The sequence below is a fragment of the Planomonospora sp. ID82291 genome, assembly GCF_015711645.1.
GTDB lineage: Bacteria > Actinomycetota > Actinomycetes > Streptosporangiales > Streptosporangiaceae > Planomonospora.
Window position 1 is genome coordinate 56433 of the sequence record NZ_JABTEX010000002.1, and the last position, 227926, is coordinate 284358.

195 protein-coding genes, 3 tRNA genes and 1 pseudogene (2 of these 199 only partly in view) are annotated in these 227926 nt (G+C 72.7%); 113 read left to right on the forward strand and 86 right to left on the reverse strand.

Annotated features, from left to right (window positions below):
• The 3 genes in view from HS045_RS11265 to HS045_RS11275 are tightly spaced (at most 4 nt apart) and all read right to left on the reverse strand, a layout consistent with a single transcriptional unit that may run on beyond the window.
• Window positions 1-460: the 5' portion of a DUF2812 domain-containing protein gene (locus tag HS045_RS11265; RefSeq protein WP_196451212.1), read on the reverse strand. The gene continues 284 nt to the left of window position 1, outside the view; 460 of the gene's 744 nt are visible here — the first part of the coding sequence; it begins with the start codon at window positions 458-460; the stop codon falls past the left edge of the window.
• Window positions 457-792 carry a PadR family transcriptional regulator gene (locus HS045_RS11270; RefSeq protein WP_196451213.1) on the reverse strand — a complete coding sequence of 112 codons (336 nt, stop codon included), beginning with the start codon at window positions 790-792 and terminating at the stop codon, window positions 457-459. Before HS045_RS11270 ends, HS045_RS11265 begins: the two co-directional genes overlap by 4 nt.
• Window positions 793-796: 4 nt before the next feature.
• Window positions 797-1024 (reverse strand): hypothetical protein, encoded by a 228-nt coding sequence (locus HS045_RS11275; RefSeq protein WP_196451214.1) that lies wholly within the window; start codon window positions 1022-1024, stop codon window positions 797-799.
• 441 nt (window positions 1025-1465) lie between these two features.
• Between HS045_RS11275 and lhgO the strand changes: the two genes are divergently transcribed.
• From lhgO to HS045_RS11290, 3 genes are read left to right on the forward strand one after another with little or no spacing between them, the layout of a single operon-like run.
• On the forward strand, window positions 1466-2656 hold the full coding sequence (gene lhgO, locus HS045_RS11280) for an L-2-hydroxyglutarate oxidase (protein ID WP_196451215.1): 1191 nt from the start codon (window positions 1466-1468) through the stop codon (window positions 2654-2656).
• 26 nt (window positions 2657-2682) lie between these two features.
• Window positions 2683-3408 (forward strand): response regulator transcription factor, encoded by a 726-nt coding sequence (locus tag HS045_RS11285; RefSeq protein WP_196452727.1) that lies wholly within the window; start codon window positions 2683-2685, stop codon window positions 3406-3408.
• Window positions 3408-4796 carry a cell wall metabolism sensor histidine kinase WalK gene (locus HS045_RS11290; RefSeq protein WP_196451216.1) on the forward strand — a complete coding sequence of 463 codons (1389 nt, stop codon included), beginning with the start codon at window positions 3408-3410 and terminating at the stop codon, window positions 4794-4796. The genes HS045_RS11285 and HS045_RS11290 overlap by 1 nt, the downstream gene beginning before the upstream one ends.
• 78 nt (window positions 4797-4874) lie before the next feature.
• On the opposite strand, the gene HS045_RS11295 is transcribed toward HS045_RS11290, so the two are convergent.
• Window positions 4875-6758, reverse strand: a complete 1884-nt coding sequence (locus tag HS045_RS11295) for an efflux RND transporter periplasmic adaptor subunit (protein ID WP_196451217.1) — start codon at window positions 6756-6758, stop codon at window positions 4875-4877.
• Between the two features lie 146 nt (window positions 6759-6904).
• Here HS045_RS11295 and HS045_RS11300 point away from each other — a divergent pair, with 146 nt between their 5' ends.
• The 6 genes from HS045_RS11300 (at window position 6905) to HS045_RS11325 (ending at window position 15044) form a co-directional block, all read left to right on the forward strand.
• Window positions 6905-8065, forward strand: a complete 1161-nt coding sequence (locus HS045_RS11300) for an efflux RND transporter periplasmic adaptor subunit (RefSeq protein ID WP_196451218.1) — start codon at window positions 6905-6907, stop codon at window positions 8063-8065.
• The gene (locus HS045_RS11305) at window positions 8062-8850 is read left to right on the forward strand and encodes an ABC transporter ATP-binding protein (protein ID WP_196451219.1); all 789 of its coding nucleotides are present in this window, start codon (window positions 8062-8064) and stop codon (window positions 8848-8850) included. The genes HS045_RS11300 and HS045_RS11305 overlap by 4 nt, the downstream gene beginning before the upstream one ends.
• Window positions 8847-10088 carry an ABC transporter permease gene (locus HS045_RS11310; protein ID WP_196451220.1) on the forward strand — a complete coding sequence of 414 codons (1242 nt, stop codon included), beginning with the start codon at window positions 8847-8849 and terminating at the stop codon, window positions 10086-10088. Before HS045_RS11305 ends, HS045_RS11310 begins: the two co-directional genes overlap by 4 nt.
• 162 nt (window positions 10089-10250) lie before the next feature.
• The gene (locus HS045_RS11315; protein WP_196451221.1) at window positions 10251-10955 is read left to right on the forward strand and encodes a response regulator transcription factor; all 705 of its coding nucleotides are present in this window, start codon (window positions 10251-10253) and stop codon (window positions 10953-10955) included.
• 259 nt (window positions 10956-11214) lie between these two features.
• On the forward strand, window positions 11215-13098 hold the full coding sequence (locus tag HS045_RS11320; RefSeq protein ID WP_230883997.1) for an ABC transporter: 1884 nt from the start codon (window positions 11215-11217) through the stop codon (window positions 13096-13098).
• Window positions 13095-15044 (forward strand): GTPase, encoded by a 1950-nt coding sequence (locus HS045_RS11325; protein ID WP_196451222.1) that lies wholly within the window; start codon window positions 13095-13097, stop codon window positions 15042-15044. Before HS045_RS11320 ends, HS045_RS11325 begins: the two co-directional genes overlap by 4 nt.
• Here the strand turns inward: HS045_RS11325 and HS045_RS11330 are convergent.
• From HS045_RS11330 to HS045_RS11345, 4 genes are all read right to left on the reverse strand, one after another.
• Entirely contained in the window at window positions 15041-16294 is a 1254-nt protein-coding gene (locus HS045_RS11330; RefSeq protein WP_196451223.1) for a hypothetical protein, read from the reverse strand. The two genes, HS045_RS11325 and HS045_RS11330, sit on opposite strands and share 4 nt — an antisense overlap.
• A complete protein-coding gene (locus HS045_RS11335) occupies window positions 16291-16791 on the reverse strand; it encodes a SigE family RNA polymerase sigma factor (RefSeq protein ID WP_196451224.1) in 501 nt (166 codons plus the stop codon). Before HS045_RS11335 ends, HS045_RS11330 begins: the two co-directional genes overlap by 4 nt.
• A 262-nt stretch (window positions 16792-17053) precedes the next feature.
• Window positions 17054-18061, reverse strand: a complete 1008-nt coding sequence (locus HS045_RS11340) for a LysR family transcriptional regulator (protein WP_196451225.1) — start codon at window positions 18059-18061, stop codon at window positions 17054-17056.
• Window positions 18062-18267: 206 nt separating this feature from the next.
• Window positions 18268-19674, reverse strand: a complete 1407-nt coding sequence (locus HS045_RS11345; protein WP_196451226.1) for a serine hydrolase — start codon at window positions 19672-19674, stop codon at window positions 18268-18270.
• A gap of 201 nt (window positions 19675-19875) precedes the next feature.
• On the opposite strand from HS045_RS11345, the gene HS045_RS36110 reads away from it, so the two are divergent.
• Entirely contained in the window at window positions 19876-21639 is a 1764-nt protein-coding gene (locus HS045_RS36110; RefSeq protein WP_196451227.1) for a histidine kinase, read from the forward strand.
• A gap of 127 nt (window positions 21640-21766) precedes the next feature.
• The gene (locus HS045_RS11355) at window positions 21767-22426 is read left to right on the forward strand and encodes a response regulator transcription factor (protein ID WP_196451228.1); all 660 of its coding nucleotides are present in this window, start codon (window positions 21767-21769) and stop codon (window positions 22424-22426) included.
• 90 nt (window positions 22427-22516) lie between these two features.
• Here the strand turns inward: HS045_RS11355 and HS045_RS11360 are convergent, their stop codons facing one another.
• The gene (locus tag HS045_RS11360) at window positions 22517-23164 is read right to left on the reverse strand and encodes a TetR/AcrR family transcriptional regulator (RefSeq protein ID WP_196451229.1); all 648 of its coding nucleotides are present in this window, start codon (window positions 23162-23164) and stop codon (window positions 22517-22519) included.
• A gap of 104 nt (window positions 23165-23268) precedes the next feature.
• Between HS045_RS11360 and HS045_RS34435 the strand changes: the two genes are divergently transcribed.
• From HS045_RS34435 to HS045_RS11370, 3 genes are all read left to right on the forward strand, one after another.
• Window positions 23269-23415 (forward strand): hypothetical protein, encoded by a 147-nt coding sequence (locus HS045_RS34435; RefSeq protein WP_230883998.1) that lies wholly within the window; start codon window positions 23269-23271, stop codon window positions 23413-23415.
• Between the two features lie 116 nt (window positions 23416-23531).
• On the forward strand, window positions 23532-24494 hold the full coding sequence (locus HS045_RS11365) for a sigma-70 family RNA polymerase sigma factor (RefSeq protein WP_230883999.1): 963 nt from the start codon (window positions 23532-23534) through the stop codon (window positions 24492-24494).
• 148 nt (window positions 24495-24642) lie between these two features.
• Window positions 24643-25296, forward strand: a complete 654-nt coding sequence (locus HS045_RS11370) for a CatB-related O-acetyltransferase (protein WP_196451231.1) — start codon at window positions 24643-24645, stop codon at window positions 25294-25296.
• 175 nt (window positions 25297-25471) lie between these two features.
• Here the strand turns inward: HS045_RS11370 and HS045_RS11375 are convergent, their stop codons facing one another.
• The 9 genes from HS045_RS11375 to HS045_RS11415 form a co-directional block, all read right to left on the reverse strand.
• Window positions 25472-26731 carry a glycine C-acetyltransferase gene (locus tag HS045_RS11375; RefSeq protein ID WP_196452728.1) on the reverse strand — a complete coding sequence of 420 codons (1260 nt, stop codon included), beginning with the start codon at window positions 26729-26731 and terminating at the stop codon, window positions 25472-25474.
• Window positions 26731-27759 (reverse strand): L-threonine 3-dehydrogenase, encoded by a 1029-nt coding sequence (tdh, locus tag HS045_RS11380; protein WP_196451232.1) that lies wholly within the window; start codon window positions 27757-27759, stop codon window positions 26731-26733. The genes HS045_RS11375 and tdh overlap by 1 nt, the downstream gene beginning before the upstream one ends.
• 342 nt (window positions 27760-28101) lie before the next feature.
• Complete coding sequence (locus HS045_RS35380) at window positions 28102-29721, reverse strand: cellulase family glycosylhydrolase (protein WP_307827471.1); 1620 nt, start codon at window positions 29719-29721, stop codon at window positions 28102-28104.
• Between the two features lie 540 nt (window positions 29722-30261).
• Window positions 30262-31401 carry an SPFH domain-containing protein gene (locus HS045_RS11390; protein ID WP_196451233.1) on the reverse strand — a complete coding sequence of 380 codons (1140 nt, stop codon included), beginning with the start codon at window positions 31399-31401 and terminating at the stop codon, window positions 30262-30264.
• Window positions 31402-31409: 8 nt separating this feature from the next.
• Window positions 31410-31844, reverse strand: a complete 435-nt coding sequence (locus tag HS045_RS11395) for an NfeD family protein (protein ID WP_196451234.1) — start codon at window positions 31842-31844, stop codon at window positions 31410-31412.
• Window positions 31845-31946: 102 nt separating this feature from the next.
• Complete coding sequence (locus tag HS045_RS11400; RefSeq protein WP_196451235.1) at window positions 31947-33173, reverse strand: Ig-like domain-containing protein; 1227 nt, start codon at window positions 33171-33173, stop codon at window positions 31947-31949.
• Between the two features lie 87 nt (window positions 33174-33260).
• Window positions 33261-34415 (reverse strand): fumarylacetoacetase, encoded by a 1155-nt coding sequence (gene fahA / locus HS045_RS11405; RefSeq protein ID WP_196451236.1) that lies wholly within the window; start codon window positions 34413-34415, stop codon window positions 33261-33263.
• On the reverse strand, window positions 34412-35317 hold the full coding sequence (locus HS045_RS11410; RefSeq protein WP_196451237.1) for a hypothetical protein: 906 nt from the start codon (window positions 35315-35317) through the stop codon (window positions 34412-34414). Before HS045_RS11410 ends, fahA begins: the two co-directional genes overlap by 4 nt.
• Complete coding sequence (locus HS045_RS11415; protein ID WP_196451238.1) at window positions 35314-36483, reverse strand: homogentisate 1,2-dioxygenase; 1170 nt, start codon at window positions 36481-36483, stop codon at window positions 35314-35316. Before HS045_RS11415 ends, HS045_RS11410 begins: the two co-directional genes overlap by 4 nt.
• 74 nt (window positions 36484-36557) lie before the next feature.
• Here HS045_RS11415 and HS045_RS11420 point away from each other — a divergent pair, with 74 nt between their 5' ends.
• Entirely contained in the window at window positions 36558-36923 is a 366-nt protein-coding gene (locus tag HS045_RS11420; RefSeq protein ID WP_196451239.1) for a hypothetical protein, read from the forward strand.
• A 22-nt stretch (window positions 36924-36945) separates the two neighbouring features.
• Here the strand turns inward: HS045_RS11420 and HS045_RS11425 are convergent, their stop codons facing one another.
• The gene (locus HS045_RS11425) at window positions 36946-37641 is read right to left on the reverse strand and encodes a hypothetical protein (protein ID WP_196451240.1); all 696 of its coding nucleotides are present in this window, start codon (window positions 37639-37641) and stop codon (window positions 36946-36948) included.
• 644 nt (window positions 37642-38285) lie between these two features.
• Between HS045_RS11425 and erm the strand changes: the two genes are divergently transcribed.
• The gene (erm, locus tag HS045_RS11430; RefSeq protein ID WP_230884127.1) at window positions 38286-39011 is read left to right on the forward strand and encodes an ErmE/ErmH/ErmO/ErmR family 23S rRNA (adenine(2058)-N(6))-methyltransferase; all 726 of its coding nucleotides are present in this window, start codon (window positions 38286-38288) and stop codon (window positions 39009-39011) included.
• Between the two features lie 48 nt (window positions 39012-39059).
• On the opposite strand, the gene HS045_RS11435 is transcribed toward erm, so the two are convergent.
• A complete protein-coding gene (locus HS045_RS11435) occupies window positions 39060-39692 on the reverse strand; it encodes an IclR family transcriptional regulator (protein WP_196451242.1) in 633 nt (210 codons plus the stop codon).
• Window positions 39693-39859: 167 nt separating this feature from the next.
• Here HS045_RS11435 and HS045_RS34450 point away from each other — a divergent pair, with 167 nt between their 5' ends.
• From HS045_RS34450 to HS045_RS11455, 4 genes are all read left to right on the forward strand, one after another.
• A complete protein-coding gene (locus HS045_RS34450; protein ID WP_230884000.1) occupies window positions 39860-41851 on the forward strand; it encodes a fatty acyl-AMP ligase in 1992 nt (663 codons plus the stop codon).
• On the forward strand, window positions 41851-45354 hold the full coding sequence (locus HS045_RS35835) for an MMPL family transporter (protein ID WP_304609600.1): 3504 nt from the start codon (window positions 41851-41853) through the stop codon (window positions 45352-45354). The genes HS045_RS34450 and HS045_RS35835 overlap by 1 nt, the downstream gene beginning before the upstream one ends.
• A 113-nt stretch (window positions 45355-45467) precedes the next feature.
• Window positions 45468-46817 (forward strand): DHA2 family efflux MFS transporter permease subunit, encoded by a 1350-nt coding sequence (locus HS045_RS11450; protein ID WP_307827472.1) that lies wholly within the window; start codon window positions 45468-45470, stop codon window positions 46815-46817.
• Between the two features lie 58 nt (window positions 46818-46875).
• Window positions 46876-48093 carry a glycosyltransferase gene (locus HS045_RS11455; protein ID WP_196451244.1) on the forward strand — a complete coding sequence of 406 codons (1218 nt, stop codon included), beginning with the start codon at window positions 46876-46878 and terminating at the stop codon, window positions 48091-48093.
• A gap of 147 nt (window positions 48094-48240) precedes the next feature.
• Here HS045_RS11455 and HS045_RS11460 read toward each other — a convergent pair whose 3' ends face one another.
• Window positions 48241-48462, reverse strand: a complete 222-nt coding sequence (locus HS045_RS11460; RefSeq protein ID WP_196451245.1) for a helix-turn-helix transcriptional regulator — start codon at window positions 48460-48462, stop codon at window positions 48241-48243.
• Window positions 48462-49076, reverse strand: a complete 615-nt coding sequence (locus HS045_RS11465; RefSeq protein ID WP_196451246.1) for a DUF2975 domain-containing protein — start codon at window positions 49074-49076, stop codon at window positions 48462-48464. The genes HS045_RS11460 and HS045_RS11465 overlap by 1 nt, the downstream gene beginning before the upstream one ends.
• A 245-nt stretch (window positions 49077-49321) precedes the next feature.
• On the opposite strand from HS045_RS11465, the gene HS045_RS11470 reads away from it, so the two are divergent.
• Window positions 49322-50722 (forward strand): hypothetical protein, encoded by a 1401-nt coding sequence (locus tag HS045_RS11470; protein WP_196451247.1) that lies wholly within the window; start codon window positions 49322-49324, stop codon window positions 50720-50722.
• 175 nt (window positions 50723-50897) lie between these two features.
• A complete protein-coding gene (gene glpK / locus HS045_RS11475) occupies window positions 50898-52415 on the forward strand; it encodes a glycerol kinase GlpK (RefSeq protein WP_196451248.1) in 1518 nt (505 codons plus the stop codon).
• A 150-nt stretch (window positions 52416-52565) separates the two neighbouring features.
• Here the strand turns inward: glpK and HS045_RS11480 are convergent, their stop codons facing one another.
• On the reverse strand, window positions 52566-52883 hold the full coding sequence (locus HS045_RS11480; protein WP_196451249.1) for a putative quinol monooxygenase: 318 nt from the start codon (window positions 52881-52883) through the stop codon (window positions 52566-52568).
• A gap of 84 nt (window positions 52884-52967) precedes the next feature.
• Between HS045_RS11480 and HS045_RS11485 the strand changes: the two genes are divergently transcribed.
• Entirely contained in the window at window positions 52968-54395 is a 1428-nt protein-coding gene (locus HS045_RS11485; RefSeq protein ID WP_196451250.1) for a PLP-dependent aminotransferase family protein, read from the forward strand.
• A 106-nt stretch (window positions 54396-54501) separates the two neighbouring features.
• On the opposite strand, the gene HS045_RS11490 is transcribed toward HS045_RS11485, so the two are convergent.
• Window positions 54502-55512, reverse strand: coding sequence for a hypothetical protein (locus HS045_RS11490; RefSeq protein WP_196451251.1), 1011 nt, complete (start codon window positions 55510-55512; stop codon window positions 54502-54504).
• A 321-nt stretch (window positions 55513-55833) separates the two neighbouring features.
• On the opposite strand from HS045_RS11490, the gene HS045_RS11495 reads away from it, so the two are divergent.
• Window positions 55834-56802, forward strand: a complete 969-nt coding sequence (locus HS045_RS11495; RefSeq protein WP_196451252.1) for a GntR family transcriptional regulator — start codon at window positions 55834-55836, stop codon at window positions 56800-56802.
• 377 nt (window positions 56803-57179) lie between these two features.
• On the opposite strand, the gene HS045_RS11500 is transcribed toward HS045_RS11495, so the two are convergent.
• A complete protein-coding gene (locus HS045_RS11500; protein ID WP_196451253.1) occupies window positions 57180-58415 on the reverse strand; it encodes an alpha/beta hydrolase family protein in 1236 nt (411 codons plus the stop codon).
• Between the two features lie 371 nt (window positions 58416-58786).
• Here HS045_RS11500 and HS045_RS11505 point away from each other — a divergent pair, with 371 nt between their 5' ends.
• Together HS045_RS11505 and ccrA are read left to right on the forward strand one after the other, a co-directional pair.
• Complete coding sequence (locus HS045_RS11505) at window positions 58787-65509, forward strand: type I polyketide synthase (RefSeq protein WP_196451254.1); 6723 nt, start codon at window positions 58787-58789, stop codon at window positions 65507-65509.
• Window positions 65506-66816, forward strand: a complete 1311-nt coding sequence (gene ccrA / locus HS045_RS11510; protein ID WP_196451255.1) for a crotonyl-CoA carboxylase/reductase — start codon at window positions 65506-65508, stop codon at window positions 66814-66816. The genes HS045_RS11505 and ccrA overlap by 4 nt, the downstream gene beginning before the upstream one ends.
• An 89-nt stretch (window positions 66817-66905) precedes the next feature.
• On the opposite strand, the gene HS045_RS11515 is transcribed toward ccrA, so the two are convergent.
• From HS045_RS11515 to HS045_RS11530, 4 genes are all read right to left on the reverse strand, one after another.
• Window positions 66906-68162, reverse strand: coding sequence for a helix-turn-helix domain-containing protein (locus HS045_RS11515; RefSeq protein ID WP_307827473.1), 1257 nt, complete (start codon window positions 68160-68162; stop codon window positions 66906-66908).
• Window positions 68163-68296: 134 nt separating this feature from the next.
• Entirely contained in the window at window positions 68297-68497 is a 201-nt protein-coding gene (locus HS045_RS11520) for an EF-hand domain-containing protein (protein ID WP_196451257.1), read from the reverse strand.
• Between the two features lie 181 nt (window positions 68498-68678).
• A complete protein-coding gene (gene secD, locus HS045_RS11525) occupies window positions 68679-71048 on the reverse strand; it encodes a protein translocase subunit SecD (protein ID WP_196451258.1) in 2370 nt (789 codons plus the stop codon).
• A gap of 247 nt (window positions 71049-71295) precedes the next feature.
• Window positions 71296-71673 carry a hypothetical protein gene (locus tag HS045_RS11530; RefSeq protein ID WP_196451259.1) on the reverse strand — a complete coding sequence of 126 codons (378 nt, stop codon included), beginning with the start codon at window positions 71671-71673 and terminating at the stop codon, window positions 71296-71298.
• A gap of 127 nt (window positions 71674-71800) precedes the next feature.
• On the opposite strand from HS045_RS11530, the gene HS045_RS11535 reads away from it, so the two are divergent.
• A complete protein-coding gene (locus tag HS045_RS11535; protein ID WP_196451260.1) occupies window positions 71801-73462 on the forward strand; it encodes an alpha-amylase family protein in 1662 nt (553 codons plus the stop codon).
• Between the two features lie 650 nt (window positions 73463-74112).
• Here the strand turns inward: HS045_RS11535 and HS045_RS11540 are convergent.
• The 3 genes from HS045_RS11540 to HS045_RS11550 form a co-directional block, all read right to left on the reverse strand.
• Entirely contained in the window at window positions 74113-75048 is a 936-nt protein-coding gene (locus HS045_RS11540) for a cytochrome d ubiquinol oxidase subunit II (protein ID WP_230884001.1), read from the reverse strand.
• Window positions 75049-75226: 178 nt separating this feature from the next.
• Complete coding sequence (locus HS045_RS11545) at window positions 75227-76552, reverse strand: cytochrome ubiquinol oxidase subunit I (protein WP_196451261.1); 1326 nt, start codon at window positions 76550-76552, stop codon at window positions 75227-75229.
• Window positions 76553-76772: 220 nt separating this feature from the next.
• Window positions 76773-77771 carry a zinc-dependent alcohol dehydrogenase family protein gene (locus tag HS045_RS11550; protein ID WP_196451262.1) on the reverse strand — a complete coding sequence of 333 codons (999 nt, stop codon included), beginning with the start codon at window positions 77769-77771 and terminating at the stop codon, window positions 76773-76775.
• Window positions 77772-77869: 98 nt separating this feature from the next.
• Between HS045_RS11550 and HS045_RS11555 the strand changes: the two genes are divergently transcribed.
• Window positions 77870-78211, forward strand: coding sequence for a helix-turn-helix transcriptional regulator (locus HS045_RS11555; RefSeq protein WP_196451263.1), 342 nt, complete (start codon window positions 77870-77872; stop codon window positions 78209-78211).
• A 158-nt stretch (window positions 78212-78369) separates the two neighbouring features.
• On the opposite strand, the gene HS045_RS11560 is transcribed toward HS045_RS11555, so the two are convergent.
• The 5 genes from HS045_RS11560 to HS045_RS11580 form a co-directional block, all read right to left on the reverse strand.
• Window positions 78370-79995, reverse strand: a complete 1626-nt coding sequence (locus HS045_RS11560; RefSeq protein ID WP_196451264.1) for a methyl-accepting chemotaxis protein — start codon at window positions 79993-79995, stop codon at window positions 78370-78372.
• A gap of 243 nt (window positions 79996-80238) precedes the next feature.
• The gene (locus HS045_RS11565; RefSeq protein ID WP_230884002.1) at window positions 80239-81675 is read right to left on the reverse strand and encodes a hypothetical protein; all 1437 of its coding nucleotides are present in this window, start codon (window positions 81673-81675) and stop codon (window positions 80239-80241) included.
• Between the two features lie 258 nt (window positions 81676-81933).
• On the reverse strand, window positions 81934-82932 hold the full coding sequence (locus HS045_RS11570; protein WP_196451265.1) for a hypothetical protein: 999 nt from the start codon (window positions 82930-82932) through the stop codon (window positions 81934-81936).
• On the reverse strand, window positions 82932-83510 hold the full coding sequence (locus tag HS045_RS11575; protein WP_196451266.1) for an RNA polymerase sigma factor: 579 nt from the start codon (window positions 83508-83510) through the stop codon (window positions 82932-82934). The genes HS045_RS11570 and HS045_RS11575 overlap by 1 nt, the downstream gene beginning before the upstream one ends.
• Window positions 83511-83723: 213 nt before the next feature.
• Entirely contained in the window at window positions 83724-85397 is a 1674-nt protein-coding gene (locus HS045_RS11580) for an FAD-binding dehydrogenase (RefSeq protein WP_196451267.1), read from the reverse strand.
• Between the two features lie 371 nt (window positions 85398-85768).
• Here HS045_RS11580 and HS045_RS11585 point away from each other — a divergent pair, with 371 nt between their 5' ends.
• The 3 genes from HS045_RS11585 (at window position 85769) to HS045_RS11595 (ending at window position 88966) form a co-directional block, all read left to right on the forward strand.
• Entirely contained in the window at window positions 85769-86359 is a 591-nt protein-coding gene (locus HS045_RS11585) for a hypothetical protein (protein ID WP_196451268.1), read from the forward strand.
• Window positions 86360-86915: 556 nt separating this feature from the next.
• A complete protein-coding gene (locus tag HS045_RS11590) occupies window positions 86916-88163 on the forward strand; it encodes a right-handed parallel beta-helix repeat-containing protein (RefSeq protein ID WP_307827474.1) in 1248 nt (415 codons plus the stop codon).
• 209 nt (window positions 88164-88372) lie between these two features.
• Entirely contained in the window at window positions 88373-88966 is a 594-nt protein-coding gene (locus tag HS045_RS11595; protein WP_196451270.1) for a 2'-5' RNA ligase family protein, read from the forward strand.
• On the opposite strand, the gene HS045_RS35385 is transcribed toward HS045_RS11595, so the two are convergent.
• Window positions 88902-89324: an SDR family oxidoreductase gene (locus tag HS045_RS35385; protein ID WP_255531802.1), complete on the reverse strand. Its 423-nt coding sequence runs from the start codon at window positions 89322-89324 to the stop codon at window positions 88902-88904. The genes HS045_RS11595 and HS045_RS35385 overlap by 65 nt on opposite strands.
• Before the next feature lie 125 nt (window positions 89325-89449).
• Here HS045_RS35385 and HS045_RS11605 point away from each other — a divergent pair, with 125 nt between their 5' ends.
• Window positions 89450-89755, forward strand: a complete 306-nt coding sequence (locus tag HS045_RS11605) for a helix-turn-helix transcriptional regulator (protein WP_196451271.1) — start codon at window positions 89450-89452, stop codon at window positions 89753-89755.
• A 177-nt stretch (window positions 89756-89932) separates the two neighbouring features.
• Here the strand turns inward: HS045_RS11605 and HS045_RS35390 are convergent, their stop codons facing one another.
• Both HS045_RS35390 and HS045_RS11615 read right to left on the reverse strand, forming a co-directional pair.
• Window positions 89933-90406 (reverse strand): ATP-binding protein, encoded by a 474-nt coding sequence (locus tag HS045_RS35390; RefSeq protein ID WP_196451272.1) that lies wholly within the window; start codon window positions 90404-90406, stop codon window positions 89933-89935.
• Window positions 90403-90690 carry a hypothetical protein gene (locus tag HS045_RS11615; protein WP_196451273.1) on the reverse strand — a complete coding sequence of 96 codons (288 nt, stop codon included), beginning with the start codon at window positions 90688-90690 and terminating at the stop codon, window positions 90403-90405. Before HS045_RS11615 ends, HS045_RS35390 begins: the two co-directional genes overlap by 4 nt.
• A 198-nt stretch (window positions 90691-90888) precedes the next feature.
• Between HS045_RS11615 and HS045_RS11620 the strand changes: the two genes are divergently transcribed.
• Together HS045_RS11620 and HS045_RS11625 are read left to right on the forward strand one after the other, a co-directional pair.
• Window positions 90889-91737: a helix-turn-helix transcriptional regulator gene (locus tag HS045_RS11620; RefSeq protein WP_196451274.1), complete on the forward strand. Its 849-nt coding sequence runs from the start codon at window positions 90889-90891 to the stop codon at window positions 91735-91737.
• Window positions 91738-91769: 32 nt separating this feature from the next.
• Complete coding sequence (locus HS045_RS11625; RefSeq protein ID WP_196451275.1) at window positions 91770-92000, forward strand: DUF397 domain-containing protein; 231 nt, start codon at window positions 91770-91772, stop codon at window positions 91998-92000.
• A 66-nt stretch (window positions 92001-92066) separates the two neighbouring features.
• Here HS045_RS11625 and HS045_RS11630 read toward each other — a convergent pair whose 3' ends face one another.
• Complete coding sequence (locus HS045_RS11630) at window positions 92067-92495, reverse strand: very short patch repair endonuclease (protein WP_196451276.1); 429 nt, start codon at window positions 92493-92495, stop codon at window positions 92067-92069.
• Between the two features lie 104 nt (window positions 92496-92599).
• Between HS045_RS11630 and HS045_RS11635 the strand changes: the two genes are divergently transcribed.
• Both HS045_RS11635 and HS045_RS11640 read left to right on the forward strand, forming a co-directional pair.
• Window positions 92600-93583, forward strand: a complete 984-nt coding sequence (locus tag HS045_RS11635) for a DNA cytosine methyltransferase (protein ID WP_230884004.1) — start codon at window positions 92600-92602, stop codon at window positions 93581-93583.
• Between the two features lie 123 nt (window positions 93584-93706).
• Window positions 93707-94921, forward strand: coding sequence for a DNA cytosine methyltransferase (locus HS045_RS11640; protein WP_196451277.1), 1215 nt, complete (start codon window positions 93707-93709; stop codon window positions 94919-94921).
• Between the two features lie 36 nt (window positions 94922-94957).
• Here HS045_RS11640 and HS045_RS11645 read toward each other — a convergent pair whose 3' ends face one another.
• The 3 genes from HS045_RS11645 to HS045_RS11655 are packed head-to-tail and all read right to left on the reverse strand — an operon-like array spanning window position 94958 to window position 98849.
• Entirely contained in the window at window positions 94958-95821 is an 864-nt protein-coding gene (locus HS045_RS11645) for a DUF6339 family protein (RefSeq protein ID WP_196451278.1), read from the reverse strand.
• Entirely contained in the window at window positions 95818-96780 is a 963-nt protein-coding gene (locus HS045_RS11650) for a hypothetical protein (RefSeq protein ID WP_196451279.1), read from the reverse strand. Before HS045_RS11650 ends, HS045_RS11645 begins: the two co-directional genes overlap by 4 nt.
• Entirely contained in the window at window positions 96777-98849 is a 2073-nt protein-coding gene (locus HS045_RS11655; protein WP_307827475.1) for a helix-turn-helix transcriptional regulator, read from the reverse strand. The genes HS045_RS11650 and HS045_RS11655 overlap by 4 nt, the downstream gene beginning before the upstream one ends.
• An 883-nt stretch (window positions 98850-99732) precedes the next feature.
• Here HS045_RS11655 and HS045_RS11660 point away from each other — a divergent pair.
• The 6 genes from HS045_RS11660 (at window position 99733) to HS045_RS11685 (ending at window position 112536) form a co-directional block, all read left to right on the forward strand.
• Window positions 99733-100119 carry an SsgA family sporulation/cell division regulator gene (locus tag HS045_RS11660; RefSeq protein WP_196451280.1) on the forward strand — a complete coding sequence of 129 codons (387 nt, stop codon included), beginning with the start codon at window positions 99733-99735 and terminating at the stop codon, window positions 100117-100119.
• 189 nt (window positions 100120-100308) lie between these two features.
• Entirely contained in the window at window positions 100309-104973 is a 4665-nt protein-coding gene (locus tag HS045_RS11665; RefSeq protein WP_307827476.1) for a DEAD/DEAH box helicase, read from the forward strand.
• On the forward strand, window positions 104970-106898 hold the full coding sequence (locus HS045_RS11670; RefSeq protein ID WP_196451281.1) for an ATP-dependent helicase: 1929 nt from the start codon (window positions 104970-104972) through the stop codon (window positions 106896-106898). The genes HS045_RS11665 and HS045_RS11670 overlap by 4 nt, the downstream gene beginning before the upstream one ends.
• A complete protein-coding gene (locus tag HS045_RS36115) occupies window positions 106882-110094 on the forward strand; it encodes a helicase-related protein (RefSeq protein ID WP_196451282.1) in 3213 nt (1070 codons plus the stop codon). The genes HS045_RS11670 and HS045_RS36115 overlap by 17 nt, the downstream gene beginning before the upstream one ends.
• A 3-nt stretch (window positions 110095-110097) precedes the next feature.
• Window positions 110098-111990, forward strand: coding sequence for a DUF1998 domain-containing protein (gene drmB, locus HS045_RS11680; RefSeq protein ID WP_230884005.1), 1893 nt, complete (start codon window positions 110098-110100; stop codon window positions 111988-111990).
• Window positions 111991-112236: 246 nt separating this feature from the next.
• Window positions 112237-112536 (forward strand): NIPSNAP family protein, encoded by a 300-nt coding sequence (locus HS045_RS11685; protein WP_196451283.1) that lies wholly within the window; start codon window positions 112237-112239, stop codon window positions 112534-112536.
• Here the strand turns inward: HS045_RS11685 and HS045_RS11690 are convergent.
• Window positions 112530-116090 carry an AAA family ATPase gene (locus HS045_RS11690; RefSeq protein WP_196451284.1) on the reverse strand — a complete coding sequence of 1187 codons (3561 nt, stop codon included), beginning with the start codon at window positions 116088-116090 and terminating at the stop codon, window positions 112530-112532. The two genes, HS045_RS11685 and HS045_RS11690, sit on opposite strands and share 7 nt — an antisense overlap.
• 180 nt (window positions 116091-116270) lie before the next feature.
• Window positions 116271-116861: a TetR/AcrR family transcriptional regulator gene (locus HS045_RS11695; protein ID WP_196451285.1), complete on the reverse strand. Its 591-nt coding sequence runs from the start codon at window positions 116859-116861 to the stop codon at window positions 116271-116273.
• Between the two features lie 46 nt (window positions 116862-116907).
• On the opposite strand from HS045_RS11695, the gene HS045_RS11700 reads away from it, so the two are divergent.
• The 4 genes from HS045_RS11700 to HS045_RS11715 all read left to right on the forward strand — a co-directional run bounded on the left by HS045_RS11700 (window position 116908) and on the right by HS045_RS11715 (window position 120055).
• Entirely contained in the window at window positions 116908-117447 is a 540-nt protein-coding gene (locus HS045_RS11700) for an HXXEE domain-containing protein (protein ID WP_196451286.1), read from the forward strand.
• Window positions 117448-117890: 443 nt separating this feature from the next.
• Window positions 117891-118256 (forward strand): hypothetical protein, encoded by a 366-nt coding sequence (locus tag HS045_RS11705; protein WP_196451287.1) that lies wholly within the window; start codon window positions 117891-117893, stop codon window positions 118254-118256.
• Between the two features lie 110 nt (window positions 118257-118366).
• The gene (locus HS045_RS11710) at window positions 118367-118915 is read left to right on the forward strand and encodes a YciI family protein (protein ID WP_196451288.1); all 549 of its coding nucleotides are present in this window, start codon (window positions 118367-118369) and stop codon (window positions 118913-118915) included.
• A 417-nt stretch (window positions 118916-119332) separates the two neighbouring features.
• Window positions 119333-120055 (forward strand): class I SAM-dependent methyltransferase, encoded by a 723-nt coding sequence (locus tag HS045_RS11715; protein WP_196451289.1) that lies wholly within the window; start codon window positions 119333-119335, stop codon window positions 120053-120055.
• A 34-nt stretch (window positions 120056-120089) separates the two neighbouring features.
• Here HS045_RS11715 and HS045_RS11720 read toward each other — a convergent pair whose 3' ends face one another.
• The 4 genes from HS045_RS11720 to HS045_RS11735 all read right to left on the reverse strand — a co-directional run bounded on the left by HS045_RS11720 (window position 120090) and on the right by HS045_RS11735 (window position 123449).
• Window positions 120090-120413, reverse strand: coding sequence for a hypothetical protein (locus tag HS045_RS11720; protein WP_374191376.1), 324 nt, complete (start codon window positions 120411-120413; stop codon window positions 120090-120092).
• Window positions 120410-120976: a GNAT family N-acetyltransferase gene (locus HS045_RS11725; protein WP_196451290.1), complete on the reverse strand. Its 567-nt coding sequence runs from the start codon at window positions 120974-120976 to the stop codon at window positions 120410-120412. Before HS045_RS11725 ends, HS045_RS11720 begins: the two co-directional genes overlap by 4 nt.
• A 13-nt stretch (window positions 120977-120989) precedes the next feature.
• Window positions 120990-122261, reverse strand: a complete 1272-nt coding sequence (locus HS045_RS11730) for a GAF domain-containing sensor histidine kinase (RefSeq protein WP_196451291.1) — start codon at window positions 122259-122261, stop codon at window positions 120990-120992.
• Window positions 122262-122531: 270 nt separating this feature from the next.
• Window positions 122532-123449, reverse strand: a complete 918-nt coding sequence (locus tag HS045_RS11735) for a LysR substrate-binding domain-containing protein (RefSeq protein ID WP_196451292.1) — start codon at window positions 123447-123449, stop codon at window positions 122532-122534.
• Window positions 123450-123527: 78 nt separating this feature from the next.
• Between HS045_RS11735 and HS045_RS11740 the strand changes: the two genes are divergently transcribed.
• Window positions 123528-124280: an aspartate/glutamate racemase family protein gene (locus HS045_RS11740; protein ID WP_196451293.1), complete on the forward strand. Its 753-nt coding sequence runs from the start codon at window positions 123528-123530 to the stop codon at window positions 124278-124280.
• A gap of 55 nt (window positions 124281-124335) precedes the next feature.
• On the opposite strand, the gene HS045_RS11745 is transcribed toward HS045_RS11740, so the two are convergent.
• The gene (locus tag HS045_RS11745; protein WP_196451294.1) at window positions 124336-125310 is read right to left on the reverse strand and encodes an NAD-dependent epimerase/dehydratase family protein; all 975 of its coding nucleotides are present in this window, start codon (window positions 125308-125310) and stop codon (window positions 124336-124338) included.
• A gap of 206 nt (window positions 125311-125516) precedes the next feature.
• On the opposite strand from HS045_RS11745, the gene HS045_RS11750 reads away from it, so the two are divergent.
• Both HS045_RS11750 and HS045_RS11755 read left to right on the forward strand, forming a co-directional pair.
• Window positions 125517-125921: an STAS domain-containing protein gene (locus HS045_RS11750; RefSeq protein WP_196451295.1), complete on the forward strand. Its 405-nt coding sequence runs from the start codon at window positions 125517-125519 to the stop codon at window positions 125919-125921.
• Window positions 125918-126976, forward strand: a complete 1059-nt coding sequence (locus HS045_RS11755) for a sensor histidine kinase (RefSeq protein ID WP_196451296.1) — start codon at window positions 125918-125920, stop codon at window positions 126974-126976. The genes HS045_RS11750 and HS045_RS11755 overlap by 4 nt, the downstream gene beginning before the upstream one ends.
• Window positions 126977-127026: 50 nt before the next feature.
• Here the strand turns inward: HS045_RS11755 and HS045_RS11760 are convergent, their stop codons facing one another.
• A complete protein-coding gene (locus HS045_RS11760; protein WP_196451297.1) occupies window positions 127027-127449 on the reverse strand; it encodes a hypothetical protein in 423 nt (140 codons plus the stop codon).
• A gap of 41 nt (window positions 127450-127490) precedes the next feature.
• Complete coding sequence (locus HS045_RS11765; protein WP_196451298.1) at window positions 127491-128621, reverse strand: sugar ABC transporter substrate-binding protein; 1131 nt, start codon at window positions 128619-128621, stop codon at window positions 127491-127493.
• 276 nt (window positions 128622-128897) lie between these two features.
• Here HS045_RS11765 and HS045_RS11770 point away from each other — a divergent pair, with 276 nt between their 5' ends.
• The 20 genes from HS045_RS11770 to HS045_RS11865 all read left to right on the forward strand — a co-directional run bounded on the left by HS045_RS11770 (window position 128898) and on the right by HS045_RS11865 (window position 146919).
• A complete protein-coding gene (locus tag HS045_RS11770) occupies window positions 128898-129719 on the forward strand; it encodes a hypothetical protein (RefSeq protein WP_196451299.1) in 822 nt (273 codons plus the stop codon).
• Window positions 129716-130114 carry a phage holin family protein gene (locus HS045_RS11775; RefSeq protein WP_196451300.1) on the forward strand — a complete coding sequence of 133 codons (399 nt, stop codon included), beginning with the start codon at window positions 129716-129718 and terminating at the stop codon, window positions 130112-130114. Before HS045_RS11770 ends, HS045_RS11775 begins: the two co-directional genes overlap by 4 nt.
• Complete coding sequence (locus HS045_RS11780) at window positions 130090-130830, forward strand: DUF3618 domain-containing protein (RefSeq protein ID WP_196451301.1); 741 nt, start codon at window positions 130090-130092, stop codon at window positions 130828-130830. Before HS045_RS11775 ends, HS045_RS11780 begins: the two co-directional genes overlap by 25 nt.
• Window positions 130831-131134: 304 nt before the next feature.
• Window positions 131135-131935, forward strand: coding sequence for an oxygenase MpaB family protein (locus HS045_RS11785; RefSeq protein ID WP_196451302.1), 801 nt, complete (start codon window positions 131135-131137; stop codon window positions 131933-131935).
• A gap of 132 nt (window positions 131936-132067) precedes the next feature.
• The gene (locus HS045_RS11790; protein WP_196451303.1) at window positions 132068-132628 is read left to right on the forward strand and encodes a hypothetical protein; all 561 of its coding nucleotides are present in this window, start codon (window positions 132068-132070) and stop codon (window positions 132626-132628) included.
• Window positions 132622-133716, forward strand: a complete 1095-nt coding sequence (locus tag HS045_RS11795) for a hypothetical protein (RefSeq protein ID WP_196451304.1) — start codon at window positions 132622-132624, stop codon at window positions 133714-133716. Before HS045_RS11790 ends, HS045_RS11795 begins: the two co-directional genes overlap by 7 nt.
• A gap of 125 nt (window positions 133717-133841) precedes the next feature.
• On the forward strand, window positions 133842-134423 hold the full coding sequence (locus HS045_RS11800; RefSeq protein ID WP_196451305.1) for an SAF domain-containing protein: 582 nt from the start codon (window positions 133842-133844) through the stop codon (window positions 134421-134423).
• A complete protein-coding gene (locus tag HS045_RS11805) occupies window positions 134420-135112 on the forward strand; it encodes a hypothetical protein (protein ID WP_196451306.1) in 693 nt (230 codons plus the stop codon). The genes HS045_RS11800 and HS045_RS11805 overlap by 4 nt, the downstream gene beginning before the upstream one ends.
• A complete protein-coding gene (locus tag HS045_RS11810; RefSeq protein WP_196451307.1) occupies window positions 135109-136062 on the forward strand; it encodes a type II secretion system F family protein in 954 nt (317 codons plus the stop codon). Before HS045_RS11805 ends, HS045_RS11810 begins: the two co-directional genes overlap by 4 nt.
• Window positions 136062-136949, forward strand: a complete 888-nt coding sequence (locus HS045_RS11815; protein ID WP_196451308.1) for a type II secretion system F family protein — start codon at window positions 136062-136064, stop codon at window positions 136947-136949. Before HS045_RS11810 ends, HS045_RS11815 begins: the two co-directional genes overlap by 1 nt.
• A 15-nt stretch (window positions 136950-136964) precedes the next feature.
• Window positions 136965-137471 (forward strand): TadE/TadG family type IV pilus assembly protein, encoded by a 507-nt coding sequence (locus tag HS045_RS11820; protein WP_374191389.1) that lies wholly within the window; start codon window positions 136965-136967, stop codon window positions 137469-137471.
• A gap of 191 nt (window positions 137472-137662) precedes the next feature.
• Window positions 137663-138049: a TadE/TadG family type IV pilus assembly protein gene (locus HS045_RS11825; protein ID WP_196451310.1), complete on the forward strand. Its 387-nt coding sequence runs from the start codon at window positions 137663-137665 to the stop codon at window positions 138047-138049.
• Entirely contained in the window at window positions 138046-138435 is a 390-nt protein-coding gene (locus tag HS045_RS11830; RefSeq protein WP_196451311.1) for a hypothetical protein, read from the forward strand. The genes HS045_RS11825 and HS045_RS11830 overlap by 4 nt, the downstream gene beginning before the upstream one ends.
• Window positions 138432-141386, forward strand: a complete 2955-nt coding sequence (locus HS045_RS11835) for a bacterial transcriptional activator domain-containing protein (protein WP_196451312.1) — start codon at window positions 138432-138434, stop codon at window positions 141384-141386. The genes HS045_RS11830 and HS045_RS11835 overlap by 4 nt, the downstream gene beginning before the upstream one ends.
• A 179-nt stretch (window positions 141387-141565) precedes the next feature.
• Window positions 141566-142411 (forward strand): glycerophosphodiester phosphodiesterase family protein, encoded by an 846-nt coding sequence (locus tag HS045_RS11840; RefSeq protein ID WP_196451313.1) that lies wholly within the window; start codon window positions 141566-141568, stop codon window positions 142409-142411.
• 67 nt (window positions 142412-142478) lie between these two features.
• A complete protein-coding gene (locus HS045_RS11845; protein WP_196451314.1) occupies window positions 142479-143165 on the forward strand; it encodes a response regulator transcription factor in 687 nt (228 codons plus the stop codon).
• Window positions 143166-143257: 92 nt separating this feature from the next.
• Window positions 143258-144814, forward strand: a complete 1557-nt coding sequence (locus HS045_RS11850) for a sensor histidine kinase KdpD (RefSeq protein ID WP_196451315.1) — start codon at window positions 143258-143260, stop codon at window positions 144812-144814.
• 238 nt (window positions 144815-145052) lie between these two features.
• Window positions 145053-146174 (forward strand): serine hydrolase, encoded by a 1122-nt coding sequence (locus HS045_RS11855; RefSeq protein WP_307827477.1) that lies wholly within the window; start codon window positions 145053-145055, stop codon window positions 146172-146174.
• Window positions 146175-146428: 254 nt separating this feature from the next.
• On the forward strand, window positions 146429-146689 hold the full coding sequence (locus HS045_RS11860; RefSeq protein ID WP_196451317.1) for an EamA family transporter: 261 nt from the start codon (window positions 146429-146431) through the stop codon (window positions 146687-146689).
• A complete protein-coding gene (locus tag HS045_RS11865) occupies window positions 146665-146919 on the forward strand; it encodes a hypothetical protein (RefSeq protein ID WP_196451318.1) in 255 nt (84 codons plus the stop codon). Before HS045_RS11860 ends, HS045_RS11865 begins: the two co-directional genes overlap by 25 nt.
• A 69-nt stretch (window positions 146920-146988) precedes the next feature.
• On the opposite strand, the gene HS045_RS11870 is transcribed toward HS045_RS11865, so the two are convergent.
• Window positions 146989-147375, reverse strand: coding sequence for a nuclear transport factor 2 family protein (locus tag HS045_RS11870; protein ID WP_196451319.1), 387 nt, complete (start codon window positions 147373-147375; stop codon window positions 146989-146991).
• Between the two features lie 258 nt (window positions 147376-147633).
• On the opposite strand from HS045_RS11870, the gene HS045_RS11875 reads away from it, so the two are divergent.
• Complete coding sequence (locus tag HS045_RS11875) at window positions 147634-149799, forward strand: DEAD/DEAH box helicase (RefSeq protein WP_307827478.1); 2166 nt, start codon at window positions 147634-147636, stop codon at window positions 149797-149799.
• A gap of 27 nt (window positions 149800-149826) precedes the next feature.
• Here HS045_RS11875 and HS045_RS11880 read toward each other — a convergent pair whose 3' ends face one another.
• Window positions 149827-150228 (reverse strand): helix-turn-helix domain-containing protein, encoded by a 402-nt coding sequence (locus tag HS045_RS11880; RefSeq protein ID WP_196451320.1) that lies wholly within the window; start codon window positions 150226-150228, stop codon window positions 149827-149829.
• 151 nt (window positions 150229-150379) lie between these two features.
• On the opposite strand from HS045_RS11880, the gene HS045_RS11885 reads away from it, so the two are divergent.
• Window positions 150380-151030 carry an NADPH-dependent F420 reductase gene (locus HS045_RS11885; protein ID WP_196451321.1) on the forward strand — a complete coding sequence of 217 codons (651 nt, stop codon included), beginning with the start codon at window positions 150380-150382 and terminating at the stop codon, window positions 151028-151030.
• Between the two features lie 87 nt (window positions 151031-151117).
• Here HS045_RS11885 and HS045_RS36120 read toward each other — a convergent pair whose 3' ends face one another.
• On the reverse strand, window positions 151118-152179 hold the full coding sequence (locus HS045_RS36120; protein ID WP_196451322.1) for a lytic transglycosylase domain-containing protein: 1062 nt from the start codon (window positions 152177-152179) through the stop codon (window positions 151118-151120).
• A 91-nt stretch (window positions 152180-152270) separates the two neighbouring features.
• Entirely contained in the window at window positions 152271-152666 is a 396-nt protein-coding gene (locus tag HS045_RS11895; protein ID WP_196451323.1) for a nuclear transport factor 2 family protein, read from the reverse strand.
• A gap of 451 nt (window positions 152667-153117) precedes the next feature.
• On the opposite strand from HS045_RS11895, the gene HS045_RS11900 reads away from it, so the two are divergent.
• The gene (locus HS045_RS11900; RefSeq protein WP_196451324.1) at window positions 153118-153651 is read left to right on the forward strand and encodes a DUF4240 domain-containing protein; all 534 of its coding nucleotides are present in this window, start codon (window positions 153118-153120) and stop codon (window positions 153649-153651) included.
• Window positions 153652-153802: 151 nt separating this feature from the next.
• On the opposite strand, the gene HS045_RS11905 is transcribed toward HS045_RS11900, so the two are convergent.
• Entirely contained in the window at window positions 153803-154177 is a 375-nt protein-coding gene (locus tag HS045_RS11905; RefSeq protein ID WP_307827479.1) for a redoxin domain-containing protein, read from the reverse strand.
• 68 nt (window positions 154178-154245) lie between these two features.
• Window positions 154246-154398, reverse strand: a pseudogene (locus tag HS045_RS11910) (RNA polymerase subunit sigma-24); the annotation flags it as partial.
• On the opposite strand from HS045_RS11910, the gene HS045_RS11915 reads away from it, so the two are divergent.
• Window positions 154331-154639, forward strand: a complete 309-nt coding sequence (locus tag HS045_RS11915) for a RidA family protein (protein ID WP_374191390.1) — start codon at window positions 154331-154333, stop codon at window positions 154637-154639. The pseudogene HS045_RS11910 and the gene HS045_RS11915 sit on opposite strands and share 68 nt — an antisense overlap.
• A 169-nt stretch (window positions 154640-154808) precedes the next feature.
• Here the strand turns inward: HS045_RS11915 and HS045_RS11920 are convergent, their stop codons facing one another.
• Entirely contained in the window at window positions 154809-157823 is a 3015-nt protein-coding gene (locus HS045_RS11920) for a BTAD domain-containing putative transcriptional regulator (RefSeq protein WP_196451326.1), read from the reverse strand.
• A 171-nt stretch (window positions 157824-157994) separates the two neighbouring features.
• On the opposite strand from HS045_RS11920, the gene HS045_RS11925 reads away from it, so the two are divergent.
• The 4 genes from HS045_RS11925 to HS045_RS11940 all read left to right on the forward strand — a co-directional run bounded on the left by HS045_RS11925 (window position 157995) and on the right by HS045_RS11940 (window position 164502).
• On the forward strand, window positions 157995-158285 hold the full coding sequence (locus HS045_RS11925; RefSeq protein ID WP_196451327.1) for a hypothetical protein: 291 nt from the start codon (window positions 157995-157997) through the stop codon (window positions 158283-158285).
• A gap of 343 nt (window positions 158286-158628) precedes the next feature.
• Window positions 158629-161394 carry a TIR domain-containing protein gene (locus HS045_RS11930; RefSeq protein WP_196451328.1) on the forward strand — a complete coding sequence of 922 codons (2766 nt, stop codon included), beginning with the start codon at window positions 158629-158631 and terminating at the stop codon, window positions 161392-161394.
• Window positions 161391-163550: a serine/threonine-protein kinase gene (locus HS045_RS11935; RefSeq protein WP_196451329.1), complete on the forward strand. Its 2160-nt coding sequence runs from the start codon at window positions 161391-161393 to the stop codon at window positions 163548-163550. Before HS045_RS11930 ends, HS045_RS11935 begins: the two co-directional genes overlap by 4 nt.
• Window positions 163551-163857: 307 nt before the next feature.
• Window positions 163858-164502: a phospholipase gene (locus tag HS045_RS11940; protein WP_196451330.1), complete on the forward strand. Its 645-nt coding sequence runs from the start codon at window positions 163858-163860 to the stop codon at window positions 164500-164502.
• Window positions 164503-165061: 559 nt separating this feature from the next.
• Here HS045_RS11940 and HS045_RS11945 read toward each other — a convergent pair.
• Window positions 165062-165403, reverse strand: a complete 342-nt coding sequence (locus tag HS045_RS11945) for an Lsr2 family protein (protein WP_196451331.1) — start codon at window positions 165401-165403, stop codon at window positions 165062-165064.
• A 657-nt stretch (window positions 165404-166060) separates the two neighbouring features.
• Between HS045_RS11945 and HS045_RS11950 the strand changes: the two genes are divergently transcribed.
• The gene (locus HS045_RS11950) at window positions 166061-166213 is read left to right on the forward strand and encodes a hypothetical protein (RefSeq protein WP_196451332.1); all 153 of its coding nucleotides are present in this window, start codon (window positions 166061-166063) and stop codon (window positions 166211-166213) included.
• A gap of 167 nt (window positions 166214-166380) precedes the next feature.
• Window positions 166381-166794 carry a hypothetical protein gene (locus tag HS045_RS11955; RefSeq protein ID WP_196451333.1) on the forward strand — a complete coding sequence of 138 codons (414 nt, stop codon included), beginning with the start codon at window positions 166381-166383 and terminating at the stop codon, window positions 166792-166794.
• 156 nt (window positions 166795-166950) lie between these two features.
• On the opposite strand, the gene HS045_RS11960 is transcribed toward HS045_RS11955, so the two are convergent.
• A tRNA-Arg gene (locus tag HS045_RS11960) sits at window positions 166951-167026 on the reverse strand.
• Between the two features lie 217 nt (window positions 167027-167243).
• Here HS045_RS11960 and HS045_RS11965 point away from each other — a divergent pair.
• Entirely contained in the window at window positions 167244-167972 is a 729-nt protein-coding gene (locus HS045_RS11965) for a hypothetical protein (RefSeq protein WP_230884006.1), read from the forward strand.
• A 243-nt stretch (window positions 167973-168215) separates the two neighbouring features.
• Window positions 168216-169421, forward strand: a complete 1206-nt coding sequence (locus HS045_RS11970; protein WP_196451335.1) for a M15 family metallopeptidase — start codon at window positions 168216-168218, stop codon at window positions 169419-169421.
• Between the two features lie 222 nt (window positions 169422-169643).
• Here the strand turns inward: HS045_RS11970 and mscL are convergent, their stop codons facing one another.
• The 3 genes from mscL to HS045_RS11985 all read right to left on the reverse strand — a co-directional run bounded on the left by mscL (window position 169644) and on the right by HS045_RS11985 (window position 171752).
• The gene (gene mscL / locus HS045_RS11975) at window positions 169644-170048 is read right to left on the reverse strand and encodes a large conductance mechanosensitive channel protein MscL (protein WP_196451336.1); all 405 of its coding nucleotides are present in this window, start codon (window positions 170046-170048) and stop codon (window positions 169644-169646) included.
• A gap of 85 nt (window positions 170049-170133) precedes the next feature.
• Window positions 170134-170784 (reverse strand): flagellar biosynthesis protein FlgA, encoded by a 651-nt coding sequence (locus HS045_RS11980; protein WP_196451337.1) that lies wholly within the window; start codon window positions 170782-170784, stop codon window positions 170134-170136.
• A gap of 158 nt (window positions 170785-170942) precedes the next feature.
• On the reverse strand, window positions 170943-171752 hold the full coding sequence (locus tag HS045_RS11985) for an S-methyl-5'-thioadenosine phosphorylase (protein WP_196451338.1): 810 nt from the start codon (window positions 171750-171752) through the stop codon (window positions 170943-170945).
• 109 nt (window positions 171753-171861) lie between these two features.
• On the opposite strand from HS045_RS11985, the gene HS045_RS11990 reads away from it, so the two are divergent.
• Window positions 171862-173913, forward strand: coding sequence for an MDR family MFS transporter (locus HS045_RS11990; protein ID WP_307827480.1), 2052 nt, complete (start codon window positions 171862-171864; stop codon window positions 173911-173913).
• 210 nt (window positions 173914-174123) lie between these two features.
• On the opposite strand, the gene HS045_RS11995 is transcribed toward HS045_RS11990, so the two are convergent.
• The 3 genes from HS045_RS11995 to HS045_RS12005 all read right to left on the reverse strand — a co-directional run bounded on the left by HS045_RS11995 (window position 174124) and on the right by HS045_RS12005 (window position 177028).
• A complete protein-coding gene (locus HS045_RS11995) occupies window positions 174124-174438 on the reverse strand; it encodes an FmdB family zinc ribbon protein (protein WP_196451340.1) in 315 nt (104 codons plus the stop codon).
• Window positions 174439-174732: 294 nt separating this feature from the next.
• Window positions 174733-176238, reverse strand: coding sequence for a potassium/proton antiporter (locus tag HS045_RS12000; RefSeq protein WP_196451341.1), 1506 nt, complete (start codon window positions 176236-176238; stop codon window positions 174733-174735).
• A 202-nt stretch (window positions 176239-176440) separates the two neighbouring features.
• On the reverse strand, window positions 176441-177028 hold the full coding sequence (locus tag HS045_RS12005; protein WP_196451342.1) for a 5-formyltetrahydrofolate cyclo-ligase: 588 nt from the start codon (window positions 177026-177028) through the stop codon (window positions 176441-176443).
• Between the two features lie 24 nt (window positions 177029-177052).
• On the opposite strand from HS045_RS12005, the gene galU reads away from it, so the two are divergent.
• From galU to HS045_RS35405, 8 genes are all read left to right on the forward strand, one after another.
• On the forward strand, window positions 177053-177952 hold the full coding sequence (gene galU, locus HS045_RS12010; RefSeq protein ID WP_196451343.1) for a UTP--glucose-1-phosphate uridylyltransferase GalU: 900 nt from the start codon (window positions 177053-177055) through the stop codon (window positions 177950-177952).
• A gap of 38 nt (window positions 177953-177990) precedes the next feature.
• Complete coding sequence (gene glp, locus HS045_RS12015; protein WP_196452736.1) at window positions 177991-179178, forward strand: gephyrin-like molybdotransferase Glp; 1188 nt, start codon at window positions 177991-177993, stop codon at window positions 179176-179178.
• A 43-nt stretch (window positions 179179-179221) separates the two neighbouring features.
• Complete coding sequence (gene moaC / locus HS045_RS12020) at window positions 179222-179692, forward strand: cyclic pyranopterin monophosphate synthase MoaC (RefSeq protein ID WP_196451345.1); 471 nt, start codon at window positions 179222-179224, stop codon at window positions 179690-179692.
• A gap of 149 nt (window positions 179693-179841) precedes the next feature.
• A complete protein-coding gene (locus tag HS045_RS12025) occupies window positions 179842-180315 on the forward strand; it encodes a molybdenum cofactor biosynthesis protein B (RefSeq protein WP_196451347.1) in 474 nt (157 codons plus the stop codon).
• 78 nt (window positions 180316-180393) lie between these two features.
• A complete protein-coding gene (locus HS045_RS12030) occupies window positions 180394-181038 on the forward strand; it encodes a GNAT family N-acetyltransferase (RefSeq protein WP_196451348.1) in 645 nt (214 codons plus the stop codon).
• Window positions 181039-181162: 124 nt separating this feature from the next.
• Window positions 181163-181960: a hypothetical protein gene (locus HS045_RS12035; RefSeq protein WP_196452886.1), complete on the forward strand. Its 798-nt coding sequence runs from the start codon at window positions 181163-181165 to the stop codon at window positions 181958-181960.
• 56 nt (window positions 181961-182016) lie between these two features.
• Window positions 182017-182090 (forward strand) — tRNA-Ala (locus HS045_RS12040).
• Window positions 182091-182318: 228 nt separating this feature from the next.
• Window positions 182319-183578: a WD40 repeat domain-containing protein gene (locus tag HS045_RS35405; RefSeq protein WP_196451349.1), complete on the forward strand. Its 1260-nt coding sequence runs from the start codon at window positions 182319-182321 to the stop codon at window positions 183576-183578.
• Between the two features lie 283 nt (window positions 183579-183861).
• Here HS045_RS35405 and HS045_RS12050 read toward each other — a convergent pair whose 3' ends face one another.
• The 3 genes from HS045_RS12050 to HS045_RS12055 form a co-directional block, all read right to left on the reverse strand.
• Window positions 183862-185196, reverse strand: coding sequence for an ISL3 family transposase (locus HS045_RS12050; protein ID WP_196450612.1), 1335 nt, complete (start codon window positions 185194-185196; stop codon window positions 183862-183864).
• A gap of 135 nt (window positions 185197-185331) precedes the next feature.
• On the reverse strand, window positions 185332-185457 hold the full coding sequence (locus HS045_RS35410; protein ID WP_255531803.1) for a hypothetical protein: 126 nt from the start codon (window positions 185455-185457) through the stop codon (window positions 185332-185334).
• A 53-nt stretch (window positions 185458-185510) separates the two neighbouring features.
• Entirely contained in the window at window positions 185511-185723 is a 213-nt protein-coding gene (locus tag HS045_RS12055; RefSeq protein ID WP_196451350.1) for a hypothetical protein, read from the reverse strand.
• Window positions 185724-185779: 56 nt separating this feature from the next.
• On the opposite strand from HS045_RS12055, the gene HS045_RS12060 reads away from it, so the two are divergent.
• A complete protein-coding gene (locus HS045_RS12060; protein ID WP_196451351.1) occupies window positions 185780-186349 on the forward strand; it encodes a DUF6461 domain-containing protein in 570 nt (189 codons plus the stop codon).
• Window positions 186350-186403: 54 nt separating this feature from the next.
• A complete protein-coding gene (locus tag HS045_RS12065; protein WP_196451352.1) occupies window positions 186404-186622 on the forward strand; it encodes a hypothetical protein in 219 nt (72 codons plus the stop codon).
• Window positions 186623-186651: 29 nt separating this feature from the next.
• Here HS045_RS12065 and HS045_RS12070 read toward each other — a convergent pair whose 3' ends face one another.
• Both HS045_RS12070 and HS045_RS12075 read right to left on the reverse strand, forming a co-directional pair.
• Window positions 186652-187653, reverse strand: coding sequence for an ankyrin repeat domain-containing protein (locus HS045_RS12070; protein ID WP_307827481.1), 1002 nt, complete (start codon window positions 187651-187653; stop codon window positions 186652-186654).
• A gap of 316 nt (window positions 187654-187969) precedes the next feature.
• The gene (locus HS045_RS12075) at window positions 187970-188356 is read right to left on the reverse strand and encodes a helix-turn-helix domain-containing protein (RefSeq protein ID WP_196451354.1); all 387 of its coding nucleotides are present in this window, start codon (window positions 188354-188356) and stop codon (window positions 187970-187972) included.
• A gap of 102 nt (window positions 188357-188458) precedes the next feature.
• Here HS045_RS12075 and HS045_RS12080 point away from each other — a divergent pair, with 102 nt between their 5' ends.
• Together HS045_RS12080 and HS045_RS12085 are read left to right on the forward strand one after the other, a co-directional pair.
• Window positions 188459-189082, forward strand: coding sequence for an NAD(P)-dependent oxidoreductase (locus HS045_RS12080; protein ID WP_196451356.1), 624 nt, complete (start codon window positions 188459-188461; stop codon window positions 189080-189082).
• A 126-nt stretch (window positions 189083-189208) separates the two neighbouring features.
• A complete protein-coding gene (locus HS045_RS12085; RefSeq protein WP_196451358.1) occupies window positions 189209-189619 on the forward strand; it encodes a VOC family protein in 411 nt (136 codons plus the stop codon).
• Window positions 189620-189728: 109 nt separating this feature from the next.
• On the opposite strand, the gene HS045_RS12090 is transcribed toward HS045_RS12085, so the two are convergent.
• The gene (locus HS045_RS12090; RefSeq protein WP_196451360.1) at window positions 189729-190901 is read right to left on the reverse strand and encodes a DUF418 domain-containing protein; all 1173 of its coding nucleotides are present in this window, start codon (window positions 190899-190901) and stop codon (window positions 189729-189731) included.
• An 82-nt stretch (window positions 190902-190983) separates the two neighbouring features.
• Here HS045_RS12090 and HS045_RS12095 point away from each other — a divergent pair, with 82 nt between their 5' ends.
• The 3 genes from HS045_RS12095 to HS045_RS12105 all read left to right on the forward strand — a co-directional run bounded on the left by HS045_RS12095 (window position 190984) and on the right by HS045_RS12105 (window position 193235).
• Window positions 190984-191592 carry a TetR-like C-terminal domain-containing protein gene (locus HS045_RS12095; protein ID WP_196451362.1) on the forward strand — a complete coding sequence of 203 codons (609 nt, stop codon included), beginning with the start codon at window positions 190984-190986 and terminating at the stop codon, window positions 191590-191592.
• A gap of 211 nt (window positions 191593-191803) precedes the next feature.
• Complete coding sequence (locus tag HS045_RS12100) at window positions 191804-192091, forward strand: DUF4287 domain-containing protein (RefSeq protein ID WP_196451364.1); 288 nt, start codon at window positions 191804-191806, stop codon at window positions 192089-192091.
• Window positions 192092-192368: 277 nt separating this feature from the next.
• Window positions 192369-193235 (forward strand): AraC family transcriptional regulator, encoded by an 867-nt coding sequence (locus tag HS045_RS12105; RefSeq protein ID WP_196451366.1) that lies wholly within the window; start codon window positions 192369-192371, stop codon window positions 193233-193235.
• A gap of 131 nt (window positions 193236-193366) precedes the next feature.
• Here HS045_RS12105 and HS045_RS12110 read toward each other — a convergent pair whose 3' ends face one another.
• The 3 genes from HS045_RS12110 to HS045_RS12120 form a co-directional block, all read right to left on the reverse strand.
• Entirely contained in the window at window positions 193367-194479 is a 1113-nt protein-coding gene (locus tag HS045_RS12110; RefSeq protein ID WP_196451368.1) for an AI-2E family transporter, read from the reverse strand.
• 400 nt (window positions 194480-194879) lie between these two features.
• Entirely contained in the window at window positions 194880-196160 is a 1281-nt protein-coding gene (locus HS045_RS12115; protein WP_196451369.1) for a hypothetical protein, read from the reverse strand.
• Between the two features lie 110 nt (window positions 196161-196270).
• Window positions 196271-197824: a phospholipid carrier-dependent glycosyltransferase gene (locus tag HS045_RS12120; protein WP_196452737.1), complete on the reverse strand. Its 1554-nt coding sequence runs from the start codon at window positions 197822-197824 to the stop codon at window positions 196271-196273.
• A 230-nt stretch (window positions 197825-198054) separates the two neighbouring features.
• Here HS045_RS12120 and rsmI point away from each other — a divergent pair, with 230 nt between their 5' ends.
• Both rsmI and HS045_RS12130 read left to right on the forward strand, forming a co-directional pair.
• A complete protein-coding gene (gene rsmI, locus HS045_RS12125) occupies window positions 198055-198909 on the forward strand; it encodes a 16S rRNA (cytidine(1402)-2'-O)-methyltransferase (RefSeq protein WP_196451371.1) in 855 nt (284 codons plus the stop codon).
• Between the two features lie 33 nt (window positions 198910-198942).
• Window positions 198943-200514: a dolichyl-phosphate-mannose--protein mannosyltransferase gene (locus tag HS045_RS12130; RefSeq protein ID WP_196451378.1), complete on the forward strand. Its 1572-nt coding sequence runs from the start codon at window positions 198943-198945 to the stop codon at window positions 200512-200514.
• On the opposite strand, the gene HS045_RS12135 is transcribed toward HS045_RS12130, so the two are convergent.
• On the reverse strand, window positions 200486-201997 hold the full coding sequence (locus HS045_RS12135; protein WP_196451380.1) for a hypothetical protein: 1512 nt from the start codon (window positions 201995-201997) through the stop codon (window positions 200486-200488). The genes HS045_RS12130 and HS045_RS12135 overlap by 29 nt on opposite strands.
• A 100-nt stretch (window positions 201998-202097) precedes the next feature.
• Between HS045_RS12135 and HS045_RS12140 the strand changes: the two genes are divergently transcribed.
• On the forward strand, window positions 202098-203375 hold the full coding sequence (locus HS045_RS12140; protein WP_307827483.1) for a glycosyltransferase family 2 protein: 1278 nt from the start codon (window positions 202098-202100) through the stop codon (window positions 203373-203375).
• Between the two features lie 117 nt (window positions 203376-203492).
• Window positions 203493-205271 (forward strand): methionine--tRNA ligase, encoded by a 1779-nt coding sequence (gene metG / locus HS045_RS12145; protein ID WP_196451382.1) that lies wholly within the window; start codon window positions 203493-203495, stop codon window positions 205269-205271.
• Between the two features lie 104 nt (window positions 205272-205375).
• Here the strand turns inward: metG and HS045_RS12150 are convergent, their stop codons facing one another.
• A complete protein-coding gene (locus tag HS045_RS12150; RefSeq protein ID WP_196451384.1) occupies window positions 205376-205984 on the reverse strand; it encodes a TetR/AcrR family transcriptional regulator in 609 nt (202 codons plus the stop codon).
• 133 nt (window positions 205985-206117) lie between these two features.
• On the opposite strand from HS045_RS12150, the gene HS045_RS12155 reads away from it, so the two are divergent.
• Both HS045_RS12155 and HS045_RS12160 read left to right on the forward strand, forming a co-directional pair.
• Window positions 206118-207020, forward strand: coding sequence for an SDR family oxidoreductase (locus tag HS045_RS12155; RefSeq protein WP_196451386.1), 903 nt, complete (start codon window positions 206118-206120; stop codon window positions 207018-207020).
• 40 nt (window positions 207021-207060) lie between these two features.
• A complete protein-coding gene (locus HS045_RS12160; protein ID WP_196452739.1) occupies window positions 207061-207906 on the forward strand; it encodes a TatD family hydrolase in 846 nt (281 codons plus the stop codon).
• 163 nt (window positions 207907-208069) lie between these two features.
• On the opposite strand, the gene HS045_RS12165 is transcribed toward HS045_RS12160, so the two are convergent.
• Window positions 208070-209545: a hypothetical protein gene (locus HS045_RS12165; protein WP_196451388.1), complete on the reverse strand. Its 1476-nt coding sequence runs from the start codon at window positions 209543-209545 to the stop codon at window positions 208070-208072.
• On the reverse strand, window positions 209542-211401 hold the full coding sequence (locus tag HS045_RS34475; protein ID WP_307827484.1) for a serine/threonine-protein kinase: 1860 nt from the start codon (window positions 211399-211401) through the stop codon (window positions 209542-209544). The genes HS045_RS12165 and HS045_RS34475 overlap by 4 nt, the downstream gene beginning before the upstream one ends.
• A gap of 240 nt (window positions 211402-211641) precedes the next feature.
• On the opposite strand from HS045_RS34475, the gene rsmA reads away from it, so the two are divergent.
• From rsmA to HS045_RS12185, 3 genes are all read left to right on the forward strand, one after another.
• Complete coding sequence (gene rsmA, locus HS045_RS12175; RefSeq protein WP_196451389.1) at window positions 211642-212487, forward strand: 16S rRNA (adenine(1518)-N(6)/adenine(1519)-N(6))-dimethyltransferase RsmA; 846 nt, start codon at window positions 211642-211644, stop codon at window positions 212485-212487.
• Window positions 212488-212567: 80 nt separating this feature from the next.
• The gene (locus tag HS045_RS12180) at window positions 212568-213503 is read left to right on the forward strand and encodes a 4-(cytidine 5'-diphospho)-2-C-methyl-D-erythritol kinase (RefSeq protein WP_374191377.1); all 936 of its coding nucleotides are present in this window, start codon (window positions 212568-212570) and stop codon (window positions 213501-213503) included.
• Window positions 213504-213660: 157 nt separating this feature from the next.
• The gene (locus tag HS045_RS12185; protein WP_196451390.1) at window positions 213661-215475 is read left to right on the forward strand and encodes an ABC-F family ATP-binding cassette domain-containing protein; all 1815 of its coding nucleotides are present in this window, start codon (window positions 213661-213663) and stop codon (window positions 215473-215475) included.
• A gap of 54 nt (window positions 215476-215529) precedes the next feature.
• Here HS045_RS12185 and HS045_RS12190 read toward each other — a convergent pair whose 3' ends face one another.
• Window positions 215530-216060 (reverse strand): MarR family winged helix-turn-helix transcriptional regulator, encoded by a 531-nt coding sequence (locus HS045_RS12190; RefSeq protein WP_196451391.1) that lies wholly within the window; start codon window positions 216058-216060, stop codon window positions 215530-215532.
• A 57-nt stretch (window positions 216061-216117) separates the two neighbouring features.
• On the opposite strand from HS045_RS12190, the gene HS045_RS12195 reads away from it, so the two are divergent.
• Window positions 216118-216897 carry a trans-aconitate 2-methyltransferase gene (locus tag HS045_RS12195; RefSeq protein ID WP_230884007.1) on the forward strand — a complete coding sequence of 260 codons (780 nt, stop codon included), beginning with the start codon at window positions 216118-216120 and terminating at the stop codon, window positions 216895-216897.
• A gap of 65 nt (window positions 216898-216962) precedes the next feature.
• Window positions 216963-218435 (forward strand): CYTH and CHAD domain-containing protein, encoded by a 1473-nt coding sequence (locus tag HS045_RS12200; protein ID WP_230884154.1) that lies wholly within the window; start codon window positions 216963-216965, stop codon window positions 218433-218435.
• Between the two features lie 133 nt (window positions 218436-218568).
• Here HS045_RS12200 and HS045_RS12205 read toward each other — a convergent pair whose 3' ends face one another.
• From HS045_RS12205 to HS045_RS12220, 4 genes are all read right to left on the reverse strand, one after another.
• The gene (locus tag HS045_RS12205; protein WP_230884008.1) at window positions 218569-219456 is read right to left on the reverse strand and encodes an NUDIX hydrolase; all 888 of its coding nucleotides are present in this window, start codon (window positions 219454-219456) and stop codon (window positions 218569-218571) included.
• A complete protein-coding gene (locus HS045_RS12210) occupies window positions 219449-221512 on the reverse strand; it encodes an RNA degradosome polyphosphate kinase (RefSeq protein WP_196451393.1) in 2064 nt (687 codons plus the stop codon). The genes HS045_RS12205 and HS045_RS12210 overlap by 8 nt, the downstream gene beginning before the upstream one ends.
• Window positions 221513-221597: 85 nt before the next feature.
• Complete coding sequence (locus HS045_RS12215; RefSeq protein ID WP_374191378.1) at window positions 221598-222617, reverse strand: TetR family transcriptional regulator; 1020 nt, start codon at window positions 222615-222617, stop codon at window positions 221598-221600.
• 214 nt (window positions 222618-222831) lie between these two features.
• Window positions 222832-223773 carry a fatty acid desaturase gene (locus HS045_RS12220; RefSeq protein WP_196451394.1) on the reverse strand — a complete coding sequence of 314 codons (942 nt, stop codon included), beginning with the start codon at window positions 223771-223773 and terminating at the stop codon, window positions 222832-222834.
• Between the two features lie 387 nt (window positions 223774-224160).
• Between HS045_RS12220 and HS045_RS12225 the strand changes: the two genes are divergently transcribed.
• The 5 genes from HS045_RS12225 to pth all read left to right on the forward strand — a co-directional run.
• Window positions 224161-224232: transfer RNA gene (locus tag HS045_RS12225), tRNA-Gln, on the forward strand.
• A 164-nt stretch (window positions 224233-224396) separates the two neighbouring features.
• Window positions 224397-225851 (forward strand): bifunctional UDP-N-acetylglucosamine diphosphorylase/glucosamine-1-phosphate N-acetyltransferase GlmU, encoded by a 1455-nt coding sequence (gene glmU / locus HS045_RS12230; protein ID WP_196451396.1) that lies wholly within the window; start codon window positions 224397-224399, stop codon window positions 225849-225851.
• The gene (locus tag HS045_RS12235; RefSeq protein ID WP_196451398.1) at window positions 225848-226825 is read left to right on the forward strand and encodes a ribose-phosphate diphosphokinase; all 978 of its coding nucleotides are present in this window, start codon (window positions 225848-225850) and stop codon (window positions 226823-226825) included. The genes glmU and HS045_RS12235 overlap by 4 nt, the downstream gene beginning before the upstream one ends.
• A 190-nt stretch (window positions 226826-227015) precedes the next feature.
• Window positions 227016-227645, forward strand: coding sequence for a 50S ribosomal protein L25/general stress protein Ctc (locus HS045_RS12240; protein ID WP_196451400.1), 630 nt, complete (start codon window positions 227016-227018; stop codon window positions 227643-227645).
• A 53-nt stretch (window positions 227646-227698) separates the two neighbouring features.
• Window positions 227699-227926 carry the 5' end (the start) of an aminoacyl-tRNA hydrolase gene (gene pth / locus HS045_RS12245; protein ID WP_196451402.1) on the forward strand. Its footprint extends 387 nt past the window's final position, so only the first 228 of its 615 coding nucleotides appear in the window; its start codon is at window positions 227699-227701; its stop codon lies off the right edge, out of view.

Consider the following 227926-nt stretch of genomic DNA (forward strand, 5'->3'; position numbering starts at 1 on the left):
ACAGGAAGTACATCCAGTCGCCGCAGGGCTCCCAGCCGTCCGGGGCCAGGCGCGCGACGAGGGCGTCGTGACGCGCCGGCAGCGCGGTCTCGCGGCGGTACTCCCAGCGGAGCGGGTGCTCGGGGGCGCGGCGGCTGACGAAGCGGCCCAGGTGGTCGATGCGCTCGACCTCCCAGCCCTGCTCGCCGTACCTGTTGAGGTAGGCGCGGTCCCGGAAGGCGTCGGCGGTCCAGACCCAGGTCTCGGCGACCGGGTCGGGGTGGCTCTCCGGGGCGGCCTCCTCCGCGGCGGGGGCCAGGGTGGCGGCGAAGCCGGCCGCGGGGCCGAACTCCTCCTCCGGGTCGGCGCCGCTCTCGGCGGCGTAGGCGGCGAGGTCGTCGACCGTCGCGGCGACCTCCTCGGCGGGGACGCCGCGCTCGCGCAGGAGCGCGGCGAGGTCGTCGAAGTAGGCGGTGGTCATCGGACGCCTCCCCGGGAGAGCGCGGAACGGACGGATTCGTCGAAGGTCAGCCAGAGCGCGCCCTGCTCGGCGAGCGTGTCGCGGCCCTGTCGGGTGAGGGTGTAGTAACGGCGGCCGGGGCCGCGCTCGGTGGCGCGGAACTCCGCGGTGACCAGGCCGGCCTCCTCGAGCCGGTTGAGCACCGGGTAGAGCGTGCCGCCCTTGATGTCGAACCCGATCTCGGCGAGGCCCTTGGCGATCTCGTAGCCGTAGTTCTCGCCCTCGGTGAGGCCGGCGAGCACCAGCAGGTCGAGGACGCCCTTCAGCCAGCTGGCGCGGCGGTCGGTCGCCATGGGGCTAGCGGCGGCCACGGGCGAACTGCCAGACCAGGGCGATGGCGGAGACGGTGAAAAGACCGGTCAGGAACCCGGAGAGGAAGTCCTGGTCGACGTACCGGCCGACGATGATGCGGGCCGTGCTGAGGATCCAGAAGGCGGCGAAGGTGTACTGGAAGCGCCTGTCGGAGAAGAGCGCGCTGCGGGCGGGGGCGGCCGGGGTCGAGGAGGCGGGCTGTGCGGCGGTCATGTGATCTTCCCCTTGGGGTGTCGGGCGGGCGGATTCTTCGACGGCCGGCTCCGGAGGAGCCGTCGCCTTCGCTACGTAGAAATTACAGCCATCTAGTTAGGAATGCAACATAGATTGCTGCGGAGCCATCCACTGGAGCCCCGGCTCGCCGGGCCGCCGCCGCCTCCGCCGTCCTGGCCGAGCGGACCGCCACCCACGCGGCGCTCGTCCGCCTCCTGCTCGTCTGGGCCGCGGCCGCCCTCCTCACCAGGACGCGGGCCGTACGCCTCCTCGGCACCGGGCTCGCGGCGGTGTTCGCGGGTGGCGAGATCCTGGCGGTCGAGGCGTCACTGGGCTGGCCGGCCCGGCAGGCGGCGTTCGGATGCGGTGACCGGAGATCGCCGTTAGCTTTCGAAGAATGTGTGCTCCCGGGAGGGGACATCCTGTTTCGGAGGTCGTGTCATGGACGTCGGGATCGTGGGGGCCGGCATCGTCGGCCTGGCGGTGGCCAGGGAGCTGGCGCTGACCCGCGGTGCGCGGGTGACCGTCCTGGACAAGGAGGACCGGGTCGGGGCCCACCAGACCGGGCACAACAGCGGGGTCGTGCACGCCGGCCTCTACTACCGGCCGGGATCGCTCAAGGCGGAGCTCTGCCGGGAGGGCATGGCCCTGCTGCGGGAGTACTGCGCCGAGCACGCCATCGCCTACGACGAGGTCGGCAAGCTCGTCATCGCCGCCACCGCCGCCGAGCGGCCCGCCCTGCGGGCGATCGCCGAGCGGGCCAGGGCGAACGGCGTGTCCGGCGTCGCCGAGCTGGACGCGCTGGCCCTGCGCGAGGTCGAGCCGCACGCCGTCGGGGTGGCCGCCGTGCACTCCCCGCGCACCGCGATCACCGACTTCCCCGCCGTCGCCCGCCGGCTGGCCCGCGACGTGGAGGAGGCCGGCGGCGCCGTACGGCTCGCGCACCCGGTCCGCGCGCTGCGCCAGACCGCGGACGGGGTGGAGGTGGTCGCCGCAGGGAGCAGGATGCGCTTCGACCGGCTGGTCGTCTGCGCCGGGCTCGGCACCGACGCGGTGGCCCGGATGGCCGGGTCGCCCGGTGAGGTGCGGATCGTCCCCTTCCGCGGGGAGTACCGCGCGCTCGCCGGACGGGCCAGGGACCTGGTCCGCGGCCTGGTCTACCCGGTGCCCGACCCCCGCTACCCGTTCCTCGGCGTGCACCTGACCCGCAGGATCGACGGGGAGGTGCTCGTCGGCCCCAACGCGGTCATGGCGCCGGCGCTGGAGGGCTACTCCTGGCGGGACGTCGACCTGGCCGACCTGCGCCGGGTCGCGGCCTGGCCGGGGACCCGGCGGCTCGCCGCGCGGCACTGGCGGACGGGGGTCGCGGAGGCGCTCGGCTCGCTGTCCGGGTCCGCCTTCCTGGCGGCGGCGCGCCGCTACGTCCCCGCGATCACCGCCGCCGACCTCGTCCCGGCCGGAGGCGGGGTCCGGGCGCAGGCCGTGGCCCGCGACGGGAGCATGCCGGACGACTTCGTGATCGACGTGCACGGCCTGGTCACCCTGGTGCGCAACGCCCCTTCGCCTGCGGCGACGTCCAGTCTGGCGATAGCCAGGCATCTTGTCGGGATAACCTCTGTTCTGACTTTTTAACGGCTTTCTCATACGGGCGGGTGAGGATGGTTCTCGTGAACGAATCCCCCGAGGCCCGTCTGCTGATCGTCGAGGACGAGCCCAACATCCTCGAACTGCTGGCGGCGAGCCTGCGGTTCGCCGGCTTCGGAGTGAACACCGCGGGCAACGGCGCCGACGCCGTCGCCGCCGTGCAGCGCCACCGCCCGGACCTGATCGTGCTCGACGTGATGCTCCCCGACATGGACGGCTTCGACGTGGTGCGGCGGCTGCGCGGCGGGGGGACCGACACGCCGGTGCTCTTCCTCACCGCCCGGGACGCCACCGAGGACAAGATCCGCGGGCTGACCGTGGGCGGGGACGACTACGTGACCAAGCCGTTCAGCCTGGAGGAGGTCGTGGCCCGCATCCGGGCCGTGCTGCGCCGTACCGGCGGGGGCGACGCGTTCGCCCGGCCGCCCCGGCTCACCTTCGCCGACGTCGAGCTCGACGAGGAGAGCCACGAGGTGTGGCGCGGGGGCCGGGCGGTGGCGCTCTCGCCGACGGAGTTCAAGCTGCTGCGCTACTTCATGGTGAACGCGGGCCGGGTGCTGTCCAAGGCCCAGATCCTCGACCACGTCTGGGACTACGACTTCCGCGGCGACGTCGGGATCGTCGAGTCCTACGTCTCCGTGCTCCGCCGCAAGATCGACAATGCGGATCCCCGGCTGATCCACACGCTGCGCGGGGTCGGCTACGTGCTCCGCTGCCCGCCGGGTGCGCCGGGTTCCTGATGTTCGCCCGCAGCCCTCTGCGCGTCCGGCTGATCGGCGTCATCCTGGTCCTGCTGGCGATCGCGCTGGTCCTGATCAGCGTCGGCAGCGTCTCGATCATGCGGGGCTACCTGATCGACCGGGTGGACAACCAGATCGCCCTGACCACCGCGACCGTCCTGCGCCGCCTGCACACCCCGGGGCCCTTCACCCTGACCGGCAGGGCGCTGCCGCCCGACATGAAGGTGGAGCTCCGCGGCGCGGAGGGCCGGGTCCTCGTCACGGTCAGCGGAGGGGACGCGGAGGGCCGTCCGATGCCGGCGGTGCCCCGCGATCCGGGTCCGGAACCGTTCAACGACGGTGAGTGGCGGATCCGGGTGACCCCGCTGGACACCGGAGAGAGCATCGTCGTGGCCGTCGGCCTGGACGAGGTCCGGCAGATCGTCGGCCAGCTCGCGCTGGTGGAGCTCCTCGGCGGCGGCGGGCTGATGCTGGCGCTGGCGCTGGTGGGCGTGGTGGTCATCCGGCGGAGCCTGCGCCCGCTGGAGGAGATCGAGCACACCGCCGAGGCCATCGCCGCCGGGGACCTGAGCCGCCGCGTCCCCGACGCGGACCCCCGCACCGAGGTCGGACGCCTCGGCCGGTCGCTGAACGGCATGCTCGCGCAGATCGAGGCGGCCTTCCGGGCCAGGTCCGAGTCCGAGGCCGCGGCCCGCGGCTCCGAGGAGCGCATGCGCCGGTTCGTCGCCGACGCCTCGCACGAGCTCCGCACGCCGCTGACGTCGATCCGGGGGTTCGCCGAGTTCTACCGGCAGGCGCCCGGGATCGACGCCGCGCCGCTGATGCGCCGGGTGGAGTCGGAGGCGGTCCGGATGGGCCTGCTCGTGGACGACCTGCTGCTGCTCGCCCGGATGGACCGGCAGCGGCCGATGTCCATGCGTCCGGTGGATCTGCTGGCCATCGCCGCCGACGCCGTCCACGACGCCCGGATCCTCGCCCCGGGGCGGGAGGTCTCGCTCTCCGTCGACGGCGCCGCGCTGATCGTCTCGGGCGACGAGGTACGGCTCCGCCAGGTCGTCGGCAACCTGATGAACAACGCGCTCGTCCACACCCCCGAGGGCACGCCGGTGCGGGTGCTGCTCCGCGCCGAGGACGGCGCGGCCGTCGTGGAGGTGGCGGACGAGGGGCCGGGCCTGACCGCGGAGCAGCGCGAGCGCGTCTTCGAGCGGTTCTACCGCGTCGACTCCGCCCGTGGCCGCCGCGCCCCGGAGGACGGCGGCAGCGGGCTGGGGCTGGCCATCGTCGCGGCGATGGTCGAGGCGCACGGCGGCACGGTGTCCGTCGACTCCGCGCCCGGCGAGGGGGCCGCCTTCAGCGTCCGGCTCCCTCTGGCGCCCGACCTCGGCTGAGACCGGTCGGGTCGGGCCTCCGGCCTTCTCCCGGCGCCGTGCCGACGGAGTCGGCACGGCGCCGGCCGGGCACGGGGGTCAGGGCGCGGCGGGGGCCGCGGTGGATGCGCCTCCCGGCCAGCCGCCGTCGGGGAAGCCACCGGAGGACGCGCCGCCGGGGAGCACGACCTGGTCGTTCTCGGCGAGGCCCTCGACGATCTCGATGTACCGGTCGCCGCGGACGCCCGTCCGCACGACCCGCTGCCTGCCGTCCTGGACCGTCACCACCGGCGACCCGTCGGAACCGGTCCGCACGGCCTGCGCCGGGACGTAGAGCGCCTCCTGCGCCTCGTCGACCGTCACCGTGATCGAGGCGCTCTGGCCGATCATGAGGTCCTCCGGGGGGTCGTCGAAGGCGACCGTGACGGCGTATCTCACGAGCCGGTCCGTGGTCGTCGCGGTCGGCGCGATGTGCGTGACCGTGCCGGCGTGCTTCTCGCCCGGCCGGGTCGCCAGGGTGATCACCGCACGCCCGCCGAGTTCGAGGCGGCCGATGTCCGACTCGGTGAACATCGCCGCCACCTGCAGTTCGTTCAGGTCTCCCAGGGTGACGAACGCGCCGGTGCCCGCGCTGTCACCGACGGCGCCGGAGACGGACAGGACGGTCCCGTCCTTCGGCGCGACGATCCGCACGCCCGCCAGCTCCTCCTCGGCGTCGGTCACCTCGGCCTCGGCGCGCTTCATCTCGGCCTCGGCGTGCTCCACGCCGAGCACGTCCCGCCCGCCGGCCGCGTCCGTTCCGATGCCGGCGGCGTCGCGTGTGCCGGTGCCGGTGCCGGTGCCGGTGCCGGTGCCGGTGCCGGTGTTTCCGGTGCCCCGGCCGCCGGGCCGCTCCGTGCAGGCGGGGGTGGCCCGCGGGGTCGCGGTCCTCCCTGTGCCGGGTTTCGCGCTCGGCGTCGCCGTGCCCGCGGACCTTCCGGTGGCGGTGGGCCGCGCGGCGGCGGAATCGCCCTGTCCTCCGCGTCCGCCCTGTTGTTCCCCGCGGCCGGAGGGGCCCGCGTCCGCCGCACCCGGCGGGGCCACCGTCACGGTCACAGTGGCGGTGGCGGTGGCTGTGGCGGTGGCGGTCACGGTGGCGGTGGCCGTCACGGTCACCGCCGGGGCCGCCGTGGCGGTCACGGTGGGGGGAACCGGAGGATCCGAGGGGACGGGGGTGGGAGTCGGGGTGATGGCGGGGGGCCGGGAGGGGGTCACAGAGAGGGACGGGGCAGGGTGGGGGACGTACGCGGCGGGTGCGACACCACCGGCGGGGAGGACCTCCGCAGGTGCCCGCCGTCCCGCGGACGGCGCCGGGGAACCGCCCTGAGCGGAGGCGGTGGGGCGGGCGGAGCCTCCGGCCGCGGTGGGGCGGGCGGAGACGGGGGCGGTGGGGCGGCCCGAGGCTCCGGGAGTGGTGGTGGGGCGGCCCGAAGGGGTCGGCCCGCTCGCGGGAGCGCAGGCCGTACCGGCGGAGTCCGAGCCGGACGGGGTTCCGGCGCCCGTCGCGCCTCCGGTCCCGCCGGTCCCGCCGGAGCCTCCCGTCCCGCCGGAACCGGTGGAGGCGCTCGCGCTCTCGGCCTCCTCCAGGGACTCCTGTGCGGCGGCGAGGCGCGCCCGGGCGGCGGTGAGGCGCTCGCGGGCGCGGGTGGAGTCGATCCTGGCGAGCACGTCGCCCTCATCGACCTTGCTCCCCGGCCTGACGTAGACCCTCGTGACCTTCCCCGAGGAGCCGAAGCCCAGTTCGCGGGTGTCACCGTCGACGGTGCTGCCCGCCGCGGACACCGCGGCGGTCACCGTTCCCCGCCGGGCGGCGGCGAGCTCGATGCCCGGAGCCTCGGCCGCGTCGTCACCGAGCACGTAGAACGCGCCGGTCCCCACCAGGACGAGGGCGGCCAGGGCCAGTCCTCCCGTCCGCAGGGTCTTCGGGAGATCGGTCGGTCTCATGGCGGACCATCCTGGTCCCTGTGATTCCCATCCCCCTCAGGGGGACCTGAGGATCACCTGAGCGTCCCGCCTCCCCGCGGCGCATGCAGCGAACACTCAGCTCGAGCCGGGTCATCCCCCAGCCTCATGCGTCAGGGTCTGGTGTCGTGAAGCTGTCGACCAAGCGCAGAGCGCTGATCGTGAACGGGACCCTGGGGGTCCTGTTGCTGGGCGGCGCGGGGATCGCCTACGGCTCTCTCGGCGCCCCGGCCTCGCCCGTCGACGCCGGGTCCGCGACCGGATCCGGGACCGCGGTGCGCACCGTGAAGGTGGGCCGGGCCACGGTGACCGCCTCCGTATCGGCGTCCGGGAGGCTGGAGAGCGGCCGGGCGAGATCGCTGGACTTCGGGTCGAGCGGCACGGTGGAGAAGATCTACGTCAAGGCGGGGGACGAGGTCGAGAAGGGCCGGGTCCTCGCGCGACTGGACGACACCGCCGCGCGGGAGGGCCTGGACGCCGCCGCCGCCGCGCTGGACGCCGCGGACGACGACACCTCGACGGCCGCCGGGTACGCCCGGTACGTCGAGGCGAGGAACACCTACCGGGAGGCGCGTCGCGTCGTGGCCGGGACGGTGATCAAAGCTCCGTTCGCCGGTACGGTCACCGCCGTCAACGGCACGGTCGGCGGCTCGCCGGGATCCGCTGCCTCGTCGGGTTCATCTGGTTCCGGCGGTTCTGGCGGTTCGGATGATTCGGGTGGTTCGGGCGGTTCGTCCGGAGGCTTCGTCGAGCTCGCCGACGTGGGGAGGCTCCAGATCGTCGGGACCTTCACGGAGTCGGACGTGGCCAGGCTGAAGGTCGGCCAGGCCGCGAGGATCACGTTCGACGCGCTGACCGGTGTCACGGCCGCGGGGAAGGTCACCCAGATCCAGCCCACCGCCTCCACCGGCGACAACGTGGTCACGTACCCGGTGACGGTCTCTCTCACGGAGGTGCCGGACGAGGTCAGGCTCGGTCAGACCGCGACGGTGAAGGTCGTCGTGGACGAGGTCGAGAACGCGCTCGCGGTCTCCTCGGCGGTGATCTCCGGCACGGGCGGGCGGAGCACCGTGACCGTCCTGCGCGACGGCGTGCAGTCCACCGTCCAGGTCAGGGTGGGGGTGAAGGGCGACCGGCTCACAGAGATCGTTTCCGGTCTTTCCGAGGGGGACCAGGTCGTCCGTCCGGCCGCCACGACCTCCACCTCCCAGGAGGACGGTGGGTTCCCCGGCTTCGGCGGCGGCGGCGGCCGGCGGGGCGGCGGGCCGATGGGCGGTGGCGGCCGATGACCGCCCCGGTGCTGGAGGTCCGGGACCTCGTCAAGGAGTACGGGGAGGGGGAGGCGCGGGTGCACGCCCTGCGGGGGGTGTCCCTCACCGTCGAGCGGGGCGACTACGTGGCCGTCATGGGCGCGTCCGGTTCCGGCAAGTCCACGCTCATGAACATCCTCGGCTGCCTCGACGTGCCCTCCTCCGGCCGGTACCTCATCGACGGCACGGACGTCGGGGCGCTGAGCGAGGGGCGGCTCGCGGTCCTGCGGAACCGCAAGATCGGGTTCGTGTTCCAGTCGTTCAACCTCATCCCGCGGATGAGCGCGCTGGCCAACGTGGAACTGCCCATGGCCTACGGCGGGGTCGGCGCGCCCGAGCGCCGGGCGCGGGCGCTGGCCGCGCTGGAGCAGGTCGGACTCGCCGACCGGGTCCGCCACGAGCCGAACGAGCTCTCCGGGGGCCAGCAGCAGCGGGTGGCCGTGGCCAGGGCGCTGGTCACCTCGCCCGCGCTGCTCCTCGCCGACGAGCCGACCGGCAACCTCGACACCGCCTCCACCGGGGACGTGCTGGACATCTTCGACCGGCTGAGCGCCTCGGGCAGGACCATAGTGATCATCACCCACGAGGACGACGTGGCCGCCCGCGCCAAGCGGGTCATCCGCCTGGTGGACGGCCGGATCGTCGAGGACCGCCGCCGGATCCCGGCCGGCGGACCGCCACCCCGGGCGGCCTCCGGAACGGGCGAGGACACGGCGGCAGGAACGGTGGCGGGTGCGGCGGCGGACGTGGAGGCGGCAGGGTGAGCCCGTTCGAGATCCTCCGCTTCGCGTTGCGCGGTCTGGCGGCCAACAAGCTCCGCAGCTTCCTGACGACGCTCGGCATCCTCATCGGGGTCGCGGCGGTGATCCTCCTGGTGGCCTTCGGGGAGGGCGCCTCACAGGGCGTCCAGCAGAGCATCCAGCGGCTCGGCGCCAACACGCTCACCATCTCGGCCTCGTTCGGCGGAGGCGGAGGTGGTGGCGGTGGCGCCAGGCAGCAGGGGGGACCCCGTACCCAGGCCAGGCAGCTGACGCTGGAGGACGCCAGGGCGCTGGCGGACCCGGCGGAGGCCCCGTCGGTCAAGAGCGTCTCCCCGGTCGTGGCCGCGGAAGCGGCCGTCGCCGTGCACGACGGCGCGAGCCATGCGCTCTCTCAGCTCATCGGGACCCATCCGAGCTACTTCGAGGCCGTCAACAAGCCCGTCGAGGCCGGAGCCTACTTCGTCAACGACGACGTGCTCGCCGCACGGAAGGTCATGGTGATCGGGCGGACCGTGGCCGAGGCGCTGTTCGGCGCGGTCGACCCGGTCGGCCGGCAGATCAGCGTCTCGGGGGTGCCGTTCACGGTGGTCGGGGTGCTGAAGGAGTCGGGCTCGTCCGGCATGCAGGACGCCGACGACATCGCGATCGCACCGCTGCCCGCCGTGCAGCAGAGCCTGACCGGATTCGGGCCGCTCGGTTCGATCATCGTGCAGGCGACCGGCGCGGACACCACGGAGACGGCCCAGGCCGAGGTCACGGCCCTGCTGAACCAGCGGCACGGGATCACCCCGACCGGGACGGCCGACTACCGCATCCTCAACCAGGCCGCCCTGCAGGAGACCGTCAGTTCGACGATCGGCACCTTCACCGCGCTGCTCGGCGCGGTCGCGGCGATCTCGCTCCTGGTCGGCGGCATCGGGATCACCAACATCATGCTGGTCACGGTCACCGAGCGGACCCGGGAGATCGGCATCAGGAAGGCCATCGGGGCGCCGCGGAGCGCGATCCTCGGCCAGTTCCTGGTGGAGTCGACGGTGCTGAGCCTGGTGGGCGGCCTGGCCGGCCTCCTGGTCGCGTTCGTCGGCACCCGGTTCACCGTCGCCGGGATCGATCCGGTGCTGGTGCCGTCGTCGATCGTGCTGGCGCTCGGCGTCTCGGTGGGCATCGGCCTGTTCTTCGGGAGCTACCCGGCCAACCGGGCGGCCAAGCTCCGCCCCATCCAGGCCCTGCGCCACGAGTAGCGCCCCGCTCCGGGCGGCGTCCGCGGATCGGCGTCCGCGGATCGGCGGGCGGGGTCTCCGCGGGCGGGGGGTTCGCGGGCGGGGTCTCCGCGGGCGCCGAACGGGATCTCAGCAAACGTTCAGCGGGCCCGGAGCGGCTCCCCAGGGAGGTGGGAAAGCCTCGTGGTCGTGCCGGACAGAGTTGAGGCCCGCCTGCTGGTGGTGGACGACGAGCCGAACATCAGGGAGCTGCTCTCCGCGAGCCTGCGCATGTCCGGCTTCGAGGTCGTGACCGCGGCGGACGGCGGGGAGGCGGTGCGGTTCGCCCAGCGGATCCGCCCCGACCTCGTGGTGCTCGACGTGATGCTGCCCGACATGGACGGCTTCGCGGTGGCCGGTCGGCTGCGGGAGCTGGGCGGCCGGACGCCCGTGCTCTTCCTCACCGCCCGGGACGGCGTCGCCGACAAGGTCGCGGGGCTGCGGCTGGCCGACGACTACGTGACCAAGCCGTTCAGCCTGGAGGAGGTCCTGGCACGGATCCGGGCCGTGCTCCGCCGTACCCGGGGGGACCTCGACCTGCCGAGCCGCCTCCGGGTCGCCGACCTGGAGCTGGACGAGGAGGCCCACCAGGTCTGGAAGGCGGGGGAACCCGTACGGCTCTCGCCGACGGAGTTCAAGCTGCTGCACCACCTCATGGTCAACACCGGCCGGGTGCTGTCGAAGGCGCAGATCCTGGACCACGTGTGGAACTACGACTTCGGCGGCGACGCCGGAGTCGTCGAGTCCTACGTCTCCTACCTGCGGCGGAAGGTCGACACGGCCGAGCCGCGGCTCATCCGCACCCTGCGCGGGGTGGGCTACGTGCTGCGCCCGCCGCCGGGTGATTGAACTTTCAGCCAGTTTTCAGCTCCGCCTGACCTGGTCCTGAGTTTGATGGGTTCCAATGGGCGGTGCGTGACCCCAGACCTCCCGGAACGGCGGCGGGTCCGGGATCGTCTCCAGCTGCGGGGGAGATGAGCCCGGTCGAGACCCGCCGGTCGGAGCCGGGGGACCGGCCTCATCGCTCGACCGGGTTCGCCCCCGTGACCCGGTCGAGCGGTGGGGCCATTCGCGTCTAGGGGGTCTTTCCTCGGGAATGACCCGTTCTATGAAGGAAAGCGACGGTCTGCTGGGAGCGCTGCGGGAACTCCGGCGCCACCTCGACCATGAGCTGTTCCCCCTGGCGGCCGGGGACGCGGCGGCCGACCGGCGGGCGCTGCGGGAGCTGACCGGCCAGCTCGACGACTACCTGATCCCGCGCCTGAGCGCGATCGACGCCCCGCTGCTGGCCGTCGTCGGCGGATCCACCGGGGCGGGCAAGTCCACCCTGGTGAACTCCCTGGTCGGCGCGGACGTCTCCGAACCCGGCGTGCTCCGCCCCACCACCCTGGCCCCCACGCTGGTGACCGCTCCCGCCGACCGGGACTGGTTCACCGGCCGCCACCTCCTGCCCGGTCTGCCCCGGGCGACCGGGAGGGGCCCCGGCGAGCCGGGCACGCTCCGGGTGGTCGTCGCCGAGGCGCTCCCGCCCGGCCTGGCCCTGCTCGACGCGCCCGACATCGACTCGGTCGTCACCGCCAACCGCGAGCTGGCCGCCCAGCTCCTGGCGGCGGCCGACCTGTGGCTGTTCACCACCACCGCCGCCCGCTACGCCGACGAGGTGCCCTGGGGGTTCCTGCGCGCGGCCCGGGAGCGGAGCACGGCGCTGGCGCTGATCCTCTCCCGCGTCCCGCCGGAGGCGGCGGGCGTGGTCGCGCACGACCTGGCGCGGCTGCTGGAGGCCAACGGGCTGGGCGGGACCCGGCTGTTCGAGGTGCCGGAGCTGCCGCTGCCCGAGGAGAACGCCCGGCTGCCGCGCGAGGCGGTGCGGCCGGTCGCCGAGTGGCTGGACGGCATCGCGGCCGACGCGGCGGCCCGCGCGGAGGTGGTGCGCCAGACCCTCTCCGGCGCGCTGGGGAGCCTCGCCGTCCGCGTCCCCGCGCTCGCCGAGGCGGTGGACCGCCAGCACGCGGCGGACGCCGAGCTGCGGGCGGCGACCGCCGCCGCCTACGCCGAGGGCATGGCCCGCTTCGAGGAGGGCATGCTGGACGGCACGCTGCTCCGGGGCGAGGTGCTGGCCCGCTGGCAGGACTTCATCGGCACCGGCGACCTGATGCGGTCCCTGGAGAGCCGGGTGGGGTGGCTGCGCGACCGCGTGGTCGCGCTGTTCACCGGCCGGCCCGCCCCGGAGAGCGAGCTGCGGGTCGCGCTGGAGAGCGGGGTGGAGGCCCTGATCCGGGCGTCGTCCGACAGCGCCGCCGAGCGCGCGCTGGAGTCGTGGGCCGCCAGGGAGGCGGGCCGCGCGCTGCTGGAGCAGGCGGGCGCCGTCGAGGCCGGGCGCCTGGGCCGCTCCTCGCCGGACCTGCGCCGCTCCGCGGAGGAGGCGGTCCGGGGCTGGCAGGGGTACGTGCTCGACCTGGTCCGGCAGGAGGGCGCGGAGCGGCGGACCACCGCCAGGATCGCCTCCTACGGGGTCAACGGGGCCGGGCTGCTGCTCATGATCGCGGTCTTCGCCTCCACCGGGGGCCTGACCGGGATCGAGGTCGGCATCGCCGGAGGCACCAGCGTGCTCAGCCAGAAGCTCCTGGAGGCCGTCTTCGGGGACCAGGCCGTCCGCACCCTGACGCTGCGGGCGCGCGAGGACCTGCGCGCCCGGGTCGAGGACATCCTCGCCCGGGAGGCCGTCCGCTTCACCGGCCTCCTCGACGCGGTCCGGCCGCCCGAGGGGAGCGCCCCGGCGTTGCGTGCGGCGGCGCAGGCCGTACGGGAGCACCGGCGGGAGATCCCCGTGGTCGGCATCGACGGGCGCGGCGCGGCGCAGGACTCCGCCGGGACCGGCTCCCGGGAGGGGCCTCGGTCCGGAGAGCGGGAGGGGCCTCGGTCCGGAGCCGCGGCGAGGCCGCAGGAGGATCCCCGGCGGGCCGTCGCGGGCAAGCGGGCGGGTGACCGGTGAAGCTGCTCAGACGCACGGGCCGCGGGAGCGGGCCCTCCCTGGACGACCGGCTGACGGCCCTGGCGGAGGCCGCCGGACTGGCCGACGGGCGGCTGGACGCCGGTGCGGTCGCGCGGGCGCGCGCGGTGGCCGACCGGGCGGGCGCGCGGCGGAGCCTGTCGGTGGACCACACCGCGGTCGCGCTGGCCGGGGCGACGGGCAGCGGCAAGTCGTCCCTGTTCAACCTGCTGTCCGGCACCACGCTGGCCAGGGTCGGGGTGACCCGGCCCACCACGTCCACCGCGCAGGCGGCGCTGTGGGACGGCGCCGGGGCCGGGCCGCTGCTCGACTGGCTGCAGATCCCCGGCCGCCACGAGGTGGACGGTACGGCGGAGCACCGTACGGCGGGCGCCGCACGTGACGGAACCGGGTACAGCGGGGAGAGCGGCTCGGTGGGCGGTGCGGGGAGCGACGCGTGGAACGGCGCTGCAGGCGGTGCTGCAGGCGGTGCTGCAGGCGGTGCAAGAGACGGTGCGAGAGACGGTGCGGGCGACGCCGGTCTGAGCGGGCTGGTCCTGCTCGACCTGCCCGATCACGACTCGATCGAGCGGGCGCACCGCCTGGAGGTGGACCGGCTCGCCGGGCTGGTCGACCTGCTGGTGTGGGTGCTCGACCCGCAGAAGTACGCCGACGCGGCCGTGCACGACCTCTACCTGGCTCCACTGGCCCGGCACCGGGACGTCACGGTGGTCGTCCTCAACCAGATCGACCGGCTCTCCCCCGTCGCGGCGGAGCGGTGCCTGGCGGACCTGCGGCGGCTGCTGGAGGCCGACGGGCTGGCCGGGGTGCCGGTGCTCGGCGTCTCGGCGCGGACCGGCGCGGGCGTCGGCGAGCTGCGCGCGCTGCTGGCCTCCCGGGTCACCGGCCGCCGCTCCTGGGCCGACCGCCTGGCCGCCGACGCGGAGAGCGCCGCCGACGCGCTGGCCCGCGCGTCGGACGGAGCCGCACCCGGGGCCGCACCGAATGGAGCCGCGCCCGGAGCCGGGTCGAAGGGCCCGTCCGGCACGGCGGTCGTGGCGTCCCCGGCAGCTACGGCGTCCACGGCGTCCACGACGTCCACGGTGTCCACGACGTCCACGGTGTCCCCGGCGGTCATGGCGTCCCCGGCGTCCCCGGCGGCGCTCACCGGGCCGCTGGCCGCCGCGCTCGCGCAGGCGGCCGGGGTGCCGGTCGTGGTCCAGGCGGTGGCGAAGGCGCACCGGCACCGTTCGGTCGCCGCCACCGGCTGGCCGGTGACCCGGTGGGCCCGCCGGCTCCGGCCCGACCCGCTGCGCCGCCTCCGCCTGGGCGGCGGCTCCCCGGGCCCGGACGCGGTCGGCGAGGCCGTCGGGCGCACCTCGATCCCCGCCGCCGGGGCGGTCCAGCGCTCCCGGCTGGACACCGCCCTGCGCGACACGGCCGCCGCCGCCTCGGCGGGGCTGCCCGAACCGTGGGCGGCGGCCGTACGGCGTGCGGCGCGGTCGCACGCGGACGAGCTGGAGGACGCGCTCGACCGGGCGGTGGCGACCACCTCGATCGGCGCGTCCCGCAGGCCGCTGTGGTGGCGGGTGGCCGGGGCGGCGCAGTGGCTGGTGCTCGCGGCGGCGGTGGCGGGCGCGCTCTGGCTGCTCGGCCTGTTCGCCATGGACTACCTGCACCTGCCCGAACCGCCCGTGCCGACCGCCGGTGAGCTGCCGTGGCCCACCCTGCTGCTGCTCGGCGGGCTGCTGCTCGGCGTCGTGCTCGCGCTGCTCTCCCGGGCCGTCGCCTGGCTCGGCGGGCGGCGCCGGGCCCGGAAGGCGGCCGGGGCGTTGCGCGCGAGCGTGGAGCGGGTCGGCCGCGAACTCGTCCTGGACCCCGTGCAGGACGAGCTGACCCGCCACCGCCGCTTCACCGAGGCGGTCGCCACGGCCCGGCGTGGAGCCTAGGAGCCCTCGGCGAGCCGCTCGAGATCGATGATCACGTACTTCCCCTTGAGCGGGTACGCCACCAGGCGGCCGTCGTTCACACCGGGACTCAGGGTGATCGCGATCGACTCGCCCCGGGCATTGGGGCGCAGTCCCAGGTCACCTGATCTGCCGGTGAGCCGGTCGTACAGGTACTGGCCGCCCAGCGGCCTGGGCAGGTGCACGGCGTAGAAGCGGTCGAGGGCCGGCTCCGCGGACACGCCCGAAGGGAGATCGAGCTCCTGCGAGCCGTCGCGCGACCGGTGGAACGACGTGCCGTCGCCCCGGTCGCCGGCGCACACCGTCACCCCGCATCGCACGTTCCGCTCACCCGGACGGACCGCCGCCCTGCTCGTCTCGCCGGTCTCGGCGTTGAGCAGTTCCTCGAAGCTCGGTTCCCCGTCCGGCGTGTACTCACTGGGCGTGCCGACCCAGGGCCAGCGCAGGATGTGGTGCCGGTCGGCCCCCGGCACCGGCTCGACGGTCCCGCCCCCGAGGGGGACCGTGAAGACGCCGCCCTCGAAGCGGGAGAAGGCCAGCCTGCCGCCGGTCACGGCGAGCCGGTCGCCGCGTCCCACGACCGGGCGGTCCGTGGTGACGGCCGTGGGTTCCCCGCCCCCGACCGGGACCGACCAGAACTTCGTGACCCGGGTCCCCTTGCTCTCGTCGCCGGCGCCCTCCTCGATCGTCTGCCAGACGATCCGTCCCTCGCCGACCGAGTATCCGGAGGCGAACACCCCCTTCGGGGTGCGGATGTCGGTGACCTTCCGGACGTCTCCGGTTTCCAGGTCGTAGGCGTAGAGCGCGTTCGCCTTCTCGAAGCTCTGCCACGTCTCCAGCAGGACCGTGCGGTCGTCGATGAACGCCCGAGGCTGGAACTTCCCCCCGCCGGGCAGCCTGGCCGGGATCTTCCAGACCGCCTGCGGCCAGACCTCCTCCACCGGTTCGGGGACGGCGGGCGGGGACGGCGTCCTGGAGGCGGTCCCGGCGGTCGATGCCGGGGACGGGCTCAGGACCGGCGGGGCGGTGTCGCCTCCGGCGCCCCGTACGGCCAGCCCGGTCCCGCCCGCGACCACGACGACGGCGGCGGCGGCGAACAGCGCGTGGGCGCGCGCCCTGCGCCGCCGGGAGCGGGCCGCGACCTGGGACGACAGCGCGCCCGGTGCCCGGGGCGCGCGCTCGGCGGCGCGGTGGAGGGCCGCGTGCAGGTTCTCTTCCAGTCCGTCGCTCATCGCGCGCTCCTGTCGGCGGTGGTCGGGTGCGGTACGGCGGAGCGGAGCCTGCCCAGGCCGAGCGAGGCGTGGCTGCGGACGGTCCCCCTGGACACGCCGAGCACCCGGGCGATCTCCGCGTCGGTCAGCTGTTCGTAGTAGCGCAGGACGAGCACGGCCCGCTGCTTGCGCGGCAGGTCCTCCAACGCCCGCCAGAGCCCCTGCTCGGTGTCGGAGGGCGGAGCGTCCAGGTGCGCGCCCTCCGGCAGGTCCCACACGAGCCGCTCACGCCGCCGCAGCCGCCAGACGCCGACGTGCAACCGGGCCATGGTCGTCCTGACGTAGCTCTCCGGGTCGCTCTTGCGGCGCACCCGGGACCAGGCCCGGTGCAGCCGGGTCAGCGCCTCCTGGGTGAGGTCGGCCGCGTCGTGCGGATCACCGCTGAGCACGTAGCCGTAACGCAGCAGCGCGTCGGCCCGCTCGGCGACGAAGTCCGCGAAGCGGGAGTCGTCGTCCAATGTCTCTGCCTTTCCGAGTCCGTCACATCCCAGACGAACTCGGCCGCCGAAGTGTTGAATCCCGACCTGTCCACGGCGGCCGAAGACGCTTCCGCGCCCGTCCCCGATCACTGGACCGGGAGCCGTCTCGTCGACGCAGGCGCGCAAGCTGAAGATCTTCGGATGGGGCGGATGTGTCTTCGGTCCCGCCGAACGCCGGTCCTCCGGCCGGGAGGAGCGTCAGGGTTCCGCCCGTGGGGCCGAGGGGATCAGCTCAGCGCGGTCAGCTCAGGGCGGTGGCGGTGTGCCGGAGGGCGTCGAGCAGGGGGACGAGCAGGGGGTGGCGCTCGGCGCCGCGCCGTACGGCGGCGAAGACCCGGCGCTGCGGGCCCTCGACGGGGCGGATCACCACGCCGGACAGGTCGGCGCCGCGCAGCGCCAGGCGCGGCACCATCGCCACGCCCGCTCCGGCCGAGGCCAGGGCGACCACCGCGCGGAAGTCGTCGGAGGAGTGCGCGAAGGCGGGGGTGAACCCGGCGTGCTCGCAGGCCAGGGCGATCACGTCGTGGCAGGGGTTGCCCGGGTAGGGGCCGATCCAGGGCTCGCCCGCCAGGTCCGCGACGGTGATCATGTCCCCGCGGCGGAGCGCGTCCGCCGCGGGGACACCCGCCGTGTCCGCTGTGCCGGCGTTCTCCGTTCCGGTGTCCGCCGTGTGCGTGTCCGTCGTGTGCGTGTCCGTCGTGTGCGCGAGGCGGTGGTCGCGGGGCAGGACGACGTCGAACGGCTCGGCGTAGAGCGGGATGCGGGAGAGCCGCCGGTCGTCCTCGGCCGGGGCCCCGCGGTACTCGACGGCGACGGCGGCGTCCACCGCGCCGTCCAGCACCATGGTGAGGCTCTGGTCCCCCTCGGCGTCCAGGACGCGCACCCGCAGGCCCGGTTCCTTCTCCCGGAGCAGGCCCACCGCCGGGGCCACCACGAGGCCGATCGCGGTGGCGAAGGAGGCGACCTGCACCTCGCCCGCCGTTCCGGTCGTGTAGGCGGCGATGTCGGCCTCGGCCCGCTCCAGCCGGGCGAGGACCTCGTGGGCGTGGCCGAGCAGGATGCGGCCGACGGCGGTCAGCCGCACGCCCCGCGCGTCGCGCTCCAGCAGCCGGTGGCCGACCTCGTGCTCCAGGGCGGTGAGCTGCTGGGAGACCGCGGAGGGCGTCAGGTGCAGCGCCGCCGCGGCGGCGGTGACCGTCCGGTGGTCGGCCACCGCGCGCAGGGTCCGCAGCCGCCGGGTGTCAATCACCCCTTCATTGTCGACCGGTGTCCGCGGTGCGCGGGCCCGGCGTGCGTCGCGGGCACGCGTCCGCCCCGCGGACGGGCCGGCCCCGGGAAGCCGTTCGCGGGTGGCTGTTCGCGGGGCGGCCGTTTGCGGGCTGGCCGTTCGCGGGGCGGCCGTTTGCGGGCTGGCCGTTCGCGGGCTGGCCGTTCGCGGGGCGGACGGAGCGCCGCTCACCGGACCAGGCCGAACGCCCCCCTGGCGAGGGAGATCATCTCGCCGGCGGCGGTGGCCTCGTCGACGGGCGCACGGGTGTCGCTCGCCAGGGTGGTGACGACGTACGTCTTCCCTCCGGCGGCGCGCGCCAGGTGGGCCATCGCCAGGACCCCGACCTCCGAGCCGCCCTTGTACCAGACGGCCGGCCACGTGCCGGGGTCGAGGCCGAGCCCGGCGTCGTTGGCGGAGAGCACCTCGTGGAGGCGGTCGCCGCTCCGCTTGAGCAGCCCGGCGTAGGCGCGGCAGACGTCGCGGGGGGAACCGAACCACTCGATGTCGTCGATCTTCCGGGGGCGCCGCCAGTCCTCGTACGCGGCGTCCGCGACCGCGAGCCCGGCGACGACGTCCTTCAGGTAGGCGCGACGGCCCTCGGCGCCGCGTGCCAGGTAGGCGCGGGCGTGCCGGGGGTAGTCGACGGTCTTCAGCAGGAACCACTCGCGCGTGGTGAGGAAGGGGAGGTTCCGGGCGGCGTGGTCCGACCACTGGCGGACCTTCTTCTCCACCGCCTTGCGTCCGACCGTCTTGATGAGCAGGTCGGTGGCGGTGTTGTCGCTGATGGAGATCATCAGCTTGGCCGCCTCGCGGACCGTGACGGTGCTGTTGTCGGGCCGGGTGCCCAGGCCGTCCTGGGCGGGGAGCTTCACGTCGGGCGTGACGGTGAGCTCGGTCTCCCAGCTCAGCCTGCCCGAGTGGATCCGGTCCGCCACCGCGCCCAGCACGTAGAGCTTGAAGATCGACCCCAGCGGCCGGGCGGTGTCCGCGCCGACGCCGTGGACGGTCCGGCACCGGCCCCGCCCGTCGATCTCGGCGGCGAGGAAACCGGCCCGGGGGGCGATCTTCCGGAGCCGGGCGTCGAGCTCGGACCAGCCGGTGGGAGCGGGCGGGATCGACGGCCTGACCAGCAGGCCGTCGATCCTCCCCGCCGCGTCCACGCTGAGCCGGAACTCGAACTTCTGCCCGCCGGCGGACATCGTGCCGGTGAGCAGGTTCGGGGCGGTGCTGCTCAGCCCGTCGAGCCGGATCCCGGCCAGGCCCTTGAGGAACCCGTTGAAGCCGTCGACGGTCACCTCCTTCAGGAAGGCGGCGCTCACATGCTGCTCGATCTCGCTCGCGGCGAGCGGCGCCCGGCCCGCGGCCTCCAGGACCCAGCGGAGCCGCCGCCCGGCCGGGCTGTCGGGGATCTCGGGGGCGGCGCCGGCGTCGGCCCGCCACCCGGGCGCCGCGGCGGCCTGCCGTACGGTGTCCGGGGCGGCCTGCCGTACGGTGTCCGCGGCGGCGGGGGACGTTCCGCCGAGGGCCAGGGGGACGGTCACGGTGAGGACGGTCAGGGCCAGGGCACGGGTCGTCCGGGGCCGGAGGCGCATGGCTGTCTCCTTCACGGGCTGCGGTTTCACGGGCTGCGGTCCGCCACCACCGTGGCGGTGGCGGCCGTGACCCACACGCTAGGAAGGGCGCGGCGGACGGGGTATCCGGCGGGCCGCCGCCTTCCGGGGTGCGGCTGTCCCCCGCGGATGTGAGGCCAGCCTCATAGACGCCGGTCCGCCCGGGGGGCCACACTGCGTCCCGTGCTCTCCCCGACCTCGACCCGTCTCCTCGCCGCGGCCATGGCGGCGGCGGCGATCCTCGGCACCGTCGTCGGCACGGTGCTGGAGACGGGGTTCCCCATGGCGGCCGGCCAGTGGGCGTTCGTCCTGCTGACGCCGCTCCTGCCCGCGCTGGGCTGGCTCATCGCCCACCGGCGGCCCGGCAACCCGTACGGCTGGCTGCTCCTGGCCACCGCGGACTGCCTGGGCCTGGGCACCCTCGGCGTCGGCCTGCTGGCCTCGGTCGGGACGCAGACGCCCGCGCCGCTGCTCGTCCTCGCCGCCCTGCTGGCCTCCCTCTTCGCTCCCTTCTACGGGCTTTCCTGGGTGTTCGTCCCGTTGTTCTTCCCGGACGGGCGGCTCCCCTCGCGGCGCTGGCGCGTGGGGGCGTGGATCGGCGGGACGGCCATCGCGGTGCACTGGCTGGGATTGCTGCTGGCCCCGGACGATGTCTACGTCATCTCCCCGATCGGCAACCCGCTCAGCATCACGGGACCGGGCGAGCTGGTCGTGGCCGGCCTGGGCGGTCTGGGGCAGACCGTCGTCTTCGGCACGGCGCTGGCGGTGCTGGTCTCCCTCCTGGCCCGCACGCGCCGCGGCTCCGGCGCCGAGCGGCGGCGGCTCCGCTGGATGGCCGCCGGGCTCGCCGTCACCCTCGGCGGGTTCGTCCTCGCCACGTTCTTCCTCGTCACGGAGTCGGCGGCGCTCTGGATCGGCATCGCCCCCGTGCTGGGCGCGCTGCCCGCCGCGATCGGGGTGACCGTGTTCCGGCACAACCTGCTCGACATCCGGGTGGGCCTGCGGGGGTCGCGTTTCTTCCTCGTCTTCGACCTGCGGCCCACGGTGGACGAGCTGCTGTCGGAGCTGGCGCCCGACCTGGAGGAGGCGGAGCCGGGCGAGCAGCTCGGACGGCTGGCGGAGGCCGTGCGGACGGCGCTGGAGGCCCGGTGGGCCGCCGTCACGCTCGCCGACGGCACCCGGGTCGTGGCCGGGGAGGAGCAGGGCGCGGCGGAGCTGACCGTTCCCGCGGGGCGGGGGACCATCGCGTGCGGGCCCAGGGAGGGCGGCTTCACCGGCGAGGACCGGCGGCTGCTGCGCGCGCTGGCCGTACCGGTCGGACTGGCCATCCAGAGCGCGGGCCTGGCCGCCCGGCTGGTCAACGCGCAGGAGGCCGAGCGGCGGCGGATCGAGCGCAACATCCACGACGGGGTGCAGCAGGAGATCGTCGCGCTCATCGCGGGGCTGGAGCTGGCCAGGGCCGTCGGGGCCGACGCCGGGACGCTGGCGCTCCTGCGCGACCAGGCCCGGCAGACCCTGGACGACCTGCGGGAACTGGCGGCGGGCATCCACCCGTCGGTGCTCAGCCAGGGCGGCCTGGCCGAGGCGCTGGAGGAGCGCTGCTCACGCCTCCCGGTGGCCTCGGCGCTGAGCGTCGACGAGGAGATGCGGGTGAGACGCTTTCCCGACGAGATCGAAGGGGCGGTGTACTTCACCGCGAGCGAGGTGCTCGCCAACACGCTCAAGCACGCCCGCGCCTCCGCCGTGGACGTACGGCTGACGCTCTCCGGCGGGCGGCTGCAGGTCACGGTCGCCGACGACGGGACGGGGTTCGACCCGAAGGCGGCCGTCCGGCGGGGGCTGGCGGCCCTCGCCGACCGGCTGGCCGCGCTCGGCGGCGGGCTGGACGTGGTGAGCGCGGTGGGAGAGGGGACGAGAGTGAGAGCGTGGGTGCCGGTCCATGAGTGAGCCGCCGATCCCACCGGTCCAGGCGTCGCCGGTCCCGAGCACACCGGCCTCGCGCTCACCGGTCCCGCGGCCGTCGGCTCCGGCCGGGGATCCGGAGACGGTTCCGTCGCCGTCGCCGTCGGAGGCGGTGCGCGTCGTCGTCGCCGACGACCACTACCTGGTCCGGGAGGGCGTACGGCGGCTGCTGGAGACGTCCGGTGAGGCCGTCGTCGCCGGGACCGTGGGCAGCGCCGGCGAACTGCTGGACGCCATGCGCAGGCTCCGGCCGGACGTGGTGATCACCGACATCCGCATGCCGGGCGGCCCCTTTCGGGCGGGCTTCGAGGGCATCGACGCGGCACACCGGGTCCGCGCCGAGCACGCGGGGGTCGGCGTCGTGGTGCTCTCCCAGTTCTCCGACGCGCTCTACGCCTTCGAGCTGTTCAAGCACGGTACCGAGGGCTTCGCCTACCTGCTGAAGGACCGGGTCGGCGACCTGGAGGAGCTGCTCGGCGCGGTGCGGGCGGTGGCCGGCGGCGGTTCGGTCATCGACCCCAAGGTCGTGGAAGGGCTGCTGGCCCGCCGCGCCGTACGGAGCGACCGGGGGGAGGATCTGACCCCGCGCGAGCGCGACGTGCTGCGCGAGATGGCGCACGGCAGGTCTAACGGCGGCATCGCCCGGGCGCTCCACCTGTCGGTCTCGGCCGTGGAGAAGAACGTCAACTCGATCTTCATGAAGCTGGGGCTGGAGAGCAGCCCCGACACCCACCGGCGGGTGGCGGCGGTCCTGGCCTACCTCGGCGCGTAGCCGCCGCTCCTGTCTGCCTGTTCTGCCCGCTCCTGCCGCTCCCGCCTGCCCGTCCTGCCCGTCCTGCCCGCTCCGGCCCCGTCCGGCGGGTCATCCTCCGGCCGCGCGGACGGCGTAGCCGCCGAGCGCGGGTTCCAGCGTGTCGAAGGCGGTGCGGATGTGGTCGGTGAGCGCCGCCGCGATCTCCGCGTCGTCCTGCCCGTCGAGGGTGCGGCGGAGCGTCTCGTCGAACAGCAGCCGGTGGACGCCGCCCAGCAGGGCCGCGGCCACGCTGGGCAGGATGTCGCCGGGTCCGGCGCCGGCCTCCTCGGCGAGGGCGGCGGCCAGCGCCTTCTCCCGCTCGTCGTGGAACTCCCGCAGCCGGGCCGTCAGCGCCGGGCTGTCGGTGATCATCCTGGCGAACGCGGGACCGGAGAAACCGATGACGGGGCTGTGCTCGGCGACCGCCGCCAGGTAGGCGCGGCGCAGCGCGGCCGGTGCCGACTCGCCCGGCTCCCGCTCCCGGACGGTCCGGGCCAGGGACTGCACGAACGCCTCGCTCAGGTCGAGGGCGAGGTCCTCCTTGCGTGGAAAGTAGTTGGTGACCGTCATTTTGGACACCTGCGCGGCCGCCGCCACGTCGGCGATCGTCACCTTGTCGAAGCCGCGTTCGAGGAACAGCCGGGTGGCGTGGTCGGAGATGTTCTCCCTGGTCTGCTGTTTCTTCAGCTCTCGGAGGCCGGTCGTCTGGGTGCTCATGCCCTCACCCTACATCGGCTTGACCTAAATTTAGTGTTGACATATTTCTATGTCCGACATAAATTTATGTCGAGTAAGTGATCGCGATCGCAAGGGAGATCCGCATGGCCGAGAAGACCTCCGACGCCGCCCGCCTCGCCGAGGCGATCCGGACGGCGGACCGGCGCGACCGCCGCGCCGAGGGCATGCGGCGGGGGCGGGGGCACCGCGTTCCGGCACACCGTCCCCGCCGGGTGCCCGGCCGCGGCTGAGCGTCCCCGCCGGGTGCCCGGCCGCCGTTGCGCACCGCGGCAGCGCACCCGGCGTCCGGGGAATCGATCGCCCCGTTCCCGTGTTCCCGTCGATCCCGACCGATGAGAGGACCCCCTTGAGCGCTACCGCCACCGCTTCCCGTCCTGCCCGCCCTGCGAACGGAGCCGTCGACGTCGACCCGATCAAGGACTACCTCCGGCAGATCGGACGCACCCCGCTGCTGACCGCCGAGCAGGAAGTGGAACTGGGTGAGCGCATCGAGGCCGGGACGCTCGCGCGGGAGCACCTGGCCGCCGCGGGTGACGCGCTCTCCCCCGCCGGACGGCGTGAGCTGGAGCGGCGGGTCGCCGACGGCCGCCGCGCCAGGGACCACATGGTCGAGGCCAACCTGCGGCTGGTCGTCTCGATCGCCAGGCGCTACGCCGCCGCCGGCGGGATGCCGCTGCTGGACCTCGTCCAGGAGGGGACCATCGGCATGATGCGCGCGGTGGAGAAGTTCGACCACCGGCGCGGCCTCAAGTTCTCCACCTACGCCACCTGGTGGATCAAGCAGGCGGTCGGCCGCGCGCTGGCCGACCAGAGTCGGACGGTCCGTCTCCCGGCGCACGTGGTCGAGGTCCTCAACCGGGTGACCCGCCTCCGGCGGGAGATGTCGCAGACCCTGGGCAGGGAGGCCACGCCGGAGGAACTGGCGGCCGGGCTCGGCCTGACCTCCGAGAAGGTGGAGGAGCTGCTGCGGCACGCCCGCGAGCCGGTCTCGCTGCACCTGCGGCTCGGCGACGACGGCGACGCCGAGCTGGGCGACCTCATCGAGGACGACGCCCCCGACCCGGCCGACACGGTCGCCGCCGCCTCGCTGCGCGGCCGGTTGGCGGCGGTGCTGGCCACTCTGACCGAGCGGGAGGCGGACGTGATCGCCCTCCGGTACGGCCTGGCCGACGGTGAGACCAGGACCCTGGAGCAGATCGGCAGGAGGTTCGGGGTGACCCGCGAGCGCGTCCGCCAGATCGAGTCGGCGGGCATGCGCAAGCTCCGGCACCCCGCCCGGACCCGGGCTCTCGCCGACCTCCTGTCCTGAGCGCACTCCTTACGGCCTGCGGCGACCGGAAGCGGGCCCGGCCGGGAGTGATCCGAAAGATCGTTTAAAGTGGCCTGCCGGGCGTCGAGAGCGGTTCCCGCCCTCCCCGGCTCCGGTCACCCGCGCAGAGAGAAGAAGAGGTCCCCGCATGCCGTCCGCGATCCCCGACCCCGGCCTCGTGCACCCGCTGGCCGAGCACCCGCGCGTGGTGCTGCTCAAGCCGCTGGTCACGGACCCGCGCATCGAGGTGGGCGAGTTCACCTACTACGACGACCCGGACGACGCGACGTCGTTCGAGACGCGCAACGTCCTGTACGCCTACGGCCCGGAGAAGCTGGTGATCGGCAGGTACTGCGCGATCGCCTCCGGCACCCGCTTCCTCATGGCGGGGGCCGAGCACCCCACCATGGGCGTGTCCACGTTCCCGTTCACCATGTTCGGCGGGAGCTGGACCGAGGCCACGCTCGACCTGGTCACCGGCATGCCCAGCCGCGGCGACACGGTGGTGGGCAACGACGTGTGGCTCGGCTACGGGGTCACGGTCATGCCCGGGGTGCGGATCGGCGACGGCGCGATCGTCGCGGCGGGCGCGGTGGTCACCGCCGACGTCCCGCCGTACACCGTCGTGGGCGGCAACCCGGCCCGGCCCATCCGCGCCCGCTTCGCGCCGGAGGACGTGGCCAGGCTGCAGCGCGCCGCCTGGTGGGACTGGCCGGTCGAGCTCGTCACCCGGCACGTCCGCACCATCATGGCCGGGACCCCGGCCGAGATCGAGGCCGTCGCGGAGCGGGAACTCCCGTAGGCCGGGGCCCTTCGACCGTGCCCGACCGGCGAGCCCGCCTCGGCCCGGACCGGCTCCGCTTCCGGTGCCTCCGGCCTCCGGTCCGGCTCCGGCCTCCGGTCCGGCTCCGGTCCGGGCTCCGGCTCCGGTCCGGGCTCCGGTCCCGGTCCCGGTCCGGGCTCCGGTCCCGGCGGGCTCATCCCCGGGCGGCGACGAACGCCTCCACCGCGCGGTCGACGTCCTCGGTGGAGTGGGCGGCCGAGAGCTGCACGCGGATGCGGGCCTGGCCGTGCGGGACCACCGGATAGGAGAAGCCGATCACGTAGACGCCCCGGTCGAGCAGGCGCTCGGCCATCGCGGACGCCTCCGCCGCGTCCCCGATCATCACCGGGACGATCGGGTGGTCGCCCGGCAGGATGGCGAAGCCCTCCTCGGCCATCCGGGAGCGGAAGCGCGCGGTGTTGGCGCGCAGCCGCTCCCGGGCCTCGCCGGAGCCGCTGACCAGGTCCAGGACGCGCAGCGAGGCGGCGGCGATCACCGGGGCGAGGGAGTTGGAGAACAGGTAGGGGCGCGAGCGCTGGCGGAGCAGGTCGCAGATCTCCCTGCGCGCCGCCGTGTAGCCGCCGCTCGCCCCGCCGAGGGCCTTGCCGAGCGTGCCGGTGATGATGTCGACCCGGTCGCGCACGCCGTACAGCTCCGGGGTGCCCGCGCCGTCCGCGCCGACGAAGCCGACCGCGTGGGAGTCGTCGACCATGACCATGGCGCCGTACCGGTCGGCCAGGTCGCAGATCTCGTCCAGCGGGGCGAGGTGGCCGTCCATGGAGAACACGCCGTCGGTGACGATCAGGCGGCGGCGGGCGTCGGCGGACTCCTTGAGGCGGGCCTCCAGCTCGGCCATGTCCCGGTTGGCGTAGCGCAGGCGGCGGGCCTTGCACAGCCGGATGCCGTCGATGATGCTCGCGTGGTTGAGCGCGTCGGAGATCACCGCGTCGCGGTCGTCGAGCAGCGTCTCGAAGACACCGCCGTTGGCGTCGAAGCAGGAGCTGTACAGGACGGTGTCCTCCTGGCCGAGGAACGCGGAAAGGCGCGCCTCCAGCTCCTTGTGCACCTCCTGGGTGCCGCAGATGAAGCGCACCGAGGCCATGCCGAAGCCCCAGCGGTCCAGCGCCTCCTTCGCGGCAGCGATCACCTCGGGGTGGTCGGCCAGGCCCAGGTAGTTGTTGGCGCAGAAGTTCAGCACCTCGCGGGGCCCGCCGGAGGCCCCCGCCCCCGGCACGGCCACGCCGTCCGGCACCGCCACGCCGCCCGGTGCGGTGCCGCCGCCCGGTGCGGTGCCGCCCGCGACGGCGATGCCGGCGCGCTGCGGGGTGGTGATGACGCGCTCGGGCTTGAGCAGGCCGGCCGAGGCGATCTCGTCGAGGGTCGCGCGCAGGTCGTCGCGGACGTTGTCGAACATCAGGCGGTCCAATCCATGATGATCTTGCCGGTTCTGCCGCTCGCGGCGGCGTCGAAGGCCGCGTCGAAGTCGCGGTGGGAGAAGCGGTCGGTGATGACGGGGGAGAGGTCGAGGCCCTTCTCCAGGAGCACGGACATGGCGTACCACGTCTCGTACATCTCGCGGCCGTAGACGCCCTTGAGGGTGATCATCGAGGTCACGATCGTCGCGAAGTCGACCGCGAACTCCTCCGCGGGCAGGCCCAGCATGGCGATCTTCCCGCCGTGCGTCATGGTGGCGATCATGTCGCGGAGCGCCTGGGGGTTCCCGGACATCTCCAGGCCCACGTCGAAGCCCTCGCGCATGCCGAGCTTCGCCACGCCCTCGGCGATCGGCGTCTCGGCGGCGTTCAGCGCCAGGGTGACGCCGAGCTTGTCGGCGATGGCCAGCCGTTCGGGACTGAGGTCGGTGATGACGACGTTGCGCGCGCCGACGTGCGTGGCGACCGCCGCGGCCATCAGCCCGATCGGTCCCGCGCCGGTGATCAGCACGTCCTCGCCGACCAGCGGGAACGACAGGGCGGTGTGCACGGCGTTGCCGAACGGATCGAAGATCGCCGCCACGTCGGGGTCCACCGGCGTGCGGTGCACCCACACGTTGGAGGCGGGCAGCACGACGTACTCGGCGAAGGCGCCGTCGCGGTTCACCCCGAGCCCGATCGTGTTGCGGCACAGGTGCCGCCGCCCGGCCATGCAGTTGCGGCACTTGCCGCAGACGATGTGCCCCTCGCCGCTGACCAGGTCGCCGACCGCGATGTCCTCGACCCCCGGCGCCACCTCCACGACCTCGCCGCAGAACTCGTGCCCGACGACGAGCGGCGTGCGCAGCGTCTGCCGCGCCCAGGCGTCGAAACCGCGGATGTGCAGGTCCGTGCCGCAGATCCCGGTGCGCAGCACCCGGATCAGCACCTCGCCCGGCCCCGCCTCCGGCTCGGGCACGTCCATCAACCACAGGCCCGGCTCGGCCCGCTCCTTGACCAGTGCTTTCATCCCAGGTCCCCCCTCACCTTCCGACCCTACGCACTGTGCCGGGCCGCCTCCGGCGGTGTCCATCGCGCTTTTCTTAACCCGGTCCACAGCGTGGCTTCACACCGGTGGCGGAACCGCCGTACGGCGGGTGCGGGCCGTACGGTGCCGGGCCGTGCGGCGGGGGTCGGTGCGCGTGGCGGGATCGCCGGGCCGTACGGTGCCGGGCCGGATCGGCGTGCGTGGCGGGATCGGCCGGAACGGCGAGAAGGCCCCTCCCGGGGGGACGGGAGGGGCCTTCTCCTGGGGAATCGGCCCGGTGGGCCGGACCGGCCGCGGGGAAGGGGTGCGGCCGGTGGGGGAGGGTCAGCTCGTGGGGAAGTCGTCCGCGGTGCGGATGCGGTCGCGGATGTAGACGCCCGACGGGTTGAGCGCCCCGGTGCCCGCGAAGGCGCCGGCCGAGCAGGTGCCCGGCTTGAAGGCGGCGCTGCTCTCCGGGGCGTCGGAGTAGGTCCAGTTGGCGTAGCCGATCTTCAGCTGGTCCAGCATGTCGATCCACGCGGCGGTGCTGGCGAGGTCGACCTCGCCGTTGCCGCTGGCCGTCACCGTGCCGAACTCGGAGACGAACAGCGGGAGCTTGGCCGCCGCCCGGCTCACCACGGCCCGGTAGTTGTCCTTGTGCGAGGCGGCGTAGAAGTGGAAGGCGTACATGATGTTCTTGGCGTCGACCGGGTTGTTGACGATCTCGGACTCGTTGGAGCCCTCCGAGACGCCCAGCGACGACCACGCCCGGGTGCCGACGATGACCACCGCGTCCGGGTCCGCCGCGCGGATCACCGGGATGACCTGCTCGGCGTAGCTCTTGATCGAGGCCCAGCTCACCCCGTTGGGCTCGTTGGCGATCTCGTAGATGACGTTGTCCTTGCCCGCGTTGCGGGCGGCGACCGAGGCGAAGAAGGTCTTCGCGCGGGCCAGGTTGTGGTTGGGGTCACCCGGCGTCAGCGTGTGGAAGTCGACGATCGCGTACATGCCGCGCGCGGTGGCCATGTCGACGTACTTGTTCACCTGCTCGGTGAAGGCGGCCGGGTTGGTCTCGTACCCGCCCTCCTGCACGTACATGGAGACCCGGAAGAGGTCGGACTTCCAGTCGTTCGCGAGCGCGTCCAGCGAGGCGTCGGTGTAGCACTTGGGGAACCACTGGATGCCGTGGGTGCTCATGCCGCGCAGCTGGACCGGGCGGTTGTACCGGTTGCAGAGGTGGACGCCGCACACGTGCAGCTTGCCGTTGATCCCGACGGGCGTGCCGGTGGCCGGGGCCTTCGTGGGGGTCGGCGTGGGGGTGGCCGTACGGGTCGCGGTCGGCGTGGGCGTCGCCGTACGGGTCGGCACGGGGGTGGCCGTGGGCGCCGGGGTGGCGGTGCGGGTCGCGGTCGCCGTGGGGGACGCGGTGGGAGCCGCCGTGGGGGCGGCGGTGGCCGTGCGGGTGGGCGTCGGCGCGGCGGTGGCCGTGCGGGTGGGCGTCGGCGCAGCGGTCGGCGGCGCGGGCGGCCTGGTGGCGGTGTCGTTGCAGGTGACGCCGTTGAGGGTGAACGTCGCCGGGATCGGGTTGTTGTCGGTCGTGGTCCCGATGAACCCGATGTGCGCCGAGGCGCCGGAGGCCAGCGACTTGTTGTAGCCGACGTTGCCCGCCGTGACGGCGGTGCCCTTCTGGTCGTAGACCGCCGACCAGCCGTGCCCGACCTTCTGGCCGGCGCTCGGGAAGGAGAAGCCCAGCTTCCAGCCGTCGACGGCGGCGCCGAGGTTCTTGACGGTGATGTTGGCGCTGAATCCGCCCGGCCAGCTGCTGGTGGTGTAGGTGACCGCGCAGCCGGGGGCGGCGACCGCGGTGGCGGCGGCCGGTGCGGCCGTCAGCGCCCCCAGCGCGAGCGCGGCGGCGCCGGCCATGAGGAGGGCGCGACCGCGGCGCGGGCGTGCGGGATATTTCACGACGGTGACCTTTCGCGTTCTGGTCCGGCTCCGGCGAGCGCGAGCGGGCGCCTGTCCGGGCGCTCCGCTCCGCTCCGCCTCATCACAGGCCGGAGGAAGGTCGCGGCTCCCGGCAGGAGTGCCGGGAGCCGCCAAGTCCGGAGTGATTTTCGCCGATTTGCGCGACATGTGGCATATCGGCGCTGAGGTAAAGGACAGCCGGAACCGTGGGGGGAATCCGCCGAAATCCGCATCGTCCCTGGTCAGGCGTTGCCGGACGGGGTGGGCCGTCGTCGTGCACGCCGATGAAAGTTTCATCGGCCGGGGGCCGCCGCGGCTTCACGCCGTGCCGTCCTGCGGCGGCTTCCCGCTCCGTGGTGCCCGCGGCGGCTCTGCGCCGTGCCGTCCTACGGCGGCTTCCCGCTCCGTGGTGCCCGCGGCGGCTCTGCGCCGTGCCGTCCTACGGCGGCTTCCCGCGGTGGTTCCTGTGGTGCTTTCCCGCGGTGGTCTCCCGCGGTGGTGCCCGCCGTGGTGCCCGCGATGGTCTCCCGCGGTCGTCTCCTACCGGGACCGCTCCTCCCGCGCGGGCTGGTCGTCGACGAGGTGGGTGAGGGCGTCCGGGGTGACGGGGCCGGGACCGAGCCGGCCGGGACCGAGCTGGCGGGGACCCGCGGAGGGGTCGGCGTCGGCGGCCTCGGCCACCGCCTCGGCGGCGGCCTGCTGGGCCTCGGCCGCCTCCTGCCGGGCCACCTGCTGCGCCTCGCCGTCGTCGCGCCGCACGGCCCGGCCGTCGCGGGACGGCGGCGCCTCGCGGGTGGCGGGGGAGGCCGGCAGCGCCTCGGTGAAGGCCCGGGAGACGCTCTGCAGGGCGGAGGTGACCTCGCCGGGGATGACCCAGAACGTGTTGCCCTCGCCCTTGGCCAGCTCCGGCAGGACCTGGAGGTACTGGTAGGCCAGCAGCTTGGGGTCGGGGTCGTTGCGGTGCACGGCCTGGAAGACCTCGTCGATGGCCTGGGACTGGCCCTGCGCCCTGAGGATGGCGGCGCTGCGCTCGCCCTCGGCGCGCAGGACGGCGCTCTGCTTGTCGCCCTCGGCGGTGAGGATCTGGGACTGGCGCTGGCCCTCGGCGGTGAGGATGGCGGCGCGCTTGTCCCGCTCGGCGCGCATCTGCTTCTCCATCGCGTCCTTGATGCTCTTCGGCGGGTCGATGGCCTTGATCTCGACCCGGTTGACCCGGATGCCCCACTTGCCGGTCGCCTCGTCCAGCACGCCCCGCAGCTGACTGTTGATCGTGTCGCGGGAGGTGAGCGTCATCTCCAGGTCCATCGAGCCGATGACGTTGCGCAGCGTGGTCACCGTGAGCTGCTCGATCGCCTGGATGTAGTTGGCGATCTCGTACGCCGCCGCGCGCGGGTCGGTGACCTGGAAGTACAGCACCGTGTCGATCTCGACGACGAGGTTGTCCTCGGTGATCACCGGTTGGGGCTGGAAGGAGACGACCTGCTCGCGCAGGTCGATCATCGGGTAGACCCGGTCGATGTACGGGATCACGAAGTTGAGACCGGGTTTGAGGGTGGTGTGGTAGCGGCCGAGCCGCTCGACGTTCCTGGCCCGCGCCTGGGGCACGATCCGCACCGACTTGGTGACGGTGAACACCGCGAACAGGACGATGAGCACACCGACGATCAGCAGCGGGTCCATCCGGATCACTACTCCCTGGGGTAGACGAGCGCGGTCGCGCCCTCGATCTCGATGACGTCGACGGAGACGCCGGCCGGGATCACCAGCGTCTCGTCGTAGGCCCGGGCCGACCACTCCTCGCCGCCGATGCGGACCCGGCCGTCCCGGCCGGTCACCTCGCGGGTCACGTAGGCGGTCCTGCCGACGAGGGCCTGGACGCCGAACCGCTGGTCCGGTGGGGGCGGCTTCAGGTGCCGCCGGGCGATGGGCCGGATCAGGACCACCCCGGCCACGAGGGACCCGGCGAAGGCGATCAGCTGCAGTGGGACCGGGAGCCCGAGGAGGGCCGCGGCGGAGGCGAACAGCGCCGCCCCGCCGAGCAGGCCGAGCGCGGTGGTCAGGGTGAAGATCTCGGCGACGCCCAGCACCACGGCGAGGATCAACCAGATGAGCCAATCATCCATGTCGCGGCCCTCCTGTCCTGCCAACGGCTCCGGCGTCCGGCGGGTTCCCGGTTTCCACCGTATGCCCCCGCCGACCGCGCTGTCAGGGCCCGTGCGGGACGGTCAGAGGCTGCGGCGGAGGGTGTCGCCGGCGTTCTCGCCGGAGTCGCGCACGAGGTCGTCGTGGAGGGCGCTGCCCGCCAGCCACTCGGCCCAGGAGAGCTGCCAGTAGCCCCAGCCGTTGTCCCACTCCAGCTCGCGGTCGGTGCCGCGGATGACGACAGGGTCGCCGCGCAGGGAGGTGGAGTAGAACCAGGCGGCCTGGTCGGGGCGGGCGTTGACGCACCCGTGGCTGACGTTGACCCGGCCCTGGGCCCAGACGTTGTCCTTGGCGTGGACGTACTCGCCGCTGTTCGAGATGCGCACGGCGTGGCCGATCATGACGTCGTAGTAGCCCGGGTCGCCCTTGCTCCGGTTCGGCGAGATCATGCGGACCGGGTTGGCCTTGTCCATCGTCAGGTGCACGCCGCTCGTCGTGGTGTACTCGCGGGTCGTGGCCATGCCCGCGCTGATGGCCATGCGCTGGACGACCTTCCCGTCGCGCTCGACCGTCATCCGGTGGGTCCGGGTGTCGATGGCGCTGGTCTGCCGGCGGCCGACGCCGAACCGCACGCCGTGGTCGGAGGTGCCGTAGACGTCCTTGGCGGCGCGGACCCCGGACAGGTGGGCGACGAAGTCGACCTTCGTCCCGGCCGGCCAGTAGCGGCGGGGGCGGTAGATCACCCGGGTGTCGCCCGCCCAGTGCCAGGCGCCCTCGACCGGTGCGTCGGTGCGCACCTCCAGGGCCCGTTCGACGGATACCCGGTCCTTCACCGGGGTGTCGAAGTCGACGATGATCGGCATGCCGACGCCGACCGTCTCGCCGGGCGACGGGGTGACGGCCGCCACCGTGAAGGTCTGGGCGGGGGTGAACGTGCGGAAGGCGCCGGTGGCGCTCGCCCGGGTGCCGCCGGGCCCCGCCGCGGTGGCGCTCACGGCGTAGTCCCGGCCGGGGGTCAGGGCGTGGTCGGAGCGCCAGACGGTCCTGCCGGGGTCGAAGCGGCCCGCGACCGGGGCGCCGCCCGCGGAGACGGCCACCCCGGTCAGCGCGCCCGCGCTGGTGCGGACGGTCAGGCCCCGGGTGGTCGGCGCCTGCCGGGAACCGGGCGCCGGGTCGATCGTGATGGAGGGCGTCGCGGCCTTCTCCCCGGGTGCGTCACCGTCGGTGAACCAGGAGCAGCCCGCCGCGAGGAGGGCGGACAGCGCCAGGAGCGCGAGGAGGAGGGGGAGGGGGGCCGCGGGGCGCCGCATCGGTTCCTGCCTTTGGAGTGCGTGGACGGTCGGCTGTCAAGAGTAGCGGCAGGTTACCGTTCGAGCACTCCGAGTGACAATATGCGCTTACCGGGCGGGCAGGATGGTTCCGGACACCTCGCCGAGGGTGATCAGACCCCCCTCCGGACCCGGCGCGGTGGCGGTGACGGTGACCGTGTCGCCGTCCTCCAGGAAGGCCCGGACCGATCCGTCGGAGAGCGTGACCGGCTCGGCCCCGTTCCAGGTGAGCTCGATCAGCGACCCCCGCTGGCCGGCCTCGGGACCGGAGACCGTACCGCTGGCGAACAGGTCGCCGACCCTTAAGGAAGCGCCGTTGACGGTCATGTGGGCGAGCATCTGGTCGGGGGTCCAGTACATCCCCCGGTACGGCGGGCGGGAGACGACCTCCCCGTTCAGCCGCACCTCCAGGGTCAGGTCGAGCCCCCAGTCCTCGGTGCGCCGCAGGTAGTCGAGCGGCTCGGGATCCTGCGCGCGGCCCGGCACGCGGGCGCCGGCCAGGGCCTCCAGCGGGGTGATCCACGGGGAGACCGAGGTGGCGAAGGATTTACCGAGAAAGGGCCCGAGCGGGACGTACTCCCAGGCCTGGATGTCGCGCGCGCTCCAGTCGTTGACGAGCGTCACCCCGAAGACGTGGTCGGCGAACCGGCCCGGCCGCTCGCCCAGCGCGGTCGGCGCGCCGACGACGAAGCCGAGCTCCGCCTCGATGTCCAGCTTGGCCGAGGGGCCGAAGACCCCGGCGCCGCGCTGCCCGGACGGCCGGACGACCGGGGTGCCGGAGGCGACGACGGTCCCGGCCCGGCCGTGGTAGCCGACCGGCAGGTGCCGCCAGTTGGGCTTCAGCGGCTCCTCGTCGGGCCGGAACATCCGGCCGAGGTTGGCGGCGTGCTCCAGCGAGCAGTAGAAGTCGACGTAGTCGGCCACCTCGATCGGCAGGTGCAGCTCCACCCGGTCGAGCGGGACCAGGTGGAGTCCGGCGGCGACCGGGTCGGTGGCCAGCTTGCTGCGGATCAGCGCCCGGGTGTCGTGCCAGGCCGCGGAGCCCCTGGCCAGGAAGGCGTTGAGCGAGCCGGTGGCGAACACCTCGTCGTGCAGCGCCTCGGCCAGGTCGAGCACGTGGTCGCCGTACCGGACGCCGACCCGGGGGGTCGCGCCGGGCCGGTCGGCCCGGGTGAAGACCCCGTAGGGCAGGTGGTCGAGGCCCCAGGGGGATGCGGCCGTCACGCGTTCTCCTCTCCGGGCCGGATCCCGGTCCCGGGTCCGTTCCCGTTCCCGGCTCCGGTCCCGGCTCCGTTCCCGGTCCCGGCTCCGTTCCCGGTCCCGGGTTCGGTCGCGAGTCCGGGCTCGATCAGGTCGAGGGCCAGCAGGTCCTCGATCGGGGTGGCCGTGTTGCACGAGCCGTACGACACCAGCAGCTCCCGGGCCCGCCGGGCGGCGTCACCGGGCACCGCGCGCGCCTGCCGTACCAGCTCGCCCACGTCGGTCAGCTTGAGCACCGGCACCGGGTCGCGGCCCTCGACCGCCGCGCAGACCGCCAGGACCAGGTTGACGAAGCCGTGCCGGTCGGTGCCGAGCGCCGGGTCGAAGTGCCGGACCGCGTGGTGCAGCCCGGCCGTGGCCTTGAAGGGGGTGCCGCGGCGGACGCAGTGGGCGATGAAGGCCCCCAGGTCGTGGGCGCTGGGGAAGTCCTCCGGCTCCGAGCCGCCGCACCGGACCTTCAGCCCGACCCCGTCGGGCAGGCGGACGGGCAGCTGGGCGGGGGCGACCTCGACGAACTGGCGGGCCTTGGAGTCCGTCTCCAGCGGGGGCCGCCCGGCCGGCGGCTCGATCCGCCCGGAAGGCGTCGCGAAGCGCGCGCCCGGGATCTCGATCAGCTCGACCTCCAGGCCGTCGAGCGGCGGCGGCTCCTCGGTGTCGAGGATCAGCCCGAGCCGGAGCGGCAGGGGCGCCTCCTCCAGGTGGACGCGGAGCACCGGCAGACGGCTGGCCGGGCAGAGGAAGCGGTGGGTGAGCACCGGGTCGCGCCGCTCCAGGTCGGCCCGGTGCCGGGCCAGCGCCTCGTCCATGGGCAGCGCGGTGGGCGGGAACAGCCCGGCGTCGTCGACGAGGTCGTGGAAGAGGTTCACCGCGACCACGTCCAGGCGTAGGCGGGGTCCTCGACCGAGAGCCCGGCGGGGCCCAGGTCGAGCGGGCGGAAGGTGTCGACCATGACGGCCAGCTCGTTGGTGCGGGTGTGGCCCTGCCGCACCGCCTCCAGCACGGCCTCGACGGCGCCGGGCTGCGGCCCGTGGGTGAACCCGGCGGGGTGCAGCGAGACCGAGCCGACGTCGATGCCGGAGCCCTTGCGCGCGGTGTAGTCGCCGCCCGCGTAGAACATCAGCTCGTCGGAGTCGACGTTGTGGTGGTTGTACGGGATCGGCACGGCGTCCGGGTGGAAGTCCAGCGGGCGCGGGCAGAAGGAGCAGATCACGAAGTTCGGGCCCTCGAAGGTCTGGTGGACCGGCGGCGGGGCGTGGATGCCCTTCACGATCGGCTCGAAGTCGTTGATGTTGAACGCGTAGGGGTACAGGCAGCCGTCCCAGCCGACCACGTCGAAGGGGTGGTTGCGGTAGACCAGCCGGGTCAGCCCGCCGCGCGTGCGGACCAGCACCGGGACGTCCTCGCCCTCGGCGGTCAGCGGCTCGGCCGGGGTGCGCAGGTCGCGCTCGCAGTAGGGGGCGTGCTCCAGGAACTGGCCGTACTTCGACAGGTAGCGCTTGGGCGGGCGGATGTGCCCGGACGCCTCGACGACGAAGGCCGTCACCCGGCCCCGCGGCACCCAGCGGTGGATCGTGCCGGTCGGCACCACCACGTAGTCGCCCTCGCCGGCCTCGATGGCGCCGTAGGTCGACTCGAAGGCGACCCGGCCGCTCGCGACGTAGACGCACTCGTCGCCCATGGAGTTGCGGTAGAGGCCGCTGGGCGCCTCGGTCGCGGCGTACGACAGGCGGACGTCGGCGTTGCCCGCGATCAGCCCGCGGCCGGTGACGAGGTCGCCCCCGGCGGGCAGGTCCTGGGTGCGGAAGTGGCGGGGGGAGAGCGGCAGGTTGGGCGTCAGGACGGCGGCCTCGTCGGGCTCCACCGCCTCGGCCTTGACGATCGCCGTGGGCAGGTGGCGGTGGTAGAGGAGCGAGGAGTCGCTGGAGAACCCCTCCTCGCCCATCAGTTCCTCGGCGTACAGCCCGCCGTCGGGCCGCCGGAACTGGACGTGCCGTTTGCGGGGTACCTCCCCCACGACGCGGTAGTACGGCATGCGCTTCTCCCGTATTTGTCCGTTTATCGGACGTAAGTGTCCTCTATACGAACAACCATCCGCCACCGCGCCGGGTGCTGTCAAACATCGCCGCCGGAGCCTTCCCCGGGTTCGGCTCCGGCACGGCTCGGTCTCCTCCACGCCGACGGGAGGCCGCGACGTACGGCGGGAGACGGTCCTCGCCTGCGAAGGCCGCGCGGGGACGGGCGGTCGAGTACCGCCGCCGGAGCCTCGACGAGACCGACCAGAAGATCATCGATCACGTCCGGGAGTACGGCTTCGTCACCAACCGGACGATTCAGCGGTTGTTCGACATCCACCTGTTCGCGGCGAGGGACATCCTGAACTCCCTCCGGGAGCGGGAACTCCTCGACAAGATCGGAGAAGCCAGGGGCGGGAAGGGCGTCCGTTACGGACCCGGACCGAAGTTTCCCAGGTGAGCTGTGACCCGTCCTCGGCCGGTCACCCGAGGACGAGGCCCGCCAGGCGGCCGAGGGCCACCGCGGCGGCCACGGCGGCGAGGGCCAGGCCGATCGAGAGCAGGCAGCCCGTCCCGCCGTCCCATCTCTTCCGCGGCGCCGGTTCCCGCTCCGGGCCGAACCAGATCGGCCGGGGTTCGAGCAGGAGGAACAGGAGCGCGCCGAGCTGCCCGACGGTGAACAGCCAGAACCACGCCCACCGGTTGCCCAGCCGGGGCGTCGAGCCCAGCATGATGAGGAAGGCCGCCACCCAGGCCACGCCGACCCACCGGCCGAGGCCGTCGCCGGGGACGGCGAACGGCCAGTCGGGGAAGAATCCGTCGGCGTCCGGGTCGTGTTCCGGTTCGGCGAGTCTGGGCCGGTCCGCGCCGAGATCGCGGTGGAGCCGCGCGACCGGGTAGACCGCGGGGCCGTCGCCCACCGGCAGGCCCTGGACCTCGCGCCAGGCCAGCGGCCCCTCCGCCCACGCCAGCCGGTAGACGTCACCGTCCTGCTCCCGGTAGTCGACGTGGGTGACCCGGCCGGCTCCGGCCGCGGCGCGGAAGTCCTCCAGGGTGCGCTCCGCCGGGGACGCGCGCAGCGCGGAGACCAGCACGCCCCAGAGCAGGAGCGCGAGCAGCGCGATCCGTACGGCGAGCCCCACGGCCCACCACGGCGTGCGCGTCCGCTCCGGTGCCATGTTTTCTTTCTACTCGATCACCGCTCGCCGGGAGCGCTCCGATCACCCGGTGGTCCGCGGACAGCATCCGGAACCGGTACTCCCACATCCGCCGGTCGGCGATCGCCGCGTGCACGAACACCACGGCGGGTCCCCGACCGGCCCCGTGGTCGTCCTGCCGGACGGTGTGTGGTCGTTCTGCCGATGGGGTGGTGGTCGTTCTGCCGCTGATTCGGTTAGCGATCTGCCGGGGCATGCGTGGGCGGTCCGCCGAAGGGCGCACGACCGCTCCGCCGTCGGGGCGTGCCGAAGGAGGACGTCTCCGGACGCGGGCGGCGAGGGGCGGAAAACCGTTTGCGCGCGGGTGAGGCCGGTGCCTAGCCTGGGCCGCATGTCGCTTCCGTGCCATGGGCCGATCTTCTTCGTCCGCATCCGCCGCAGCCCGGCTCCGGGCCGGTAGGGGGAGGGGACCCGCTTCCTCCTGCGCGTGCCCTGGGGCCTCCGAGACCTGTTCATCTCGGACCCGAAAGGGCAACACTGTGGCGCAGTCCTTCGCTCACGGAAACCATTCGCACACCCAGCGCGCCGTCCGCAACGGCGGCGGCGGCCGTACCGGTGGCCGGACGGCCCGCGACCGGGACCGGCGTGTCCTGTCGCAGAATCTCATGGTCGACCCGGACGCGGTCACCCGCGTGGTCGAGGCCGCCGGCCCGCACGACCTGGTCCTCGAACCGGGCGCGGGGGAGGGCGTGCTGACCCGGGCGTTCGCCGAGACCTGCGGTCAGGTCGTCGGCTACGAGATCGACCCGCTGCTCGCCGGGAAGCTGGCCGCCCGCACTTCGGGCGATGAGCGCATCCGCGTCGTCCGGGGGGACTTCCTGGCCGCCCGCGCGCCGCGCGAGCCGTTCGCGGTCGCCGGGAACATCCCCTACGCGGTCACCTCGAAGATCGTGGACTGGTGCCTGCGGGCGCCTGGACTCACCTCGGCCACCCTGGTGACCCAGTCGGAGTACGCGCGCAAGCGCACCGGCGACTTCGGCCGCTGGAGCATGCTGACCGTGCGGACGTGGCCCTGGTACCGCTGGGAGCTGCTGGACGGCATCGGCCGCGAGGCGTTCCGGCCCGTCCCCGCGGTCGACTCCGCGATCCTGCGGATCGAGCGCCGTACGGCCGCACCCGGGCAGGCCGTGCCCGACCTGCCCGGTTACCGGGACTTCGTCGAGTACGGCTTCACCGGGCTGGGCGGCTCCCTGCACGCGACCCTGCGGCTCCGCCACCCGGCGGACCGGGTCGACGCGGCCTTCGCCGCCGCGGGCGTCGACCCGGACGCGGTCGTCGCGCACGTCCACCCCGACCGGTGGCGGGTCCTCTACGAGCACCTGCACCGGTGACCGCACGGCCGGGGCCGTGCCGTACGGTCACCGGCCGTCCGGCCGGGGTCAGCCGAGGGCGCGGGAGAGGTCGGCGGCGGCGGCGGCGACGCGGGGGCCGACCGTGTCCGGGTCGAGCGGGGTGAAGGCGATCACACCCACGGACGCCTCCAGCCAGGGCAGACCGGGAACGGGGGCGGCGATGCCGCGGGCGCCCTCCTGGAGCTGGCCCTCGGTGGAGACGTAGCCGCCGCGGCCCGCGCGGAGGGCGAGGACCGCCCGACCCGCCGCGCCCCGGTCGAGGGGGTGGCGGGAGCCCTCGCGGTAGGCGACGTGCATGTCGGTCCAGGACGGCTCGACCACCGCGACGGCCAGGCCCTCGTCGCCCTCGGCCACCGTGAGGTGGGCGGTGGCGCCGACCTCCTCGGCGAGCCCGCGCAGGGTGGGCAGGGCGCCCTCGCGCAGCAGCGGCTGCACGGCGCGGGCCAGGACCAGCACGCCGAACCCCAGGTGGACGCGGCCGTCGCCGTCGCGGCGGACGAAGCCCTCGCGCTGCAGAGTGGTCAGCAGGCGGTAGACCGCGGGGCGGCTCAGCTCCAGCTCGGCCGCGATCTCGGTCGGGGTCCGCCCCCGGAGCTCGCCGGAGAGCAGGCGGAGCAGGCGCAGGCCGCGCTCCAGGGTCTGCGAGGATTCGGCCGCCATGTCCTCGATTATCGGGGTGGCCGGGCGGGTGCCCCGATGGCGGGGTGACCGGTTGTCATGGGGGTGACAACCGGCGGCCGGGAATGTGCGGGCGGTTGGCAAGAACCGCGCGCGCGGCCTGCCGTAGCTTGCTAGGTCCCTGCACTCCGGCGAGGGGACCTTCGAGCATGAGCGAGCCGCTGATCGCCCGTGTCGCGCGGTGGGCGGGAGAGATCCCGGACGCCCCGGCGTACACCTTCCTCGACTACTCGGCCGCTCGTGACGGGACCCGGCACACGCTCTCCTGGTCCCAGGTGGACCTGCGGGCCAGGGCGCTGGCCGTACGGCTGCGCGAGATCGCGCAGCCCGGGGAGCGGGCGGCGATCCTGGCGCCGCAGGGGCTGGAGTACGTCGTCGCGATGCTCGGCGCGATGTACGCCCGGGTGGTCGCGGTGCCGCTGTTCGCCCCCGGCCTGCCCGGCCACGCCGACCGGCTGGTCCGGGCCTACGCCGACGCCGATCCGGTCTGCGTGCTCACCGCGACGTCCGCGCTGGACGCGGTCCGGGCCTTCCTGGACGAGGGCGGCGGGAGCGGCGGGAACGGTGGGAACGGTGGGAACGGTGGGAACGCAGTGCCCCGTCCGAAGCACGTCGTCGCCGTGGACGAGGTCTCCGGCCTGCTCGCCGACGAGTGGGAGCCCGAGCCGATCGGCCTCGGCGACCTGGCCTACCTGCAGTACACCTCCGGATCCACCCGCGCCCCCGCCGGGGTGGAGATCAGCCACGGCAACGTCACCGCCAACGCCGAGCAGCTCTGGACCGCCTTCCGCGCCGTGCCGCGGGTCTCCACGGCGGCGCTGTGGCTGCCGCTCTTCCACGACATGGGGCTGATCGCGACCATCGCCGCGCCGATCGTCGGCGGCAACCGGTCGGTCTTCATGGACCCGGTCGCGTTCGTCATGCATCCGGTCCGCTGGCTGCGGATGCTCGCCGACTACGAGGACGTGTTCACCGGCGGACCGAACTTCGCCTACGAGTACACCGCGAGCCGCGTCACCGAGGAGGAGAAGGCCACGCTCGACCTGTCGGGGGTGGCGGTCATGCTCAACGGTGCCGAGCCGCTGCGGGCCGGCACGATCGGGCACTTCTCCGAGGCGTTCGCCGGGTGCGGGCTCCGCCCCGAGGCGCACACCCCGGCCTACGGGCTGGCGGAGGCGACGGTGTTCGTCACCGCGATGGCCCGCGACCTGCCGCCGCGGACGACGGCGTTCGACCGGGACGCGCTGGCCGCCGGCCGGGCGGTGCCGGTCGCGGAGCAGGCCGCCTCACCCACCGCGGAACCGTGCGCCGCGCCGTACGGCGGGCGGGGGAGGGAGACCGCGGGCGGGACGGCGGGTGATCGGGCCGGGGGCGCGGGCGGGACGGCGGGTGATCGGGCCGGGGGCGCGGGCGGGACGGCGGGCGATCGGGCCGGGGGCGTCGAGCTGGTCTCCTGCGGGGTGCCGACGGGGCAGCGCGTCGTGATCGCCGCGCCGGACGGCACGGCCAGGCCCGACGGCGAGGTCGGCGAGATCTGGGTCCAGGGGTCGAACGTGGCGCGGGCCTACTGGCGGGACGCCGGGCACAGCGCCGAGGTCTTCGGGAACGTGCTCCGGGGCGAGGAGGGGACCTGGCTGCGCACCGGTGACCTGGGCGTGGTCCACGCGGGCGAGCTCTACGTCACCGGGCGGATCAAGGATCTGATCATCGTCGACGGGCGCAACCACTATCCACAGGATGTGGAGGCCACGGTCCAGGAGGCCGACCCGGCCGTCCGCCGGGACCGCGTGGCGGCGTTCGCCGTGCCGGGGGAGGAGACGGAGCGGCTGGTCGTGGTGGCCGAGCGGTCGCGCGGGGCCGGGGGCAGGGACCCGGCCGAGGTGGAGGCGAACGTCAGGGCCGCCGTCGCGAGGGGGCACGACTTGCGGCTGGACGAGTTCGTGCTGGTGGAGGCGGGCGCCGTACCCCGCACGTCGAGCGGGAAGATCGCCCGCCGCGCGTGCGCCCGGGCCTACCTGGACGGCGCCTTCGCGGGCGCCGCGCCCGCCTCCGGCTCCGCTCAGGGGTCCGGCTCCGGGGACGGGACCGGTCCGGGCGTCGCGGCGGGGACCGGGAGCGACTCCGGGGACGCCGGTTCCTGATGTTCGAGTCGCTGGGGCGGTTCGTCCACCGCCGGCGCTGGGCGATCCTCGCGGCGGGGACGGTCTTCGCGGTCCTGGCGGGGGTGTTCGGGGCGGGGCTGTTCGGCCGGATGACGGACGGCGGGTTCGAGGACCCGGACGCCGAGTCGACCTCGGCCGCGCGCTGGAGCCGGGAGTGGTTCGGCGGCAGTTCGCCCGACGTGGTCGTGCTCTACACGAACCCCGCCGTCGAGGCTCGCGACGAGCGCTTCCGCAAGGACGTGGAGAAGGCGCTGGAGGCGCTGCCCGCCGAGCACGTCGCCGAGGTCTCCACCTACTGGAAGACCGAGGCGAAGGAGCTCGTCTCGGCCGACGGGCACTCCACCTACGCGCTGGTCACCCTGAAGGGCGAGGAGCAGGCCAGGCAACGCGGGTACGAGGCGGTCGAGGAGCGGCTCCGGCAGGGCCCGGCCGGGTACGACGTCCGGATCGGCGGCCGGATCCCGCTGCTGGCGGACCTCAACGCGCAGACCGCCGCGGACCTGCGGCAGGCCGAGATGATCTCGATGCCGGTCCTGCTCGTCCTGCTCGTCGTGGTCTTCGGCAGCCTGGTCGCGGCCGGTCTCCCGCTCGTCGTCGGCGTGCTCTCGGTGATCGGCGCGCTCGCGCTGCTCCGGCTGCTCACCGAGGTCACCGACGTCTCGGTCTTCTCGCTGAACGTCGTCACGATGCTGGGCCTCGGCCTGGCCATCGACTACTCGCTCTTCGTGCTCAGCGCCTTCCGCGAGGAGACCCGCCGGGGAGCGCCCGTGGAGGCGGCCGTCGTGCGGACCATCGCGACGGCCGGGCGGACCGTCGCCTTCTCCGGGCTGACCGTGGCGACCGCGCTGTGCGGGCTGCTGCTGTTCCCGCAGATGTTCCTGCGCTCGATCGGACTGGGCGCGGCGGCGGTGGTGCTGGTCGCGATGGCGGCGGCGCTGGTCGTGCTGCCCGCGCTGCTGGCCGTCCTGGGACCGAGGGTCGACGCGCTGAACGTGATGCCCGACTTCGGACGGCGGCGCCGGGGAAGCTGGCACGGGATCGCGTCCAGCGTGATGCGGCGTCCCGTCGCCTACCTCGTCGGGGTCGGCGCGGTGCTGCTCGCGCTGGCCGCGCCGTTCCTGCACGTGCGGTTCGGCGGGGTGGACCACCGGGTGCTGCCCGAGCACGTCGAGAGCCGCCAGGTCGCCGAGCGGATCGACCGGGAGTTCGCCAGGAACGCCATGTCCCCCATCGAGGTCGTCGTGCTCGTCGAGCGCGACCTCGTCGGCCCGATGACGGCCGCCGCGCCCGGCGCGCTGCCCTCGGAGGTGGGCGGGCGGCTCGGCCCGGTCGGCGTGGAGAACTCCGGGCCCGTCCCGGTCACCGAGGTCGGCCCGCTGGACGTGAAGGTCTTCGCGGACCGGCTGAAGGAGCTCGACCACGTCACCGGGGTCGACGTCACCGGGGTCTCGCAGGCCGGCGGCGCGGTGCGGCTCGCGGTCCGCCACGACGGCGACCCGGCGTCGGACGAGGCCCGCGCGCTGGTCGAGCGGATCCGGGCGCTGCCCCCCGAGCCGAACGTCCAGGACGTGGTCGTCGGCGGGCCCACCGCCGCCCAGCTCGACCTGGAGGACAGCCTGACGGCCACGCTGCCGTGGACCGCGCTCGTCGTCTGCCTGATGACCGGCCTGCTGCTGTTCGCCGCGTTCGGCTCGGTCCTGCTGCCGCTCAAGGCGATCCTGATGAACGTCCTGTCCCTGGGCGCGTCCTTCGGCGTGATCGTCTGGGCCTTCCAGGACGGGAACCTGGCCGGGCTCCTCGGCTTCACCCCGACCGGGAGCGTCGAGGCGACGATCACCGTGCTGATCCTGGCGGTGGTGTTCGGGCTGTCGATGGACTACGAGCTCTTCCTGCTCAGCCGGGTGCGGGCGGAGTGGCTGCGGACCGGGGACAACACCGCGGCCGTGGCGATCGGCCTGGAGCGGACGGGCGGGCTGATCAGCAGTGCCGCGCTGCTGCTGCTGGTGGTCATCGCGGCCTTCTCCACCGCGGGGATCACGATCGTGAAGATGCTGGGCGTCGGCATGTTCGTGGCCATCGTGGTGGACGCGACGCTGGTGCGGGGACTGCTGGTGCCCGCGACGATGCGGCTGATGGGGGAGGCCAACTGGTGGCTCCCGGCCCCTCTGCGGGACCTCCACCGGCGGATCGGCCTGCGGGAGCACCACGACCCGCGCGACCCGCGCGGTCCGTACGGCCGCCCGGCCGCCTATGTGACGGTGGAGCGCGAGGACGACCCGGCGGCCGGGCCGGGTACGGAGGTCCGCGGGCCGCGCGACGCCCCCCGGGCCCTCCCCGCCGGGGACTCGGCGGACCCGCCGCGGATCATCCCGCCCCAGGCTCCGCGGATCGCCCAGGTGCGGCGGATCCGGCAGGCTCCGGTGTCCGCGTCCGAGGCGGTCGTGTCCGCGTCCGAGGCGGTCGTGTCCGCGGAGGCCGTCGTGTCCGCGTCCGAGGCTCCGGTTCCTCCGTCCGAGGCTCCGGTTCCTCCGTCCGAGGTCCGGCAGGTTCCTCCGTCCGAGGTCCGGCCTCCGCCCGACGTTTCGCGGGTCACCGCGCCCGCGCCCGTCCGGGACGCCCGGGTGCCCGTGTCCGCGCCACCGCCCCGGCGGCACGGGTCGAATCCTTATCCGCTGCCTCCCCTCCCGGTCAACGGGGCGGCGGCGGGGCCGCCCGTCCCCGCGCGCACGGAGCAGGCCGTGCTGGCGCGCACGGAGCAGGCCGTCCCCGCGCGCACGGAGCAGGCCGTGCCGGCGGATCCGGTGCAGCGGCGCAGGAAGGTGGTCAAACCCAATCTGGACGGTCCCGGCTGGCACTGGGAGGAGGAGGGCACGGTCCCCTCACCGCCGCAGCCCCTGCTGACCGTCGAGGACGCGGTGGGACACCCTCCGCACGCTCCCCTGCACTCCCCGGTCCCGGACGGCCCCCGTCCCGCCCCCTCTCTCCCCTCTCCGGCTCCGCCGTCCCCCTCTCCGGCTTCTCCTCCGCCCGCCCCGGAGGCCGGACGGGGACCGGAGCCCGTTCCTCCCGCGCGGAGCCTCCCGGCGATCAGTCCGCACCTCATCGACCGGCTGGAACCACCGGTGCGGCGGCAGGACAGCAGGCCGATCGTGCCCATCGCCGGGCGTCCGGAACCCGCTCGGGAACCGGTGGAGGAGATGGAGGCCACGGAGCCCCTGCCCCGCCCGCCCCTGCCCGAGCCTCTTGTGCCCGAGCGCCCCCTGGCCGGGCCTCTTGTGCCCGAGCGCCCCCTGCCCGGGCCTCTTGTGCCCGAGCGCCCCCTGCCCGCGTCCACCGCGCCCGAGCGCCCCGCGTCCCGGGAGGGCTGGGACGGCGCGCGGGAGAGGGGCGAGGGCTGGGTGCCCGTCGGGCGGAGGACGACGAGAGTGGTGCGGCCCACGCCGGACGGGTCGGGCTGGGCCTGGGTGGAGGTGGACGAATGAGCGGCCTCACCGCGGGATCCGCCGGGAGCAGCGGGAAAGCCGTGCCTGCGGGACCCGCCGGGAGCAGCGGGAAAGCCGTGCCTGCGGGACCCGCCGGGAGCAGCGGGAAAGCCGTGCCCGCACGTCCCGCCATAGCCGACCGGCGCGGGCCGCTGCTCCTGGTCGTCGGCCTGGCCGGGTTCGTGACCACCCTGGACAACACGGTCGTCACGGTGGCCCTGCCCACCCTCCGGACCGAGCTGGGCGCGTCCCTGGCGGTGCTGGAGTGGGTCGTCACCGGGTACGTCCTCACCTTCTCCGGGCTGATGCTCGCCGGGGGGCGCCTGGCCGACGTCTACGGGCGCCGCCGGGTCCTCATCGCCGGGCTCGCGGTCTTCACCGCCGCCTCCCTCGCCGCCGGGCTGGCTGCCTCGGCGGGCGCGCTCGTCGCGGCCCGGCTCGTCCAGGGCTGCGGGGCGGCGCTGATCCTGCCCGCGATGCTGGCCGTGGTCGCGGTCGCGGGCGGCGGGCGGGAGCGCTCGACCGGCGTCGCCGTCTGGATGGCCTCGGGGGCGGCGGCGCTCGCGCTCGGCCCGGTCGTCGGCGGTTACCTCGCCCAGCACGCCCACTGGAGCTGGATCTTCCTGCTCAACGTGCCCCTCGGCGTGCTGTGCGTGGCCCTGGCGGCGTTCGCCGTACCCGAGTCGCGTGACGAGACCGCCGCCCGCGTCGACGTGCCGGGGGTCGCGGCCTCGATCGCCGTGCTGTCGGCGGGCACGTTCGGCCTGACCTTCGCCGCCGAGCTGGGCTGGACCTCGCCGATGATCGTGGCCGCCCTCGCGGTCAGCGCGGTCTCGGCCGTGGCCTTCGCCGTCGTGGAGCGGCTGGGCCGGGACCCCATGGTGGACCTGGCGCTGTTCCGGGCGCGGGCGTTCACCGGCGGGGTGATCGCCCAGGTGCTCTGGGGGCTGGGGGTCAACGGGGTGTTCTTCTTCACCGCGTTGTTCCTGCAGGGGGTGCTCGGCTTCAGTCCCACCGCCTCGGGACTCGCCTTCGTGCCGCTGGCGCTGCTCGTCGCCGTGGTCACGCCGCTGGTCCCGTTCGCCGAACGCCGTCTCGGCGCGGCCCGCACGGTCGCGCTGGGGCTCGTGCTGGTGGCGGGCGGCATGGTCGCGGTGGCGTTCCTGCGGGCGGGCGACGGCTGGGCCGAGCTGCTGCCCGCCGTGTGCGTGATCGGGATCGGCTCGGCGCTGACCATGCCGCTGGGCTCGGCCGTGCTGGGCGCCGTGCCCGAGGGGCGCGCAGGCGTCGCGGGAGGGGTGTTCAGCGTGGCGCGAGAGATGTCGGGGCTGTTCGGCATCGCGGTCGTCGGCGTGATCGTGAACGGCTCCGCGAGCTTCACCGCCGGTTACTCGACCGGCCTGCTCACCGCCGCCGCGCTGGTCGCCGCCGGAGCGGCCGTCAGCCTGGTGGCGCTCCGATGAGCGGCCGCGCGGCCCCGGCGGTGCGCGGCGGGGCAGCGGTGGTCCCGGTGACGCTCCCGTGAGGATCGCGGTCCTGGCGTTCGGGTCGCGGGGGGACACCCAGCCGTGCGTGGCGCTGGGGGCCGGGCTCGCCGCGCGCGGGCACGAGGTGACCGTGGTCGCGGCGGGCAGGTACGGCGGGCTGGTCGAGGAGGCGGGGCTCGCGCTGAGCCCGCTCGGCGTGGACCCGCAGGGCATCGTGGAGTCCGAGGAGGGGCAGGCGTGGCTGCGGAGCGGCCCGGCCGGGTTCGTCCGGGGCTTCCGCCGGGTGGTGGAACCGCTCGCCGAGCGGCTCGTCGCCGAGGCGGACGCGGCCTGCTCGGGCGCGGACCTGGTGCTGGCCCCGGCGCTGGGCGGGATCGGGCATCACCTGTCCGAGCGGTACGGCATGCCGTACGCGCTGCTGCACTTCCAGCCGAGTGAGCCGACCCGGGCCTTCCCCAACCCGCTGGTCCCGCTGCGCACGCTGGGGCCCTGGGGCAACCGGGGCAGCTACGCGCTGGTGGAGGGGCTGAGCGGGCTGCTGCTCGGCCGGATGGCCGACCGGCTGCGGGCACGGGTGCTCGGTCTCGGTCCCCTGCGGGGCGGGGTGTTCCGGAGGGCGCGGGCGGACCGGGTGCCGGTGCTGTGCGGGGTGAGCCCCGTAGTCGTCGCCCGCCCGGCGGACTGGCCGGAGCACGTGCACCTGACCGGCTACTGGTTCGCGGAGCGTTCCTGGAGCCCGCCGCCGGAGCTGGAGGCGTTCCTGGCGGCGGGCCCGCCCCCGGTCTACGCGGGCTTCGGCAGCATGGCCCCCGCCGACCCGGCCGCGACGGCGCGGGCGGTGGTGGCGGGACTGCGGGCGGCCGGGGTGCGCGGGATCCTCCAGGGCCTGCCGTACGGCGGGGCGGACGACATGCTCGTGATCGGCGAGGCGGACCACGGGTGGCTGTTCCCCCGGACGGCGGCCGTGGTGCACCACGGGGGCGCGGGGACGACGGCGGCCGGGCTGCGGGCGGGGGTGCCGTCGGTGGTGTGCCCGTTCTTCTCCGACCAGCCGTTCTGGGGCGCCCGGGTGGCCCTGCTGGGCGCGGGTCCCGCGCCGCTGCCGGTGCGCCGGCTCACCGCCGGCGCGCTGGCCGGACGGGTGGCGGCGGCCGTACGGGATCCCGGGATCCGGGCGGCGGCGGCCCGGCTGGGGGAGCGGCTGCGCGCCGAGGACGGGGTCGCGCGGGCGTGCGAGGCGCTCGGCGCCTGAACGCCGTCCGCGCGGCGGCGCACGGCTCCGCCTGCGCGCCCGGACGCCGTCCCCCGGCGGTTCGGCCCCGCACGCGCCGGCCGTCCGCCTCGCCGCTCCCGTCAGGGGTCGCGCCCTTCGGACCGTCTCCGTCCGGGGCCGCTCCCGTCAGGGATCGTGGACGAGCAGGTCACCCGGCTGGCAGTCGAGCTCGCGGCAGATCGCGCTGAGGGTGGAGAACCGGATGGCCCGGGCGTGGCCGTTCTTCAGGATCGACAGGTTGACGATCGTCACGCCCACCCGATCGGCCAGCTCGGTCAGGGTCATCCCGCGGTCGGCCAGCAGCTTGTCCAGCCGGACGGCGATGCGGTGCTCCTCCTCGGGGGGCATCAGACCAGTCCCTGGGTGTCGGCGCGGAGCCTGCCGCCCTGGCGGAAGACCTCGGCCAGGGCGAGGACGGCGAACCCGGTGAAGAGGGCCCAGGAGAAGTCCTCACCGGCGAAGACGCTCAGGTCCTCCAGCGGGGTGCCGGAGAGCAGCAGGTTCAGGCTCAGCGCCTCCACCTGCGGGATGCCGGCGATTCCCAGGAGCAGGAAGCCGATCGCCGCGAGCCGCCGCGCGTTCCCGGGGATGAAGGGGTCGCCTTCCCGGAAGGTCCGGACCGTCTGCAGCAGGATCACGGCGACGGCGCTCAGCGCGACGGTGAGCAGCAGGTCCGGGAGCACGAGCAGGAAGCGCTGGGACAGGTCGGGGTCGATGACGGCGAGGGTGCGGTCGAAGGAGGGCATGGCGATCCTGACCGTGCCCGGCGGGCCGGTCGGGGCGGGCGCCGGGTCGTCGGCCGCGGTCGTCGTCTGGTAGGGGTTGACGCCGATGTGGCGAGTGTCGACACCGGAGTCGCTGAAGATGCCGTGGAGGCACATCACGAGGCCGAGCAGGGCGAACCCCACCCCCGTCCAGGTGATCCCCTCCAGGACCCGGATGCTCGCGGGCGGCTTCGCCATGGCCGGACCTCCTCCACCGGATATCGAATCTCGATAAAACGATAAACGATAAATCGCCGCCGGGGAAGCCTCGCTCCGGTCGCCGGTCGCCGGTCGCCGGTCGCCGGTCGCCGGTCGCCGGGGACGGCTCGGGCCGGAGCCCGGCGTCCCGGTGTGTTTTCCTGACAGGGCCTGTTCGGACAGCAATGATCTCGGTAAGGTGCGAAACGATCGTTAACACCGGCTATACCGGGGAGTTTCACGACATGCGACTCACTCTGCGGCGGGCCGTCGCCGCCGGTTCGATGCTCGCGCTGATCGGTGCCGTGGCTCCCGCGGCGGCAGCCCACGCCCAGGACGATCCCCGCAGTTGCCGGGACCTGCTCGGCGCGGACACCCCGGCGTACGTCCAGTGCCACTGGCTGGCCACGCCCGAGGAGGCGCGTGAGATCGCCCTGTTCTGGGGGGCGGACGACAACGCCAACCTCAAGGAGGCGGCGCCGTACCCGGGGCGGTTCATCGACTGCGCGGCGCCCGGCAGCTCGTGCCCGGCCCCGCCGGACGGCGGCGCCGAGGGCGACGAGAACTCCCCGCTCCCCGAGGACGCGGAGGAGGGCGGCACGCCCGAGTGCGAGACCGGCGGCCAGGAGTGCGCCGTCGGCGGGTCCGAACCGGGCGGCGACGGCACGGTCGCCGGCCCCGAGACGGGCACCGGCACCGGCACCGCGAAGACCGCGACCGCGCAGACGGGCCCGAACGGGCAGACGGGGCAGACGGGGCAGGCCGGGCAGACGGGGCAGGTCGCGGCGCAGCCGCCGACCGCGGCGGAGGTCGCCGCGGCCGCGCAGACCCCCGGCGGCCAGGCCGTCACCGCGGCGAGGACGGCGGGCCTGCGGGTCTGGTTGGACACCGAGCTGGCCGACGACTGGAAGGCGGGCCCCGCGGCCTTCGCCGCCGCGGTGAAGCGGATCGGCGCGCTGGCCGCGCGCCCCGAGGTGGCCGGGATCCGGTTCTCCACCCAGCTCGGCTACGACGCGACGTTCACCACCCACGAGGAGGTCGCGGCCTTCGCCGCCGCCGCCTCCGCCGCGCTGCGCCAGGCGGCCCCGGGCAAGCAGCTGGGCGTGCACACGGTCGTGCCGGAGTTCGCCTGCGGCGCCGTCGAGGCGTGCAAGACGGAGACGGCGAAGAGGTACCCGCTGCTGGCCCCGGAGCGGATCGAGTCCTATCTGAGCGCCGGAGGCGTCGACCAGCTCACCTTGGACGGCGGCCTGCTGCGCGGCGGCTACACGACCTGGAAGATCGACGCGAAGACGGCCCGGCGCAACCAGTCGATCCAGCTCCGCGCCCGCGCCTGGGACGTGCTCACCCGGGTGGCCGCCGAGGAGACCGGCCTCGTCGGCGACGTGAGCGCCCAGGAGGTCGCCGACCGGATCTCCGCCCCGCTCCGGGACGGCGCCGCCCAGCAGGTCAACGTCTGGACCCGGCTCCAGGACGCCCAGGGCGGGGTCAAGCGCCTGACCGCCTGGGAGGCGCTGGAGAGGCTCGGCCCGCTCCAGCGCCGGATGGCCGCGGTCTACGACCCGGCCACCCCCGAGACGGACACGGCCGCCGACCTGAAGAAGATCGCCGAGGTCTTCGGCCAGGTCTACCTGACCACGGCCTGAGCGACCGCGGACATCCGGCTGATCAGGCGAGGCGCGGTGTCCGTGCCGCGCGGCGGCCGGAGGGGTCCTTGTGGCCCGGTGCGCGCGGGCCGAAGATGATCCGGGGACCGTGCGTGCCGGTGCGGGCGCGCACGGAGTCGTCCGAGCAGCCGATCCCGTCCGAGGAGTGCGATCCATGCCCGATTTCGTCGGAGCCGTCGACCAGGGGACGACGAGCACCCGCTTCATGATCTTCGACCACGGCGGCAACGAGGTGGCGCGGCACCAGCTGGAGCACGAGCAGATCCTGCCGCGGTCCGGCTGGGTGGAGCACAACCCCACCGAGATCTGGGAGCGGACCCGGTCGGTCATCGAGACGACGCTGAACCGGGCGGACCTGGCCGCCTCCGACCTGGCCGCGCTGGGCGTCACCAACCAGCGGGAGACCACGCTGGTCTGGAACCGCAGGACCGGCAGGCCGTACTGCAACGCGATCGTCTGGCAGGACACCCGGACCGACCGGATCGCCGCCGCGCTGGACCGCGACGGCCGGGGCGAGGTCATCCGGCACCGCGCCGGGCTGCCCCCGGCGACCTACTTCTCCGGCGGCAAGATCCAGTGGATCCTGGAGAACGTCGACGGCGTGCGGGCGGCGGCCGAGGCCGGCGACGCGATCTTCGGCACCACCGACACCTGGCTGCTGTGGAACCTCACCGGCGGCCCCGACGGCGGCGTGCACGTCACCGACCCGACCAACGCCGGCCGCACCATGCTCATGGACCTGGAGACGCTGGACTGGGACGACGAGCTGCTCTCGTTCTTCGGCGTCCCCCGCGCGATGCTGCCGGAGATCAAGCCGTCGTCCCACCCGGGCCTGTACGGCGTGACCCGGGCGACCGGGCCGCTCGGCGGCGAGGTCCCCCTCTCCGGCGACCTCGGCGACCAGCAGGCCGCGACCGTCGGGCAGGTCTGCTTCGCCCCCGGCGAGGCCAAGAACACCTACGGCACCGGCAACTTCCTGCTGCTCAACACCGGCCAGGAACTCGTCCGCTCCGAGCACGGCCTGCTCACCACCGTCTGCTACCGGTTCGGCGACGACAAGCCGGTCTACGCGCTGGAGGGCTCGATCGCGGTCACCGGCTCGGCGGTGCAGTGGCTCCGCGACCAGCTCGGCATCATCTCGGGCGCGGCGCAGAGCGAGGCGCTCGCCCGGCAGGTGGACGACAACGGCGGCGTCTACTTCGTGCCCGCCTTCTCCGGCCTGTTCGCGCCCTACTGGCGCTCCGACGCCCGCGGCGCCATCGTCGGACTGTCCCGCTACAACACCAACGCGCACCTGGCCCGCGCCACCCTGGAGTCGATCTGCTACCAGACCCGGGACGTGGTCGAGGCGATGCAGCAGGACTCCGGCGTCGTGCTCGACGTGCTCCGGGTGGACGGCGGGGTCACCGCCAACGACCTGTGCATGCAGCTGCAGGCCGACATCCTCGGGGTGCCGGTCTCCAAGCCCGTCGTGGCCGAGACCACGGCGCTCGGCGCCGCCTACGCCGCCGGGCTGGCCGTCGGCTTCTGGTCGTCGACCGAGGAGCTGCGGAGCAACTGGCGGGAGGACCGGCGCTGGGAGCCGGGCTGGTCCGACGGGCAGCGCTCCCGCGGCTACGCCGGCTGGCGCAAGGCCGTCACCCGGACCCTGGACTGGGTCGACGTCGACTGAGCCCCGCGGGACCCGTCCCCGCCCGTCCGGACTCTCCCAGAAGCGGAATGCCGGCCCGCGCCCGAGGGCTCTACCGCCCGCAGGACGGCGCCGGCGCGACCGCAAGCCCGGCCGGCCACTCGACCGCTGATCGCCTGCGATCACCGACGATCATCCGGAACGACTCGTCTGATTGAGGAAGTGCACGTCCAGCTCACCGTCGAGCAGGCTCGCCGACCGGCCGAGGAAGTCGGTGATGTGCGGGGACTCCAGGTTCGCGGCGTGGTCCTCGGAGCCGTGCCACACCTCGTAGAACCAGAAGCGCGCGGGCTCGCCCACCTCGGTGTGCAGGTCGTACGCCAGGCAGCCCGGCGCCCGCCGGGTCGGTGCGACGAGCGCGGTCAGGGCGTCGTGCAGGGCGGCCTCGCAACCGGCCTTCGCGCGCATCCGCGCGATGACGGTCACGGGGGTGGTGTTCGTCGGTGCCATGGTGTTCTCCTCCGCGATCCAGGCCCCGGAACGGGGCCGATCCAGAGGTTACGGCGGAGTGGTCCGGTGCTACATTCCATTCAAATGTCATTAAACCGGACCAATCGCATCACCGGTCTTCTCCTCGACGTGCCCGACGACGGGCGGGCGCTGCACGAACGCCTGACGGCCGCGATCAGAGCCGCCGTTCTGGCGGGCCGCCTCGGCCCCGGTGACGCGCTGCCCCCGAGCCGGGCGCTCGCCGAGGAGCTGGGCTGCTCGCGCTGGGTCGTCAACGAGGCGTACGTGCAGCTCGTCGCCGAAGGGCACCTCACGGCACGGCAGGGGTCGGGCACGCGGGTGGCGCCGGACGCGCCGGACGTGCCCACGCGACCGGTGGTCCCGCCGTCCAGGGCCTCCGCGCGGGCGCCCTCGCCGGTCGTGGCCGATCTCCGGCCCGGCGCGCCCGACGTGGCGCGCTTCCCCGCCGCCGCCTGGAACCGGGCGATGCACCACGTCCTCACGGCCGGCGGGGGCGCGGACGTGTTCCCGCCGCCCGGAGGCGTGCAGCGGCTGCGCGAGGTCGTCTCCGGTTACCTGGGACGGACCCGGGGAGTGGCGGTCTCGCCCGAGGAGGTGGTCGTCACCTGCGGCACCACGCACGCGGTGGGGCTGCTGGCCGGCGTCCTGGCCCGGCGCTCCGCGTCGCGGCTGGCGGTGGAGGACCCCGGATGGAGCCGGCTCGGCGATGCGGCCGCCCACGCGGGGCTGGCGGTCGAACCGGTGGCCGTCGACGGCGAGGGCGTCGACGTCGGGAGACTGAGACGGACGGGCGCGGACGCGGTGCTCTGCTCACCCGCCCACCAGTTCCCCACCGGCGCCGCGCTGTCGGCGGAGCGGCGGCGGGCGCTGCTGGCGTGGGCGGCGGAGCGCTCGGCCGTCGTGCTGGAGGACGACTACGACGCCGAGTTCCGGTACGACCGCAAGCCGATCGGCGCGCTGGCGGCCCTCGACCGGGACAACGTCGCCTACCTGGGTTCCGTGAGCAAGACCCTGCACCCGGGCCTGCGGATGGGCTGGATGGTCCCCCCCGCCCACCTGAGGGACCCGGTGGTCGAAGCCCTTGAGAGGTCGGGCGCGGGTCCCGGCGTGTTCGACCAGCTGGCGCTCGCCCGGCTCATCGGCACCGGTGACTACGACAGGCACCTGCGCCGCGCCCGCACGCTGTACCGCGAGCGGCGGGAGGCGGTGCTCGCGGCGCTGTACGGCCACGCCGTCATCCGCGACGCCGGTCCCGTCGAGGGGATCGCCGCGGGGTTGCACCTGGTGCTCTCGCTGCCGCCCGCGCACGACGACCGCGACGTCGCCGACCGCCTGGAGCGCCGGGGCGTGGCCGTGATGCCGCTGTCGAGCTACACCCGCCGCCGTCTCCGGCCCGCCCTGGTCATCGGGTACGGCCGGCTCTCGCCGTCCCGGGCGCCCTTCGCCGCGGCGGAGATCGCGGCGGCGCTCGAAAGCGGTGCCCGCCGGTAGCGCGAGGCCGTGCTCCTCGCGCGGTACCGTCGTCGGTCACGTGAACGCGACGACGGCGTATCTCTCGCCTCTCTCGCCGGTGACGGTCCGCCCCCGCAGGACGGGATCAGTCACCGCCTCCATCAAACCCGGGGCGGTTCACATCGCAGTGCGCCGCCTTCCTGCGGCGGACCGGCTCGCTCCGGCTCACCGCCTCGGCACGGCGGGCCGACTCGTTGCGGCGGGCCGACTCGTTGCGGTGGGCCGCCGTGACGGCCAGGGCCGCCAGCACCGCGGTCATGACGGCCGTCGCCGCGAGCGCGGTCCAGGTGGCCGCGTCGGGGTGGATCAGCGACTGGCCGCGCAGCGCCTGCCAGGCGGTGATGGTGAACAGCGCGCCGTAGCCCAGGATGACGACCCCGGTGAGCCGGGCGCGTACGCGTTCGTGGCGTAGCCGGCCGATCCGGGTCGCGAGGGCGGTGAGAACCAGCACCGTGAGCACGAACACCTGGATGGAGTGCAGACCGATGAAGTGGGGGACGCGCAGGTCGCCGCCTATGGTGCTCCAGTTCGTGATCGGCATGCCGCCGCCGTCCGGTGCCCCGACCCCGTGCCCGCCCACCAGCGGAACCGGGCTGCCGTAGGCGTCCTCGACCGTGCGGGGCCCGGCCGACGAGGTCCACCCGGTGATGAAGGACGCCAGCGCCATGCCGAGGACGGCCAGTCCGATCCCGGCACGCAGGGCCCAGGTGAGCGCCGCATCGCCGATGCGCTGGAACAGCAGCATGACGGCGACGATCAAGCTCGTCCCGAACAGCCCGAACACACCGGTGGAGAAGATCCGCTGCCCGATCTGGTTGAACGTGTCGGTGCCGGCGTTGAAGTGGCTGAAGGTGCCGCGGGCGGCCTGCACCGCGATGAAACCGACGTCGATCAGCCCGGCGACGGCGAAGACCGTTCCGGCGGTCCACATCGTGCGCCGCGCCCGGCGCAGTTTCGGTATCAGCCAGGCGAGCGTCGCGCCGTACATGACGAACGACGCCCCGAACTTCAGCGGCTTGGCCCAGATCGACTGTTGCAGGAGCTCGCGACCGTCGGCGAAGAGACCGACGCTCGCGACGACGACGAGCGCGGACATGGCCGCCACCATGATCGTAAGCGGCCGATGCCACGACCGTACGTCGGCATACGAGATGGACAGCCGGCTCCCCGACCGGTTCATGCGGCCTCCGTCGGCCATGCCGAGGCCCCCGCCCAACGCCCTCGCCAGGCTGTCGCCCTCGCCCGCCGCATGCATGCGTACGACGTATCAGATGTCATGCGTACATCGTATGAGAACACCGCGCTCAAATGATGAAATTCCCGCTCATAGGCGATATATGTGTACTAGTGTGCTGAATAGTGAACTAGTACACTGAAGGCAAGCACGCGACAACCGTCAAGGGATGGGAAGACGCTCATGACCTCGGCCGCACAACGTCCGGACCCGCCCTACCGGCGCATCATCGCGGAGCTCCGTACCCGGATTCTGGCCGGCGACCTGCGGCCGGGCGATCGCGTGCCGTCCATCCGGCAGATCGCCCAGCGATGGGGTGTCGCGGTCGCGACCGCGACCAAGGTCGTGGCGGCCTTGCGTGACGAGGGGCTGGTCGAGGCGAAGGTCGGCGCCGGTACGGTGGTCAGCGCACGCGCGAGCCGACAGGAACGGCCGGCCGATCCGGCTCCGTCGCCGACGGCGCGGCAGGCCGGCGTCCCCAAGGGCTCGCTGAACCGCAAGCACGTCCTGCGCACCGCCATCGCGATCGCCGACGCCGAAGGGCTCGGCGCGGTGTCCATGCGGCGGCTCGCGGCCGAGCTCGGCGCGGGCCCGATGTCGCTGTATCGGCACGTGACGGGCAAGGACGAACTGGTGACGCAGATGGCCGACGAGGTCTTCGGCGAAGCGGAGCTGCCCGTCCCGGGGCCGGAGGGGTGGCGCGCCAAGCTCGAGCTGATCGCTCGCCTGCAATGGGAGCTGTCCCGGCGACACCTCTGGCTCCCCAGGGCCGTCTCGTTCACCCGCCCCTTGCTGGTGCCCAACATGATGGCCCACACCGAGTGGACCCTGCGCGCACTCGACGAGCTCGAGTTGCCCATGGAGACCCGGATCCGCGAGGCGCTCACGCTGCCCGCGCTGGTCCACACCGTGGCGCTGTCCATGTCGGAGGAGACCGAAGCCGCGCAGGAGACCGGCGTGACGCTCGACGGGTGGTGGCTACTCCAGCGCAGGCGGGCCGACGAACTCCTCAGCACTGGACGATTCCCGCTCCTGGCCATGCTCTCCGCGGAGACGGTGTCGGACCTGGACGGGATGTTCGACCACATCCTGGCACGCCATCTCGACGGGTTCGCCGTCATGCTGAGCAGGGGTGCGGCTCGTCCTCGGTGATCGGGCGGCCTGGGTTCGCGCCTCCTCCGACGCGGCGACGGACCCGCCGTCCTTCCACGACGCCCCTGACACGCTGCGCGGAGCACCGGCCGGGTCCTCGATGAGGCGTTCCCGGCGGCCGAAGTCCTGCCGGTGCTGTTCGCCGGACACCGGCGCACCGCCCATCAGCACACGTGCTGCCATCAGTCGGGCTGCACCCTGTCCCGTTCGGCGTTCACGCACCTGACGGAGTACGGCTCCGACACCGTCGAACGGGCCATACGCGTCGAAGGCCTCGTCGCCGGACAGGGCAGGGGCGGAGCCGCTCGGTCGCCGGACAGGGCGGGGACGGAGCCGCTCGGTCGCCGGACAGGGCGGGGGCGGAGCCGCTCACCAGGTCAGCGGCTCCGTTCGACCGGCTCCTTCGAGCCGGCGGGCAGCCCCCGGGCGTCCGCCCGGGCGAACGGGTCCTCGCCGGAGGACTCGCCGGAGGACTCGTCGGAGGACGGCTGCTCGTCGCGGGACAGGCCGAGAGCGGTGAGGATCATCGGGTAGGAGCGGGTGAACTCGCGCCTCCAGTACGGCCAGCTGTGGGTGCCGTCCCGGTAGAGGTGGACCACCGGCCTGATCCCGTGCCGGCGGAGTCGGGCGACCAGGTCCTTGGTGGTGTAGGCGGAGACCGGCTCGCTCAGGTGGGCGGGCGACCAGGGGGTGCCGGGCGCGTCCAGCTCGCCGGGGAGGCTGGTCGTACCGCTGGAGATGTAGATGCCCGTCCCGCGCAGGTTCCGGGCCAGGTGCGCCGGGTCGTTGGCCTTCCAGACGCTCCGGTTCCTGACCGGGTCGCCCCACAGCGCCTTGGGGTCCTTGCCCTCGGCGGCCTGGGCGTTCATGATCAGGTCCGGGACGCCGGGCAGCCGGGTGGACATGACCCCGCTGTAGGCGCCGACGAAGCGGAACATGCCGGGGTGCCTGGCGGCGTACTTCATCGCGCCGTAGGCGCCCATGGACAGGCCCGCGACGGCCCGGCGGGTCCCGGCCCGGTAGCCGCTCTCCAGCAGGCGGCGCAGCTCCTTGGTGTGGAAGGTCTCCCAGCCGGGCGGGCCGCCCCTGCCGCCGTTGTGCCAGTCGCTGTAGTTCCCGGCCCGGCCGGCCTCGGGCATCACGACGATCGCGTCGAGGTCCTCGGTGATCTCCTCGATGTCGGTCATCCGGGTCCAGGAGGTGTAGTCGTCCGCGCCGCCGTGCAGCAGGTAGAGCACCGGCCAGGTGCGGCGCGCCTGCTTCGACCAGCCGCTGGGGACCATCACCCGCACCGGGAGCCGGGCGTTCACCGCCGGGGACGAGATCGTGAGGTCGACCATGCGCAGGCCGAACCAGCGCTCCTTGACCACGCGCGCCCCGCCGCGCAGCGCCGCCGGCCAGGGGCCCGCCGGGCTCCGGCCCGCCTTCACGGCGGAGGCCGGCCCGGTGGAGGAGCGCGGGGACGCGCTCGGGTCCGGGCTCGGCTTGGAGGAGGGACGCGGTTTCACCGCCGGAGCCGCCGCTGGAGCGACCGCCGGAGCGACCGCCGGAGCCGTCTCGGCGTGCGCGGTCCCCGGCGGCCCGAGGAGCAGCGAGGCCGACAGCGCGATCATCAGTGAGGTCGACGGCGGGATCGGCCGGGAGGTCGACGGCGGGATCGGCAGTGAGGCCGGCAGTGGGGCCGAGGGAACCGGGAGTCCGCGTCGGACAGGGCGCATCGTCATTCCTCCACCGGCCCGGGGCGGTGAGGGCCGTGGGAGGCGACCTTAGGCCGGGCGGCGGGACGCGGATATGGGCGTCCGCAACGAATCGCCGGACCCGCTTGAGCGCCGGCGACAAACCCGTCCGCGCCTGCGGCACCCTACCGGCCCGTTGTCACGTCCATGACAAAACGCCCTGGTGGATTGTGGTCCGCCAGGGATCCCTCCCGCCGACCCCCTGGGTAAGTTGGCCGATCACCTCGGCCGTTCTCAGGAGTCGCCCCGTGGACCTGCTCGGTGAAGACGACATCCGCCGCTTCCTCGCGGAGCGGATCGCGGCCCGCTGCCGCCTGCCCCTCGCCGACGTCGACGTCGACCGTCCCCTGGAGGAGTTCGGGCTGTCCTCGCGTGACGCGGTCGCAGTGGCGGGGGAGCTGGAGACGCTGCTCGGCCGGGAGCTGGGGCCCACCCTGGTCTGGGAGCACCCCACGATCGACCGCCTGGCCCGCGGTCTGGCCCCGCGCGCGGCGGACACCGCCCCGGACACCGCCCCGCAGGCCGTACGGCCTGTCGCATGGCGGGCCGCGGCGGGCGAGCCGGTCGCGGTGATCGGCCTCGGCTGCCGGCTGCCCGGCTCCGTCCGCGGGCCCGAGGACTTCTGGCGGCTGCTCCTGGCGGGCGGCGACGCGGTCGGCGAGGTCCCCGAGGGCCGGTGGGAGGAGTTCGGCGACGGCTCCCCCCGCACCGCCGAGGCGCTGGCCGCCACCACCCGGCACGGCGGCTTCCTCGACGACGTGGCCGGGTTCGACGCCGGCTTCTTCGGGATCGTCCCCGGCGAGGCCGCGACCATGGACCCGCAGCAGCGGCTGCTGCTGGAGACGGCCTGGGAGGCGCTGGAGCACGCCGGGATCGCGCCGCGCTCGCTGCGCGGCAGCCGTACCGGGGCGTTCGTCGGGATCTCCGGCAACGAGTACGCCTACCTGACCACCGCCGACGTCTCCCGGGTGGACGCCTGGACGGCGACCGGAGCGGCGTCCAGCATCGCCGCGAACCGGCTCTCCTACGTGCTCGACCTGCGCGGGCCCAGCCTCGCGGTGGACACGGCCTGCTCCTCGTCGCTGGTGGCCGTCGACCTGGCGGTGCGCAGCCTGCGGGAGGGGGAGAGCGACCTGGCGCTGGCGGCCGGGGTGAACCTGCTGCTCTCACCGGTGGTCACGATGGCGTTCGACCGGGGCGGCGGGACCGCGCCGGACGGCCGGTGCAAGGCGTTCGACGCGGCGGCCGACGGCATGGTCCGGGCCGAGGGCTGCGGCGTGGCGGTGCTCAAGCGCCTGTCCGACGCGTTGCGCGACGGCGACCGGGTGCTGGCCGTGGTGCGCGCCACGGCGGTGAACCAGGACGGCCGCTCCAACGGTCTGGTCGCGCCCAACCCCGAGGCCCAGGAGGCGCTGCTGCGCACGGCCTACGCGGGGCTGGAACCGCCGGACTACGTCGAGGCGCACGGCACCGGCACCTTCCTCGGCGATCCGATCGAGGCGCGGGCGATCGACGCGGCCCTGCCGCCGGGGCACCGGGTCCTGCTCGGGTCGGCCAAGAGCAACCTCGGCCACCTGGAGGCCGCCGCCGGGATCACCGGCCTGATCAAGACCGTCCTGGCCCTGCACCACGGGATCGTCCCGCCCAGCGCGCACTTCCACCGGCCCAACCCGCACATCCCCTGGGACCGGCTGGAGGTCGTCACCGCTCCCACCCCCTGGCCGGTCAGACCGGGCGCGCGTCCCCGGGCGGGCGTCTCCTCCTTCGGCTTCGGCGGCACCAACGCCCACGTCGTCCTCGACGCCGCCCCCCGGGAGCCCGCCGCTCCAGCGGACGCCCGGTCCGGAGTCGAGGACGCGGCCGGGGTACGGGGCGCGCGGGTGTTCCTGCTGACGGACGCCTCGGCGGACCGGGTACGGGAGCACGCCGGGCGGCTCGCCGAGTGGATCGACGGCACCCGGACCGGCCCGAGCGGCTCGAACGACCCGGGCGCTCCGAAAACGGTGGAGGCGGCGCGAGCCGGGAGCCGGACGGCCGACCTGGACGATGTGGCCCGCACACTCGCCCGGCGCGCCGGGCGGGGCCGGGCCGGGGCCGCCGTGGTGGCCCGGGACGCGCGGGAGCTGGCCGCCGGGCTGCGGGCCGTGCACGAGGGGCGGCCCGCTCCGGGCACGGCGGCCGGTACGGCGGTCACGGCGACCGGAACGGCGACCGGAACGGCGGCCGGTACGGCGGTCACGGCGGTGGGCACGGTGACCGGAACGGCGACCGGAACGGCGGCCGGAACGGCGGCCGGCGGGCGGGGGCCCGTCTGGGTGTTCGGCGGGTACGGCGCGCAGTGGGCCGGGATGGGATCGCGGCTGTACGCGCTGGAGCCCGTCTTCGCCCGCGCGATCGACGAGCTGGACCCCCTCTTCCGCCGGGAGGCGGACATCCCCCTGAAGGAGATCGTCGCGGAGGGGCGGGACCCCGGAGGGGTGGCCACCGCCCAGCCGCTGATCTTCGCCGTGCAGCTCGCGCTGGCCCGGCTCTGGAACTCCCACGGCGTACGGCCCGCGGCCGTGGTCGGACACTCGATGGGCGAGATCGCCGCCGCCGTGGTCGCGGGCGGGATCGGCCCGCAGGACGGGGTCCGGGTGGTCTGCCGCCGGGCCCGGCTGCTCGGCACCCTCGGCGGCGGCGGCGCGATGGCCGTGCTGGAGATGGCGGCCGAGGAGGTCCCGGCCGACCTGCACGTCGCCGTGCACTCCTCACCGAGGCAGTGCGTCGTCACCGGCGACCCCGACCGGGTCGCGGCCCTCGCCGCCGAGGTGGCGGCCCGCGGCCTGCTCGCCCGGCCGCTGACCGCGGAGGGCGCCGGGCACTCGCCCCAGGTCAAGCCGCTCCTGCCGAGGCTGCGCGAGGAGCTCGCCGGGATCGAGGGGGGCACGCCCGGCCTCCCCTTCTACTCGACCGTGTTCGACGACCCCCGCGAGGTCCCCGTCTTCGAGCCCGCCTACTGGGCCGCCGGGGTCCGCCGCCCGGTCCGGTTGATGGCCGCGCTCCGGGCCGCCGCCGAGGACGGGCACACCGTCTTCACCGAGATCGGCCCGCATCCGGTCCTGGCCGCGGCCCTGCGCGACACCCTGCCGGCGGGCGCGGTGGTCACGCACTCGCTCCGCCGGGGGCACGACGAGGAGTTCGCCGCCCAGCTGGCGGCCGTCGCCGTGGCGCTGCCCTCGGCGGAGCTGGCCCCGTACGGCGCGGTCACCGACCTGCCCCGGCCCGCGTGGCGGCACGAGCGCCACTGGGTCTCCGCCGCCCGGCGCACCGCGCTCCCGCCGGGGTCCCACCCGCTGCTCGGCACGCACGTCGAGAGTCCCGCCGGGCACGTGTGGACCGCGACCGTCGACGACCTCGCCGACGCCCCCTGGCGGCTGGACCCCGAGCATTGGCGGATCCACGGCCTGCCGGTGCTGCCGCTGGCCGCGGTGGCGGCCCTGGCCCAGGCGGCGGCCGCGGAGGCCTGCGGCCGGACCGAGCTGACCGACGTCGTCCTGGACGGACTGCTCCCGCTGCCCGCCGAGGTCGTCACCACCGTCACCCGGTGCGGCGAGGTGGAGATCGACGCGAGGAACGCCGCGGGGACCTGGACCCGGTACGGCACCGCGACCGTCGTCACCGACGGGCCCCCGACCGGGACGGCGGTCCCGCGCCCGGCGGAGCTCGCCGCCCGGCTGCACGGACGGACGGCGGCGGCGCCGGGCGGGCCGACCGGGACACCGGGCGGATCCGTGACGGCGGCGCCGGGCGGATCCTCGATGCGGGGCGGATCCCCGATGCCGGGCGGGCTCCCGACGGCGGTGTCCGGCGTGCCGGTGCCCGTCGAGATCGGGTACCTCGGTCCGGACGGCACGCCGGAGGACGTCCGGGTCCGGCGGATCCCGGCCACCGCCGTGCCGGTCCCGCTCGCGGCCAAGCTGGTCGGCCGCGTGTGGGCGGAGACCCCGGCCGGTGGAGCTCCGGCCGGTGGAGCTCCGGCCGGTGGAGCTCCGGCCGGTGGAGCTCCGGACCCGTCCGGTCCCGGGGCGAGCCCCGCCAGGTCCTGGCTGCTCGTGGCGGCGGAAGGGGATCCGCGGGCCGGACGGCTCGCCACCGGCCTCGCGGGCGCGGGCCACACCGTCCACCACGCGTCCCTGCTCCAGAGCCCGCCCCCCGGCCCCCGCTCCGGTCCCGGTCCCCGCTCCGGTCCCGGCCCTGGTTCCGGTCCCGGCCCTGGTTCCGGTCCCGGCCTCATCCCGGCCCAGCGCCCCGCACCCGGCCCGGACGCGGATGACCCGGGCGGTCCGGCACCGGCCGCCGAGGAGGTCGTGGTGCTGGTCCCCGCGGGGCTGGCCCCGGCCGGTGCCGAGGACGTGCTGCTCGCCGTCACCCGCCTCGTCCGCGGCCTCACCGGCACCGGTGCGCGACTGCGGCTGGTCACCGAGCGGGCGCAGGCCGTACTGCCGGGAGAGGGCGCCGATCCCGGAGCGGCGGCCCTGCGCGGCCTGGTGCGGGTGCTGGCCTTCGAACACCCGGGTCTGCGCGCCTGCCTGATCGACGCCGACGACCCGGCCGCGCTCCTGACGGAGCTGATCGGCGCCGCCCCGGGCGCCTCCGGCACGCGCCGCGCGCCCGGCCCCGGCGGCTCTGCGGACACCGGGGGCTCCGGGGGCTCTGCGGGCACCGGGGGCTCCGGGGGCTCTGCGGACATTGGGGGCTCCGGGGGTTCCGACGACGAGGTCGCCTGGCGCGGAGGCGTCCGCCGGGCCGCCCGTCTGGCCGCGCTGCCCCTGCCCGCCCCGCCGCCGCCCGGTACGGCGGCGCCGGTGGTGCGGCGGGGCGAGAGCTACCTGATCACCGGCGGGTACGGCGGGCTGGGGCTGGTGGTGGCCCGGTGGCTGGCGGAGCAGGGAGCCGGGCGGATCGTGCTCGGCGGCCGTTCGGGACCGGCGCCCTCGGGGATCGCGGCCATCGAGGAACTGCGGGACCTGGGGACGGACGTCCGGGTGGTGACCGGGGACCTGGCCGTGCCGGGGACGGCCGGGCGGATGGTGGCCGCGGCCGTCGCGGGCGGCCTGCGGCTGCGCGGGGTGGTGCACGCCGCGGGCGTGCTGGACGACCGGCTGGTCGCCGACGTCGGGGCCGCGGACCTGCGCCGGGTCTGGTCGGCGAAGGTCCGCGGCGGGCTGGCGCTGCACGAGGCGACCCGGGGACCCGGCCTGGACTGGTGGGTGGCGTTCTCGTCGGCCGCCGCGCTGCTCGGCTCGCCGGGGCAGGCGGCCTACGCCGCGGCGAACGCCTGGCTGGACGCGCTCTGCGAGCTGCGCCGGGCGGAGGGGCTGCCCGGGACGAGCGTCAACTGGGGCACGTGGGCCGAGGTCGGCGGGGCGGGGCGGGCGGTGCTGCCCGCCGTCTCGCCGATCACCCCCGATGAGGGCGTCGAGGCGCTGGAGGCACTGCTGGCCAGGGGCGTGCCCGCGGCCGGGGTGGTCCGTCTGGACGCGGCGGCGGCCGTGGCGGCCTTCCCCGGGATCGCGCGCATGCCGTACTTCGCCGGGGTGGCGGGGACGGCGGGCGGCACCGGGGACGACGCCGGGAGCGGCTCCGGATGGCCGGGTGCGGAGACGCTGGACGGCCTGGACCCGGACGCCGCCGTGGCGGCGATCACGGCCAGGCTCGCCGAGCGGACGGCCGCCGTGCTGGGCTTCGAGCGGGACGGGCTCCGGGAGGACACGGTGCTGACCGAGGCGGGGCTCGATTCGCTGGCGGCGACCCGGGTGCGCGGCGCGGTCGAGCTCGACTTCGGGGTGACCGTCCCGGCGGCCCTGCTGCTGAACGGGGCGACGCTCGGCGGCGTCGCCGCGGCCGTGGCCGCGGAGCTCGGCGTGCGCGCCGGGGCGGTGTCCGGGGAGACCCCGTCCGGGGCGGCGTCCGGGGAGACCTCGTCCGGAGAGACCTCATCCGGGGTGACGGCCGGAGGGGAACCGGCCGGAGGGGAGCCGGTCGGGAGGGCGCCGACCGGGATGCGGCGGGCCGATCCCCGGCGGGCCGATCCCCGGCGGGCCGATCCCGTACGGCGGGCCGGAGCCGGGGGCGGGGAGGAGGCCGCACGGGACGTCGTCCGGCCCCTCACCCCGGCGGCCCGCGCCTGCCTGGCGGGGGAGAGCGGGACGGGGACGCCGCTGTTCCTGGCGCACGCGGCGGGCGGGACCACGGAGGTCTACGCGCGGCTGGTGGAACTGCTGGGCGCCGGCCGGGTGGTGTTCGGGCTGGAGCGGCTGGACGGCCTGGGGGTGGCGGAGCGGGCGGAGCGCTACGCGGCGGAGATCAGGAGGGTGCGGCCGGAGGGGCCGTACCGGCTGGGCGGCTGGTCGTTCGGCGGGGTCCTGGCCTTCGAGACCGCGCGGCGGCTCGGCGCGCGGGACGTCGAGCTGGTGGCGATGATCGACTCCGGCCTGCCGGACGAGACGTCCCCGCAGGAGCGGATCCGGATCACCGCCCGCCGCTACGCCGACTTCGCCGCCTACCTGCACGAGACGTACGGCGTGCCCGTCGAGCTCGGCTACGAGGAACTGGCGGCCCTGGACGAGGCCGGGCAGCTCGCGCTCACCGAGGAGCGCGTCGCCGCCTCGGGGGTGACCGGCCTGCTGAGCGAGGCGGTCCTGCGCCACCAGGTCACCTCGCACGCCGACACCCGGGCGCTGGAGGCCTACCGGCCGGGGGTCTACCCCGGCCGCGTGGTCCTCTACCGCTCCACCGAGCCGACCCCGTGGGCGGTCCACGACGTCCGGTACGTCCACGACGGCGACCCCTCCCGGGGCTTCGGCCCCTACAGCCCGGCCCTGGAGGTCGTCACCGTCCCGGGCTCGCACCACCTCGACCTGCTCGACCCGCCCCACGTCGACGTCATCGCCGCTCACCTCGCCAACCACGCTGGAGGCCAGCCATGACCCTCGCCCAGGCCGTCGTCGACGGCGCCGACCCCGAAGAGCTCGCCCGCCTGGAGGTCCCCTCGTCCTTCCGGGCGGCCCACACCCGCAAGGACCAGGTCGGCGTGTTCGGCAGGGTCCCGCACGGCACCGACGGCGTGGACAAGGACATCACGACGTCCGTCCACGTCGGCGAGGTGCCGATGCCCGAGCTCGCCCCCGACGAGGTGCTGATCGCCGTCATGGCGAGTGCGATCAACTTCAACACCGTGTGGACGGCCATGTTCGAGCCGATCCCCACCTTCGCCTTCCTGGAGCGGTTCGGCCGAACCGACCCCCGGCACGACCGGGACTTCCACGTGCTCGGCTCGGACGCCTCCGGGGTGGTCGTCCGGATGGGCGCGGCCGTGCGGCGCTGGCGGATCGGCGACCGGGTCGTCGTCTCGCCCGCCTACGTCGACGTGCAGGAGCCGATCACCCACGCCGACTCGATGCTCGGCGAGGACCTGCGGGCCTGGGGGTTCGAGACCAACTACGGCGGGCTGGCCGAGTTCGCCGTGGTCAAGGCCACCCAGCTGCTGCCCAAGCCCCGGCACCTGAGCTGGGAGGAGGCCGCCTGCAACATGCTGTGCGCCTCCACCGCCTACCGGATGCTGGTCAGCCCGCGCGGCGCCCGCATGAAGCAGGGCGACGTGGTGCTCGTCTGGGGCGCCGCCGGCGGGCTCGGCGCGTACGGCGTGCAGCTGGTGCGCAACGGCGGCGGCATCCCGGTCGGCGTGGTCGGCTCGGAGGAGAAGGCGGACCTGCTGCGCCGGCTGGGCTGCGAGCACATCGTGAACCGCGCGCAGTTCGAGCACCTCGACGACGAGAAGGCCTGGCGCGCCTTCGGCGCCGAGATCCGCCGCCAGGTCGGGGAGGACCCGCACATCGTCTTCGAGCACACCGGCCGGGACACCTTCGGCGCGTCCGTCTACGTGGCCCGGCGCGGCGGCTCCGTCGTCACCTGCGGCTCCTCCAGCGGGTACGCGCACTCCTACGACAACCGGCACCTGTGGATGAAGCTGAAGAGCATCGTCGGCTCGCACGGCGCGAACTACCAGGAGTGCCACGAGGTCAACCGGCTGCTCGCGCTGGGCATGCTGCAGCCCACCCTGTCGGCGGTCTACCCGCTGGCGCGGACCGGCGAGGCGGCCCGCGCCGTGCAGCTCAACCGGCACGTGGGCAAGGTCGGCGTGCTGGCGCTGGCCCCCGCCGAGGACCTCGGGATCGAGGACCACGGGCTGCGCGAGCGCATCGGCGAGGACCGGATCAGGACCTTCCGGAGGTGACGGGCCGGCCGGGCGGGTCAGGCCGGGCGAGGACCGATCGCCTGCCGGGCGGGTCAGGCCGGGCGGGGGCCGATCGCCTGCCGGGCGGGTCAGGCCGGGCGGGGGCCGATCGCCTGCCGGGCCCGCAGGACGATCTCCAGCTCGAAGCGGACGTCGGGGTCGGCGAGCTGGTCGCCGTAGAGCTCCTCCAACTGCCGCAGCCGGTAGCGCACGGTCTGCGGGTGCACGTGGAGCCGGGCGGCGACCTCGCCGGCGCCCCGGCCGTGCCGCAGCCACGCCAGCAGAGTCTCGGCCAGCCGGTCCTGCTGGCTGGGACGCAGGTGGGCCAGGGGCGCGAGCCGTACCTCGGCGAGGGCGTCGACGAGCTCCTCGTCCCTGAACACGACGAGGGTGGCCATGTGGTCGGAGCAGCGGACCAGGCCGCGCGTGCCGGAGAGCACGCCGCGCCGACCCAGCTCCAGCGTCTCGCGGGCCCAGCGGAGCGAGGTGGCGGCGGCGGACAGCGGCACGGCGGGGCCGATCGCCGCCTTCCAGCCGCGCAGCCCGGCCTCCAGGGTCTGCGCCCGGCCGGGTCCGCCGGGATCGGGCACGATCAGGCAGGGGTTGGGCCGGTCGAGCCCGGCCAGCACGTCCGGCGGGAGCGACGGCGGGCGGTAGCCGCCGCACTGCTCGTCCAGCGCGACCCCGGCGACCGTCCTGGGCAGCCGCCAGCCGGCGGCCTTGGCCAGGTCCCCGATGGCGTCGGGGGAGGCCGGAGGCTTGCTGAGCAGCAGGTTCAGCAGGCGGTGGCGGCGGCGCTCCATCTCCCCGGCGGTGCGCGCGCGGGCCTCGTCGAAGCCCTCGGCGGCGGCGTCGGCGAGCTGGTCGAGGTAGACGAAGATGGCCTCGCCCAGGTCGTACAGCTGCTGCGGGGTGAGCCCGAGGTCCTCGGCCTGCTCGGTCAGGCGCCGCCAGGCCACCCGGGCGCCCAGGCGCATCGCGGTCTGCAGCGGGTCGAGGTTGCGGCCCTCGTTGGCCTCGCCGCGCCCGATCGTGCGGAACACGTCGGCCTCCAGCGGTCGGCTGGGGTTCTCGATCCGGTCCACGAACTGGCGCAGCGCCTCGTCCACGGCCAGTCGCACGATCTTGACGTACGTCTCGTCGGCCGGCCGGGAGTACTCGGGGATGCGCAGGACGATCTCGTCGATCACCTGCTCGGCGATCCGGGACAGGCCCGGCCGGAGCAGCCGGGCCACCGCGGACGGGGTGGAGCCCCAGAGCCGCTGGTCGGACACCGTGTCGTTCGATCTGCCGGTGCGGCCGCCCAGTCCCCGGACCGCGATCCTCATGTGTTCCTTCGTCGCCACAGACCCTCCCGTCGGAGTGCGCCTCATGTTCTGACGTGATAACACTCGGCAGTAAGCAAACGCTTGTTAGCGTCGCAAATGCAACACCTGACGCATCCGGCGGGAGGGATTGAGACCTATCCGAGATAGGCGGCCTATCCGAGATAGGCGGCGAACTCGTCCAGGGAGATGAGCCCGTCGCCGTCCTCGTCCATCCTGGCGATCGCCGCGGCGGCGGCCTCGGGGGTGAGGGGCTGGCCGAGCACCTCCATGAGACGCGCCAGTTCGACGGCCGAGATCAGGCCGTCGCCGTCGACGTCGACCATGTTGAACGTCAGCGCGTAGTCGTTGGCCATGGGTGGATCCGCCTTCCGGATGCGGAGGAATCAGACGGGATGCACCTTAGCGGCCCGGCTCCGGGACCCCGGAGGAATCCCCGGGGTCCTGGACCGCGCGGCTTCGGAGGAATCCCCGGGGTCCTGGACCGCGCGGCTCCGGGACTCCGGACGAGTCCCTGGGGACCGGGCCGCGCGGACCTCAGACGACCGCCCCGGAGCCCTGCCGGGGACGGGCGGTCCGCTTGAGCTTGGGCTGCGGCGGCGGGGCCGGGTTGCGCTTCTCGAACCGGATCGCCAGCGGCGCCGCGACGAACGCCGACGACAGGGTGCCGACGATGACGCCGATCAGCAGCGCCACCGCGAAGTCGGTGAGGGAGGAGCCGCCGAGCACGGCCAGCGCGGCCAGGATGAAGATCGCGCCCAGGCCGGTGTTCACCGTGCGCGGCACGGTCTGCAGGATCGCGGTGTTGGCCACCGCGGCGAACGCCTCCTTGGGCCGTTCCCCCCACAGCTCGCGGACCCGGTCGAAGACCACGACCTTGTCGTTGACCGAGTAGCCGATCACGGTCAGCATGGCCGCCAGGAACACCCCGTCGATCGGCTTGTTCAGCCACGCGAACGCGCCGACCACGACCGCCGCGTCGACGGCGAGGGTCAGCACGGCCGCCAGACCGAAGGTCCAGCGGAACCGGAAGGCCAGGTAGGCCAGCTGTGCGGCGAGCGCCACGGCCAGCGCGATCAGCGCGTTGCGGCGCAGCTCCGCGCCCATGCTCGGGCCGATGAGCTCGTCGCGGACCTTGTCCACCCGCCCGGCCCCGCGCTCCAGCGACGCCTCGATCCGGTTCACCTCGGCGTTGCCGATCTGACCGGTCCGCACGGAGATGTCCTTTCCGGAGGTCTGCACCACGGCGCTGGGGAACCCGGCGTCGGCGACCAGCTCGCGCGCGGTGTCGGCGGTGATCGCCTGCGTGGTGGAGTACTCGACGATCCGGCCGCCGGTGAACTCCACGCCGTAGTTCAGCCCGCGCACCGCGAGCCCGGCCAGCGCCGCGACCGTCACCGCGGCGGCGACCACGAGGTAGGCCAGGTGGTGGCGCATCAGGTCGGGGCCGTGCTCGTTCAGCCACGTGCGCAGCCGTCCGATGCCGGCGATGCCGGTGATCGCCGGCCGGGCGGCGACGGCCCGGCGGTTGACCGCCCACTGGGCGATGACCCGGGTGACGACCATCGCGGTGACCATGGAGGCGAGCACACCGATGGAGAGCGTCACCCCGAAGCCGCGCACCGGGCCGGAGGCCAGGAAGAACAGCAGCCCGGCGGCGAGCAGCGTGGTGACGTTGGAGTCGGCCACCGCGCTCCAGGCGTTGCGGAAGCCCTTCTCCAACGCCTGCCGGAGCCGCGTCCCGCCCCCGGCCGCCGCGGCCTCCCGCCGCTCCCCGGCCTGCTTCGCGCCCCCGGCTCCGTCCCCGGACCCGGACCCGGACCCGGCCCCGGACCGCGGCCGGGCGGCGTACTCCTCCCTGGCCCGCTCGAAGACCAGCACGTTGGCGTCCACCGCCATGCCGATGGCGAGCACGAAGCCCGCCAGGCCGGGCAGCGTGAGGGTCGCGCCGAGCGCCACCAGCGCCGCGTAGGAGATCAGCCCGTAGCAGGCCAGCGCGAAGGCCGCGACGAGCCCCACCAGCCGGTAGGTGATGACGATGAACAGCGCGGTGAGCGCGACGCCGATGACGGCGGCCTGGGCGCTGGCGGCGATCGCGGCGGCGCCGAGCGTCGGCCCGACGGTCCGCTGCTCGACGATCGCGACCGGGACCGGGAGCGAACCGCCCTCGATCAGCACGGCCAGCTCCTTGGACTCCTCGGCGGTGAAGGAGCCGGTGATCTGGGTGGAGTTGCCCGGCAGGCCCACGTTGCAGGCCACGTCCTCGTTCACCTGCGGGGAGACGAGGACCTTGCCGTCGAGCACGATGGCGACCCGCCGCTTGGGGTCGCCGGAGGGGTTGCAGGCCGCCTCGCCGGTCAGCTTCGGCCACTCCTGGGCGCCCTTGCCGCGGAAGTCGATGGTGACGAACCAGCCGCCGCCCGACTGCGGGTCGATGCCGGCCTCGGCGGCGCCGACGTCGTCGCCGGTGAGCCGGGCCGGGCCGACGAGGATGCGGGAGCCGTCCTCGTCGGCGATGACCTGCTCGCCCGCACCGGGCTTGGTGGTCGCGTCGGCCACCGCGATGACGGGATGGACGGTCAGCTGGGCGGTCTTGCCGATGACCTCGGCGGCCTTGCTCGGGTCCAGCACACCGGGCAGCTCGACGATGATCCGCCGCTCGCCGGAGCGGGACAGCGGCGCCTCCGCCACGCCCAGCGCGTCGGTGCGGCGGCGGAGCACCTCCAGGGTGCGGTCGGTGGTCTCGGCGTCGGCCTTGACCGTCGGGGAGTCCTTGGTCTCCAGCACGATCTGGGTCCCGCCGCGCAGGTCGAGACCGAGGGTCGGGCGCATGGTCAGGGCGACGTAGAGCGACGCGGCGATCACGGCGAACGCCGCTATCGCGCGTATCAGCGGAGCACGCGACATGGAAGCCTCCACAGGCTCGAGAAAGGAAGGAAGCGGTCCCGCGCACGGCCGGCCGCCCCGGCGCGGACCCGCGGAACCCCGCCGGGTACGGCGGAGCGCCCCGGAGCCGGGTCCGCGGAACGCCGGCCGCCGGGTACGGCGGGACGCCCGGAGACCGGGTGCGGGGAGAGGTCCGGAGGACGGGTCCGGGGGGACGTCGGCCGACGGGTACGGCGGAGCACCCCGGAACGCGGGAACGCGGGGTGCCTCAGCCGCCTGTGGAGGGAGGCGCGCGGCCGGACCTGACCAGCAGGGCCGCGAGCGGGCGGGGATCGTCGCCGCGGGCCGGGCGCACGGCCCGGCCGGGAGAGGACGGCGGACCCGGCAGGGAGCGCGGCGGGGCCGCGGCCGGATGGCCGCCGCCCGCACCGGTCCCGGTGAAGGCCGGAGCGGACGCGAGGTGGCGCTCGCCCAGCGGGACCTGACGGGAGAAGGGATGGTGGTCGCCGGGCGCCTTGGCGACGGCCGGCCGGTGCTGCGCGCCGTACGACAGGGCGGCGGGCGCGTTCAGCCCGCCGGAGACGAACAGCGGGAGCAGCAGGGCGAGCAGCCAGCCGAAGGGCGCACCGCACCTTCGCTGCCGCATGGCGCCCTCCGGCGGATCAGGACCACCTCGTGTGATCCCACCCACCATAGCCGGTCGCCACCGCCCGGTCCGGGGAGCGATGCCGCCGAAGCCTCATGAAAGCCTCACCGGAGGGTAGTGCGCCCGCATGCGACTGACCTACACCGGAGACCTGTGGTGGAAGAACGCCGTGGTCTACTGCCTGGACGTCGAGACCTACAAGGACGGCGACGGCGACGGCATCGGCGACTTCCGGGGCCTGACCCAGCAGATCGACCACCTCGACCGGCTCGGGGTGACCTGCATCTGGCTGATGCCGTTCTTCCCCACCCCCGGCCGCGACGACGGCTACGACATCACCGACTTCTACTCCGTGGACCCCCGGCTGGGCACCCTGGGCGACTTCGTGGAGTTCATGCGGACCGCCAGGGACCGGGGCATCCGGGTCATCGCCGACCTCGTGGTCAACCACACCTCCGACGAGCACCCCTGGTTCAAGGAGTCGCGCGCCGGCCGGGACTCGGCCAAGCGCGACTGGTACGTCTGGCGGGACGAGCCGGAGCCCTTCGACCCCAAGGCCATCGTCTTCCCGGACGAGGAGGACAGCCTCTGGGAGCTCGACGAGGGGACCGGGCAGTACTACTACCACAGCTTCTACCGGTTCCAGCCGGACCTGAACACCGCCAACCCCGAGGTCCGCGACGAGATCGCGCGCATCCTCGGCTTCTGGATGGAGCTCGGGCTGTCCGGCTTCCGGGTCGACGCGGTGCCGTTCCTGATCGAGGGCATCGACGGCGGCCCGCACGAGTTCCTGGCCGACCTGCGGGCCTTCATGAACCGGCGGGACGGCACCTCGATCCTGCTGGGCGAGGTCAACCTGCCCTACCCGGAGCTGACGGAGTACTTCGGCGACGGCAACGGCGACGAGGTCACCATGTGCTTCGACTTCGTCGCCATGCAGCGCTTCCACCTGTCCATGGCCCGCAAGAACCCGAAGGCGCTGGCCGAGGCGCTGCGCGAGCGGCCCACGGCGCCCGACGACGCCCAGTGGGCGATGTTCGTGCGCAACCACGACGAGCTGACCCTGGACAAGCTCACCGAGGCCGAGAAGCACGAGGTCTTCGACGCCTTCGGCCCGGACGAGGACATGCGGCTCTTCGACCGGGGACTGCGCCGCCGCGTGCCGCCGATGCTCGGCGGCGACCTGAGCCGCCTCAAGCTGGCCTACAGCGTGCTGTTCTCCCTGCCGGGCACCCCCGTGCTCTTCTACGGCGAGGAGATCGGGCTGGGCGAGAACCTCCAGGCCAAGGGGCGCATGGCCGTACGGGTGCCCATGCAGTGGGCGCCGAGCGGCGGGTTCTCCCGGGGGGAGGTGCGCACCCCCGTGCCGCCGGTGACCGGCGCGTTCGGCCCGCGCCACGTCAACGTCGAGGCCCAGCGCCGCGACCCCGACTCGCTGCTGCACTGGGTGACGACGCTGATCGAGCGCTACCGCGAGTGCCCGGAGCTGGCCTGGGGCGACTACGACGTCCTCGACGCCGGGGACGAGGCCGTGCTGGCCCACCGGGCCGACGCCGAGGGCGGCACCGTGGTCGCCGTGCACAACTTCGCCGACCGCGAGGCGGAGGTGGAGCTGGTCCTGGAGGGCCTCGGCGACCCGTGCGTCCTGGTCGACCTGCTGGTGGACGGGACGCAGGACGTCGGGCCCGGCGGGCGCGTGCGCTTCACCATGGGTCCGTACGGCTGCCGCTGGTTCCGGGTGGCCGAGCCCGACGAGCTCCCGGAGGACGCCTCGGCCAAGGGCCACTGACCAAGTGGCTCCTAGAACTCAAGGACGGCCTTAAGTCGATGGCCAGGCCGCTCCTGTGCGAATCGCACCACATGGTGATCTTATGATCACTTTGAGTGACGTGTCATGGGGTGTCCATCGCGAAAGGCGACGGCTGGTGCATCGGTCAACGCCGAGGGTGGCACCACGGTCGCCGTGCACGACCTCACCGATTGCGAGGTAGGCGTTGATGTTGTCGATATGGCTCGAAAGCGCGAGCCTTTCCAGCCATGTCGACCATCTCGATGGGCCGGCTCGCCGGTGGCGACATCCCTTGGGAGTGCGGAATCCCCTCAACCCCGTATGCTACGGGCCGATATTGTCATCGACCCGGTTCCCAGAGAAGGAAGTTCACCGTGTACAAGGAGTTCGCGATCGAGGCCGTGGTGTGGCTGATCCCCGTGGCCGTGCTCCTCGGCCTGGCCTGGATGATCACGGCGACGGCCTGACCCGGACGGCGCCGCGATCAGCGCGCTGCGCAGAAGGGGACGACGGGTCCTTCTCGAGACCTCATGATCTCCGCGACGCGGCCGCGTCCCGCCCTCCGGCGGGGCGCGGCCGTTCCGTGTCCGGAGAGGGCGCCGATCGCGGGCCCGGCCGGCCCCTCCCGCCGCGGGCGCACCGGCGGAGGATCATGACGTCGCCGTTCCAGCGGCCCCGGCCGTTCCAGCGACTCCAGCGGCTTCAGTCGTTCCAGCGGCTCCGGCGGCTCCGGCGGCTCCGGCCGTTCTCGCCGTCCCCGCCCCGGGGCGGGCGAGGACCCGCCAGAGCCACACCTGGGTTCCCACCAGCAGGGGTGTGAGGATCGCGGCGGCGGGGGTGAGCAGGGCGAGCGTCGCCGGGTCGGCGAGGTGCTCCGCCAGCGGCAGGCGGGATCCGGCCGCCAGCCCGGCCGACACGATGGCGGCCGAGGTCAGGGCGTAGGCGGCGCGCTCGCCCAGCGCGCCGAAGGGCCGCCGCGCCCGCCGCCACGGCACCCCCGCCTCTCCGCCGGATGTCTTCCCTGTCTCTGTGCGCAGTGCATCTCCGCCGGATGCCTTCCCTGTCTCTGCGCGCGAGGTCTCCCCGCGCAGCCGGAGCGCGGCCAGCGCCAGCCCCTGGGCGCAGAACAGCGCGGCGGCGGCGGCGACCGCCGCGGCCAGGACCGGCGGCGCCGCTCCCGCACTCCCCGTGCTCCCCGCGAGGACGAACCCCCAGCTCAGCGCCACCGCCCAGCTCCCGATGACCACCGCCGCCTCGCACCCGGTCCGCCACGCCGCCCGGTCCACCCGTCCCCGCAGCAGGATCCCCGCGTCCCGCGCCACCCAGCCGAGCAGCAGCACGGTGAACGCCGCGTAGTTCTCCGCGAGGAACCCGCCCTCCAGGACGGGGAAGGCCCCGGCGAAGAAGCCGACCGCGACGACCAGCCAGACCTCGTCGGCCAGGAAGAACGGCGTGATCACGTCCAGCACCCGGCCGCGCTCGCCGGGGGAGCGTCCGAGGTACGGCAGGAGCATGCCGATCCCGAAGTCGGCCCCCGAGAGCACGAGGTACCCGGCGGTGAAGAAGGCGAGGAGGGCGATTTCCATCGTGGTTCCTTGTCGGCGGGGGCAGGGGCGGGGACACCGCAGAGCGGTTCGGGGCCGGCGGCCGGAACGCCGCCGGGGTGCGGCTTTCGGGGTGCGGATCAGAACACGGCCGCCGGGGTGCGGCTTCCGGGGTGCGGATCAGAACACGGCCGCCGGGGTGCGGCTTCCGGGGTGCGGATCAGAACACGGCCGCCGGGACCGGTTCGTCCCGGGCGGGCGGGGAACCGGTCGGGAGGTCCGGAGCACCGGGAGCCGGGTCGTCGGCGGGGCCGGGGCCCCGGCGGGCGGTGCGGACGAGCATCCAGGCGTTGAGCGCGACCAGGACCGCGAACAGCACGGTGAAGGCGGCCAGCGAGAACCGGAGCAGGCCGGGCGGCAGGTCGCTCAGCGCCTCCTCGGTGGTGAGCAGTCCCTGCACGGCCCACGGCTGGCGGCCCGCCTCGCGCAGCACCCACCCGCCGAGCACGGCGGCGAACGGCAGCGGGACCGCCGCGATCAGCAGCACGTGCCAGGCGCGCAGCCCCCGGACCGCCCGGGAGGACAGGGCCGGCGGCACGCTCACCAGCGAGACGAGCGCCATCACCCCGAACAGGCCCAGCATCGCGATCCCCCCGGCCTGCACCGGGAGCGCGGGCGGCACGTGGTCCACGAGATCCGCCAGACCCCCGGCTCCTCCCGCTCCCTCCCGGACCGCCCCGTACGCCGCGGCGGCCTCCGCCCGGAGCCGGTCGATCTCCGCGGCGTCCCCCTCGAAGACGGCCCACTTCATCGGCTGCACCGTGGAGAAGCTGAGCTCGCCGAAGGCGAGGACGGCCAGCAGGCCGGGCAGGCCGGTGAACACGCCGATCCGCAGCGAGCGGCGGAAGAACTCCTGCTCGGCGGTCCGGCGGCGCAGGTGGTGGGCGCTCACCCCGGCCAGGAAGAACCCGGCGGTGACCAGCGAGGCGGCCAGGACGTGCCCGAAGGCGGTGAGCGCCGCCGGGTTGGCCAGCACCGCCGCCGCGTCGGTGAGCCGGAGCGTCCCGCCGGACGACTCGGCGCCGACCGGGTTCTGCATGAACCCGTTGGCCACCAGCACCCAGTAGGCCGAGGCGTAGGCGGTGAGCGTCACCACCCAGAACACCGCCAGGTGCGCCCACCGGTTCAGCCGCCCCCAGCCGAAGATCCACAGCCCCAGGAAGGTGGACTCGACGAAGAACGCGACCAGCGTCTCCATCGCCAGCGCCGCCCCGAAGACGTTGCCCGCGAAGTGCGACAGCCCGTTCCACGCCATCCCGAGCTGGAACTCCATCACCAGCCCGGTGACGATGCCCATCACGTAGTTGATCACGTAGAGCCGTCCCCAGAACCGCGTCATCCGCTCGTGCACGGTGGAGCGGGTCAGCGTGGCCCGGGTCTGCACGACCGCGATGAGCGTGGCCAGGCCGAGGGTGAGGGCGACGAACAGGAAGTGCGTCCCCGCGGTGAGGGCGAACTGCAGCCGGGCCAGGTCGAGCGTGTCCATGGCCCCAGCGTCCCGGTACGGCCCCGCCCGCGCGTCCCCCCGGGGATGACGCCCGCCGTACCCCACGGGTTGCGCTCCCCCGCCGCCCGCCTGCACCCGGCGCTCCCCCGTACCCGGCGGGCCCCCGTACCCGCCGGGCACCGGCACACCGCGGCCCGGCCGTGAGCTCACCGATCGGCGCGCGGGAGCGGCCTCGGTCCCGCCGGTCGGTGCGCGCCGGTCAGTGCGCGACGGTCACCACGATCTTGCCGATCTGGGCGTTCGACTCCAGGTACCGGTGGGCCTCGACGATCTCGTCCAGCTCGAAGGTCCGGTCCACCACGGGCCGGAAGGCGCCCGAGCGCAGCCCGGAGGCCACGAAGGCCGCGGCCCGGCGCAGCCGCTCGGGCCGGGTGGTCGTCTCCAGCATGGTGTAGGTGCGCATGTTCACCGGGGGCATGCCCAGACCGATCATCGGATAGGGGGTCGGCTCGCCGCTGAGCGCGCCGTACACCAGGATCGTGCCGTCGCCCGCGACGATCCTGGCCAGGTCCGTCACGCCGGGTCCGGCGACGGCGTCGAAGACGAACTCGGCGCCCCGGCCGCCGGTCGCCGCGAGCACCCGCTCGACCACGTCCTCCGACTCGCCGACGACCACCTCCGCGGCCCCCTCCTTCAGCAGCGCCTCCCTCTTGGCGGCGGTGCGGGTGACGGCGATCGGCACGGCGCCGATCCGGTCGGCGACCCGGATGGCGGCCAGTCCCACGCTGCTGGAGGCCGCGTTCAGCACGACCGTGTCGCCGGGCCGCATCCCGCCGACCTCCACCAGCGCGCCGTAGGCCGTCACGTACGGCATCCACACCGCGGCGCCCTCGACCGGGCCGACCCCCTCGGGGCGGTGCAGCACCGCCGCGGCGGGCACGATCGCCCGCTCGGCGTAGACGCCGTAGTCGTTCTGCGAGAACGTCTGCACGGTGCTGACCGCCTGGCCGGGTCGCAGCCCGGTGACGCCCTCGCCGACCGCCTCGACCACGCCGGCGGCCTCGGAGCCCAGCCTAGCGGGGAAGCGCCGCACCGGTTCGATGTAGTGACCGCTGCGGAACAGCACCTCGGCCCGGTTCAGGCCGATCGCGTCCACCCGGATCCGCACCTCGCCCGGCCCCGGCTCGCCGACCGGGGCGTCCTCCAGCCGCAGCACCTCGGGCCCGCCGAGTTCGTGGAACAGCACCGTTCTGGTCATCGCGTCGTCCTCTCGCCCCTCCGCCGGGAAGTGGATCTCCACTCAAGCCCAGAACTACGATGGCTGTCAAACTTTGATGTCCGTCGTAATATGGGTGCATGGACGCCGACCGCATCCCGCCGCATCCCGACGTACGGACGATCACTCTGCAGCAGGTCCTCGACGCCCTCGTCGACCCGGTGCGGCGGAGCATCGTCACGCAGCTGCGCGACGCCCCGGCCGACCTCAGGTGCGGCGGTTTCGACCTCCCCGTCAGCACCTCCACGGCCACACACCACTTCCGGGTGCTGCGCGAGGCCGGACTCATCCGGCAGTACTACGTCGGCGCCTCACGGATGAACACCCTGCGGAGCGACGAGGTCGACGAGGTCTTCCCCGGCCTCCTCGACGCCGTCGTGGCCGCCGACCGCGCCTCCTCCCGCGGCGGCGCACCCGTCTGAGGCCGTCGCGTCCGCGGGCCCGGCGAGGACCACGGGGCCGACCGGCCGAGGCCGGCCGGTCGGCCCCGGCCGTCAGACGCGGAAGCGTCCCACCAGCGCGTTGAGGTGCGCGGAGTTGTGCGCCAGTTCCTCCGAGGCCCACCGGTCGGCCCCGGCCGTCAGACGCGGAAGCGTCCCACCAGCGCGTTGAGGTGCGCGGAGTTGTGCGCCAGTTCCTCCGAGGCCCGCCGCACCTCGCCGATGCTGCCCACGGTCGCCTGCGCGGTGGCGGCGATCTGCTGGACGCTCTGCGCGATGGCGGTCGCGCCGGAGGCGGCCTCGGAGATGTTGTTCGCCATGCTGTCGGTGGTGCTGCTCTGCTCCTCCACCGCACCGGCAATGCTGCCCTGGTGGTCGTTGACCTCGCCGATCACCTGGGCGGTCGTGGAGATCGACGCCACCGCCACGGCCACGTCGCCCTGGATGGCGGTGATGCGCGCGGTGATGTCCTCGGTCGCCTTGGCGGTCTCCTGGGCCAGGTCCTTGACCTCGGAGGCGACCACGGCGAAGCCCTTGCCGGCGTCCCCGGCGCGGGCCGCCTCGATGGTCGCGTTCAACGCGAGCAGGTTGGTCTGCTCGGCGATCGAGTTGATCAGCGCCACCACGCTGCTGACCGCCTCGGACGACTCTCCCAGCCGGGAGATGGCGGTGCTGGCCTCGGCGGCGCGGGTCACCGCGGCGTGGCCGGCGGTGCTGGCCTCGGCCGCGCTGCGGGAGATCTCCCGGATCGAGGCGCCCATCTCCTCGCTGGCGGTGGCCACCGTCTGCACGTTGCCGGAGACCTGCTCGGCCGTGGCCGCGGCGTTGACGGCCTGGGCCGAGGCGTTCTCCGTCTGCTTGCCGATCTCCACGCTGATGGCCGACAGCTCCTGCGCCGCCGCCGAGGAGGCGGCCGCCGAGTCGTTGATCTGGCGGACCAGGTCGGCGATGTTGCCGACGAACCGGTTGAACAGCGTGGCCAGGGTGCCGATCTCGTCGCGGCGGGACTCGTCCACCCGCTGGGTCAGGTCGCCGTCGCCGTCGGCGATGTCGCGCAGGCGCCGCGCCAGGTCGCCGACCGGCCGGGTGACGCTGCGCGTCAGGAACCAGGCCAGCCCGAGCAGCACGACGACGGCCAGCCCGGTGCCGAACAGCACCACGTTCTTGGTCGTCGCCGCGGTCGCCGCGGCCTCCTCGGCCCGCACGGTCAGCAGGGACGCCTCGGCCTCGCGCATCTCGCTCAGGGTGGCGCGGATCTCGTCCATGGTCGCCTTGCCCTTGTCGGACAGCACGACGGCGCGTGCGGCCTCGAAGCCCTCGCCGCGGCGCAGGTCGACGGTCTGCTGCATCTCGGTGAACTTGGCGTCGATCAGCGGGCGCAGGGTCTGGATGCGCTTCTGCTGGGCGGCGTTGTCCGAGGTGAGCTCCGCGGTCTCGTCCAGCAGGTCGCCGACGGCCTTCTTCGCCTCGGTGTAGGGGCCGAGGTAGGAGTCCTCGGCGGTGATCAGGTAGCCGCGCTGGCCGGTCTCGGCGTCCTTCAGCGTCGACAGCACGCCGTCGAGCCTGCCGATGACCGTGTGGGTGTGGGCCACCCATCCCTCGTTCTCGACCAGGTCGACGGTGTTGGTGTAGGAGACGGCGCCGATGGCGCCCATCATGACCAGCGCGGTCACGAACCCGGCGGTCAGCCGGCGGCCGATGGTCCAGTTCCAACCCCACCGTCCGCCGGTGGTCGCTTCCACTACCCGGTCAGGCCTGTCGGCCATCGTGTGCTCTCCCTCGTCAGGTCGGTCGGTGTCGATCCGTCCATCAGCGGCGGCACGGGATTTCCGAGTCTTCTCCGCGGCGAAGCCGATTCTTTGCCCGGTGGAACGACCGAGGTCCTCGGCACCCCCTCCGTGCCGGCCGTCTCCGTCGCGACCCGCTCCGTGCGCCCGATGCGCGCGAAAGTCCGGCCGATGCCGGTGAACACGGCGACCGGAACCCGCCTCCCGGCCCACCGGGCGGCATCACTTCGAGCGGAGACGCCTCGGTTCAGCTGCTTTCGACGACCCGAAGGGGTTCCGGACCGGGAGGGACCGCAGGGTGAGGGCGGCGGCGAGGCAGGCGACAGGGATGACGGGCAGGACGTAGCGGTGGTCGAAGTCGAGCACCGCCACCGGGCCGACGAGCAGGATCGCTGCCACACTCCAGGGCAGCGGTACGGCACGGCGCCGGAGCAGCGCGCCCGCCGCGCCGACGAGCAGGATCGCCGCCAGCAGCGGCCCGCGCAGATACGCCGGGTACTGGTAGGCGACCAGGAAGTCGGCGTACGGCCGGACCGAGTACAGCCCTCTGATGTCCGGGTCGTACTCCCGTTTCACCTTGCCGATCAGCGGCTGCTCCGGCAGCGGCCAGTCACCGTGCCCGAAGCCGAAGGCGGGGGTGACCCGTTTCGGGTGGGCGACGGGAGCCCAGGAGAAGGCGATGGAGGTGTCCTTCGCGACCTCGCGGAGGTAGTCGAGCGGTTGGGCGGCGATGGCCCGCAGGGCGAAGGCCCGAGCGGCCTCGTTGTGGGAGAACCGGTCGCCGGGGAGCCGGTTGAGCGAGGCCCCGGGAGCCCAGACGTACTCCGAGGCGGCGTCCACGACGGTGCCGTTCGGGCAGAGCGCCGCCAGTTCCGGTGGAGGTTCGACGACCGCGCAGTCGGCGAAGGTCATCGTGCGGGCCCAGAGCGCGACCCCGTCCGCGCCGCTGAGCGCGAACCTGCCGTGGTGCGCGCCGTACCAGGCGGCGTAGGCGGCCAGCGGCACCGTTCCGGCCAGGGCCATGGCGACCAGAGGCCGCCACCCGGTGCGCTGGACGGCGAGGACGAACAGGACGAGCAGGAGCAGCGGGAGCGCGACCGTCCGGGTGAGCGCCGCCGCCGCGAACAGCAGGCCCGCCCCCGTGGCGGCCCGTACGGAGAGGCGGGGCGACCACATGAGTGCGGTGAGCCCGGCGACGATCAGGAAGATGAACAGCATGTCCGACAGGACCGCGTGCTCCAACCGGAGGAACGAGGCGTCGAACAGGGCCGGCACGGTCGCCAGGGTCGCGCCCCAGCCGGGCAGCGACCGGCGGCGCAGCAGCGCGTAGACCATCACCCCGACGGCCAGGCCCATCATGTGCTGCACGGCCGCGATCACCTCGACACTGTGCAGCGGCCACAGGGCCCGGAGCAGTAGCGGGTAGCCGATCGGATGGAAGGACGCCGACGGCCGCAGGTGGACGGCCGTGTCCAGGTAGGTGAAGGAGTCGTACCAGTAGAGCTGGGCGGGCCGGTATCCGAGCATGGTCACCACGCGGAGCGCGGCGGCGAGAGCGAGGACCACGGCGAAGAGCCGGTGATCCGCGAGGGCGGTGCGGAGGGCGGGGACGGCTCGGCGGAGCCGGAGCGGTGCGGCTGACGGGGCGTCGGTGAGCACGCGGAATCCGATCGTCGTCGGGAGGCCGGGAGGCGGGGAGGCGGGGAGGGCGGTGGGGGACCGAGAGGGAACCGGCCGGGAAGCCCGGAAAGCGCCGGGAAGGCACACGGGTGGGGACGCGGGCATGCGGAACGGGCCGCGCGGCGCGGAGAGGCGCCCGGGAGGCGGCGGGAGCGCTCAACGGGAACGGAAGCGCTTGACGGGGAACCGGTGACAGGGAGGCGCGGGCCGGGGAGCGGAGGATCGGCCCGCGCCCTCTCAGGAGGCCGGCGGGCTCTGGGAAGGTCCGGGGTCCAGCGGGCCCGTCGGGTCCGGAGAGCTCGACGGGCCTTCGGGGCAGAAGACCTTCAGCGGCCGGGGAGTGCGGTGCGGTGTGGGATTGGCCAGGATGCGCGCGGTGGTCGCCGAGGTCATGAAACCCTCGTATACATACCAGTCACCGGGGACCGAGGGCCGGAACCTCATCTCGGCGTAGGAGGTCCAACTCGGTGTCACGCCGCGCCTCCGCAGCGCCGTCGTCACCTCTTCGACGGTCCTGTTGGCGTACTGGACGCAGTGAAAGATCTGGTGGGGCGCGCCGAGATCCGGCCGGTCCGCGTACTCCTCACCGGGCAGGGCGGCTCGCCCGAGGGAGATCTCCGCGGTGTCCGCGTAGTCCACGGGCACCTTCAGGCCGATCGTGCAGGGGAACAGGGTGGGACACGAGTCGGATGAGTCGACGCTGGTGATGGTTCCCTCGCCGGGTACGATGGTCTGCCCCGACTTCAGCTTTCCCTCCTCGACGAGACGGCGGATGCGCTGCAGTTCACCCTCCTCGCGGACATCGAGCAACCGGCCCACCTCTCCTTCCGAGGCGGGCTCGATGCTGAGCCTGATGTCCAGGCCGAGGGTCCTGAGCTCGGACTCGTACTTCTCCGGATCGGCGTAGAGATCCTTCACCGTGATGACGTAGTGGTCGCCCTCCCGCACGATGTCGAGCGCGGCGGAGGCGGGGGCCGCTCCCAGGGAGCCGGGAAGCACCCAGCCCGCCATCATCACCACGGCGGTGGCGGGCAGCACGAGCCGGCGGCGCCACCGGGCGGGCCGGGTCGTCCGGGCCTGCGGCGGAAGGGCGAACCACCGACGGCGGGCGGGCACGGCGGGTGCGAGGGCCGGGGCCGCAGCGGTGATCTCCTCGAACAGCTCCCTGGCTCCCGGGGTCATGCCGGGGCCGGGATCGGGGGCGATGCCCGCCACGAGGCGGTCGACGTCGTGCATCACGCTTCTCCCCTCGCCAGCGCGACCGCGCGCGAGCCGTACCGGGTCAGGTTCAGTCCGGCGGAGTCCAGTTCCCGGGCGAGCCGCTTGCGGGCCCGATGCAGCCGGAGGCGTACGGCCCCGCGCGAGCAGCCCAGCACGGTCGCGATTTCCCCGGCGTCCAGGCCCTCCCAGCTGACCAGCGCGAGCAGTTCCCGGTCATCGGCGCTCAGCCGCCGGAAGGCCTCCCGCACCCCGCCCCGATCGTGTCCGGCGGCGCCTCCGGGAGCTCCGGCGTCACCGGTGTGCTCGGCCCAGACGGCGAGCTCGGCGCGGAGCCGTACGGCCAGCTCGGTCCGGCGGTCCGCGGCCCGGCGGCCGTTGGCCAGCACGCGCCGGGCCGTGCCGTACAGCCAGAGCCGGGCGGCGTGCCCCTCGGGGACGTCGTCCAGGCGGCGCCAGGCCGTGGTGAACGTCTCGGCGAGCGCGTCGGCGGCGTCGTCGGGGGAGGCGGTACGGCGGCGCACGTAGGCGAGGAGGTCGGGGTAGTGCGCGGTGTAGATCTCCTCGAAGCGCCGCTGGGGGTCGGGGGGGCCCACACTGTCTCCTTCCCTGGAGGGCTCGTCACCCCGTACGTGTCCGGCACCGGAACCCCGTTTCCTGCCTATCCAGATTTTTCCGGAAAAGGTGTCCTGTTCCTCTCGCCTCATCCGCATCGGCCCGCTCCGCCGGAGAGCCGTGCCGTGCCGTCCCGTGCCCGGCCGGGCGGTGTAGGCGGCCGGGCGGTGTAGGCGGCCGGGCGGTGCAGGCGGTCAGGCCGTCTGCCGGGCGGCGGCGCGGCCGGCGGCCCGGCCGGACAGCAGGCAGCCGCCGAGGAAGGTCCCCTCCAGGGCGTTGTAGCCGTGCACCCCGCCGCCGCCGAACCCGGCGACCTCCCCGGCGGCGTACAGGCCGGGGACCGGCCGCCCGTCCCGGTCCAGGGCGCGGGAGTCGAGGTCGGTCTGGATCCCGCCGAGGGTCTTGCGGGTGAGGACGTGCAGCTTCACGCCGATCAGCGGCCCGGCCGCCGGGTCGAGGATCCGGTGCGGGGGGACGGCGCGGCCGAGGCGGTCGCCCACGTAGCGGCGGGCGTTGTGGATGCCCTGGACCTGGACGTCCTTGCCGTAGGGGTGGGCGACCTGCAGGTCGCGGGCCTCGATCTGGGCGCGGACGGCCGCGGCGTCGAGCAGCGGCTCGTCGGTGAGCCCGTTCATCCGCGCCACCAGCTCCTCCAGGGTGGCGGCCACGACGAAGTCGGCGCCGTTGCGCTTGAACGCCTCCACCGGGGCGGGCGCGCCCTTGCCGAGGACGCGGGAGCGCAGGAACGCCCTGCGGTCCTTGGCGGTGATGTCGGGGTTCTGCTCCGAGCCGGAGAGCGCGAACTCCTTGGCGATGATCCGCTGGTTGAGGATGAACCAGGAGTGGTCGTACCCGGCGAGGTCCGGGGTGGTGCGCAGGTGCTTGAGCGTGCCCAGCGTGTCGTAGCCGGGCAGGCACGGCTCGGGCAGCCGCCGGCCGAGGGCGTCGAACCACAGCGGCGACGGGCCGGGCAGGATGCGGATGCCGTGCCCGGGCCAGATCGGGTCCCAGTTGTGCAGGCCCTCGGTGTAGTGCCACATGCGGTCGCGGTTGACCAGCCGGGCCCCGGCGTCCTCGGCGATGCCGAGCATCCGCCCGTCGACGTAGGCCGGGACGCCGGTGACCATGTGCGCCGGGGGACGGCCGAGCCGCTCGGGCCAGTGGCGCCGCACGAGGTCGTGGTCGGCGCCGATCCCGCCGGTCGTGACGATCACCGCCTGGGCGCTCAGCTCGAACGCGCCGACCGCGTCGCGGTTGGAGGCGACCCCGCGGGGGGAGTCGTCGTCGGCCAGCACCGTCCCGCGCACCCCGGTGACCGCGCCGCCGGTCACCACCAGCTCGTCCACCCGGTGCCGGTGGTGGAAACGGAGCAGCCCGGCGGCGGCGGCCCGGTGCGCGGAGCGGGCGAACGGCTCGACCACGCCGGTCCCGGTGCCCCAGGCGATGTGGAAGCGCGGCACGGAGTTGCCGTGCCCGCCGGCGCGCAGGCCGCCGCGCTCGGCCCACCCGACGGTCGGCAGGAACGTGACGCCGTGCCCGGCCAGCCAGGAGCGCTTCTCCCCGGCGGCGAACTCCACGTAGGCACGCGCCCACGCGACCGCCCAGGCGTCCTCGTCGTCCAGGCGGTCGAACCCGGCGCTGCCCGTCCAGTCGCTCCAGGCCAGCTCGAAGGAGTCCTTGACGCCCAGGCGGCGCTGCTCGGGCGTGCCGACCAGGAACAGGCCGCCGAAGGACCAGAACGCCTGCCCGCCGAGGTTGGCGGCGTTCTCCTGGTCGACCAGGACGACCTTCTTCCCTGCGGCGGTCAGCTCGTGGACGGCCACCAGACCGGCCAGGCCCGCGCCGACGACGATGACGTCTGCGTCCATGGGGGGTGCTCCTCACTTCCGGATGTCACCGGACATTCCATGACATCGGGGACCGATGAGGGCCCACCGTATTGGCCCCGCGGGAGCGGAGGCCAGAGGGCGGACGCGATCGCCCGCCGGGGCCGTGGCGCCCACCCGCCGGGGCCGTGGCGCCCACCCGCCGCCATGGATCGTGGCTCCCGCACCGTTTTATCCGCTATTAATATGAATTACCAATTCTTGCGGCTTTCCTCCTATTCAGGGGCGAAGTGAAGGAAGGGAGGCGGGGTTTTTGCATGGAGGTCCTTGCCTTTCGGGAACCCTCGATTGATCATGAAAAGGATTTCCGCACTGGTAACGGGAATCTCCGGCGTCATATTCGGGGGATAGCGATGATGAGACTCGTCAAGAAGAAAGCCGCTCTGGCGGTGCTGGCCGCCGCTGCCGCCACCACCGTGGTTCCCGCCCAGGCGGCCTCGGCCGTGACGAACCCCTACAGGGCCGAGTCGGTGTGCGGTTCGGGCTTCACGAAGGTCCCCGGTGCGATGCGCCCGATGCGGGCGGGCTTCCCCGGCGGGGTCGTCGGTTACCTCTACCTGCTGCACAACCGCGAGACCCGGCAGCACTGCGTGGTCGTCATGAAGGCGACGTCCCTGGGCACCGCCACGACGACCCAGGCGAGCCTGGAGGTCGACTCGGAGAACGGCAACGGGCGCGGCTACAACCAGGCGATCCAGGGCAAGTACCGGTACTACGCCGGGCCCGTCAGGCTGCGGACGGACGGCCGGTGCGTCCGCTACTCCGGCATGATCTACAGCGTGGACGGGACCATGCCGGCCTACGCCGAGGGCACCCACGGCTGCGAGGGCCGGCAGAACTGGGGCTTCCCCGGATCGCCGATGGGTCAGGGCGGACCGTTCGCCCCGATGGACGGCGGCGTCCCCGCCATGCCGGGCCTCGTCCCGCCCGCCCTCGGCGTGTAGCCGGTCTCCGCCCGCTTCCGGTGTGCGGTCGGGCCTCGTCCGTCCGATCCCGGCCGGTGGAGGCCGTGCTCGATCCTTCTCCGGGAAGCGCACGCTTCCGGCCCTGTCCTGGCGTGCACTTCCCGGAAAAGGATCTCCATGCCGTACGGCGCCGCGGCCTCCGGGGAGGGGGCTGCGTTTCGCCCGGAGGCCGCGGTGACCTGTGCTTTCGCGGCGCACCGCGGCCCGGCCCGGTGACCTGTGCTTTCACGGCGCACCGCGGCCCGGCCCGGTGACCTGTGCTTTCGCGGCGCACCGCGGCCCGGTCCGGTCGGTCTCCGGGTGAAGGGCCCGGCTGAAACTTTCATCTCCGCCCACGCGTCCGGAGGGCGCATCGTCCCAGCGTGCGGCGACAGCATGGGCAAGCGCTTTCCGAAGCTCCGTCGCTCCTTTATTGACTCGTGATTTTCGGTCCCCGTAACGTCCGTCTCCACATCGCGGCCGGGCCGTACCGAGTCGGAGGAGTGACATGCGAGACAGCGGAAGGGCGCCCGCCCTCAGGTGCAGGATCAGGGCCGTGGCAGCCGGACTGGCCGGAACGGCCCTCGTGGCGACGGCGCTCTCCGCGCCGGCCGGAGCCGCCGCCGGGACCGCCACCGGAACCGCCGCGGGAACCGGATCCGGGACCGCCGCCGGGACCGCCGCGGGAACCGGATCCGGGACCGCCGCCGGGACCGCCGCGGGAACGGGATCCGGGGCCGCCGGAAGCGCGCTGGCCTGCGGGGACGGCGCCCACCAGGCGGAGGCCGTACTGAGCGGGAGCACGTGGACCGCGCGCAACGGCGGCAGGACCGTCTACACCGGCACCGACATGCGCGCGGCGATGCAGGCCGCGGTGAACAGCCTGACCTCGGGCCGCACGTCCAAGCAGCGGGTCGTCGTGCGGGGCTCGGGATCGATGAGCGCCAACTCCCGGCTCTCCCTGCCGAGCTACACCGTGCTGGACGTCTGCGGCACGGTCAACGTCACCGGCTCGGGCAGCGGCGACCAGGCCGTGGTGTACGCCAGAGGCGTGACCGACGTCGAGGTGCAGAACCTCAAGGTCACCGGTGTCCCCCGCTACGGGATCTTCGTCCGCAACGGCGTGAACGTCACGCTCGGCCAGATCGACATGCGCCTGTCCAGCGGCCTCGGCGTCCGGATCGACAACCACGGCGACCGGAGCGTCCGGACCCGCAACGTCCGGATCGGCAGCGTCTACGTCTCCGGCTCCAGCTCGCACGCCGTCGAGACCTACGGCGTGGACGGTCTGACGATCGGCACCGTGACGGCCCGTGACACCGGCGAGTCCGGGCTGCTGCTGAACGACACCACCAACGCCACGGTGACCAAGGTCGACGCCCAGGGCGCCGGGACCGGCACCGGTTACGCGGCCTTCCGCATGGCCAACCGGAACGGCCGGATCGGCGGTTCCTACCCGGTGAACATCCGGGTCGGCGAGGTCGTCGCCCGCGGCGGCGGACGCGGCGTCTTCTGCGTCTCGGAGAGCGGCGGCGCGGTCATCGACCGGGTGGACATCGCCCGGACGGGCAGCAACTCCATCCTGATCGAGAACTGCCACAACGTCACCGTCGCCGCGCAGAGCGGCACCGTCACCGGCCCCGGCGACATCCGGCTCGCCTCCCGGACCGAGTTCCCCAAGAACTCCGGCATCACCATCCAGAACCTGCGGGTGACGAACTCGGCCATCATCGAGAAGCCCTGCGGCACCGACACCCGGATCCGCAACAACACCCTGGTCAACAGCGAGCAGACCGTCTGCTGACCCGCCCCCGGTGCCGACCGGCCGGTCCTCCGCGATCTCAGGGGCGGGAACAGGCCGGTCACGGCCGTCCGACCCGTGTCCGTACGGCAGGCAGGCGGTCGTCATCTTCCGGAGCGGGACGCGGCCACGTAGTTTCCGTATACGGCCACGGATGTCGGGTGGCCGCGCCGATCTGCCGACCGGAAGGCGAGGGAACGATGCCGGAGCGGATGAGAAGCCACTGGTGGTGGCGTCCGGGCTGGCGGGCCGGACGGGAACTGTACGCCGTGCACACCACCTTCGGCGGCCAGGACGGTCTGCACGATCTCGTCCGCGCCTGGCAGGAACCGCTCCGCGGTCTTCCCGGGCTCGACGTCCTGCCGATCGAGTGGCTCCACCTGACCATGCAGGGGCTCGGCTTCACCGATGAGGTCGAGGACGTGGACGCGATCGCGGAGGCCGTACGGCTCCGCCTCGCCGAGGTCGAGCCGGCGCGCCTGACCTTCGACCGGCCCGTGGTGGACCCCGAGTCCGTGCAGTTCCGGCCGTTGCCGGCGGAGGGCATCGACCGGGCCCGCCGCGCCGTACGGCAGGGCGTCCGGGAGGTCCGGGGCGAGGTGGACGAGGACGACGGCTGGACGCCGCACATGAGCATCGCCTACAGCGACGCGGACGGACCGGCCGAGCCGTACGAGCGGGCGCTCGCCACCGTGACCGCCGCCCCGGCCACCATCACCGTCCGGCGGATCCAGCTGATCGTCATCCGGCGCGACGGCCACCTCTACCGCTGGAAGGTCCACACCCCGCTGGACCTCGCCGGGTGACCTCCGGGTCGCGGGCGAAGTCCTCGTCGACGTCGCGGATCGTCCCGGATCGCCTTGTGACGGTACGGCGACGTCGCGGATCGTCCCGGGTCGCCTTGTGGTCGAAGTTGTTCGGCCGGATGATCGTCCACTCCACCCCCGAACCGCGTACGGCCTGCTCCGCGGCGATCATCCCCTGGCCGAAGTCGCCGCCGGCCGCGTGCTCGATGCCCCGCCCGGACAGCGCCACGAACCGGCGGACGCCCGCGTCCACCGCCCGCACGGTCCGGCCCGCCTCCCGCAGCCGCCGCACCACCCGCCGCCCGGTCTTGCCGGTGCCGCCCAGTACCAGGATCCGATCCGCATGTGCCGTCGTCATGCCGTCGAGTCAACCGCCCGGCGCGGGCACCGGGCCATGGCCGTCCGTACGGCGTGCATGCGTGATCGTCCGCTCCGCCCGGCCGTACGGCGGGCGGGCCGTACGGCGGGCTTATGGTGACGGTCATGGACCCGTTCGACAATCTGCTCCGGGGCGTGCGCGCCGACGGCGCCGTCTTCGGCCGGTCGGTGCTGTCGCCGCCGTGGGCGCTGCGCTTCACCGAGCCGGTGGGCGAGTCCCCGCTGGCGTACCTGACCGGGTGGCGGATGGCGCTCGCCGCCGACCTGCTCGCCGAACCGGCCGCCACGGTCACCTCGGTGGCCCGCCGGGTCGGCTACGCCGACGCGTTCGGCTTCAGCGCGGCCTTCAAGCGGGTCCGCGGCATGAGCCCCACCGCGTACCGCAAGGAGGTCTCGGCCGTCGGCGCGTAGCCGCGGCACACCGGCCCGCAGACCCCCGGAACCGCCGTCACGAAGGATGATCCAGCCCCTCCCGGAGCAGCTCGTCATGCCGTTCGGAGACATCGCTGCGTCCCGAAGCTCCCAGTTCGACGAATGACAGCTTCCGCTGCGCGGTTTCGGGGGCTGAAGCCTCGGCGAACACGGCGGTCAGCCTGATACCGCTGTTTCTTCGCAGACCTGGAACCAGACCGCGGTGCCGGTCTCCTCGTCGTGGTGGACGCTCCACTTCGCGGCCAGCAGGTCCACCAGAGCCAGGCCGCGCCCGTTCTCGCCGTCGGGGGTCGCGGCCCGGAGGAAGGGCATGGTGGTCGCCGAGCCGTCGTCGAGCACCTCGACGTGGGCCAGGCCGTCGAGGGCGCCCAGATGGACGGTCACCGACCCGCCCGGGACGCGACCGGAGTCGGAGTGCACCACGGAGTTGGTGAACACCTCGCTGAGCAGGAGCAGCGCGACGTCGAGGGTGTCACCGGAGACCTGTCCGGTCAGGTGCTCCCGCGCCCAGGCGCGGGCCTCGGACACGGAGGCGGGGACGCCGGGGAACTCCCGGCGCCGGAGCACGTCGAGTACGGCGTGGCGCGCCTGCGGGGGCCTGTCCCGGTGGATTCGCTGCGGCGCGCTCACGCGATCGCCTCCGCGACGATGATGTCGGCCGCGTTGTCCGCCTCGGCGCAGACCGACCCGTCCCGCCGCAGGAACCGCGCCCACCAGGGCCGCCAGGTGAACACCCACTCGCGGTCCCGCCGTACGGCCGTGATCCGGACGCGCGTCTCGCCTCCGCACATGACCTCCAGCACCGGCTGACCGGTGGCGGGGAGGACGAGCGCGGTGCCGACCCCGAGGGTCCGCAGGTCCCACCCCAGCCGCAGGAGGTGGATGAACTGCGCCTGGGGATTGTGTGGCTTCATCGTCTGGCCCTTCGTGACGGATGAGGCTCCTCCTGCGATGTCAAGGCCTGATCCTCACGCAGGGTGACGAGCCGTACGCTTGGAGCATGCATGAGCAATCGCGTTTGCGCAATTGCGTTCGCGCGAAAACTTCGAACCGATTGTGTTTGCGCAGGCTGAAGGGCTTTGCCAAGCTGGGGGCCCAACAGGAGGGTGAGGATGCCCATCAGTCCTACGGCTCGACGGCGTCGGCTCGGGATCGAACTGCGACGCCTGCGGGAAGCCTCCGGCCTCAACGGGACCGAGGTGGCCGCCACTCTGGGATGGTCCGCGACCAAGGTCTCCCGCATAGAGACCGGGCGGGTGAGCGTCCATCACGGAGATGTCAGCGACCTGCTCGACCACTACAAGGTCACCGACGACACGCTCCGGCGGGAACTGGTCGCGCTGGCGCGGGAGTCCCGGCAGAAGGGCTGGTGGCATCGCCACCGGGACGCCATGAAGGCCGGCTTCGACTCCTATATCGGATTCGAAGCCGACGCGGCGGTGGTCCGGACGTATGAGGTCCAGGTCATTCCCGGCCTGCTGCAGACCGAGGCGTACGCACGGGCGGTGATCGAGGCGACGGCCATGCGCCCCAGTGCGGGCCACTTGGAGAAGAAGATCGGCGTACGCCTCGCCCGCCAGCGACTGCTCACCCGGGACGATCCGATCCGGCTGCACGTGGTGCTCGACGAGGCGGCTCTGGTGCGCGAGGTGGGAGGCCCGGAGACGATGAGCGGCCAGCTCGCCTCCCTGCTCCGATGGAGCGAGCTGCCGAACGTCACGATCCAGGTGCTCCCCTTCCGGAGCGGGGCCCATCCGGCGATGGACGGCCCGTTCGTTCTCCTGGAGTTCCCCGATCCGGCGGATCCCGACCTCGTCTACCTCGAACAGGCCACCAGCGGCCTGGTACTCGAAGATGCCGACGAACTCGCGAAGTATGCGCAGATGTTCGAAGATCTGATCAATCGGGCACTCGCCGCAGAGGAGTCGGTTACCCTCATCTCCTCCATGATCAGCTCATAGCCTAGGGCTCATCGAAGGAAGGTGGTCGCGGGATGACCTCGAACGTGGACTGGTCCCATGCCGAGTGGCGCAAAAGCAGCTACAGCACCGACGGCGGCAACTGCGTAGAGGTGGCCGGCAACCTCCCCGGCGTCGTGGCCGTCCGCGACAGCAAGGATCCCGACGGCCCGGTCCTGACGTTCTCCCCGGATCAGTGGAGGGCCTTCACCGGTGGCGTCAAGGACGGCGAATTCGACGATGACCACCTCCTGAAGACCCGCTGAGCCGTGTAGCGGGGCCCGTCGTCGTCCGATCGATCGTGACCGGAACGTGCGAGGTCTTTGCGGCGGTCATGGTCGTCGTGCGCGCACCTTCTCAGCGACCCGAATCGCCGCCTTGTCGGGATCGTCGTGCTCCCAGACGCGGATGACCACCCAATCGGCTTCGGCGAGCAACCGATCGGTCTCGGCGTCCCGCTCGCGATTGCGGGTCACCTTCTCCGCCCAGTAGCCGGCGTTGGTCACCGCCTTGGTGTGGTGCTCGGGGCATCCGTGCCAGAAACAGCCGTCGAGGAAGACCGCGACCTTGGCCTTGGTGAACACCAGGTCGGCCGTACGGCGGATCTTCGGAAGGGGCCGGATCGACACTCGGTAACGGAGGCCGAGCGCGTGCACCGCGCGCCGCAGGGCGAGTTCGGGCTTGGTGTCCCGCCCCTTGTTCGCCCGCATGCTCTTGCGCACGCCTTCGCTGGACGCGCCGACGGGTCTCGCCGCAGTCATGGGTTCACCGTACGGAACGTTGAACGGCGCCCGTCACTGGATCACCATGAGAGGAGGTGGTTGGATCGATCCATACCGGGATCTCCTTGGCGAGGGAGTCGACGATGGCGAGGTTCACCAGTCTGGAGATCTGCGCGGGTGCGGGGGGTCAGGCCCTCGGTCTGGAAAAGGCGGGCTTCGATCCGGTGATGCTCATCGACGACGATCCGCACGCCTGCGCCACGCTCCACGCGAACCGTCCGGAGTGGGACGTGAGGAAACTCGATCTCCTGGAGTTCGTCGGTCACGACCATCCGCAGGTCCTCGACGTCGATCTACTGGCGGGTGGGCTTCCTCGGCTCCCCTACTCCTCCGCCGCCAAGCCTCGTCACGTCGACGATCGGCATGATCTCCTCCGGGCGGCGATCTGGTTGGCGTTGGAGGTACGACCGAGAGCGATCATGCTCGAGAACGTGCCGGCTCTGGCCAAGGCCCCCGCCTTCGCCGAGACGCGCGGCTTCGTGGAGGAGGAGCTCAAGAACGGCGGCTACGAACACGCGTGGAGGGTTCTCGACGCCCAGGAGTACGGAGTTCCCCAGCGTCGGGAACACGGAGTGCTGGTGGCGATGCGCCCCGACGACTTCGTTCGGTTCACTTGGCCGGAGCCGGCGGGTGCCGCCGCCACTGTCGGTGACGTCCTGTGGCGTTCGATGGGAAGCAGGGGTTGGGGCGGAGCCGAGGAATGGCGGCTCGTGGCGAACGAGGTCGCACCGACGATCGTCGGCGGTTCGAAGGACAGGGGCGGCGCCGACCTCGGTCCGACCAGGTCGAAGAACATCTGGGCCAGGCTTGGTGTCAACGGTGGCGGTATCGCCGACGACGTTCCGGGGCCCGACTTCGTGATGAGGACTGAGGATGACCCCCGCGACCGGAAAGGCCTGCCCAAACTGACCGTCGCACAGGTCGCGGTCCTTCAGGGGTTCCCTCCAGAGTGGACGTTCGCGGGCGGCAAGACGGCACGCTACCGACAGGTCGGGCATGCTTTCCCACCTCCGTTGGCGGCAGCCTTAGGCGACAGGATTGCAGCCGCGCTGGCCGGTGCCCACTGAGATCCACGTGAGTTCACGGACACGGGTGCATGCTCAGTCCGCTGTCGGCAGACCCCCGAGCCGTCCTCAGCCCAGGTGGGGATGATTCCGTGACCACGGGGTCTGCTGAGTAAGGTGGCCGTCATGACCGCTGGACCCGACAATCACATCAACATCATCGATCTGTTCGCGGGCTGCGGCGGTTTCACTCAGGGATTCCACGAGTTCGTGCCGGACGGTTGGGATCGTTCGCCCTTCCGGACCGTCGGAGCCGTCGAGTGGGACATGGCGGCGGCGACGACGTACGCGGCGAACTTCGCGGCCGAGGCCGGTGGTACCGATCACATCTTCCCCGGTGACATCAAGGACTGGAACCCCGGTGACATCGACGCCGAGGTTGATGTCATCTTGGGAGGACCACCGTGCCAGGGTTTCTCAGGCCTGGGAAAGGAAGATCCCGAAGATCCGCGGAACAAGCTCTGGCGTGAGTACATCAGGGTTGTGAAGAAGCTCGAGCCGAAGCTCTTCGTGATCGAGAACGTGGACCGTTTCTTCATCTCCGATGAGTACGCCGCGCTTCGTGAGGCCGCCGACGGAGGCGAACTGAAGGACTACGTGTTGCAGGCCGATCGCTTGGTCGCGGCTGACTACGGGGTTCCACAGGCCAGGAAGCGCACCATCGTTCTGGCGACCCGTCGCGATCTGATCGAGGCGCACCCTGAGAAGGTCCCACTGCGGCACCCTGCTCCCACACACTTCGATCCGAAGAAGTACGCCACTGGGCTGCTGGAAGGGGTCGAAGGACTGACTCCATGGGTGCCAGTACGTACCGTCTTCGGTGAGCCAGGGAAACCGACGACCTTGGAACATCCGGTCAGTACGGAGCTTCCATCCGGCCGGAGGGACCTTCTCGGCAAGGAACTACCAGGGCCATTCAGGACTACCGAATTGCACATCGGACGTAATCCGACGAAGCAGTCGATCGAACGATACATGGACATCCCGCCGGGTGGTAACAGGCATGATATCGCCCCTGCCCGCTCCACTGAGAGTTGGATGAGACACCGCAGCGGTTCCCATGACGTGATGGGAAGGATGTACCTCGATCGCCCTTCCGTGACCATCCGTACAGAGTTCTACAAGCCGGAGAAGGGACGCTACCTTCATCCGTGGGCCCATCGGCCGATCACCCACTACGAGGCCGCACGGCTTCAGGGTTTCCCTGAGGAGTTCCTCTGGTACGGCAGCAAGACCGAGATCGCCCGTCAGATCGGCAATGCCGTACCGGTCGACCTGTCCCGTGCCATCGCGAGACAGGTCCATGACTACCTCAGGGCCGCCGGCCAAATGGCGTGGTAGAAGGGGGACGCCGATCGGTGATCGACGTCCCCGACCTCAATGATCGGTCTTCTTGCCGCGGACCGGAGCCTCGGCGAAGAGACGCTCGAACAGTGGAACGAGTGCGTTCACGGCGGAGAGCGGCACCTTCCCGTCGTCCGGTCCGTTGGGGAGGGCTTCCAACGGAGGCAGCGAGCTCCTGAGCTCCTCGATCCAATCCCGATAGGCGTCCGGATCCGGGGCCGCGTCCGGCGCGATCGCCTCGAAGAACAGGGTGGTCCCCGCGCTGTTGACCGCCTGGGCGAGGGCGTTGATGTCTCGACCCGTGCGTGCGGTCTCGTTGCCCAGCAACCGGAGCATGGCCTGGGCCACAGGCCGGTGCAGGATCACCTCCAGGCGGAGTGCGGTGTTCAGCACGTCCTGGTTTCCACAGGCCAGGACGGCGGGGCGGTAGTCGTAGCCGTCACGGAACAGTTCGGCGGACCACCACAGGCGGGCGAACGCCTGAGAGTAGAAGGGTCCGGAGAATCGGCTGCGGTTGACCGTGGGCACCGGATGATTCTGGGACGGTCGGCCCGGATGCCGCCAGAAGACATAGTCCGGGGCCATGCGAAGAGCGAGATGGTTCCACAGGCGGTTGTCCGCGGCCTCTCTACGGGTGAGACGAAGGGTGGCGTGCAGCCGGGGAGCGAGCCAGGCGTCGGCTCCGGTTCGTGAGTCGTCGAACCGCTTCATCGCCTCGTCGAAGAGCTCGCGGATCGGTTCCGTGGCCCACCGGACCTCGGGGGAGAGCGGCTCGCACGATCGATCGATCGCTGTTGTCCGCAGTGGTTCGAGTCCTTGGAGGACGGCGGTCGTCAGGTGCTTGGCCGCGATTTCGTCGGGGAGCAGGGCGAGACGCTCCGGTGTCGTGGTGTTCACTCGTCCTCCTGACCGGTACGGCGCAGCGTACGGATGAAACCGCCGAGGTTCCGGGGGAGCCGCGACTGTTTGGCGGCTGCGTGCAGGAGACGTGTCTGGAGGTCTCCGCCTCCGTCTCCCGCATGCCGGCGGTTCACGATCTCGACCAGGGCGTCATCAGGGGAGAGATCAGGGAAGACGTCGGGCAGCATCCTCCGGAGGACGGACTCGTGCCAGCCACCGGGCCATTCCGGGCGCCCGTCCTCGATCTCGGCCGTGTACACGGCCGCGTTGAAGAGCGCGGCCCAGACGTCCGCCGCGATCTGCGCGGCGATGGCGTCACGTGCGGCGCGTTCCGCCGATCGAGTGCTCTTGAGCAGTGCGTCGAGACCTTCGAAGCCCATGTTGAGATAGAGCACCGGTTCCTCGCCGACGGCCTCGACGGTCCACGGATCCTCACGGAACGGGTGCAGATGCGGGTTGCGCTCGTCCCTGAAGTCGGCCCACACGGTCTTGATGCTCTTCTTCTTGACCGGTGCGCGTGCCTGGAGATCGACCGTCCAACGCTCGTTCGCCGTACCGATCACTCGGCCCGCGATCCCCTCGACGGATCCCACCACGTGAGCGGTGAGCTCTACCTGACCACGGTGGTGGTCCCGGTGGAGGACGACCTCACCCGTCCAGTTTCCAGGGGTCTCCTCTCGGAGACGCGACGACGTGCGCATGTTGGTCCGTCGCTCGGAGAGCACGGCGAAACAAGAGGGGTTCGACCACGGCCCGGTTTTCAGATCCTGCGGCGTGCGCAGCCGTACGGAGAGTCGCGCGGACTCCCACTCGTCGCGTTCCACCGCGTGGAGCGCGACGACGAGTTCCTGCTTGGAGACCATGGCGAAGGGCAGAGCCACATCGTCCAGCCGGACCTCCCGGACGTCCAGCGAGACATCACCGGCGAGGATCGGGTACGGGACCAGCCGCTTCATGAGGTTCTCTCCTTCACCCGTACCAGGTCGACTTCGGCCATGGCCATCGTGGCCGAGACCGGATGACTCTCCACGGCGCTCACACCGGTGAAGGCCGCGGTACGGGCACCACCGGTGAATCTCAGCCGTCCGTCCGAGATCACCTCACAGTTGGATTCCGCGGTGAGCTCGGCCCACTCGGCCTGAGGCCGAGGCCCCGAGCGGGTGGCGAAGCGCAGGACGGGGGAGAGCAGCCACGGATCCTCCCGTTCCGGGAGGCGCACCTCCACCCTGACGTGCCAGGCGCCATCGGCACCGACCGATCCGATGGCGCTTTTGATCGTCGGGAACCCGGGGGAACGGTTCGGCGGCGGAGGGTCGAGTCGGAGCAGCTCCCGGAGAACGGGAGGAGTCTCATCGGTCTTCACCTCGGGAGGTCTGACCACGGCACGGACCTGGTCCAACATGGCTCGGCGGAACTCACGGATCCGGGAGGCCGCCCCCCTGGCATAGGACGCGGTCAGGTCGTCGGTCTGTTTCCAATCGTTGTGCTCGGGTGGTTCGGCGGCCCGGAGGAACTCCTCGGCCAGTACGGCGTCGAAGGTCTCCTGACCGGTGGCCCTCCCGGCGAGCAGGACCGCCTGGAACGGTGAAGTTCCCAAGGGGATGTCGCTCACCGGGCGTTCCATGACGACCATCCGGTTGCTGCGCATGCACACCAGACGATTACGACGGTCGTCGTCGTCGTCATCGGCGGAGGTGACCAGGAGGACGGCCCGATGCTTCTCCGGATCGGCACGTCCCACGTCCTTGCGCGGCGGGACCGTGAGAGGGACGGAGGCCAGTACGACGTCCTCCGCCGTGGTCATCTCCGTGACGGTCTCACCGTTGAGAAAGGCCCGGACGGCCCGTGACCGCGCGGGCTCGTAACGGTGGGGGTCGACCCGCTCCTCCGCGATGACCGTCTGCCCGTCCCGCAGCGCTTCGACCGAGGCCTCCAGCATCGGGGTGGAGTCTCGGCCTGTGACCATGGAGGCCCAGAAGTTGGCGGCGAGGCTCTGGACGAGTTTGCCGTGCATCTTCTCCAGGTCGAGGGTCTCCTCCGTGGCGTCGTGTGCACCGATGATGAGGAAGGACGTACCCGGATCGTTGCTCGCCCTGGTCAGGTGGAGTTCCTCCACGGTCCGCTCGTCCGCCCACCAGGATCGTGCGGCCCCTTCACGCTGGGGGTCCGCTTCACCCAGCCAGGCGGGCCCGGCGTACTGCCGGCCGTCGACCGAGCGCCACGGCAGGTCCAGACGGCCGATCAGCCGTCGTTCCCGGCGGCCTTCGTGTGGCTCCGACAACGTGCTGTGCATGAGCACGAGGCCGAACCGGCTCGTGGCCCAGAGAGTGGCCTTGCCCAGACCGAACGAGCCGCCGGCCGACCTGCCCTTGTGGCTGTCGAGCTGACGACGGACGACCGCGGCGAACTTGCCGTCGTCGTACTCCGGACCGGTGAGGCCTGATGCGTTGTAGTCGTCCACTCTCAGCAGGAGAAGACTGCTGCTCTCGCGAAGCTCCTGAAGGCCGTTGGCCAGGACGCGACCGACCTTCTGCCGGCGATCGGCAGCGGCCTCGAAGTGTTTCATCAGGTCGTTCCAGCGCAAGGCGTCAAGGAACCGGTACAGCCGTTCGCCTGTGAGCTCATGCAGGACGTAACGCACCCGGACCGGCCGCGCCCGGTCGTGCCACTCGTCGATGCTGTTCTGCGTGGCCTCCCGGGCGAGGACGGCCAGGTTCGAGTCGAAGGCGAAGGCCGCGGCGTTACCGAGTTCTCGTCCGCCGTCCGTGTAGGCGGGACGGTGATACCAGTCGATGCTTCCCGCCGAGTCCGGAGCCTCGCTCCGGATCACCGATGCGCCGGTGGTCAGCCCCAGAATCTCCTCGATCACCTGGATCTTCTCCAGTCGAGGCTCGGCGCGCCCGGTGATCCATGCCGAGACGGCGGCGCGGGTCACGTCGAGCCGAGCGGCCAGGTCGGCCTGGCTCATTCCCTTGCGCCGTAGTTGCCGGCCCAACCATGCTCCGAACGGCTCCGCTTCGCTCACTTTCGCTCCTGTCCTCTCGTCTCCGGGCTCCTGACGAGGAGTCTTTGACACATGAGGATACGTCAAATCATCTTTGACGGTGATGTGACGGGTTTCCTCCTATGGGAGAAGATGATCGTTGATGGTGATCGCAATCGATCATGAGGGTACCGGCTGCTCCGATGCTGCTCGGCGACCATGGTTGACGATCGTGCATGCGTCAACGCTTGCGTCCCGGTCTTCCCTATGACTCTCGGAGAAGCGTGGAGGCGGTGGTCCTTGCCTCGGGAGGCCGACGCGCGCGCCTCCGTGTGTCCGGGGTTCGGTTCGGCCCTCCACTCCGTACACCTGTACCCGCCGCGGGTATGGAGAGAGATGCATTTATATGTCCTTTTCCTAAGGAAATTCCGATAAGCGGCTTGCGTGCCCGGTGGACCTTATGACAGTGTGGTCCGCAGTCGTGATCCGGCCGAGCCGGGGCGGGTTCCGTTGCTTATTGTCATTTTCATAGAGTGGGTTCCCCTGGCTTGGTGTGGCTTTCATGGGCCTCCCCATGTCCTCCTTCCTTCGTTGATCGGTTCCCCTTTCGGGTCCGTTGACTCGACGGGTTGTTCGGTGATCGATTGGAAGCGTTCGTCAACCATCCCTGGATTCGATGGAGAAAGGAAGCGGTTCAGTGCGGTCCAGGGACTGATCAACATGCTGAGTCCGGTTGTACGAGACGGATCTCTCGCCGGACGTGCGGGGCCGCCCGAGAATTTGGCCTCGTATGCGACCATGCGGTGGATGAAGTTCCATCGACTAAATGACAGAAGCGTCGGTGGGTCGGGCTTTTTGTGCGACCGCGGCCGCGCCTTTGTCGCCGCGCTCTCAAGCGATCATTCTCTTGTCATGGAGGACGTTTATGATCACCGATATCAGCGCCGCTCTCACCCTCTACAGTCATGACCTCCGGTCCTGTTGGACCGCTTACCTCTTCTACCGGGCGAGCGATCCGTACTTCGTCAGGGTTCTCACCCATTGGGGAGCCGTCGACGTGGCGCGGGAAGTCCTCATCGAAGGACCGAACCGGCCGATCAGTCTGGGGGCGGTATCGCTTGGACCGTCGGATCGGCACGAATGGCTCATCGCAACCGTCCATCTCGAGTCGGCCGACGCTCCTCTGCCTCTCTGCGTTCTGAGGGAGCCGCTCGCGAACTTCGTGGCCGAGGTTCTCCGTCTGGTTCCTCCGGACGGCGAATCCGCGTGGATCGATTGGGACGAGTTCCTTCCGCCCGGCGATCGGTCCTGAGCTTCGGATCTTCGCACGTGTGGGGAACGTGATCTGGGAGGGCCGGCACCGGCCCTCCCAGATCACGGCCTCCTCCGGGAGCCGGCTTCGATGTCGATTGGAGCAGGGTTTCACCATCGAAATCGATGACGTCGACCGAGTAGATTCAACCTCGATGTTCGAGGTCCGTCTTCAAGGAGGAAAAGGTCCGTGCTCTCCCCTCAGAATTCTTCCGTCCTCCAAGTCGTCCTCGAGCAGTCGCGGCGCGTGCTCGAGACGTACCGCATCGATCCCGGTCTCATTCAGGAGCACGCCAACGGTGAGCGTCGCATCACCCAGGGCGGTTATGGCGATCGGCAGATCTACGAGCTCGTCCAGAACGGTGCGGACGAGTTGAGACACGACCCCGGCGGCAGGATCAGCGTCGTTCTCACCCGGGCCTACCTTTACTGCGCGAACCAGGGTGCCGCGATGACGCCGGAAGGGGCCGACACCATCCTGCGGATGAGCGTCTCCCGTAAGCGCGGCGGCCAGATCGGGCGTTTCGGCGTGGGGGTGAAGTCGGTCCTCGCCATCACCGACTCGCCGCAGTTCTTCAGCAGGGACGACGACAAGAGCTTCGGGTTCGATCGGGAATGGGCGACGGAGGAGATCAAGGCTGTTCGACCGGACGCCGAGGAGATTCCGGTGCTGCGGATGGCCCAGCCGTTGGATCGTGACAAGGCCGCCGCGGCGGACCCGGTCCTCGCGGAACTTCTGGAGTGGGCGACGACCGTCGTCCGTCTCCCGCTCAAGCCGTCGCAGGTGGACCGCCTCGGCAAGGATCTGGAGGCGTTCCCCGACGAGTTCTCCCTCTTCTCCCCGCATGTCGGCACTGTGATCCTCGAGGATCGCCGGAGCGCCAGGGCCGTCACACGTCAGATCTTCCAGCGGATCGACGGTGACCGCCGCACGCTCACGGTGAAGAAGAGCCCCGGCGGGACCAAGGACGAGTCGTGGCGGGTCTTCAGCAGGACGCACCGTCCGTCCACCAAGGCTCTGGGCGAGGCCGGCGAGCTCCATGACCGTCCGGAGATCGACGTCTCCTGGGCGGTGCCCGACCGGACCGGCCGGGAAACCGGTCTCGGTGAGTTCTGGGCCTACTTCCCGACCAACTTCAAGACCACCCTCCGCGGGATTATCAACGCTCCGTGGAAGACCAGCGAGGACCGGCAGAACCTCTACGACGCCAACGCCTTCAACAAGGAACTGATCCAGGTGGCCGCCGGACTGGTGGTCGACTCCTTGCCGCTTCTCTCCCGCGCGGACGACCGCTGCGCCTACCTCGACCAGGTCCCCGCGCGAGGCCGGGAAGAACCCCAGTTCGCGGCGACCGAGCTCGTCAGAACGATCTGGGAGATCGCGGCGGTTCGGTCGACCCTGGTGGATCAGGACGGCCGGTTCGGTACGGCCACGGAGGTCCGTCTCCACCCTGAGGACCTCCGTGAGGAATGGCGCGAGCTGTGGGCCGGATACCCGGGCCGACCGAGGAACTGGTGTCACCACTCGGTGGAGCGGACTCCTCACCGCAGGCAGAGCGCCGAACGCATCCTCAGCATCGCGAAGGTTCCGGTCGCGTCGGTCCGCGAGTGGTTGGAAGCGCTCGTCCAGGACGAGTCCCCCGAGGCCTCGGCGCGGGCGATCCGGATCGTGGCCGACATGAAGTCGAGGAACCACAGGCTCTCGGAGGAGGCGCTCAAGGCGAAGGTCATCCTGACCGAGGCCCACGGTCTCGTGGCGCCCTCGCCCAAGGTCTTCCGCCGCACCTCGACCGATTCGCTCTCCGACCAGATGGTCTACGTCGATGACAGGGTCTTGGCCGACGACTCGATCCGGCGGAGGCTCGATGAACTCGGCGTGCACGAGGCCGACGCCGCAGGGCGCTTCGCCTCCGTGCTGGAGCAGGGCTTCTTCGGTTACGGAGACGTCCAGTGGACCGCCTTCTGGGAGCTCTCCCGTCAGGCGGGACCGGCCGACACCCTCGCCGCCCTTCGAGCCGCCAAGATCGACGCTGCCGGGCAACTCAAGGTTCGGACGGTTTCGGGCGAGTTCCGCCCTATCTCCGAATGTCTGCTCCCCGGAAAGGTGGTGCCCGCCGACGGTTCGCGGGACGCCCGGATCGCGGTGGACCTGAACTTCCATGATTCCGACCGGATCATCCTTCGTGATCTGGGCCTTCTCGACGGGCCGGTCACGAGCGTCGACCCCACCTCGGAACCTTGGTACAGGGAGTACACCGAGAAACTGTGGAACCTCTACTGCAAGAGACTGCCCGCTTCGACCCGTGGCCGACCACAGCTGACCACGATGCGGTTCGATGGCGCGGCGCCCGCCGGGCCGCTGCACTTCCTGACGGAGTTGTCCTCGGAGGGAAGAGCGGCCTTCCTCCAGCACATCCCGTCTCATGGTCTCGTCACCAAGTGGACGATGGAGGACAGCCGCCAACGGTCGACCCGCCAGGCCGTGGTGTCCCCACTGGTGTGGATGGCCCGTACCCATGGTCGTCTGCAAACCTCCTGGGGTATCCGCCCGGTCCGTGATTGCGTGAGTCCTCTGCTGCGGCAGTACGCCGACGTGTTGCCGGTCGCGGACGTGCCCGTCAACCTGGCCGAGGTCTTGAGGCTTCCCACGACCCTGGGAGATGTACAGGCCCAGATCTGGTCCGAGACCGTCAAGAAGGCCTCAGCCAGCCAGGATGACTCGTTCCCGGGCAGGGTCTATGCCCTGCTCTTCGAGGCCGGCGCGGCGTGGCCGGAAGGGGCGACGACGCGTTGCAAGGTCGGCGACGAGTGGACGTCGGATCAGCCTGACGGCGAGATCGCGGTGACGGCGAACCGGGCGGAGTACGACGCCCTCGTCCGGGAGCGCATCCCCGCGCTTCTCGCCCCCACCTCCGAGGCCGCCGAGCAGATGCGCGAGACCTGGGGGATGCTCGACCCGTCGGCGGTCATCCAGAAGGAAGTGCGCTTCGTCCCGCAGGAGGAGCCGGTGCTGCTAGCTGAGGAGTTCCCGCACCTGCGGGTGCAGCATCGCGCCAAGGTCGACGGGTGGCATCTGGTCCGATGCGACGAACTGGAGGAGATCACCCGCACGCCCCACGGGATGCGGACGACGTCCGTCAAGGCCGCTATCCACGAACGGTCGGTCCTCGTGCTCAAGCCCGCGGACGATCTGGCCGCGCTGATGGCGGTGGATCGCGAGCTCAAGCTGGGCCTGGGCCGCTACGGTTGCGAGGGGATCATCCAGCGCCGGGAGCAGCAGCGCAACAACGAGCGCCTGCGCCGGGCCCGTGAGGCTGCGGATACAGCCTCCAAGGTGCTGGAGTTGGTGGGTGAGGAGGCCCTCCGGCGTGGTCTTCCCCAGGGACTGGTCGAGAGTGAGCAGGCCGAGAGCGGTCGGGTGCCCGATGCTCGCCGCATCGCCGAACTGGCCGTCCATGCTCATGGACCGGCCATCCTTCGGCACTACAACAAGGACATCGCGGCGAACGTCCCTGAAGCGGCAGGCAGCTTCAGCGGTGACAACAGGTCGATGCAGATCGTCAACCAGCTTCGGCTCCCCGAGTCCTTCGCGGGCGCCAGAGCCCAACGTCTGGACCCCACCGAGGTGATCTCGGGTCCGACCGAGTTCCCGCGTCTGCACGACTACCAGGAGCGGCTCGCGAGTAACATGTTCGACCTGCTCACCCGGTACAGGGCCGGTAGGGGGATGCTCTGTCTGCCGACCGGTGCCGGCAAGACGCGCGTGGCGGTCGAGGCCGTCATCCGCGTCATCAAGGAGCAGGGGCTTCAGAGGCGTCCGGTGTTGTGGATCGCGCAGACGGAGGAGCTCTGTGAGCAGGCCGTGCAGAGCTGGAAATTCGTCTGGTCGAAAGTAGGGCCCGAAGACCGGCTCACGATCAGCCGACTCTGGAGCGGCAACGAGGCCGCCGCCGTCCGGGACACCCACCACCTGGTGGTCGCCACGGACGCCAAGTTGGAGCGGTGTCTCGACACCTCGGACTACGAGTGGCTCCGTGACGCGGCGCTCGTCCTGATCGACGAGGCGCACACCTCCATCACTCCGCGCTACACCCAACTGCTGGCCTCACTCGGGATCACCTATCGCTCGTCGGAGCGGCCGTTGATCGGACTCACCGCCACTCCCTTCCGCGGTTTCAACGTCGAGGAGACCAGACGGCTCGTCGATCGTTACGGGAAGACACGTCTGGACGACGGCATCTTCGAAAGCGATGATCCGTACGCCGAGCTCCAGAAACTGGGGGTGTTGGCCCAGGTCGAACACCGGGAGCTCAAGGGCGCGACGATCAAGTTGACCGCCGGTGAGCTGGCGAACATCGACTTCCAGGGGCGCCTGCCCGCCGCGGTGGAGGAACAGCTGGCGCAGGACCAGGAGCGCAACGACATGCTGATCGACGAGATCCTGAACCTGCCTGACGACGGTCCCGTCCTGCTCTTCGCGACCTCCGTCAATCACGCCAAACTGATGGCCGCCAGGCTGACGGGTAAGGGCGTCGAAGCCGAAGCGGTCGACGCGGCCACACCCGCCTCCGAGCGCCGGGCCATCGTGGAACGTTTCCGTTCGGGCAGGACCCGGGTCCTCACCAACTATGGCGTGCTCGCGCAGGGGTTCGACGCGCCCGCGACCCGGACGGTGGTCGTGGCGCGTCCGACCTACAGCCCCAATGTCTACCAGCAGATGATCGGACGTGGTCTGCGCGGCCCTCGCAACGGTGGCAAGGAGACCTGTCTGATCCTCGACGTGCACGACAACATCACCAACTACGACAAGCAGCTCGCCTTCACCGGGTTCGAGCACCTGTGGAGCAGGAAGTGAGCACCGTCTACACCGACAGCCCGTCGCTCACCGCCGAGCAGCGGGCGGTGGTGGAACGGCCCGCCGATGCACGGGTCCTGGTCACCGCCGGAGCGGGAGCCGGCAAGACGCACACTCTGGTCCGCCGGCTCGACTTCCTCATCGAGGAAGAAGAACTGAGCGCCGGGGAACTCCTGGTGCTCACCTTCTCCAGAGCGGCGGTCCGGGAACTGCGTGACCGACTGGCCGCTCACGGGGACGCGGCCCGCCACGTCCGCGTACAGACCTTCGACTCCTGGGCGCTCGATCTGCTGACGCAGGTCGACGCCACGGGAGGCTGGCACGAGAGATCGTTCGACGATCGGATCGCCGGCGCCCGCAAGGCCATCGAGGACGGGCTCGCCGAGGAGCTGTACGGAGAGGATCTCCTCCACGTCGTCGTCGACGAGGTCCAAGACCTCGTCGGGGCCCGTCGTGAACTGGTGGAGGTGCTCCTGGACGAGTTCGACTGCGGCTTCACCATGGTGGGGGATCCGGCCCAGTCGATCTACGGGTTCACGGTCCGGGACGTCGAGCAGCGCGTAGGAGAGGCCAACCAGTTCTTCGTCTGGCTGCGCAACACGTTCGGGGAGGAGCTGATCGAGCTCAGCCTCACCGAGAACTTCCGGGCCAGGAGCGAGGAGGCCAGGACCGCCCTGCGGTACGGCCCTCTGCTTCGACAGGCGATCGAGGCCGGCCCGGTGAAGGACGATCGGATGTACGAGGACCTGCGTGCTGTACTGCGTGGGACGCTCAACCTCGGTGAGCTGGACGAGTTCGCCTGCGCGGGTCTCGCCGCTTACGAGGGGACCACCGCCGTGTTGTGCCGGAACAACGGTCAGGCCATGGTGGTCTCCGAACTTCTGGCCGCCAACGGGGTCGAGCACCGGCTCCAGCGTTCCGCCCGGGACCGGGTCGTGCCGGCATGGCTGGGGCTGATGTTCCGAGCCGTCGATGGTGGAATTTTGACCAGGGCCCGCTTCGACGATCTCGTGCGGTCGCTGACGCCGTCCTCGGAAGCAGGGCCGGACCGGCTCTGGAGCCTGCTGCTGCGCACCGGCTCGGGTCATGACCGGAACGTCGATCTCGGCCGACTTCGTACGGCACTGGCCACCGGGCGGTTGCCGGACGAGTTGACCGCACAGCCGCCCGCCAGGTTGGTGGTGTCGTCGTTCCATCGGGCCAAGGGGTTGGAGTTCGACCGTGTGGTGGTCGCGGATCCGGGTCCGCTCCGGATCGAGTCCGTCTCCAAGGAGGGGAAGAAGGCCAGGAAACCTCGGGAGGTCGACTTCGCCGAGGAGACCCGACTTCTCTACGTCGCGATGACGAGACCCCGCGACGAACTGTTGTGGATCGATATTCCGGATACCAGGTTCGTCCGTACCAACCCGGAGCTCGGCCGGTGGGCCCGTTACTCCTATACGTACTGGGCACGACTCGGTCTGGAGGTGCGCGGCGGAGACGTGCACACCGAGCAGCCCGCCGGAGTGCACGACTTCGAAGCGGATGCGGTGGAACTTCAGGAGCATCTGGCGACCAAGGTCCTGCCGGGGGACGAGGTCGTGTTGGAGCGTCTCCACCCGGACGCCATCGGGCTCAAGGAGAGCCCGCCGTACCTGATCGTGCACAAGGAACGACCGATCGGCACGGTGTCCTACCGGTTCCGCTCCCATCTGTACCGCCAGATGAAGCTCAGTGGGAACTACGAACCGTGGAATTGGCCGAAGCTGCTGACGGGTGTCCGTATCGACGCCGTCGAGACGGTCGCGGGCAGCGAGGCTGCGGGGATCCATGCCGGTCTCGGTCCCCACGGTGTGTGGCTCGCCCCCCGACTCATGGGTTTGAGCAGGTTCATCTACGACGAGAAGAACGCGCAGGAGGAGGAGACCGGTGTCACGACACGGTGAGCACTACCGATTCAGATCGGAACTCGTCGAACGGCTCCAGCGTGACCTGCTCGGCCCCGTCGGAGGCGAGGAGGAGATCCTCTCCGATGCGCCGGTCACCACGTATGCCACCGGGGTCCTCTTCCCCAGGCGGATGAACGAGGATCGCGTCACTGCTGCCAGAACCGAGCGCGACGTCGACCTGACCACGGCGACGATGACGGTGGATGAGATCCCGGACACGGGGGTCTCGCTCGCCAATCTGCAGACGCCCTCGTCGATGGGGATGACCTTCGCGGTCGATCCGGACAAGGCGCCCGTCCTCACGATCGCCGTTACCGCGGCCATGTACGAGCCGATCGACAAGAACGGTGGCCCTGTCCGGGCTCGGCGGGGAGAGCGTCGGAGCACCGAGGAACAGGATCTGCGATGGCGTCGCAGGGCGTTGGACATCACGCCCGTCCAGGTTGATGTGACCAGGCCCGGTCAGTCCGCGGAGAGCGTTGCTCCGGGACTGGAACTCAGGGTCCGGGTCCGCCCGCGTACCGGTGAGCATGACGCGGTCTCGGTCACCACCGCGCTCGTCAACGTCCACGAGGTCGACGCTTACGACCTGCAGGACGCGCACTGTTTCTTCCAACCGGGGATCAGGGCGACGGGACCCGAGGGAACCACCGCCTTGGTCGAGCGGCCGGTGCCGGTGGGCGCCGACGAGGACGAGGTGCGCGTCAACAAGCTGCTCTACAGACATGCGCCGACGTTCGCCGTCGGTCATGGATGCGCCGCCGACTGGGAATGGCGGCCGTCCTCCCCGCGTGACAGGACACCACCGGAGGGTCGACCCGCCGCCGTCTCCGCGGTCTGGACGGCGTTCGTCCCTACGGCCGAAGTTCTGCTGACCGACTCCAATCCCGACATCGACAGCTCGAAGTTGGAGATGCGTCACCTCGCGGAGGCACCGGACACCGAGATCCTTGACGCGCTGCGCGGGTTGGTGGATGGCTACCGCGCATGGATCGCCGAACGGAACGAAGAGGCCGACCTGCTGGAGGCGACGGAGTACGGCCATGTGGCCAAGGAGCAGATAGCCCAGTGTGAATCCGTTCGCCTGCGGATGGAATCCGGGATCAGGCTTCTCGAGGAGAAGCCCGATGTGATGGCCGCGTTCCGCCGCGCCAACCTGGCGATGGCGGTTCAGCGTGGTCGAACCGTCTGGATCAAGGCGGGACATGACGGTATGCCACGACTCGACGGTCGTTGGCGCCCCTTTCAGATCGCCTTCCTGCTGCTCTGTCTGGACGGCATCGCCGACCGCGGCCATCCTGACCGGAAACGGGCGGATCTCCTCTGGTTCCCGACAGGAGGTGGAAAGACCGAGGCGTATCTCGGTCTCATCGCGTTCACCGTCTTCCTCCGGCGGCAGCGTAAGGGATTGCAAGGCGGTGGAGTCACCGCGCTCATGCGCTATACGCTTCGGCTGCTCACCCTGCAACAGTTCGAAAGGGCGGCCACGCTCATCTGTGCGATGGAGATGATGCGTCGGCGGAATCCGGAAGAACTGGGGGATGAGGAGATCTCTCTCGGCATGTGGGTGGGGCGGGCGGCCACGCCCAACACGTTGGTGGAGGCCGCCGACAGCCTGAAACAATTGCGTGCCGGCAAGGAGCTCCAGGAGAGGAACCCTGTTCAGCTCCGTGGCTGCCCCTGGTGCGGTGCCGCGATGGACGCCTGGCACTACCAGGTGGACGCCGAGGTCTCGTCCATGCGGATCTTCTGTCCGTCGGTGGAGTGCGAGTTCCATCGGGAACTTCCGGTCCACGTGGTCGATGAGATGATCTATCGGGTGCGGCCGACGTTGGTCATCGCGACGGTGGACAAGTTCGCGCAGATCGCTTGGCGGGCGGAGGTCGCCACCCTGTTCAACAGGAACAAGGACGACGGCACGCCTCCGCCTGAGCTGATCGTTCAGGACGAGCTGCACCTGATCTCCGGTCCGCTCGGCAGCCTCGTCGGACTGTATGAGACGGCGATCGACGCCGCCGCCGACAAACCTAAGATCATCGCTTCCACGGCGACGATCAGACGGGCGAAGGAGCAGGGACGTCGGTTGTTCGATCGGGAGGTGCGGCAGTTCCCACCCGCCGGGTTGGACGCCCGGGACTCCTGGTTCGCGGTCGAGACCCCGGCGGAGGACAAGGCGTCTCGGCGGTACGTCGGATTGCTGACCCCGGGTACCAGTCAGGCCACCCTGTTGGTCAGGGCATATGCGGCGCTGCTGCACCACGCCGCCGACATCGAGGGTGAGGACGCCGTCCGTGATGCTTACTGGACCCTGGTGGGCTACTTCAACAGCCTCCGGCTACTCGCCGCAGCGGACCTTCAGGTCCGTGACGACGTCCAGGACCGGCTCCGGCTGTTGGCGGAGAGACAGGGGGTCGAGCCTCGGCCCGCCGAGCTGATCTCTGAGCTCACCAGCCGGGTGAAGTCCAGCGACATACCCAGGCGGCTAAAGGATCTAGAGCTGGGCCTGTCGAGTAAGGACACCGATGTCCTCGATACGGTGCTCGCCACCAACATGATCTCAGTCGGGGTGGACGTCGACCGACTCGGTCTGATGGCGATCACGGGACAGCCGCAGACGACGGCCGAGTACATCCAGTCCAGCAGCCGGGTCGGCCGTCAGCATCCCGGACTGGTGGTCGTTCTGTTCAATGCGGCCCGATCCCGGGACCGCTCCCACTACGAGAGTTTCGTCTCGTACCACTCGGCGCTCTATCGTCAGGTCGAATCCACCAGCGTGACGCCGTTCTCCGCCAGGGCGAGGGATCGGGCGCTTCACGCCGTGCTCGTGGGGATGGTCAGGTTGCTGTACCCCGAGGCCCGCCCGAACTCCGCCGCCGCGAATGTCAAGGGCTTCGAGCATCGAATCGATGAGGTGAAGAGCATGATCCTTGACAGGGTGAAGGGAACCGGGGATGAAGAGTCGCTCGGCACCGAGGGCGATCTGGATTACGTCATCGACGAATGGATGACGTTGGCGGAGGGAAATCCGGATCTGGTCTATGAGGCACCGCCGAACTTCGATCGAAGCGAGAAACGTCTCCGGGACGCCGCACTGCTGTGCTCCCATTCGGACGAGGATCTCGAGGAGGCTTTCCCGACGTTATGGAGCATGCGTGACGTCGATGTCGAGTCCGACCTCTATTTGGAGCGATGAAGAATGGCGATGCGTGAGGCAAGGAATCGACGCAACCGGGCCGGTCGAGAGAACGATGACCGTGAGGTGTCGCGCGCGCCGCTCGGTGGGGTTCGACGGGCCCAAATGATCACGACCTATGGCGTCGGCGCAATGGTGGCGGTGGGTGACCGTTCGTACATCGTCAGCGGCCTGGACGGTTGGAAGGTGGATGAGGCGTTCTCCATCCGTGAACCCAGGCTGCAGTACTGGTTGAAGGTGCACGGTTTCAAGCTCCCTCCTGCCGCGGATCCGCCCGCGGGTGATGGAGTGCGAGTCCGGCTGTTCCCAGAGATCTACTCCTGCTCGAACTGTCACGCTCTCAAGGAATTCCGCAGGTTCGGCTCGCCGAGGGGCAAGAGTCAGTGTGGGGCGTGCGAGAGGCCGCTCACTCCCTCCAGATTCGTGGTCGCCTGTGAGAACGGACATCTGGACGACTTTCCGTATTTCGCCTGGGTGCACAAGAAAACCTCGCCCGCCGACGCTTCGAGTGACGTCCGGCACGAACTCACCCTGCACAGCACTGGACGGACCGCCTCGCTCAGGTCCGTGGTGGTCCGCTGTTCATGTGGTAAGGCGGCGTCCCTTGAAGGCGCGTTCGGCAAGGGGGCGATGCGGGCGCTGGGCATCTCGTGCAGCGGTCGTCGGCCGTGGCTCGGGCGCGGCTCGGAACAGCGTGACTGTCCGGCGGCTCCACGAACCCTGCAACGTGGTTCCTCGGCGGCGTGGTTCCCGATCAGTCGGTCCGCGATCTCCATCCCGCCGTGGTCGCAGACGATCCAGAAGCGGATCGATCCTTATTACGCGACATTCAAGACACTGTTGGAAAGGCAGGTGGACGAGAACATCGTCATCGAGACCATCAGGTCGTCAGGCGTTCTCAAAGGCGCGCGTTTTACGGAGTGGAACGTTCTGGAGGCGGTCAGACGTCGTCAGGGACTCGAGGCCGCCGAGCATCCTGATCCCGAAGAGTGGAGCGGTTTCGAGCCGGCGGGTGAACTGCGGCGCGAGGAGTACGAGCAGTTGCTCTTCGGCACGGCGAATGTCGATCAGGGTGATGATTTCGAGTGCGTGGCGCCGTCGGGCGACTCGGGAACGTCTCTACCGCGGGGAATCGGCCGCACGATGCTGGTGAAGCGACTCCGGGAGGTGCGTGCTCTCCAGTCCTTCACTCGGGTTGAGATGCCTACGGCATTGGCCGGCGATACCCGGCGATCCGCCATGTCCAACACGGACGTGGGATGGCTGCCGGCGGTCGAGGTCAGTGGGGAAGGGGTCTTCCTCACTCTGGACGCCGAGGAGCTGCGTCGGTGGGAGACGAAGGCGGGCCCTCGCGTGCGGGCCGGGCAGATCCATGACAATCACACCGCTTTGATGCGTCGCCGTATCATGATCGCCGCAGGCACGGCGGCGATCAGTGAGATCTGGTCGCCCATCGATGCCCGGTATGTGCTCCTGCACACCCTCGCTCATGTGTTGATCAACGAATGGAGTCTGGACGCCGGTTACCCGACGGCCGCGCTCCGCGAACGGCTGTACGTGTCCGAGGACATGGCCGGGGTGCTCATCTACACCGCCACCAGCGACTCTGCCGGCAGCCTCGGTGGGGTCGTGGCCCAAGGAGAGCACAAGAGGCTGCGCATCTCCCTGGAATCGGCCCTGAGCCGGGTGTCGTGGTGCTCGCAGGACCCGCCGTGCATGGAGGCGGAGGCCACTGGAGTCGACAGCCTCAACCTGGCGGCCTGCTATGCCTGCGTGCTTCTCCCTGAGACGAGTTGCGAGACCAACAACACCTTTCTCGATCGAGCGTTGCTCGTCGGCACTCCGGACGACCCGTCGATCGGGTTCTTCTCCCGGGAAGGTCTGGGCACGGTCTGACCTGTCGAATCCCCTGCCGGGCTTCGAGCCGAGGAGAGGTGCTGAGGATCGGTTCGTCGGTGAGTCCGCCCTCCGATGGACCGGCCAGACCCTCGATTAGGATGATCTTGGAGTTCGCGGCTTCGCCGGAATCGGACGGAGCGCAGCCCTGAAGCTGTGGAGACCGTACGAACTGATTCCGTGGGTGATGGGCCGGTGGCCGTGCGGAGCGGCCATGCGTCCGGCTTGAGAGTGAGGATGATCGAGATGGCCAGGACCGTTCAGCACCGCACCTACACGATCCGGGAGGGTCTGCTGGAGGAGTGGGCGGAGAAGTGGCGTGCCCAGATCGTGCCGTTGCGCCTCACGTTCGGATTCGAGATCCACGGGGCATGGCTGGACCACGAGCGGAGCCGGTTCGTCTGGGTGGTCTCCTACGACGGACCGGAGGGCTTCGCGGAGCGGAACCAGCAGTACTGGGCCTCTCCCGAACGCGCCGCGATGGCACTGGACCCGTCGGACTACCTGGTGGACAGGGACGTTCGCGAGGTGACCGCCGTCTACTGACGATCACGGAGGGGGAGCATGTGGCTCCGCCGCTCCTCCTCCGTCAGATTCCGGTAGACCCGGCTCCGTGCCAGCGCCTGTAGCCGCGCCAGGTCGGGCTCGGCCTGCCAGATCCGGGCGGTGCCGTCGGATGACGCGGTGAGCAGGGATCGACCGTCCGCCGACCAGGCGACGGAAGTGATCCTCCCGCAGTGGACGCCGGCGATGGCGATCTCCTCGCGGCTCGCCGGATCCCAGACCCGTACGGTGCGATCATCGGAGCCGGTGGCTATCCGTGTTCCGTCCGGAGACCACGCCACCGCGTGGACACGGCCTTCATGACCCTGGAGGACACCGGTCTGCCGACCGGAGGCGACATCCCAGATGCGGGCGGTGCGATCTGCCGAGCCCGTGACCACGGAAGTCCCGTCGGCGGACCAGGAGACGCAGTCGACCCATCCCTCGTGGCCGCGCAGGACGGTGTGCTGTTCTCCGGCGGCGATGTTCCAGATGCGGGCGGTCCGGTCGTCGGACGTCGAGGCCAGCATCCGCTGGTCCGGTGACCAGGCGAGGTGAATGATCCAGTCCTGGTGGCCGGTCAGCGTCGTGAGCTGCCGTCCGTCGGCGGCGTCCCAGACGCGGAGGACGCGGTCGTGGCCGCCGGTGACCAGCCGCGTCCCGTCATGCGACCATGCGAGGCACTCGACGATCGAGCCGCCGGGATCCAGCCAGGTGGTCGCCGAATGCGCGTCCGCCCGCCAGATCTGCACGCTCCGGTCGCTGGAGCAGCTCGCCAGCGTGGCGCCGTCCGGTGACCAGCGGACCTGCCGCACCAGATCGTCATGGCCGTCGAACACGTGCTGGAGCCGGCCGCTCCCGGCGTCCCACAGCCGTACGGTGCCGTCCTCCGAACAGGTCGCCGCCCGCGCGCCGTCCGGTGACCATGCCGCGTCGTGCACGGTGCCGCCGTGCCCGGCGAACAGCATGGTCTCCGCTCCGCGCTGCTGCGGATCCCAGACGCGTGCGCTGCCGTCCGCGCAGGCCGTGGCGATGCGGGATCCGTCCGGGGACCAGGCGGCGCCCCACACCCCGTCGCCGTGACCGCGTAGCACGCCGAGCGGGCGGGCGTCGTACGGGTCCCAGATGCGGGCGGTGCCGTCGGCTGACGCGGATACGAGCATGCGGCCGTCCGGTGACCAGTCGACGTTCCAGACGGGTTCACGGTGGCCGCGGATCAACAATGTCTGACGGCCGTCGCCGGCGTCCCAGATCCGGATGGTCTGGTCGCCCGACGACGTCGCCACCCGGGTCCCGTCGGGTGACCAGGCGATCCCCTCGACGTAGTCCTGGTGCCCCTCCAGCGTCAGATCCGCCCTGTTCTCCGCGACGTTCCAGATGATCACCGTACGGTCATGTGACGCGGTGGCGAGGCGATGGCCGTCGGGAGACCAGGCGATGCCGATCACATTGTCACGATGTCCCCGCAGCTCACGCACGGTCTCACCGGACGCGGCATCCCAGATCCGTACCACCAGATCCCGTGAGGCGCCCGCGACATGCCGGCCGTCCGGCGCCCAGTCCACACCGCGCACGACGTCCCGCGCCCCGGTCAGCACACGCCTGACGTCACCGGTTCCGGCGTCCCACAGGCGAATGGTCTGATCCCGGGACGCGGTCGCGACCATGGAGGAGTCGGGTGACCACGAGGCCATCTCGACCATCCCCTCGTGCCCGGACAGTACGGCCGACGTCCGGCCGGTGACGGCGTCCCACACTCTTCCCGTACCGTCTCGTGAGGCGGTGACGACGCGCGTCCCGTCGGGCGACCAGGCGAGGTTCCGGACGGTGTCGGTGTGCCCGTCCAGGGCCACGGTGGAATGGCTGAACGTCAGCGCGGTCATCAGGCCGCGCAGCGCGGCCGGGGTCATGACGCACTCGTCCAGCGCCGCCAGAGAGAGCAGCAGGGACGTCTCGGGCGACCGCTCGGCGGAGACGAGCACATGACGGCCGATCCCATCCGAGATCCGGCGGAGGAAAGCCAGGTCGCGGCGCTGGGAGACATCGACCAGTTCGCGTACGCCCTCCGTGATCTGACCGGCCTCCGCCAGCCCGGCCGTCCACTGCTGGGCGAGGGCGAGCCGGCTTCCCGTCAGCAGATAGTCGTCACTGCGTCCGGAGCGCTGCCAGTCGACCGCCCACCGTTCCAGCTCGGCGCGTTGGCGTAGCTGTTCGACGCGTGCTTCGATCTCCTGCCGGAGCGGTGGCCACTGACGGAACATGGCCTCGTGCGCGACCTGCCCTATCGGCTGGTCGTCCCGCACGTCGGTGACGAGTAGCCGGGCCTCCACGAACGCATCGACGATTCGCCGTTCGTCGGGGTTCAGCTCGCTGAGGACGACTTTCCGCCGGGTCGCTTCCTGACCTTCGACGGTGACGAACTTCAGCAGCACGGAGAGGACCGCGCCGATGCCGATCTCTCCGTGGAACTCCACGACGACCTGGTCGGCCTGACGCGCCATGGCTCCGCCCACGCCGCCGAGAGAACGGTAGTGCGTGATGGTGGCCGTCCTGCCCGATCCCACGGAGTCGTACAGCTCCTGCAGGAGGTAGGCCAGGAGCGGCAGGGCGTCGCTGGTGCCCGCCTCCTGCACGACGAGATCGACCAGGCCGGGTGCGAAGCCCATCCCCGCCAGCCGCCCGGGTTCCTCGACGGCCTGTGCCAGTTCGAGGCGGCTGATCGCTCCGATGGCCGCCGGGTTCTCGAACAGTTCCGTCTGCGTGGTCTCCAGGAAATCGCGGAGGAACTCGATCCGCAGGGTGGCCAGGATCCACAGTCTCCGGTCCCGGTCAAGGGCCGTGCGGATGGCGGACAGGAACAGTTCTCGCTCGTGCTCGCCGACCGTGGTGAGCAGTTCCTCGAACTGATCGACGACCAGCAGCAACCGGCTGAACCGGTTCCCCGTCGTCGATCTGAACCTCTGGAGGTGACGGGCGAGCGCGTCGGGCGACTGCCGTAGTCTGCGGAGCAGGGCATGGGCGTCGGTCGCGCCTGTGGTGCCGCTCAGGGCGTCGGCGAGCGCCGCCATCGGGTTGCTTCCCGGAGTCATGACGGGAGGTATCACCCAGCGTCTTTCGCGCAGCCTCGGGACCACCCCGGCCTGCGCCAGCGATGACTTGCCGCTTCCGGAGGCGCCGACCAGCGCGACGAACCGGTCGCTCGCCGCAGCGGAAGGGTCGTGCAGCCGCCGTACGAGGTCGTTGATCTGCCGGTCGCGGCCGAAGAAGATCGAGGCCTCATCCTCCCTGAAGGCGTCCAGCCCGGGATACGGCGGTCGGCTGGAATCCCATTTTCTTTTGGGTGAAGGAGGGTTCTCCAGGCGATGCGTGACAATGGTGACAGAAATCAAGACGAGAATCAGCACGCCGATCGAGGGGGCCGCGATCTGCTGAAGTACGCGTAGGGGAAACGCGCCCTGATCGGCGTCGGTCGCGTAGTTCGTCACGATGCCCAGCAGCGCGGCCACCACGACCAGCAGGACCTGGAGGAACAACGTCAGCCACCGATGCCTGCTCATGGTGCTTCCCAGAGTCGGGCGGGCATCCGGCAACCCCTGTCGCGTCGGCCTTCATGAGTCTTACGGACGTATATCAGAGATGTGCGTTCCTGGTCTTACGGGTTCGGCGCTAATCTCCTTTCCGGCGCATCTCAATATGCGGAATCCCTGTCCGTGGAGGCCGCGCGGGAGCCGGCCCGTTCATCCCGTGCCGGAGGCCGGGGCCGTGAGGGCTCGCCAGGCGGCGTCCACGAGTTCGTCGACGTCGGCGTCGGTGATGTCGCCCGCGACCAGGCCCCGGTAGACCAGCGGTCCGGCGAGCAGGTCGCGGGCGGTGGCCGGGGAGGTGCCGGGCGGGAGGTCGCCGCGGGCGATGCCGCGGGTGACGACGTCGGTGATCGTGCCGAGCCGGGGTCGCAGGTACAGTTCGCGCAGCGGCCCGGCCAGCTCCTCGCGTCCGATGCTGTCGGCGTGCAGGGCGAGGATGACCGGGGCCAGGCCGGTGCGGACCAGGCGGTCGACGAGGCCGTGCGCCAGCAGGTGCAGGTCGGTGCGGGTGTCGCCGGTGTCCGGCGCGGCGGCGATCGGCACCGCCCTGGACAGGGCGTCGATGGCGAGGTGGGCCTTGTCGGGCCAGCGCCGGTAGACGGTGGGCCGGGTCACCCCGGCGCGGACCGCGACCGCCTCGATGGACAGGCCTCCGTAACCGGCCTCGCGCAGCAGCTCCATCGCGGCGTCCAGGATCGCCGGGCCGGTCTCCGCCCGCCGGGGACGGCCTCGTCTGTCGACCACGTCACACCTTCTTTACTTTACGATTCGTAACGTAAATTATAAGGGCATGACGAGCGAACGAGACGGCGAACTGCCCGCGGCGGTCACCTGGGGTCTCCTGGCGGCCTGGGCGATCCACGACAGCGAGGAACTTTTCACCATGAGCGGCTGGACGGAGCAGGCCGTGCCCCGGCTGAGGGAGCGGTTTCCGCAGGTGCCGCCCCAGGTGTGGGAGAAACTGCGGACCACCCCCGCGCAGGCCGCCGTCGCCATCGGGATCATGGGCGGCCTGGTGGCCGCCGCCTCGGCCCGCGGCGCGGCCACCGGCGGGCGCAGCCGCCTGTACCAGACCGTGCTGGCCGGGTTCGGCCTGCACGCGATCACCCACGTCGCCCAGGCCGCGGCCGTCCGCGGCTACACCCCCGGCGTGGTGACCGCGCCGCTGGTCGTCGCGCCGTTCTCGATCTGGGCCTGGCGGCGTCTGCGCGCGGCCGGGGTGCCCACCGGCGGCGGCGCCTCGTCGGCGGGGGCGCTCCTGGCGCTCCCGGCCGTCGCCGCGGCCTGCCACGCGGCGGCCCGTGCGCTGGCTCCGGTCCGCTCCCGCTGAGGGGCCGATGAGGGGCCGATGAGGGGCCGACGGGCCCGTACGGCGGCGCGGGTGGCCGGTCGGGCCGTCGTCCTCGTCCTCGTCCTCCGCTGACGGCGACGGTGACGCTGACGGTGACGGCGGCGGCGGCGACGGTGACAGCGTGGACGCCGTGGGCGATAGTGGCCCTCATGAAGGTACCGCTGGTCCTCATGAAGGTACCGCGGCGAGCGGCGGCGCTCGTGCTGCTCGGGCTGGCGGTGACGGCCTGCGGCGGTCCGCCACCGCGGGACCCGGCCGCTTCGTCGGCTCCGTTGCCGCGGGACCCGGCCGCTTCGCCGATACCGCCGCCGTCGGCCTCGGCGTCCTCGGCGGCGTTGACGCCCCGGCCGCTCCGGATCCCCCGCGTCCCGGCGGGAGGCGAATGCCCCACCACCGCCCCGCGCCCGTGGTCCGGACCCGGCGTGGCGACGGCGGTGCTCGGCGACGGGCCGGTGTATCCGGTCGCCGACTACTTCAGGGCCGGCACCGTCCTGGAGCTGCGCGCCGAGGACCGCGGGCCCGACGGCTCCTACGTGAAGAAGGTCCGCTGGATCAGCGCGGGATACATCGGGCCGGTCCTCGTCCGGGCCGCCCGGATCGACGGGAAGGGCACCGCGAGCAGCGGGTTCGCCTACACCGGCGAAGAGCGCCACGGAGGCCACTACGCCGAACTCGATTCTCCGGCGCGCGATCTGCCGGGGACGACGACGGTCGGCGGGCCCGGCTGCTACGTCCTGCAGGTCGACGGCACGACGTTCACCACGACCGTCGTGTTCCGCGCCGCCTGAGCTCCTGCGCCGTCCGAGCTTCCGGGGCACCTGGACCCCGGTGCCGCCCGGACTCCGGGGCGTCTCATCTGATCATTCCTGAGAACCGGTGAATGGTAGAACGTCCCGATATGGAATTCTTCTGCTATCACCGTGATCGGCCCGGTTCCGCTGCGCTGCGCGACGAACTGCTGGAAGCGCACTGGTCCTACATGGACCGGTACGCGGCGGAGCTGATCGCCCGCGGTCCGACCTTCGAACGCGCCGACGACACGGCCACCGGCAGCGTGCACATCGTCGACCTGCCGGATGCCGCAGCCGCCCGCGCGTTCGCCTTCGACGAGCCCAACTACCAGGCCGGTGTCTACCGGGACGTGATGGTGCGCCGATGGCGCAACGTGCTGGGGCGCACCATGTGGGACTTCCCCGGCGGCCGGGACGGCGGCAACCGGTACCTGGTGCTGGGCCTCGGCTCCGGGCCGGCCGCCGACCTCGTCCCGCCGCCCGGCCGGGACGAGCTGATCGCCTACGGGCCGCTGCTGTCCGACGACGGTGCCACCTGGCTGGGTACGGCGCTGCTGGTCCGGGCGTCGGACCCGGACGCGGCACGTGCCGTCCTGACCCCGGACCGGTACGCCGACGTCGAGGTCCACGACTGGGAGTTCGGCGGACGGCGGTGAGCGCGGACCGGACGGGAAGCCCCTCCCGGCTGCGGAACCCGGTCATCGTGCGCCGGAGGAGACGGGAACCGCTCCGATAGCCTCGACGCCGATCACCGAAGGCGATCGGGAGGATTCCGGAATGAACCCGCCCGCCCGTACCCCGGAGCGGCGCGAGCAGGACACCCTCGCCCGGCTCGAACGCGACGTCGACGCGTGGGTGTCCACGGCGGACGGGGAGAGCGGAAGCCCCTGCACGGTGCCGCGGCGGCCGGTCGCGTACCCCGTGTCGCGGCGGTCGGTCGCGCCGGGCCGCAGGACGGTCCCGGCTCGCGGCGCGCGTGTTGAGTACACCGGTCGTCGCTGGGCAGGGGATCGCCGTAGGGGCGGCGGCACGGGCCGCGGTCCCTTTGATCCGATTGCTGAGGGACATGCCGCATGACGTTCACCACGCCTCCTTCACCGGCCGCCCGGCACCTCGTGCCGGTCCCGTCCACGGCACCGGACCCCGCGGCTCCGGAGTCCGCGGTCGCGCGGGAGTCCCGCACGACGCGCTCCGGCGACGTGCGGGCGTTCGTGGGCGCCGTCCTGCAGCGGCCCTCCACCATCGGGGCCATGGCGCCCACCGGCGCGCGGGTGGCCCGCCTGCTGGCCACGGTCGTGCCCAGCACGCGCGAGGCCGTCGTGGTCGAGCTCGGCGCCGGGACGGGTCCGGTCAGCGACGCCGTCCAGGACCGGCTCCGGCCCGGGAGCCGGCACCTGGCCGTCGAACTCGACCGGGACCTGGCCGAGCACCTGCGGGCGACCCGGCCCCGGATCGACGTCGTCCAGGGCGACGCGGCCGACCTGCGGCGGTTGCTCGACGCCGCCGGCATCGGCGCCGGCGAGGTGGACGCGGTCGTCAGCGCGCTGCCATGGACCCTGTTCGACGGGCCCCAGCAGGAGCGGATCCTGGACCAGATCTGCGCCGTGCTGCGGCCGGGGGCGGCGTTCGCCACCATCTCCGCGCATCCGTCGAGCCTCTTCCCGGCGGCCGGGGAGTTCCGCCGCCGCCTGCACGAGCGGTTCGACGAGCTCGTCGTGAGCCGTACGGTGTGGCGGAACGTGCCGCCCGCCCGCGTGCTGGTCTGCCGCCGCCCCCGGCTCCGGGCCCTGCGCTGAACGATCCTCCCGAGCCGGGCGGAACGGCCGGAGGTCAGGCGGGCCCCTGGTCCGGTTCCGGACCCGGGAGGGCGAGCCTGCGGAGGCGGTCCTCCGCGCCCAGGATCCGCAGCGCCCGGACGAGGGGCTCGCGGTGGATCTCCTTCTCCGCCCTGTCGTACATCAGCGTGAGCGCGTCGCGCAGCTTGGCGGCCTCCGCCGCCAGCGCCTGCGCGGCGGTGACCCCGGCGTAGGTGTACTCGGCGGAGGCCGGGTTGATCCGGCCCAGGAGTTCGAGGATCCGCAGGTAGTGATCGAGGAAGTCCTGCTCGGCCCGGGTCAGGGCCGGAAGCGGGCGATCGGGCTGCATCGTCGTCACGCGGAGCCGCGGTCGTGGCGCCAGGTGAGCAGGGAGACGGTGCCGTCGCCGCGGTCCCGGACGACGGGCTCGTCGTCGGTGAGGCGGAAACCCGCGGAGCGCGCGACCGCGGCGCTGGCCTCGTTGTCCGGGGCGATGCGCAGCAGCACCCGGTCCACCGCCAGGGTGCCGTAGGCGTAGCCGGTCATCAGCCGGACGGCCCGGGTCGCCAGGCCCCGCCGCCGGTGCGCGGCGCCGATCGCGTAGCCGAGCTCCGCGTCGCGCTCGTCCGGGGAGGCGCGGAAGAGCAGCACCTCGCCCAGCGGGGTCCCGCCGTCCTCGGTGACCGCCAGCTGGAGGCGGAGACCGGCGGCGCGGCCCTCCCGGGCCCGCGTGAGGTAGGCCCGCGCGGTCTCCAGGGTGAACGGCGAGCGGAGCGGGGTCCACCGGTCCACCTGCGGCTCGTCGAAGAGCGCGGCCATCGCCGGCAGGTCCTCGTCGGTCCAGTCGCGTAGCCGGAGACCGAGCCCCGAGACGCTGACGGAGGGGGCGAACGCGGCGCGGGGGAGGTCGGAGGTCGTCATCTGCCTGATTCTGCTATCGCGGGCCGACCGTGTCAGCACGCCGACGATCACCGTTCCTCCCCTCGGGAGCCGGGGGAACCGATGACCGGGGCAGGGCGAGGTGGACGCACACGCCCTCGTGCAGCTCTTTCTCCATCCGGGCGGTGCCGCCGTGCATCTCCATGATCTTCTCGACGATGGACAGGCCGATCCCGGTGCCCTCGGCGGCCTGCTCCTCGGCCTGCGGGGTGCAGTAGAACTCCTCGAAGACGCGCCGCAGGTCGTCCGACTCCACCCCGATGCCGGTGTCGTGGACCTCCACCTCGGGTGCGGGGTCGGAGACGACGACCACGTCGACGGCGCCACCGTGGCAGGTGAACTTGATCGCGTTGTCCAGGACCTGCAGCAGCGCGCTGCACAGCTGCTCGACGTCGGCCCAGACCTCCACCCGCTCGGGGGCGTGCAGGTTCAGCGCCAGGTGCTTGAACTCGGCGGCCGGGGCGGACCGTTCGACCGCCTGACGGGCCAGCTCGGCGAGGTCGACGCGGACCGGGCTGAAGGTGGCGGTCTGCGCCTTCAGGCTGGCCATCAGGAGCAACGTGTTGACCAGGTGCAGCATGCGGTCGCTGTTGCGTTCGACGCCCTGCAGGAAGCGCCGCCCGGTCGTCTCGTCCAGGCCGCCTTCCTGGACCAGTTCCAGGTAGCTGCGGATCGCGGTGAGCGGGGTGCGCAGCTCGTGGTTGATCCTGGTCAGGAACTGGTTCTTCAGCTGCTCCAGGGCGTGCAGCCGCCGGACGACCTCGTCGGCGTGGTGGGCCCGGCCGTGCAGCTCGATCAGGGTGACGGCGTGGGTGGCCAGGGTGTGCAGGGTCTGGCGCTGGGCGTCGTCCAGCCGGTCCGGGCGGCGGTCCATCACGCAGACCGTGCCCAGGGCGTTGCCCTGGCGGCTGATCATGGGGGCGCCCGCGTAGAAGCGCACCCGCGGGGGGTCGGTCACGATCGGGTCGTCGCGGAAACGCGGGTCGGCGTGGGCGTCGGGGATCTCCAGCAGCTCCCGTCCGGCGATGGTGTGATCGCAGAAGGGGACCGGCGGGTTCACACCGGTCAGGTCGGTGCCGGCGCGGCCCTTGACGTACTGGCGGTTCTCGGCGACCAGGTTGACCAGCGCGATCGGCGCCCGGCAGACGTGCGCGGCGGAGATGGCGATGGCCTGGAAGTCCGGCTCCAGCAGACTCTCCAGGGCGTTCAGCTCGTCGAGCTCCCGCACGCGCCCGGTCTCGTCGGCGGCCACCGGTTTCCTGGTCATCTCCGGCCTCCCCGTCCGTTCGCCCGTCGTCGGGTTCCCACCGGTAAGCCCTACCCGGTTCCGGCCGCCGAGTGCCCACCGCACCCGGCGGGCCGGTAAAGACCGGGTCAGATCCGTCCACGCAGGTGGAAGGCGGCACGTACCGCCACCGTCGTGGCCGGGTTCTCCGGCGCGGCCGGGAAGCGGTCCCGGTCCGGCCTCACCTCCCGCCCGCCCGCGCCCGCCCGCGCTCAGCCGTGCCCGTCCGTTCCTGTCCGTACCCGCCCGTGCTCAGCCGCGCGCAGGCGCGAGCGTGTCGCGCAGGGCCCGTACGGCGGCGCGGACCGCCGGGATCTGGTCGGCCTCGCGGGGGTGGACCAGGTGCAGGGTCCGGGGGAGCAGCCCGGCGGCCGGGCGGACGGCGACGCCGGGGGCGGTGAAGGCGTCCAGGGCGAGCCGGGGGAGCAGCCCGATGCCCAGCCCCCGGGCGATCAGCGCCTGGGTGACCACGTAGTCGTCGGTGCCGTGCCGTACGTCGGGGGTGAACCCGGCCTCCCGGCAGGTCCGCAGCAGGCTCGCCGCGCACCGTGCGCAGCCCGCGATCCACTTCTCCGCCGCCAGGGTCCGCAGGTCCACCGGCTCGTCGCCGCCCGCGGCGTGCGGGTGGGAGCGCGGCAGGACCAGCCGGACCGGGTCCTCGCCGACGGCCGTCCGCACCAGGCCGGGCTGCTCGTCCGGCTCCTGCCCGGCGTGCGCGAACGTCACCGCCAGGTCGGCCTCCCCGGCGGCGAGCAGGGCGAGCGCCTCGGGGGGCTCGGCCTCGCGGAGCCGTACGTCCACCCCGGGGTGGCGGCGGCCCAGCAGGCTCATCGCGGCCGGGACGACCGTGGCGCTCGCCGAGGGGAAGGCCGCCAGCCGTACGGTGCCCTCCCGCAGCTGGACCAGGGCGGCCAGGTCGTCGGCGGCGGCGTGCAGCCGGACGGCGATGGCGTCGGCGTGGCGGAGCAGGACCTCGCCCGCCTCGGTGAGCCGCACGCCGCGCGGGCGGCGCAGCACCAGGGCGGTCCCGGCCTGTCGTTCCAGGTGGCGCAGGTGCTGGCTGACGGCGGGCTGGGTCCAGCCGAGCGTGCGGGCCGCGCCCGCGACGGACCCGGCGCGGGCGATCTCCCGGAAGACGAGGAGGCGGTGGACGTCCATTCCCTGGGGCACGGGTATAAGTATTCCTTTGGGGTCGGCCAACGAGGAGACGTCTACCTATGGGGTCGCGCGCCGGACAGGATGGCACGCATGACACGAACCCTCCGAACCCCGCAGATCCGGCAGATCCCGCGGACCATCGGCCTGATCGGCGGCATGAGCTGGGAGTCCTCGGCGGAGTACTACCGCCTGCTCAACGAGGAGGTCCGCCGCCGCCTGGGCGGTCACCACTGCGCCCGGAGCCTGCTGCTGACCGTGGACTTCGCCGAGGTGGAGGAGATGCAGCGGGCGGGCGACTGGGAGGCGGCCGGGCGGCTGCTCGCCGGGGCGGCCCGGACCCTCGAAGCCGGCGGGGCCGAACTGGTCCTGCTCTGCACCAACACGATGCACCGGGTGGCGGCGGAGGTGGAGGCCGCGCTCACCGTCCCGTTCGTGCACCTCGTCGACGCGACGGCCGAACGGATCACCGCCGCCGGGCTCACCACCGTGGGACTGCTCGGCACCCGGTTCACCATGGAGATGGCGTTCTACCGCGACCGGATGCGCGGGCACGGGATCGAGGTGCTGGTCCCGGACGGGCCCGGCCGCACCCTGGTGCACGACGTCATCTACCGGGAGCTGACCCGGGGGCGGGTGGAGGACGCCTCCCGCGACGCCTACCGGCGGGTCATCGCGGACCTGGCCGCCCGGGGGGCCGAGGGGGTGGTCCTCGGCTGCACCGAGATCACCCTGCTCGTCGGCCCCCGCGACAGCGCGGTCCCGGTGTTCGACTCCACCCGCATCCACGTCGGGCGCGCCGTGGACCTGGCCCTGGCCGCGCCGGTCCCGGAGGCCGGCGAGTAGGGAGTACGGCCGAGGCCGGGCGTGGAAGGTGCCGCCGCCGGAGCCCCGGCCGGAGTCAGCGGGAGTGCCAGGCGGCGAGGATCTCGGCCTCGCGGGCGGGGACGATGGTGGTCTCCACCGAGAAGTCCGCCTCGGAGGCGCGGATCTCGCGCACCGACCGCCGGAAGGGGCGCGGGTTCAGTCCGGCGGCGCGGGCGGCGGACGGGTCCGCGGTGTTGATCGAGGTGTCCTCTCCCCCGCCCCAGAGCGGGAGCGAGCGCCCGTCCTGGCCGACGGCGTGCAGGAAGTCGGCGTCCACCCAGGTCAGCGTGGTGCCGGGTGGGGCGACCTCGGCCGCGATCTGCTCCAGCATGTCGCCGAAGGTGAACGGCGGGGGCGGGCTGACCGCGTGGAACGTGCCGCCGTCGCCGCGCTCGACCATGGCGACGGTCCAGGCGGCCATGTCGCGTCCGTCGATCACCTGGATCGGGGCGGACGGGTCTCCGGGGGCCAGGACCTCACCACCGCGGGCGAGGCGGTTGACCCAGTAGGTGAAGCGGCCGGTGTGGTCGTACGGGCCGATCACGTAGGTGGGCCGGACGACGAGCGTGCCGGGGCCGAACCTCTCGATCGCGGTCCGCTCGCACAGGACCTTCAGCGGGCCGTACGTCTCGCCCGTCACGGTGTCCGGGACCGGGCCGTCGCCGCCGAGCCCGGTGAGCGGGGAGTCCTCGGTGAAGCCCGGCTTCTGGCCGCGGGCGTAGACGGCCGTGGTGGAGACGAAGGCGTACCGGCCGGTGGAGACGGAGTCGGCCAGGGACGCGACCTGGGACGGCAGGTAGGCGCTGACGTCGATCGTCGCGTCCCACGCGCGGCCGTCCAGGACGGCGAGGCCGGCGTCGCGGTCGGCGAGCAGGTGCTCCGCCTCGGGGAAGAGCTCCGGGCCGGTCCGGCCGCGGTGCAGGAGGGAGACGTCGTGCCCGGCCGCCAGCGCGGCGGCGGTGAGGTGCCGGCCGACGAACCGGGTGCCGCCGATGATCAGAATGCGCATGCATGCCATCCTTCCCCACGCGGTGCCGCCCTTCTCCTCACGCGGCGGGGTCCTCCTGCGCGGCGCGGACCACACGGAGCGCGGCCGGCGTGATCGGGCCGATCAGCCCCTGTTCAGGGCGTCTTTCCCCGCGCGCGACCCCGGATGCCTTTTCCCATCCGCCCGGGGAGCGGGTACGTTGAGGCAGTCGATTGTCTATTTTCGGGGTGGTCCGTTTGACAATCCAGCCCAGGGCCAATCCGGACGGCCCGCCCCGCACGACCCTGCCCGACCCGCCGGTCTCCCCCGTCCGGCGGTCCTGCCCGCCGGGGCTGACGATCAACCTGATCGAGCCCCTCTCCGGGCTGGAGGTGATCGGAGAGATCGACCGCACGACCAGGAAGGCGTGGCATGAGGCGCTGGCCGCGGTGGCGTCCAGGAACGAGGACGTCCACCTCTACCTGGCGGAGCTCAGGTTCATCGATGTCCGGGGGACATGGTTGATCACCGATGTGGCGGGCACCCTCCCTGCCGGCAGACGGATGTTCCTGCATCATCCGCCCCGCATACTGAAAACCGTACTGACCCTGATCGGATCGGGCAGCCTTCCGGTCGTGGTGGAGAGCCCATGAACATCGCACCGCCCGCACCCGCCGAGCCCTTCGAGCATCCGGCGCTCTTCTACCGGGACGCCGACGAGTACCTCGCGGGGACCGTGCCCTTCGTCCTGCAGGGCCTGGCCGCGGACGAGCCGACCGCGGTGGCGGTGCCGGACGGGAACCTGAGGCTGATCCGCGAGGCGCTGGGCGCGGAGGCGGCCGGGGTGCGGCTGATCGACATGGGCGAGGCCGGGCGCAACCCCGGGCGCATCATCCCCGGCGTGCTGCGGGCCTTCGCCGACCTCCATCCGGGCCGGCGCGTCCGCATCATCGGCGAGCCGATCTGGGCGGGCCGGTCGGCGACCGAATACCCGGCGTGCGTCCAGCACGAGGCGCTGATCAACCTCGCGTTCTCCGGCAGGGACGTCACCATCCTGTGCCCCTACGACCTCGACGGGCTGCCCCCCGAGGTCATCGAGGACGCGCGGATGACCCATCCCGTCCTCGTGGACGGCTCCGGCGCGTCGGTGAGCGCCCACTACGCGGTGGAGCGCGTCCTGCGGGACTGCAACCGGCCGCTGTCCGCCCCGGAGGGCGCCGCGGTGATGCGCTACGGCCAGGGCTTCGGCGACGACCCGCTGGGCCGGGTCCGGACCTTCGCCACCGAGCACGCCGCCCGGATGGGCCTCGCGGGCGAGCGCCTGGACGACCTGCGGCTGATCGCCAGCGAACTGGCGGCCAACAGCCTCGACTACGGCGGCGGCGCGGGGACCCTGCGCGTCTGGCAGGAGGGCGGCCGGGTGGTGTTCGACGTCAGCGACGGCGGCCACATCGCCGACCCGCTCGCCGGACGGTGCCCGACCCCGGTCCACCAGCTCGGTTCGCGCGGGCTGCTCGTGACGAACCTCCTCAGCGACCTGGTCCGCATCCACACCGATCGGGACGGCACCACGATCCGCGTGTACTTCGACGTGGACGGCGCCGACCCGCTGGAGCAGCTCAAGGGCATCGGCGGCGCCGGCACCGCCGACGGCGTCGAGGGCATGACGGGAGGGTCCGCGGAGGCGGCGGAACCCGCGGGCCGCTGAGCCCGGGGCGGGCCGGGCCCACCGGCGGGCCGGGCTCGGGGGCGGGGGGTTCAGGGGGTGTCGAGCCAGGTGTCCGTCGTGCGGGTCCTGCCGGTGTCGGTGCGGGGCAGGAGCGTGGCCCGGGTCTCCGTCACGGTGAAGCCGGTGACGACGTGGCGGTTGTGCAGCAGGAACCCCACCACGCCCGCGACGGCCTGCACGCTGTCGGGGGCGGACGTCCGGCCGGTCAGCAGGTAGACGAGCGGGGTGGAGGGCTGGTCGATGGCGAAACCGCGGCCGTGCCGGTGGACGTCCTGGAGGGTCCTGATGGGGATCGGCCGGGGGGCGGTGAACCAGGCGGCGACGTCCCAGGAGGGCATCCCGGAGTCGGGCGCCGACGCCTCCTCGTAGCAGGTCACGCAACCGCGGCGGGCGTCCTGCCCGTGGGGGCAGATCCAGGACGCCGCGTCGTTCGGCATGCTGCGTTCAGACATGTGCCGACCGTACCTCGTCGGTTCCGCCGCGCTCACGGTGGTCAGGGCAGCCCGGCGGCCTTGCAGGCGGCCCGGATGTCGCCGGCGCAGATCTCCTCGACGGTCCAGAAACCGTCCTCGACCACGGTCTCCTTGATGTTGTCCCTGGTGACCAGGATCGGCTGGATGATCAGTGCGGGGATCGGGGAGCCGCTCCCGTTGTCCACGGTCGTGGTGCCCCGCGCGGTCCTGCCGGAGCCGAGGTCGAAGGCCAGGCGCGCGGCGTTCCTCGCCTCGGGCTTGATCGGCTTGTAGACGGTCATCGTCTGGGCGCCGAGCAGGATGCGCCGGATGGCGGCGAGGTCGGCGTCCTGGCCGGTCAGCGGGGTGCTCTCGGGCATCCCGGCGTCCCGTATCGCCCGCGCGACGCCGCCGGCCATGCCGTCGTTGGCGGAGTAGACCCCGATGACCTCGTCCGGGCCGAGCACGGTGAACGCCTCGGCCGCCGCGGTGCCGGCCCGGTCGGCGCTCCAGTCCGGGGTGTCGTACTCCCGGCCGACGTCCACCCGGCCGTCGAGGACGGAGTGGGCGCCCTTCTTGAACTCGCCCGCGTTCGGGTCGGCGGGCGAGCCGTTGATCATCACGATCGGGCCGCGTCCGGGGTCGCCGCCCTTCTTGAGGGCGTTGAGCAGCGCCTCGCCCTGCATCCTGCCGACCTGCACGTTGTCGAAGGAGGTGTAGGCGTCGACCGGGCCCTCGGCGAGCCGGTCGTAGGCGACCACGCGCACGCCCCGCTGCCGGGCCTTCGCCACCGAGGGGGCGATCGCCCGGGCGTCCACCGCGTCGAGGATGAGCACCCTGGCGCCGGCGGTGAGCATCGCGTCGACCTGCTGGCGCTGGCGGTCCGGGTCCTCGCCGGCGTTGGCGTAGACGACCTCGCAGGCGGGGCAGAGCACCGCGATCTCCTGCGTGATGTACGGCCGGTCGAACTTCTCGTAGCGCGCGGTCCTCACCCCCGGCAGCAGCAGGCCGATCGTGAAGCTCGACGCGCCGGTGCCGCCCGTGGCGCCGGGGGACGTGCTGGCGGGGGTCAGGGTGCCGCCTTCGCCCGGCTCTCGCAGACTCCCGCAGGCCGCCATCCCGAACGACAGGACGAGCGCGGCACCGCCCACCGCCCACCGAACCGTCTTCACGCCGTCCCCCGATCACGCACCGGAACCGGTGCCGTCCGTACAGGCTGGCCGTACCCGGGAGTGAAATAGGGATTCGTCATGGGAATCGGCTTTGACGATGACTTGGGGAGAAAGCTGCAGGCCAGATGGGCTTGTGGTGGATCAGGAGACCTGGGGTGAATGTAAAAAATTAGCTGGATATGAGGTTTCAAATTGTTTTGAGAGGTTCGTGTATGCCGGAAGGGCCCGGGGGCAGAGGCCGCGGCAACCGAGGATGCACGACCTTTGGAGGCATCGGTGAACGAGTACCCAACCAGGGCGGGGGAGCGCCCGGCGGAGGGCGGGGAGCTCCGCGAGACGGCCAGAGAGGCCGCGCAGCAGACCAGGTCGGCCGTCGGGGAGGTGGCCGGCACCGCCAAGGAGCAGACGAGAGCGGTGGCCGGAGAGGCCAGGGAGCAGGCCCGCCGCGTGGCGGACCAGTTGCGTGAGCGGGCGAACGAGCAGGCGCGGCAGCAGAGCCGGCGCGCCGCCCAGGGGATCCGGCAGTGGGCCGACGAGCTGGCCTCGGTCGGCGACACGGTCAAGCCCGACTCCCCGGTCTCCGGGGTGGTGCAGCAGGTCGCCGACGGAGGACGGCGAGCGGCCGACTACCTGGACGAGCACGGCCTGGCCGGCGTGGTGCAGGAGGTCCAGAACTTCGCGCGCCGCCGCCCCGGAGCGTTCCTCGCCGGGGCGCTGGCCGCGGGCTTCCTGGTCGGCCGGATCGCCAAGGCGGCCTCGGACACCGGCGGCTCGACCGGCACCGGCGGACCGACCGGCACCGGTACGGCGGGCACGTGGAACGGCACGGGCGGCACGGGTACCGCCGCGGGATCCTGGGGCCCGGCCGCCGCGGGGAGCACGGCGGGCACGTGGAGCGGCGCGGGCGAACCGGGCGCCGGCGCGCCCGGTTCGCCGACGGCCCCGATCCCGCCGGTCGCCCCGGCCGGCCCGGTCACGCCCGCCGCCCCGCCCGCCGCTCCGGGAACGGCCGGATCCGAGCCGGGCTTCGGGGAGGAGCGCTTCCCCGGGACCCCCGTCACCCCGCCGCCGACGGGCTGGGAAGGTGATCGGCGATGAGCTCGCCCCTCGAACCCGAGCCGCCCTCGCTGGGGCAGCTGGTCGGTGAGATCGGGGAGGACCTGTCGAGGCTGTTCCGCCAGGAGGTGGAACTGGCCAAGGCCGAGATCCGCCAGGAGGCCGCCAAGGCCGGCAAGGCCGCCGGTCTGCTCGGCGGGGCGGGGTTCGCCGGCTACATGGTCGCGCTGCTGGTGACCCTGGCGGTCATGTTCGGCCTCGGCAACGTCATGGACCTGGGCTGGGCCGCGCTCATCGTCGCGGCCCTGTGGGCAGGGGCCGGTGCGGCCCTGTTCGTGACCGGCAAGGCCCGGTTGCGGCAGGTGTCGCCCAAGCCGGAGCAGACGATCGAAACGCTCAAGGAGGATGCGCGATGGGCGCGGAACCTGACCAGATAAGGGCCGAGATCGCGGCCACCCGGGCGGAGCTGGCCGCGGACGTGGACCGGCTCGCGGACAAGACCAGCCCGGCGCGGATCGTGCAGCGCCGTACCGGCCGGATGCGCCGGCGGATGCAGGCGGTCCGCGAGCGGGTGATGGGCACCCCGGTGCACGCCGCCCACCAGGTGCGGCGGCAGGCCGGGCAGGCCGCCCACGGCGTCCGCGACACGGCGGCGGGCGCCGCCGGGACCGTGCGCGATACGGCGGCGGGCGCCGCCGGGACCGTTCGCGACACGGCGGCCGAGGCCGCCGGGACCATCAAGGAGACCGCCGTGGAGGCCGCCGGAACCGTCAAGCAAGGTGCGCAGCAGGCCGCGGAGGCGGTCCGGGAGGCACCGGAGCAGGCGCTGCGGGGGACCCAGGGAAACCCGCTGGCCGCCGGACTGATCGCCTTCGGCGCGGGACTGCTCGCGGCCACCCTCATCCCGAAGACCGAGGCCGAGCAGCGGGCCGCCGAGCAGCTCCGCGACCAGGCCGGCGAGATGGTCGCGCCGGTCAAGGACGCGGTGCTGGAGTCGGCCCAGCGCCTCGGCGAGGAGGCCAAGGAGGCCGCGCAGGAGGCGGGCCGGCAGGTCAAGGAGACCGCCGCCGAGGCGGCGAGGGCCACCGGCGACCACGCCCGTGAGCAGGCTCAGCAGGTCGCGGGTCAGACCCGCTCCACGCTCGGCTCCTGACCCGGGCGGCGGGGCGCTCCACGCGGCCGGAGAGGGCCGGAACGGGGGCGCCCCACGCGCCCGGAGAGGGCCGGAACGGGGGCGCCCCACGCGGCCGGAGAAGGCCGGAACGGGGCGCCCGACGCGGCCGGAGAAGGCCGGAACGGGGCGCCCGACGCGGCCGAGAGGGCCGGGGCGCCCCGTCCGGCCGGTCCTAGAGGCCGGGCGGGGCGCTCCTCCCGGCCCGCGGAAGACCGGGAGGAGATTCCTCCCCGGATCCGTCTCCGGCCTTGTCGTAAAGTAAATGCTTACTTACGATGGTCGCATGAGCGACGGACTGTTCGAGGACGACGACCTGGTCAGAGTGATCGGGCGCGAGGCCGTGCTGATCGCCGCAGGAGGCGCGGCCTCACTGCTGCAGACCGCCCACCCGAAGGTGGCGCAGGGGGTCTACGACCACAGCTACACCGCCGAGGATCCGCTCGGACGGCTCCGGGGAACCATGCAGTGGGTCTACGCCGTCTCCTGGGGCACCCGCGAGGAGGCCGAGTCGCTGAGCGCGATCGTGACGCGGATGCACGACGGGGTGACCGGTCCCGGCTACCGGGCCAACGACCCCGAGCTCCAGGTCTGGGTGGCCGCCACGCTCTTCGCCACGGCCGTGCACGTCTACGAGGCGGTCTTCCGGCGGCTGTCCGCCGACGAGCTGGCCGCCTACTACGAGCAGTCGAAGATCTTCGCCACCATCCTCGGCTGCCCGCCGGACATGATGCCGCGGACCTACGCCGACTTCCGCGTCTACTACGCGGACATGCTGGCGAACCTCAAGATCAGCGACGCCTCGCGGGCCGTCGCCGAGCAGGTCCTCCATCCCGACGTGCCCTGGTTCGCACGGGCCGGCCTGCCGGTGATCAGACTCGTCACCGCGGGCCTGATGCCCGCCCCGATCCGCGAGCAGTACGGCTGGAGCTGGACCCCCGCCCGCAGGGCGCGCTTCCACCTGCTCATGAGGCTCCTGGCCGTCGTCTACCCGAGGCTGCCGCTGCGGGTCCGCACGCTGCCCCGGGACGTCTACCTGGGCTCCCTGCGCAGGAGGATGGCCGGGCGGCGCCCCGCGATGTCATGACCTGAGGGGAAAGGCGCCCCCGGTGACGGACCCGGGCCCGCCGGGAGGTCCTCGCTACTGGAATTCGGTGACCTGTCGCATTACTGTGACTACTCTACGTGGTTACCTCTTCTTGACCAGCGAGGACATGTCATGTGGCGACGGTGCGCCATCTATGGGCCGCTGACGACCTGGGCCGTCGTCACGTGCATGCTCACCGGGTGTCAGTCCGCGCCCGCCGAGTCCGTCTCCGTCCTGGAGCCGACCGCCCTGCCCCCGGCCACCCCGTCGGCGGACCCGCGGGCCGCCGCCGAGGAGGCCGTGCTCGCCGCCTACCGCGGCATGTGGCGCGATTTCGTCTCCGCGGCCGGGACCGCGGACTGGAAGGCCGGGGGCCTCGGCGGGCACGCGACCGGCGACGCGCTGACCATCCTGCGGCACGGCCTCTGGCTCGCCCGGCAGAGGGGCCAGGTGATCGAAGGCGAACCGGTCCTGAGCCCGGAGGTCGCCTCGCTGCGACCCGGGGCCGGGCCCACCCGGGCCAAGGTCATCGACTGCGTGGACGACACCGGGTTCCTGACCCGCACGCGGGCCGGGGCACGGGTGGGCGGAGGATCCCCCACGGGCAGGCACCGGACCACCGCCGGCCTCGTCCTGCGTGACGGCTCCTGGTACGTCAGGAGCTTCGTGCTCAAGGAGGCCGGGACATGCTGAGACACGCCGCGGCGATCACCACCCTCTGCTGCACGGCCCTCGCCGTCGTCTCCGGCTCCGGGACCGCGGTCCCCGGCGCCGAAGCGGCCGTCCGTACCGGGGCCGTCGGGGCCGCCGGGGCCGCCGGGGCAGCCGGGACGGTCGGGGCCGCCGGGACGGTCGGGGCCGCCGGGACGGTCGGGGCCGCCGGGACGGTCGGGGCCGCCGGGTCCGTCGCCCCGGGCGTCGAAGGGGAGGTCGAGGCGACGGGGGGCGTGGCCGCGTTCATCGGGTGCGGCTCCGAGGGCGGACCGGGGTGCGCGGCGCGGGCCAGGCGCTGGTGGAAGCGGCTGGCCGCCGCCGGGAGGCTCCCGGCGGGCGGCGGAGCGGACGCGGACCCGCGCGCGGACCGCCCCGAGGCCGCCGGCCGCTCGGGGCTCCGGGGCCGGCCGGGCCTGCCGTACACACCGGACCCCCGCGGCCCGCTGGATCCGCGGGAAGACTCCCGGAGCCCGCTGGACCACCCGCTGGACCTCCTGGAGCCGCTGGACCCGCTGAACCCCCTGAGGCCGCGCCCGCGGGCGGACGAGGACGGCGCGGGCGGAGGCCGGGCCGCCGGGACCCCGGTGCCCCCGGCCGCCGTCCTGGAGGCGGTGGACCGCCTCGTCCTGCCCGAGCCGGAGATCGGCTCCTCGCCGCGCCCCGAGGACCTGCAACTGGTCCGGCTGCCGATCTGGCTCACGATCTCGCGGGCGTCCTGGCGCCCCCGCACGGCCACCGGTACGGCGGGCGGGACCACCGCGACCGTCCTGGCCCGGCCGGTCCGGGTGAACTGGGACATGGGCGACGGCACCACGGTGGTCTGCCGGGGGCCGGGCACGGCGTACCGCGAGGGGCGGGACGATCCGCGCCGCCCCTCGCCCACCTGCGGCCACACCTACCGCGATTCGAGCGTGGACGCCCCGAACGGCGAGTACCGGGTGACCGCCACGGTCGTCTGGGAGGTCACCTGGACCGCCGCCGGGCGGAGCGGCCCGCTCCCGTCCCTGACCACCACGGCGAGCGAGGAGTTCCTCGTCGCCGAGTCCCAAGCGGTCGTCACCGCATGACGACGGCGATCACCACAGCCTGAAGATCGTCACAGCCTGAAGAGGGGGAAGCAGTGGCCACGACGGCGGTCAGACCGGCGCGACCGACGACCGGTGCGCCGAGGAGGCGCCGGAGCACCGGCAGGATGCTGCTCGGAGGCGTCCTCGTGGCGGCGTGCGCGCTCGGCTCGGCCGCGGTCACCCTGCGGGCCGGGACCCCGGCGGGAGCGGTGGCCGTACGCGCCGACCTCCCGGCCGGGCACGTCCTCGGCGCCGATGACCTGCGCACGGTGAACGGCACCGTGGACGCCGGCCTCGTCCCGGCGAGCCGGGCCGGCGACCTGGTCGGCAGGAAGCTCACGGTCCCGGTGGTGGCCGGGACCCTGCTCACCGAGAAGAACGTCGGTGGGAGCGCCGCCCATCCCCGGCCCGACCAGGCGTTGATCGGGGCGGCGGTGCGCCCGGGGCAGTACGCCCCGGGCCTGGCCCCCGGAGACCGGGTCGCCGTCACCGAGATCCCCGGCGACACCGTCACCGCCGGCACCGGCGCGACCCGGACGCGGTCGCAGTCCGTGGTCGCCGTGGTGACCGAGGTCCGCAGGCCCGAGCAGCCGCAGAGCCCAGCCGTGGTCACGCTGCTGCTGCCGCGCGGCGACGCGGAGAAGATCGCGGCCCCGGTCGCGCAGGGCATGTTCACCCTGGTGCAGGTCGCCCAGGGGGCGCGGTGACCGTCATCGGCGTCGCCTCGATGAAGAACTCGCCGGGCGCGACCACCTTCGCCCTCGCCCTCGCGGCCACCTGGCCCGGCCCCGACGTCGTCCTGGCCGAACTGGACGCCTCCGGCGGGGAGCTCGCCGGGTACTTCCGGCTCGAACCCACCCCGGGGACCGTCTCGCTGGCCGCCGAGACCCGCAGCGAACGCGACGCGGAGGCGCTGCGACGCCACACGCAGGCCCTGCCCGGAGGACTGCGGGTGATCGCCGGCCCCGCCCGGCCGGACCGCGCGCACGCCGCGCTCATGACGCTCAGCGCCACGCTGCCGGAGGTGTTCGGCAAGCTCCCGGCGGGCGCGGCCGTCGTCGCCGACCTGGGACGGCTGGCGGGCCCGGCGGCGGAGCTCGCCGTGAGCATGGACCGCGTCCTGGTCCTGGCGCGCCCCCGGCTGGCGGATCTGGCGCATCTGGAGGGCCTGGCGGAGCTCCTGCCCCACGCCGAGCTGGTCCTGGTCGGCCGGGGCTGCTATCCGCCCCGGGAGGTGACCGACGCGATCGGCGTGCGGATCCGCGCGCACATCGCCCACGACCCGGCCGCCCAGGCGTTCCTGGAGGGACGCCGGCAGCGGACCCGCCTGGTCCGGGCCGCCCGCCGGATCTCCGGCGCGCTCGCCGCGGTCGCCCCGCTGGAAGGAGTGGCGTGACCGCTCAGGTGCTGACCGCTCAGGTGCTGACCGCTCAGGTGCTGACCGCTCAGGTGCTGTTGGCGGTGCTGGCCGGCGCGGGCGCCGGCGCGGGGCTGCTCCTGGTCGCCTCGGGGCTGCGCGGCCGGGAGGCGGTACAGGAGCACCCGGGGCATCGGGGTCACCCGGCCCTCCGGAGCCCTTGGGGGTCCGGGAGGGCCGGAGCGTACGGCGCGGAGTCCGGGCGCCGGACGCCGGCACGGCTCGCCGCCGCGGCCCTCGCGGCCGGAGCCGTCGGCGCGCTCACCCACTGGCCCGCCGGCACGGTCCTGGCCGGGCTGGCCGGCTGGTTCCTGCCGGGCGTGCTCGGTCCGGACCACGAGCACGCGCGGGCCATGGAGCGGATCGAGGCCATCGCGGGCTGGGCCGAGATGCTCCGCGACGTCCTCGTCGCCCCGACGAGGCTGCAGCAGGTCGTCACCGCGACCGCGCCGATCGCCCCGGCGGCGATCCGGCCCCGGATCGTCTGGCTGGCCGCGCGCGTCGGCCGGGGGGAACCGCTCCCCGCCGCGCTCCGGCAGCTCGCCGACGAACTCGCCGACCCGACCGGCGACCTGGTGTGCGCCGCGCTGATCCTGGCCTCCGGGCGGCGGACCGACCGGCTCGGCGTCCTGCTCGGCGCGGTGGCCGAGGCCGCCCGCGCGCACGCCTCCGTGCGGCTGCGCGTCACGTCCGCGCGCGCCAGGGCCAGGTCGTCGGCCCGCGCGATCGTCGCCGCCACGGCGGTGGCGGCGGGCGGTCTGGTGCTGTTCAACCGCGAGTTCCTCGCCCCCTACGACACTCCGGCCGGGCAACTCGTCCTGCTGGCGGCGGGGCTCGTCTCCGCGGGGTCGTTCCTGCTGCTCCACCGGCTCGGCCGCGTCCCCGGACCGCCGCGCCTGCCGCTCCGCGCGGACGGGGGTGAGGCCTGATGGCGCTCGCGCTGCTGCTCGGAGCGGGCACCGGGCTGGGACTCGCCTCGATCCTCTTCGGGCTCTGGCCCGCCCGCCCCACGCTGGCCCAGGAGCTCCACCGGCTCCGTCACGGGACGCCGGTGCGCCCCGCCGATCCCGGCGCGGGCCTGCTCGCGCGCCTCGGCCGCCCGCTGGCCAGGCCGCTGGCCGCCTGGGGGCTGCCCGGCGTGGCGGCCCGCCGCGACCTGGCCGTCTGCGGCGGGAGCACGAACGGCCTGCTCGGGGAGAAGGCCGTCGTCGGGATCACGGGCGCGCTGCTCGCCCCCGCCGCCTGCGTGGCCGCGGCGTTCGCGGACGTCCCCGCGTCCTGGCAGGTCTCCGCCGGGGCGTCCGCGCTCCTGGGGACGGCGGGCTTCCTCGCCCCCGACCTGGTGCTGCGGTCCCGTGCGGTCCGGCGCCGCGACGAGCTCCGCCACGCGCTCTCGGCCTTCCTGGACCTGGCCGTCATCGCCCTCGCCGAGGACCGCGACATCGACGGCGCGCTGACCGAGGCGGCGCGGGCCGGTGCGGGATGGGCGCCCGAACGGCTCGGCGCCGCGGTCCGGGCCGCCCTGACCTCCGGCCGTCCCCCCTGGGCCGCGCTCGGACGGATGGGGGAGGAGTACGGCGTGCGCGAGCTGGCCGGGCTCGCCGTCGCGGGCGGCCTCGCCGGAGCCGACGCCGCCCGACTGCGCGCCTCGCTCGCCGCCAGGGCGGCGGAGCTCCGGGCCCGGCGGCTCACCGAGGCCGAGATCGCCGCCCGGGCCGCGACCGAGCGCATGGGCCTGCCCGTCGCCGGGCTGCTCCTCGCCTTCCTGATCTTCACCGGCTACCCGGCCGTCGCCTCGGTCCTGGCCGGGCTCTGAGCGGCTGGAGGGATCCTGAACGCCTGGAGGAGCGACCGGAACGGCCGGGGGCACGGCCGGGGGAACCGGGGGCACGGCCGGGGGAACCGGGGGCACGGCCGCACGGACACCGCCCGCACCCGCGCGTGGTCCCGGCGGTCCGTACCGGACCGGGGGGCGGCGACGGTCCAGGCGGCGGTGGCGTTCCCCGCCGCGCTGGTGCTCGTCCTGCTCGTCGTGCAGTTCGGGGTGTGGCGGCACGCCGTACACGTCGCGGAGGCGACGGCGGCCGAGGCGCTGGCGTCCGCCCGGGTCCACGGGGCCGGTGCGGAGGCCGGCCGGGTGAAGGCGGCGCTGCTGCTGTCCCAGCTCGGGCGTCCGGCGCTGCGCGACGCGCGGGCCTCGGTGTCCCGTACGGCGGACGACGCCCGCGCCGAGGTGACCGGGGTCGCCCAGGCGGTCGTGCCGTTCCTGGAGCTTCCGGTGCGGGTGGTCGTGCACGGCCCGGTGGAGAGGCCGGGCGGCACGGGGGACGGCTGGTGAGGCTCCCGCTCGGTGCGGCGGTCCGGGGTGGAGGGCCCCGGGCCGGCCGTGGGGTGGTCCGGGGCGGGGGGTTCCGGTGCGGCGGTGGGGCGGCCCGGCGTGCGGAGTCCGCGCCCGGTGGTGGGGTGGTCCGGGGCGGGGGGTTCCGGTGCGGCGGTGGGGCGGCCCGGCGTGATCGAGGGGGTGCGGCGGTGGGACCGGCCCTGCTGGTGCCCCTGCTGCTCCTGCTGGTCCTGACCGCGGTCGCGGCGGGCGGCCTGGTCAGCGCGCGGTTGGAGGTCGACGGCGCCGCCCGTCAGGCCGCCCGGGCCGCGGCGACCGCCCGGGACCCGGCCGGGGCGGCCTCGGCGGCGCGGTCCGCGGCCGAGGCGGCGCTCGCCTCGGGCCGCAGCGGGTGCGGCGGCCCGGCGGGCGGGGGACCGGACGTGGGCGTCGGCCTCTTCCGGCCGGGCGGCGCCGTCACCGTGACCGTCACCTGCCGGATACGGCTGGCGGACGCGGCGATGGCGCACCTTCCGGGCGAGGTGGCCCTCACCTCGGCCTTCACCGCGCCGGTGCACTCCTGGAGGTCGCGGTGAACGGGTTCGCGGCGGGCGTCGTCGGAGCACTGCTCCTGCTGGCCGGGATCGTCGTGGACGGAGGGCTGGTGCTCGCGGCCCGGGTGCGGGCGGTCAACGAGGCGTACGAGGCCGCGCGGTCGGGGGCCCGGCAGCTCGACTTCGGCGCCTACCGCCGGGACGGGGAGGTGCGGCTCGACCCCGGCCGGGCCCGGACCGCCGCACTGGCCCACGTCGCGGCGGCCTCCGGCACCGCCGCGGTGGAGGTCTCCGGCGACACCGTGACGGTCGTCGTCCGGGTGGTCCAGCCGCCCCGGATCCTCGGCCTCGCCGGGATGGGCGCCTTCGAGGTCTCCGGCCGGGCGTCGGTGACGGCGCAGCGCGGAGTGACGGGGACGCCGCGATGAGGAAGGCCCCGGAGGCCGCCGATCGTCCGGGGGCGCGGGCGGCCGATCGCGCGGGCGCGGGGACGCGTGCGGCGGGGCGTCCGGGGACGCGCGCCCCCGCGTGGACGACCGTGCGGACGGGACTGCGGCGGGCGGGACGGGCGGCCGGGCGGGCGGTGCGCGTTCTCGGGGCGGTCGTGCTGCTCTCGGCGGTCGAGGCGGGTCTCCCGGTGGCGCTGGTCCGCCTGGGCGGTCCGCCGACCCTGCGGATCCCGCGGATCCCGCGGGAGGTCCCGTCCTGGGAGGAGGTCCGGCGGATGCTCTCGGGCCCGCTTCCGGACGACCTGCCGTACACGCTCCTGACCGGTGGGCTCTGGCTGCTGTGGGCGGCGTTCACGGTCGCGCTGCTCACCGAGGCCGCCGTCGCGGCCCGGGGCGTGGAGATCCGCCTTCCGCTGCTCGGGCCGTTGAGGACCGTCGCGGAGAGGCTGCTCGGCGTGCTCGCCGCCGCGGCCCCTCCACCCGGTCCGCGGTCGGCCGGGCGGAGGAGGCCCTCGACCATCGTGGTGGCCGCCGCGGGCGAGGTGGCGGTGGCCGCGGGCGACTCGTGGCCGACGGCTCCGATGAGAAGGATCACGCTGGAGCAGGACGCGACCGATCCGGGCGGCCTGCCACCGGCCTCCCGAGCCCGGACCGCGCAGGCGCGGGTCGCCCGGGACAGGCGGCCCTCGTTCCGGGAGGCCTCGCCGGCGGCGCATCCGGGAGTCCCGCCGGCCGCGCACCGGGAAGCCTCGCCGGTGGCGTGCCCGGAAGCCTCGCCGGTGGCGTGCCCGGAAGCCTCGCCGGTGGTACGGCCGGCGGTTCCGCTGGTTCCGGTCGCCGACGGTCGGCGGGACCCGGTCCACGTGTCGGAGTCCGTGCCGGTCCACGTGTCGGAGTCCGTGCCCTCAGGGGCGTCCGTCGTGGCGACCCCGTCGGGTGGAGCCGTCTCCCCGGCGTTCGCCGCCGGTATCAGCACCGCTTACGCCACCGTGCGCTTCCACCGTCACCGCCGCCGGAGGATCCCCCCGCCGGCCTCGATCGGACCGGAAACCGTGTCGGGGGCCGGAACCGGACCGGAGATCCGGACCGAGACCAGAGCCGGGACGGAGATCCGGACCGAGACCAGAGCCGGGACGGAGATCCGGACCGGGGCCGGGGCCGGGGCCGGAGTGGGAGCGGGGACCGGAGTCCGGGCGGGGACCGGGAGGGAGGGAGGGCCGGAGGAGGAGCCGGAGCCCGCTCCCGTCGTCGGCGCGTTGCGCCGGGCCCATCTGCGGACCTACGCGGACAGGGGGAAGGAGTCGCCGGCGGACGCCGATCTGGTGCGGGAGGCGTTCTCCCTCGACGTGCCGGACCGGCTGCTCGCCGGTCACCGCGACGACCGGACCGGCGTCGAGGTCGAGCTCGCCGGACTGAGCCTGGGACTCATGGGGCCGGGGGCGGTCCGGTCCGCCCGCGCGATCGTCCTGGACCTGCTGCGGCAGGCCGGGCGGTTCCGTGCCGAGGTCGTCGTCCGTACGGCGGACGCGCGGGAGCTGTTCGGGCCCGCCGGGAGCGGATGGGAGGCTTCGGCGGGAGCCGTACCGGGGCTGACGGTCGTCGAGTCGGCCGACGCGGCGGTCGACCGGTTCACCGAGGCGCACTTCAGCAGGCGCCGGATGCTGATCGAACGCGGCGCCGCCGACGTCGCGGAGCTCCGGGAGCGTGATCCGGGCGAGGTGCTGCCCGCCGTCCTGCTCGTCGCGTCGGTGACCGAGGAGATCTTCGACTGGGACGTGGCCGCGCTGCTGGCCTCCTCCGCGCGGACCGGCACCGGAGCGCTGCTGCTGGGCGACTGGCCGCCGGGGACCACCTGGGAGGTCGGGGCGGACGGCCGGATCGGCGAGGTGAGGGGAGCGCAGGCCGAAGGACTGCTCGGCGCACGGCTCTTCGGGCTCTCCGCCCGGGACGGGGGCGACTGCCTGCGCCTGCTCGCCGAGGCGGCCGCCGGCGACGGCGACGGCGACGGCGACGGTGGCGGTGGCGGTGGCGACGACGGAGGCGGTGGCGGTGGCGACGACGGAGGGGGCGGTCGCGGTGACGGCGGGGGCGGAGAGGACGGCGGGGCGGACGTAGAGGGTGTTCTCGGGGGGTGCGGTGCCCGCGGACCCGGCCGGGAGCAGGCGGGCGTGGACGGGCTGCCCGTCTGGGAGGGACCGGAGCCCGTGCGCCTCTCGATCCTCGGACGGCCGGTCGTCCAGGCGAAGGGCCGTCCCGGGGCGGTGCCCGTGGACGGTCCCCGGCTGCTCCTGCTCGTCCTGCTCGCCCTCCACCCGGAAGGGCTGCGGACGGAGGAGATCCGTACCGCGCTGTGGCCGGGGACGACGGTGGACGCATGCGTCCACGACACCCTGCGGAGCCTGCGCGACGCGCTGCGGGCCGCCACCGACGGAGCGGACCGGGGCCGCCGCGACTCCCCGTTCATCGTCGGGGACGGCGGGACCTACCGCATCGAGCCGGCCATGGTCGCGGTGGACCTGTGGGACTTCGAGGCCGTGGTCGGGGAGGCGCGCACGGCCGCCGACGACAGGTCGCGGATCGACGCCCTGGACTGCGCCGCCCGGCTCTGCCGGGGGACGCTGGCCGAAGGGCTCGCCGCCGGGTGGCTCGACGACCGGCGCAACGGGCAGCGGGAGGCCCAGGCCGGCGTGCTCGTCCGGCTCGCCGAACTCCGGGCGTCCGGAGACCCGCGGGGCGCACTCGACGTCCTGGAGCGGGCCGTCGCCCTGGACCCGGATCCGGAGGACCCCTGGCGCCGCCTCATCCGCCTCCAACTGGAGCTCGGGCACCGGGACCGGGCGGCTGAGACGGCGGTGCTGCTGCGCAGGCGCCTGTGCGCGATGGGCGTACGGCCGACCCGTGAGACGGAGCGTCTCCTGTCGGAGCTGTGAGACGGAGCGCCCCCTGCTGGAGCCGTGAGCCGGAGCGCCTCCTGTCCGAGCCGTGAGCGGCGGGAAGGAGACGGATGCTCATCTCCCCGGCACCGGCGAGTTGCCCGCCCATCAACCGGTTGTCATGTCCATCCGTCAAGTTCAGGTCGCAGGACGCCTCTCCCGACCCGAGGAGACCCATGTTCCGACGACCCGTCCTCATCCTCACGACCGCGGCGGCGGTGCTCGCGGCGGTCGTCCCCGCCGCGAACGTCCCCGCCGCCGCCGCCGCGCCGCCGGCGGTCGTCGGCGTCGCCCACCGCGGCGCCTCCGCGTACGCCCCGGAGAACACCGTCGCCGCCTTCGAGCTGGCGCATGAGCAGCACGCCGACATGTTCGAGCTCGACGTGCAGGAGACGAAGGACCACGCGCTGGTCCTGATGCACGATACGACGCTGGCCCGCACCACCGACGTCGAAAGGGTCTTCCCGGGCCGGGCGCCCTGGCGGGTCGGCGACTTCACGCTCGAGGAGATCCGGAGGCTGGACGCCGGCGCGTGGTTCGCCCCGCGCTACGGGGGCGAACCGGTGCCCACGCTCGGCGAGGCGCTACGCGCGATGGACGGGGCCGGGATGGGCCTGCTGCTGGAGGTCAAGGCGCCGGGGCTCTACCCGGGCATCGAGGCCCGCATCGTCCGCGAGCTGCGGCGCAACCCCGCCTGGCTGCGTCCCGGCAGGCTCGTCGTGCAGTCGTTCGACTGGAATTCGATGCGCAGGTTCCACCGGGCCGCTCCCGAGGTCCCGGTCGGGCTGCTCGGCACCCCGGCGGTCGCGCGGCTCCCGGAACTGGCGGAGTTCGCCGACCAGGTCAACCCGCCCCATGCGGACCTGACACCGGAGTACGTCCGGCGCGTCCACGCCCACCGGATGGAGGTCTTCACCTGGACGGTGGACGACCCGGCGACCATGCGCCGCATGGTCGCCCACGGGGTGGACGGCATCATCACCAACAGGCCCGACGTGCTGAACGACCTCGTCGGGGGCTGACCGGGGGCTGACCGGGGGCGGTCGTCCGTACACTGATCCTCCCCTTCCGCGGCAGAGGAGCGTGCCGATGACCCGGCCCCGTGTTCTCGTCGTCGACGACGACCCGGCGATCCTGCGCTCCCTGGGGCGGGGCCTGCGGCTGGCGGGCTTCGCCGTGGAGACCGCCGGGTCCGGGGGGCGGGCGCTGGAGCTGACCGGTGGCTTCTCACCCGACGCCATCGTGCTGGACGTCTGCATGCCCGGACTGTCGGGGATCGAGGTGTGCGACCGGCTGCGGGCCCGCGGCGGGGACGTGCCGGTGCTGATGCTCTCGGCCATGGACGAGGTCGCCGACCGGGTGGCGGGGCTGGCCGCGGGGGCCGACGACTACGTCGTCAAGCCGTTCGCGCTGGAGGAACTGGTGCTGCGGGTCCGGGCCCTGCTGCGCCGGGCCGGGCGCGCGCCGGGCGCGGTGGTGCGGGTGGGCCCGCTGGAGATGGACCCGGCCGCGCGCCGGGTCACCGTGGAGGGCGGGGAGGTCGAGCTGACCCGCAGGGAGTTCGACCTGCTGGAGGTGCTGGCGTGCAACGCGGGCATCGTGCTCTCCCGGGACGTCCTGCTCGAACGGGTCTGGGGATACGACTTCGAGGTGACCGGCAACGCCGTGGACACCTTCGTCGGCTACCTGCGGCGCAAGCTGGAGGCCGGAGGCCGTCCGCGCATGGTGCACACGGTGCGCGGGGTCGGGTTCGTGCTGCGGGAGCCGCGGCCGTGAGGCTCCCGCCCGGCGCCGCCCGTGAGGCTTCCCGGCCGGTCGCCCTGCCCGCCGCCCGTGACACGTGCCGCCGGACGCCCGGTGCGGCGCGGATGAGGATCTCCACCCGGTTCGCCGCCTGCTTCGCCGTACTGGTCCCGCTGCTGGTGCTGCTGGCCGGGCTGCTCGTACTGAACCTCGTCTCGCGCGACCTGCACGCCGAGCGGGACCGGCAGCTCTCGGCGCGGCTGAGCGCCCTGAAACCGGTGGCCGCCGCGTACGTCTGGCGGGTGCGCTCGCTGCCCGGCATCCCGCCGGCCTTCCTGGAGCACCGGATGGCCACGACGGCCGCGGGGACCGGGAGCACGGGCGGGGCGTACCTCGCCGTCACCGGGTCCGAACCGCTCGCCGTCGGGAACGTGCCCGCCGTGCCGCCCGCCGCGCTGCCCGCGGGGGGTACGGCGCGGCCGGCCGGCTTCTCCGGAGGAGGGCGGGAGTGGCGGTTCATGGCGGCCGACCTCGGGCTCCGGGAGGGAAGCGCCCGCCTGTGGGTGTTCGACCCGGAGGAGCGCCTGGCCGGGCAGATCAGGCTGCTCGCTCGGAGGGTGGTGGCGGCGACGCTGGTCGCAGCGGGGGCGGGGGCCGCGGGGGGGCTCGCCCTCGGCCGGTTCGCGGTGCGGCCGCTGGCGGTCCTGCGGCGGCAGGCGCGCACGATCGGCGCGCCGTCCCGTACGGGGGTCCGGCTGACGACCGGTTCCGGGGTCGCCGAGGTCGATGAGCTGGCGGGCCTGTTCAACACGCTGCTGGACCGGCGGGACGCCGCGGTGGTCCGCACCGGGGAGGCGCTGGAGAGCGCCCGGGCCTTCGCGGTCACGGCCGCGCACGAGCTGCGCACCCCGCTGACCAGCATGGGGACAAATCTGGACCTGCTCGGCCACCCGGAGCTGGACGAGCAGGAGCAGGCCGAGGTCATCGCTGATCTGAGGGCCGAGCACGCCCGGATGCAGCGGACGATCACGATGCTGCGCCGGCTGTCGCTGGGGGAGCTGCTCGACCCCGAGACCTTCACCGGCACCGACCTGGCCGGGATCGTCGCCGACGCGGTGGAGGAGGCCCGGAGGCGCCATCCGCACGCCGAGATCGCCTGCCTGCCGGCCCCGGCGGCGGGATCGGCGGAGCCGGTGGTGCACGGGTGGGCGGAAGGGCTCCGGACGATGGTGGACAACCTTCTCGACAACGCGGCGGTCCACGGCGCGGACGAGCACGGCCGGGCCGCCGTCGTGGTCACCATCGGGCTCGTCCCGGACGAAGGGGCCGCCGGAGAGGCCGAAGCGGCCGGGACCACCGGATCGGCCAGAGCGGCAGGGACCATCCGATCGGCAGGAGGCGTTGGGACCGTCGTCCTCACGGTTCAGGACAGTGGACCCGGGATCCCGTCCGCCGACCGGGAGGCGGTCTTCACCCGGTTCCACCGCCGGGCCGGGAGTCCCGGTTCCGGCCTCGGGCTCACGCTGGTCCGCCAGCAGGTGGCGCTGCACGGCGGCACCGTGACCGTGACCGCCCCGGAGGAGGGCCGCGGAACACGGATCGAGGTACGGCTTCCCGCGGCAGGCCGGTCGGCGCCGCGTCCGGCGGCCCGTTCCTGGCTGGAACGCCCGCCCTCGATCTGATCCTCAGCGTCCTCGGGACCCGTGACCCCGGGATCCGTGACCCCGTGACCTGGGACTCGGGATCCGTGATCCCGGAAATCCAGGGTCTGGGAACCGCGGTCCCGGAATGCCAGAGAACTGCCAGAGAAGGCCGTCATCATGCCTGCCGTACCACCGGAAAGTTCTCAGAATGGTTTGTCACTTCGTTCTCTTTGGAGCACCGATGCCCTCAAGAGTCCCGGCCTCGAGATTCCTGCCCGTGAGATTCGTGGCCGCAGGGCTTCTCGCCGTCGTGACCGCGGGGGTGCCGGCCGCCGGCGCGGCGGTCCCCGCGCAGGCGGCGGCCTCACCCCGGTCCGCCGCGGCGGCCGCCCCCGAGCCCATGCCCGCCGGCCTCCTGCGCCCGTCGGCCCACCCGGTCCGGCTGCGCAGCGATCCCCGGCCGTTGTCCGTCACCTACACCGCCGGGGGGAAGGAGCGCACGCTCGACGAGTTCCTCGAACGCACCCGGACCAACGGCTTCGTGGTGCTGGACGGGCAGCGGATCGTGTACGAGCGGTACCGCGACGCCACCTCCGCCACCCGGTTCCAGTCATGGTCCGTGGCGAAGTCCTTCACCTCCGCGGCCGTCGGCGTCGCCCTGCACGAAGGGATCATCCGATCGATCGACGACCCGGTCACCCGATACGTTCCCGAGCTCAAGGGCTCCGGCTACGACGGGGCCTCCCTCCTGAACCTGCTGCGGATGTCCTCGGGCATCGAGTGGGATGAACGCTCCGACGTGGTGAGACTGCACCGGGCCGCGAGCCGGGGACTGCCGCTCACGGAGCTGGCGGCGCGGCGGGTCCGGGGCTGGGAACCCGGCAGCCGGTTCGAGTACACCAGCCTGAACTCCTTCGTCCTCGCCGAGGCGGTGAGCCGGGCCGCGCGCATGCCGTACCACCGCTACGTGGAGAAGAAGATCTGGAAGCCCGCCGGCATGGCGGACACGGCCCGCGTCGACGAGAGCGCCGGGGACGCTCTCGGCTACTGCTGCTACCACGCGACCGCCCGCGACTACGCCCGCTTCGGCCTGCTCTACCTCCGCGACGGCAGGGTGCGGGGGCGCCAGGTGGTGCCGCGTTCGTGGGTTGAGGCGTCGACCCGGCCCTCCGCCTCCTTCAACCCCACGTACGGCCTGCACTGGTGGCTGGGCGACGGGGACGAGGGCGACTTCATGGCCGCCGGGTTCGGCGGGCAGTACGTCTACGTCTCGCCGAGGCACGGGGTCGTCATCGTCAAGTCGACCCGGTCCACCGCCCCCCACGACCGCGCCGAGGCGCTCGCCGCCTTCCGCGCGGTGGCCGCGGAGGTGGCGAGAACCCGCGGGCGGGCGCGGTGAGGCGGCGGTCGCGGGCCGGGCGGCGGAGCGGCGGGCCGGCCCCGTCCACCCGTCCCTTGGCCCGATCGTTCCATGCGGATTTGGCCCTTACATCCGGCCGGTGCCGTTCCTAGGGTGCTCATCGCGGGCTCCGCCGGCGCTCATCCGGGTCCTTCCGGGGAAACCGGGCGGCGTCCGCCGCGGCCCCGGCGTCCTTCGCGCGCCGGAGCGTGACGAGACGGGAAAGCCGGATTCCGAACCGGGGGTGTGCGCCTGTGAGCCGACGCGGCTGGGTCCTGTTCGCCGTGATGAGCGTCGTCTGGGGGATCCCGTACCTGCTGATCAAGGTGGCGGTGGACGAGGTGTCCGTCCCCGTGCTGGTGTTCGCGCGGACCGCGGTGGGCGCCGCCGTCCTGCTGCCGGCGGCGCTGTACGGAGGGCGGTCGCGCGGGATCCTCCGGCACCGGCGCCCGCTGGCGGCCTTCGCGACGATCGAGATCATCGTGCCGGGGTGGCTGCTGTCGGACGCCACCTGACCAGCTCGATGACCGGCCTGCTCATCGCTGCCTCGCCCATCGTCGCGGTGATCCTGGAACGGCTGACGGGAGGCGCCGAACGGCTCGGCCCCCTCAGGTGGACGGGCCTGGCCGCGGGGTTCGCCGGGGTGGTCGTGCTGGCCGCGCTCGCCGGGCTGGCCGTCGTCTGCACCGCGTTGGCGTTCATCGTGTTCTTCGCGCTCATCCGGGAGGCTGGACGGTCCCGGTAGGAGGCGGCCGGGACCGCCGGGCGGAAGCAGAGGTCTGCAGAGAGCCTCCAGGGGGCCGGCACCGGACCGTCAGGCGGGACCGGCGTGGGTGGCCAGGACGCGCCAGCCGTACCCGTCGTCGTGGACCCAGGTTCGGGTGTAGCGCATCCGCCCGGCGAACGGCTCACCCGCGAACGTGCCCGCCAGCCTGCCCAGGAAGCAGGTCACCCCGGTCCGCCCCTCGACGAGCACGGTGAGGTCCTCCTGGACGACCTCGGTCATGACCTGCGTCCGCGAGCGGTGGTTGTGCAGGTCGAGTCGCTTGACGCCGGTGACGCAGGCGCCGCCCGGCGGGCCGGTGAAGACCAGCCGCTCGTGGAGCAGCCGGTCCAGCTCCTCGACGTCCCCGGCGAGCTGAGCCGCCTGCAGGCGCCGCTCGGCCTCGTGCAGTTCGTCCGTGAGCGTCTGGTCGGACATGGGAAACCCTTCTCTCCGCCGTCTCCGCTGCGCGCGGCCACTGACGTGGACATGATGCCTCCCGGTGCGGACACGCGGGAAGGAACCGCCCGCTCCATCCGCACGCCGTCCGTGCCGGTCCGCGCGGTTCACCGGAACCGCCGGCCACGGCCGCCGCCTGGAACGCTCCTCCGGGATTCCCCGGGTAGATTGATGATCGGCCGGGCCTTACCGGGCCTCGCCCCGTGATTCATCGATCCGGCCCGGCGAGACGGGGGCGTGAGCGTGACCGAACCGGAGGACGGGCGGCTCCCGGCCAAGGAGGCGGACGCCCTCTGCCGGGACGCGCACCGCCTGCTCGGCGACGCACGCGCCCTGCTCGGCGAGTACGCCCGAGCCCGGAAGGAGGCCGAAGGGGCGCTCGGCGCGCTCCGCTCCGGTCTGGCCCGGGCCGAGCTGGGCTCGATCCCCGTCGCCCGTCTCAAGGACGTGACCGGCGGGCGGCTCCGCCTCGGCGCGCTGGAAGGCTCCGGATACACCACGGTCCTGGACGTCCTGGAGTCCTCGCCGTACTACCTGCAGCTGATCCCCGGGATCGGCACGCGCACGGTGAAACAGATGCACGCCGCGGCGCGCCAGATCGCGCAGGCCGTCGAGGAGGCCGTCAGGGTCCGCATCGACGTCGAACGGCACGATCCTCTGACCACCGGCCTGCTGATCGCACTGCACCGGCTGGTGACCGCCGGTCCCGAACTGGCGGGCGCCCGCGAGGTGGCGCACGACCTGGACAAGCGGCTCGGACCGCTGCTGGCGGACGCGCGTCCGGCCCGTGGGCGCCTGTGGATGATGCTCACCCGCCCGGAGCGCCGCCGTCGCGCCCGGGAGGCGCTCGCGGAGCTCTCGAACCTGCTCGGCCGCGCCCGGGAGACCCGTCTCCTGCTCACCCAGGTCACCACCGATCTGCTCCGCCCGGCGGTGTCGGAGTTCGAGGCGTGGACCGACTTCGAGTTCCGCGCGCCGGACTACTACGGCCTGCTCGCCGAACTGGCCGGCGGGTTCGGCGCGGCGGGTCACGGTCTGCTCCCCGACGAGCTGATCGCGAAGATAGACGCCCAGGAGCTCGACGGTACCCACCGCAGGGTCTCCCTGCGCGGATACCAGGCCTTCGGAGCCCGCTTCGCCCTCGCCCAGCGCCGGGTGATCCTCGGCGACGAGATGGGCCTGGGCAAGTCGATCGAGGCCATCGCCGCCCTGGCGCACCTCAGGGCCGAGGGGAGGACCCATTTCCTGGTGGTCTGCCCCACCAGCGTTCTGATCAACTGGCTGCGCGAGCTCCGTTCGCGCAGCACCCTGAGCGTGCATCCGCTGCACGGGACCGACCGTCCGGCGGCCGAGGAGGAATGGGTACGGCAGGGCGGCGTGGCCGTGGTCACCCTCGACAGCCTCTACCGGTTGAAGGCGCCGCGCACCGTCGAGGTCGGCATGCTAGTGGTCGACGAGGCGCACTACGTCAAGAACCCGCAGACCAGGCGCTCCACAGCCGTCGCCCGGTGGTGCCGGCACGCCGAACGGGTGCTCTTCCTGACCGGGACACCGATGGAGAACCGGGTGGAGGAGTTCCGCGTCCTGGTCTCCTACCTTCAGCCGGAGCTGGCCGCGAGTCTCCGCGACAGCGACGCCGTCGCCGGAGCGCGGGCCTTCCGCAAGGCCGTCGCCCCCGCCTACCTGCGCCGCAACCAGCAGGACGTGCTCACCGAGCTGCCGGACGTGGTCCGTGCGGAGGAGTGGGTGGAGTTCAGCGGAGCCGACCTCGCCGCCTACCGGCAGGCGGTCACGGCGGGCGACTTCATGGCCATGCGCCGCGCTGCCTACGCCTCTCCCGGCACCTCGGCCAAGCTGAAGCGGCTGCTCGAACTGGTCGAGGACGCCCGGGTCAACGGGCTCAAGGTCCTGGTCTTCTCCTACTTCCGGGACGTGCTCGCGAGCGTCGGGGAGGCCCTGGACGGTCGGGCGCACGGGCCGATCTCCGGTGACCTCACCCCGGCCCGCCGCCAGCAGCTGGTGGACGAGTTCTCGGACGCCGAGGGCCACGTGGTCCTGCTCGGCCAGATCCAGGCGGGTGGCGTGGGCCTCAACCTGCAGGCCGCCTCAGTCGTGATCATGTGCGAGCCGCAGGTCAAGCCGACCGCGGAGGCCCAGGCCGTGGCCCGCGCCCACCGGATGGGCCAGGTGCGCAAGGTGCAGGTGCACCGGCTCCTGGCAGTGGACAGCGTCGACCAGCGCATGCTCGACATCCTGGGCTCCAAGGAGGAACTCTTCGACGCCTACGCGCGCCGGAGCGACCTGGCAGAATCCAGCGCCGACGCCGTGGACGTCTCCGAGCAGGAACTGGCACGCCGGATCGTCGAGGAGGAACGACGCCGCCTCGCCGTACGACGCGGCTAGGTTCCGGTACGGAGCCGTACGACGCGGCTAGGTTCCGGTACGGAGGTGGTCCCGGCTCCGTTCCGAGAACCGGTCCTGTGCGGCGAGCACGTCGCCCGCGTGACGCACGGCCCACTCGCCCATCGCCCGCATCGGCCCGAGCAGCGCCTTTCCGGCCTCCGTCAGCGCGTAGTCCACGCGGGGCGGCGCCTCCGCGTACGCCCGCCGGACGACCAGGCCGTTGTACTCCAGCCGTCGCAGCGTCTCGTTGAGGACCTTGGGGCTGATACCGCCGATCCGGGTCACCAGCGCCCGCGGCCGCATCGGGCCGGCCTCGCCGAGCGTGTAGACCACGACGCCGTCCCAGCGGTTCGCGAGCACTTCGAACGCGAGACGCGCCTGGCAGTCGGCGGTGTAGTCGGATTCCGGCGGGCCGGGGGACTTCTCCATGCCCCCATCCTGTCCGGTCCGATGCACACCGTGCGGTGTGCATCGGACCGCCTAGCGTCACGGACCGGTGCCCCTCCCCGGGGCGCTTCGGAGCACACGGATCCCTCGGAGCACACCGGATCACTGACGATCCGGGGACAGGAGCCGCATCATGCGCATCGGAATCCTCGGTACGGGCGCGATGGCCACGACACTGGGCGGAGCGTGGGTCCGCGCGGGACACGACGTCCTCGTCGGCGGGCGCGATCGGACGGCCGCCGCGGCGACCGCGGCCCGCATCGGCGCCGCCGGGCACGGAACCCCGGCCGACGGGGCGGCCTACGGAGACCTCGTCCTGATCGCGGTCCCGGCGGACGCGGCACCCGGGTTGGCGAAGGAGTTCGGCGGCACGCTCGCCGGGCGGACGGTGATCGACTGCACGAACCCCGTCGTACCGACCGACGACGGCCTGACGCTGACGACGGGCGGCACGACGTCGATCGCCCGGCGGATGGCGGAAGCCGCACCGGGAGCCCACGTGGTCAAGGCGTTCAACCTCTGCCACGAGAGCATCTGGACGTTGCCGCGGCCGGTGTTCGAGGGTGCTCCCCTCGCCGTGCCGTTCTGCGGCGACGACCCGGGGAGCCTCGATCTGCTCGCCGGGCTGGTCACGTCGATGGGCTGCACGCCCATGCCCTGCGGGGGGCTCTCCCGCGCGGCCTACCTGGAGGCGACGGCGGTGTTCGCGATCGGGGTGTGGTGGTCCGGAGCGGAGACGCGATTCGCCTTTCCGACACCCGCGGAGGCCCCGCGGACTCCTTAGCGTCACCTGGCCCGTTTCCGGCCGCACCCGGCCCGTCTCCGGGAGCACCTCCCGGTTCACCGGAGGAGGGGCGCCGGGGCCGGGCGCTCAGGGGCCGGTGAGGCGGCGGTCGCCGCGCGTGGTGACCACGAACACCTGCCAGTTGTAGTAGGCGTAGTAGTTGCGGATGTCGCGCTTGATCTGGCGCGCGTGCAGCCGCACCGCGTCGACGTACGCCCAGGAGTGGTTGTAGGCGTACAGCGCGCGCCGGTAGTCGCGCGGCGCGCCCGAGGCGCGCAGGTAGTTGGCCGCGGCGAGCAGGGCGTCGCGGGTGTCGTGGACGTCGCCGCCCATCCCGTAGGCGGCCCAGGTCCCCGGCATGAACTGCATGGGCCCCTTGGCGCCCGTGTGGCTGGGGGAGCGTACGCGGCCGAACTTCGTCTCGACGAACATCACCGCCGCCAGCACCTCCCAGTCGACGCCGAACCGGCGCTCGGCGTGCCGGAAGTGCTTGAGCAGGACGTCGGCGGGCTCGGGCTCCCGGACGCGGAACCTCGCGGGCCTGCTGACGGGGTGGACCAGGGAGAGCAGGTTCCGGCCGGCCGTCACGTTGGCCCTCGCCTCCCCGGCCAGGGCCTTCGACAACCCGGGGTAGGTGCGGGAGGCGGTCTTCGGGTCGCGGGCGAGGTGACGGTAGATGCGCTGCTGGTGCAGGGCCAGCAGCACCACCGCCTCGGGAGCCCTCCCCTCGGCGGGGTCGCCGTCGCGGATCCAGTCGTCGATCGCCCGACGGAGCCGCGCCGTGGTGTCGGTCAGGGCGCGGGCCAGCCGGGCCGGGTCCTCGGGGATCGCCGCACCGGGGGCGGGCAGATCGGCGACGGCCTCACGCGCGGGCTGCGTCGCCGGTGCCGTCGGTGCCGCGGTCCGCTCCGGAACCGTTCGCTCCGCCGTACGGCCGGCGGCGGCGGAGGAGGTGGAGGCGGTGGAGGCCGCGCCCTGCGAGGCGGCGCAGCCGGAGACGGCGACGGCCAGGGCGAGAAGCGAGGCGGCCGCCGGCCCGCCGCGCCACCGGCCCGCGCGCACGTCCGCCGGCCCGCCGCCCGGAGAGCCTCCCCGCGCGGGAATCGTCCACCGGTCAGGTCGTGCGATCTTCGTCTGCTGCTGCTCCACCGGCCCCAACGTACCCGAGCGACGACCTCTCAGGCCGTTTCCCCGCTCGGCCGGTGAGCCGTCCGGGCGAGGGCGGAGCGGGCCGGGCCGGCTACCAGCCGAACGGGAAGGGGACGTGACCGGGGGTGACGTAGGAGTAGTCCCGGGACTCGACGACCAGGCCCCGGGCGTCGAAGCGGAGCATCGTGCACCCCGAGATGGTCAGCGGGCCGCTGTCGTAGCGGCACAGCGCCCAGTACTCCGCCGCGGCCTGCTCCCCCCGGACCAGCGGCGCGGCGAAGCGGGCCCGCGTCGGCTCGACCTCCGACGCGAACGCGTCCTGGAGATACTTCCTGAGCCCGGCGCGTCCCCGGTGGGGAGAGCCGAAGGGCGTCGACCAGTGGACGCCGTCCTCGGCCTGGAGTTCGACGATGGCCTCGGCGTCCTGCTGGGCCCATCCTGTCGTCCACACCTGTGTCCAGCGCAACGCGGCCTCGTGAACGTCCACGGCGATCCTCCGCGGTTGATGATCGGTTCCCGTCGCCGCGAACACTACGACCTGCCCGACCGGTGTGCCAGGTCGGGAGGATCATCGGCCGAGGATCCCGGCCGCCCTCCGGATCTTCGCCCCGCCGTACTCGCCGAGGTCGACGCATACCGGGCACGGAGGCGTGCCGTGGGCGTCCGGCCGGTATCTCCAGCCGGTCACCTGGTTCACGGAGCGGACGCGGTGGATCTCCCGGCGGTGATCGCGCGGGAGACGAAGCCCTCGTGACCCCGGGGGCCCTCGTGCTCGGCGACCAGGGCGGCGGTCTCGGCGGCGGACAGCCGGGTGTGTCCCCGCCCGTAGGGCCCGGCGTGGACCGGCCAACGTGCTCTATCCGCGGGAGCGAGTTGTCGGTGCCGTCTGGTTCGGTGGTCAGGACAGATCGCAGGGGCGGTCATGAGAGGCGGCGGACATGAGAGATCAGCGGCTCCCGGTGGGGGACGAGGAACGGTTCTGGGGGCTGGTGGAGGCGGCCTGGGCGCCGCTGGGGGCGGAGGTCGAGCGGGCGCGACGGGCGCTGACGCACCGGGCGGCCGGTCCCGGCGGAGACTCCCGCGGCGCGTCGATCGCCGTGGTCGAAGCCGCTCTGCCGAAGTTCCTGGGCAACCTCCGCTCCGCAGGCGAGGGGCTGTCGGCGCAGGAGCTGACCGATCTCGACCGGGTGGTCGAGCGCAAGCTCCACGACATCGACCGCGCCGACGTCCAGGCGGTCACCGACGGCTCCGACGACGGCTTCCTGTACGCGCGCGGCTTCATCGTGGCGATGGGCCGGGACTTCTACACGGCGGTGGCCGAGGACCCGGAGACTGCGGTGCCGGACGCCGAGTGCGAGCGGATGTGCTACTTCTTCGCGCACCTGCACCATGAGCGCCACGGGGCCTTCCCGGACACCGGATCGGGGATCTCCCGCGAGTCGTGCTCGAACCCGGCCGGCTGGCCCCGCTGACCCGCCTCCCGCGGCGCCCGTCCGCTCCCGCCGCACGGCTGCGGGAGCGGACGGCGGCGGTCCGGACGGGCCGGCGTCCGCTCTCCGGGGCGGATCTCCGATACGGCCCCCTGACCGGTCCCGCTCGTCGGAAGGGCCGCCCGAATGCGGCTCACCGACGTGTGCGGAGGGCCTGGACGGCGGTGGTGATCGCCTTCCTGCGATAGCCGTTGACGGGCATGGTGGCACCGTGGGCGTGGCGGACGACGCCCTGGGAATCGATGAGGACGCTGCCCGACTGCTGCACCGCGCCGAAGACCTTCCTGCTCAGGCCGATCATCTCGTGCGGGCTGCCGAGGCGGCCGGTGAGGACGGGGAACGGGATCCGGCGCTCGGTCTTCCACTCGGCCGCCGTCCGGCGATCTTCGGGAACCGCGACGAACACCAGGATGTCCTCGGCGGCGAACTCGTCGCGGTGCCGGATGAGGTCTCGGACGTGCCGGTTGCAGACCGGGCACGACGTCGACCGCATGAAGTAGATGAGCACGGCGTGACCGCCCCGGTGGCGCGCAGCGAACCGATCTTCCGGTAGAGGATGATCAGCGCTTCCTGCGCGGCGTCCTCGGCATCCTGCGGGGAGGCGCAGAGATGCTCCGCGAAACGCCGCACATGGGAGTGGGCACCGTGGACCACCGCAGCGATCGACTCTCGATCACCGGCCTGTGCGGCCTCGATGAGTTGCGCGCTCGCCCAGCCGCGGTCAGCCACGTCCGCGCCCCTGCCACCGGACAACCTGGAGGCCGTGCTCGGCGAGGCCGGGATGTCCCTCGCCGACCTGGTCCGGCTCAACGTCTACACCACCGACGTGGACCGGCTCTTCGAGCACTACGGCGTGCTGGCGGCGCGGCTGGGCGCCGCCGGGGCGGCACCGCCCACCACGATGCTCGGGGTGACACGGCTGGCGATCCCCGACCTGACGGTCGAACTCGAGGGGACCGCCGTCGCGTGATGCGGCCTCGCCGCCTCCGGCAGGACCGCCGGAGGCGGCACGAGTGGGCCTGACCCGCCGGTCGGGTTCGAGTTCCTGGGCTCAAGTGCTCTCAGGTTCGAGTTCCCGGGTTCGAGTGCCCTCGGGTTCAAGCACCCCCGGCCTTGGGCGCCCTCGGGTTCAAGCGCTCTCAGGCTTGAGCACCCCCGAGGAAGGCGCGCACCTCGTCGATCTCGGGGACGCCGAGCTCCTCGTAGAGCCCCAGGGCCGAGCGCCCGTGCTCACGCGCTCGGTCGCCCTGCCCGAGGCCGAGGTGGGCCCTGGCCAGGCCGTCGTGTGCCCGGGCCTGCTCGGGCCGGTTGCGGGCCGCACCGGCGAGGGCGAGCGCCGCGGTGTGCTCGTCGACCGCCCGCGCCGGATCGCCCAGCGCCAGGGCCGCCTCGCCCAGCCCGTTGAGGGCCGAGGCCTCGTCACCGCCGTTGCCCATGGCCCGGTAGAGCTCCCCGGCCCGGCGGTGGCGGGCCATCGCCTCCTCGGCCCTGCCCTGGTGCCGCAGGGCCGAGCCGAGGTGGTTGAGCACCCGGGCCTCGCCGAGCCGGTCGCCCTCCTTGCGGTGCAGGGCCAGTGCCAGGTCGAGGTGGCGCCGGGCCTCCTCGTGGCGGCCCGTCTGGACCAGGATCCTGCCGAGGTCGGCGAGGACGAACCCCTCCCGGGGCCGGTCGCCGGCGATCCGGGTGAGGTCGAGCGCCTCCCTGAGGCACCGCTCGGCCTGCGTGCTCTCCCGGCGGCGCCAGGCCACGTTGCCGAGCGCGTTGAGCGCGAGCGACCGCTCGTGCGGGTCCTCGCAGACCGCGAGCGCCTGGTGGGCGAAGGACTCGGACCGCTCGTAGTCGCCGCGCCGCCAGTGGGTCCAGGACAGGTCGGCCAGTGCGCGGCCCGGCGGCATGGCGCGTTCCCCGAGCGCGCGGCTGCGCTGCAGCGCGATGGTGTGCAGGGTCAGGGCGTCGTCGTGGTGGGCCCGGCGGTCGAGATAGGGGCTCAGCGCCACGGCGAGGTGGCTGATGCACACCTCGGGCCCGTGGACCACGGTCGCGATGATGTTGGCGCGCTCGGCGTCGAGCCAGCCGATGGCCTCGGCCGCGTCGCCGACGGGCTCCACGGGGGTGAGCTGGGGCGGCGTGTTCGGCCGGTCGGGGATGCTGTGCGGGAACAGCCGCAGGACCGCCGAGCGGGACCGGTGCAGGTAGTGCAGGAGCAGCCGGATGAGCGCCCCGCCGTCCGCGTCGTCGTTCGTGCCGCCGTCCGTGCGGTGGTTCGTGCCGCCGTCCGTGCGGTGGTTCGCGTCGCCGTCCGTGTCGCGGCCTTCGGCGAGGGAACGGGCGTGCTCGCGCAGCAGGTCGTGGAGGGTGTAGCGGCCGGGCTCGTGCTGCAGGAGCATGTGCGCGTCCAGGAGGCTCTCCAGCAGCTCCTCGGCCTCGACCGCGGAGACGCCGGCGAGGGCCGCCGCGGCGTGCGGCTCGATGTCCCGGCCGGGGACCGTCCCGAGCAGCCGGAACATCCGCCGCTCCGCCGTACCGAGTTGCTCGTACGAGACGGTGAACGCCGCCCCGACGCTCCGCTCGGGCGTCGCGAGCTCGGCGAGCCGCCGCCGCTCGTCGTGCAGGCGGCCGGCCAGGTAGGACACCGTCCAGCGGGGCCGGTGCTGCAGCCGCGCCGCGCAGATCCGGAGGGCGAGCGGGAGATGCCCGCACAGCTCCAGCACCCGGCGTACGGCCTCCGGCTCGGCGGCGGCCCGCTCGCCCACGATGCTCCCGAAGAGCGCGACGGCGTCGCGGGGCGGCAGCACCTCCACGGACAGCGCGTGCGCGCCGTCCAGGCCGATCAGCCGCCGCCGGCTGGTGATCAGCAGGAGGCTCCCGGAGGCGCCGGGGAGCAGCGGACGCACGTGCTCGCCGTCCGCCGCGTTGTCGAGGACGGCGACGACGCGGCGTCGCGCCAGCTCGGCACGCCACAGGGCGCTCCGCTCGCTCTCCGCCGTCGGGATGTCGGTCAGGCCGAGCTGCCGCAGCAGGGCCTCCAGCGCGGCGGAGGCCGGGAGCGGATCCCGGCCCGCGGCGTGCGCCCGCAGGTCGATGAAGAGTTGGCCGTCAGGGAAGCGGTCGGCCAGGCGGTGGGCGGCGCGGACGGCGAGCGTGGTCTTGCCGATGCCGGCCATGCCGTCGATCGTCACGATCGGACTCCGCCGTTCCGCGACGAGCCGGTCCAGTTCGGCGGTACGGCCGGCGAAGTCGGGGATGTCGTAGGGCAGGAAGTTCGACCGGGCCCTGCCCACGTCCCTGCCCGCGTCCGTGTCTTCGGCTGTGTCCCCGGTCCCGGGTCCGGCCTGGGTCTCGGGTCTGGTCCCGGTCTCGGTCCCGGGTCCGGCCTGGGTCTCGGGTCTGGTCCCGGTCTCGGTCCCGGCCTGGGTCTCGGGTCTGAGGGCGGGGGCGTCGGTCAGGACCGCCCGCTCCAGCGCGGTGAAGGCGCGGCCGGGGTCGAGGCCCTGTTCCTCGGCCAGAGCCGTACGGTACGACCGGGCCGCGGCGAGGGCGTCGGCCTGCCGTCCGGAGCGGTGCAGGGCCAGGACGAGCTGGCCGACGAGCCGTTCCCGCAGCGGCTGGGCCGCCACGTGACCGGCCAGCTCGTCGAGCACCCGGTGGTGATGCCCCGCGTCGAGCTCGGCCTCCATGAGGCGTTCGACCGCGCTCAGCCGCCGGTCGTCCAGCAGCGCCCGCGCGCCCCGCGCATAGGCGGCGTGCACGTCGGCCAGGGCGTCGCCGTTCCACAGCTCCAGCGCGTCCCGGAACCGGCCCGCCGCGACCAGTTCGGTGAAGTCCTGCACGTCGAGCCGGCCGGGCCCGGGAATCGCGACGTAACCGCCCGGCCGCGTCTCGAGGACGTCGTCGGCGCCGATCCCGCGGAGCGCCCTGCGCAGGGCGGTGATCGCGGCGTGGATCTGCGACCGTGCGGTGTCGGGGCGGTCGTGCCCCCACATGGCGTCGATCAGCCGCTCCATGCCGATCACCCGGCCGGCGTTGAGCAGCAGGTGGGCGAGGACCGCGCGATGCCGTGGAGCGATGCCCCGCACCGCTTCACCGTCGGCGAGCACCTGCACCGGCCCCAGGAGCGTGAAGCGGATCTCCACGTATCGCCCTTCCATCGTCATCGCATCGGGAACCTATCAATCCGGACGGACATCCTCGTTCCCGTCAGTACGACGGCACGACAACGGCGGCAGCCGGCCTCGATCCTCCTGCTGACCGCCGTGACCAATCTGTTCAACCGCCTCAACACCCCCGTCCGGCAGACCGCCGGCAGCCGGTGAAGGAGTCCTCCCATGTCCGTCCTCCGGTTCCACACCTACGCGGTCGACCCCGCCGACCTCGAGGAGTTCCTGGCCCGCCGGGCCTTGCTGATCGGCACCGTCCGCGAGACGCATCCGGGGCTGACGTCGGCCCTGCTGGTCGAGCTGGACGACGGCACGTACAGCGACACCTGGCGCTGGGAGAGCGAGACCCGGATGGGTGCCGCGCTCGCCGCCATCGCCACCTTCCCGGAGGCCCCGCTGACCATGGCGCTCACCAGGGACCCGACGGCGCAGAACGGCCGGGTCGTCGACGAGCGCTGAGCCTCCGCCGGAACGGCGCCGCCACGGCACCCGCGATCGGCGCTCCGATCCCCACGGCGGACCGGTGTCCGAGGGAACTCCTGTTTCGCACGGGATGTCTCTCGTCCTATGCCCGGGGGTGCAAAGCGCCTCAAATGGTGCCGTTGCGGAGATGAATGCTTGGACATGCGGCAATCGGATAATTCATCATAGTCACATATCAAGTCGCCTTATTTCTCCCAATAGAGGAGCCCGTTAAACTCTTTGATGATCTTTCGTGTCAAGAGTTGACGTTCATTGCCTTATGCGGGGTGATCGGATGTAGGCTTATGGCCGATGCCGTTCAAGATCATGGGACGGGGCGATGACGGGTCGCTGGGATTTCTTCGTCTCCTACACAAGTGCGGACGCGGCCTGGGCGGAATGGATCGCCTGGCAGCTGGAGGCCGCCGAGTACCACGTCCTGCTGCAGCGATGGGACATCCTCCCGGGGAATCACTGGCTGGCCGACATGGAAATGGGCGTCAGGAAGGCCGAGCGCACCCTCGCGGTCCTGTCGGAGGATTATCTGGAGTCCGACTACGGAAAAATCGAGTGGACCGCGGCGCTGCGGGCCGACCCCGGCGGATCCGGCCGGAAACTGATTCCGATCAGGATCACCGAATTCCGTACGCCCACCATCCTCGGCGGAATCGTCTGGGTCGACCTGGTGGGGCTCGTCGAGGACGAGGCGCGTCACCGGTTGCTGGCCGCGATGGAAGAGGTGCGCTCGGGCCGGGCCAAGCCCTCGCAGAGCCCCGCTTTCCCCGGAGTCTCGCCCAGCCGCGTCCCCGGACGCGATCTCTACCCGCCGACGCCTCCGCCGTCGTTTCCCGGGTCGGGGTGGAAGACCGGGGGCTCCGGCCCTGTGACCCCCCTGGTCTTCCGCCGGTGGAACCCGGAGCGGGCGATGCCGCTCACGGAGTCGGATCCGCCGAGCGCCGGCGCCTACACTCTGCGCCACCGCCTCAGCCTGGGCGGTGACAGTACGGTCTACCTGGGCGAGGACGACGCGGGAAAGCCGGTCGCGGTGAAGATGCTGCACCGGCACCTGCGGGACGACGAGGAGACCCGGGCGCGTTTCGCTCGGGAGGCCGCCCACGGCCGTGCCGTTCGCAGCGCCCACGTGCCCGCCGTGCTGGCCGCGGACCTCGAAGCGGTCCGGCCCTACCTGGTGACCGAGTTCGCCGACGGGCCGACGCTCGGCGAACGCGTCCGCCGGCGAGGACCGTTCAGCGGGACCGCCCTGCGTCAGCTGGCCGTTCACCTGCTGACCGCTCTCGGGGACCTGCACCGGGCCGGGATCGCACACGGTGACCTGAGCCCGGCCAACGTCATCCTCTCCAGCAGCGGTCCGCAACTGATAGACCTCGGCGCGTCCCGAACCGCGCGGGAGGCGCAGGCGTGGCGGCCGGCCGGAACCGTCTGGCTTCTCGCCCCCGAACGGTGGCAGGGCGGACGGGCCGCCGCGGCGGCCGACGTGTTCGCCTGGGGATGCCTGGTCGCGTACGCCGGGACCGGGCGCCGGCCGTTCCCCGGGGAGAGCGAACCCGAGCTGCGCCGTTCGATTCTGCGGGGCGCGCCCGATCTGACCGGTCTCGACGGGGCGATGCACGCCGTGGTGGAGGCCGCTCTGCACCGGGATCCCGCTGCCCGCCCCACCATCGTGGAGCTCTCCGCCCGGTTGAACGCGCCCGCCGACCCGGCCGCGCCGCCCGCTCCGCCGGAACGGACGACCGAGCGGATCGGCCGCAGGACCGTCCTGGGAACCGCGGCCGCGGCCTTGGCCGGCCTGGGACTGGCCGCCGACTCCGTACCCCCCGCGCCCGGCCTGCGCGGTGACCGGGAGAGCCAGGCGAACGCGGTGGCGGCGAGGGCCGATGGTCTGCGGGCTGACGACGCGGCGCTGGCGCGCAGGCTGGACCTGGCCGCCTACCTGATACGGCCCACCCCCCTCACCCGGGCCAACCTGCTGCGGCATTCCCCGGTCAGGACGTTGGAGGGCCATGCCGCTCCGGTGAAAGGGCTGGCCTTCCATCCGGTGAGCGGCATGCTGGCCAGCGCGGGTTCGGACGGGACGGCCAGACTGTGGGACATCCCGGGCCGCGGCCTCACCCCGGTGATGCTGAGCAACGGCGCGGAGGTCCTGAGCGTCGCGTTCGGCCCCGGCGGCACGCTGCTCCTCGGCGGCGCGGACGGCCGGGTGACGGTGGGCGACGTCCGGAAAGGCGCCTGGAGGCCTCGGCGGTTCGAGGCCCACGAGAGGGGGTCGCAGGTGCTGCGGCTGCGGTTCAGCCGGAACGGCCGCCTGCTGGCCACGGCGGGGTCCGACGGTGTCGCCAGGATATGGAACCCCGCCGACCTGACCAGACCGCTGAGACAGGTGATGCATCACGCGGCCCCCGCACAGCCACCCCCGTATGTGTGGGGGGTGGCCTTCTGCTCGGCCGACCGGGTGCTCGTGACGGCGGGAGACGCCGAGGACGGACCCCTGATCAAACTGTGGCGTCTCGACGATCTCGACCCCGGCCGCCCCGACCCGGCGCCGGTGGAGGAGCCGGTCCTGCGCGTGCCCGGTAAATTCGGGTACATCGGTGACATCGCGCATGACCCCGGAGACGACCGCGCCGTGGCGGTGGTCAGCAGCGAGATCGGCGGACGCAATCCGGTACGGCGCCTGCGGATCACCGACCCCTCGGGTCCGGGTGATCCCGTGGACGAGTTCGGCGGCTTCGACAGCCGCACCCGTGAGACCAACCATTCCGTGTCGTTCAGCCCGGACGGCGCCATGCTCGCCACCGGGAACGCCGGCGACGGACACGCGACGGTGCGGTTGTGGGCGCTGGAGGACACCGTTGTCTCCACGCCGTTGTCCGGCCATCGGGGGCCCGTGTGGAGCACGGCGTTCGGTCCCGGCGGGAAGTCGCTGGCTGCGGGGGGCGACGACAAGATCGTATACCTGTGGGACATCGACCCGGATGCGGTGCTGACACGACTGTACACCTCGCCCTCCGCGCTGCCCTCGGCCGCCTTGTGGCACCAGGAGTTCCCCTCCGTCCCCCATCCCGGCCTTACCGGTAGGCCCCGATGAGCGCCGGGAGCAGCGAGGAACGGCCGGGCACCCCGCTCCGGCAGGACGATCCGGAGGACATCGGCCCGTACCGGCTGCTGCGGCGTCTCGGCGCAGGCGGCATGGGCACGGTGTACCTGGCGAGCGCACCGGACGGGCGGCCGGTGGCGGTGAAGGTCGTCCATGAGCATCTGGCCGAGCGGTCCGATTTCCGATTGCGGTTCGCCCGCGAGATCGCCAACACGAAGCTGCTCCGGAGCCCTCACACGCTCACGCTGGTGGAGGCCGACCACACGTCACCTCGCCCGTATCTGGTCACCGAGTACGTGGCGGGCCCGACCCTCGCCCAGGAGATCGAACGTCTTGAACGCCTGCCCGCGCCTAGGCTGAAGCGGCTCGCCGTCGACCTGCTCCGGGGCATCATCGAGTTCCACCGGCTGGGAATCGCCCACCGCGACATCAAGCCCTCGAACATCATCTTGTCGGCTCACGGAGCCTGCATCATCGATCTCGGGCTCGCGCGCAGTCTGCGTGATCCGCTCGATCTGACCCGGGGAGAAGGCCAGCCGGGCACACCGCAGCTCATGGCGCCCGAGCAGTGGGACGGTACGGAACCGCGGCTCGCCACGGACGTGTTCGCCTGGGGAGTGGTCGTCGCCTTCGCGGGCACCGGGCGCTGGCCCTTCTCCGGTACGAACGAGCACGAACTCCGGCACGCCATCATGAGCGCCCCCCCGGAACTCCGGGGGCTGGATCCGCACCTACGGGCGCCGGTGGCCCGATCGCTGGACAAGGCGGCAGAGAAACGTCCCGACCCGGCGGAGCTGCTGCGCGGGATCACGCGGACGAGGACGGCGACGTACGCGGCCTGGGCGGCTCTGGGGTCGGCCGGATCACTCGTGGTGGCGGTCACGCAGGGCGTGCTCCTGGGATGGCACGAGGCCCTGCCCTACGGGACGCCGGCCCTGGTGTCGCCTGCGCTGGCGATCTTGGCGGTGGGTGCGCTGCTGGCGGTCTACTGCCGGCTCGCCCCACCGGAACGATCCGCCCCCGGCCCGCCGGAACCAGCCGCGAGGTGGGAGGCGCACCTGCGCGCTCCGGCGCTGCTTCAGCCGTTGCTGTGCGCGGCCGTCACCGGTGCGGTGGCGGCGGCCGGATTCGGCTGGGGGTACGGGGCGATCGTCGGGCTGGTGCTCGGAGCGGGGGCCGACCGGAGGGTGTGCGCCCGCGGCCTGTGGCCGATCACGCTGGGTCCGGTCCCACCGGAGAGGGGCCGCAAGGTCGTCGCCTTCGGACTCGCGGCCGGAGCGGGGCTCCTGGTCACGGTCGTGTCCGGTCACCTGATCGCAGGAGCGATGGTCGCCGTAGGGGCCGGAGGCGTCGCGGCATGGCAGACCATCCTGGCTCCTTCCATCGCGGTGCCCGACGCCCGGCCGGCCCTCCACCGTGACGCGCTGCTCTCCTCGGTGGGGGCGGCCCTCCTGGCCGTGGTGTCGGGAAACGCGGCCGGCACGGTCTTGTTCGTCGCGGCCACGTTCATGGGGGGCTTCGAAGGCTTTTCCATCCGCAATCTTCCCGGCTCGGGGGAGATGTTCGACCAGTTTTCCGAAATGGCGCGGGAAGCGTGGTTCGCGGTGGGCGTGGAAACGGGGATCTGGTATCTCCTGACCAGTGCCACCGCCAGGTTCCTGGTCGCCCGGGGATGGCTTCTCCTTTTCTCCGACGAGCACCGCCCGGCGCCGGCGGTGGTGCCGTCCCTCCCGTTCCGGGGTGCCGTGGGGGCGGTGATGGCGCTGTCGATGATGGCGCCGTACCTCGTTCACTCCCTACCGCCGGTCGATGCGTGCGACGGTTATCTGGGGCGTCGCCAGCGGGTCGGAGAGCTGCAGCGGGACTTTCGGGAGGGCATGCCCGTCCAGATCGTTTCCCCGGGTGGTTCTGCGAGCTTCAGACTCCGCTGGTCGTCGGACCCGGCGTGCGCCTGGGCCCTGATCACGAGCCCACAGGTCCGGACGCGGGTATGGCTGGAGCGGATCACCCGCGAGGGGAGCGCGCTGCTGGGATCCCGTGACGTCCTCGACGGTTCGCATACCGGTGCATATGCATTCAATAAAGGGCGTATCCGCGCTTGTGGCAGGATGTCGGGCCGCACCGAATGCACGGCGTGGGTGCCGTAGTCGCATTAGCCGATCTTTAACCACGGATGGGTCGATGCTGTCAATATTCGGGGCCGGCATGGATCGAATGTCGAACAGGCCATACTTTCATGACCGATGGCTTGAGTCCCGGCGGATCGGCTGATATAGATTAATCGCGGTACACGGCGTGTCGTGCATCGATTTCGGCCGAAGGAGAAAAATGCCTCGCGGATTTCGTCGCGCCCTGAACGCGCTCTGGGTCTCGGGATTGGGAGCGCTGCTCTTCTCCGGAGGCCTGCCCGCTGCGGCGGCGACACCGGCCGGGTCCACCGAGACCCTTGAGGCGATGACCGACAGATATCTGTTCGACTCCTCCCTCGCCGATTTCTCGGCGGCGTCGGACGAGAAGAGGGACCGCCCCGACGAGCCGCTGATCTGGAGTTCCGACGACTGCTCCTTCATTGGCGACCAGGGCGTCTTCGACTTCACCGCCTCCTGCCGGCGCCACGACTTCGGATACCGTAACTACAAGCAGCAGAACCGATTCACGAAGGAAGGCCGCCGGCGCATAGACGAGAACTTCAGAAATGATATGAACGCGACCTGCAACCGCTACAGCGGATGGCGGTCCGCCCAGGGCGTGGTATGTCGAGCGGAGGCACGGGCATATTATTCGTTCGTTCGCGTCGTCGGACGCGCCCATCCGATTCGCTCCGTCTTCCTGTTCGGCAGGAGGATACGTCTCTACGTCAGCTCCGACGACCCCTACGCCTCCGGTTACCTCTCGAACGGCTCCCCGAGGGACTCGGTCTGGCTGGACCGGTCCGGCGACGGGGGAAGAACGTGGGAGCAGCTGCACGTGACGAGGGTCCCCTGGAAAATGCGCCGCGCGTTGACGTTTCCGGTCAGGTCCGCTGGATACACGCTGCGGGCTTGCGGCAAGGCCGGGAACAGAAGCGAAATCGCATGTACGGAATGGGTCGCACTGTGACGTCGGGGTGAATCACGGGTCGTGTCCACGGAAGCCCTCTCTGCCGGACTGCCATGAGGCAGGGGACGCCGGAGTCCTCCTGGCGTCGGGCAGGGCGAGACAGGACGATCACGACAGTGACGATGACCCGCGCCGACCAGCCCGTCAGGCCGCCAGTTCGTCAGCCCGTCAGCCCGTCAGCTCACCGGGCTTATGCGCGACCGGGCTTATGCGCGGGACCACGTCCTTTGCGTGGAGGCGGATCTTCGGTTCCGTCACGCCGAAGGTCTCACCGAGGGCTGCGCCGTACCGGCGGCTGTCGGGCGGGCGGTCAGGAAAGCCGACGCGGTACGAGGTGAAGCCGGACGGCCGTTTCCGGAGATGACGCCCAAGGGCGCTTCAAGGGCACTTCGGCGACGACAAGCGGGATTTCGGATCCCCTTCACCGATGACGACCTGTCAAGGCGCTCCGGAGCCCCGAATCAGGGTCGGTCGCTTGGCGCCGGTGCGGTGGTTCCGGTGATGTCCTCCGGTCGCGGACGATAAAAAGCCCCCTCTTCGGAGGGGGCCGGACCTTTTTTCAGTGGGCCGCCTCGTACTGTTCCACGATCGATGAGGCGATCCGGCCGCGCTCGCTGACGTTCAGGCCCTGCGCCTTGGCCCATTCGCGGACCTTGGCGCTCTTCTCGCGGTCCATGGAGCGGCTGCCCGCGGTGCTTCCCCGGCGACCGCGGCCCGGCCGCTCCTGGCGGACCGGGCGGGCGGCGTTGATGAAGGGAGCCAGCGCCTTGCGCAGCTTGTCGGCGTTCTCGTCGCTCAGGTCGATCTCGTAGGCGGATCCTTCGAGGGTGAAGGAGACGGTGCCCGATGCCTCGCCGCCGTCGAGGTCGTCAACGAAAGTCTCCACGACCTTCTTAGCCATGTCATGCTCCAGATATGTTGTGGTGGGGCGTACCTTAGCGGTTCGCGGTGGTTCTTCAAATCAACGGGCTCGGATGTGGCGGCTTGCGGAGCCCGCTCCGGTAAGAAGGGCTACCAGAAGCGGTGCGGCCACCGTACCCCGATCCCGCGATCATAGTCGGTTCACGCCGGACCCCGCGGTTTTCGATTTCCTTCCGTCCTCTGCCGTCACGGTTCCCGGGAGGGGCGGAGGAAACCCGTCACGACTCCCCGGAGGCCGAGAGGAAACGGAGGAGTTCCGCACTCCGAAGCCGTTGCGCCCTCTCCGCGGGGGCGGGGCATCGGGATTCACCGCGGCGGCCGGATCCGTCGGCGGCCATGTTCTGCCGACCGGTCGAAATGTTCTTCGCTCCCGTGTCTCGATGATCATGATCCTGTGGACGGCGGTCCCGGCGCGGCCGCCCGGCCCGCGCGGCGATCGCGGTACCGGTCGCCGCGCGCTGCTGTGCGGCGTGCCGGGTGACGCCGGCGACGGGGGCCGGTTCCGGACCTCCGAGGGGCGCCCGTTCTCCTCCTCTGCCTACTCGGCGTCCGGCAGGAAGCCCGGCGGCGGGCCCTCACCGCCGAGCAGGTCGCCTGGCCGCTCGCGACCCGGCCGTACGGCCTGCGGCACGCCGCCGTGTCCCTGTGGCTCAACGCCGGGGTCCCGGCAACCGAGGTGGCCAAGCGGGCGGGGCACAGCGTCGACGTGCTCCTGAGCGTCTACGCCAAGTGCATCGAGGGACAGCGGTCCCGTGCCAACCGACAGATCTCCGATGCTCTCGATGACTAATTCATGATCCACATTGAAGGTCCTGGACCTGTTCCGGGGCCTTCGGCATGTCTGGCGCCTGGCATACTTCTCCGGCGTCCGAGCAGCTGAGCCGCAAGTTCACGGCCCGTCGCGCATGGCCATGGTTCGCCCTGGCGGTGGTCGCCTCACTGGCGCCCTGGGCGCTCATGGCCGCGACCGAGAGCGGCGGCGCAGATTACACGCCGCTCGTCTCCTTCACGGCCCTCTTCGTCGCTGCCGCCGCGCGTTCGCTCTTCGCCCTGGACGCCTTCGTCACCGGCGGCCTGCCGCTGCTGGTCCTGCTCGTGGCCGTCTGCTGCCGCCGGTGGTGGCCGGTGGGGGCGGTCGTCGCGGTTGTTCTCGGTGTCATGGCGGTGATCAATTTGGCGCTTTTCCTCGGAGAGCTTCCCCGCGATGTCCTCACGGACGATGTCAGCGCTGGCGCTCAGCCGGACTTCTATGTCAGCGCTGGGGAACCCGGAATCGCCATGCTGGCCGCGGTGGCGTACATTCTCGCGGCCGTGGCACTCGCTGTGGGGTCATGTCGCTCCAAGGCGTCGGCTCATCCCGTGAGAGGCTGAGACGCGGGTTACGACCTGGGAAAACGCTGTCAAGATCGGATCGCGTATGGTTCGCGATCACTGGCCTACGGCTGCACACGACGGCACCCGACTGCATGTGATCGCTGGGAGGGCACACGCCAAGCCCCTGGTCAGGGGCCTGGCGGCTGGTCACGGTGGTGCCCCCGGCATGATTCGAACATGCGACACCCGCTTTAGGAGAGCGGTGCTCTATCCCCTGAGCTACGGAGGCAAGGGCTGTCTGTAAGAGTAGCGAAGATGTCGAGTCTGTGCCCAGTCGGAGCGAGAGGAGATGGCGGCGGCGGGTCATCGCTTTCCTGAGGCGGGTCAAAGGGATGACAAGCGGGTGAGCCGCCGTGGCGTCCGCATGGCTACTGTCACGCTCTGTGATCAGAATGCGGCGGAAGCGGATTCCCGGTCGTCGAGCATCGCGGCCGATGGTGCTGGGCGTGGCGATGCTGGTGCCGGCCCTGCTGGCGGGCGGCCTCATGATGGCCGAGGTCACCGGCTACGACCTGGTGGTGAGCGGAACCGCCGTGGACGTGCAGGCGGGAGAAGCGTCCGGTGGTGCCGCTCCGATCGCGGCCGGATCGCCGGGGTCCTCCGGGACGTCCAGGGTCCCCGTCGCGACCAGGGCGGCCGGGGGCGAGTCGGCGGGTGAGGGTGGAGCGGTGGACGACGCGCCGTCCGATGGCACGGCGAACGGCGGTGCGACGACCGGTCGTACGGTGACCCGGGGTGCGGTGACGGAAAGTGAGCTGGTCGGGAACCGGATGACGGAGCCCAGTTTCGTGCCGCCGCCCTTGCGGCCCTATCGGGTGTATGACGGCTGGATGCCGCCGGAGACGGTCAGCCTGGTCTACCTCCGGCCCGCGGGTCCCTCCGAAGAGGCGGGGAGAGCGGCGGAGGCGGCCGAAGGCAGGCGGAAGCGGCGGGGCTCCGGAGGAGGCGGGGAGAAGCCGCCGGAGAAGGCGCACGGGCCGGGTACGGGGCGCGCACAGGGGCCTGCGGAGTCCACGGACGGGGAGGCGCCGGATCGGGCGCCCGCGCCGTCCCCCACGCCTTCACCGACGCCGTCGTCCGAGGAGTCGGCGGACGCGGAGGCGGAGTGCTCGCAGGAATGGCGGGACACCTGGCTCTGGGAGATCTGCCTGGACGGCAACCGGCAGAAGGTCTGAGGGCTCCCGCGGCGGGTGGGGGGCCGGAGACGCTCCGTGATCCCCCCGGGTGCGATCGGCGGGAAGTCAGGGACGGAGCTTGCTAAATGGGGCGTTCGGTGCATAGCGGCCGTGAAGAGTCTGGTTCGGGCATCCGGTGAGCTGTAGTAACGTGCGTGCCTGACCCGGGTCACGAGTTCGCAAACGGAGGGGTCGAACGTGCTACCTCGTCGATCAGCGGGTCTGATCGTCGTCGTCGCGACGATGACTTCCCTCGTTCCGGGGGTCGCCACCGCGCAGCGGTCACCGGTGAAGGCCGAGGCCGTGGCGGGGCGGGCGCACGCGCAACCCCGGGCCGTCGCGGACCGGGTGGTGAACCCGCCGGCCGGCTTGGACTCCTCGGCCGTCCCGACCTCCCTGGCCGTCCCGAACTCCCCGATCGGTCTGGGGTCCCCGGCCGGTGGGTGGCGGGGCGTACCCGCCGGGAGCCGGGCCGCCGCCCGGCGTGATCCGGTGAACCTCACCGAGCTCCGCAGGGACGCCGAGAAGGCGGCGAAGGACCTGGAGGTCGCCACCAAGGCGCTGGAACAGAGACGCACGAAGATCCGTGAGGCGCAGAAGGCGCTGACCGCCAAGTTGCGGGAACTGCAGACCGCGGAACGGGCCTTCGCCCAGGTACGGCAGCCGCTGTCCGACCTCATCGGGCTGCTCTACCAGCAGCCGGCCGGAGGGGACGTGACGGGCCTGCTGTCCGGAGACTCCAGCGGTGACACGCTCCGTGCCATGACGGGGGTCACCCAGCTCATCGCCGAGCGGAACCAGGTGCTGGAGGAGAGCAGTCGCCTGCAGGCCGAGCGGGAGCGGCTGGCGGCCGAGGCGCAGGAGCTGCGGGCGGGGACGCTGCTGGCGGAGGCCCAGATGGGGGCGGAGATCAAGACGCTCCAGGCGCGCTCGGACAAGCTGGTGAAGACGCTCACCAAGGCACTCGTGAAGCTGGGAATCAAGATCGACAAGGTCGGCCGGGCGGCGCTCGGGTGCGACCCGACGAAGGTGAACTCGGCGGGGGAGTTCCCCAACGGCCTGATCCCGAAGGCCTACCTGTGCCCCCTCCAGCAGCCCGGCCACCAGCTCCGGGCCGACGCGGCGATCGCGTTCATCAGCATGAACGAGTCCTACCGCAAGAGATTCGGCAAGCCCATGTGCGTGACGGACGCCTACCGGAACCTGGCCGAGCAGCAGTCGGTCTACTATCGCCGTCCCGGCCTGGCCGCCGTCCCGGGCCGCAGCAACCACGGACTGGGGCTCGCCGTCGACCTGTGCGGAGGCGTGCAGAACTTCCGCTCGGCGGAGTTCAACTGGGTGGAGGCCAACGGCAAGAAGTTCGGGTGGATCCACCCTCAATGGGCGTATTCCAGTCCTTTCGAGCCCTGGCACTGGGAGTACGACCCGAAGCTCGGCTCGCTTCTCTGACCGCTCGTAGATCGGGCCTCCTGCCGACCGGGTTCCTGCCGGCTGAACCTCCTGCCGGCTGAACCTTCTACCGGCCGGGCCTTCTGGAGGCCTGGCCCCGGCCGGTCGGTGACAGGCGATCCGGCGGGGCGCCCGGGGCCGCCTGTGTCGGGCCGGAGCCGCCGGATGAGGCCACCGGTCCGGTCCGGGCCGCGGCGGAGAGGATCCGAACGCCGGATCCGGTCACGTCATCGGGGCGACCTGGGCGGTGCAGTGGCGGCAGCGGACGGCGGCCTTGGGGATCTCCGAGAGGCACTCGGGGCACTCGCGCAGCTTCGTCTCCTCCGGCGTGGCGAACCGGGCGGTGATCCTCTCGTAGGGGGTGATGACCAGGAAGTAGATGACCGCCGCGATCAGCAGGAACGAGATCACCGCGTTGAGGAAGTTGCCGTACGTGAGCGTGCCGGAGCCGATTTTCAGCGTCAGGTGGCTGAAGTCGGGCTTGCCGACGATGGCGGCGATGAGCGGGTTGATGAGGTCTTTGACGAAGGAGTTCACGATGGCGGTGAAGGCGGCGCCGACGACCACCGCGACGGCGAGGTCGAGCACGTTGCCGCGCATCAGGAACTTCTTGAATCCACTCAGCATGACCACTCCTTACCCGGGACCTTCGGCCTCCGGGGTCGTTCGTCTTCGGGGGTGAGGGCGCTATTACCCTGCCACGGCCGGATCATCACCGGGGAGGGGCGATCGTGATCGACAACCGGCCGCCGGACTGGGCGGAGGCCAGCTCGACCGCCTGATCCGAGGTCGTGGCGAGCATGAGGAGCGCGTCCCGGTCGCTCCCGGCCGCGGGGACGGTGAGGACGGGGACGCCCTCGGCCACGATCCGAGCCGGGGCGGAGGAGCCGTCCCAGCCGGTCGGCGCGGCGAGCACGTTCACCACGTCTCCGGGGGAGAGCAGGCGGGCGCTCTCAGGGTCGGCGACGCGGACCGGCGCGGCGACCGTGCCGGGCGCGTGGGCGGCCAGCAGACTCGGGCCGAGCAGCCGGACGTCGGTGAGGGGCTCTCCGCGCCGCGCGGGACCCGCCAGGACCCGTCCGGCGACCGGTGCGCCCGGCCGCAGGGCGCCGTCGGGGGCCGTACCGGGCCGCAGGGCGACCGGTTCCACGTCGGCGGCGGACAGGACGCCGCCGGGCAGGTCGCGGGCCGCCGCGAGCACGGTCACCGACGAGGTCTCGGGTCGCAGACCGACCACGGCGCACGCCGCGGCCAAGGCCGCGAGGACGGCGGCGGCGAGGCGGTGACGGCGGCCGAGGAGGCGGCGGCCGGGAAGGAGACGGCCCGGCAGACGCAGGCCGGGAAGGAGACGGACGGCGGACATGGCTGGCTCCACAGGAGGTCACCGGAGGCGGCGGGAGGCCGCCGGGCGGAAGGAACACCGGAGGCGGGGGCGGAGGTCACCGGTCGAGGCGGGGAAGGGAGCCCGGCGGGACGGGAAGGGCGCCCGGCGGGACGGGAAGAGGGCCCGGCGGCGGGAGGTCACCAGGGTAGGTCGAAGGGGAGCTGCAGGCCGTCCAGGGCCGTGGCGCAGTGGCAGGTGCGGTCCTTGGGCAGGGACCCGACGACGTCGGTGACCAGGGACCGCATGCGGGTGACGTTGGCGGCGAAGAAGGCCAGGACCTCCTCATGGGTGACCCCCTCGCCGGCCTCGACACCCGCGTCGTGGTCGGTGACCAGGGACAGCGAGGTGTAGCACATGGCGAGCTCGCGGGCGAGGAGGGACTCGGGGAAGCCCGTCATGCCGACGATCGTCCAGCCGTTGGCGGTGAACCAGCGGGACTCGGCCCGGGTGGAGAAGCGGGGGCCCTCGATGACGACCAGCGTGCCGTCGCCGACCGTCTCCCACCCCGCGGCCCGGCCCGCGGCGACGGCCGCGGCCCGGCCCGTAGGGCAGTAGGGGTCGGCGAAGGGGACGTGGACCACGCCGCCGGCGTCGTAGTAGGTCTGGGCGCGGCCGGAGGTGCGGTCGACGAGCTGGTCGGGGACCACGAGGGCGCCGGGCCCGATCTCGGGGCGGAGCGAGCCGACCGCGCTGGGCGCGAGGACCTGGCGCACGCCGAGGGAGCGCAGGGCCCACAGATTCGCCCGGTAGGGGATGCGGTGCGGCGGGAAGCGGTGGTCGCGCCCGTGGCGGGGGAGGAACGCCACCTCCCGCGAGCCGACGCGACCGATGCTGACGACGTCGCTCGGCGGGCCGTACGGCGTGCTGACCGTGACCTCCGTGACGTCGTCGAGCAGCGAATAGAACCCTGAACCGCCGATGACCCCGACGTCCGCGCGATTGACCATGGCGCAGACACTAGCGTCACCGCCGCCTCGGAAGAGGGGGGAGGGGGAGCCTGTGGATAACTCCGGGGATCGATGTGACCGTGTGGGTGCACGGGGTATGACCTGCCCCATGGTCGATCGGGGGAACGAGACGAGTGCGCGGCGGGCCCGGAGGACGATGCCCGGAGAGGGAGAGGCGGAGCGCAGGCCCGCGGGGGAGCTGGGGCTCATCATCGGGGCGCTCATGCTCGCCATGCTGCTGGCGGCGCTCGACCAGACGATCGTCGCCACCGCGCTCCCGACCATCGTCGGCGACCTGGGCGGCCTGAACCACCTCTCCTGGGTGGTGACCGCCTACATGCTCGCCTCGACGGTCTCCACGCCCCTGTGGGGCAAGCTCGGCGACCAGTACGGCCGCAAGACCCTCTTCCAGGCCGCGATCGTGATCTTCCTCGCCGGATCGGCCCTGTGCGGCCTGGCGCAGGGCATGGGCCAGCTGATCGGGTTCCGCGCGCTGCAGGGACTCGGCGGCGGCGGGCTCATGGTGCTCGCGCAGGCGATCGTCGCGGACGTGGTGCCCGCCCGCGAGCGGGGGAGGTACCAGGGGTTCTTCGGCGCGGTCTTCGCCGTCTCCAGCGTCGCCGGCCCGCTGCTCGGCGGACTGTTCGTGGACCACCTGTCCTGGCACTGGGTCTTCTACGTCAACCTGCCGATCGGCCTGCTCGCGCTCGCCGTGGTGGCCTGGGCGCTGCCGGCCGGCGTACGCTCCACCGGGCACGTCATCGACTACGCCGGCATCGCCTTCCTCGGCGGCGCCACCGCCTGCCTGGTGCTGGCCACCACCTGGGGCGGGAGCACCTACCCGTGGGGCGGTCCGGTCATCATCGGGCTGGGTGTCGCCGCCGCGGCGCTGGCGGTGCTGTGGTGGCTGGCCGAGCGCCGGGCGCCGGAGCCGGTGCTCCCGCTGCACCTGTTCACGCTGCGGGTCTTCAACGTGGCCTCGCTGATCGGCTTCATCGTGGGCCTGGCGATGTTCGGCTCCCTCACCTACCTGCCGCTCTTCCTCCAGGTCGTGCAGGGGGTCTCGCCCACGATGTCGGGCCTGCACCTGCTGCCGATGATGGGCGGCCTGCTCGTCTCCTCGATCGTCAGCGGCCAGATCATCACGACCACCGGGCGCTACAAGGCCTTCCCGATCGCGGGCACCGCGACCGCGGCGCTCGGGCTGTACCTGCTCTCCCGCATCCACCCCGGCATCGGGGCCCTGGAGCTGAGCGCCTGCCTGCTCGTCCTGGGCGTCGGGATCGGCATGGTCATGCAGGTCCTGGTGATCGTGGTGCAGAACGCCGTGGGCTTCGAGGACCTGGGGACGGCGACCTCGGGCGCCACGTTCTTCCGCGCGATCGGCGGCTCGTTCGGCGTCGCGCTGGCGGGTTCGGTCTTCACCGCGCAGCTCTCCGGCGACCTGGCCGCGCTCTCCCGCGCGGTACGGCTCCCGCCGGGCATCGAGAGCGCGGTCCGGCAGGACCCGACGGTCATCCGGCGGCTGCCGCCGGAGGTCGCCGGCGCCTTCCTGGAGGCGTACTCCGACGCGATCGCCCGGGTCTTCCTGCTCGGCGCCCCGGTGGCGCTGCTGGCCTTCGCGGCGGCCTGGCTCCTGCCCGAGCTGCCGCTGCGGGAGACCACCAAGGCGACCGACCCGGGCGAGGGCTACGGCGCGGTGCCCACCGAGCGGTCGTCGCTCGACGAGGTGGAGAGGGGGCTGTGGCGGCTGGCGGACGAGGCCATGCGCCGTGACTACTACCGGCGGCTCGGCGACCTGGCGGGCCTGCACGACCTGCCGTCCGGTTCGGTCTGGCTGATCGCCCGCCTGGGCACCCGGGGACGGCAGGCGGGCGCGGACCTTGCGGAGAGGGCGGGGGTGACCATCGACAGGGGGCGCCCGTACGTCGCCCACCTGGTGGAGCGCGAGCTGGTCCGCCGGGCGGCGGACGGCCTCGCTCTGGAGCTGACCCCGGAGGGGGAACGGGTGGCCGACCGCCTGGTCGCGGAGGCCAGGGAAGGGCTTGCCCGGGTGATCCGGGACTGGGCTCCGGAAGAGCACCCCGGACTGCGCGAGCTGCTGGACCGGCTGCCCGGGGAGATGCTCGGCGCGATGACCGACCGCCCCGCGACCCGCTGAGACCGGCCGCTCCGCGACCCGCTGAGACCGACCGCCCGGGGAGCCGGCCGGGCGGGCAGGACGGGTGGGCCTGGCCGCCCGGGGAGCCGGCCGACCGCGCACCGGCCCGCCGTCGGACCGGTCACACGTCAGGTCGCGGAGACGGGGCGGCCGGTGCGGGCCGGTCACACGGGAGCCGTCGGCGGGTGGGGCCGGCCGCGCGCCCGTTCCTCAGGAGGCGGCGGCCGCGGGGGCCGGAGCGGCGGCGGGCTTGGACTCCGTCGACCCCGAGGAGGACGCGGCGGACGACGAGGAGCCCGAGGAGTTCGAGGAGCCCGACGTGGTGGAGCTCACCGTGCTCGAACCGGACGACCGGCTGTCCGTCCGGTAGAAACCGGACCCCTTGAAGACGATGCCGACCGCAGAGAACACCTTGCGCAGCTCGCCCTGGCAGCTCGGGCACACGGTGAGCGCGTCATCCGAGAACTTCTGAACGATCTCGAACTGGTTGTCACAGGCGGTGCAGGCGTACTGGTAGGTGGGCACGCTCTCCTCCTCATTCGGTCCGCGCCGATTGGCACTCGACTGGCGCGACTGCTAATGGTACGGCGTCGACAAGCATAAACGCGAGCGGAGGATGCCACATTCCGGCATGCGCCTTCGGGCCGGGCCTCCGCCACCGTCCTGCAACCCGTCCCGCAACCCGTTCCACGTCCGGTCTGTGATCCGGTCCGCAGCCTGTTCCGGTCCGCAACCCGTTCCGTGTCCCGGTCCGCGACCCGTTCCGTGTCCCGGTCCGCGACCCGTTCCATGTCCCGGTCCGCGGTCCGGCGCGGGAGGTCAGGCGCCGTGCTCGCCGAACCAGCCGGCCAGCTTGCCCCGGCGGCTGATCGCACGGATCCGCTTCTCGACGACCTCCCGGCAGGCGACGGTGGCCACCACGAGGAGCTGGTCGTCGGCCCTGATCCGGGTGGACTCCGACGGCACGAACGACTTGCCCTCCCGGACGATGAGCGTGACCTGGGCGTCGGCCGGGAGCCGGAGCTCGAAGACCTCCACGCCGTGCAGCCTGGACGCCGGCGGCACCCTGATCTGCAGGAGGTCGGCGTTGAGCTCCTCCAGGGGAGCCGACTCCACCGCCAGGTCGCGGGCCTCCTCCGGAGCGGTGACCCCGAGCCTGCGCGCCGCCCACGGCAGCGTGGGCCCCTGGAGCAGGGTGTAGACGACCACGATGACGAAGACCTCGTTGAACACGAGTTTGGCGGTGGCGTCGTCGATCGACGTGGCGGCCCAGGGGATCGTGGCCAGCACGATGGGCACCGCTCCGCGGAGCCCGGCCCACGACAGGAACGCCTGCTCGCGCCAGTTCAGCCGGTCGACCCCCGTGACCCGCAGCAGGAGGGCGGAGACCATGATGGACAGCGGCCGGGCGACCGCGACCAGGATCAGCCCCGCGACCAGCCCCGGGACGATCGCGTCCGGCATCTCCGAGGGGCTCGCCAGCAGGCCGAGCATGACGAACAGGCCGATCTGGGCCAGCCAGGCGACGCCCTCGGCGAAGCCCCGGCTGGCCGCCCGGTGCGGCATCCGGGAGTTGCCCATGACCAGCGCCGCCAGGTAGACCGCCAGGAATCCGCTGCCGTGCAGGGCGGCGGCGCCGGCGTAGGCGACGAAGGCCAGCGCGAGCACCGCGATCGGGTACAGGCCGGCGGCCGGCAGCGCGACGCGGCGCAGCGCGTAGACGCCGACCGGGCCGACCGCGAGGCCGATGGCCGCGCCCACCACGAGCTCGAAGACCACTTCCAGCAGGGCGATCCCGAGGCTGGGCGAGGCGTCGGTGCTCAGCAGCACCACCGCGATGACGACGGGGGCGTCGTTGAACCCGGACTCGGCTTCCAGGATGCCCGACAGGCGCGGCGGCAGGGGCAGGCGGCGCAGGACGGAGAAGACCGCGGCGGCGTCGGTCGAGGCGAGGACCGCGCCGAGCAGGAGCGCGGTCCGCCAGTCCATGCCGAGCAGGAGGCGCACCGGGAGCGCGACGGCGGCGATGCTCACCGCGACGCCCGCGGTGGCCAGCACCACGGCGGTGGGGATGGAGTCCCTGACGTGGCTCCAGGTGGTCGTCAGGCCTCCCTCGGCCAGGATGATCGCCAGCGCGATCAGGCCCATCTGCTGGGCGAGCCCCGTGTCCTCGAACTGCAGGCCGAACCCGGACTCACCGATGACCAGGCCGAACCCGAGGAAGAGCAGAAGGCTGGGGAGACCGCTGCGGTGGGCGACGCGCACCGCGATGATGGAGGCGATGACGATCCCCGCGCCGAGCAGCAGCCCGACGTTCATGTCCATCGGCTGTCCATCGGCTGTTCAGGATCCGGTGAGACGGTCGGCGCGGTCGTGCGACGGAGGGTTCGCTCCCTTGGCGGGCCCCCGCGCGGAACCGCCGGGGCGTGTGCGTCGCCTGTCCCGGACGGGAAAAGCGGGGAACCGCTCCCTCGCCGGGAGCGAAGAGTCACCTGTCCCCTCCTCTCACTTCGGGGACCATTCTGTCCTATTCGGCGGGTCGGCCCTCCCCGAGGCGGACGACGCCGCCGGGCACGGCGGCGTAGCGGACCGGCCGGTCGTGCGGTTCGGCGGGGACGCCGTCGAGCAGCTCGCCGTCGTGCAGCAGCGCCACCGTCGGCACGTTCGGGCCGACCCGGGCCAGGGCCCGGTCGTAGGAGCCGCCGCCCTGGCCGAGCCGTACGCCGGTGGAGCGGTCGACCGCCAGCGCCGGGACGATCACCAGGGCCACGGTCCTGACCGCGTCGACGCCGCGCCGTACGTCCACCGGCTCCATGATCCCGAAGCGGCCGGGGGCGAGGGTGTCGGGCCCGTCGTACACCGCCCAGTCGAGGTCCGCGTCGTCGCGGAGCACCGGGAGCAGCACCGTCGCGCCGTGCTTCCACAGCGCGAAGACCAGCCCGTGCGTCGCCGGCTCGGCCCCGGTCGACCAGTAGCACGCGACCAGCCCGGCCATCTGCACCCACGGCCGGTCCAGCAGCGCCTCCCGGATCTGGACAGAGGCCGCATACCGCTCGTCCTCCGGGATAGAGGCACGCCGCTGCCGGATCGACGACCGCAGCTTCCGCTTGTCCACAGGTCCCTCCACTAAGGTTTTGATATGGCCGACTTCGATCCCGTGACGAAAGCCGTCGTGCCGGCGGCGGGTCTGGGCACCCGCTTCCTGCCTGCGACCAAGGCGACGCCCAAGGAGATGCTGCCGATCGTCGACAAACCCGCGATCCAGTATGTCGTCGAGGAGGCCGTCTCCGCCGGACTGCTCGACCTGCTCATGGTGACCGGCAAGAACAAGCGCTCGATCGAGGACCACTTCGACCGGGCCGTCGAGCTGGAGGAGGTCCTGGAGGCCAAGGGCGACGACGAGCGCCTCTCCCAGGTCCGCGAGCCCGCCGACCTGGCGACCCTGCACTACGTACGGCAGGGCGAGCCGCGCGGTCTCGGCCACGCCGTCCTCTGCGCCAAGCAGCACGTGGGCGACAGCCCGTTCGCCTGCCTGCTCGGCGACGACCTGATCGACCCCCGCGACGAACTGCTCAAGCGCATGATCGACGTCCGCAACACCTACGGCGGCAGCGTCATCGCGCTGATGGAGGTGCCGCGCGACCACGTCTCCCTGTACGGCTGCGCGGCCATCGAGGCCACCGCCGAGGACGACGTGGTCCGGGTGACCGACCTGGTGGAGAAGCCGCCGGCCGAGGAGGCGCCGTCCAACTGGGCCGTCATCGGCCGCTACGTGATCGACCCGGCCGTCTTCGAGGTCCTGGAGAACACGCCGCCGGGCCGCGGCGGCGAGATCCAGCTGACCGACGCCCTGCGCACCCTGGCCGGCCGCGGTGGCGCGGACGGCGGACCGGTCCACGGCGTGCTGTTCCGGGGCCGCCGCTACGACACCGGCAACAAGCTTGACTACCTGCGCACGGTCGTGCAGTTCGCCGCCGACCGCTCCGACCTCGCGCCGGAGTTCCTGCCCTGGCTCAAGGAGTTCCTGGCCTCGCGATGACCCTTCCGACGAGCCCGCAGGCGGCCCCCATGAGCCCGATGAGATCGGTCGACGAGCACCTCGGCGACATCCTGCGCACCGTGCGGGCGCTCGCCCCGCTGGAACTGGAGCTGGAACGGGCGCTGGGCACGACCCTGGCCGAGGAGGTCACCTCCCCGGTCCCGCTGCCGCCCTTCGACAACTCGGCGATGGACGGCTACGCCGTACGGGCCGAGGACGTCGCCGACGTCCCGGTGACGCTGCCGGTGGTCGACGACGTCGCGGCCGGGGACGGCCGCCTGCACGCGCTCGGGCCGGGGATGGCCCTGCGGATCATGACCGGCGCGCCGCTGCCGGCCGGGGCCGGCGCGGTGGTCCCGGTGGAGTGGACCGACGGCGGCACCGCCCGGGTCACGATCGACCGGTCGGCGCCGAAGGGCAACGCGATCCGCCTGGCCGGCGAGGACGTGCGCGCCGGGGAGGTGGTCCTGCCCGCCGGGACCCGGATCGGCCCCGCCCAGCTCGGCATCCTGGCCGGAGTCGGCCGCCGCCGGGTGCTGGTACGGCCCCGCCCGCGGGTCGTGGTGATCTCCACCGGCGCGGAGCTGGCCGAACCGGGCACGCCCCTGGCGCCCGGCCAGATCTGGGAGTCCAACAGCTACACCCTGATCGCCGCGGTCCGGGAGGCCGGCGGGGAGGGCTACCGCGCCGGGATCGTCGGCGACGACGCGGCGGGCTTCGCCGAACAGCTCGACGCCCAACTGGTCAGGGCCGATGTGGTGATCACCAGCGGCGGGGTCTCGATGGGCGCGTACGAGCCGGTCAAGGAGGCCCTCGGGCCGCTGGGCACCGTACGCTTCGAACGCGTCGCCATGCAGCCGGGCATGCCCCAGGGGTTCGGCGTGGTGGGCGACGACCAGGTGCCCATCTTCGCGCTGCCCGGGAACCCGGTCTCCTCTTTCGTGTCGTTCATGCTGTTCGTCCGCCCGGCGCTGCGGAAGATGCAGGGCCTGCCCACGGGGCCCGCCGAGACCGTGACGGCCGTGACCACGGCGCCGCTCCGCTCGCCCGCGGGCAAGCGCTCCTACCTGCGCGGCAGGCTCGGCCCGCAGGGCGCCGTGACCCCGGTGCGGCGGCAGGGCTCCCACCAGCTCGCCGCCCTGGCCGAGGCCGACGCGCTGATCGTGGTCCCCGAGGACGTCACCGACCTTCCCGAGGGCGCGACCGTGGAGATCATTCCCCTGTGAACGGGGACGACAGACCGTACCGGTCAGGAGGCAGGGCAGGCGGATGAGCGGTTTCTCACACCTCGACGAGACCGGCGCGGCGCGCATGGTGGACGTCTCGGCCAAGGACGTCTCGGCGCGCGCGGCCGTCGCGACCGGCAGGGTGCTGCTGTCCGCCGAGGCGGTGGCCCTGCTGCGGTCGGGGGAGATCCCCAAGGGGGACGCGCTGGGCACGGCGAGGATCGCGGGCATCATGGGCGCCAAGCGCACCCCCGACCTGATCCCGCTCTGCCACCCGATCGCGCTGCACGGCGTGAAGGTCGAGCTGACCGTGGCCGACGACGGCGTGGAGATCTCCGCCCGGGTCAGGACCGCCGACCGGACCGGGGTCGAGATGGAGGCGCTGACCTCGGTCGCCGTCGCCGCGCTGGCACTGATCGACATGGTGAAGGCGGTGGACCCGGCGGCCGTCATCACGGACGTCAGGGTCGAGGAGAAGACCGGCGGGAAGACCGGCGTCTGGACACGGCCCTGAGCGCGGACGGGAAGGCGCGCCGCGGTGGCGGTGCTGCGGTGGCGCGGTGGCGCGGTGGCGGTGCTGCGGTGGCGCGGTGGCGGTGCTGCGGTGACGATGCTGCGGCGGGGCGGTAAGGGTACGGCGGTGGCGGGGAAGGCGGGTCGCGCATGCGGGCTCTGGTGATCACGGCGTCCAACCGGGCCGCCGCCGGGGTGTACGAGGACTCCTCCGGCAGGCTCCTGGCGGAACTGCTCGCGGCGGCCGGGTGCGAGGTGGACGGCCCGGTGGTGGTCCCCGACGGCGCGCCGGTCGAGGAGGCGCTCCGGTCCGGGGTGGCCGGCGGCTACGACGTGATCGTCACCACCGGCGGCACCGGCCTGACCCCGGCCGACCTGACCCCCGAGATGACCGCGCGGGTGCTCGACCGCGAGATCCCCGGCATCGCCGAGGCGATCCGGCAGGCGAACCGGGAGAAGGTGCCCGCCTCCATCCTGTCCCGCGGGCTGGCGGGCCAGGCGGGTTCCACCCTGGTCGTGAACCTCCCCGGCTCCTCCGGCGGGGTCCGCGACGGCATGGCCGTACTGGCGCCCGTGCTGCGGCACGCCGTGGACCAGATCCGGGGGGGAGACCACCCCCGGTGATCTCCCCGGGTCCCTCCCGGGGGCTCTCCTGTGGTCGCTCCGTGGCACGCCGGTGCGGCTTGGGGGGATGATGAGGGGGTGGATCGACTTCGTGGCTGGCCGGTGACCCTGACGGAGGGCCCGGTGGGACTCCGGCCGCTGCGCCTGCGGGACGTGCGGGTCTGGCGTGATTCACGGCTGCGCAACGCCGACTGGCTCCGGCCGTGGGAACCGAGCAATCCGGAGACGCCCCTGTTCCGGACCGGACTGGGCCCGTACGTCTCGATGGCCGGGACGCTGCGCCGGGAGGCCCGGCAGGGGCTGGCGCTGCCGTGGGTCGTCACCTACGAGGGGGCCTTCGCGGGCCAGCTCACCGTCGGCGCGATCGTCTGGGGGTCGGCCAGGTCCGCCCAGATCGGCTACTGGGTGGACGGTGCGCTGGCCGGCCGGGGGATCATCCCGACCGCCGTGGCGCTGGCGGTGGACCACTGCTTCTTCACCACCGGGCTGCACCGGGTCGAGGCCAACATCCGGCCGGAGAACCAGGCCAGCCGCAGGGTGGTTGAGAAGCTCGGTTTCCGGGAAGAAGGAATCCGGCGCCGTCATCTGCACATCGACGGAGCGTGGCGCGACCACATCTGCTACGCCCTCACGATCGAGGACGCGCCCAGGGGCCTGCTCGCGCGATGGCGACACGCCCGGGAGGCCACGGCCCCCGGCGGTCCCTCGCACGAAGAGGTGTGACGATCTGGCGACACACCGAACTGAATACTCGTCAAATAGTGACACGCGGTCTTACGGTGCGTGACGTGAGCACAGTGAGGACGCCCCGCGGTCAGGCGTGCCTTCGTGCTGCGCGGAGGCGGCCGTGAGCAGCGTCCTCCTCTATCTCGCCATCGTCGTCATGTGGCTGTGCGTCCTCGTGCCCATGTGGCTGCGCCGCGACCGGACCACGTTCGTGGAGATCGACGAGCGGGACGAGGTCACCGGATCATACGACCTGACCGGATCGTACGACCTCACGGGCGCGCCGACGGGGAGCCCGGTCGAGGAGGGTCCGTCCGGGTCCCTTCCCGGGTCCGCGGGGTCCGCGGGGTCCGCCGCCGGGTCGGCAGCGCCGTCGGGCGCGGCGACCGCCACCGGGTCTGCCGCCGCGCCGTCGGGGGCGGGGTCCGCCGCCGCACCGGACGCCGCGTTCCGGACGTCGAGGGGTGCCGTTCCGCGGACCGCGCCCGGGGCGGTGCCCTCAGGAGGGGAAGACGGATCGGGCTCCCGGCGGGCGGAGCTCCGCCGTGCCGCACAGCGCCGCCGGGCGGCGCTCGTGGCCAAGCGGCGGCGGCTGACACTCTGGTGCGCGCTGCTGCTCCTGGCCTCGGCGGTGACCTCGGCGGTCCGGGTGATCCCCTGGTGGGGCGCGGTGCCCTCGGTGGTCCTCCTGGGCATCCATCTGGCGGTCCTGCGGGTCGCGGTCCGGATCGACGGCGAACGGCGCCGAGCGGCCGCCCAGGCCCGTGCGGAACGTGCCAGGCGCGCCCGGCGGCGGGCCGCGGAGGCGGCGGCTCGGCGGGCGGCGGCCCCGCAGGCGGAGGTCATCGATCTCTCCGAGCACCGTGACGAGCTCTTCGACCAGTACGCCGAGCCGTCCCGCCGCGCGGTCGGAGACTGATGGTGCCCCGGATGGCGCGAGCGCCCTCGGATGTTTGCTAACCTAGTCCACGTCTTGGGGATGTAGCGCAGTCCGGTAGCGCACTTCGTTCGCATCGAAGGGGTCAGGGGTTCGAATCCCCTCATCTCCACCCAGGTCAGAGGCCGCTTCCGAGAGATCGGGAGCGGCCTTCTGCGTTGCCGGGTGACCAACTGAGTGACCATGGCTCTGATCGCTTCTTCGGGCTCTGTCCTGAAGGGTTCGAGCCGCGTGCATGATCTGGCGCACCGGAGCCACTCCCACTACCGTCAGCCATCTGTGATCACATGATTTCTTCGGCCGCCCGCAAGCTGAGAGCCGGCCATGAGGACGGTGAGCGGTGTCTGATCCGGTGCAGCTGGACATGGGTGATCTCGACGTGTCTGGACACGGCCCGGTCAGGCCGGGCATGAGTGATCCCCCGGTGGCTGACCGATCCATCCCCTCCGCTCAGCCAGATCCCATAACCCCCGGAGCTGGTGGCTACACGATTTCTGTTGGCAGGAGCGTGGAGGCGTCAGCCGTGTCGACGCGACCGTCATTCTTTCGCCGAAGCTTCTGGTGGATCCTCGCAACGGCACTTTCAGGAGTGTTGGCCGCTGTTATATGGCCTTCCTCCGATCTGCTGGGGCATCACGACGACCCAGTCGCGGCGGTGGCGGTGGGGAAACTGGAGGGTCGACCAGTCGCCGTAAGCACTGGTAATGGCTACTACGACAGCACCTTGCGGATGTGGGACCTGACCACAGGCGATCCAATCGGTGAACCGATCGCCGCTCATCCGGAGGGTGTCACATCGCTGGTGCTCGGGGAAGTGGACGGTCAGCCGGTAGCCGTTACAGGTGGCTACGACAACGCTGTACGGATCTGGGACCTGACTACACGCAGACTCGTCGGCGACCCGATAAGGATCGGCAACACCGAACGCGTCGATGCGGTGGCGGTCGGAGAGGTGAGCGGTCGAGCTGTCGTCATCGCCGCAGGAGACTGGGGTGACGCCACCCATAAGCTGCCTGTGCGGGTGTGGGACCTGGCCACGCACGAACCTTTCGGCGAACCGCTGGTCGGACACACCGGACTCGTCTGGAGCGTGGCGCTCGGCGAGATGAACGGTCGAGTAATCGTCGTTACCGGCAGCAACGACGGCACGACACGAGTGTGGGACCTGACCACCCGCAAGCAGATAGGCGACCCGATGATCAGCAGTACCGGTGTCGGGGATGTCGCGCTCGGCTGGGTGGACGGCAGACAGGTCGTTATCTCCAGCGATGAGAAGGACATTCGGGTGTGGGACTTGGCCGCCCACCAGCTGATCGGTGCCCCCATACCGACAGGCCACACCTACGGGGTCAGGGCACTAACGGTTGGGGAAGTCAACGGCCGACCAGTCGTCCTCACCGGTGGTGGTTACGACGAAGACGGTGGTGGTGCCGTGCAGGTTTGGGATCTGCGCACGCACAAGCCGCTTGGTGGGCGAATGAGATACGCCAACTGGGTCGGGGACATAGCGATCGGACATGTGGCCGGAAAAGTGGTCGCCGTCACCGGAGACGGTGACGGCGACGTGCGAATGCGGGACTTGAGCGCCTCCACACGATGAGTCGGCCTCACCACAAACACCACATGTAGCCTGATGTTCCAACCGGTTTGACAGGTACCGCCAGGGTTCGCATCGAAGGGGTCAGGGGTTCGAATCCCCTCATCTCCACCCAGGTCAGAGGCCGCTTCCGAGAGATCGGGAGCGGCCTTCTGTATTTCTGAGTGACCATCATAAGCGTCGTCGGAATTTCCGTGATGACCGGTCCACCGGACACCTGCCCGGCAGCCGGATCACGACGAAGTGCCGTCCGTTCCGGCTCACCCGCTAACGGGGCTCTTCGAAGTTAAGCGGGGTTGAGGCATCCGCGACCTCGTCGGGTAGTGGCGCAGCGGGTGCGTAGACGCTGGTTTTCGGGATTGCGGAAACCGTAGGCGTCTCGGGCGACCGTCTTGATCACTCGGTTGGTGCCCTCGGAGCCGGCGTTGGTGACGCCGGTCTGGATGAACGCGAGGATCTCGGGCCACCAGGTCTCGACCGTGCTCGCCAAGCGGTGGAGCTCGGACAGGCCGGAGGCCGCGCATCGGTCGTAGAAGCGAAACAGCCGCTCGGCGATGACCGCGCGATCGGGGTGCGTGCGGGCCAGCGCGAGCAGGTCGAGCAGGTCTTCCTTGGCGTTCCACGCGGCCAGGATCGGCACACCGATCCGCTTCGGCAGCGCCATCAGGTCATCGACCATCGGATCAAGCTGCGAGCCGTGCATCCGGGCGGCCGAGCGGGTCAGCCGGTTGCGCAGCTCCCATTCCCGGTTGCCCTTGCGCCCGCGCCGGCCCCGCACCTGAACGGTGACGCGGCGGCGGACCTCGGTGACCGCGGCGTTGGCCAGCTGCACGATATGAAAGTGATCGATCACCAGCCTGGCCTGCGGTAACACCGCCCGGACCGCGGACTTGAAGATGGTGCACATGTCGATCGCGACGAAGGCCACGCCATCGCGCCAGGCCTGGCTACGCTCGCCGAGCCAGCCGGTGACGGCGGCGCTGGTACGGCCTTCGACCTGGCCCAGCAGCCCTTGCCCGCCGGAGATGTCGACGAAGCCGACATGCCAGCGGTCCACGACGGTCTGCCAGGTGCCGGTGGTCTCCTCCCAGCTCCAGCGGGGCCGGCCACGGCGGATCTCGTCGATCCCCAGCACCGTGACGGGGGCAGGCTGATCGGGCAGGACGCGGGCGGCGTGCGCGGTGAACGCCGCCCAGGCCACCGGCCAGGACACGCCATGGTCGCGAGCCGACTGCACGATCGTCCTCCCTCCGTCGGCGACCGCCGCCCCGGTGGCCTGGCGTAATCGCGCCGTCAGCCGGGCCCGGGCCGGGACCTGGGCGACGTGCTCGGTGAACGTCCCTCGCGGGCAGGCCGACTCGTCGCAGTACCAGCGGCGTTTACGCCAGCGCAGGTCACAGCGGCGGCCCGCGACCGGCAGATCACGTGGGCGGGTGGTCACCCACTCCTTGACCCGGGCCGCCGGCGTCCCGCACTCGGGGCAGGCCCGGGCGGTCTCGTCGGCGGTGACCAGATGCACGATCGGCCCCTGTCCGCACTCGTTCCCGTCCTGACCTGCTGTGATGACGTCGACGACGGCCAGGCCCTCCAGGCCCAGCAGCCGGGTCGTATCGTTGACCATGCTCGCGGCTCTTCTGTTGTCGTTCTTGCCTAGACAACAGGAATGATCAAGGAGAGCCGCGGGCTCCCTCAAGAGGCGATCTCAGCCCCGAACGGCCCGGTGAGTGTTCAGACCCCGGCTAAGTTCGAAGAGCCGCTAACGGACATGAGGAAACCCCAGTGGCAGGAGATCCCACAGGGCATTCAACAGCGCATCCCACCCCGCTGCCAGCATCCACCACGCGCCCGCAGCGAGCACGACGCCCAACAGCAGCGTCAGCATGGTCAATTTCGCCAAGGTGCGCCCGGGGGACCGGTTCGGGCTCCGGAAAGTCGTCACGACATCAGCCAATCAAACAGGTATGCGGCACACCAGCCCTTACGGCCGGCGCACATGGCACCCCAGAACCCGGTGCGGTTCGTTATCACCTCATGGTGACGGTGGTCGGCGGCCGTTTCTCCGTCCACGGTGCTTCCAGCGGCCGGGTCACGGAGGTCGACCTCGCCCAGGCGCAGCGACGCGGAGTCGAGGGGATCGGGATCGAGCAACTCTTCATCGTCCCGTGACGACCGGGCTTGTCGGTTCCGGCCGGCAGCATGGCGAGATGACCATGCAGCCCCTCGACGCCTCCTGGCTCCGCGGCGAATACGCCGAGGAGTTCTACAGCTTCATCTACATCCGTGCCGCACCCGAACAGGTGGTCGCCCGCCTCGGCGGCCGATGGGAGGACTTCACGCCGGGTCCCTTCCCCGACGACCCAGATGACCACCCGGTTTGCGAGTCTTTCGGCGTTGCCGCCATCGGTGACTGGACGTTCGTTTTCGACCCTGGCTGGCTCGGTACCCGCGAAGATGTGATCACCGGACTCTCCGAGGGCACCCGCCTCGTCTCCCAGGCCGTACTGGCCATCAAGGGCCTGGACTACTTCTACTGGTGTGAGGACGGCGAGATCAGATTCGCCTGGGGAGACGAGGACAACCACTTCGAGCAGACCTCGGACGAACTCGCGGACACGATGGCGGAGATCTACAGCCTCTACCCATCGCGTCTCGACTTCCACGAAGGGCCGGCTTTCCTGCTCGTCGAACACCTGACCGGGATCAGGGTGACGGAGCGGTTGCTGAAGGGCTCCACGTTCATGTGGGGCGTCGTCCCAGAGTCGGCCGCGCCCTGACGCCGACCGGCGGCGGGCCTTCTTCGTCCTGAAGCAACAGCCCAGAGCGGGGACGTGTTCACGGAAGTGGCGGCAGAGGCGAAGGACCGGCCTGAGCCGGTGTCGAGGTGCTGGAATCACTGGATCGCGGTCTCGGCCGGTGACCGGGCGGGCGTCATGGACGTCCTGGGCCTGTCCTCGCCCCGGCCGGTCACGTTCGCCGAGGCCCGACAGATGATCGATGCCGACGGACATGGTGACCCGACTGCAGACCTGCCTGGATCGGCTTGGTGAACCTCGTCTCGATGGGATCCATGATCATTTCATCGGTCCCGCTCGGGTAGCCTGAGCCACATGTCGGGCTGTTCGGTGATCGATCGGGCGTCGGTCGGCCGCAGGCCCGCGCCGGCGAAGCAGTAGGCCACGGCTCGGCCGTGGTAGAGGTAGGTGGCGAGGATCTCCTCGGCGGGCTGGTCGGCGGAGACGTTGCCGCCGCCGGGGTGGGTGTCCCATTCCTCGATGACGCCGTCGCGGGCGACGGCCCCCTGGTTGCCGCTCTTGAGGTTGGCGTACATCCCGTGGCAGACGGTGCCGACCGACAGGCGCTCGATGACGCCGGGGTCGGACGCCGTGTACGCCCACGGCTGGAAGACGACGCATCCGCCGGGTACGTCCGTGACGCCGATGACGGCCAGGCTGTCGTCCTCGTCTTCCCAGGGGTCCTCCAGGATCTCTTCGACGTCGGCGTCATCGACCGGTACGGCCTCCAGCCGCCGTGCCGCCTCGGCCGCGGTGACGCCGGCCACACAGGCGAGGCTGAAGCCGTCGTGCCCCAGGCGTCCCAACGCGGGGATCAGGCGCCTGGCCTCCGTCGCGGCGGCGGTCTCGGCGGTGGACAGACCGGCCTCGCCGTCGGGAAGGTCGGGAAGAGGGAACAGGCCAGGAGCGGGGGAGGCCAGGCTGAGCCGTCCGGGGGACCAGCCGTTCATCATCGGCCGCCACGGGTCGGCTCCGGCGGCGACCAGCGCGCGGGCGTTGCGGGGGCGGTCGTTGAAGACGGCCACCCAGAGCGCGGTACGGCCCTCATGCTCGGCGTCGACGTCGTCAACGCGCCGGGCCAGTTCCGCGACCACCTCGGGTGAGCCGTGCTCGGCCGCCACGTGCAGCGGCGGTCCGAGGAAGGGCACCTCTGAATTCGGGTCGGCGCCCGCGTCGAGCCGGGCACGGATCGGACGGAGGTCCGTCCAACTGTCCCAACCGACACCGGACCATCCGGTTTCGTCGTCGACGACCATGACACTCCTCCAAGGACATGCGGGATACATGAGTGCTGATCATGGCGTGCGGGGCCGACGGATTCGGGCTGGGACCGCAGGCGTCACAGGATGAGGGCGGCGTCCTCCGCTGGCCGTACCGGCCTGTGGACGGCTGGGCGGAGTCGGCGGAAAGTCAGCGGGCTCGCCGACACGGGGGGCGGCCGAGGCGACCGGACATCGTCGTCACGGCACCTGACGGCACCGGGCGGCATCCGTTGAGGAGGCCTGCGGGGGGCGTGGATCACCATCCGTGCCCTCGCTTCGCCACGGATCGACGGCGTACCGGACGGCCGCGGCGGACACGTCTGCGCCGCGGTTCACCGCGTCAGCCGGCGTGGTCGAGACGGGAGCCGCCGTCGTACGACTCGCGGGCGTCGAGCAGCTCGTCCCAGTGCTCCCGCGCCCAGGCGCAGGAGATCGCCATCGGTCCGAGCACGCTGCGGCCGAGCGGGGTCAGCTCGTATTCGACATGCGGGGCGGCGCCCGCGTAGACCGTGCGCTCGACCAGGCCGTCCCGTTCGAGGGCGCGCAGCGACCGCGTGAGGACCTTGGGGGTGACGCGGCTCAGCGGCACACGCAGCTCGGAGAACCGGCGCGGCCCGTGCTCGAGGCAGCGGATGATGAGCGCCGCCCACTTGTCGCCGAACCGGATGGGATTGAGCGAGGACGGACACAGCTCGTCGAACATGTCGGCGGGCAGAGGTTCCCTCATGATCTCACGATAGCCGGTATCCCCGTGGTAACCGCCGCCCTCGGTAGCGTCCGTGAAGCGGCCGGGCGGACGGGACCCGGCCCTGGTGGAAGGCGGTTCGCCATGAACATCGTGATCTTCGGCGCGGGCGGCAGGGCCGGGAGGCAGGCCGTTGCCGAGGCGCGCCGGCGTGGGCACCGGGTCACCGCTGTGGTGCGTGACCCCGCACGCCACAGCGATCTGACCGACGTGCGGACGGTGGCGGGTGACGTCACGGACGGAACGGGCGTCGCGCACGCGGCAGCGGGCCATGACGCGGTCGTCAGCGCCGCCGTGGACCTGTCCGTCCCGCCGCACGAGTTCTTCACCGCGTCGGCTCGCGCCCTTACCGCCGGTCTGGCGAAGGCGGGCGTGCGCCGGCTGGCGGTGGTCGGCCTGGCATCGATCATGCCTGGAGCGTCGGGTGCTCCCCTGATGGACGAGCCCGGTTACCCCAACGAGCACCGTGCCTTCTACCTCGGCCACGCGGCAGGGCTCGCCGTGCTTCAGGACTCAGGCCTCGACTGGGCGTACGTCGCGCCGGCGGGCGACTTCGACCATGCCGGCACGCCCACCGGCCGGTACCGGATCGCCGATCACGCGGACCCGGCCAGCAGGATCACGTACGCGGACTTCGCGGTGGCGCTGCTCGACGAGATCGAGGTCCCCCGTCACCGCCGCGCCGCCGTCAGCATCCGGGAGGCGTGATGCCCGAGGTGGTCGTCTTCTCGTCCGCCGGGCGCTCCGCGACCGCGCGGCAGGAGCACTTCCACCCCGCCGACGGGGACTCGGACCAGGGGTCCCGCATAGGTGATCTTGTGGCAAGATCTCGAAATGCTGCGACTCACCGATTTCATCATCGACTGCCCGGACACGATGGCGTCGGCGGCCTTCTACGCTGAGGTGACGGGCCGACCGATCAAGGAAGGCAGCGACGAGAACTGGGCCGGCATCAGGTTCGGCGAGGTCGAGCTGGCCTTCATCCGGGTGGACGACTACCGCGCTCCGCAGTGGCCCGACAGCGAGCACCCCAAGCAGTTCCACCTCGACTTCGAAGTGGATGAGATCGAGTCCGAGCAGCGCCGCGTCCTCGACCTCGGCGCGACGCTGCGACAGGACTTCACCGGCCCCGACGGCTACGGCTGGCGGATCTACACCGACCCGATCGGCCACCCCTTCTGCCTGTGCCGCAACAAGGGCGTCGTCTGGGCCGACCAGGGCCCGATCTGGCCCCGGCGCGCTTAGGAGGCGCCCTCCGGCGGGATGCCGGAATCTGACGGCGACGAGACGACGCCGTGCCGCGTCTTGCGGGGGCGTCCGCCGGGGACCTCGGGGGGCGGCACCACGGTCCGCGTCACCGGCGTCCGTACGTCAGCCGCCGCAGCGCGGCCTCGGCCGGCCCCCTGCGCCCGCCGGGGGCCAGCGCCGCGGCGAGCACCACGGTGGCCAGCCAGGTCGTCACGGCGATGCCGGACGCGGCGGCGTCGCCCACGCGCGTGCTGAGCCCTCCTGCGTACGGTGCGAACACCGCCACGAAGATCACCGATTGGAGGAGGTAGCAGGTCAGCGACCACTGGCCGCACGCGACGAGGGCTCTGACGGCCCGGCCGGGCCGTCCGCCCCGCATCCGGTCGGCGGCGAGCCCGATGATCGCCGCGTACGCGAGCCCTCCGGCGATGCCCGTCACGCTGTGCAGGACGTACGCGGGTACGGCCACCATGTCGGACGGCGTCCAGATCCGGGTGTCGATCAGCATCAGCGGCACCCCGCCGACGACGGCCAGCCCCGTGCCCGTGACCGCGACCCGGGAGAGCAGGTCCCGGTGCCGTGCGGGGTCCTCCAGCACGTGGCGCCGGGCCGCCCAGATCCCGAAGAGGAAGGCCGGTACCACGCCGACGGCGAAGTAGGTGGGCGTCATCCCGGACCACCCGATCAGCCGCATCACCGTCGCCTCGATCGGGTCCGCCATGGCGGCGGGCGTGTCGCCCTTGGGAGCGGAGACGGTGAGCAGCCCGAATGCGGCCATCACCACGACGTGCAGCGCGAGCCCGATGACGGCGGCCCGCAGCACGACCCTGTCCTCGCGCCGGACGAAGCCGGCGAGCACGAGCCCGATCAGCCCGTACGCCCCGAGGATGTCGCCGAAGAACAGCAGCAGCGCGTGGCAGAACCCGAACGCCAGCAGCCAGAGGCTCCGGCGGCGCAGCACCGCGCGCACCTGCGGCCAGCTCCTGCCCGCGGCGAGCTGCCGGTTGGTGAGCTGGACCAGGCCGTAGCCGAACAGGGCGGCGAACATCGGCAGTGCGCGCCCGTCCACCAGGAGGATCTGCACGCCGGCGGTCAGCCGGTCGAGGGCGCCCCCGTCGAGGGCGTAGCCGCGGAAGCCCGTCTCGTGGCCTGACAGGTACATGTGCGCGTGCGCCACCGCGATGAGCAGCAGCATCAGCCCGCGTGCGAGATCGGGCGCGAGCGCGCGGTGGGTGACGGGAGTGGCCCCGCGTGCGGAGGCCGGTGGGGCGATGGACATGGCGGTCCCCTCAAAATTAGATACATGAGTGTAGCTAATACTCAAGGTAAGATACACCCATGTATCTCGGCAAGGGGTGGTGATGGGCGACCACAGCGCCAGGCCGCGCCGGCGCGGCGAAGAACTGATCAAGGCCATCCACGACGCCGTGCTGGAAGAGGTGCTGGAGGTCGGCGTGGGACGGCTGACCATGGACGGCATCGGCCGCCGCGCGGCCACACCCCGCACCACGCTGTACCGCCGCTGGTCGGATCCGGTCGAGGTGCTCCTCGACGCGCTCCACCACCAGCATCCGGTCGAGGAGCCGACTCCCGGGGCCGACGACCTGCACGGTGATCTCGTCCACGCCCTGCGCCTCATGGTCGAGTGGGCCCTCAGCCCCGCAGGCCGTGCGGTCGCCGCCATCCTCACCGACCCGAGGAGCGCCGCGCTGATGTCCGAGGCGCTGTTCGAACGGGTCTTCGCCGATCGGGGCGGCACGTTCACCCGCACCGTGCTGCGGTACTACGCCGACCGCGGCTGCTTCCCGGCCGAGTTGCTCACCCCCGTGGTGGCCGACATCGGCGAGGCCCTCGTCACCAAGCGCCTGATCGACACCGGGGCGCCGCCCACCGACGAGGAGCTCGCGGCGATCGTCGAGCAGGCGATCCTGCCCGCGATCGGGCTCGGGCCGAGAGCGCCGCGGCCCTGAGCCCGAGGAACGGCGCTCTCCCTTCGTCGATCACGTGTTGATCCGCGTCGTCGTCGTGCAGGATCGTTTACCAATGCAATGGCGGGCATCGCCGGTGCGGACCGCCGGCGGCGACGGCCGACCGGAACGGGATCGGCCGACGGACCCGCCCGTGCGGACCGGTATGAGCGGGACACCGCGGCCCGACAGCCCACGACCAGAGGAGAGGCGCATGTCGTTCCAGGCGTATTTGGACACCATCGAGGACAGGACCGGCCTCACCCCGCGTGAGTTCATCGCGATGGCCGAGGAGCGCGGTTTCGATGATCCGTCCACGAAAGCCGGTGTGATCATCGATTGGCTGAAGCAGGACTACGGCCTCGGGCGTGGACACGCGATGGCACTGGTGCATGTGATCAAGAACGGTCCGAAGATCGATGCCAAACACGTCGGGAGCTCCGGTTCGCACCGGGACGAGTCCGACGTGCTCTGGCTGGACGGGAAGCAGAACCGGCCCTGACGCGGCGGTCGGCCGTCGGAGGCGGCGGAGGCGACGGCGACCGTACGGATGCGGAACCCGAACGCCTCCGCCACGGCCATGCGCATGAGGCGTTCGGGAAGCGGCCTCCACGGAACCCGGCGCGGTTCAGCGGGGGACGTCCCGCAGGCTCGGTGGCCGCCGCCGTACCCGACCGGTCCGGTGGCCGCCGCCGTACCCGACCGTGCCGGGCACGGGATGTCGGGTACGGCGGGACCGGTCCCTCCTAGCGTGGTGGGCGCAAGGGAAGGAGACCGGAGTGCTGGAGCGGCTGAACCAGGCCATGGAGTACATCGAGCACCACCTCGACCAGCCGATCGAGACGGCCGAGCTGGCGCGGATCGCTCTGACGTCGGAGTACCACTTCCGGCGGCTGTTCTCCGCGCTGGCGGGCGTCCCGCTGTCGGAGTACGTCCGCCGCAGGCGGCTCACCGTGGCGGGCGCCGAGGTGCTCGCCGGGAAGGAGACGCTGCTCGACATCGCGGTGCGCTACGGCTACGGCTCCGGGGAGGCGTTCGCCCGCGCGTTCCGCGCCCTGCACGGCGTCGGCCCGGGTGAGGCCAGGCGGTGCGGTGCGGCGCTGTACTCCCAGCCCCGGATGTCCTTCCGCCTCGTCGTCGAAGGGAGCGGTGGCATGCGGTACCGGATCGTGGAGAAAGAGGAGTTCCGCCTGGTGGGCAGGAGGGCGCGGGTCCCCCTCGTGCACGAGGGGATGAACCCCGCGATCGTCGAGTTCCTCCGGAGCGTCGGGCAGGAGACCCTGCGGCGGCTGGGGGAGCTCTCCGACCAGGAGCCGCGGGGGGTCGTCAACGTGGCCCACCACGTCGACGAGAGCCGGGCGGAGGGCACCGAGCTCGACTACTACTGCGGCGTGGTGACCGGCGCCCCGGCGCCCGAGGACATGGAGGTCCTCGCCGTCCCGGCGGGGACGTGGGCGGTGTTCGAGAGCTCGGGCGCGTTCCCGCAGACGCTGCAGTACCTGTGGCGGGACGTGTTCACCCAGTGGTTCCCGTCCAACCCGTACCGGAGCAGGCCGGGCCCCGAGATCACCGGCACGCGGATCTCGGAGGACGGGAAGGAGGCGGACGCCGAGCTCTGGATCCCGGTGGAGCGGGTCGAGGGCTGACGCCCCGCCGGGGTGGCGCGGCGGACGCACCGCGCCACCCCGGCGGGCGAGACGGGTCTCCGGCGGACCCGGTGGGTACGGCGGGGCGGATCCGGTGGGTACGGCGGGCGCCCGCCGTACCCACCGGGCCGTCAGAGGCGCTCCTGGCGGGGCAGGACGACCTCGCGGAGGATGAGCAGGACGGCGGCGGCCATCGGGATGCCCAGCAGGGCCCCGACGACGCCGAGCAGCGCGCCGCCGAGCAGGGCGCCGACGATCGTGGCCAGCGGCGGGACGTCCACCGAGCTCTTCATCACCCTCGGCGCGATCAGGTAGTTCTCGACCTGCTGGTAGAGGGTGAAGAAGACGACGCAGACGATGCCCACCGTCGGGGAGACGAAGAGCCCGACGAAGGAGGCCACCCCGGCGCCGATGAAGGCGCCGACCAGGGGGATCAGGTCGGTCAGCGCCACGATCAGGGCCAGGGCCAGGGCGTACGGGACCTGCATGACGCTCAGGAAGACGAACGTCGTCACGCCGGCGATCAGGGAGACGATCAGGTTCCCGCCGACGTAGCCGCCGATGCGCTGGATGATCTCGTCGCCGAGCAGGCGGGTGCGGGTCCGGCGGGACCGGGGGACCAGGCGGTAGCCCATCTCCTTGATCGAGGTGAGCGAGCCGAGGAAGTAGAGCGTGAGGACCAGCACGGTCAGGGAGTTGAAGACCGCGCCGAGCAGGACCGTGCCGAGGCCGAGCACTCCGCCGAACATCTGGGTGCCGAAGGCGCCGCTGGTGACGTACTGCTGGAGTTTCTCCAGCAGTTGGAAGCGCTGGTCCAGGTCCCGGATGAGCGGATGGTTCTGCAGCTCCTGGACGTACGTCGGGACGTTGGCCACGAATTCGGCGGACTGCGTGGTCAGCGGGGGCACCACCGCCAGACCGAAGATCGCGAAGACGGTGATGACGCCGAGGAAGACCGTCGTGATCGCCAGCCAGCGCGGCAGGGCGCGCTGCTGGAGCGCCTCGACGGCGGGGTTGAGGCCGACCGCGAGGAAGAGCGAGACCACGATGAGGATCAGCACCGACCCCGCGCTCGCGACGGCCTGCACCAGCCACCACGCGGTGAGCACGCCGAGGGCGGCGGTGAAGCCGAACACGAACGGGTTGCCCCGCATGGAACGGCCGGGCCGCCCGAAGGGGGCGTCGGCCGCCGGTGCGGCGGCGGGCGCCGCGGCGGCGGTGTCGGCGGCGGGGGGAGCGGTCATCGGGACCGGTGCGGCGGGGGGCGCGGTGGGCAGCGGACCCGCCGAGGTGAGGAACGGCTCGGACCTCGCGTCCGGCGGCGGACCGGCCGCGGCCGCTCCCGGTTCGGGAGGGGGACCGGGCGCCGTGCCGGGCACTGTGCCGGATGCAGTGCCGGATGCAGTGCCGGATGCAGCGCCGGGCACTGTGCCGGATGTGGTGCCGGGTGCGTGCGGCGGCGTACTCCGGGAGGTGTCCGGGGCGGGTTCCGGCTGTGGGGCACCGTCGTGGGAGGTGGGTTCGGGCACGTCCCGTTATTGCCCCTTATGGGAAGGAATAGTCGGTCAAAAAGCGGCCTGGGCCTGGCCGCCGATCCGCTGCGGAGCGATGTGAGCCGGGTCGGTCGGGTCTGCGTGAGCAGGGTCAGCCCAGGCTGACGTACCGGCGGGGCCGCAGGGCATGGCCGCGCAGCGCCGCCAGCGCGGCGGCGCGGCCCGCCGAGGTGAGTCCGCCGCCCTCCGCCCGCAGACCGAACGCGTCCAGGAGACGGGTCAGCCCGGTCAGCGAGGCGTCGATCTCCGGCCGGCGCTCCTCGTCGCAGCCGATCACGCCGGCCACGCTCTCTCCGTCGGCGGGCAGGCCGTCGGCCAGGAGCATGAGCGCCACCTCCCTGGCGGAGACGCCGAGGTCCTGCTCGCGCGAGCCGGGCGAGAGCAGTGCGGACGCCGCGGCCTCCCAGAGCAGGTCCGCGTCGCCGAGCAGGCGCCGCCCGGTGGCGGTGGTCACCAGGGCGCGGCCGTCCCGGTCCAGTGCGCCCATCCGCCGGGCGGCCTCTCCCGCCGCGGTCAGCTCGTCGCCGCTCCAACCGCCCGGCGTCTCCGCGGGCGCCACGAGTACGGCGGGCACGACGGCGGCGGGGTCGTCCGGGTCGTTCGGGCCCCGCGTGGCCGACGAGGCCGGCGGGACCGGGGCGAGCGGGATCCCGCCGGGCTCTTCGCCCCGGTGCAGCAGCCAGCGCAGCGCCGCCAGGTGCTCTCCGGCCGGAGCGGGGATCGGGGCGTGCAGCCGGACCTCGAAGGGCTGGGCCAGCTCGCGCCAGGCCGCTCCCCGGCCCAGCACCCACCGGTTCAGCCGCTCCCCCTGGACCCGGTGCAGCCAGTTGTCCCCGCCCAGCTCGACGCGGGGCGTGGTCAGCCAGCGGCGGGTCAGGGCCGTGCGGTCGCGGGTGGAACCGGGCGCGAGCTCGCCCGAGACGATGGCCAGCTCCAGGGCGGCCGAGCAGGCGCCGTGGGCGCCCAGCTCCTCCGGTCCCATGATCGAGCTCCACCGCAGCTCGGGCACGTCGGGCGGGAGCACCCCGCGGGCGTCCAGCGCCGACTGGTAGGCGGCGATCCCGGCGTCCTCGCCGGACCGGGCGTAGGTGCGCAGGATCTGCGCGGTGACGGGGGAGGAGCACAGCGCGGCGTAGCGCTCCAGCCCGCCCAGGCGGAGCAGCCGGCCCAGCGCGCGGGCCGTCGTCGGTCGGTCGCCGGAGACCTTGGTGGGCAGCGTGTACCAGAGGAACTCGCACACGGCGAGCTCGGTGATCGTCTCCAGCGGCTCGCCGCCGCTCAGCCACTCGATCGCACTGCGGGCCTCCTCGGCGGAGTCGGGATCGGACCGTTCGAGATCGGCGAGGAGCGCGGCCACGTCCGGTGCAGGCATGCCTCGAAGTCTGCCGTATGACGGCCTGCCCTGACGATGAACGTGACGTAGTGGATCGTGCACGTCGCCCACCCTACGAAATCGGCTCTAAGCAACTCGTATGTGGACGGTCAGATCCACCTCTGGAAGAGCATTCTCGCGTGCCATTCGGCGTACGGGATGCTCTCCGCGGTGAGCACGGGATAGAGGTACCAGAAATTGAGCAGCGCGAGCAGCACGAACGCGCCCACGACCCCCGCACCGATCATGCGCCGAGTGCCGATCATGTGCCGAGTGCCGATCATGCGCTGCTTCGGTGGGGCGTGCGCCGGGCCGATGACGAGTCCGGCGGCCAGGACGATGGCCAGGATCATGAACGGGACCATGGGGACGGCGTAGAACATGAACATGGTGCGGTCGTCGGCCAGGGCGTAGTAGAACCAGGGCAGCCAGCCGGCGGCGTAGGCCAGGAGCACGGCTCCGGCGCGCCAGTCGCGGGTGGCGACGTACCAGGCGACCATGGCGATGAGGGCGGCCAGGGCGCCGTACCAGATGACCGGCGTGCCGACCCCGAGCACGGCCTGGGAGCAGCCGCTGGGATCGCCGCAGCCGGGTTTGGCCGTCTCGTAGTGGAAGGCGACCGGGCGCAGCAGCAGCGGCCACTCCCACGGCTCGGACTGGTAGTTGTGCGGGGTGGTGAGGCCGGTGTGGAAGCCGAGGACCTGGACGTGGTAGGCCAGCCAGGAGCGGAGGGAGTCGAAGACGAAGTAGTAGGGGCCCTGGGAGGTGGCCTGGGCCCAGTTGCGGCCCCAGCCGCCGGCGGAGGCGAACCAGCCGCTCCAGGAGGCCAGGTAGGTCAGGGCGGGGGTCAGGGCCAGGGCGGTCAGGGCGGTGGGCAGGTCGCGGGTGAGGGTGCCGCTGTAGGGGCGGCGCAGGCCGACGGCGCGGCGGGCGCCGGCGTCCCACAGCAGGGTCAGGAGGGTGAAGGCGGCCAGGAAGAAGACGCCGGACCATTTGACGGCGCAGGCGGCGCCGAGCATGGTGCCGGCGGCCAGGCGCCAGGGGCGCGGGCCGAGGTGGGGGCCCTGTTCGGTGAGGGGGGAGGTGGCGTACCAGGCGGCGAGGCGGGTGCGGGTGTGGTCGCGGTCGGTGACCAGGCAGGCGAAGCCGGCCAGGACGAAGAGCATGAGGAAGATGTCGAGCAGGGCGGTGCGGGACAGGACCAGGTGCAGGCCGTCGAGGGCGAGCAGGAGTCCGGCCAGGCAGCCGAGCAGGGTGGAGCGGGTCATGCGGCGGGCGGTGCGGGCGAGGATGAGGATGGAGAGCACGCCGGCGGTGGCGGCGGCGAAGCGCCAGCCGAAGGGGGTCATGCCGAACAGGTGCTCGCCGGTGGCGATCAGCCATTTGCCCAGCGGCGGGTGGACGACGTACGACGCGCACTTGTCCAGCTCGGCCGGGGCGCACTGCTCCCAGATCGCCGTGTTGCCCTGCATCAGGAGCTTGTCGGCGTCCTTGACGGCGTTCTTCTCGGCGCCGGAGGTGAGCAGCGCGAACGCGTCCTTGGCGTAGTAGGTCTCGTCGAACATGACCGCGTTCGGGCGGCCCAGGTTCACGAAGCGCAGGACCGCGCCGAACGCCGCCACCAGCAGCGGGCCGATCCAGCCCCACAGGACGTCTCCCGGCATGGGCGGCACCAGCCGATCGCGCACGGAGTCCTCCGGTCGGCTGCCCGGCCGGGGCTCCGGCTGCTCGGACACCTGCTCAGGGAAATCGGTCACGGCCACCCGGACATCGTACGGGCCTCGTCACCCGTGCACCTCAAGAAACATCCCGTAGGTACCCAACGGGGGAGCTTCTCCACGGGGAGCCGGCAGGACTCCGGAGGCGGGGACCGAGGGCGGGAACGGTGGGCGGGATGGGAGAAGATGGAAGGGTGACGGACAACGGCAGGCTGGTGCTGGCGGGGGCTCCGATCGGGCAGGCGGGCGACGTCTCCCCGCGTCTCCGCGGGGCGCTGGAGACGGCCGACGTGGTCGCGGCGGAGGACACCCGGCGGCTGCGCCGGCTGGCCTCGGACCTGGGCGCGGAGATCGGCGGCCGGATCGTCTCCTACTACGACGCCAACGAGGTCGCGCGGGCGGCCGAGCTCCTGGAGGTGCTCCAGGCCGGCCACACCGTGCTGATCGTCACCGACGCGGGCATGCCGGGGGTCTCCGACCCCGGTTACCGCCTGACCCGCCTGGCCGTCGACGCCGGGATCCCGGTCACCTCGTTGCCCGGCCCCTCCGCGGTCACCACGGCCCTGGCGGTCTCCGGCCTGCCCAGCGACCGGTTCTGCTTCGAGGGGTTCCCGCCGCGCAAGCAGGGCGAGCGGGCGCGCCGGCTGGCCTCCCTGGCGGCCGAGGAGCGCACGATGGTGTTCTTCGAGGCCCCGCACCGGCTGGCGGGCTCCCTGGCGGCGATGGCCGAGGCGTTCGGGGCCGACCGCCCCGCCGCGGTCTGCCGGGAGCTCACCAAGACCTACGAGGAGGTACGGCGCGGCGGCCTGGGCGAGCTCGCCGAGTGGGCCGCGCCGGGGGTCAAGGGCGAGATCACCGTGGTCGTCGCCGGGCACGTCCAGGAGGCCCTGGAACCGGTCATCGAGGACCTGGTGGCCGAGGTCGCCCGGCGTGAGGAGGCCGGGGTGCCGAGGAAGCACGCGATCGTGGACGTGGCCAAGGCCGCGGGCATCCCCAAACGCGACCTCTACGACGCCGTCCATCGAGGCTGACGTATCACCGTGATCTCCTGAATAATCACCCGAATGGGATCGACGCGCGACCGGCTGGTGCCGCCCATGCCGGAAGGCGTCCTGCGGGGCTGGATCGGCCCGCTGCTGGTGGCGGCGTTCGGCGCGGTCCTGCGCTTCGTGAACCTGGGCCGCCCGCACGCGGTGGTGTTCGACGAGACCTACTACGCCAAGGACGCGTTCGCGCTGCTCACCTTCGGCGTGGAGCGCAAGGCCCTCGGCAGCGTGGAGGACCCGGTCGCCGACCGGATGCTCATCGCCGGGGACACCCGCATCTGGGAGACGTGCGTCCCCGCGGACGCCGATCCCTGCCCGCTCTACGTGGCGCACCCGCCGCTGGGCAAGTGGCTGATCGCCACCGGCGAGCACCTGTTCGGCATGACCCCCTTCGGCTGGCGCTTCGCCGCCGCCACCGCCGGCGTGCTCTCCATCCTCATCCTGGCCCGCACCGCCCGCCGCATGACCCGCTCCACCCTGCTCGGCTGCCTGGCCGGACTCCTGCTCGCCCTCGACGGCCTGCACCTGGTCCTGTCCCGCACCGCCCTGCTCGACATCTTCCTCATGCTCTTCGTCCTGGCCGGCTTCGCCTGCCTGGTCACCGACCGCGACCACACCCGCACCCGCCTCGCCGCCTGGTACGCCACCTCCCCCCTCACCGAACAGGGCCCCCACCTCGGCCCGCGCCCCTGGCGCCTGGCCGCCGGCACCATGCTCGGCGCCGCCTGCGCCGTCAAATGGTCCGGCGTCTTCTTCCTGGCCGCCTTCACCCTCCTGACCCTGCTGTGGGACGCCGGCGCCCGCCGCGCCGTCGGCCTGCGCCGCCCCTACAGCGGCACCCTCACCCGCGACCTGCCCACCGCCCTGACCGCCCTGGCCCTGACCCCCGCCCTGACCTACCTGGCCTCCTGGAGCGGCTGGTTCGCCTCCGCCGGCGGCTGGGGCCGCAACTGGGCCCAGGCCACCTCCCAGGGCCCCTACTACTTCGTCTTCGACTCCCTCCGCTCCTGGCTGGCCTACCACGTCCAGGTCCTCGGCTTCCACACCGGCCTCACCACCCCGCACAACTACCAGTCCGAGCCGTGGGAGTGGCCGCTGCTGCTGCGCCCGGTCGCCTTCCACTGGCAGCCCTCCGCGAGCGGGTGCGGCGGGGGGAACTGCGCACAGGAGATCCTCGCGGTCGGCACGCCGGTCATCTGGTACGGCGCCCTGGCCGCCCTCATCGCCATGGTCGCCTGGTACGTCGCCACCCGCGACTGGCGCGCCGGAGCCGTGCTCCTGGCCTACGCCGCCGGCTGGCTGCCCTGGTTCTACTACGCCCTGGCCGACGACCGCACCATGTTCATGTTCTACGCCGTCCCCATGGTCCCGTTCATGATCCTGGCCATCGTCCTGGCCGCCGGACTCGTCATCGGCCCGGCGCACGCCCCGCCGGGCCGCAGGGCGCTGGGGGCCGCGCTGGCCGGGACGTTCACGCTGCTCGCGCTGGCCGACCTCTGGTGGCTCCACCCGGTGCTGACCGCCGAGGTCATCCCGTACGAGGACTGGTGGTCGCGGATGCTCATCCGCGGCTGGGCCGGACCCGGCTGAACCGGATCCCGCGGCGCAGGGTGATCGCCGCGGCGAGGCAGGCCAGCGGCACCGCGGGCAGCAGGTAGCGGTAGTCGAACTCGGCGGTCGCGGCGGGGGCCAGGACGAGCCCGAAGGCGGCCAGCCACGGCAGCAGCACCGGCCCGCCCAGCGTGCGCCAGCGCACGACCACCCCGCCCAGGCCGATCAGCAGCAGCGCGCCGAGCACGATGCCGGGCAGCCGGACGATCCGCTGGTAGCCCTGGAGGAAGGCCGCCCACGGGTCGTGGACGTCGGTGCCGATCACCCGGAGCCTGCCCTCGATCTGCGTGGTGGGCAGGCCGGGGTCGTAGATCTGCGCGTCCCGGTCGGTGGTGCCGCCCTTGGGCGAGGACCAGGCGGGCAGCACCTTGTTCTCCGGGAGGAACTCGTACTGCCGGTAGGTGTTGGCGTCCGGGAAGCGCGGCCGGTCCCAGTGGAAGGCGCGGAAGAAGTCCCGGGCGACGAGGGCGAGGTAATCGCCGGGCTGGGAGAGGATGGCGCGCTTGGCGAAGTCCCCGGCGGTCTTGTTCATCTCGGGGGTGAAGGTCGTGCCGACCCCGAAGGCGTGGAAGCGCTGGCCGTTCTGCGCCCACCACAGGTACTTCTGCCCGGAGAAGTGACGCTCCCGCGGCGGCTCGCTGATGCACAGCAGCGCCAGCTCCAGTTCGCGGCGCTTGTCGATCGACATCCGGTTGCAGTCGGCGAACAGCGCGGTCCGCATGTAGAGGATCGCGCCGTCGCTGTTGGTCATCGCGACGTTGCCGTGCGCCGAGGCGAACCAGGCCATGTAGCCGGCCACCGGGATCGCGCACGCGGTCACCATGGCCGTGATCGGCTTCCACCCGGACCGCTTGACCAGCAGGTAGACCACCACCAGGGCGAGGATGGGCAGCCCGATCGAGCGGGTCAGCGCGGTGATCGCGAGCAGCAGGCCGATCACCGCCCCCATCGGCCAGGTCATCCGCCGGTGCCAGAGCACGAGGGTGACGACGCCCACCACCAGCAGGATGAACATCGTGTCCGACATGATCAGGTGTTCGAGCTGGATCTGGTAGGCGTCGAACAGCACCGGCGCCGCGGCCAGCGCCGCCCCCCAGCCCGGCAGTCCGAACCTCCGGCGCAGCAGGGCGTACAGCAGCACGCCGACGCCCAGGCCCATCAGATGCTGGGTGAAGGCCACCAGGCCGAAACTGCGGAACGGCCGCAGCAGGAGCAGCCAGAAGGAATAACCGTTCGGCCGCAGGGCACTGGGCCTTTCGGGGTGGACGGCTCCGGAGACGTACTCGTAGGAGTCGTTGAACCACAGCGCCGGGCCGTACCCGAGCATGGTGACCACGCGCAGGGCGAACGCCGCCGCCAGCACGGCCGCGAACACGCGGTGGCGGTGCAGGAACGCCAGCAGGCGCGCGCGCGCACCGGCCGGGGGCGTGTCCAGACGTGGAGGATCCGCGACGGTCACCATGCATTACAGAATGCCAGCCGTTCGGCGGACTCGACGCGGGCACCCGGACGAGAGGGCATCATGGTGGGATTGCCTGTGCCGTGACTGAAGGGTTCGAGACGTGGAACTGACCGTGGTCATGCCGTGCCTCAACGAGGCGGAGACCGTGGAGACCTGCGTACGCAAGGCCCTGGCCTGCATGCGGGAACACGGGATCGACGGAGAAGTCCTGATAGCCGACAACGGGAGTACCGACGGTTCGCAGCAGCTGGCCAGGGACGCCGGCGCGCGGGTCGTGCACGTGGACGCCAAGGGGTACGGCAACGCCCTCATCGGCGGCATCCGCGCCGCCCGCGGGACGTACGTCATCATGGGCGACGCCGACGACTCCTACGACTTCACCGCGCTGCTGCCGTTCGTCGAGCAGCTGCGCGACGGCGCCGACCTGGTGATGGGCAACCGCTTCAAGGGCGGGATCGCGCCGGGCGCCATGCCCCCGCTCCACCGCTACCTCGGCAACCCGGTGCTCTCCTTCATCGGACGCCTGTTCTTCCCCAGCGCCATCGGCGACTTCCACTGCGGTCTGCGCGGTTTCCGGCGCGACTCCATCCTCAGGCTCGGCCTGCAGACCGGCGGCATGGAGTTCGCCAGCGAGATGGTGGTGCGCTCGACGCTGTCCGGGCTGGACGTGCGCGAGGTGCCCACCACGCTCTCCCCGGACGGGCGGAGCCGGCCCCCGCACCTGCGCTCCTGGCGCGACGGCTGGCGCCACCTGCGCTTCCTGCTGCTGTACAGCCCGCGCTGGCTGTTCTTCATCCCCGGCCTGGTCATGATGACCATCGGCCTGGTCGCGGGCACCCTGCTGACCTTCGGCCCGGTCTACATCGGCAAGCTCGCCTTCGACGTCGACACCCTCGTCGGCGCCTCGGCCATGCTGGTGATCGGCTTCCAGGCGGTGCTGTTCGCCCTGTTCACCAAGGTGTACGCCGCCGAGGAGGGGTTCCTGCCGGAGGACCGGCGGGTGCGCAAGCTCGTCGACATCGTGAGCCTGGAGAAGGGCCTGATCGCCGGCGGCCTGCTGGCCCTGGCCGGGGTGGGCGGCCTGGTCGCCTCGCTGGTCCACTGGCAGACCCGCAGCTTCGGGCCGCTGATCCCGTCCGAGTCGCTGCGCATCGTGGTGCCCTCGGCCACCGCGCTGATCATGAGCTTCCAGACCATCTTCGCGGCGCTGTTCATCAGCATCCTCGGCATCCGCCGCACCAAGGAGACGCCCATCGACGTGGCCGCCTCCGCCGCGGAGGAGGCCGCCGAGGCGGTCAGCCGGGACGGCGCCGGGATGACCGGCGCCGCGGCCGACGGCGTCCCGGTGGAGACGGCCGCGGACAGCGGTACGGCGTGACCCGCCGGCGGGGACCGGGCCGGCCGGCGGGGCGGCGCGGTACGGCGTGACCCGCCGGCCGGGCGCCGCCGCCCGGCCGGGCGGAAGATTCACACGACAGGCTCTAGGCTTGGAGACATGTCCCAGCACATCCTGACCGCGGTCGCCTGGCCCTACGCCAACGGCCCCCGCCACATCGGGCACGTCTCCGGATTCGGCGTGCCGTCCGACGTCTTCAGCCGCTACCAGCGGATGGCGGGCAACAAGGTCCTCATGGTGAGCGGGACCGACGAGCACGGCACGCCCATCCAGGTCCAGGCCGACAAGGAGGGCCTGGGCGTCCGCGAGGTCGCCGACCGCTACAACCGGCTGATCGCCGAGGACCTCACGGCCCTGGGGCTGTCCTACGACCTGTTCACCCGGACCACCACGGCCAACCACTACGCGGTGGCGCAGGAGATCTTCCGCGGCCTGCACGCCAACGGCTACATCTTCCCCAAGACCACGATGGGGGCGATCTCGCCGTCCACCGGCCGCACCCTGCCCGACCGCTACATCGAGGGCACCTGCCCGATCTGCTCCTACGACGGGGCCCGCGGCGACCAGTGCGACAACTGCGGCAACCAGCTCGACCCGATCGAGCTGATCAACCCGGTCAGCCGGATCAACGGCGAGACGCCGGTCTTCGTGGAGACCGAGCACTTCATGCTCGACCTGCCCGCCTTCGCCGAGGTGCTCGGCACCTGGCTGCAGTCCAAGCAGGGCGAGTGGCGGCCGAACGTGCTGAAGTTCTCCCTCAACCTCCTCGGCGACCTGCAGCCGCGCGCGATCACCCGCGACCTCGACTGGGGTGTGCCGATCCCGCTGGAGGGCTGGAGCGACCAGGCCAACAAGCGGCTCTACGTCTGGTTCGACGCCGTCATCGGCTACCTGAGCGCCTCCATCGAGTGGGCCCGCCGCTCCGGCGACCCGGAGGCCTGGCGGCAGTGGTGGCAGAACCCCGAGGCCCGCGGCTACTACTTCATGGGCAAGGACAACATCGTCTTCCACTCGGAGATCTGGCCCGCCCTGCTGCTCGGCTACAACGGCCAGGGCGCGCGCGGCGGGCAGCCGGGCTCGCTCGGCGCGCTGAACCTGCCCTCCGAGGTCGTCTCCAGCGAGTTCCTGACCATGGAGGGGCGCAAGTTCTCCTCCTCCCGCCAGGTCGTCATCTACGTCCGCGACTTCCTGGCCCGCTACGACGCCGACGCGCTGCGCTACTACATCGCGGTGGCCGGGCCGGAGAACCAGGACACCGACTTCACCTGGTCGGAGTTCCTCAACCGGAACAACGGCGAGCTGGTGGCGGCCTGGGGCAACCTGGTCAACCGCTCGATCTCCATGGCCGCCAAGAACGTCGGGGTCGTCCCGGAGGCGGGCGAGCTCACCGACGCCGACCGCGCCCTGCTGGCCAGGTCCCGCGCGGCCTTCGGCCCGGTGGGCGCGGAGCTGAACCGCTCCCGGTTCAAGAACGCGGCCAACGAGGCGTTCGACGTCGTCCGCGACGCGAACAGGTACCTCGCGGAGCAGGAGCCGTGGAAGATCAAGGACGACCCCGAGCGGGTCAAGTCCATCCTGCACGTCGCCCTGCAGGTCGTCGACGACGCCAAGACGCTGCTGACCCCGTTCCTGCCCACCTCCTCCAACAAGATCTACGAGATGCTCGGCGGCACCGGCGTCTGGTCGGGCATGCCGGAGATGCAGGAGGTCGACGAGGAGGGCCGGAGCTACCCGGTCATCACCGGGTCCTACGAGGGCGCCGCCCGCTGGGAGTCCGTCCCCATCCGGCCCGGCACCCCGCTGGCCCCGCCGACCCCGCTGTTCCGCAAGCTCGACCCGAAGATCGTCGATGAGGAGCTCGCCCGCCTGGGCGAGTAGCCGCGCCCGCGGGTCTCCCCCCGCCGGTTTCCGTGGAGCCGCCCGGACCGCCCGAGGTCCGGGCGGCTCGTGCGTCTTCCCGGAGGCCGGCGAGGGCCCGGCGTTCAGGGACGCGGGCGCAGGCCGTTCAGGGCGGTCTCGACGACGCGGTCGGCGTATTCGGGGGTGAGCGGCCCGCCGCGCTGCATCCACCGGTTGAGCAGCGGTCCCCACACCATCTCGACGGCCACGTCGAGGTCGAGGTCCTCCGCCAGTTGCCCGGCCCGCTGGGCGCTGCGCAGCCGCGCCTTCTTGAGCTCTCGCATCGGCCCGTCCAGCCGTTCGGCGTAGGCGGCGGCCAGCTCCGGGTCGTGCGTGATCTCGGTGGTCAGGGCGCGCATCGGCTCGTCGTAGCGCGGGTCGTTCAGCTCCGCGACGGTGGCGCGCAGGACCGTCTTCAGGTCGGCCTCCAGGTCCCCGGTGTCGGGCAGGGCGGGCTCACCGCCCGCTCCCTCGCTGAGCATGAGGAAGGCGTCGAAGAGCACCGCGCCCTTGGAGGGCCACCAGCGGTAGATCGTCTGCTTGCCGACGCCGGCCCGGGCGGCGATGCCCTCGATGCTCAGTTTGGTGTACCCGACCTCGCCCACCAGGCCGAACGCGGCGGTGAGGATGGCCCGCCGGGAGGCCTCACTGCGGCGGGCGGCGTTGGCGGAGGTCGTGCGCCGCATCGTCATGCGGTCCAATCTAACAAATAGCTAGACGAGACGGACCGTCTTGACAGGGTGTCGACGGGACCGTACGGTCGTCTTCAACAAGACGAGACGGATCGTCTCGAACTGAACGGACGCCGAACGAACGGAGCCGCACATGCGCACCCCGGATGCCGCCGCGAACGCCGCGTCGGACGCCGCCGCCCCCCGCCCCGTGCGCACCTGGTTCATCACGGGCGCCAGCCGCGGCCTGGGCCGTGCGTTCGCCCAGGCCGCGCTGGAACGCGGCGACCAGGTGGCCGCCGCCGCCCGCACCGTCACGCCGCAGGACTTCGGCGGCCGGTACGGTGACCGGCTGCTGGCCCTCCCCCTGGACGTGACCGACCGGGCCGCGGTGTTCGCCGCCGTGGACACCGCCGCCGAGCACTTCGGCCGGCTGGACATCGTGGTGAACAACGCCGGAACCCTGTCCTCCGGGATGGTGGAGGAGTTCACCGAGGCCGAGGCCCGCGCCCAGTTCGAGGTCAACCTCTTCGGGGCGATGTGGGTCTGCCAGGCCGCGCTGCCGCACCTGCGCGGGCAGGGCTCCGGCCACATCCTGCAGATCTCCAGCATCGCCGCCCTCGGCGGCTTCCCGACGACCGGGATGTACAGCGCGAGCAAGTTCGCGCTGGAGGGCATGAGCGAGGCGCTGGCGATGGAGGCCGCGGCCTTCGGCGTCAAGGTGACCATCGTGCAGCCCGGCGGCTACTGGACCGACCTGTACACCACCGGCCTGGCCGTGACCGCGCCCCTGGAACCGTACGGTCCGCTCCGCGCCGAGATGGAGCGGCAGTGGGCGGAGAACTCGATCGACAGCGAGCCGCGCCTGGCCGCCGAGGCGGTGCTGAAGCTGGTCGACAGTGAGGACCCGCCGCTGCGGCTGCTGCTCGGCAGCATGGTCTACGATCTGGCCTTCGACATCTCCCGGCGGCGGATGGACACCTGGTCCGGCTGGGAGGAGGTCAGCCGCGCCGCCGAGCACGCCGTACCCGCCCCCGGGACCCTCCGGGAGCCGTGACGGCCGATCTCCAGGCGGTAGGTTGGGCGGCGTGACCACGATGCCCGCCGCGCCGGAGCCGTTGACCGGCGAAGTGTTCGACAGCCACTGCCACCTCGACATCATGGTGGGCAACCGCCAGGCGTCCTCCGGGGATCCGGTCGCCCAGGCCGCGCAGGCGGCCGAGGCGAGCGTGGAGCGGATCGTCGAGGAGGCGCGCGCGGTCGGGGTGACCCGGCTGATCACGGTCGGCTACGACCTCGCCTCGTCCCGGTGGAACGCCGACGTCGCCCGGCTGCACCGCGACGTCTACGCCGGGGTGGCGATCCACCCCAACGAGGCGCACGCCTCGACCCCGGAGGTCCTCGCGGAGATCGAGGAGCTCGCCGGGGAGCCGCAGGTCAGGGCCGTCGGCGAGACCGGCCTCGACTACTACCGCGACTGGGCGTCCAGGGACGACCAGCACGCCAGCTTCCGGGCGCACATCGAGATCGCCAAGCGGACCGGCAAGGCCCTGGTGATCCACGACCGGGAGGCCCACGACGACGTGCTCCGGGTGCTCGCCGAGGCGGGCGCGCCCGACGTCGTGGTCTTCCACAGCTACTCCGGCGACGCGGAGATGGCGAAGCGGTGCGCGGACGCCGGCTACTTCATGTCCTTCTCCGGACCGGTGACCTACAAGAACGCCGGCTACCTCCGGGAGGCCGCGGTGGTGGCCCCGGCGGAGCTGATCCTGGTCGAGACCGACGCGCCCTACCTCCCGCCCGTCCCGCACCGGGGCAAGCCGAACGCGCCCTACCTCATCCCGCTGATCGTGCGCTGCCTGGCCGAGGTCAAGGGGATGGGGGCGGACGAGCTCGCCGCCGCCGTCAGCGCGAACGGGGAGAGGGCCTTCGGCGCCTGGTGACGGTCGCCGCGCCCGGCGGTCCGACGCGTCCGGCGGTCCGACGCGTCCGGACCGGTCGGGGTGCTCGGCCGGGGTGCTCGGCCGGGGTCCTCTGCCGGGGTGCGGAGGACCCCGATCCTCGGCCGGGGTGCCGAGGATCCCGGCCGGACGACGCCCGCGGGCCTCAGCCCGCCGCCGCGCCGAAGTCGACGGAGGCGCCGCCGGTGACGGCGGGGATCCGGCCCGCGCCGGGGGAGAGCAGGGTGAACGCCCCGTCGTTGCGGCCCAGCAGCGCCACGGCTCCGGACGGACCGTGGTCCGGGGCGCCCGCGACCAGCTTGTTCCCGCCGGCCGCCAGCGACCAGCCCAGGCGTCCGCCCGGCTCGGTCCCGTGCACCGTCCGGGCGCGGGCGGGGTCGGCGAGCGGGACCAGGTGGACGCCGCCCCGCTGGTCCGGTCCGTCGAACGGCGCGCCCACGGCCAGCCGTACGTCCCCGCCGGCGGCGAACGCCAGCGCGGAGCCGTACCCGCCGCCGGGGGAGCCCTCCGCGCCCCGGCTGAGCACGGGGCCCGGCGTGACCTCCGCGGTGCCGGAGGCCTGGAAGAGCTGGACCAGGCCGGAGTCCTTCACCGGTCCGCCGTCGCCGAGCGGGGCGCCCACCGCCAGGTAGGACGTGTCGCCCTGCTCGGTGTAGGCGAGGGCGTAGCCGAACCGGTCGCCCGCGTCGGCGTTCAGGATCTCGCGCAGGTCCCACTTCCTGGAGAGCTGCGCGTCGGGCCTGGCCCGCACGTCGAACAGGACGGTCACCGCGCCCGAGTCGGGCTTCCCCCCGCCGTCCTGCACGCCCTGCCCGTCGTCGTTCTCGTACGGCAGGCCGACCACGAGGTCGGGCTCCCCGGCGCTCCCGCCCAGCCTGCCGATCTCCACGGCCCAGCCGAACATGTCCCCGGCCTCGCCGTTGCCGGTGACCCCGTCGGTGTTCTGGGAGAGCCGCCGGCCGGTGCCGAGCGCGGGCGCCTCGAACAGGTAGACCGCCCCGGAGTCGACCACCTGATCGGCGTCCTCGTGCGGGGCTCCGACCGCGACCAGGGGGCCGCGCCCGGCCAGGGACCAGCCGAAGTGGGCGTCGGCCTCCGGCGCCGGGGCGACCAGGCGGACGGGCCTGCGCCGCCCCCCGCCGTACACCGCGTAGACCGCGCCCGCGTCCCGCACGCCCGCCACGTCCGTGTACGGCGCGCCGACGAGCAGGTCGGCGCAGCGGTCGCCGTCGAGGTGGACCCGCCTGACCGACCAGCCGAACCCGTCGCCCGCGGCGGGGGAGGAGGCGGGGGAGGAGGCGGTCACGATCGTCGCCTCCCCGCCCTGCCCGGCCACGCCCGACAGCACGTGCACGGCCCCGGCGCCCTCGATCCTCCCGGAGCCCTCGGGGCCCTCGACGTCCGCCAGCGGGTCGCCGACCACGGCGTCGTCCACCCCGTCGCCGTCGATGTCGCCGTCGATGTCGCCGTCGGAGGCTCCGCCGGGGTCCTCCGTGCCGGTGCCGGTGCCGGTGCCGGTGCAGGCGGACGCGGAGAGGGGGGCCGCGGGGGCCGGGAGCGGGGGGAGGGCCGGGAGCGCGGGGAGCGCCAGCGCGGCGACGAGGGCGGTCAGGAGCCTCACGACACTCTCACCTCGATGTTCTTGCCGCCCTCGATCCCGGGGCCGGTGAGCTTGAACGGTTTGCGGGGCGGCGGCAGGTCGTAGACGAGGACCCCGTCCGCCCTGCCGCCGGGTGCCAGGACGGCCGGCGGCCCGGACGAGACCGGGGCGGGGGTGTGCGTGGAGCCGCGGTCGTCCACCAGGACGAGCGGGGCCCGGCTCACCCGGACCTCCGTGCCGCCGGTGTTGAGCAGGGTCCAGCGGATCACGCAGAACCGCCCGCGGACCGGGGTGGCCCCCCGGTAGGAGGTCAGGTTGCAGGAGGGCGCGATGGGCACGATCAGCTGCGGGTCGCCGAAGGCGGCGCCGAGCGCGATCCGGCGGCCCACGTCGCTGCCCGCGGCGGAGGCCGACGGCGTCGCCGGGCTCGGGCCCCCGCCGATGGCGTTCGCCAGCACGGCCCCGGTGAGGGCCAGCGCGGCGACCAGGGCCAGTCCGGCGAGCACCCACCGCCACCGGGGCGTCCTGCCGGACCGGCCGGAGGGCTCCGCGGGGATCACCGGACCCACCGGTACCGCGGAGGGGGCGGGAACCGCCGGGGAGGCGGGCGAGAAGACGGCTCCCGAGGCGGCGGCCGGTCCCGGGGACGGGGAGGACGCGGCCGGGACGGGGCCGGGAGCCGGGGAGGGCGCGGCGGCGGGACCGGTGGGCGTCCGGGGGCCGCCGGGGGCGGCGGACGCGGTGCGCGCCGGAGGGGCCGCGGAGGCGCCCGGAGGCGTGGCGGACCCCAGGGGCGGGAGGTCGGCCGGGATCCGGAGGTCGAGGACGTCGAGGGTCAGCGTGGCGTCCGACTCGACGTTCGGCGGGGCCTGCCACGACTCGGCCAGCGCGTCGGCGGCGATCAGCGTGGGCGGGTCCGCCGGAGCGGCCGCCGCGGGGGCCCCCGGCGCTGCGGAGGACGCTCCGGGGGACGCTGCGGGCCCTGTGGGAGACGCTGTGGGGGACGCCGTGGAGGGCCCTGCGGCGGGTGCCGCGGGGGTGGGGAGCGCGATGCCGCCGCCGCCCACCAGGGCGATCAGCAGGTCCTGGGCGGTCGGGCGCTGGGCGGGGTCCATCGAGGTGGCCACCCGGGCCAGGTCGTTCAGCGGGGCGGGGAGCGCGCCCAGGTCGGGCGGGCCGTTGAGCAGCCGGGAGGCCATGGTGATCATGTTCCCTCGGCCGTAGGGATGGCGGCCGTTCCCGGCGTAGGCGACCAGGCAGCCCCAGGCGAAGACGTCGGCCGCCGGGGTGATCTCCTGGCCGCGTACCTGCTCCGGAGCCCACCAGCCGGGACTGCCGAGCACCTCGCCGGACTTGGTGAAGCCGGAGGTGGAGTCCAGCGCGCGGGCGATGCCGAAGTCGATCACCCGGGGCCCGGACAGCGACAGGATCACGTTGGCCGGTTTGAGGTCCCGGTGGACCAGTCCGGCGACGTGGATCGCGGCCAGCGCGGCGGCCACGCCGAGGGCGACGCCGTGCAGCGGGCCCGGTTCGAGCGCGCCGTACTGGAAGATCTGCCGGGACAGGGGGGTGCCCGCGATGTACTCGGTCACCATGTACGGCCGGCCGTCGTCGGCGTTGCCGTTGTCGAGCACCTGGGCGGTGCAGAACGAGGCCACCCGCCGGGCGTTCTCCACCTCCGCGTGGAACCGGGCGGCGAACCCCTCCTCGATCGCGAACTCGGCCTTGACCACCTTGACCGCGACCGCCCGCCCGGTCGGCGCCTGCGCCAGGTAGACGGTCCCCATGCCGCCCTCGCCGAGGCGCCCGAGCAGGCGGTACGGCCCGATCCGCGCGGGATCGCCGGTGTGGAGCGGCTCGGCGCCGGGCTGGTTCACGACCACCTCATCTAAAAGATCATCATCCCGCGAACCCTCGAATGAGCCCTCGAAGGCCGTCCCCCGGGGGACAACGGTATCCACAGGCGGGCCTTCCGTGTCCAGGATGCGTCTTCGCACGGCATTCGATGCGCGAGACTTGTCGGATGGCATGGGGAGAGGGAAAGTGATCGGACGCGGACGAGACCGCAGGCACGGCGGGGTGCGCACCTGCGCCGCGCCCGGGGGCGGGGATCGAGCATGAGCCTGCTGGGCCCGGTGGAGATACGTGATCTGGCACGCCGGCTGGACATCCGCCCCACGAAGAAGCTCGGCCAGAACTTCGTGATCGACGCCGGCACGGTGCGCCGGATCGTCCGGACCGCGGAGCTGCGCCCCGACGACGTGGTGATCGAGGTCGGCCCCGGCCTGGGCTCGCTCACGCTGGCCCTGCTGCCGGAGGTCCGCTCGGTGGTCGCGGTGGAGATCGACCCGGTCCTCGCCGCGCAGCTCCCGGCGACCGTCGCCGAGCACGCCCCCGGGCTGGCCGACCGGCTCACGGTGGTGCTCGCCGACGCCATGCGCGTCCTGCCGGAGGAGCTGCCGGAGGAGAGGCCGACCGCGCTGGTGGCCAACCTGCCCTACAACGTCTCCGTGCCGGTGGTGCTGCACCTGCTGGAGGTCCTGCCCTCGCTCCGCAACGTCCTGATCATGGTGCAGTCGGAGGTGGCCGACCGGCTGGCGGCCGCGCCGGGTTCGAAGGTCTACGGGATCCCCTCGGTCAAGGCGGCGTGGTACGCCGCCGTCCGCCGCGCCGGTCCGGTCGGCCGCACGGTCTTCTGGCCCGTGCCCAACGTGGACTCCGGGCTGGTGGCGATGACCCGCCGACGGCCCCCGGCGACCGGGGCGAGCCGCGAGGAGGTCTTCGCCGTCGTGGACGCCGCCTTCGCGCAGCGCCGCAAGACCCTCCGCGCGGCCCTGGCCTCCTGGGCGGGTACGGCCGCCGCCGCCGAGAGCGCGCTGCGCGCCGCGGGGATCGACCCCTCGCGGCGGGGGGAGCAGCTCACGGTGGACGACTTCGCCCGGATCGCGGAGAACCGCGTATAGCGTGAGCGGAGAGCCGCCTATGGCAGGGTTCGCGGTGCTCCGGCGTGAGCGGGGCGGTGACCCCGTTACCATCGGTGACCATGCATGAGCAAGAGCCGGTGGGGGGCGCCGCCATGAACTCCGTGACCGTGCGCGTCCCCGCCAAGGTCAACCTGCAGCTCGCGGTCGGGCCGCTCCGGGACGACGGTTACCACGACCTGGTCAACGTCTTCCACGCGGTCTCGCTCTTCGACGAGGTGACGGCCGCCGCGGAGACCGGGATGCGCGTCCGGGTCGAGGGCGCGTCCGCCGACCAGGTGCCCGAGGACGACGACAACCTCGCCATCCGGGCCGCCGCCGCGCTGGCCCGGCACGCGGGCCGGCCGTACGGCGTGAGCCTGGCCATCCGCAAGGCGATCCCGGTGGCCGGCGGCATGGCCGGGGGCAGCGCCGACGCCGCCGCCGCGCTGGTCGCCTGCAACGAGCTGTGGGGTCTCGGCCTGCCGCTGGAGGACCTGATGGAGATCGCCGCCGACATCGGCAGCGACGTGCCGTTCGCGCTGCTCGGCGGCAGCGCCGTCGGCACCGGCCGGGGCGAGCGGCTGACCCCGCTGGAGGCGGCCGGGCCGTTCCACTGGGTGTTCGCGCTGGCCGACGGCGGCCTGTCCACGGCGACGGTCTACGCCGAGTGCGACCGCATCCGGGCGGAGGAGGGCCTGCCGGTCGCCGAGCCCCGGGCCGCGGAGGCGCTGCTGGCCGCGCTCCGCGAGGGCGACGCCGAGGCGCTCGGCGCCGAGTTGACCAACGACCTGCAGCCGGCCGCCCTGCGGCTGCGCCCCTCCCTGGCCGCCACCCTGGACGCCGGGCGCGGGCACGGCGCCCTCGGCGCGCTCGTCTCCGGCTCCGGGCCGACCTGCGCCTTCCTCGCCGCCTCCGCGGCGCACGCCGGGGAGCTGGCCGGGGCGCTGCGGGCCGCGGACGTGGCCCGCGAGGTCCTGACCGCCCACGGCCCCGTCCCGGGCCCCACCGTCAGGTAGCCGTCGTACACGGCCCCGTCCCGCTCCGGGCGGGGCCCGTCCGTCGTGCAGGGCCCCGCCCGGAGCGGGGCGGGAGGCGACGATCGGGGCCGCCCGGCCGGGGCCGCGACGCGGAGGAGCCGGAGCCCCGCACCGCCTCGGATACCCTGGTGCCACGATGAATCTGGTCAACCTTGAGTCGGTCTCCCACTCCTACGGTCCCAAGCCGCTGCTGAAGGACGTCTCCCTCGGCATCGAGGCGGGCGACCGCATCGGCGTGGTGGGCCGCAACGGCGGCGGCAAGACGACGCTGATCTCGGTGATCGCCGGGCGCCTGAAGCCCAACGAGGGCCGGGTCACGCACAACCGGGGCCTGCACGTCGGCACCCTGTCGCAGGGCGACGACCTCGATCCCGCGCGCTCGGTGGCCGAGATCGTCCTCGGCGACCGGCCGGAGCACGAGTGGGCGGGCGACGCGGGCATCCGCGAGATCCTCGCCAACCTGCTCGGCGACCTCGACCTGACCGCCCCGGCGCGGAGCCTGTCCGGCGGTGAGCGGCGCCGTACGGCCCTGGCCCGGCTCCTCATCGAGGAGCACGACCTGATCATCCTGGACGAGCCCACCAACCACCTGGACATCGAGGCCATCGACTGGCTGGCCAGGCACCTGTCCGCCCGGCGGACCGCGCTGGTGGTCGTCACCCACGACCGGTGGTTCCTCGACGCGGTCTCCACCCGGACGTGGGAGGTCGTCGACGGCGCGGTCGAGCGCTACGAGGGCGGGTACGCCGCCTACGTGCTGGCCAAGGCCGAGCGCGCCCGCATCGCCGCGGCCTCCGAGGCCCGGCGGCAGAACCTCATGCGCAAGGAGATCGCCTGGCTGCGCCGCGGCCCGCCCGCGCGCACCTCCAAGCCCAAGTTCCGCATCGACGCGGCCCAGGCGCTGATCGCCGACGAGCCGCCGCCGCGGGAGAGCGTCGAGCTGGTGAAGTTCGCCGCCGCCCGGCTGGGCCGTACGGTCTACGACCTGGAGGACGTGACCCTGCACGCGGGCGGTCCCGGCCAGGGCCCGCTGGTGCTCGACCGCTGCACCTGGCAGTTCGGCCCCGGCGACCGGATCGGCCTGATCGGGGTGAACGGCTCGGGCAAGTCCTCGCTGCTGCGGCTGCTGTCCGGCACCGTCCAGCCCGACTCCGGCACGGTCGTGCGCGGCCGGACGGTACGGCTGGCGCACCTGTCGCAGGAGCTGGGCGAGCTCGACCCGTCCCGCCGGGTGCTGGAGACCGTCGAGGAGATCCGCAAGTTCGTCCAGGTCGGCAAGAAGGAGTGGACGGCCTCGGCGCTGCTGGAGCGCCTCGGCTTCAAGGGCGAGGCGCAGTGGAAGGTCGTCGGCGACCTGTCGGGCGGCGAGCGCCGCCGCCTGCAGCTGCTCCGGCTGCTCATGGACGACCCGAACGTGCTGCTGCTCGACGAGCCGACCAACGACCTCGACATCGAGACGCTGAACGAGCTGGAGGACCTGCTCGACGGCTGGCCCGGCACACTGATCCTGGTCAGCCACGACCGCTACTTCCTGGAGCGGGTCGCCGACCGCTGCGTGGCGCTGCTGGGCGACGGGAGGCTGTCGCTGCTCCCCGGCGGCGTGGACGAGTACCTCCAGCGGCGCGCCTCGGGCGCGGCCCTGTCGGCGCGCGCGGCGTCGGGCTCCGGCGCGGCCCTCTCGGGTGCCGCCGCGTCCGCCGCCCCGGTCGCGCAGGCGGGGCCGGGCCTGTCGGCGAAGGAGGAGCGCGAGCTGCGCAAGGAGCTCTCCCGGCTGGAGCGCCAGCTCGACAAGCTGGCCGGCCGCGAGGCGACGCTGCACGACTCCATGGCCGCCGCCGCCGCCGACTACGGTCGCCTGGCCGAGCTGGACGCGGAGCTCAAGGCGGTCCGGGCCGAGAAGGACGAGATCGAGACCGCGTGGATGGAGTTCGCCGACCGCCTCGGCGAATGAGATTCCACCGATCGCGTTTATCCGCCGCAGGGCGGGCACAGAGAGTCCTGTGGTTCAGGGTGCTCCGGTGTCCGTGGCGTCAAAAGGGATGAGCAGCGTGCGCAGCAGGCCCGCGAGGGTCTGCTGCTCATGCTGTCCGAGGCCGGCCAGCAGTTCGTGCTCGCGGCGGAGCAGATCGGCGAAGGCGCCGTCCACGCGCGTGCGGCCCGCGTCGGTCAGCGAGACCAGGACGCCGCGCCGGTCCTCGGGGTCGGGGCGGCGGGTGACGAGGCCGGCGGCGGCGAGGCGGTCGATCCGGTTGGTCATGGTCCCGGAGGTGACGAGGGTCGCGCGCAGCAGGGCCCCCGGGCTCATCTCGTACGGCTCGCCGGCCCGGCGCAGGGCGGTGAGCACGTCGAACTCCCAGATCTCCAGGTCGTGTCCGGCGAACGACGCCCGGCGGGCCCGGTCGAGGTGGCGTGCCAGCCGGGAGACGCGGCTGAGCACCTGGAGCGGTTCCACGTCGAGGTCGGGACGTTCCTGCCGCCAGGCGGCGACCAGGCGGTCGACTTCGTCCTCGGTCCTGTCCGGGTGGTGCGGGGTCATGACGGGGAGTCTATCTGTCTTGACATCGAGATATCTAACTTGGTATCGATCATCTTGATGTCGAGAGATATGTGGGACCCCGAGGTCTACGCCCGCTACGCCGAGGAGCGGGCGCGCCCCTTCCGCGACCTGGTCGCCCGGATCGGCGCACAGCGTCCAGGGTACGTCGTCGATGCGGGCTGCGGCACCGGCGAGCTCACCGCGGAGCTGGCGCGGCGCTGGCCGGAGGCCGAGGTGCACGGCTTCGACGCCTCGCCCGCGATGATCGAGCGGGCCCCGGCCGGCGACCGGCTGGCCTTCTCCGTCGGCGATGTCGCCGACTGGCGTCCCGGGCGGCCGGTGGACGTGATCGTGTGCAACGCGGTCCTGCAGTGGGTGCCGGACCACCCGGAGCTGCTGACCCGCTGGGTCGAGGCCCTCGCCCCCGGCGGGTGGCTCGCCTTCCAGGTCCCCGGCAACTTCCACGCGCCCAGCCACGAGGCGGTCCGCGAGGTGGTCCGGGTCAAGTGGTTCGAGTGGCTCGGCGACCTGGTCCGGCCCGACCCGGTGGGCGGTCCCGCCGACTACCTGGACCTGCTCGCCGGGCCGGGTCGCGAGGTGGACGCCTGGGAGACCACCTACCTGCACGTCCTGCCGGGCCGGAACGCCGTCCTGGGGTGGGTCGCGGGCACGGCCCTGCGCCCCATGCTCGACCGCCTGCCCGAGGCCGAGCACGAGGAGTTCCTCGCCGACTGCGGGATCCTGCTGGACGAGGTCTATCCCCGCCGGCCGTACGGCACGCCCTTCCCCTTCCGGCGCGTCTTCGCCGTGGTGCACAAGGTCGCCGCCGACGAATAACGGATTATCGATAAGTCCTGCGATAACGTGGTAAATAGTCGGGCAAAAGGGGTGGGCTTGTGGCGATGGAGATCGAGGACAAGTTCGACGTCCCGGAGGGCTACGCGCTCCCCGACCTGACGGGCCTGCCCGGCTGCGACGAGATCGTCGGCCCCAAGTCCCACCGGCTGGTCGCCATCTACTTCGACACCCCCGACCTGCGGCTCGCCGCTCGCGGCATCACCCTGCGCCGCCGCAGGGGAGGGCCCGACCTCGGCTGGCACCTCAAACTGCCCAAGGCCAAGGGCGTCCGCCAGGAGGTCACCTGCCCGCTGACCCCCAGCACCAAGATCGTCCCCGCCGAGCTGGCGGGCCTCGTCCTCGCCTCCACCAGGGGCGCCCCCCTCACCCCGGTCGCCGAGCTGGACACCCGCCGTTCGGTCACCCACCTGCGCAACGGCGCGGGCGTGCGCCTGGTGGAGATCGCCGACGACCGGGTCAAGGGCACCGTGCTCGGCGACGAGCCGTACGTCGAGCGCTGGCGCGAGGTCGAGGCCGAACTGGTCGAAGGCGACGAGAGGCTCCTGCGCAAGGTCGGCAAGCGGCTCCGCAAGGCCGGGGCGAGTCCCGCCGGATCCGCCAGCAAGCTCGACCGCCTGCTGGGCGCCGCCCGCGGGATCCCCCGCCCGCAGATCGCGCGGACCGCGCCGGGCAGCGCCGGAGAGGCCGTCGTCGGCTACCTGGCCTCCCAGGTCGCCGCCCTGCTCGCCGAGGACCCCCGGGTGCGCCGGAACGAGGAGGACGCCGTCCACAAGATGCGCGTCGCCTGCCGCCGGATGCGCAGCGCCCTGAAGTCCTTCAAGGGGGTCGTCGCCGGCACCCGCCCGCTGCAGGACGAGCTGCGGTGGCTGGGCGAGGTCCTCGGCGAGGCCCGCGACCTGGAGGTCATCAGGGAGCGCTTCTCCCGCGCGCTGGACGGCCTGGACGGCGACCTGATCGTGGGTCCGGTCCGCGCCCGCCTCGGCTCCGACCTGCTCGACGACGAGCACGAGGCCCACGACCGCATCCGGGAGGCGCTCGGCGGCGAACGCTACTTCGCCCTGCTCGACGCCCTCGACGACCTCCTCGCCACGCCGGCGCTCACCAAGGGCGCCGGCCGGCCCGCCGCCTCCCTGGCCGCCGTCGCGGCCAAGGGCTGGCACCGCGTCACCCGCGCCTACGACGCCGCCCAGGAGATGGAGGACCCCGCCGCGCGGGAGACCGCCCTGCACGAGGTGCGCAAGGCCGCCAAACGGGCCCGCTACACCGCCGAGTCGCTCGGCATGACCGCGCTCGCCGAACAGGCGGAGGCCGTACAGGAGGTGCTCGGCGCCCACCAGGACGGCGTGGTGGCCCAGCGGCGGCTGGCGGACGAGGCCGCCGCCGCGCGGCAGGCCGGGGAGGACACGTTCACCTACGGCGTCCTGACCGGTCTGGAGCGGGCCCGCGCCGACCGCGCCGACGCGGACTTCCCCGCGGTGTGGCGGAAGACGGCCGAGGCCGCCGCCCGGCTCCTGTGAGCAGCCGCCCGGCCCGGCGGCCCCGGGCCGCCGCCGGCCGGTCGTCGTCCGGCCCGTCCCCGTCCGGCCGGTCGTCGTCCGGCCCGTCCCCGTCCGGCCGGTCGCCCGGGGGCCGTCGCCGATCCCGTCCGCGTCAGGCGGGATAGCGGTCCGTGGCGACGGTCCGGCCGTCCGCCCGGTGCACGACCAGGAACGCGCCCTTGTCGAGCCGTACCTCCTCCGGCCCGCCGACCAGCCCGGCGATCAGCTCCGGGAGCACCTTGCCGTGGCTGCACAGCACCGCCGGCGCACCCGACTCCAGCACCGCCGAGGCCGCGCGCAGGGTCGCGCCGGGGTCGTGGTCCCGCTCCGAGAGCAGCGGCTCGCGGCGGACCCGCAGCCCCGCCCGCGCGGCGTACGGCTCCAGGGTCTGCACGCACCGCAGGCTCGGCGAGCTGACCAGCTCCGCCGGGCGGTAGCCCGCCAGCGCGTCCGCCAGCCGCTCCGCCTGCGCCCTGCCCGTCCCGTCCAGGGGACGCAGGTCGTCGTCGCCCTCCCAGGCGTCCCGCGAGCCCGCCACCCCGTGCCGGGCGAGGACCAGCGGCACGGTCGCCAGCGGAGCCCCGGACAGCGACTGGAGCAGCTCGGCGTCCCACTCGTAGGTCAGCCGCCGCCAGGCCTCCTCCAGCGGCAGCCAGGCCACCTCGTCCACCTCGTCCGCCGCGGTGGGCTCCCCCTCGGCGACCGCCCGCGCCACCCAGTAGTCGACCCGCTTGAGCCGGCCGCCCCTCATGTAGTGGGCCGGGGGCAGCGACCGCCCCAGCACCACCGTCGCCCCGGTCTCCTCGGCCACCTCGCGCAGCGCCCCGGCGATCACGTGCTCGCCCGGCTTCAGCTTGCCCTTCGGCAGGGACCAGTCGCCGTACCTGGGCCGGTGGACGAGGGCGATCTGCGGCGCCGACTCCTCGCCCCGCCACACCACCGCCCCGGCGGCGCGGATCATGCCGCCCGGGCGGGTCCGCGCCTGAACGGACTCAGTCATCGACCGACCTCCACCGCCGCGTGCCCAGCAGGTGACTCTGCAGGTCCTCGCCCGGGTGGCGGGTCCAGGAGCCGTCCGCGTTCAGCCACCACGTCGCCGTGTCCTCCGCCGTCGCCCGGTCCAGCAGGTCGCTGAGGTACAGCCGGTGCTTCTGGCTGGTCACCTTCACCAGCGCCTCCACCCGGCGGTCCAGGTTGCGGCGCATCAGGTCGGCGCTGCCGATCCAGATCTCCGGCCTGCGGCCCTGGCCGAACTCGTAGATCCGCGAGTGCTCCAGGAACCGGCCCAGCACGCTCCTGACCCGGATGTTCTCCGACAGCCCCGGGATGCCCGGCCGCAGCGTGCAGACCCCGCGCACCCACAGGTCCACCGGGACGCCCGCCTGCGAGGCCCGGTACAGCGCGTCGATGAGCGGCTCGTCCACCAGGGAGTTGGTCTTCATCCGTATCCTGGCCGGCCGCCCCGCCTGCTGGTGGGAGATCTCCCGGTCGATCCTGGCCAGCAGACCGCCGCGCAGCGAGTGCGGGGCGACCAGCAGCCGCCGGTAGGCCGTGTGGTTGGAGTAGCCCGTCAGGTGGATGAACAGGTCCGTGACGTCCTCGCCCACCAGCGGGTCGGCGGTCAGCAGCCCCAGGTCCTCGTACAGCCGCGCCGTCTTGGGGTTGTAGTTCCCCGTGCCGATGTGGCAGTAGGTGCGCAGCTCGCCGGAGGGCTCCTGCCGGACGACCAGGGCCAGCTTGCAGTGCGTCTTCAGGCCCACCACGCCGTAGACCACGTGGCACCCGGCCCGCTCCAGCTTGCGGGCCCAGCTGATGTTGGCGTGCTCGTCGAACCGCGCCTTGATCTCCACCACCACGACGACCTGCTTGCCCGCCTCGGCCGCGTCGATGAGCGCGTCCACGATCGGCGAGTCGCCGCTGGTCCGGTAGAGCGTCTGCTTGATGGCCAGCACGCCCGGGTCGGCGGCGGCCTGCTCGATGAAGCGCTGCACGCTCGTGGCGAACGAGTCGTACGGGTGGTGCAGCAGCACGTCCCGCTCCCGCAGCACCGTGAAGATGTCGTCCTCGACGTGCACGACCTCGGCCGGCACGAACGGGCGGAAGCTCAGCTCCCCCCGGTCCAGGTCGGCGATCGTGTGCAGCCCCGTCAGGTCCAGCGGGCCGGGCAGCCGGTAGATCTCGTGCTCGGCCACGCCCAGCTCGTCGACCAGCAGGTCGAGCACCTCGGGCGTGATGGTGTCCTCCACCTCCAGCCGGACCGGCGGGCCGAACCGCCGCTTGAGCAGCTCCTTCTCCAGCGCCTGCATGAGGTTCTCGGTGACGTCCTCGTCGACGTCCAGGTCCTCGTTGCGGGTGACCCGGAAGACGTGGTGCTCGACGACCTCCATGCCCTTGAACAACTGGCCCAGGTGGGCCGCGATCACGTCCTCCAGGGGCACGAAGCGGTCCCTGGACGCCGCGACGAAGCGCGGCAGCCGGCCCGGCACCTTCACCCGGGCGAACACCGTGTGCCCGGTCGCCGGATTGCGGACGGTCACCGCGAGGTTGAGCGAGAGCCCGGAGATGTACGGGAAGGGGTGGGCGGGGTCGACGGCGAGCGGCGTCAGCACCGGCCGGATCCGTTCACGGAACAACTTGCGCATCTCGGTGCGCTCGTCGCGGGTCAGGTCGTTCCAGCGGACGATCGCGATGCCCTCGGCGGTGAGCTGGGGCCGCACCCGCTCGTGGAAGCAGGCGGCGTGGCGCTGCGCGAGGCCGTCGGCGATCGCCGCGATCCTCGCCAGCTCCTCGCGCGGCTTCAGCCCGCTCTTGGTGCGGAGCAGCAGGCCGGTTGCCATCCGGCGCTTGAGGCCGGCCACCCGGACGCGGAAGAACTCGTCCAGGTTGCTGGCGAAGATCGCCAGGAACCTGACCCTCTCCAGCAGGGGCAGGGAGGGATCCTCCGCCATCTCCAGGACACGCTGGTTGAACTGGAGCCAGCTCTCCTCGCGATTGAGGAAACGCTCTTGGGGGAGGGGGATCCCTTCCGGAGAGGGGAGTGCAGGTTCTGCGGACATATGACCAGAATGCCCGCTTTCGTTGAACGTAACGTTAACTACGGCTCAACGGACGCTGTTGCTTCTCCCGGCTTCCCCTCCCCGATCACTCCCGGGAAGGGGAAGCCCCCTGGTCAGCCTCCCTTTCGGCCGCCTTGGCCAGCCGCGTGCCTTCGGCCGCCTTGGCCAGCCGCGCGGCCTCCCGTTCGGCGGCCCGCGCCTCCCGGAGGCGGATCTTCTCCCGCTCCCGGGCCTCCCGCTCGCGGGCCTTCTCCTGCTCGCGCAGCACCCGCTCCTGCTCCTTGAGCTCCCGCTCGCGGGCCTTCTCCCGCTCCCGGGCCTCCCGCTGCCGGACCTTCTCCTGCTCCCTCGCCAGTTTCTCCGCCTCGCGCTGCTCCCGCTCGCGGATCCTCTCCAGCTCCTTGAGCTCCCGCTCGCGGGCCTTCTCCCGTTCGCGCAGCTCCTTCTCCGTCGGCCGGGGCGCCACCGGGCGGCGCTTCTCCGCCTCCCGCGAGGTCGCCGTCAGCCGAGGACGCGGATCCAGTCCCGTCAGGCCGTTCCAGGAGAGGTTGACCAGATGCGCGGCCACCTCCTCGCGCGAGGGTCGGCGCGCGTCCAGCCACCACTGCCCGGTCAGCGCCACCATGCCCACCAGCATCTGCGCGTACATCGGCGCCAGCTTCGGGTCGTAGCCGCGCTCCGCGAACTCGGCCACCATGACGTCCTCGACCTGGCTGGCGATGTCGTTGATCAGACTGGCGAACGTGCCCGTCCCCGATGCCGCGTGCGAGTCGCGCACCAGGATCCGGAACCCCTCGCTGTTCTCCTCGACGTACGCCAGCAGCGCCAGCGCCGCCCGCTCCAGCTTCACCAGCGCGTGCGAGGCCGAGAGCGCCTCCGTCACCATGCCCAGCAGCTTCTGCATCTCCCGGTCGACGACGACCGCGTAGACGCCCTCCTTGCCGCCGAAGTGCTCGTAGACCACCGGCTTGGAGACGTGGGCGCTCGCCGCGATCTCCTCCACCGAGGTGCCGTCGAACCCCTTCTCCGCGAACAGGGTGCGGCTGACCTGGATCAGCTGCTCCCTGCGCTCCTTACCGGTCATCCGCCGCCGAGGTTCGTTCACACGTACCATGATGACGCCGGCGCCCGGGGCGGCGGACGTCGTGCGGGACGGAACCACCGCGGGCGCGGCGCCGGGCAGGACCGCCAGCGCGGTCCCCGGAGCGGTTCCCCGGGCGCCCGGGGCGGGGCCGGTCACCGCCGCCGGGCCCGGAGGCACCGGCGGACCCGGGACCGCCGCCGGCACCGGGACCGCCGGAACGGCCCTCACGGGCCGGTCAGCCTCCAACGCGCTTCGCCGCCAGGCGCTCTGGCGTCGGCCAGCGGACGTCGTGGGCCCAGCCCGCCTTCTCGAACCAGCGGATCACCCCGGCGCTGAGGTCGATCTGACCCTTGAGCGCGCCGTGCCGGGCGCAGGTCGGGTCGGAGTGGTGCAGGTTGTGCCAGGACTCGCCGAAGGACGGGATGGCCAGCCACCACACGTTGCGGGACTTGTCGCGGGACTCGAACGCCTCCTCGCCGAAGACGTGGCAGATGGAGTTGATCGACCACGTCACGTGGTGCAGCAGCCCGATCCGGACCAGCGTTCCCCAGAAGAACGCCGTCGCCGCACCCCACCAGGACCAGGTCAGCAGCCCGCCCAGGACGGCCGGGGCGGCCAGGGAGGTGATCGCCAGCACCGGGAACCACCGGTGCAGCTTGATGATGTCGGGATCCTTCAGCAGATCCGGGGCGTACTTCTCCCGGTTCGTGCGGTGCGTCTCGAACAGCCAGCCCATGTGCGCCCAGAGCAGGCCCTTGGCCATCGCCCAGAACCCCGGCCCGAACCGCCACGGCGAGTGCGGGTCGCCCTCCTTGTCGGAGAACTTGTGGTGCTTGCGGTGGGTGGCCACCCAGTCGAGCACCGACATCTCCAGGGAGATGCTGCCCGCGATGCCCAGCGCCAGCTTCAGCGGGCGCTTCGCCTTGAAGGAGCCGTGCGTGAAGTAGCGGTGGAACCCGACCGTCACCCCCAGCCCGGACACCACGTAGAAGACGGCGGCGATCGCGACGTCGACCCAGCCCAGCCCCCAGCCCCAGGCGAACGGGATCGCGACGACCAGGGCGATCAGCGGGGCGGCCACGACCACGCCGAAGGTGATGAGCTCGGGGAGCGTCTTCGGCTCCGGGTCGATCTCCGGCTTGGGACCCGGCGCGGGGCGGTCGGATACGACTGTCATGCGGTACCTCATGAGATCGGGAAGGCGGTGCGTTCTGCTTGCCTACGCAACCGTAACCTACGCAACAGTAAGTTAGAAGCCCTGAAGCGGCAACGCGGTGAACAGGACTCTTTCCCGGCGATTTCCTGGCATCACCGTGACGTGCCGTCCTCCGGTCGGCCTGCTAGGGATCCCGTCGCCGTTCCGCTGCCCTCCCCGCTGATCGCTAATCCTGCCTGCGCCTTCCCGTCCGCCGCGGTCGTACGGCGGGCGGGCGGCGGGTGCGGGGCGGGTGCACGGCGGGCGGCGGGGTCCGCAGGAAGGCGGAGATCGGCGCGCACCGGAACGGAAGGGCTCGGTATCGTAGGGGTGTCCGACCTTCGGAGTCCGTCCGAATCGTTGGATCGATCCGGCATTGGGTAATTGGCAGCCCCCAAGGTTTTGGTCCTTGTTGTCCAGGTTCGAGTCCTGGTGCCGGAGCTGTGATGTTTATCCGGTTTGGTAGGCGGCTGGTCGGCTGGGGGGATTCCCGGGGGGAAGGTATCCTCACGTTGTCGAGCGGGTGACGGTGCGGTGCCCTGGCGGTAGCCGTCGGTCATCCCGTTTCGTCATGTCTCAGCCGCGATGCCGAGGGAGCCTCGCCCGTGAGTGTGCCGCGTCCGGCCGCCGTCATCGTCCTCGCCGCAGGCGAGGGCACCCGGATGAAGTCGAGAACACCGAAGATCCTCCACGAACTGTGCGGTCGCGCGCTGGTCGACCACATGCTCGCCGCCGCCCGAGGGCTGGAGCCCGAACGGCTGATCGTCGTCATCGGCCACGAGCGGGAGCGGGTCCGGGCGCACCTGGAGGTGAGCGGCCCCGACGTGCTGGCCGTGGTCCAGGAGGAGCAGAAGGGGACCGGTCACGCGGTGCGGACGGTCCTGGAGGCCGTCGGCACGGTCGCCGGCACGGTCCTGGTGACCTACGGGGACACGCCGCTGCTGCGCACCGGCACCCTGGCGGGACTGCTGGAGCGGCACGCCGAGGACGGCAACGCCGTCACCGTGCTGACCGCGGAGGTCCCCGACCCGCACGGGTACGGGCGGATCGTCCGCGACCCCTCGGGGGCGGTCCTGGCGATCGTCGAGGAGAAGGACGCCGATCCGGAGCAGCGGGCGATCAGGGAGATGAACTCCGGCGTCTACGCGTTCGACGGCCTGCTGCTGGCCGACGCGGTCAAGCGGGTGTCGGCCGCCAACGCCCAGGGCGAGGAGTACCTCACGGACGTGCTGTCCATCCTGCGCGAGGACGGCCACCGGGTCGGCGCGCACGTCGCGGCGGACCACGTCGAGGTGGAGGGTGTCAACGACCGGGTGCAGCTGGCCTTCGCGCGCGGGGTGCTCAACGCCCGGCTGCTGGAGGGGCACATGCGGGCGGGGGTGACGGTGGTCGACCCGGCCAGCACGTGGGTGGACGTGGACGTCGTGCTGGGGCGGGACGTGGTGGTCCACCCCGGCACCCAGCTGCAGGGCCGTACGACGGTCGCGGAGGGCGCGGAGATCGGCCCGGCCTGCACGCTGACCGACACGGTCGTCGGCGAGGGGGCGGTGGTCCGCAACGCGGTCTGCACGGGTGCGGAGGTGGGGCCGGAGGCGACGGTCGGGCCGTACGCCTATCTGCGGCCGGGCGCCGTGCTGGGCCGCGGGGCCAAGGCGGGGACGTACGTCGAGCTGAAGAACGCCCGGGTGGGCGACGGCTCGAAGGTGCCGCACCTGTCCTACGTGGGCGACGCCACGATCGGCGCCGGGTCGAACATCGGCGCGTCCTCGGTCTTCGTCAACTACGACGGAGTGAACAAGCACCACACGACGGTGGGCGACCACGCCTTCGTCGGGTGCGACACCATGCTCGTCGCGCCGGTGAACATCGGCGACGGCGCCTACACCGCCGCGGGTTCGGTCATCGACTCCGACGTCCCCGCCGGGGCGATCGGGGTGGCCCGGGGGCGGCAGCGCAACATTGAAGGGTGGACGGTGCGCAAGCGCCCGGGCACCAGATCGGCGCAGGCGGCGCAGCGGGCCGCCGAGGCCGGAGATCAGCAGGGGAGCACCTCCGAATGAGCAGCATCAAGCAGACCGGCGAGAAGAAACTGATGTTCTTCTCCGGGCGCGGATATCCGGAGCTGGCGGAGGAGGTGGCCAGCCACCTGGGGATCGGCACGAGCCCGACCACGCTGCGCGACTTCGCCAACGGTGAGATCTACGCGCGCTACCAGGAGTCGGTCCGGGGCTGCGACGCGTTCGTGATCCAGAGCCACACCGAGCCGATCAACCAGTGGGTCATGGAGCAGCTGATCATGGTGGACGCGCTCAAGCGCGCCTCCGCCAAGCGGATCACCGTGATCATGCCGTTCTTCGGCTACGCCCGGCAGGACAAGAAGGGCCGGGGCCGCGAGCCGATCACGGCCCGGCTGATGGCCGACCTGTTCAAGACCGCCGGCGCCGACCGGCTGATGTCGATCGACCTGCACACCTCGCAGATCCAGGGGTTCTTCGACGGCCCGGTGGACCACCTGTTCGCGATGCCGGTGCTGGTCAACTACCTGAAGGACAAGCTGGACCTGGCCAACACGACGGTCGTCTCGCCGGACACCGGCCGCGTGCGGCTCTCGGAGCGCTGGGCGGACACGCTGGGCACCCCGCTGGCCTTCATCCACAAGCGCCGCGACCTGGACATGGCCAACCAGGTGAAGGTGAACGAGGTGGTCGGCCGGGTGAAGGGCCGCACCTGCGTGCTGATCGACGACATGATCGACACGGCGGGCACGATCTGCAAGGCGGCCGACGCGCTGTACGAGCAGGGCGCGACCGACGTGGTGGTGGCGGCGACGCACGCGGTCTTCTCCGACCCGGCGGTGGACCGGCTGAAGAACTCGCGCATCTCCGAGGTCATCGTCACGAACACGCTTCCGCTGGCGGAGGACAAGCGGTTCGACAACCTGACGGTCCTGTCGATCGCGCCGCTGATCGCGCGGGCGATCACCGAGGTGTTCAGCGACGGCTCGGTGACGAGCATGTTCGAGGGCGACAGCTAGACGAGTAAGTCCGGATCGCGTCCGTCCGGATCGCGTCCGTCCGGATCGCGTCCGCCTCCCCGCGGGGAGGCGGACGGAGTCCTGCGCCGAGCCGATAGGCTGTGCAGGTTGCGCGCGCTCGTAACGCCTTCCGCTAGGGCGGGTGAGGGGGAGCGCGCTTCCACCGCCGAGGATCCCTAGGAGATCTGCCGTGTCTGAAGTAGTCATCGCCGCCGAATCGCGTACCGGGTTCGGCAAGGGCGCCGCCCGCAAGATCCGCCGCGAGCACAAGGTGCCCGTCGTCCTCTACGGGCACGGCACGGACCCCCGGCACCTGTCCCTGCCGGGGCACGAGCTGCTGCTGGCCCTGCGCACGCCGAACGTGCTGATCCGCCTCGAGGGCGCGGTCACCGAGCTGGCGATCCCGAAGGGCGTGCAGCGCGACCCGATCAAGGGCTTCCTGGAGCACGTCGACCTGCTGCTGGTCAAGCGCGGTGAGAAGGTCACCGTCGACATCCCGGTCACCGTGGTCGGCGAGGTCGCCGACGGCATCCTCGACCAGCAGATGGTCTCGGTCTCGGTCGAGACCGAGGCGACCCACATCCCCGAGGGCGTCGAGGTCGACGTCGCGGGCCTGGAGGTCGGCGCCCAGATCAGCGCGGGCGACCTGAAGCTGCCCAAGGGCACGACGCTGGTCGCCGACCCGGAGGCGCTGGTCCTGATCGTCTCCGGCGCGCAGGCCGCGGAGCCGGTCGAGGGCGAGGCCGCCGAGGGCGAGGCCGCCGAGACCGCCGAGGGCGAGTCCGCGGAGGCCGCCGCCGAGGGCGAGTCCGCCGAGTAGTTCTCTCTGCTACACCTGTCAGGGCGGCCCGGCACCGGGCTGCCCTGACGCGCATGGAAGGGGTGCCGGCTGTGGACCGCTGGCTGGTGGTCGGCCTGGGCAATCCGGGGCCGGAGTACGCCGGGAACCGGCACAACGCGGGGTTCATGGTGCTGGACGAGCTGGCCGCGCGGGCCGGCGGGCGGTTCAAGGCGCACCGGTCGCGGGCCGAGGTGCTGGAGGGCCGGCTGGCGGACGCCCCCGCGGTCCTGGCCAAACCGCTGTCGTTCATGAACCTGTCG

What these genes read in the sequence shown, in the direction of transcription:
- HS045_RS11270 (WP_196451213.1), bottom strand. Translation starts at nt 792, where the DNA reads ATGGCGACCGACCGCCGCGCCAGCTGGCTGAAGGGCGTCCTCGACCTG.
- HS045_RS11275 (WP_196451214.1), bottom strand. Translation starts at nt 1,024, where the DNA reads ATGACCGCCGCACAGCCCGCCTCCTCGACCCCGGCCGCCCCCGCCCGC.
- lhgO (WP_196451215.1), top strand. Translation starts at nt 1,466, where the DNA reads ATGGACGTCGGGATCGTGGGGGCCGGCATCGTCGGCCTGGCGGTGGCC.
- HS045_RS11285 (WP_196452727.1), top strand. Translation starts at nt 2,683, where the DNA reads ATGGTTCTCGTGAACGAATCCCCCGAGGCCCGTCTGCTGATCGTCGAG.
- HS045_RS11290 (WP_196451216.1), top strand. Translation starts at nt 3,408, where the DNA reads ATGTTCGCCCGCAGCCCTCTGCGCGTCCGGCTGATCGGCGTCATCCTG.
- HS045_RS11295 (WP_196451217.1), bottom strand. Translation starts at nt 6,758, where the DNA reads ATGAGACCGACCGATCTCCCGAAGACCCTGCGGACGGGAGGACTGGCC.
- HS045_RS11305 (WP_196451219.1), top strand. Translation starts at nt 8,062, where the DNA reads ATGACCGCCCCGGTGCTGGAGGTCCGGGACCTCGTCAAGGAGTACGGG.
- HS045_RS11320 (WP_230883997.1), top strand. Translation starts at nt 11,215, where the DNA reads ATGAAGGAAAGCGACGGTCTGCTGGGAGCGCTGCGGGAACTCCGGCGC.
- HS045_RS11330 (WP_196451223.1), bottom strand. Translation starts at nt 16,294, where the DNA reads ATGAGCGACGGACTGGAAGAGAACCTGCACGCGGCCCTCCACCGCGCC.
- HS045_RS11345 (WP_196451226.1), bottom strand. Translation starts at nt 19,674, where the DNA reads ATGCGCCTCCGGCCCCGGACGACCCGTGCCCTGGCCCTGACCGTCCTC.
- HS045_RS11360 (WP_196451229.1), bottom strand. Translation starts at nt 23,164, where the DNA reads ATGAGCACCCAGACGACCGGCCTCCGAGAGCTGAAGAAACAGCAGACC.
- HS045_RS34435 (WP_230883998.1), top strand. Translation starts at nt 23,269, where the DNA reads ATGGCCGAGAAGACCTCCGACGCCGCCCGCCTCGCCGAGGCGATCCGG.
- HS045_RS11370 (WP_196451231.1), top strand. Translation starts at nt 24,643, where the DNA reads ATGCCGTCCGCGATCCCCGACCCCGGCCTCGTGCACCCGCTGGCCGAG.
- HS045_RS11375 (WP_196452728.1), bottom strand. Translation starts at nt 26,731, where the DNA reads ATGTTCGACAACGTCCGCGACGACCTGCGCGCGACCCTCGACGAGATC.
- tdh (WP_196451232.1), bottom strand. Translation starts at nt 27,759, where the DNA reads ATGAAAGCACTGGTCAAGGAGCGGGCCGAGCCGGGCCTGTGGTTGATG.
- HS045_RS11390 (WP_196451233.1), bottom strand. Translation starts at nt 31,401, where the DNA reads ATGGACCCGCTGCTGATCGTCGGTGTGCTCATCGTCCTGTTCGCGGTG.
- HS045_RS11395 (WP_196451234.1), bottom strand. Translation starts at nt 31,844, where the DNA reads ATGGATGATTGGCTCATCTGGTTGATCCTCGCCGTGGTGCTGGGCGTC.
- HS045_RS11400 (WP_196451235.1), bottom strand. Translation starts at nt 33,173, where the DNA reads ATGCGGCGCCCCGCGGCCCCCCTCCCCCTCCTCCTCGCGCTCCTGGCG.
- HS045_RS11415 (WP_196451238.1), bottom strand. Translation starts at nt 36,483, where the DNA reads ATGCCGTACTACCGCGTCGTGGGGGAGGTACCCCGCAAACGGCACGTC.
- HS045_RS11425 (WP_196451240.1), bottom strand. Translation starts at nt 37,641, where the DNA reads ATGGCACCGGAGCGGACGCGCACGCCGTGGTGGGCCGTGGGGCTCGCC.
- erm (WP_230884127.1), top strand. Translation starts at nt 38,286, where the DNA reads ATGGTCGACCCGGACGCGGTCACCCGCGTGGTCGAGGCCGCCGGCCCG.
- HS045_RS11435 (WP_196451242.1), bottom strand. Translation starts at nt 39,692, where the DNA reads ATGGCGGCCGAATCCTCGCAGACCCTGGAGCGCGGCCTGCGCCTGCTC.
- HS045_RS34450 (WP_230884000.1), top strand. Translation starts at nt 39,860, where the DNA reads ATGAGCGAGCCGCTGATCGCCCGTGTCGCGCGGTGGGCGGGAGAGATC.
- HS045_RS35835 (WP_304609600.1), top strand. Translation starts at nt 41,851, where the DNA reads ATGTTCGAGTCGCTGGGGCGGTTCGTCCACCGCCGGCGCTGGGCGATC.
- HS045_RS11460 (WP_196451245.1), bottom strand. Translation starts at nt 48,462, where the DNA reads ATGCCCCCCGAGGAGGAGCACCGCATCGCCGTCCGGCTGGACAAGCTG.
- HS045_RS11465 (WP_196451246.1), bottom strand. Translation starts at nt 49,076, where the DNA reads ATGGCGAAGCCGCCCGCGAGCATCCGGGTCCTGGAGGGGATCACCTGG.
- HS045_RS11470 (WP_196451247.1), top strand. Translation starts at nt 49,322, where the DNA reads ATGCGACTCACTCTGCGGCGGGCCGTCGCCGCCGGTTCGATGCTCGCG.
- glpK (WP_196451248.1), top strand. Translation starts at nt 50,898, where the DNA reads ATGCCCGATTTCGTCGGAGCCGTCGACCAGGGGACGACGAGCACCCGC.
- HS045_RS11480 (WP_196451249.1), bottom strand. Translation starts at nt 52,883, where the DNA reads ATGGCACCGACGAACACCACCCCCGTGACCGTCATCGCGCGGATGCGC.
- HS045_RS11485 (WP_196451250.1), top strand. Translation starts at nt 52,968, where the DNA reads ATGTCATTAAACCGGACCAATCGCATCACCGGTCTTCTCCTCGACGTG.
- HS045_RS11490 (WP_196451251.1), bottom strand. Translation starts at nt 55,512, where the DNA reads ATGTCCGCGCTCGTCGTCGTCGCGAGCGTCGGTCTCTTCGCCGACGGT.
- HS045_RS11495 (WP_196451252.1), top strand. Translation starts at nt 55,834, where the DNA reads ATGACCTCGGCCGCACAACGTCCGGACCCGCCCTACCGGCGCATCATC.
- HS045_RS11500 (WP_196451253.1), bottom strand. Translation starts at nt 58,415, where the DNA reads ATGATCGCGCTGTCGGCCTCGCTGCTCCTCGGGCCGCCGGGGACCGCG.
- ccrA (WP_196451255.1), top strand. Translation starts at nt 65,506, where the DNA reads ATGACCCTCGCCCAGGCCGTCGTCGACGGCGCCGACCCCGAAGAGCTC.
- HS045_RS11520 (WP_196451257.1), bottom strand. Translation starts at nt 68,497, where the DNA reads ATGGCCAACGACTACGCGCTGACGTTCAACATGGTCGACGTCGACGGC.
- secD (WP_196451258.1), bottom strand. Translation starts at nt 71,048, where the DNA reads ATGTCGCGTGCTCCGCTGATACGCGCGATAGCGGCGTTCGCCGTGATC.
- HS045_RS11530 (WP_196451259.1), bottom strand. Translation starts at nt 71,673, where the DNA reads ATGCGGCAGCGAAGGTGCGGTGCGCCCTTCGGCTGGCTGCTCGCCCTG.
- HS045_RS11535 (WP_196451260.1), top strand. Translation starts at nt 71,801, where the DNA reads ATGCGACTGACCTACACCGGAGACCTGTGGTGGAAGAACGCCGTGGTC.
- HS045_RS11540 (WP_230884001.1), bottom strand. Translation starts at nt 75,048, where the DNA reads ATGGAAATCGCCCTCCTCGCCTTCTTCACCGCCGGGTACCTCGTGCTC.
- HS045_RS11545 (WP_196451261.1), bottom strand. Translation starts at nt 76,552, where the DNA reads ATGGACACGCTCGACCTGGCCCGGCTGCAGTTCGCCCTCACCGCGGGG.
- HS045_RS11550 (WP_196451262.1), bottom strand. Translation starts at nt 77,771, where the DNA reads ATGACCAGAACGGTGCTGTTCCACGAACTCGGCGGGCCCGAGGTGCTG.
- HS045_RS11555 (WP_196451263.1), top strand. Translation starts at nt 77,870, where the DNA reads ATGGACGCCGACCGCATCCCGCCGCATCCCGACGTACGGACGATCACT.
- HS045_RS11560 (WP_196451264.1), bottom strand. Translation starts at nt 79,995, where the DNA reads ATGGCCGACAGGCCTGACCGGGTAGTGGAAGCGACCACCGGCGGACGG.
- HS045_RS11570 (WP_196451265.1), bottom strand. Translation starts at nt 82,932, where the DNA reads ATGCACGACGTCGACCGCCTCGTGGCGGGCATCGCCCCCGATCCCGGC.
- HS045_RS11580 (WP_196451267.1), bottom strand. Translation starts at nt 85,397, where the DNA reads ATGGACGCAGACGTCATCGTCGTCGGCGCGGGCCTGGCCGGTCTGGTG.
- HS045_RS11585 (WP_196451268.1), top strand. Translation starts at nt 85,769, where the DNA reads ATGATGAGACTCGTCAAGAAGAAAGCCGCTCTGGCGGTGCTGGCCGCC.
- HS045_RS11595 (WP_196451270.1), top strand. Translation starts at nt 88,373, where the DNA reads ATGAGAAGCCACTGGTGGTGGCGTCCGGGCTGGCGGGCCGGACGGGAA.
- HS045_RS35385 (WP_255531802.1), bottom strand. Translation starts at nt 89,324, where the DNA reads ATGACGACGGCACATGCGGATCGGATCCTGGTACTGGGCGGCACCGGC.
- HS045_RS11605 (WP_196451271.1), top strand. Translation starts at nt 89,450, where the DNA reads ATGGACCCGTTCGACAATCTGCTCCGGGGCGTGCGCGCCGACGGCGCC.
- HS045_RS11615 (WP_196451273.1), bottom strand. Translation starts at nt 90,690, where the DNA reads ATGAAGCCACACAATCCCCAGGCGCAGTTCATCCACCTCCTGCGGCTG.
- HS045_RS11620 (WP_196451274.1), top strand. Translation starts at nt 90,889, where the DNA reads ATGCCCATCAGTCCTACGGCTCGACGGCGTCGGCTCGGGATCGAACTG.
- HS045_RS11625 (WP_196451275.1), top strand. Translation starts at nt 91,770, where the DNA reads ATGACCTCGAACGTGGACTGGTCCCATGCCGAGTGGCGCAAAAGCAGC.
- HS045_RS11630 (WP_196451276.1), bottom strand. Translation starts at nt 92,495, where the DNA reads ATGACTGCGGCGAGACCCGTCGGCGCGTCCAGCGAAGGCGTGCGCAAG.
- HS045_RS11635 (WP_230884004.1), top strand. Translation starts at nt 92,600, where the DNA reads ATGGCGAGGTTCACCAGTCTGGAGATCTGCGCGGGTGCGGGGGGTCAG.
- HS045_RS11640 (WP_196451277.1), top strand. Translation starts at nt 93,707, where the DNA reads ATGACCGCTGGACCCGACAATCACATCAACATCATCGATCTGTTCGCG.
- HS045_RS11650 (WP_196451279.1), bottom strand. Translation starts at nt 96,780, where the DNA reads ATGAAGCGGCTGGTCCCGTACCCGATCCTCGCCGGTGATGTCTCGCTG.
- HS045_RS11660 (WP_196451280.1), top strand. Translation starts at nt 99,733, where the DNA reads ATGATCACCGATATCAGCGCCGCTCTCACCCTCTACAGTCATGACCTC.
- drmB (WP_230884005.1), top strand. Translation starts at nt 110,098, where the DNA reads ATGGCGATGCGTGAGGCAAGGAATCGACGCAACCGGGCCGGTCGAGAG.
- HS045_RS11685 (WP_196451283.1), top strand. Translation starts at nt 112,237, where the DNA reads ATGGCCAGGACCGTTCAGCACCGCACCTACACGATCCGGGAGGGTCTG.
- HS045_RS11690 (WP_196451284.1), bottom strand. Translation starts at nt 116,090, where the DNA reads ATGAGCAGGCATCGGTGGCTGACGTTGTTCCTCCAGGTCCTGCTGGTC.
- HS045_RS11700 (WP_196451286.1), top strand. Translation starts at nt 116,908, where the DNA reads ATGACGAGCGAACGAGACGGCGAACTGCCCGCGGCGGTCACCTGGGGT.
- HS045_RS11710 (WP_196451288.1), top strand. Translation starts at nt 118,367, where the DNA reads ATGGAATTCTTCTGCTATCACCGTGATCGGCCCGGTTCCGCTGCGCTG.
- HS045_RS11715 (WP_196451289.1), top strand. Translation starts at nt 119,333, where the DNA reads ATGACGTTCACCACGCCTCCTTCACCGGCCGCCCGGCACCTCGTGCCG.
- HS045_RS11725 (WP_196451290.1), bottom strand. Translation starts at nt 120,976, where the DNA reads ATGACGACCTCCGACCTCCCCCGCGCCGCGTTCGCCCCCTCCGTCAGC.
- HS045_RS11730 (WP_196451291.1), bottom strand. Translation starts at nt 122,261, where the DNA reads ATGACCAGGAAACCGGTGGCCGCCGACGAGACCGGGCGCGTGCGGGAG.
- HS045_RS11740 (WP_196451293.1), top strand. Translation starts at nt 123,528, where the DNA reads ATGACACGAACCCTCCGAACCCCGCAGATCCGGCAGATCCCGCGGACC.
- HS045_RS11745 (WP_196451294.1), bottom strand. Translation starts at nt 125,310, where the DNA reads ATGCGCATTCTGATCATCGGCGGCACCCGGTTCGTCGGCCGGCACCTC.
- HS045_RS11755 (WP_196451296.1), top strand. Translation starts at nt 125,918, where the DNA reads ATGAACATCGCACCGCCCGCACCCGCCGAGCCCTTCGAGCATCCGGCG.
- HS045_RS11760 (WP_196451297.1), bottom strand. Translation starts at nt 127,449, where the DNA reads ATGTCTGAACGCAGCATGCCGAACGACGCGGCGTCCTGGATCTGCCCC.
- HS045_RS11775 (WP_196451300.1), top strand. Translation starts at nt 129,716, where the DNA reads ATGAGCTCGCCCCTCGAACCCGAGCCGCCCTCGCTGGGGCAGCTGGTC.
- HS045_RS11780 (WP_196451301.1), top strand. Translation starts at nt 130,090, where the DNA reads ATGGGCGCGGAACCTGACCAGATAAGGGCCGAGATCGCGGCCACCCGG.
- HS045_RS11785 (WP_196451302.1), top strand. Translation starts at nt 131,135, where the DNA reads ATGAGCGACGGACTGTTCGAGGACGACGACCTGGTCAGAGTGATCGGG.
- HS045_RS11790 (WP_196451303.1), top strand. Translation starts at nt 132,068, where the DNA reads ATGTGGCGACGGTGCGCCATCTATGGGCCGCTGACGACCTGGGCCGTC.
- HS045_RS11795 (WP_196451304.1), top strand. Translation starts at nt 132,622, where the DNA reads ATGCTGAGACACGCCGCGGCGATCACCACCCTCTGCTGCACGGCCCTC.
- HS045_RS11800 (WP_196451305.1), top strand. Translation starts at nt 133,842, where the DNA reads ATGCTGCTCGGAGGCGTCCTCGTGGCGGCGTGCGCGCTCGGCTCGGCC.
- HS045_RS11815 (WP_196451308.1), top strand. Translation starts at nt 136,062, where the DNA reads ATGGCGCTCGCGCTGCTGCTCGGAGCGGGCACCGGGCTGGGACTCGCC.
- HS045_RS11835 (WP_196451312.1), top strand. Translation starts at nt 138,432, where the DNA reads ATGAGGAAGGCCCCGGAGGCCGCCGATCGTCCGGGGGCGCGGGCGGCC.
- HS045_RS11840 (WP_196451313.1), top strand. Translation starts at nt 141,566, where the DNA reads ATGTTCCGACGACCCGTCCTCATCCTCACGACCGCGGCGGCGGTGCTC.
- HS045_RS11845 (WP_196451314.1), top strand. Translation starts at nt 142,479, where the DNA reads ATGACCCGGCCCCGTGTTCTCGTCGTCGACGACGACCCGGCGATCCTG.
- HS045_RS11850 (WP_196451315.1), top strand. Translation starts at nt 143,258, where the DNA reads ATGAGGATCTCCACCCGGTTCGCCGCCTGCTTCGCCGTACTGGTCCCG.
- HS045_RS11870 (WP_196451319.1), bottom strand. Translation starts at nt 147,375, where the DNA reads ATGTCCGACCAGACGCTCACGGACGAACTGCACGAGGCCGAGCGGCGC.
- HS045_RS11880 (WP_196451320.1), bottom strand. Translation starts at nt 150,228, where the DNA reads ATGGAGAAGTCCCCCGGCCCGCCGGAATCCGACTACACCGCCGACTGC.
- HS045_RS11885 (WP_196451321.1), top strand. Translation starts at nt 150,380, where the DNA reads ATGCGCATCGGAATCCTCGGTACGGGCGCGATGGCCACGACACTGGGC.
- HS045_RS11900 (WP_196451324.1), top strand. Translation starts at nt 153,118, where the DNA reads ATGAGAGATCAGCGGCTCCCGGTGGGGGACGAGGAACGGTTCTGGGGG.
- HS045_RS11920 (WP_196451326.1), bottom strand. Translation starts at nt 157,823, where the DNA reads ATGACGATGGAAGGGCGATACGTGGAGATCCGCTTCACGCTCCTGGGG.
- HS045_RS11925 (WP_196451327.1), top strand. Translation starts at nt 157,995, where the DNA reads ATGTCCGTCCTCCGGTTCCACACCTACGCGGTCGACCCCGCCGACCTC.
- HS045_RS11930 (WP_196451328.1), top strand. Translation starts at nt 158,629, where the DNA reads ATGACGGGTCGCTGGGATTTCTTCGTCTCCTACACAAGTGCGGACGCG.
- HS045_RS11935 (WP_196451329.1), top strand. Translation starts at nt 161,391, where the DNA reads ATGAGCGCCGGGAGCAGCGAGGAACGGCCGGGCACCCCGCTCCGGCAG.
- HS045_RS11940 (WP_196451330.1), top strand. Translation starts at nt 163,858, where the DNA reads ATGACCGACAGATATCTGTTCGACTCCTCCCTCGCCGATTTCTCGGCG.
- HS045_RS11945 (WP_196451331.1), bottom strand. Translation starts at nt 165,403, where the DNA reads ATGGCTAAGAAGGTCGTGGAGACTTTCGTTGACGACCTCGACGGCGGC.
- HS045_RS11955 (WP_196451333.1), top strand. Translation starts at nt 166,381, where the DNA reads ATGGCCGCGACCGAGAGCGGCGGCGCAGATTACACGCCGCTCGTCTCC.
- HS045_RS11970 (WP_196451335.1), top strand. Translation starts at nt 168,216, where the DNA reads ATGACTTCCCTCGTTCCGGGGGTCGCCACCGCGCAGCGGTCACCGGTG.
- mscL (WP_196451336.1), bottom strand. Translation starts at nt 170,048, where the DNA reads ATGCTGAGTGGATTCAAGAAGTTCCTGATGCGCGGCAACGTGCTCGAC.
- HS045_RS11980 (WP_196451337.1), bottom strand. Translation starts at nt 170,784, where the DNA reads ATGTCCGCCGTCCGTCTCCTTCCCGGCCTGCGTCTGCCGGGCCGTCTC.
- HS045_RS11985 (WP_196451338.1), bottom strand. Translation starts at nt 171,752, where the DNA reads ATGGTCAATCGCGCGGACGTCGGGGTCATCGGCGGTTCAGGGTTCTAT.
- HS045_RS11990 (WP_307827480.1), top strand. Translation starts at nt 171,862, where the DNA reads ATGGTCGATCGGGGGAACGAGACGAGTGCGCGGCGGGCCCGGAGGACG.
- HS045_RS12000 (WP_196451341.1), bottom strand. Translation starts at nt 176,238, where the DNA reads ATGGACATGAACGTCGGGCTGCTGCTCGGCGCGGGGATCGTCATCGCC.
- galU (WP_196451343.1), top strand. Translation starts at nt 177,053, where the DNA reads ATGGCCGACTTCGATCCCGTGACGAAAGCCGTCGTGCCGGCGGCGGGT.
- glp (WP_196452736.1), top strand. Translation starts at nt 177,991, where the DNA reads ATGAGATCGGTCGACGAGCACCTCGGCGACATCCTGCGCACCGTGCGG.
- moaC (WP_196451345.1), top strand. Translation starts at nt 179,222, where the DNA reads ATGAGCGGTTTCTCACACCTCGACGAGACCGGCGCGGCGCGCATGGTG.
- HS045_RS12025 (WP_196451347.1), top strand. Translation starts at nt 179,842, where the DNA reads ATGCGGGCTCTGGTGATCACGGCGTCCAACCGGGCCGCCGCCGGGGTG.
- HS045_RS12050 (WP_196450612.1), bottom strand. Translation starts at nt 185,196, where the DNA reads ATGGTCAACGATACGACCCGGCTGCTGGGCCTGGAGGGCCTGGCCGTC.
- HS045_RS35410 (WP_255531803.1), bottom strand. Translation starts at nt 185,457, where the DNA reads ATGCTGACGCTGCTGTTGGGCGTCGTGCTCGCTGCGGGCGCGTGGTGG.
- HS045_RS12060 (WP_196451351.1), top strand. Translation starts at nt 185,780, where the DNA reads ATGACCATGCAGCCCCTCGACGCCTCCTGGCTCCGCGGCGAATACGCC.
- HS045_RS12070 (WP_307827481.1), bottom strand. Translation starts at nt 187,653, where the DNA reads ATGTATCCCGCATGTCCTTGGAGGAGTGTCATGGTCGTCGACGACGAA.
- HS045_RS12075 (WP_196451354.1), bottom strand. Translation starts at nt 188,356, where the DNA reads ATGAGGGAACCTCTGCCCGCCGACATGTTCGACGAGCTGTGTCCGTCC.
- HS045_RS12080 (WP_196451356.1), top strand. Translation starts at nt 188,459, where the DNA reads ATGAACATCGTGATCTTCGGCGCGGGCGGCAGGGCCGGGAGGCAGGCC.
- HS045_RS12085 (WP_196451358.1), top strand. Translation starts at nt 189,209, where the DNA reads ATGCTGCGACTCACCGATTTCATCATCGACTGCCCGGACACGATGGCG.
- HS045_RS12090 (WP_196451360.1), bottom strand. Translation starts at nt 190,901, where the DNA reads ATGTCCATCGCCCCACCGGCCTCCGCACGCGGGGCCACTCCCGTCACC.
- HS045_RS12095 (WP_196451362.1), top strand. Translation starts at nt 190,984, where the DNA reads ATGGGCGACCACAGCGCCAGGCCGCGCCGGCGCGGCGAAGAACTGATC.
- HS045_RS12100 (WP_196451364.1), top strand. Translation starts at nt 191,804, where the DNA reads ATGTCGTTCCAGGCGTATTTGGACACCATCGAGGACAGGACCGGCCTC.
- HS045_RS12110 (WP_196451368.1), bottom strand. Translation starts at nt 194,479, where the DNA reads ATGACCGCTCCCCCCGCCGCCGACACCGCCGCCGCGGCGCCCGCCGCC.
- HS045_RS12115 (WP_196451369.1), bottom strand. Translation starts at nt 196,160, where the DNA reads ATGCCTGCACCGGACGTGGCCGCGCTCCTCGCCGATCTCGAACGGTCC.
- HS045_RS12120 (WP_196452737.1), bottom strand. Translation starts at nt 197,824, where the DNA reads ATGCCGGGAGACGTCCTGTGGGGCTGGATCGGCCCGCTGCTGGTGGCG.
- rsmI (WP_196451371.1), top strand. Translation starts at nt 198,055, where the DNA reads ATGGGAGAAGATGGAAGGGTGACGGACAACGGCAGGCTGGTGCTGGCG.
- HS045_RS12130 (WP_196451378.1), top strand. Translation starts at nt 198,943, where the DNA reads ATGGGATCGACGCGCGACCGGCTGGTGCCGCCCATGCCGGAAGGCGTC.
- HS045_RS12135 (WP_196451380.1), bottom strand. Translation starts at nt 201,997, where the DNA reads ATGGTGACCGTCGCGGATCCTCCACGTCTGGACACGCCCCCGGCCGGT.
- metG (WP_196451382.1), top strand. Translation starts at nt 203,493, where the DNA reads ATGTCCCAGCACATCCTGACCGCGGTCGCCTGGCCCTACGCCAACGGC.
- HS045_RS12150 (WP_196451384.1), bottom strand. Translation starts at nt 205,984, where the DNA reads ATGACGATGCGGCGCACGACCTCCGCCAACGCCGCCCGCCGCAGTGAG.
- HS045_RS12155 (WP_196451386.1), top strand. Translation starts at nt 206,118, where the DNA reads ATGCGCACCCCGGATGCCGCCGCGAACGCCGCGTCGGACGCCGCCGCC.
- HS045_RS12160 (WP_196452739.1), top strand. Translation starts at nt 207,061, where the DNA reads ATGCCCGCCGCGCCGGAGCCGTTGACCGGCGAAGTGTTCGACAGCCAC.
- rsmA (WP_196451389.1), top strand. Translation starts at nt 211,642, where the DNA reads ATGAGCCTGCTGGGCCCGGTGGAGATACGTGATCTGGCACGCCGGCTG.
- HS045_RS12180 (WP_374191377.1), top strand. Translation starts at nt 212,568, where the DNA reads ATGCATGAGCAAGAGCCGGTGGGGGGCGCCGCCATGAACTCCGTGACC.
- HS045_RS12185 (WP_196451390.1), top strand. Translation starts at nt 213,661, where the DNA reads ATGAATCTGGTCAACCTTGAGTCGGTCTCCCACTCCTACGGTCCCAAG.
- HS045_RS12190 (WP_196451391.1), bottom strand. Translation starts at nt 216,060, where the DNA reads ATGACCCCGCACCACCCGGACAGGACCGAGGACGAAGTCGACCGCCTG.
- HS045_RS12195 (WP_230884007.1), top strand. Translation starts at nt 216,118, where the DNA reads ATGTCGAGAGATATGTGGGACCCCGAGGTCTACGCCCGCTACGCCGAG.
- HS045_RS12200 (WP_230884154.1), top strand. Translation starts at nt 216,963, where the DNA reads ATGGAGATCGAGGACAAGTTCGACGTCCCGGAGGGCTACGCGCTCCCC.
- HS045_RS12205 (WP_230884008.1), bottom strand. Translation starts at nt 219,456, where the DNA reads ATGACTGAGTCCGTTCAGGCGCGGACCCGCCCGGGCGGCATGATCCGC.
- HS045_RS12210 (WP_196451393.1), bottom strand. Translation starts at nt 221,512, where the DNA reads ATGTCCGCAGAACCTGCACTCCCCTCTCCGGAAGGGATCCCCCTCCCC.
- HS045_RS12220 (WP_196451394.1), bottom strand. Translation starts at nt 223,773, where the DNA reads ATGACAGTCGTATCCGACCGCCCCGCGCCGGGTCCCAAGCCGGAGATC.
- HS045_RS12235 (WP_196451398.1), top strand. Translation starts at nt 225,848, where the DNA reads ATGAGCAGCATCAAGCAGACCGGCGAGAAGAAACTGATGTTCTTCTCC.